The sequence below is a fragment of the Streptococcus ovuberis genome (assembly GCF_012396585.1).
Lineage (GTDB): Bacteria > Bacillota > Bacilli > Lactobacillales > Streptococcaceae > Streptococcus > Streptococcus ovuberis.
This window is the reverse complement of the sequence record NZ_JAAXPR010000004.1, coordinates 1-199,850: the sequence shown is the minus strand read 5'-3', so window position 1 is coordinate 199,850 and position 199,850 is coordinate 1. Positions and strand designations below refer to the sequence as shown.

The window sequence follows — 199,850 nt, the reverse complement described above, 5'->3', positions numbered from 1 at the left end:
CTCTACAATAGGCTTGAACACCTTTATTGTATCGCGTTTGGAGTTTTTTGGTATAACCTTCGATGCGCACCCGCATAGCGGGTGGTTTATTGGTCACGCACCTTCGGAGCGTGACGGACTTAAAGTCGCATAATAACCAAAAACCAGACGGAAGAACCCGTCTGGTTTTTAAGTTTAGTTCAGTTTGTTGTTTTCACGACGATAGGTTTGGGTGTAGTCTAGGAGTTGGGCTTCGATGTCTGGGCTGAGTTGCTCTTCGGTCATTCGCCATACCCAGTTACCGCCTAGAGTATTTGGGAGATTCATCCGAGTGCTACCGTCTAAACCAAGCAGATCTTGCATGGTCACAATGGTCATAAAGGCGACGGATGAAAAGAGCATACGAAACATTGCTTGATTGACGGTCTCTCCTTCACGCCGGTTGCTGTATTTATCTAGATAAGCCCGACTACGCTCGTCCGTCTCAGTTTCGTACCAACCGATGATGGTATTGTTGTCGTGGGTCCCTGTGTAGGCGACGACATTATTCCGATGATTATGAGGGCTTTCGATGCTATCACCATCTGGGTCAAAGGCAAATTGTAAAACCTTCATACCAGGGAAGCCGGTTGTCTCACGCAACTCAATGACCTTATCGGTAATGGATCCCAAGTCTTCGGCGATGATATTGAGCTCCCCCAGCTCTGCCTTAATGGCGTCAAAGAGTTCAAAACCAGGGGCTTCGACCCGGTAGCCGTTGACAGCCGTCTCTTCGCCAGCAGGAATTTCCCAGAAGGAGGCAAAACCAATAAAATGATCAATCCGTACCATATCGTAGAGTTTAAAGCTCTCTCTGATGCGGGAAATCCACCATCTGAAACCATCAGCTTTCATGGCATCCCAGTCATAGATTGGATTACCCCAGAGTTGGCCAATTTCAGAGAAGGCATCTGGTGGGCAGCCTGCCACGACACGTGGTCGGCCTTCGTCATCCGTCTTGAAGTAATGAGGGCTGGCCCACATATCCGCTGAATCTGCAGCGATATAAATCGGCATATCCCCCACAAATTCAATTCCTCGCTCATTAGCATAGGCTTTTAAGGCCAACCATTGGCTAAAGAAAAAATATTGGGTGATACGGTGGTAGTCAATGGCCTCAGCCAAACGTTCACGATAGTTGGCCAGAGCTTCTGGTTGACGGGAACGGATCGCAGCATCTTCCCACTCTGTCCAAGGCTTGAGACCGAAGGATTCTTTGATAGCCATGTATTCTGCAAAATTATCCAACCATCCGTGATGTTCTTCTAAGAAGCGATAGTAACCTTCAGACAAACCAGAGGCTTTGAAGCGCTGAACAGCTTTTTCCAGAATAGGCCTACGCCCGTAGAAAACCTTAGCATAGTCAACTTCAGCGGGATTACCTCCGAAATCCACACCCACTAAGTCTTCAGGACTCAATAATCCTTCGGCTAGCAAACGGTCAAAATCAATAAAATGTGTGTTGCCTGCAAAGGCAGAGAAGGACTGGTAAGGAGAATCCCCATAGCTGGTCGTCCCCAAAGGAAGAATCTGCCAGTAGCGTTGCTTGGTCCGGACTAAGAAATCAACGAAGTCATAGGCAGCCTGCCCCATAGAGCCGATACCATACTTGCCGGGGAGAGAGGAGATGTGCATGAGCACTCCACTTTGACGTTCTTTCATGATTAAAGTACCTCAAATTAATTTGTGTTTAGTAGCGCTTAAGAAAACAAATGCGCAAACGATTGCTTTGTTTTTTCTATTATATCTTGTCTCCGCTTACAAATCAAGAGAAACATCTAAATTTCAACATTATTTTACGGAATCCAACATAGACTTAACAGGTAACGCTTAGTTTAAAAGTAGATTAAACGGGTTTAAATGTCTCCTGCCTAAAATTTTTCTAAAAAAATTGTAAAAAAGACTTGCAACCGTCTCCAATTTGCGGTATACTAATCTTAGTTTAAGAAAACGGTTGCGTTAGTTGTTTCTAAACATCGCTAGACTAGAAAGGAGGCCGTCTTTCGGTAGAAGAAGCTCGTAATAAAACCAAGGTTCTGTTAGTTATCTGTGGAATGGATTGAAAGCATCTGGTCAAACTTGGTGTGGGCTGATTAGTCTAAGTAAGTTTGCATGAGCATGCTCATGTTTTAAATCTAGTTCTCAGAAAACGTCTCACCATTTTACTGCTGGATTATAATTCAATCATCACATCTACTCATTATTAGGAGGAAATATAATGAAAATCAACTTTAAAAAAGTCGCGCTTTCAGCTCTAGCTGGCGCATCAGCTCTCTCGCTAGCCGCTTGTGGCGGTGGTTCATCTTCAAAATCAGCTGAGCCAGCATCAGATGGGGATAAATCTTTAGTGGTTTCCGTTGATACCGGCTATGTTGACTATATCAATAGTATTAAAGGTAAGTTTGAAGAAGAAAATGGTGTTAAAATCACTGTTAAAGAAGAAGGTATGATTGATACCTTGGATAAGTTGGCGACAGATGGTCCAACAGGCGCTGCTCCAGACGTTTTTGTGGCACCATATGACCGCGTTGGTGGACTAGGTAACGAAGGTCAGCTTGCCGAAGTCACTTTGGGTAACAAAGCTGATTACGATGAAACAGCACAAAACTTGGTCACTTTAAATGGAAAAATCTACGGTGCTCCAGCTGTTGTTGAATCACTGATTCTTTACTACAACAAAGATTTAATTAAAGAGGCTCCAAAAACATTTGCAGAACTCGAAGAGCTTCAAAAAGATGCTAAATATGCCTTCGCTTCAGAAAATGGTAAATCAGTGGCATTCTTGGCAAACTGGACTAACTTCTACTACGCTTACGGCTTAATTGCTGGTCACGGTGGTTATGTCTTTGGTGATCACGGAACTGACCCATCAGATATTGGTTTGGACAATGCTGGTACTGTAGAAGGACTTGAGTACGCTAAAAAATGGTATGCAATGTGGCCTCAAGGAATGTAAGATACAACAAAAGCTGGAGACTTCATCACAGAACAATTTACATCAGGTAAAGCAGCTGCAATTATTGATGGCCCTTGGGCTGCGGCATCACTTAAAGAAGCTGGTGTAAACTTCGGCGCTGCGCAAATTCCAACCCTTACAAATGGTGGAAATTATGAAGCCTTCGGTGGTGGTAAAGCTTGGGTTATCTCAAACTACAGCAAAAACATGGATGTTGCTCAAAAATTCCTTGACTATGTCACAAACGAAGAAAACCAAAAATCATTCTACGATGCTACGCAAGAAATTCCTGCTAATACTAAAGCACGCGAATATGCTTCAGCACAAGGAAATGAGTTGACAAGTGCTGTTATTGCTCAATTCTCAAATGCTCAACCAATGCCAAATATCCCTCAAATGGCAGAGATTTGGGAACCAGCTGCAACCTTGTTCTTCGATGTTGCTTCAGGTAAAAAAGATGCTAAGACAGCCAGCAAAGAAGCTGTAACATTCATAAAAGAAACCATCGAGCAAAAATATACTGAATAATAACTTATAAAAGCTGATTCAGATATATTTCTGCTCAGCTTTTTCTCTCTCTATTAAGAGATTTAGTAGGGAGAGAAAAAGACTGAACAGATGATATCTATTAAGGAGATATAGTGAATAAAGCGGGATTTTTACATATTCCTGATTCCAGATATTGTTTTGCAATCTCCGAAAACGAAGTCTTACTTAGACTTAGAGTTGCAAAAGAAGATAGGGATTTAGCCATTAATTTGGTTTATGGAAATAAATACACTTACCATCAAGATCAGAGAGAAGTAAAGCTAATACTAAAGTATATAGACAATTTGCATGCCTATTATGAAGTTTGTTTGAAGCTCTCTGATGTTCGCTTAACCTATGTATTCAAAATACAAGATGGTGACGAGGAGTGGTACTACCATGAGAATGGTTTTAGCAAAACCTACGATTTCTCTCATGCTTTCTATAACTGCTTCCAACTCCCTTATATCAATCCAATTGATATTCATCGCGTGGTTGACTGGGCAGACAGTGCGGTATTTTACCAGATTTTTGTAGATCGTTTTTATCGCGGAGATGCTGAGAAGGATGATACTTACATCAATATGGCGTGGACGGACAAGCCACTTCCGAAAAGTTTTGCCGGAGGTGATCTTGAGGGGATTAGGCAAAAGTTACACTACCTCAAGGACTTAGGGATAACTACCATTTACCTGACTCCGATTTTTTCATCCATCAGCAATCATAAGTATGATATTCGAGATTATTACGATGTTGACAAACAGTTTGGTAGCAAACTCAGTTTAAAAAAGCTTGTTGAGGATATCCACAGTTTAGATATGAAGATTATTCTAGATGCGGTCTTCAACCATTCTAGTGATTTGCTTCCCGAATTTCAAGACGTGATAAAAAATGGGAAAGCCTCCCCCTACTTTGATTGGTTTATGATTGACGGAGATATGGTAGACCAAAAAGCGGTCAACTATGAGACTTTTGCCGCCTGTTCTTATATGCCTAAGTTCAACACATCAAATAGAGATGTTCAAGACTACCTTCTGGATGTAACCCTTCACTGGACGCGTGAGTTTCAGATTGATGGTTGGCGTCTTGATGTATCGGATGAGGTGTCACATGATTTCTGGCGACGGTTTCGACAAGCAGTCAAGGTTGTCAATCCAAATCTTCTCATCATTGGAGAAAATTGGCACGATGCCTACCCTTATTTACAAGGGGATCAGTATGATGGCATCATGAATTATGCCTTCACAAAAGCTTGCTTGGATTATTTTGCTAAAGAGACCATTTCTTCTCAGGAGATGGCCGAACGGCTAAATCATATTCTGATGCGCAATACAAATCAGGTCAATCGCATGAACTTGAATCTCTTGGACTCTCATGATACCCACCGCTTTTTCACAGAGATTGGGTGCTCCACAGATAAATTACTAGCAGCTGTTGCCTTGCTGTTCACCTATGTCGGTATTCCTTGTCTCTACTATGGCACAGAAATTGCTATGGAAGGTGGCTATGACCCCGATTGTCGTAGGTGTTTCGACTGGGATAAGGTGACCCAAGACAACGATTTATTAACACTGTTCAAGAAAATTATTCGCTTGAGGCAACTACCAGCTCTCCAAAAAGGTGACATCACCATTACATCTCAGGGCGATTTGCTAAGTGTTCGACGACACACACCATCTCAGGTCATTGAGTTACTCATTAACAAGGGGCAGGAACGAGAGATTGCTGTCGGTCAGTTAGTCATCGCTAACGGGTTGACCGACACAAACTTAGCAACCCATGGCTTCTTAATTCATCATCTATTGTAGAAAGGATCATTATGACAAACGATTCACAACATCACAGTCCAAAAAAAGCCATGTGGCTATCCCTCATTCTAGGACTAGGACAACTTTACAACGGTCAGAAGGCAAAAGGTCTCATGCTTCTTGGCGTTTTTGCTCTGGAAATGATTGAAATCCTCACCTTTGGTATTCCTGCCATTCAGGGATTGATTACTCTAGGGACAACGCCAGTCGTTGATCATTCCTTATTTTTGCTTATTAAGGGCTCTATGCAACTGATTATTTTCATTGTTATGGCCTTTATCCATGTAGCAACCATGCGAGATGCTTATCAAACGGCCCATTCAATTAGAGATGGGTTTAAGGTGCCAATTACAGCTAAAGAAACCTTAAACTCTATCTATGAGAATGGCTTCCCTTATTTGCTAACAATTCCAGCTTACTTAGCCATGGCCTTTGCGATTGTGTTTCCTGTTATGGTGACCCTGTTTATCGCCTTTACTAACTACGACTTCAAACATATTCCACCACAACGCTTGCTGGACTGGATTGGGTTTAAAAATTTCATCAACATTGTTAAACTCAGTACTTTTAGAAAAGCATTTTCTTCTGTATTGACTTGGACCTTGATTTGGACAATGTTGGCGTCTACCTTACAGATTGTTATCGGAGTTGCGACAGCTATTATCGCCAATCAACCTTTTATTAAGTTCAAGAGAATTTTCGGGGTTATCTTCCTTTTGCCTTGGGCTGTTCCTGCCTTTATCTCCATCATGAGTTTTGGTAATTTCTTTAACGACTCAATCGGAGCCATGAATATGCAGGTATTGCCATTTATTGAGAAATTTATTCCTTTTGTTGATTTTGGTCTTATCCCATGGAAAACCGATCCATTCTGGACTAAGGTTGCGGTTATCATGGTACAAGGTTGGCTAGGTTTTCCTTATGTTTATATCTTAGTGTCTGGTATTCTTCAATCTATTCCAGCAGATTTGTATGAGGCTGCTATCATCGATGGGGCAACAGCTTGGCAGAAATTCTGGAAAATTACCTTGCCGATGATTTTAGCTGTGGCAGCACCGACCTTTATCTCACAGTACACGTTTAACTTTAATAACTTCTCCATCATCTACCTCTTCAACAACGGTGGACCAGGTAGCGTCGGTGGTGGTGCTGGTGCTACAGATATCTTGATTTCTTGGATTTATAAATTGACCACTCAAACTTCGCCACAATTCTCAATGGCATCTGCGGTGACTTTAATCATTTCCTTGATAGTTATTTCTGTATCTCTGGTCACCTTTAAGAAATTTAATGCATTTAATATGGAGGATAGATAGATGGCTGTTAAATCATTCTCAAGTTCTGTCAAACGTAAGAAATTTTTGACACGGTTCTTCACCTATGCCTATCTGTTGATTTTGTCTATTGTTATTTTGTTTCCTATCTTAGTGACGGTTAGTTCAGCCTTTCGTCCAGGTAACACAACAGCTTTTATTTTTGATTTAAACAGTAATTTTACCTTGAACAATTTTAAGCGTCTCTTTACAGAAACCTTATACGCTCGATGGTACTTGAATACCTTGATTGTGGCTTTTTTTACCATGGTGATTCAGGTGGCGGTTGTCACCCTAACTGGTTATGCTTATAGTCGTTACAACTTTTTTGGTAAGAAGAAAAGTCTGCTCTTTTTCTTGGTCGTACAAATGGTGCCAACCATGGCTGCACTGACTGCTTACTTCGTTATGGCTTGGCTCTTCAACGCCCTTAATCAGTACTGGTTCCTTATTCTGATCTATGTTGGTGGGGGTATCCCGATGAATGCGTGGCTCATGAAAGGCTACTTTGATACAGTGCCTTATGATTTAGATGAATCAGCGAAACTTGACGGTGCTGGTCACTTACGTATTCTCTGGCAGATTGTTTTACCTTTAGTTAGACCAATGATTGCGGTTCAGGCACTCTGGGCTTTCATGGGACCTTTTGGGGACTTTATGCTGGCTAAATTTTTACTTCGTTCACAGGAAAATTATACTGTAGCAGTAGGGTTGCAGACTTTCATATCTGATGCTAAAAATCAAAAAGTAACCTTGTTTGCGGCTGGTGCCATTCTTATCTCTGTTCCAATTTGTATCCTCTTCTTCATGCTTCAAAAGAACTTTGTTTCTGGATTGACAAAAGGTGGGACAAAAGGATAGTCGACAAGCTCGAAGGATTCCCAAAAGTGCAGAGGCTGGGGCAAAAGTCCTTGCCTCTCCCTTTGTTTTTGAATGATCAAGCAAGCCGACTTCATCAGCTTTTGCTGTCCTACTCAACTGTGTGAAGCTGGATTAAAAAGGTCTGGGAGACCTGTTTAATCGGGAAATGACACTTGCGAAAGCAAGTGTCAAAAACGGAGGAGACTGTTTCAGCCCGAACCCTAAAATTAAGGAGGTGAGGGAAAATCGAGTTCTCACGAATTTCCGATTTCTGCCCCTCTCTTTTGGGTTCTGATTAAGTCAATTCCTTTTTGACAGAGTGTCTATAAAGTGATAACATAAGCCTATTAATCGACTGATAAGGAGATCAAGATTGATTTAGTGCTTATTTCTTGTGGCGAGTCGACGTGACTTAGGACTGTTCGATAAGTAGGAAAGAGATTAGAAAACCACTAGAAGGTGGCGGATTAAGAAAAGCGCTACCCAAAAAGTTGGTGGAGAGGATGTCCCTCACGAGAAGGCAACACTTATAGCATTTATCAAAGGTAAAATAAAGGAAAAGCCTAAGGTGACAGGACAAGCCATTGTAGATGAAGTCGGAGTTGGCGTAAAAACGATTCAAAGGCCAGTAAAGGAAATCAATCATCTGCCTTATGTCGGTATTGGAGTTAGAGGAGTAGGTTGGTTAGCCGCTTGCTCAATGACTAACCAAAGAGCCGGTTGGTGTGCCAATAAAACAGATGCTTTGAGTGACGATGCGTCTGCTTGGCCAGTTTACTATTGAGATTTATTTATAAAACATAAGAACTGTTAACTAAAGGTGGCAAGGAGTTGCCTCCCCTTCTTTCTACGAAAGGATCATTGATGAACCGTTACCCGATGTCTTATTTTTCAAGCTTATTTCCACCAAGGCGCATTTTTGGACAGAGACAGAGCCTGTCTGTGTGGCAGATGGTCCTGACGACGTTCTTTTTGATGTCTCTCTTATTTATTCCTGTCTCTCTCCAAGTTGGGCAGCTGATGACTTATCCGTTGGAGCGCATAGTAGCGGGGGTATATGATCCATTGACCAAAGAAGTTATGGCTCACTTAGGAGATGGGGAGTTACGTGACGGCCGGTTGGTTGTTGGTGAGGCTACCTTTCCACAAGTCTCTTTCGGGACGACCAGTCCAGAAGAGACAGGGATCGTTTACCAGTTTGGCAAGGATAAGCTTATCATTCACCAAGATGACCTGCTAGTGGTAGAAGTCCCTTATAGTCAGTTATCCGAAAAGGATCTACAGGTTAAGAAGCAGTTGATGACGACTCTCTCGGACTACTGGTTTTCAGAGAATCGATTTGGGGTTAGTCTCTTTTTGATAGGGACGTCTTGTTTGATTCTAGGAACGAATTTTCTTCTCTTGGTTTTTGGCTCGAGTCTGATTTTGTATTTGACGTCCTTGACCAAATGGTTTGACTTGAAAGGGTTCAGGCAAGCCTACGCTTTCACCCTGAATTGTCTGGGTCTACCAACCCTAATGGCTTGTCTGATTGGTTTGCTCGGGCAACCGATGACGACGCTCATCATGGCGCAAAATATCCTCTTTATTTTACTGTTAGTTCTAGTTTTCTTCAAAACACGTTTTAAGGACGAATCGTAACACCAGAATGTTTTCATGATGCAAACGGATAGCCAGTTTTGCGCAATAATCAAGCAATCGCTTGTTTTTTGGATGGATTTAACGTAAACTATTATAGAAAAGCCAGTATACTTTCTAATAAGCTGAGAAAGGAGGAGGTACATGGTTACAATCAAAGATGTTGCAGAACGTGCAGGTGTTAATGCATCGACAGTTAGCAGAGCCTTGAAAGACAGCCAGTCTATTTCTAAAAAAACCAAAGAGCGCGTCCGTCAGGCGATGGAAGAGCTCGGGTATGTGCCTAATGTTGCGGCTAAGATGCTAGCCAGTGGGTTGACCTACTGTGTTGGTGTTGTCTTGCCTCCCTTGGTCAGCCCTGATCGGGTCAGCGAGCCCTTCTTTATGGAGATCTTAACAGCGATTGCTGATGAGGCTAAGAAGCATGATTTTACCATTTCGATGGCGGTTAGTGAGAGCATGGAAGACTTGGAGCGTCAGGTCCAGCTGCTTTATCGCCAGCGACGTGTCGACGGCTTTATTGTTCTTTATTCAGAGAGCGACGACCCTGTCCGGCGTTTTCTGGCGGAAAATCAGATCCCTTTTGTCATTGTAGGATCACCGACGGATAGTGGGAGTGAGACGGTTTACATTGACAATGACAATCAGCTTATGGCACGAACGGCTGTCGAATACCTTCATGAAAAGGGGCATGAAAAGATTTTATTTGTGACAGATGATTTAGGCAGTGAGATCTTTCTGGAACGCTATCTAGGCTATCTCAAAGGGGTTAATAAGCTTCAGCTATCACAGTTTGAAGCTCAGTTGTTTGACCGAGAGCAAGCAGAAACCCTCCATCACTTAATTGAAAAGATTCAATCGGAGTCTATTAGTGCTCTTATCGTGATTGGGGATACCTTGTCTATCAGGGTCATTCAGCTTCTCTCTTTTTATGGGATCAAAGTGCCAGAAGATTTATCGCTACTTTCCTTTAACAATTCCGTTTACTCTACCATGTTGCACCCGTATTTGACAACTTTTGACATCAATGTAGAGCATCTGGGACGAAACAGTGTTTCTTATCTGGTCAAAAAGATCAACCACGAAGATTTCTTGGTTTCTTCTGTTACAGTTCCCTTTCATTTACAGGAGCGCGAGAGTGTCACGAAATTAATCCGAGATTAACCAAAAACCGCTTAACCAGATGTCTAGGTTAAGCGGTTTTTGATAGGCTACTATTTCAGATTGGCTAGGCCGTTAAGCTGGTCGAAGCGATCATTATCAATGACGGCCAAGAGGCGTTCATTGGCTTTGAAGCGATAATCTTTGGTGAGGTTGGTCTTGATCTGTTGAGAGTCTTCTGTCCGATAGCCAATCAGGTTCATCTGATAGGTCTGTCTCAAAGGGATCTCAATCAAAGTATGGTTCAACCAGCTTTCAGGAGGATAGAACTCAGCAATGCTGAGATTTTCATCAATGCTGATGAAATCAGTCGTGTTGGGAAAGAGGACTTGCTTAGCCACAGCGACGCCCATTTCTTTTTCTGGGGTGATGACATCATCTGCGCCAACTTTGATGAGAACTTGGGCTGCGATGTCGCTGGTTGCTTTTGCGATTACTTCAGCCACTCCGAGGGTTTTGCAGTGCATAACGGCTAGAACACTAGCTTCTAAGCTAGTCCCGGTCGAGATGACAACAGCATCACAGGTATCAATCCCTGCTGCTTCAAGCAAATCAAAATCAGTAATATCACCGATCACCCCTTGAGCTAGGTAAGGAGCAACGGCATTGATATGGGCTTCGCGGTTGTCAACAGCGATCATTTGGCAGTCGTAGTTTTTTAGTGTGTGAACGATACTGGTCCCGAAAATACCGAGGCCCAGAATTCCGATAGTTCTTTCAGACATAAGAGTTTCCTTTTTATACTAGTTTAACCTACAAAGAGGTCAGATTTGGCGTAGTGCAGGTTTTGTTTTTTAGAAGGTTGCCGGCGGTTTAGGCTGGTGATAACTGTGATAGGGCCAATTCTTCCTGCGAACATCAGCCCCATCACAAGAAAAAGACTTGTTTGGCTGAGTTGGCCGGTGAGATTAGCGGAGACACCAACCGTAGCAAGGGCAGACATGGTTTCAAAGACTAGGTGTAAGAAGTCTGCCTTAGGCTCTAGAGCGGTTAGCAGAATTAATCCTAGGATAAAAGTTGCAACAAAAACGCTGGTAATGGCTAATGATTTTTGAACAACGGTAGGGGGGATGGTCCGATAACGGATGTTCGTGTGGGGGAGACCAAGGATTTGCCCGCGGACAAATAGAACAATGACGAGGAGAGTAGTGATTTTGATTCCCCCTGCGGTCCCGCCTGGAGCACCTCCCATCATCATTTGGATGACAAAAATGAGCAAGGTGATGGGATTGGCCTTGGTATAATCCATAGTCGCAAAACCTGCAGTTCGCATGCTGACGGTTTGGAAGAAACTGACCAGCAACTTGTCCCCGACAGCAAGATGGCCGATGGTGTCTGGATTCTGATATTCGCTGATGAAGGTCAATAGGGTCCCCATGGCCAATAGACTGACAGTAACAGCCAAGACTACCTTAGTATGAAATCGTAAGTGACGCAGGCTTCGTTTGGGCAGGAATTGGGTTTTGAGATCAAACCAGACAGAAAAGCCAATCCCTCCCATGATAATCAAGCTAGCTACTGTGAGATTGAGGAGGAAGTCGGTCGGGTAGTTCTGGAGGCTATTGGCACCTAGGTTATCAAAACCAGCGTTACAAAAGGCGGAGATGGCCATGAAAACTGCTGAAAAAAGACCTTTGGACCAACCCAGGAGCGGGACTAATCGAAAACTGAGAAAGATAGCCCCCAGGCCTTCGATAGCAAAGGTGAAGGCAAAGACCGCCTTCATAAAGTCCTTGAATCCGGTAGCTTCTTCGCGATTTAAACTTTCCTGAAGAGTGGTTCGATCAAGGAGACTGAATTTCTTACGAACATCAAGGTAGAGAAATCCAAGAAAGCTTAGAACGCCGAGCCCTCCAATTTGCATGAGAAACATACAGACTATCTGGCCCAATGTGTTATACGTTTCAGCGACGGCTCGGGTGGATAGACCGGTCACACAAACCATCGAAACGGTTGTGAAAAGGTGGTCCAAATAACTAGCTGTAGAGCTTTCAAGTTGCATGAAGGGAAGGTTTAGGAGAAAAGACCCTAGCAGGATCATTCCTAAGAAAAAGAGGAGAATCCGTCTGGTAGGCGAGAGATGTTTAACGAGTGTTTTCATAGGTGACTTTCTAAGAGATAAAACTGATATTATTTTACCACACTTTAGGCTAAATTCTCTAAAAAGTTTATTAGCAGAAGTGAGAACCTGTACACCTGCTTCTGCACTTGATCAACGCGTTATTGGAACTCTTGCTTAAGCCCCTTTTTAAGGCTGGCCTAAGTTTACTGTCCTCAAGTCATTCTATAAAAAAATAGTTTGACTAACTAAGTGAAGGTATTTTGTCTACTCTTTCTATGTTTAAGAATTTCGCGATTGACCTCGGTTCAGGTCGCGCTAGACGCATGAAGACAATAGAGCTTTCAGAAATCAGGTTTTCAAAATGTAAACTCATTTTTATCTCTAAATTTATGTTATAATTTTAACAGGAATAAAGAAATGGTGACGGAAAATGCAAAACATCTGAAAATGTATTGAAAAAATGTATATAATCTGAAAACGGTTGCATACATTTTCTTCATGCGTACGGCGTGGGTTCGGACTGGATACGATTGATAAAAAAAGTACAAAATATGCTAGAATAATTCTGATATGCTTACTGGTTAAGAGATACAGTAGAAAGGAGAATTGGATGAAATTATCCATTGTTGTAGCGTTCTTTAATGAAGAAAAAATGATTGAAAAAACGCACGTAGAAATTTCAAAACAATTGCGGTCGATGGTGCCAGAGCAATTGACGGATTATGAAATGGTCTTTGTGAATGATGGTAGTAAAGATAAGACCCTTTCTTTGATGAAGGGGATTGTTGAGAGGGATGAAAAGGTAAAATTTATCAGTTTTAGCCGGAACTTTGGTCGCGAAGGTGCGATTTTAGCCGGCTTAAAATATGCCAGCGGTGAGGCTGTGATGTTGATGGATGGCGATTTGCAACATCCGCCTAGCATGATTCCTGAATTTGTGAAATATTATAAAGAAGGTTATGATGTGGTGAGTGGCCGCCGTAACCGTGAGGGGGAATCAAGGCAATCCACTTTCTTTGCGCATTTTTTTTATCGTTTTTCAAATAAATTGATGGATGTGCAATTAACAGATGGTATTTCTGAATTTAAACTATTTAGTCGTAAGGCAGTTGAGACCCTCCTGTCTATTCCTGAGTACAATCGTTTTTCAAAAGGGATTTTTGCCTGGATTGGCTTTAATGAGAAAGTGATTCCATACAAGAATCAGGTGCGTGAAGCGGGAGAAAGCAAATTTGGATTTAAACGGTCAATGAACTATGCTTTTCAAGGAATCATTTCTTTTAATGATAAGCCCCTTCGTGTCTGTATTCAATTTGGTATGGCTTGTATAGGTCTAGCTATCTTGTATCTATTAGCAATGTTTGTCCTCTACTTTGTACACCCAGAGGCTCTTGTGAGTGGGTATTTTACAACAATTGCTCTGATTATTTTGTTCAGTGGTGTACAGCTGATTTCAATAGGGATTCTTGGAGAGTATATCGGTAAAATCTATTATGAAGTGAAGAAGCGTCCCCATTTCGTTATTGATGACTCAAATATAGAAAAAGCAAAAGAGGATATTGTTGGATGAGGATAAACATCTTAAGTAAATTGAAAAGTATCTGGCAGGCTGTCAGGACAAATCGACAAACGCAAATTTTAATCGCTAGCACCTTAGCACCGATGCTTTTGATGGCTTTGGCTTGGATTGTGAACGGTTTTTACCCTTTTGGTAGAAAAACTTTTATGGCTGTAGACTTCGGTCAGCAGTATATTGGCCTATATAGTTTTCTTAAAAGAACGGTGTTGACTGGGGATTGGTCTGGATTCTTTTATTCCTTCTCTAAGTCAATCGGTGGCTCGATGATTGGGATTTGGGGTTTCAATCTCATTAGTCCCTTCAATATTTTCTATATTATCTTGCCTTTGACGCAGTTTAAATGGGCGATTTTCTTATCGATCTGGCTCCGCTATGGGGCAACAGGTCTGGCCTTTTCTTATCTACTAATCAAGCGTTACAAGGCGCTTGATTACAATCCTTTCCTAGTGCCCGTTTTGGCATCTGCCTACGCGATGTCAGGTATGATTGTTTCCTATCAGATGAATCCTATCTTCTATGATGCAATGATTATGTTGCCACTGGTCATTTTGTATCTAGAAGAGGCTTTGGACGGGAAGAGGAATTTCCGTTATTTGATGGTACTAGCACTATCTTTGTTTCTCCACTTTTATATGGGCTTTATGATTTGTTTATTTGTAGCCCTTTATGCTTGCTATTATCAAGCACCTGCTTGGCAAATAAAAGGAAGTTTCAAAGAAAAGAGTAAGGCGTTTTTTATGCCTCTCTTGCGAGTAGTGGGAGAGTCGGTCTTGGCTATTGGATCCATTTTCTTCTTACTCTATCCAATCTTCCTTAATTTGTTGCGCAGTAAGGGAGCCTATGACTCGCCGATGACGTTTTCCTGGGCGTTTCAAATTAAACCTTTAGATATTCTTTCTAAGTTGGTCGTTGGCGGATTTGATGATGTATCAGGTTGGTCAACTGGTCCGAATTTGCCAAATATCTATGTGGGAGCTTTGGCTTTAGTTGGATTCTTCCTATTTTTCCGTTATGCTACTGCACACTTGTATCGAAAAATGGCTGCGGCGATCATCAGCGTGATCTTTGTGCTATCGTTTAGCAATGAATTTGTCAATAAGATCTGGCATATGGGACAAAATCCAGCTGGATTCTTCTTCCGTTTTTCTTGGATTTTCTCTTTCTTTATCGTGCTTTTAGCTTATCAAGCTTTGCGTGAAGAGAAAAAATTATCTTGGATTGGGTGGGCGACTGGTCTTGGTCTAACAGTGGCATCTCTTTATTATGTTCAAACGCATATTAAGAGCCATAAATTCACGCAGATTAACGCAGAAAATTCAAAGGCTATTGTGAAGTTTGTAGGGGAACATTCAGTAGGCGTATTTTTCTTCCTTGCCCTTATTTTTTCCGGTCTTGTTTGGTATATTTGGAAGCATGTGTCAACTGAGAACAATGATCGGACAAAATCGTTACTTCTATGTTTGGCTGTTTTTATAGGAATCTGGATCGCCTTTAAGCAGGGGATTATGTTCCACCAACTTTTTTTAACCGCTATAACATTTTTTGCAGTATTGGCGTATTTGGCTCTTCGGCCAGCGTCCCGGGTGTGGTTAATGGCTTTGCTGGCTTTGACAGGATTTGAGTTAAGCTACAATGCTTATCTATCTCAACGGACATCTCACTATGATGATGCCTTTAAGTTTACAGACGGTACAGAAAATATTCAGAAATTATCTGATGTTATCAAAGTATTAAGTAACGAACCGTTTTATCGTGTAGCCTCAGAATTCTTGTTGTCCAAAAATGACCCTTTCCTTGTGGATTATCCAGGGCTCAGCAATTTTAGTTCTAATATGGAAAAATCCACTATTCAGCTTTTCGGCTCCTTGGGGGATGTTGGTGGAAATGCATCAACTTATTATGCCAATGGGACTCCCTTAACAGATGCTCTCTATGGGGTACGTTATTTCCTTGTCCGCAAAGATTATACAGAGCAGGATATGGAAAATCACCCAGACTGGCAATTTTTCGGTAAATATTTGACCCGAAAAGATTTGATGCAAGATTATCATAAAGTTTATGAGAATAATCGCTTTGAGATTTATGAAAATCCAGACGTTCTATCCATTGCTTTTGGGACAAATGCTGTGACAGAGAGCATTAAGTTTGGAACAAATAATCCTGTTGCTAATCAAAATATCATCCTTTCGTCCATGTCTGGAGTAGAAGACCTGTATTTTGAACCATTTGGCTTCCAGCATCTTGAGTTAGAGAATATGGAGGAAGCTGGGGTAGAAGGAAAAACTCTTTTTAATCGGATTGATAAAACCAAGCCTGGCAAAGTCATTTACAGAACGGTTTTACAAAGTGACATGACCTACTATTTCCAAGCCCCCAATAGCTTGAGAGATTCAATTGGTAAGATTGGTGTCTTACTTAATGATCGATGGTATAATTATTCGCAAAGATATGATCAGGTTCAGCTATGGAATATTGCCTCCAACCAAGCAGGACAAGAGGTGAAATTGACCTTTGAAGTCACAAAAGATGACCAATTAGATTTGACCGGAATGGCCTTTGTGCGATCAGATGCCAATAAAATCAAATCCATTATGGCAGAGCGTAAGAAGCAAAGCATGGAAGTGACGAAATTCACCAATACAAAAGTAGAAGGAATGGTCAATATTACAGATAATAGCGACGTTATGATGACCTCTATTCCTTATAATCCGGGTTGGACGGTCAAAGTAGATGGCGAGGAAGTAAAAACCAAGGAGGCTTGGGAAAGTCTTCTCTCCTTCCCAATTACCGCAGGGAAACATAAGATTGAGATGAGTTTTACACCAGACGGTTTTTGGCAAGGAGTCTTGATTTCGATGGTATCTATTGGAATTGTTGTGGTCATCAAGTGGCGAACAAAGACAGAAGATAAGGATCAAGTAAAAATAGCATAAAAATAAGGCTGGATGAAAATTTGAATATCTGTTTCTTTTGAAAAATAGATATGTTAAAAAGCATAGAATAACGTTGTTGCTAACGCTATTCTATGCTTTTATGATATTCTGAAGTGTTTGTCTGACTTCATTTTTTATCCTTGAATACCAGGAATTTGCTAATAAAATAATTGGACACCATCATAAAGACTTGTGCTGCAAAAGTCTCAATGGCGTTGACTACTTTAAGGTCGTGATGAACAAATTGGCCGATGATCCCTGGGAAAGTGTCTACGAAGATAAAGGCTAAGGCGAAATCCACTAAAAGTGTCAATAATCGGGCACTGAAGAAGGTCGCAAATCGTTTTTGCCAACCTTCTTTTTTCTGATTAAACACAAAACGGTCGTTGGTAAAAAAAGCGAATGTAATAGACATGACGTTGGCGATGATGGTGGTGATAGAAGCGTTAGGGTAGATAAAATATAGGACATTTCGGACAAGGATATAAAAGGCCGTCGTCAGGACACCGAAAAATAAATATTTAAAGACTTCATGTTTTATTACTTTTGTAACTAGTTGTTTCAAATTTTCCATAAGATTATTGTAACAGAAAAAGGAAGTAGAAAGCTAGGAAGGTTCAAATAAATGGGAAATTTTAAAGAATCCCTTGTTGAAAAACGGAAAAGAGCTATTCGCAAGGGGTGTTATTGGCGATGGAAGGTTTTGCTTTTCCCTTTTGCGTATGGTAAAATGGCATGAATCCTACATAATGAAAGTCTAAAAACGATGAAATTATTATCAAAGATGAAATGGATAAACCAACCGATTTTTAAGGAAAAAAAATCGATTCCATTAGATGGTATTTCAAATGGGAATTACTTGCCACAGAATCAGTCGAATCCATTGTTTTTTGCTCTGGCTTTTTTGCTTCCGATAGTCGTCATGACAGCGACATTTTGGAAGGTTGGCCTATATCCATTTGGGGAAAAGACATTGATGAGTGGAGACTATACCTTTCAATATATTCCCCTTTATCGTGCTTTAGGGCATTTGTTTAAATCGGGAGATATTGGAGCTCTCTATTGGTCGTGGCATAAAGGGCTTGGTGGTGTCATGTCTCCTGTTTGGGGGTTTAATAGTCTAAGTCCACTATCTCTTATCATTGGACTGGTGCCTGCCCGCTACCTGAATCTGGCGATTTTTGGCATAACGCTCTTGCGCAATGCGCTAGCTAGTTTGACCTTTTATTATTTCTTGCACAAACGATACCAGGTGGATCAACACCGCTTATTAGGCTTAGCGATTTCAGTGTCATATGGGCTGAATGGTTTTTTCTTAGCCAATCAGGTGAATCCAAATTTTCTAGATAATTTAATCTTGTTACCTCTTTTATTGGTTGGTGTAGAGAAAATTTTAGATGGGCAAAAAAGCTTTAAGTACGTCTTGGTGCTAGCGAGTATGTTTGTCATCCAATTTTACACGGCCTTTATGGCTAGCGTTTTTGTTGTTTTTTATGCTATTTTTTATACATTTGCCAAATCGCAAAAAATACAACGTAGCCTCCAGCAGATTGTGCGTTTGGCGCTGTATTCTTTATTGGGCTTGGCTTTGAGTTCGGTCTGGTTGTTGCCTGTTTTCTACGCTCTTTTGGAAACAAAGGTGGCAGGCGCAACACCTGTACCGTGGAATGTCCAATTTGTATACCAACCATTGAAGTTGTTCTTAAAATTCTTTCCAGGAGCAGTGAGCGGAGAAGAATGGGGGGATAGCCATTCGCTTCCTAATATCTATATCGGGTTACTGGGATTAGTTGGCTTATCACAATTTTTCTTTGCTAAACATCTCCCGTCTCGTCAGAAAATGTGGACTGCAGGTGTTTTGATAACACTAGTTTTAGCGTTTTCAAATTATGCGCCGATTCGTTTTTGGCATATGCTGCAAATGCCAGTTGGTTTTTACTACCGCAATGCTTTTGTCCTTTCTTTTTTCTTCTTGTTACTTGCTTATCTGGCCTTGAGGTCTGTCCATTCTTGGACTTACTTGGAATTGATAGGAACAGGAACTGTTTTGACAATTGCCATCAGTGTAGCAATTGGGACACGTTCTAGTTGGAAATATCCTTTAGTGACCAATGAGCAACTCTTTTTCTCAGTGGTGCTGTTGATCCTAATTTTGGGATGTCTACTCACTCCGAAGGGACGAAGTTTAGGAGTCGTACTTATTTTAGGACTGACCTTGCTTGATTTAGGGGTAAACGCAGGAATATCAACTGCTCGCACTCTGTGGCTTATTCCTAAAAATATCTTGGAAAATGAAGCTAAGGTAGAAAAAAACTATCGCCAGCTAGCGATTGATCAAACAGGTCTGACCCGGTTGGAAAAATCCGAATTGGGTACGTGGAACGATTCGCTCGTTTACAACTATTACGGAGTAAATCATTTTACTTCTAGCGTAGAGTATGCAACCTTAGAATTTTTGGGGAAATTAGGTCTACAGTCGTCAACCGCTATTTCTGTTTACACAGGTGGTACCCCCTTGACGGACGCCCTCCTTAATCTCAACCAGTTTATCGAAACAGGACATTGGGAAATCAACACGAGAAAATTCAACCCGGTTTATTTCCAAGAAGTGAAAAAGGTGAATCAGTGGATATTGTTTAAAAATCCAAACTATTTGGGTTTGGGCTATTCTGGTAGTGCGAAGTTGATGAAATTTCAATTGAAAGATGAGAATCCGATCGAGAACCAAAACACTCTGTATACGGGGATATTTGGAGACGAACGTCCTATTATTGAGCCGATTACAGCTGGTTATCTCTCCCTTACTCTGGATAACATGGATGTCGACCCAGCTTATGGCGGTCGCATGATGAAACGTTTATCGCCAGATAAACCTGCTGTGATTCGAATGAGCTTCACGCCACAGGATAATCGGTCTTATTATCTCTATGCGCCCCATATCAAGAATTACGATATGGGAACATTTACTGCTAGCTTGAATGGCGAGAATTATAAAATGTTTGATCGTTTTCGTCACCCACAGATATGGGGAATTGCTTCTGCTGCCAAAGGCGAAACACAAAGGATCGAGTTTACTCTTGATAATGATGACCCGATTGATCTAGCTGATTTGGGAGTGTACAGCTTTGATGATGAGCGGTTTCAGACAGCAGTAGCTAGTTCTACCGTAAGCAAATGGCGACCAGTAGAAGTCTCTTCCACTCGATTAGCGGGTCCAGTCACTCAAGTGGAGGGGAACGACTATCTCTATACCTCTATCCCATATAATAAAGGCTGGAAAGTCAAAGTTGATGGTCAATTAGTAAAGGCAGAAAAGGCATTTGGAGCGATGCTGGCTTTCAAATTAAAACCTGGTGTTCACCAGCTAAGCATCACTTATTCACCTCCGGGCTTTAAACTAGGCTTATTTTTAACAAGTGCATCCGTGCTCATGATACTTTTGTGGCAATACCAAAAGGAAATCTTGGGAAAAGCCCAACACTGGTTAGCTAGTCGGGAGAACGTTTAATAAAAGCTAAAAAGGAGCTTGTCTGCACCATTCACGTTGCTGTTCACATCAAGTCCAGAAGCATTCAGATAGTCACAAAAGGGAAAAATCGCCACAAAATGTAGCGATTTTTCCCTTTTGTGACCCTCAATCAAACGTCAAGGCGTTATAATAGTTAGTGTGAATATATCTATTCCTGAAGTCTCGCTATGAAAATGATAACCTAAATGAATCTCTTTGAAGAACATGAACTGGGAGATTTGGAAAAATTGTTGATGGCCTTAGATGAACCTCCTGAAACGGCTATATTGCACCGTCTGGAAGTAAAACGCAAACAAGGTTGTCACGATCATAATGTCATGCCTACTTTGTGGCCTATGTGGCTAAACTCGTCCTCCAACTCCAAACAGACCAATCGTTCATCCGACAGTTGAACATGAATAGCCAACTGCGCCAAGCCTGTGGGTTTGAAAGGCATGGGGTTAAACAGAAGAATGGGTACCGTCAAGATGGTCTATGCGCCCTCAAAATCGGCTTGTTCTCACTTTATTCAGGACCTAGAGGACGTTTATCCTGATATGGAAGACTGGATTTTATCTGGGATTTTGCTTTGGATGGAACCTTTATCGATAGCTATGGGGCAGCCTACGGCAAGAAAATCCGTAAAAACAAGTGGTCAGATCGAGAAGCTGATGTCACCATCAAAGAGCGCCATCATCCAAATGTGAGAGTCACTAAGGAAATCCACTAGGGTTTTCGCTGTCATCTAATGGTTGATGCGTCTTATGAATTCCCAGTTGCTTGGGAAGTAGCACCTGCTTCAATAGGAGAGCTAACAGTAGCCAAGCGACTCAGTTGAAACGCACATCAGACGACGATCGATCGGACCCAATATCCGATAGTGGATGCTGGCTATAGTGGTTTTCCGCTTCAAAGTCTTCTGGAAGAGACGATATCTTCCCCTTTATCGATGACCCCCACAGATAACAAGGAGAGCAATCGAGACAGCATTGAGATACGGACATCATTTATAATCAGTCAGGTGAGGTGCTCTGTGTGGACAATCGAGGAGAGGCCATTCAACTCCTTTAGAAGGTGTGTGGTAGGTCCTGCGATAGTTTACGCTAGGGGGTCATCCTAGGTATGAAGATGATTAGCTTTTCCGCTGAAAGCGTTCTGTAGACCCCCATTATCTTTAACCAGGTTGCCAGAGACAGTCAAACGTTCAAGCGTTGATACAAGAAGCGCACAGCTATCGAGTGGGTGGATGGTCGGCTAGACCGTGATTTTTGACTGGAGACGCATCCCATATGTGATTTCAAGAAGATGCGTCTGGGCATTGCCATGAGTTTTTTAGACGTATAGGGTTTGCCTTAGCAAAATGTCAGGTCGGTCAACGGACACCATTAGCTAGCTGTATTGGTTAAAAAGTAACTCAAAATTGAAGGACTTAATGCACTCTTTTTAACGTTTAAGCACACAACGCTACCTTGGATTGGAAAGGGAAAAAAGCACCGCTCAAAGGGGTATTAGTTGCCTCTTTGTGCACAATTTAAACACCTAACCCGAAAAAATAGGAACGACGGGAATAGTTCTTTTGGGCTCAAACCCTCTCTTTATAGAAATTTATGGTACAATAGATAAGATATGATAGATGCATTTAATCATGAAACAGTATTGTTGCAGGAAACGGTTGATGGGTTAAACGTAAAACCTGATGGGATTTATGTGGATGCGACCTTGGGGGGAGCTGGTCATAGCCAGTATCTCTTGTCAAAGCTTGGTCCTAAGGGCCACCTCTATGCGTTTGACCAGGACCAGACCGCTATTGACCATGCTCAGGTAAGGCTGGCTCCCTACATTGTAAAAGGGCAGGTAACCTTTATTAAAGCTAATTTCCGTTATCTAAAAGAAGAGTTGGCTAAACATGGTGTTACTCGCATTGATGGGATTTGCTATGACTTGGGGGTGTCCAGTCCTCAGCTGGATGAGCGGCAAAGGGGTTTTTCCTATAAGCTGGATGCACCGTTAGATATGCGGATGGATCAAAGTCAGTCCTTGACAGCCTACCATGTCGTAAATGAGTATGATTTTCAGGAACTGGTGAAGATTTTTTTCCGTTATGGTGAGGACAAATTTTCCAAGCAAATTGCCCGAAAAATTGAGCAACAACGCGCCATCAAGCCAATCGAGACAACGACAGAGCTGGCTGAGTTAATCAAATCAGCCAAGCCGGTAAAAGAACTCAAGAAAAAAGGGCATCCTGCTAAGCAAATTTTCCAGGCTATCCGAATAGCGGTGAATGATGAGCTAGGCGCAGCAGAGGCGTCTTTAGCTCAGGCCATTGACCTTCTATCCGAAGACGGGCGGATTTCAGTCATTACCTTCCATTCCTTGGAAGACCGTTTGACCAAGCAGCTTTTTAAGGAAAAATCCACAGTGACAGTGCCAAAAGGCTTGCCGGTCTTACCTGCTGAATTGAAACCGACCTTGGCATTAGTTAATCGTAAGCCAATTTTGCCGAGCGAGGAAGAATTGGCTCGCAACAATCGAGCCCATTCGGCAAAATTACGGATTGCCCGCAAAATATGACAGCAAAGGAGATAGCATGGCAAGAGAAGATGAGCAAAAACAGGCCTTGGATCATTTGATTCGAGAACGGGTTAAGACCTTTTCAGGTGTTGAAAAAGCTTTTTATGGGAGCATTGTTTTGACAGCGGTTATTCTTGCAGTCAGCATTATCTATATGCAGACCCAACTCTTGCAGCTCCAATCAGCAATGACTACTGTTCAGACGGAGATTGATCGCAAGCAATTGGAGTATGATGAGGCCAAGCAAGCAGTCAATGAATTGACCCGTTACAATCGCCTAATGGAAATCGCTAATGAAGCTGGCTTAAGCCTCAAAAAGGAAAATACTGGGATTCCAGGAGAATAGGGAAATGAAAGATGAGTAAGCGTCGGAAACTGTTGAGTTACGCCTTGTCTGGAAGGCGAAGTCCAGCCTATAATCGCAAACGTGTCGGAGTGTCGTTGAGCCTTTTGTCTGTTTTGTTGTTCCTAGTTTTCCTGACTAATTTTGCGCTGATTATCATCACGGGTAAGAAGTTTGGTCAGGATTTGAAGACTTTGGCGGCTGAGCGCCATCAGACAACTGTGACTGTCCAAGCCAAACGGGGAACGATTTATGACCGAAACGGAACAGCTATTGCAGAAGATTCAACAACGTACAGCATCTATGCTATTCTTAGTAAAGAATATGTCTCTGCTAAAGGAGAAAAACTCTTTATCCAGGCGGAACAGTATGACGATGTGGCAAGGATTTTGGCTGAAAAACTGGAATTAGAAGAAGGTTTTGTTAAAGATCAGCTGAAACTAAAGGATAAATACCAGGTCGCTTTTGGACCGAAGGGAAACAATATTTCCTATAGTAAAAAGGTAGAATTGGAGCTGGCATTCGAGGAAGTTGGCGTCACTGGGATAGGTTTTACCGCTAGTCCGGGTCGCCTCTACCCAAATGGGGTCTTTGCCTCGCATTTTATTGGCTTAACAACCTTAGAGGATAATCAGGATGGTAGCCAGTCTATTGTAGGCCAATCCGGGCTGGAAAATGATTTGAACAAGCTATTGTCTGGTAAAGATGGGATCATCACTTACGAAAAGACCGCATCCGGTGTGATCAAACCTGGGACAGAGACGGTGACCCAGAAAATTGTGGATGGACAAGATGTTTATACAACCCTATCTGCTCCCTTACAGTCCTATCTTGAAACCAATATGGACATTTTCCAGGAAAAAGCCAACGGAGTCTTGGCCAGTGCGACTATCGTTGCAGCCAAGACAGGGGAAATTTTAGCGACGACCCAGCGTCCGACCTTTGATGCGGATACTAAGGAAGGGGTTAATGATTCACTGGATTGGAAAAACACCCTCTACCAGCACCAATACGAACCAGGCTCTACGCTTAAGGTGGTGACTCTGGCTGCTGGTATTGATTCTGGCAAGTTTGACCCAACCTACTATTATAATAATGCCAGTTATACGCTGATTGATACGGTGATTAGGGACTGGGATGTCAATATGGGCTTGTCAGAAGGGCGTTATATGAATCTTGCTCAAGGATTTGCCCATTCCTCTAACATAGCCATGTTGATTTTGCAACAAGCTATGGGGGATCAACTCTGGCTTAATTACCTGAGCCAATTTGATTTTGGTTTACCAACGCGATTTGGCATGAATAATGAGAGCTTTGGACAGCTCAACCGAGATAACCAGGTGACGATAGGGACATCAGCCTTTGGTCACGGGATTTCGGTCACTCAGGTTCAAATGTTAAAGGCTTTCTCGGCTATCGCGAATAAAGGGGAGCTTTTGACGCCGAAATTTATCGCAGCGACTTATGATCCGAATACCCGGACAGCCCGTAAGGGCAGTCGGGAAGTGGTTGGAAAGCCTGTTTCAGAGCAGGCTGCTGATCAAACCTTGCAGTATATGGTGACAGTAGGGACGGATCCTTACAATGGGACCTTGTATTCATCAGAGACAGGGGCCATTATCCAAGTCAATGGTGTGCCAGCAGCGGTTAAGTCAGGGACTGCTCAGATCGCTAAGGAAGACGGTTCGGGCTATATTGAAGGAGAAAATGCTACCATTAACTCTGTCGTTGCCATGTACCCGTCTGAGAATCCTGACTTTATCATGTATGTAACCTTGCAACAACCAGAACATTGGAGTCCCCTCTTTTGGATGGACGTGGTCAATCCTGTTTTGGAAGAAGCAGTACGAATGAAAGATATGCTAAACCTCACGAATCCAACAATGATTTTAGATGATGTTGAGGGAGAGACAAAATACAAACTGCCAAACCTGATTGGCCGAGCTCCAGGTGAAACGGCTGCTGAACTTAGAAGACATCTGGTTCATCCTGTTGTCATCGGCTCAACCAATGAGATTGAAGATAGCTCTATCAAGCCGGGAACCAATGTCCCTGCTAATCAACGGATTCTGCTTTGGACAGGTAATCTCAAAACAATGCCGGATCTTTATGGTTGGTCAGAAGCAGAAGTCAAACAGTTTGAAGAATGGTCAGGGATTACGGTTACCTATAAAGGGACAGGTAGTAGGGTTATCAAACAAAGTGTTAAACCGGAAACAGAAACTGAAAAACTAACAAAAATGACAGTAACGCTAGGAGATTAATGGACTTATGATACTTATGGGGAGTTTCTTGGCTTTTGCCCTAACGATTATAGGCATGCCAATTTTCATAAAAACCTACCAAAAGGCTAAAATTGGTGGTCAGCAGATGCATGAGGATGTTAAGCAACATCAGGCTAAAGCAGGAACACCGACTATGGGGGGGACAGTCTTTTTACTGGTTGCCTTGAGTCTAGGTTTGATCTTTGCCTTGATCACGCAGGCAAGCTGGTCCACTTATGGTATCCTTTTTATCCTGTTTCTTTATGGTTTGATTGGATTTTTGGATGATTTTTTGAAGGTCTTTAAGCAGATCAATGAAGGATTGAATCCCAAACAGAAATTAGTTCTCCAACTCGTCGGTGGTTTAATTTTCTACCTGGCCCATATTAACCATTCTGGAAGTGGTTTGCTCAATGTCTTTGGCTATGACATCCAGCTGGGCTGGCTCTACATCTTTTTCGTTCTCTTTTGGTTGATTGGTTTTTCCAATGCGGTCAATCTGACCGACGGGATTGATGGTTTGTCGTCAATTTCGGTAGTGATTAGCTTACTTGCTTATGGGGTCATTGCTTACAAACAAAGTCAGTTGGATCTCTTAATCGTCATAGGGATTATGATTGGCGCCTTGTTGGGATTCTTTGTTTTCAATAAAAAGCCTGCCAAGGTATTCATGGGAGACGTAGGTTCCCTAGCGCTTGGTGGAATGCTGGCGGCTATTTCTATCGCCCTTCATCAAGAATGGACCTTGCTCCTTATCGGATTGGTTTATGTGATTGAGACCGCTTCGGTTATGTTGCAAGTGGCCTACTTTAAGCACACGAAGAAAAAGTATGGCGAAGGGCGCCGAATTTTTCGGATGACGCCTTTCCATCATCATTTGGAACTTGGAGGGCTCTCTGGGAACGGTCGGCCCTGGACGGAATGGCAGGTGGATTTCTTCCTTTGGGGATTGGGAGTGGTGATGAGCCTTTTGACCCTTGTGATCCTTTACCTTTAATTTCTGATAATAGCGTGCAAGAAATGCTGGCAGTCTGACAGAGTTAGCCTGCGAACGGGGACCAGCTGAACAGGGGCCTTGCTTCATCAACGCTAGTATCAAGGGGTAGTAGCATGCTTCTGAAAAGGCTCTATAGAAGATAGCGAAGTATTTGATGGAATGGGGCAATCAAGATGCTTTTGAGCAAGAGAGTGGCAAAGCACTGACCGGTTGAAGGCAGAGAGCTAGCTGGATTTAAGGCAAGGGGCTTTAGGGCATTTGTCTTTGGTCGAGCGCTGATAGTATAATATAAGGAAGTAGAAACGAGGCGTATAATGAATTTTACAGCATTTAAGTTTAAACCCTACTTGCAGGAGGCGCTCAAGGATTTACGCTTTGAGACGCCTACAGAGGTTCAGGAAAAGCTGATCCCGATTGTCCTAGCGGGACATGATCTAGTAGGAGAGTCAAAGACGGGTTCAGGGAAGACCCATACTTTCTTACTCCCTATTTTTGAACAATTAGATGAAGACTTGGAACACGTCCAGGCTGTGATTACTGCACCTTCACGTGAATTGGCGAGCCAGATTTACCAGGCGGCTAAGCAGCTGGCAACTCATTCTCCACAGGAAATCCGAGTGGTTAACTATGTCGGAGGGACAGATAAGCTCCGCCAGATCGATAAGTTGACCAGTAGCCAGCCACATGTAGTGATAGGGACGCCAGGCCGAATCTATGATTTGGTTCAATCAGGAGGTTTGGCCATCCACAAGGCTAAGACATTTGTCGTTGACGAGGCAGATATGACGCTTGATATGGGATTTTTGGACACGGTTGATAAAATCGCAGCCAGCCTCCCTAAGCAGGTTCAAATCCTAGTCTTTTCAGCAACCATTCCACAAAAGTTGCAACCATTTTTGAAAAAATACCTCAACCAGCCGGTCATAGAGCAGATTAAGAGCCATACCGTTATTGCAGATACGATTGATAACTGGCTGATTTCGACCAAGGGGCGAGACAAGAATGCTCAGATTCTGGAATTAACCCATCTGATGCAACCCTATCTGGCTATGATTTTTGTCAATACGAAGGAACGGGCAGATGATCTGCATCGTTATCTGGTGGAAAATGGTTTGCACGTGGCTAAGATTCACGGGGATATTCCGCCACGCGAGCGCAAGCGGATCATGAATCAAGTGAAAAACTTGGAATTCCAATACATCGTGGCGACGGATTTGGCGGCGCGGGGCATTGATATCGAAGGCGTCAGTCATGTCATTAATGATGCCATTCCACAAGATTTATCCTTCTTTGTTCATCGTGTGGGCCGGACAGGCCGCAACGGCTTGTCAGGGATTGCGATCACACTCTATCAGCCCAGTGATGACAGTGATATCCGCGAATTAGAAAAATTGGGTATCCGCTTTGTGCCAAAGGTGGTTAAAGATGGAGCGTTTCAGGATGGTTATGACCGTGATCGCCGAGCCAACCGTGAGAAAACACGGGAGAAACTAGACATCGAAATGATTGGTCTGGTCAAGAAGAAAAAGAAAAAAATCAAACCAGGCTACAAGAAGAAAATTAAGTGGGCAGTCGAAGAAAAGCGTCGTAAGACAAAGCGTATTGAGGCGCGTGCTAAAGGAAGAGCAGAGCGCAAGGCTAAGCGCCAAACCTTTTAGCTCAAGCCTAGCCGTTTTTGCCAGACACGGACAGCTTGACGAAAATGAACTCTCAGAAAGCAAAATGTCAGATGGAGGGCCATTGCTTAGAGGTTATTTGCCGTCTATTCTCAGGGAGATGAGTAAATTTGCGACTAACCCCTAATTTTTCAGGAAAGATTTCAAAAATGCATGCGGCTCAAAAAGAGTTGGATGCATTTTCTTTATCCGTGTATCATTTGAAAATGTTAACGGCTACATTTTGGCGTCAAAGAGTTATAATGACTATGACAGTTCAATAAGGTTAGTGGATTTTAGAAAGGAAGACACGATGATGAAAAAATGATTGCTGGCTATCACCGCAGTAGTGAGGTCAAAAACTTTCGATGCTTTAGCAGCAGTTTAACCCTTTGAAAGATTGATTAACGGCTCATGATTAGTTTCAAATTAATAAGTTCCGTTATTTTTATAGCATTCATTGGTTTGGGGGTTGCTTTGGTGAAGAACCAGTCAAAACTAGACTTTCCAAGGCATTTCAAACGTTATCTGTTCATTTTATATACCGTAATATTGGCCCTCTTGAGATACTGTTATCTAGTGATCCTCCTGTTGGGCTATAATGCGTGAGTTGTCATAAGAAATACCTATCAGGTTGATTGGAAATCTTTAAGACGCCAATCAGCCTGATTTTATGGTTTTTGTGTTACAATGAACCTAATGCACCTTTTAGAAGGAGACTTGTCATGACAGTTTTTACCCTATTAACAGCAACGCCCGACTGGTACAAGGACTTGATGACCTTTATTCCCGACGGGAAGATTTTTAATTTACGAGCAGTCTTTGATGGCTTGCCACAGATTGTGGCCAAGTTACCCGTGACTATCGGATTGACCTTGGGAGGTGCCGCTTTTGGTCTCATCTTAGGGCTGATTTTTGCTATCGTTAAAATTAACAAGGTCCCTGTTCTTTACCGCCTGCAGGCTCTTATGGTTTCATTTTTACGGGGGACACCGATTTTGGTTCAGTTGATGTTGACTTACTACGGCATTCCCTTGATGCTTAAGGCCATTAATGCCCGTTTTGGAACCAGCTTTAACATCAATGATGTACCAGCTTACCTTTTTGTCGTAGTCGCCTTTGCCTTTAATGAAGCAGCCTATGCCAGTGAAACGATTCGGGCAGCAATAGAGTCTGTCGATCCAGGTGAGGTAGAGGCGGCTAGGAGTCTTGGCATGACCAATGCTCAAGTTTATAGCCGTGTGATTATTCCTAATGCTGCAGTTGTTGCTACGCCGACCTTGATCAATAATTTGATCGGTCTGACCAAGGGGACTTCCTTGGCTTTTAGTGCAGGGATTGTTGAAATTTATGCCCAAGCTCAGATTTTGGGTGGACGTGACTACCGGTATTTTGAACGTTTTATTTCTGTTGCTATCGTTTACTGGATTGTTAATATCTTGATTGAGCAACTAGGACGTTTTGTCGAGCGGCGGATGGCCATCAAAGCGCCTGAACAAGTTGCCTTAAACACGAAAGGGGGGGACCGTTAATGATAACCATTTCGCATTTGACCAAGACTTTTTCAGGCCAAAAGGTTTTGGATGATATCAGCTTTGAAGTGAAAAAAGGGGAAGTCATTGCCCTGGTCGGTTCGTCAGGGGCAGGGAAATCAACCCTCCTACGATCCTTGAACTATTTGGAAAAACCAGATAGCGGCCAGTTGGCCATTGATGATTTCACTGTAGATTTTCAGACCATTCATAAGGATGATATTTTAGCCCTGCGTCGTAAATTGTCTATGGTTTTTCAACAATTTAATCTCTTTAGCCGTCGGACAGCCTTAGACAATGTCAAGGAAGGGCTCAAAGTCGTTAAGAAGATGTCCGATAGTGAAGCGACAGCATTGGCTAAGGAAGAGTTGGCCAAGGTTGGTCTGACAGACCGTGAAAATCATTACCCACGGCACTTATCTGGTGGTCAAAAACAGCGGGTTGGCCTTGCCAGAGCTTTGGCAATGAAACCAGACGTTCTATTGCTGGACGAACCAACATCCGCGCTTGATCCAGAATTGGTTGGTGAAGTTGAGAAATCAATCGAAAGAGCGGCTAAGTCCGGGCAAACCATGATCTTAGTTAGTCACGATATGGCGTTCATTCAGCAAGTGGCAGATAGGGTTCTTTTCTTAGATAAGGGGCATATTATCGAAGAAGGGACGCCAGACCAGTTGATTAATCACCCCAAGGAAGAACGGACTAAGGCTTTCTTTTCTAATTACAAACGCAACTTTATATGATATAATAGAGGAAATAGGGTCTGTTGGTGAGCAACAGGCTCTTTCCCCCTTTTGCTAGGAAAGGAGAAGCATGTTAGTCAGGATTTTGAGTCTCTACCTTCAAAGCCTTTTAGTGACAACACTTGTGGTGTTACTGCTGGGATCAATTTGGTTGATGGGTCAATCAATCAGCAAGAAAACAAAAACGACAAAAACGCGTCGAACAGCTCTCTACGAGATGCTTTTGGTCGCGGTTATGGTGATTCCCATCTTATCTTTTGCGACGATGGGATTGATTTTAATGTTTAGCGTTTAATGACCACTAAACAACAGAAAGGAAGATGGATATGTATGATACGTTGATTATTGGTTCGGGCCCTGCGGGCATGACAGCTGCGCTCTATGCAGCGCGAGCTAATCTCAAGGTTGGCTTGTTAGAGCGCGGGGTACCTGGTGGCCAGATGAACAATACAGCTGATATTGAAAACTATCCAGGGTTTGACTTGATTTCAGGCCCTGAACTCTCAATGAAGATGTATGAACCTCTAGAAAAATTCGGAGTAGATAACCTCTACGGCTTTGTCCAAAAAATCGAAGATAATGGACGTGTTAAGCGTGTTATCACCGAGGAAGAAACCTTTGAGGCTAAGACAATTATTTTAGCGACAGGCGCCAACCACCGCCATCTAGGTGTTCCTGGAGAAGCAGAATACAACAGCCGGGGTGTTTCTTACTGTGCGGTTTGTGATGGTGCTTTTTTCCGTGATCAAGATCTGGTCGTTGTCGGTGGTGGGGATTCGGCGGTCGAAGAAGCGATTTACTTGACTCAATTTGCCAAGTCCGTGACGATTGTCCATCGCAGAGATGAACTTCGGGCTCAGAGGATTATCCAGGACCGTGCTTTTGCCAACAGCAAGATCTCTTTTGCTTGGAACAAGACTGTTGAGGAAATAAAAGGTGGCGACCGCCAAGTTGAATCTGTCGTCCTCAAGGATACCCAGACGGGAGAATTATCTGAATTGGCTTGTGGGGGTGTGTTTATCTATGTTGGGCTTGATCCGGTTAGTGAAATGGTCGCTGATCTGGGGGTAACCGATGAAGCCGGTTGGGTTCTAACGGATGACCAGATGGCGACTAGTCGACCTGGCCTGTTTGCCATTGGAGACGTTCGTCAAAAACACCTGCGGCAAATCACAACTGCCGTCGGGGACGGGGCTATCGCGGGCCAACAAGCCTATCAGTACATTGTGGAGCAAGGATAAAAAGCTTATTGAACTATCAATACTCCGTGTTGAAATGAGTAGGGGTTGATAAGTTTTTAAATAGAATAAGAAAAGCTTGAAGAGAGACCAAACTAGGGAACTCTTCAAGCTTTTTTATATGTCAGTAGGCTTTAGGGAAATCTTCTGCTTCAGATGTGGGGGCGAGTGGAAGACATTCTTGCCAAAAATCATCTCTGGGTTTAATGAGATAAGAATAACCAGATGATGGGAAAGTCCAGTTTTTATTTTCAAAATAAGACATGGTGGCATTAGGGACAGTCATATCAATATTGTTCTTATTAGGATTGTAGTCCCCAAACTGTTTTAAAATCAGAACAAATTTATGGGATTGGTGAGATTGGATTCTGACATTGCACTTGAATTGTTTGGCTGGCGACAACAGCTTAAAATGCTTAATCCGAATAGGAAACGGAGCGATATATTCGTGCTCGGTCTGCACCAAGTAACTGTCTTGATGAGCAAAGGACCGTAGTCGGTAGAAGACTTTATAGGGATATTTGTCATTTTCGACATATCTTTCCTCAGCTTCAACTTCCAAAATATATTCAACACCGTTGATAATCAAGGAAGTGAGTCGGCTACTGTCTAGGAGTTCTTTTTGGGTGAAAGAATATTTAAACTCAAAATAGTCCTTTTGTGGTTCAGAGGGCTTAGGAAAATAAGTTTGGTAGGATTTCTTGTGGATAATTTTGAAATTTCGTTGCGCCATTCGAGGAATAACGACGATATCGTGGTGATAAAATTCGTAGAATTGCTTTCGTTGAATCTGGTCTAAAAAGTCTTGTTGAATAAATTCAGAATTCAGTAGGTCGTGGTTGGAGAAGGTTTCTGTATTGCTTAGCCTAGTCAGACAGTAAAAGAAGACCCAAGTTAGATAGTCTGCATATCGTTGTTGCTGGATGAGTTGGCATAAAAAATCAGAATCAATTTTAGGGTCATCAGGTTCCAAAATATGATGTTTTTCAAAAGTTAAGCATCTGATTTTTTGTGCGACTAATTTTGTGGGAAAATTTCTCTCTTTTTGCAGTTCTTGACTAATGGCTGTCAGTCTTTCTTGACTATGATTGTTTTGATAGAAAAAACGCCTTAATTTTGTCGGAATATTTTTCCTTTGTTGGAAGTAAAGAGAACACTGAGGTGGTAGAACATAGTAATTGTTCTTTAAGGTTTGCACACCAAAAAGTTGAAACAGTTCATTGATAGCAATTTCCTGAGTGGTCCAGCCAAAATGTTTTTCTTCGGTTTTGTTAGTTAGGATGATTGCTTGCAAAACATTGCTAAGGCAGAGTCTATTGGTTTCCACAATTTCCCCCTTCGGCATTGGTCTATACACATGTTATATCATAAAATAGTGCTTAAAACAAGGTATTTAGAAGTTAACTTTTAAAAAGTAAATTTATCAAAAAAAACAAAACAATTCCTTTTTAAAACAAAAAAAGTGATGTCAAAAAAGTATAGAAAACGTTTTGATATGCTGGTAAAATTGAGAAAAGTGATGGAATTCTCAAATTCTTGATTAGAATAAGTAGGCCATGAAGGGGCAATAATCGAGCCACAGTAGGTGGAGGAGGTAAACAGTGTGAGACGTAAAATTCTTTTGGTATTATTCGTTATTTTAGGAGCATTTTGGATCTATGTAAAGGTTTTTGAGGAGCCTAGGCTAGCAGAAAAGGAAAAAAAATACATTGCTAGGGGATTAGCTAAAGAAAGAGACTCTTATTTAATGAGGCAAACTCACACTTACTATTTCACCAATAAACTTAGCATGGAAGATGTTTTAAGTCATTTAGACATACCTCTTTTAGAAGCGCACTTAGAAGGGCTTAGCAATAAATTTGTCAAGGCGCTGCATGTGGGAGTATCAGATCATAAGCTCTATCTACAAACACATACTGTGACAGCACAAATGGGGTTCCAAGCGGTTTTCGAGCAAATCGCAACATCTACGGGAATAGTTTTCTGTGTTTCGGTTAATCAATGTAAGGGATTTGGATTAGAGACATTTTTCCGCTTACCTTATAATGTTTTTTTAACCTTTATTGAAAATACGCTTGTCGAACTGGATGGCACAATTGAGGTAGAACGAAAACTTATCAATTAGGAGGGATAGCGATGGATGTTATTGTCTTTATCTTAGTTATTGGCATTGCTTACATTATAGTTAGTAAATGGATTAAACTGGAGAAACGTTTGAAAAGAGCTATTAATAGAAAAGCAGAAGAGCTTTACACAAAGCATCGGCAATCTAAGGAAAGAAGACTAGAAGAAATGAGTCAAAGCGATAAGAGGACTAAGCTTTGAGGCAAAAATGAGTTTAAGATGTAGATCAGAGAGGTTTTTGCCTCTCTCTTTGTGCATTATCTGTTAAAAAACTTGGCGAGGTTTGCGCGTGTTTGTAGAATCTTGCTTGGGAAGAGGAGAGAATGAAAAAATGGTTGTTATTGCTGACTTGTTGTAGTGTGGGCTTGTCAGGAGTTGTTAGGTTACAGATGCTGTCAGGTTTTGGGACGGATCTTGTTTATGCAGCTGAGCGGCGGTTGGACAAGCCTTTGATGTCTATTGGTCACTCTCTGACCGAGGAACAAGCGACAGAAACCAAACGTTTGTTAGGCGATACTGGCATGGCTAACGAGGATATTTTAAGGGTTGATGGTAAGGTTATTGCTAAATACCTTAACGATGTAGATGACGCTGCTCAGATTTTTTCGAGTGCTTACATCAAACCTATGGACAAAGGCTATGGTGTGCAGGTAGAGATTGTGACACCTTCCAAGATTACCAAGGTATCGTCAGCGACCTTCCAAAATGCTGCTATTACGTCAGGGATTACTGACGTCTTAGTACGTGTTGCCTCTGTTAATGAGGTATCTGGTGAAGGGGCTTTGGCAGGGATTTATGCACTCTTAGAAGGAGCGGGGATCGAGTTGGATCAAGAAAGTGTCCAAGTCGGTCAAAATGAAGTTGGACTGATTGATGGAATCAAGTCTGAGACTGGCCTAACCGACTCAGAAGCCAATAAACTGATGGGACAACTAAAAAAAGCCATCACTGAAAAGACAACTAAGAAGGAAAAAATTTCAGACGATTGGTTGAAAAAAGCAATCGAGAAAGCTTTTAAAGATTTCCAAAAAGAAATTGGTGATGCCTTGAAGGGAGCCATCATGGACTGGCTCAAGGATTTTTCAGCCACTGAAGTGGCACAGAAAAAAGCAACGATTCAACAGCTGGAACAGAGTCTTTTATCAGAAGAGTGGACAGATCTCTTGGCAGGGTTTGATAAGGTCTTGTCCAAGGAAGAGATTTTAGACCTTCCTCGTGAGGATTATAGTGATACTAAAGTCTATCCAGCGATTCTCCAGAAGCTCTATGAAAAGTTGCTCAAGGAAATCAAGGCAGGCAATCTGGCCACTATTAAGTTGATTTATACCCATACCTTTGTGCTTGAAAAACTATTTGGAACTACATCTGAAAAAGTTAAAGTGGCTCTGAACTATCTCCGCATGCTCTGCTATTACGCAGTAGCCAGTGCAGAGGATTCTCAGCTGCCAGCAGCCTTAAAGCAAGCAGATCGTCCGTCTTGGCTAGTCTTTGAGACAACCAAGGCCAATTGGCTTCATGCGATTGAACGCTACAAGCAATTGGCGCAACTTCCGGAACTCCAAGAGATTATTAACCGTATTGGGATCGCAACAGGTTATGCCTATGAGGTTTTCCTCTTTGAGGATCTAGCACAAAAAGGTGATATCGTCACGGCAACAATTAGTTGTCCCTGTTTGGAGGGTCAGAAAAAAATCAAGGTTCGCTATAATGTGAAGACAGGACAGTGTCAGATTGAAGAAGGGAAGAAGACCCATAACCGAGAACTCTATGACTTCAAAGGTCTGTATGGCAGTCCTGTGGAAAACAACTATCAGAAATTAGTGGATGACATCTCCCAGTATCGGATTTTAGCAGAGGATAAGTTGCTATTTTCTCTTCGAGCTAGAAATCGTGCAGCACGTTTGGCCTATAAGGCTGTCCTGATGGACTATTTAGCCTATACCAAGGGTGAATTAAACTTAGAAGAGCAGCCTCTTTTAAATCAGGAACACCTTGTGATGGAGGATCTCCGGACTAAGCAAAACTTTTATTACGGTATTGTGGATACCAATGGCGATGGTCTGGAGGAGTTGGTGGTCACTGATGCTGTTAGAGAGAAAATCATCGGTTTCTATAGTTTTGATGGTTCTCAGGTTCATTTTGTAGGAGGAACGGGATACCGGTCAGATCTTCAAATTTTCAGAGACGGGTTTATTGTAAATGCAGGTTCTGGTGGTGCTTATCTCTCTGGAGCGACTCTTTATCGGATGCAGGTGCGTGGTTCTGAGCTGGAAAAGCAACTCTCTGTCGACAAAGAGTATCGTGCGCCTGATTTTGATGCGATTACCTATACTGTCACTGCTACGGACGGTACGACCAAACAATATGACAGTGAAGAAGCTTTTGTTCAAGCTCACCCAGATACGGCCCCTTATTTTTCGGTTGGCGTGAGGAAGATTGTGGAAATAGCAGAGCAGGCGGATATTTTGGACACCTCCGACTTTCTTGATGCCTCCAATTTAGAATCAGATGGACAGCTTACAGTCGAGAGCGAAGAAGTAGAAGTAGACCAAGAGCAGGAGGATTCGACAACCCAACAGGATAGGGCAGAGCAGAAAAAAGAGTCCCTGTGGAGCCGGGTGAAAAATGGTCTCAAGCGTTTCTGGCAGGGCTTGACCTCCTCGGAAAAGAAGGCGAAGAAAGTCTCCTTTAAGGCCCTCAAACGCGCTTATCAAGGTGTTCTGGATGAGTATGCGCAGGTGATAGAGCTGCCTATAGAAAAAGCAGAAGCTAAAGCATTTCATCATCTTAATGAAGTCCAGGTAAAATGGTTCTCTGACTATAAGCAGAGGTACGGGGACATTGTTTTCTATGCTTATGAGGATCTCAACAGAGATGGCCTTGCAGAGTTGATTGTTGCGGATAAACATTCTGAGAATCATAGAGTAGTGGGCATTTACACTTATGATCAGGATCAGGTGGTCAACCTTATGTTCTCAGAATTGGAGGCTTACTCGCTTGATCTAGTGTCAGGTTTTAATCTTTATAAGGATGGTCTAATCCATTACTATATGGAAGCTAGTGCCTCTACAGTAGCTCATTATTTTGGGAAAATTGAAGACGGACGTTTAGAATTGATTGATCACTACGAGAGTGACGGAAAAATATTAAAGGATGCCTTGATTGGGGAAGTCTATAGCCAAGAAGAGACTCTGCGACTCCATAAGGATTATATTGACCGTGGTTTAGGCGATATGACTCCAGAGCCGTTTCAAACGCGGCGACTACGTTTTGAAGCTCTCTCACAGTCGGTGAAGCAGACCAATCAAACCAAGAAAGCCAAGTCCAAAGATCAGGCAGATCCTCAGATGACTATGAAAGAAGAGGAGATTGACCGTGGAGACTATTCTAGTGTCTTGGGCTATTGGGAGTCTGATTTAGGAGATCTCTGGTTCATCACTGAAACAGGCCTGGGAGGAGAGGAACCTGGATTCAAGGGGCTGAGAACGGGTGAGACACGTAAGCTTGACGATATTCATGAGACAGAATATTTCCGGACTAGGGCAGAAGATAATCACCTTATGGATGTAGTGGCAATGTCAAGAGGGACTCGTACCATTCATTACAAGTACGTGCCAAAAGGTTCTCGGTATTCACCGACCTGGTATGGAGAGGATTCGGAGTACCTCACTGCCGAGGAGGACATGATTCTGACGGTGATGAATGGGACAGATGGGGTTTATGCCATTTACAGACGAGCAGAGCACGGCGAAGCGAAAGCGATTATCAGAACCCACCTTATTGGTGGAGGGCTCCTCTTTTCTGTGCCGACAGAATTAGTGCTTCCTTCCACCTACCCTGATAATATCAATGTTCACCGACTGGATATGAGAGATGTGCTGGACTATTACAATACCCATTACAGGGAAACCTACTCTCTGGAGATGGTCTTGGATGATTTAGGCTCTGTTGAGAGGAGATCAGGTAAGGCTTCGGAGTTGTCCATCTCTGATTTGGAAGAAATTCAAAGCGCATCAAGCGGGATGGAGTGGCTGTATTTTGAAGGAGATCAGCAACTGATCTTGACGATGGGACACACAGGGCACGCAGGATCATTTCCAAAAGCAGCTCCAGTATCAGACTGGGAAATCAAAGGAGATACCATCAGAGTCCCCGTGTTAACTTTTGACGGCAGACCACATGGGGAAATCATCCTCAAGAAAAATAAGAAAAACTATAAGGGTGGACGCAAGAGATCATCCTATTATGTAGATGTCTATAGAGAGAAAGGGTAAAAATGGAGGAAAACTATTTTATCAATCAGCGGGAGAATGAGCCTACTTTTTGGAGTGCCAATGTGGATTATTTTAAGGGAGTCTTTTCGTTTAAGGGATATACGACAAGGAGAGGTTATGTTTACTCTCTTATTGGTCTGATTATTTTATATACTGTTTTTCAAATATTATCCTGGCTGTCTTTAATGAGTGATTTGAATAACTATAATTATTATAGCGATTCATCCGTGGGAGTAGGTTTTGGATTTTTTCAAATCATCAGCATTTTACTATTCGTGCCCTCAGTGGCTCAAGCGGTGCGTCGTGCTCGAGATGCAGGTTTGACCGCTAAGGGGTATCTCGTTCTTGCGGTAGCTGGTTTTATCCCAGTGATTAATGTTGTAGCATGCTGTTTTGCAATTTATGTTGCTCTTCAACCCTCTGACGGTCTGTTAACCGATAAGCCTGATCACTTCTTTTTCCGCCAACGGCCTCAAAATAGGTTCGATAGTCAGGCGGAACAAGGGAGCTTTTACCAAAGAGAACCACTTGCTGCAAATCCATTTAAGGGTCATGAGGAATTGGGGCGAGCGATTCAAGACTTTTCTGACACCATGGGACGAGAAATAGACAAGCTTGTTCATCCAAATCCTAGTCCAAGTCAGGTGAATCTAGCTCAACCGCCGCAGGAAAAACAAGCGATTCGAGAGCGATTAGTTCCACAGGAGCCTCTTAAGCAACTAGAGGCGGAACCTCATCAGTTTTTAGAATCGCTGGAAAACCCATTGCAGGTTGCAAATACTCCGTCGATGTCAGACAGACTTCGTCTATCAGATCAAGACAGGCATTCGCCTACTTTTCAAAAGAGTGAAGAGTCAGATGCTGTCAAACTCTGGGTAGAACAGTTCCAGGTCTTCCATGGTCGCAAGCCTCAGCCTCAGGAATTTTTAGAAGCCAAGCAAAACCATTTTGCTCTGGACAGCTTGATGGATTACGAATCCGAAGACGTTCTAGCCACCGCATCAGTTGTACCAACGCAGGCAGAGTCGTCTGAGCCAGCACTTCAAGAACATTTTGGTCCAGATCAATCGTCAGATTCGTCAGCAGAACTTGCCGCAAGAGAATCCTGGATAGAGCTTTTCCAGGCTATACACGGCCGTCATCCAAATCCAGAAGAGGTTCAGGAAGCGTGTCAAACAGGCTTCACCTTGGATAGTCTGAGAAATCAAGAAGTGGCTGGTGTCCCAGTATCAGCATTCATCCTGTCTACTGAGGCTGAAACTGTTGAACCCCAGCCTGAAGAAAGTCTGAGTGCGATGCCATCTTCGGAAGAACCAGCCTCCCTTGATCCTAGCGAGCCATGGGTGGAACTCTTCCAAGCCATGCACGGTCGCAATCCAAATCCAGAAGAACTTCAAGAAGCACGTCAGACAGGCTTCGTCCTGCCTAACCTAAGACCTCAAGAAGTGAACGATGTTCCAGTATCAGAACAATCATCCACCCTGTCTGCTGAGGCTGAAACTGTTGAACAACAGCCAGAGGAAAGTCTGAGTGCGATGCCATCTTCGGAAGAACCAGCCTCCCTTGATCCTAGTAAGTCCTGGGTAGAGCTCTTCCAAGCCATGCACGGTCGCAATCCAAACCCGCAGGAATTTCAAGCGGCACGTCAGACAGACTTTCGCCTGATGAATGATTTAGGTGTGGAGCAAGTCCTAGAAACTCAGAAAGAAACGAAGGAGAGCGCCGAGTTTTTTCACCCCTTAGCTGATGTGGAGGCTTCGGATGGTAGTTATCAAGGCTTAAAACCAGAGGAGGCGCTTGAAGAGATGCCTGCCTCAGAAGAGGCCAAACAACCCTTCCTAGCGCCACTTCCTCAGAAAAGACAAAAACGAAAGTGGCTCTATGGACTCGTAATCTTGATTCCCTTGCTTGCTGTTGGCTCTTGGTTTTTGATGGGCAATAGGCTGAGCAGTAAGGAGGTCGATCTCTCAGAATATGCAATTGCCGTGACTGCTTCTGGGGAAAATGGATCAGGAAAAGCAGAGGTAGAAGTGCTGGAGGGACCCTTGTTTGAGGGAATTTCAGAAAAGGCGCGTGAGTTTTTGGAAAATCCTAAGGTAACCATTAGGCCAAAAGATAAATTAAGCAACGGCGACCGTATCGAGGTTGAAATTAGTCTGGATGAAAAGGAAGCTAAGGCCCTAGGCCTTAAACCAGTCGGTGAGTATTTTGAATACTTCAAGATAGATGGTTTGAAAGAAGAGACAAAAGAAACGAAGGCCGAAACTCAGGAAAAGCAGCCTCCAGCTCCTGTAGCAGTACAGCTGCAGAAAAACAATATCAGTTCGGTCTCAGCCACCTCTTACTTATCTGAACCCCAGTATCAACTGGTCCATTCGCCTCAAAATAGTATTGACGGAGATGCGTCTACCGCTTGGGTAGAGGATGTTAGGGGGCAAGGTGAGGGAGAGTCCCTGACGCTTCAGCTAAATGGAACCTACCAGATTACCATGCTTGCCCTCATGCCTGGCTATCAAAAGGACGATGATCACTTTTACCAAAACTCTCGTCCGTCGAAGGTACGACTGAGTTTTTCGGATGGAAAACAGGAGGAATTTGATCTTGCAGATCGGCAAGGTGTCCAGGAATTAACCCTATCGTCACCAGCGACCACCTCTTCAGTGACGCTTACTCTCTTGAAGGTCTATCCAGGAAGTCGTTTTGAAGATACAGCTATCTCAGAGGTTAGCCTTTACGGCCACCAATTCAATCAGAACAGTTCCCAAAGCCAATCCTTGGAAATGGCTATTGAGGCTTTCTTACAGGATTATCGGGCTAAAACGAACCAATCCCTGTCTAGTCGTTCGGCTAGCTACATCAGAGGCGCTTTTACTTCTGAAACGAATCCCCACTACGTGGAAACCAAGGACTACATAGAGAACCAATCAGCTAGCGATGGCATTGCACGCTATGACTCACGAACGGATCGTTTATATAATATCTCAGAAACTGAGGATCAGGTGACCTTTAGTTTGGATTATACGACGGTTATCCACTATACGGATGGCCGTTCCCCTCAGACCATAAGCAATCGTAGAGATTATATCCTTAAAAAATCAGGCAATAGCTTCCTAATTGAGAAATTTTAGTTAGCTCCTAGAGGCATTGGTTAGTAAGAGAGGATTGATAAGAGGAGTATCTCTAACCAACCTTCCTAGTCAAAAACCTTAAACTGAAAGACTGGCTTATTTTATGAACACAAGGTATTAACAACAAAAGGAGAATGGTATGGACCAAGTACCGAAATTACGTAAACGTCGCACCGGGCAGTGGGCTGTAGTTGCAGGATTGGCATCAATAAGTTTGTTGCTTTCTCAACCTACTGAAGCAAATGAACAGCAGTCTATCTGGGTTGCTCGCACTGTCAAAGAGATAAAGAGGGATATTGAAACCTCAGAAGATAAAACTAAATATTTGATTAAGTGGGGAGACACCTTGTCCACTATTGCCCAGGCTTTAGAGATTGACTTGCAGGTCTTAATCCAGATTAATCAGATTAGCAATGCGGATCTCATCTATGCAGGTAATGTCTTGTTTATTAGTCAAGATGGGACGCGTCTGATAGTTGATAATGGGCAAGTAGCACAAGCCTATGTTGTTCTAGAGGACACGGACGCATCAATAGAGACAGTTGTTCCCCGTGTCGAATATGTGGCAGAACTCCCACGGGATGATCAAGAAGCTATCAGCGATTTTTTAGAGAGTGGTAGTGATGAGGCTACAGATAGTCAGGTTTCACCCAATAGCAACTCTCCTTTCCACGCTACGAAAGAAGAGCCTACCCTATCGGCTCAGCCTAGCTCAGAAATTGTACCAACTGTTATAGCAACTGAAGCTATCACAGACACTAATCAATCTACTAATGAGTTGAGGCACGATTCAGGACTTGATTTGGAAGTCTCTGAGCCTCAGTTGACTAATAATGAACAGGAACGAGTTGACAAGGGAGAAGACGCACCGTTAGTAACAGATTCTGGAAACAAGCCATTGACTGAAGCTCCGAAGGAAACAGATTCGGTAGCTACAGATAAGGGAAAAGGCAGTGATGGTCTGGCAATTTCTAATGAAAACGTTATTGGTGATACGACACTTATCTCGGAAGAAGCTCCTGGCTCAGACCAAGATAAAAGTGACCTGAAAGGGGAGGATGGAGTTGTTTCAAGACCAGCCGATTCGGAGCTTCCTCAAGCAGAGACAGGGTTGCTAAAAGGTCAAGACCAGAGTCATGCTGATACTCCTTCCCGACCTGAATCCGAAAAAAATCAGGATGGGCAAAAAGATAAGGAACCATTACCAACTGGTCCAGCTGTTTCTCAACCGACACAAGATTCTGACCATAACTTGTCTGAGGTAACCTCAGAGCTTGTATCTGTCGAGACAATAGTAAAAGAATCCACCAAGAGGACTGAAAAATCTCCAGAGGAACCTCAGGTGTCCAGTCAAGTGTTGACTTCAGTGATTCGTGATAATCAAAGAGTGGATACCGTTGAGACCAAAGAGCAACTGGAGCCGGAGACGATTTATATCGAAGACTTCTCCTTGTCAAAAGGGACAAGGATTGTGGAAGATGAGGGAGAAATTTCCCAAAAGATTCGTCAAGAAAACTGGTTTTACAATACCCAAGATGAGCTTGTTCACAAGGAAATGATTTCGGAAGAGTCACCGACTGGTCGACCTCGTGTGATCCGTTTGGGCATGGGAGTGACAAGTATAGAAATCGTACGTGAGAAACGAGAGCTATTCAATCAGGTGAAGGAAATCTTAGATGATACCTTGCCAAAGGGGGAACGGTATTTAGAAACTGCCGGTCAATATGGTGCCTTAACCGTCTTAAAGCGTAGAACCTCGCTCGATGGAGAAGTGATTTCAGAGGATGAAATCAGCCGCGAAACGACGCCAGCAATCGACGAAGTATGGCGGATTGGCACTAAGATTTACAATCCTGAGGAATTCTTTGCGCCAATCATCGATCAACAAGAGAGCAGCCTTTACACCTTCCACGATATTGATGGTGATGGGAATAAAGAGTTAATTCTCGCAGAGCCGACAAGCCATCTGGAGAGAATTACTGCCATTTATACCGTCAAAGGAGGACAGCCGACGAAGGTAATGGATAGTGGTGATAAGACGATTATCAATATCTTTGAGAATGGGTTGATAAGGAAGTGGAACATTCATAGTAATTACGATTTGTCTCGTGATATTAGGATTGACTGGAACCGGTTGGAAAAAAATACTAGTAAGAATCTTCATCACTTTATCCCAGAAGGATCGTATTACAGCACAGAGTTGTTACCTGGTGAAGCGGACTCACAGCGAATTGACAATGGCGCCTACAATCAATTTGAAAAAGGTATTAGAGATAAAACTAAGGAAAAATTGGATTTCATCTGGTATCAGACAGATACAAAAGCAGAGGTAGCTAAAGAGATCTCGGACTTTCTAACGCCGAGAGAAGCTTATCTGCTCTATGAAAAAATGGCTGAAAAATATGGTTATATCTATCCTCATCGTTTACTTACAGGAGATAGGACAGAGTTTTACCGTGAGCATTATAATATTAATAGATCAAAACAGCTTATTTTTCACTATGTAAATTCCGGACTGGCAGGTGGTGGAGACATTCGATTTGTTAAACGTGATGATGGTAATATAGATGTTGTGACTTACCATGGAAATTTTAGTTTTTCTAGCCGAAGAGCAGATATGCACGAAATTGTCACCAGGAATGGAGAATTAATTCAAAAGATATCTTACCCTAAAACTTGGAGACCGACAAAGGAGCAACTTCAGAATGCTGAAAATAAGATGCGTCAATTTTTGACTCAGAAACACCCTGATTTATCTGGTTACTATAATTATCAGGTGTTCCAGGATCAATACGATTATCAGTTTCTAATTTTTAGGTCTCCAAAATCTTACCGGACATTTGGTGTAGATTTAGTGGATGACAAAGTTTACTATCTTGAAGATTTTAGAAAAACTGACATTGGATCTCGTTATCTCTTTAACTTGAAAGAAAGTGATGAACAAGCAGATTTCCTAAAGCAAGAATACCAAAACGAAGACTCTGATGGTGATGGTATTCTTAACAAGGATGAAAAATCAGAAGAAGTTGGTGTTTGGAATGTTTCAGACCGTGATTTGGCGATATTTGCAGCTTTGGCGTACCGTTCTGATAGTGAATTGAGAGAGATTTTTTCTGAAGAAGGGCAGAGCAATAAAAGAAAATTTAAAGAATTAGTTGATCAAGGACAATTAGAAGGAGTTGCTGTATCGGAGAGAGATTTAGCGCTATTTAAAAAATTTAATTATGTTAACCTTTATGAGCGAAACATAGGTTTAATCGGTACAACAAAATCAACATTAGCTGTGTTTAAGGATAAGCATAGTGATAATGCTATTTTATCTTTTAGAGGTACTGACGAAGGATTTCTGGAATTTTTAAAAGATTCTTTCCTTTTGTTTGGAGTGGGTTCGTATAAAGATGCTGCCAGAGATCAAGTTGCTGAAGCAATTGTTGAGCTAGGTAATTTTAAAAAATTGTATATTACTGGGCATTCTTTGGGTGGTTATCAAGCCTATCAAGCTGCAAATAAATTGGTTGAGGACACGGAAGATTCAAAATTAGAGAAGGTCATAAACTTCAATGGTCCAGGATTACATCTTGGTGAATTATTTGAAACAACGAAAAGATTAAACTTGCTTGCTAAAAAAATCCCAGTGCTACATTATAGAACAAAGTTAAATATGATAAATGACATGATTACAATTTTGCCTGGTGCACATCCTGGGAAGATTGTGGGGTATTACGTAAAAAATACCTTAGATAAAGATGCGGATGCTCATAATTTAACTTCTTTCTTCTACTACCTTGACGCGGGAACACGAACGTCAAAAGATAAGTTTAAATCTTTTGGACAAGGTGGTTGGTAGCTTAAAGCCTCTCTAATGATTATCTCCCTCCCCACCCGTTCGGGTGGGGTTTCGTGCAGTCCATGGATTGTTTTTGGGAATGTTTATGAGCACTAATGGTGAATGGAGCCGACAAACGGTTCCCTAACCCTATATGCTTCTCTTCTTTATGGTATAATAAACTTATTATCGTCTCAGATGAGAAAAGGAGAGGCCTATGTACCCTGATGATTCATTAACCCTACACACAGACTTGTATCAGATTAATATGATGCAGGTTTATTTCCAACAAGGCATTCATAATCGCCATGCGGTTTTTGAGGTGTATTTTAGAAAGCAACCGTTTAACAATGGCTACGCTGTTTTTGCTGGTTTGGAACGCTTGGTTCATTATTTTGAAACGCTGACCTTTAGCGAGTCAGATCTGGCTTACCTGCGTGACGAAGGCTATCCAGAGGACTTTTTGGCCTACTTGGCAGATTTTAAATTTGAATTGACGGTCAAGTCTGCCCGTGAGGGGGATTTGGTCTTTGCGAATGAACCGATTGTTCAAATCGAAGGGCCCTTGGCCCAGTGTCAGCTGGTAGAAACGGCTGTGCTTAACATTGTCAATTATCAGACACTGATTGCGACTAAGGCAGCTCGGATCAAGTCAGTCATTGGCGATGAGCCCCTTTTGGAATTTGGAACCCGCCGTGCGCAAGAGATGGATGCAGCCATCTGGGGGACCCGTGCAGCCTTCATTGGAGGGGCGCAAGGAACCTCAAATGTTCGCGCTGGAAAACTCTTTGGCATTCCGATTGTTGGGACGCATGCCCACGCTCTAGTTCAGGCTTATGGGGATGACTATAAAGCCTTCAAGGCCTATGCAGAAACCCACAAGGACTGTGTCTTCTTAGTGGATACCTATGATACCTTGCGCGTTGGGATGCCTGCGGCCATCAAGGTTGCTAAGGAAATGGGTGATAAGATCAACTTCAAAGGTGTTCGGATTGATTCAGGGGATATGGCTTATATTTCCAAAAAAGTCCGTGAACAGCTGGATGAAGCTGGTTTTACAGAAGCTAAAATCTATGCCTCCAATGACTTAGATGAAAATACCATCCTTAACCTTAAAATGCAAAAAGCTAAAATCGATATGTGGGGTGTTGGAACCAAATTGATTACGGCTTATGATCAGCCGGCTCTCGGTGCTGTTTATAAGGTTGTATCGATTGAAAATGATGAAGGCATCATGATTGACTCAATCAAATTGTCCAACAATGCTGAAAAAGTATCAACGCCTGGCAAAAAACAAGTTTGGCGGATTACCAGTCTGGAAAAAGGCAAGTCTGAAGGCGATTATATCACCTTTGCGGATGCAGATGTCCCTGCCATGGATGAGATTTACATGTTCCACCCGACCTACACGTATATTAATAAGACCGTGAAAAACTTTGGGGCAGTTCCGCTTATGATTCCGATTTTTGAAAAAGGCAAACGGGTTTACGAGCTGCCAACCCTTCAAGAAATCCAAGCTTACGCTCGTACCGCCTTCGAAGAGCTTTGGGATGAATACAAACGAGTCCTCAACCCGCAAATCTACCCTGTCGACTTGGCCCAAGAGGTCTGGGACAACAAGATGGCATTTATCGATCAGGTGAGAAAACGTGCTCAGGAACAGAGTGAGGAGGTTCAGGGATGAGTTTGCAAGAATCGATTATTAAACAACTTGGCGTCAAGCCTGTCATTGATGCGGAAGAAGAAATCCGACGGACCATTGATTTTTTGAAGGAATATCTCTATAAACATCCTTTTCTGAAAACTTATGTGCTTGGGATTTCTGGGGGGCAAGATTCAACGTTGGCTGGTCGCTTAGCCCAGTTGGCTATGGAAGAAATGCGCGCTGAAACAGGGGATACGGCTTATCGCTTTATCGCTATTCGTCTGCCTCATGGGGTACAAGCGGATGAGGCAGATGCCCAAAAAGCACTGGCTTTTATTCAGGCTGACGAGGTCCTAACCATCAATATCAAACCAGCGACAGATGGTATGATGGCTGCTTTGGCAGGTGCGGGTCAAGACATTTCTGATTTTAACAAGGGCAATATTAAGGCTAGGCAGCGAATGATTGCTCAGTATGCAGTCGCTGGCCAGCGCTCAGGAGCTGTGATTGGGACAGACCATGCGGCGGAAAACATCACTGGTTTTTTCACCAAGTTTGGCGACGGTGCTGCGGATATTATGCCCCTCTTTCGCCTCAACAAGCGTCAGGGGCGGGCCTTGCTTCAGGCTCTTGGAGCGAATGCTAGCCTCTATGAGAAGGTACCGACCGCTGATTTAGAAGAAGACAAGCCTGGGTTGGCCGATGAAGTGGCTCTTGGCGTCAGCTATGCAGCTATTGATGATTACCTAGAAGGCAAGGAAGTCTCTCCTAAATCTCAAGAAATCATCGAAAATTGGTGGCGTAAGACCGAACATAAGCGTCATTTACCGATTACAGTGTTTGATGAGTTTTGGAGATAGGTAATGCTAAGGTTGCTTTCGGTGAAAGGTACTTGGTGACCTGCTCGGGGTGAAATGTTAAGCTGCTGAGGAGGCTTTGCCAGTCTCATATGGTACCAGGCAAGGCTATGCCCTGCAGTAGGCTAGCGCGGGTATCGGAGCTGGTATGGTTGAACAGATTACCACAAGAACAGTAGCCATTCTTTTGGGCAAGTGACAGATTGAGCAGGATAGGAGTAATGCCTTCTGTTGTATATAAGGTTTATCAGAGTCTGCTTGCTGCGAAAACAAGGTGATGAAGTCCTCAGAAAGAAGACGGTTTTTTCTCGGAAACCACTATTTAAGATGGAACGCACGGGTTTGTCCAAACAGTTTTTGGATACCTCAAAAGCCCCTCTAATATCTGCAATTATCTGTCTGATCAGGCCAGTCCGATTGCAAGGCATTAACGCTTCCGTAGCAGTATCATTTCAAGTGCCTATGGAGCACATCGCGCTTTTGGAGCAGCGTGTTAGAGCCAATGGAGGCGTCTTTATGCCATCAAAAAACATCTCGCTAGGTGATGAGCCTGCGAGATGTTTTGATTTAACCATTTAGGGATAAAATGGCTAAGAAATCAATACGCTTAGGGATTAGCGTTTGCCATGGCGCTTATGCTCATGGATAATTTTAAGAGCGCGTTTACGCGTTTTAATGTTTGGACTTTTAAGCCTGCGATAGGCTGAAGCCAAATCGGTTTTTTCTGCCATCAGGTCCTCCTTTTTTAAAACTTATCAGACATGGCTGATGAGGCTAGTTTACCACAAAATAATTAACTGGTAAAGTATATAACTAAAAAATATTAAAAATCCTGAGATCAAAGCTACTCGGAAGACTTCAATCCCCTGAGAAGAGAGGGTTGTACTAAGCATCCCGATCAGGCAGGCCAGTATCAAGAGCTTATTGTCCTGTTGATAGGCAAGATAAAGGATGACACTCTGAACCAAGAAAAGCAAGACATGCAGCATGATTCTAAATTTTTTCATAAAAACCTCATCTGAGCAAGTTTTGGAAGAATATTCCTACTGGTATTATAGCAAAAAATATGCCAACAAAGGCAATGAACAGGGACTTCCGAGAATGATTTGACACTAACCGTAGTTTCTTCTAGCCGGCTTCTTGACAAGCTTGGACGCGGAGGTTTAATCCGTGTGGTCAAACTGAGAGCTGGCTCTTTGAAAATCCCCCAATAGTAGGCGATAGAACCATGAAAAAAGAATATTTTCCGAGAGCGTGTTTTCTTAGAAAAGAATATTTTTATGAGGACATTTTCTTTTAACGGATAAATGAACTGAGAGTCTCCTTGTAAAAAATAGAACAAAATAGTTTGAAAAAGTGATGATCACTAAAAACCGACCTCTCGTTTCTTCAGGCGTACATCTTGGAATAGTACAGCTTTGCTGTCTTTTCATCACGTTTTGTGGTAAAATAAAGGGTAATGAATAATTGGGAGAATAGTTGAGTAGTGGAAAAATATAGACCAACGTTTGCGCTTGAAGCGGTTTATGACCTAAAGGTGGAAGATTTAGAAAAACATGGTATCCGTGCGGTTCTGGTCGACTTGGATAATACGTTAATTGCTTGGGACAATCCTGATGGCACTCTGGAGATGAAGGAATGGCTCCATGACATGCGAGATGCAGGGATCAAGGTTGTCGTTGTTTCTAATAATACAACGGAACGGGTGCGTCGCGCTGTTCAGCAACTGGAGATTCCTTTTGTATCCTGGTCTATGAAGCCTTTTAATATCGGTATCAAAAAGGCTATGCGACGTTTTGATATCAAACCAGAAGAAGTTGTGATGGTCGGTGATCAGTTAATGACGGATATTCGGGCGGCGCACCGAGCAGGCATTCGTTCTATTCTGGTTAGACCATTGGTTCAGACCGATTCTAAAAAGACCAAGATTAATCGCATGCGGGAGAGGGCTATGCTCAAGAAAATTGTGGCGAAGTACGGACCGATTGCCTACCAAAGGAGACTCTAGGATAAAAATGGACGAAAAATTACAATGTATTGGTTGTGGTGCAGTCATTCAGACAAGGGATAAAGAGGCGGTTGGATTTACCCCCCAATCTGCTTTGGACAAGGGCTTAGAGACAGGGCAGGTTTATTGTCAGCGTTGTTTTCGCTTGCGTCACTACAACGACATTACCGATGTCAGCATCACAGATGATGAATTTGCCCGACTGCTCCATGAAGTGGGCGATAGCGATGCCTTAGTGGTTAATGTGGTGGATATTTTTGATTTCAACGGATCGGTGATTCCAGGACTGTCACGCTTTGTGTCGGGCAATGATGTGCTTTTGGTTGGGAACAAACAGGATATCCTTCCCAAGTCTGTTAAGGCCAGTAAGGTTACCCAGTGGTTGACGGAGCGGGCGCATGAAGTGGGTTTGCGACCAGTTGATGTGATTTTGACCAGTGCCCATAAAAAGACTAGCTTGAAGGAATTGATGGCTAAGATTGAAACCTATCGCAAAGGCCGTGACGTCTATGTTGTAGGAGTGACCAATGTTGGTAAATCCACGCTAATCAATGCGATTATCCAAGAGGTGACCGGTGATAAGGAGGTCATCACCACTTCCCGTTTTCCAGGGACGACTCTGGACAAGATTGAGATTCCTTTGGATGATGGTAGCTTTATCTATGACACACCAGGGATTATCCACCGCCATCAAATGGCGCATTACCTGAGCGCTAAAAACCTCAAATACGTGTCGCCTCGTAAGGAAATCAAGCCAAAAACCTACCAGCTCAATCCTGAGCAGACGCTTTTTTTAGGTGGTTTGGGACGTTTTGATTTCATTTCAGGGGAAAAGCAAGGGTTTACGGCTTATTTTGACAATGAACTGGCGTTGCATCGTACTAAATTGGATGGGGCGACAGATTTTTATGCCAAGCATGTCGGAGATCTCCTGCAACCCCCTAATCAGCAAGAAGCGGTTGCTTTGCCACCATTGGTCCGCCATGAATTTACCATCAAGGAAAAAACAGATGTGGTTTTTTCTGGTCTTGGTTGGATCAGGGTCCAAGGGCCGGCTCGCGTTGCTGGTTGGGCACCAAAAGGGGTGGATGTGGTGATTCGAAAAGCCATTATTTAAGTCTTGTGAAGTAAAACGTTGTGGAAGAGAAGGGAAGGAAAGGAATGAAAAAAAGGATAGTCCTCTTCTGTTTAAGCCTAGGTTTACTGGGACTCGTCTTCTGGTATCGGAGTGGCGTCGCTGTGGGACCTGCGCCTAGCTTGCCAGAAGCAGGAGAAATCAGCGCCATCACACTTTCGACAGAAAAAGACACAGCGTTTTTGGTCTCACCAGATACGCCTCTTCGGATAGAAGACGAGGAGACAATCGCGTCTTTTCTTGAGACCCTTTCTCAGTCTCACAAGACCCGTCAAAAATCGGTCAATGATGTCCCTTATGCTGAGCGTTATGCCAGAGTTGAAATGATATTCAAGCCCGGGCAGAATTCTGCCATCGCATATCTCTATCCAGAGGGAAGGACGACCTATTTAGAACGACCTTATACCGGCATCTACAAACTCAACATACCTATCGACAAGTGGCTCGAGACGGTCAACTAGACTGCTCTGCCATTTCCCTAAAAAAGAAAGAAGAAACCATGACATTAACATCCAAACAACGTGCTTTTTTAACCAGTCAGGCGCATAGTCTGAAACCTATCGTGCAAATTGGAAAAAATGGCCTTAACGATCAGATTAAGACCAGCATTCGTCAGGCGCTAGATGCGCGTGAGCTCATCAAGGTGACCCTCCTCCAGAACACGGACGAGGACATCCATGAGGTTGCTGAAATCTTGGAAGAGGAAATCGGCGTAGATACGGTTCAAAAAATCGGACGTGTCCTGATTCTTTTCAAGAAATCTGCTAAGAAGGAAAACCGTAAACTGTCTGTCAAAGTTAGGGACATCTAAGAGAGGACAAACATGGCCATTGAACTGTTGACCCCTTTTACTAAGGTCGAATTGCAAATAGAAGAAAAACCAACAGATCGCCAGCAGATCGGTATCCTGGGGGGGAATTTTAACCCTGTCCACAATGCGCATTTGTTGGTGGCAGATCAGGTACGCCAACAACTGAATTTGGACAAGGTCTATCTGATGCCGGAATTCACACCGCCCCATGTGGATAAGAAGGAGACGATCGATGAGGCGCATCGCCTAGAGATGCTCAAGCGTGCCATTGCTGGCATTGAAGGACTGGGTATCGAGACGATTGAGCTAGAGCGCAAGGGCATTTCTTATACCTATGACACCATGAAGTTGCTCAAGGAGCAGCATCCGGAAGCGGATTATTACTTTATCATAGGTGGGGATATGGTTGAGTATCTGCCAAAATGGCATCGGATTGATGAGTTGATGCAGTTGGTACAGTTTGTCGGCGTACAGCGTCCACGCTATAAGGCAGGAACATCATACCCTATCATCTGGGTCGATGTACCGCTTATGGACATTTCTTCTAGTATGGTGCGCGACTTTATCAAACAAGGCAGAACACCTAACTTTATGTTGCCACATGAGGTACTAGATTATATCGAAGAAAAGGGGCTCTACCTATGAGATACGACGCCTATCTCACCTTATCACGTGAGGAATTACTGGGGGAAATAGCAGAGCAGATGAGCGAGCAGCGTTTCCGCCATGTCTTAGGCGTGGAGAAAGCTGCCTTGGAGCTCGCCGACCGCTACGCTTGCGACCCTGTTAAGGCTAGCCTTGCGGCTCTCCTGCACGATTATGCCAAGGAGCAACCAGATAGCGTTTTTCTTGACCTCATTGACCGTTACCAGCTGGACCCAGCCCTCAAAACTTGGGGCAATAACGTCTGGCACGGTCTGGTTGGACGCTATCTGATCACAGAGCAGTTTGGACTGACAGATGAGGAGATTTTGACCGCCATCGCCCGTCACACCGTCGGGGCAAGTGAGATGACACGCCTTGATAAGGTCCTCTACGTTGCCGACTATATCGAACCAGGCAGAGACTTCCCAGGGGTGGAGACTGCTCGCCAGCTGGCAGCAGAAGACCTTGATAAGGCTGTTGCCTACGAAACAGCGAGAACGATCGAACACTTGGCTCACAAGGGCATTCCCATCTATCCCCAGACTTTAGAGACCTATAATGCTTATGTGAGGTATCTATGATTGACTTGAAACCTGTCGATGAGACCAGCTTTTATCAGGTCTTACAGCTAAAGGTGCATGAGGAGCAAAGACACTGGGTCGCAGATAATGCGACATCTCTTGCTGAGTGCTGGCTCTATCGTGACAATGGCGATGTCTTTCCTTATGCTGTCTGGGTAGGAGATGAGGTGGTCGGATTTGTCCTACTGGATATTGATGAGGAAGAGAATCAGTACATGATCTGGCGGCTGATGATTGACCAAGCGCATCAGGGAAAGGGTTACGGTCGTGCGGCAGTGGAAGCGGTCATTGCGCTCGCAACCGCTGACCCCGTCTGTGACCATGTGCGGGCAGATTATGTCAAGGACAATGACAAAATGGCTCATCTCTTGACTGACTTAGGCTTTGAAGTCTTTAATCAGGATGAGCGTGAGATTTTTACTAAACTAGATTTATTAAATAGAGAATAGTGAGCGAAGCGAACTGATAAGAGATACTGACGCCGTGGTCAAAGTTGCAGAAGTAGCAACGTCTGCAACGAGGGAATCTTGAAGACCTTAGGCTTTAAGATTAGCCATGAAACGCCATTGGCGGTTGCTGGCGACCCGACCACCTCAGTCAGTATCAAAAAAAATAAAATTAAGGAAAACCAATGACGAAAGAAAGATTAGTAGAAGTGATTGTGAAAGCCGCTGATGAAAAGCGGGCAGAGGATATTGTGGTGTTGGACTTGGCAGGCTTGACCAGCATGACGGACTATTTTGTCATCATGACAGCGACCAACTCGCGCCAGTTGGAAGCTCTAGCGGATAATATCCGTGAAAAAGTCAAGGAAGCTGGACACGATGCCAGCCATATCGAAGGCGACAGCAAGGGTGGCTGGGTGCTCCTAGACCTCAATGACGTCATCGTCCACATCTTTAGCGACGATGACCGTGCCCACTACAACCTCGAAAAACTCTGGCATGAAGCCCCAATGGTGGATGTGACAGAATATTTGGCGTGAGAGACAAACCTTGCCAATGGCAAGGTTTTTGTGGAGTAGTACAGCAATTCGTCACTCGTTAGAGTTTGATTGGCACAGTTGAGTAGGTTTGTCACAGCTCGTTGGACGAAGACGAGCAATTCAACTACTGCGATTATTAGGTATGAAAATGGTAAGAGGCAAGGGCTTACTTCCAGTCTTTTGGTGGAATTTTATCAAGCGAGCCTGAGAAAGCCGATTTTTAGAGGGTTGGGGACACGATTCGACAAAGAGATTTTATTTTTTCTTTGTCAAGTCCAGTGTAGACCGTAGCCAAAGCCCTAAGAGGTTTGGCGTTATGGTCTGCCTTGTGACCCTATCACCTAAAGGAATGGGGAAGGAAAAAAGATATGACTAAAAACTACGACACTTTTGCATCGGTCTATGATGCTATCATGGACGATTCGCTCTATGATTTTTGGACGGACTTTTCGCTCCGCCATTTTCCTAAAAAACCAAAGGAAGCCAAACTGCTGGAGCTGGCCTGTGGGACGGGCATGCAGTCGGTGCGGTTCGCACAAGCGGGCTTTGAGGTGACGGGCTTGGACTTGAGTGAGGAGATGCTTGCGGTCGCAAAACGACGGGCTTCCTCTGCCAAGGTTGCCGTTGACTTTGTGGCAGGCAATATGTTGGACTTGAGCGGTGTGGGCACTTTTGACTTGGTGACCTGCTACTCGGACAGCCTCTGCTATCTGGCGGACGAGGTGGAGATGGGGGATGTCTTCGCTCAGGTTTATGAGCACCTCAATGACGGAGGCACCTTTATTTTTGATGTTCACTCGACCTACCAGACGGACGAGGTTTTCCCGGGCTATTCCTATCATGAAAATGCAGAAGATTTCGCTATGGTTTGGGACACCTATGAAGATGAGGCGCCGCACTCCGTTGTCCATGAGCTGACCTTTTTCATCAAGGACGAGGACGGACGCTTTACCCGCTACGATGAGATTCACGAAGAACGCACCTACGAATTTCTGACCTACGATATTCTGCTGGAACAAGCGGGCTTTACTGATGTCAAGGTCTATGCAGACTTTGAGGATAAGGAGCCGACCGATACCAGCAAGCGGTGGTTTTTTGTGGGGAGGAAGTAGGGCGTAACTAGCCACAGAGAGCACAGTATTTTTAGCATTGAGTGTGTTGATTTATTCTCTATCCTTCCGCTAATGGCAACCTATTGTTCCGCTGAGCCTTATATCCTTCCTAAGTTTGCTTCACAAATCGTGAAAAAGCCCTAAACCAAGGGCTTTTTGTGGTATAATGGAGTTATATTAATGTGTAAGGTGTAAGAGTTAATCGTGTATTGAGAGATTATAGTAATTTAACTTAATTAAGTTATTAATTCTAATGAATTATCTAATTATTAGATAAGGGAAATATTATTCCATAACGAATAAAAATAGGGGTATAAATATGGATTATAATACAGATAAACCGATTCATACAGCAAAAGATGATTTATTAGGTAGAGCCTCATTTTCAAAACAATTGGGAAAAGCAATCTATGAGTATAGTGGAAAAGACGGATTGGTAATAGGTTTGTTTGGTAAATGGGGAACTGGTAAGACTTCCGTTATTAATATTGCAGAAAATGAAATTCTTAAACTTTCTGAGAAAGATGAAAATAAGCCGATAATTATGAGGTTTGCCCCATGGAATTACTCTGATAAAGATAATCTTATCAGTTTATTTTTTCAAAGTTTAAAAAACAAAATAGATGTTCAAGATAATGAACAATTGAAGAAGAAAGTTGGTAAGGCATTAAGTGATTATTCGGGTGCTTTTGATGCATTATCTATGATTCCATTAGTAGGGTCAGGCGTAGCTGCAATATTAAAAACTATAGCTCAGGCCAAAGGTGCTAATCTGATGCAAAATATTGATTTAGATAAAGCTCGAGAGAATCTAGAACGGGCTTTGGTCGATGCTAACAAGAAAATCATTATTGTAATTGATGATATAGATAGACTGACTAACTCACAGATTAGAGATATTTTTCAATTAGTTAAACAAGTTGCTGATTTTCCCAATGTCATATATGTATTAGCCATGGATAGAGATGTTGTCCGTAGTGCTTTAACAGAAGTTCATAATATAGATGGAAATGAATATTTAGAGAAAATTATTCAAATACCATTTGAATTACCAGAACTAAGAAAATCAAAATTACATGATATATTTTTCTCTAAACTTGATCGGGTTATTAATAATCTTCCTGATAAAGTAGAATGGGACGAGAATTATTGGAATAATGTTTTTAGAAATTGCATAGAACCATTTATCTACACTTTAAGAGATGTGAATCGAGTAGTAAATACATTTCAGTTTAGGTATGGTTTGGTATATCAAGAAACTTCCTTTGAAGATATGATAGCAATTACAACGTTAGAGGTACTAGAACCAGAGTTATATAAGTGGATTGCTAGCAATAAAGAAGCTGTTTGCGGAGGCTTTGCGTATAGTTTTTCATATAGTAATAAATTAGATTATAGAAAATTTTATCATGATGAGTTTGAAAGATTAGGTATAAATCCTGATTTAGCAATAAGTTGTGTTTCAACTCTGTTTCCTGTTTTTGCTAATGCTGTCAAAGAGCATCAATATGGTTATCATTCCTATTCAGATGCAAGAGGTAAGATGAGAGCTAGAGGAGAAGGAAGATTTGAACTATACTTTATGTTTGATTTAGATGATATTAAAGTTTCTAGAAATACAGTTAATCAATGCATACATGAATTTGATTCTACTGAATTAAAAGAAGTTATTTTAAAAATCAATCAAGAGGGAAATATTGCTTATTTTATTGAAGAATTAAAATCGTTGGTTGATGAAATTCCTTATAATCGCTTAACAATACTAGCTTCAGTCATCATTAATTTACAGGGTGAATTTAAAGGTGAGGAGCAAAAAGTCCTTTTCAGAATATCTACAAAGAGTAAGGCTGAGTATCTTGTATACCATATAATAGACAGGCTTGAAACAGAGGAAGAAAGATTTAGTTTTATTTGTTCTGCTGTGAAAAATATGGATGTGTCTAGTGCTGGCCTCTTGGCTACAATCATTAATAGGATAGAGCTTGCCTATGGAAGATTAGCAGGAAATTCAGAAAAACAAGAGAACCAGCTTATTACTCTACCTCATCTTGAAGAAATCGAGAAAATGTATGTTAGTAGAATCAGTGAAATTGCAAACTCTGTCTCACTTTTGAATATGTCGAACATTTATATTATTTTTTATTTGTGGCAGTGTTTTGATCAAGACGGAGCGAAGTCTTATTTAGACGGTTTGTTTAAAAATGTAGTGAATAAGCTTAAATTTATTTGTGGACTAGCAGGACGGTGGACCGGGACTGATGGAAATGGATGGAGTTTCGATTTGAAATACTATTCGGAATATATTTCTCAAGATGAAATTTATAATTTAATTCAGGATTTTGATAAGAACAAATTAGATGAGTTTACTGAAATTGAACAGATAAAATTGGCTTCATTCGTTTTGAATCACCATAAGGATGATATAGGACATGCTAATGAGCAGGAGGCTATGGAACTTGTAAAGAGGTGGCAAACCGAAAAGTGAATATAACCTTAACAAAAATAAGGAATTACAGCCGTCATATCATCTAAAAATTAAACGATAAAACATCTAGAAAGGCTTTCCATGACCACAACAGGCATTATCGCAGAGTTTAACCCCTTCCACAACGGGCATCAGTATCTTTTAGACCAGGCGAAAGGGCTGAAGATTGTGGTCATGTCTGGCAACTTTGTCCAGCGGGGGGAGCCTGCTATCGTGGATAAGTGGACGCGGGCGCAGATGGCACTAGAGCATGGGGCAGACATCGTGGTCGAGTTGCCCTTTCTGGTGTCTGTCCAGTCGGCGGACTACTTTGCCAAAGGCGCAGTGGGCATCCTGCGGCAGCTGGGGATTAACCAGCTGGCCTTTGGGACAGAGGCGGTCATGGACTATCAGCTGATTGCGGACACCTACGCCAAGCAGGCAGAAGAGATGGAGGCCTTTCTCTCGCGCCTGCCTGACCACCTGTCTTACCCTGAAAAGGCGCAGGCCATGTGGAAGACCTTTACGGGACTGACCTTCACGGGTGAGACGCCCAACCACATTTTGGCGCTGGCCTATGCCAAGGCGGCAGCTGGGACAGGGATTGCCCTTTGCCCTATCGCTCGGCAGGGGGCTGGCTTTCACTCGGAGGAAATGGCAGAGCAGTATGCGTCAGCGACAGCCATCCGCAAGCACATAGCAGATGGCGATTTTGTCCACAGGGTCAGCCCGGTGGCTGATCTCCTGCTCTCCTCACCACAGGTCTCCTGGGAAGCTTATTTCCCCCTGCTCCGCTATCAGGTTCTGACCCATCCAAATCTGACAGACCTCTATCAGGTCAATGCAGAGCTGGGTAGTCGTATCCGCTCTGCTATTCGGAGCGTAGCGACGGTAGAGGAGTTAGTCGAGGCAGTTGCGACCAAACGCTACACCAAGGCGCGGGTGCGACGGGTGCTGACCTATATCCTCGTCAATGCGACAGAAACGGAGCTGCCGTCTGCGGTGCGGGTCTTGGGCTTTAGCCCAGCTGGGCAAGCCCATCTGTCCAGCATCAAGGGTCAGGTAGCGCTTGTCACACGCATTGGCAAAGAGCCATGGGACGCCCTTACCCAGCAGGCCGATCGTGTTTACCAACTGGGACACCCAGCTCTCAAGGAGCAAAACTGGGGACGGGTGCCAATCAGATCAACCTCGAGAAATCGTCTATAACCTCTCAGGAAAATCAGGATTAGAAGGAGAATGCTAAGTTCTCCTTCTTTTTCTCGTCGCCCTTGTGATATAATAGGGTATCCGTTGAAAGAGGAGGACAGTATGGAAAAACGATTAGAAGCTTTGAGCGGACGGTTAGAGGAGCAATCCCTAGATGCCGTTCTCATCACTGATTTACATAATATCTATTATCTGACAGGCTTTTGGGGGTCGGCAGGGACCTTATTGGTCAGCAAGACGCGCAGAATCTTTGTGACAGATGACCGTTATGCTTTGATTGCCAAGCAGGTGGTTCAGGGTTGCGATGTCATCAGCAGCCGGACGGCTCTGACAGAAATGGCTCAGTTGATTCAAGCGGACGGTTTGGAGCGGATAGGGTTTGAGGATACGGTGAGCTATGGCTTTTATCAGGCGCTAGAGGTTGCCTTTGAAGGGTATGATTTGGTTGCCCAAACCAATCTGGTTGAGAAGTTGCGGATGATCAAGGATGAAGCGGAGATTGCGACCATTCAACGTGCCTGCCAAATCTCTGACCAAGCTTTTATCGATGTCCTAGATTTTATCAAGCCTGGTAAGACTGAGCTTGAAGTGGCTAATTTCCTTGATTTTAGGATGAGGGAGCTAGGAGCGTCTGGCATTTCCTTTGATACCATTGTGGCGTCGGGCGATCGTTCGGCTATGCCCCATGGCAGAGCCAGTGAGAAGGTGATTGCGCTCGGAGAATCCGTCACCTTGGATTTTGGGTGCTACTATGACCATTATGCTTCTGATATGACACGGACTATCCATGTCGGGCATGTGACCGATGAAGAACGGGAAATTTATGCGATTACCCTAGCAGCCAATCAAGCCTTAATTGATCAAGCTAAGGCTGGAATGACCTACATAGACTACGATGGCATTCCTCGCCAAGTTATTGAGAACAACGGTTATGGTCCTAACTTCACGCATGGAATTGGCCATGGAATGGGGCTGGATGTTCATGAAGTGCCCTTCTTCACAAAGACGCTAGATCAGCTTGAAGCAGGAATGGTAGTGACAGATGAACCTGGGATTTATTTAGATGGGAAATACGGCGTCCGCATCGAGGATGACCTCCTCATTACAGAGACCGGTTGCAAGGTCTTGACTAAGGCGCCTAAGGAACTCATTGTTCTGTAAAGGGTTAGCTGATGGCGAAAGAGGCTAGGGCCAATCCTTCTTTTCACTTCTAATCCCAAAGGGTACTCGTCACCTAGACGATTGGCACATAGGAAAGAGTGTCGACACTCAATCAGACCATCCAAGGATTGAGCAGCTCAAACAATGGTTTAAAAAGAGGGGGCTAGGTCTTGGCTCCCCAATATTTGATAGTGAGTCGTGCTTGGCATTTTCCTGTCGTGATGACAGCCGTGAGGGGGCGTTTTAAGGTGTGAGTGTGGTCGATGGTTTAAGGCAAAGCCTGAAGTACCTGGCAGGATAGCAATCAGAGAGAAAAGGGATTTTCCCCTATAATCTCCTAGGGATTTCGTAGGAAACATTTGAGAAATCAAGGCCTTTATGTTAGAATATAACAAGAAAAACTATAATGAGGTAATGTAAACAATGGTAGATGCAAGTAAATTAAGAGCTGGAATGACTTTTACAACAGACGAAGGACGTCTGCTCCGTGTTTTGGAAGCTAGTCACCACAAACCTGGTAAGGGAAATACTATCATGCGGATGAAATTGCGTGATGTGCGTACCGGTTCAACCTTCGATACTACTTACCGTCCAGATGAAAAATTTGAGCAGGCTATTATCGAGACACGTCCGGCGACCTACCTTTACCAAATGGATGACATTGCTTTCTTCATGGACACTGAGTCTTATGAGCAATATGAAATTCCTGTTGTTAATGTTGAAGAAGAGTTGAAATACATTTTAGAGAATGCCGAAGTTAAAATCCAATTCTTTGGAACAGAAGTGATTGGTGTGACCGTACCAACAACGGTTGAATTAACTGTTGTAGATACTCAGCCATCTATCAAGGGGGCGACTGTCACAGGTTCTGGTAAGCCAGCGACCTTGGAGACAGGATTGGTAGTCAATGTGCCTGATTTCATCGAAATCGGTCAAAAATTGATTGTGAACACTGCAGAAGGAACTTACGTCTCTCGCGCTTAGGCTTGGACTCTAGTAAGGATAGAAAGGAATTCACGATGGAAAACTTAGGTGAAATCGTTATTGCTCCTCGTGTGTTGGAAGTGATTACTGGAATCGCGGCGGCCAAGGTAGACGGTGTTTATGCCCTTCGCAACAAAGCGGTCTCAGATGGTCTTATCAAGACCAGTAAGGGACGTGGCGTTTACCTCCACACTGATGATGAAGGTGTGATTACAGCAGACATCTACGTCTACTTAGAGTACGGGGTCAGTGTTCCGACAGTGGCTATGGACATTCAAAAGGCGGTCAAGACCGCTGTCTACAATTATGCGGATGTGACCATTGACAGTGTCAATATCCATGTGATTGGCATTGCTCCTGACAAGACTCAAAAGCCTGACTTGAAGGACTTGTTCAATGAGGATTTCCTCAATGACTAAGACGTTCTCCCGCCGTCAGTTACGTGAAAAAGCTTTTCAGGCCCTTTTGGCGATGGAATTTGGCTCAGAAAGTCTGCAAGCGGCTCAATTTGCCTACGCCCACGAGTGGGACGAACAGACGGAGTCTGTTGAGCAGCAGGATTTGCCGATTTTTATGCTCAATTTAATTCAAGGTGTGACCAGTCACCAGTCAGAATTGGATCAGTTATTGGCGCCAAAATTAAAGTCAGGTTGGACCTTGGATCGTTTGAATTTGGTAGATAAGACCATTTTACGGTTAGGCCTCTTTGAGTTGTCCTTTTTAGATGAGACGCCTGCCAAGGTAGCAGTCAATGAAGCCATTGAGCTTGCGAAGACTTTTTCAGATCAACAGTCAGCCCGTTTTATCAATGGCGTTTTGACTCAGTTTGTGACAGAAAATTAAACGAAAAGATAAAATAGACCTGCATGAAAGATGGCAGGTCTATTTCGTTCTATCCTAAAAAGCGTTGTAAGAAGACTTTGGTGCGTTCTTCTTGAGGAGCTTCAAAAATTTGCTCAGGGGTGCCAGCTTCTGCAATGACGCCTCGGTCCATGAAGATGACACGGTCTGAGACTTCCTTGGCAAAGGCCATCTCGTGCGTCACGATGATCATGGTCAGGCCTGAGTCTGCGAGGTCCTTCATGGTTTTGAGAACTTCGCCCACCATTTCTGGGTCAAGGGCAGAAGTTGGTTCATCAAAGAGGATGCATTCCGGATCGACTGAGAGTGCGCGGGCGATGGCTACCCGCTGTTTTTGGCCACCTGAGAGTTGTTTAGGCTTGGCTAGCCAATACTGCTCTCCCATCCCGACCTTTTTAAGGTTATGTTTGGCAATTTTCTCAGCTTCAGCACGATCACGTTTGAGGACGGTCGTTTGGGCGACAATGGTGTTTTCCAAGACATTGAGGTTGTCAAAAAGGTTGAAAGATTGAAAAACCATGCCAACCTTCTCCCGGTAAGTTGTCAACTCAAACCCTTTGTCCATGATGTTACGGCCATGAAAGAGAATCTCTCCTCCGGTCGGGACTTCCAATAAATTGATGGATCTGAGCAGGGTGGATTTCCCTGATCCAGAAGAACCGATGATCGAAATCACTTCGCCCTGTTCAACAGTCAGGGAAATGTCCTTGAGAACTTCATTGTTCCCATAAGATTTTTTGAGATTCTTAAGTTCTAAAATAGTATTAGTCATGAACAACCTCCACTTGCATTTGATTGGCTCCGGTTGTGTAGTGGTCGGTGTCAAACTGTTTTTCCACTGCACGTAAGATGCGGGTGACGGTAAAGGTCAAGATGAAGTAAATCACTGCGATGACCGTGAACGTTTGGAAGTATTGGTAGGTTTGTGTTGCGATGGTATTTCCTGAGAAATAGAGCTCGACTACGGAGATGACATTCAAGACAGAAGTATCCTTGATATTGATGACAAACTCGTTACCAGTCGCTGGCAAGATATTGCGGATGACCTGTGGTAGAACAACCTTCTGCATGGTCTGGTTATGGGTCATTCCGAGGGCTGTGGCCGCTTCAAATTGTCCCTTGTCGACTGCAAAAATCCCACCACGAACAATCTCGCTCATATAGGCTCCTGTATTGATAGAGACGATGAAAATAGCGGCCAGCGTGCGATCGAGATTGAGGCCGAAAGCCTGGGCAGTTCCGTAATAGATAACCATGGATTGAACGATCATCGGTGTCCCACGGAAAACTTCGATATAGATGTTGATCAACCAGCCAACGGTATTTTGGAGAAGGGCTAGCGCTCTATTCGTGGCCTTGGGGGCAGTTCGAAATACACCGATCGCTAAGCCGATAAGGGTTCCGGCTATTGTCCCAACGATGGAGATGAGCAAGGTCATCAAGGCGCCTGTTAGCAGAGTTTTCCAGTTGTTGGTCAGGATGGCCAGTGCTTGCCCTAAGAAAGAAGGTTTGCTGCCGTTGTCTTCAGCAACAGGCTGCAAAGGAATCATGCTGTCCATGAGCTTGACTTGTTGGTCGTGGGAAAAATCAGCTAGAACCTCGTTGACAAGTGCTAGATTGCTGTCACCTTTGCGCATTCCGATAGCGATGGCTACGTCAGATTCGCTGACGTCAAAGCCCTCTTTTAAGGAGATCATTTTAAAGTCTTTAGAGGCTATTTGAGCAGAAATCCCGTCTGGACGTTCTGAAACATAGGCATCAATAATGCCGGATTGGAGGGCTTGGCGCATCTGAGCAAAGTCGCCCATAGCTGTTTGTTGGGCAACACCGTCAATTTGGCTGATTAGGTTGTAAAGGTAAACCCCTTGTTGAGAGGTGACTTTGGCGCCTGAAAAATCAGCTAAGCTGCTAGCCGTTGCATAAGGACTGTCAGAACGTACCACCAAAACAGGTTCAGAGGTATAGTAACTATCGGAAAAGTCAATCTCCAGTTTACGTTCTTCAGTGGGACTCATACCGGCAATGATGAGATCGATTTTCCCGGAAGTAAGGGCTGGAATCAAGCCAGACCAAGAAGTCTTAACGATGACTAATTCTTTGTCCATCTTATCGGCAATTTTTTTAGCCACTTGGACATCATAGCCGTTGGCGTATTGACTGGTTCCTTCAATCAGCACAGCACCATTGCTGTCGTCATCTTGGGTCCAGTTGAAGGGAGCGTAGGCGGCTTCCATACCGACACGCAGGACGTTTTCATCTGCATGGGCTATCCCAGAAAAGCCAAACAGGCTCAATAGGAAGACCAACAGGAGTAAGGGGGATTTTTTCATATGTTCTCCTTGTTAGATATTTTTCAATTCTTCTCATTCTACAAAAAATTCTAAAAATTAGCAATACATTTGACGGTGAAATTTGAAAAAAAGGCTTTTTACAGTAGGTAAAGAGTGTGACTTAAAATTTTAAAAAAAATAAGAAAAACAGAGGCCAGCAGTTCAGTCTCGCCTCTTGTTGAAGGTCAATTTACAGGCTGTTGCCTGGAGAGAGTTGGATAGGGAGCACGTAATTCTTTTCCTTGAGGTCGAGGCCTTCAATACGTTGAATCAATAGTTCGACCATCAGTTTGGCCATTTCAGCGATAGGTTGTTTGATCGTTGTTAACTGAGGATAGTAGGTCTCTACGAAATAACTGCCATCGTAACCGATGATTTTCAACTCATCGGGAATCTGTATGTCAAGCTCTCTTCCAATTTTTTGGACTAGAATGGCAGTCAAATCGTCGGAAGTGAAGACGCCATCTGGCTGGTGCTTTCGGAGGATGGTCTGGATTTCCATTTCCTTGCGCACAGGTGAAAAGTCGCTAGAGACATTGATGATAGGTGCGTCTGGAAAAATCGTAGAAAACCCTGCCTGTCTAAGACCTGTCGGTGAGTTGGAGTCGTCGTTTCCAGTGATCATGAGTGGGTTTAAACAACCTGAACGTTTGAGAGATTGCGCCGCTAATTGCCCGCCCTTAAAATTGTCCGATGATACGACAGGGATGCTGGGAGATAAATTGCGGTCAAAGGAGATGATAGGAGCAGAGACCCGCTCATAATCTGAGATGCCTAGGTTATGGCTAGAAGAAATAATGCCATCAACTTGATTAGCCTCTAACATTTCCAAGTATTCTTTTTCTTTTTCGGGTTCATTTTGGCTGTTGCAAATAATGGTTTTGTAGCCACGCTCAAACAGTTCGAGCTCTAAGTGCTCAATCAGCTCAGCATAGAAGACGTTAGAGAGCTTTGGAAAGATGAGACCGACTAGCTTAGCGGATTTGCCCTGTAAACTTCTAGCAAGATTATTCGGTTTATAAGAAAGTTCCCGCATGGCCTCTTCTACCTTGCGAATTGTTTGTTCGGATAGGTAGCCCTTTTTGTTGATGACACGAGAGACGGTAGTGGGGCTAACGCCCGCTAGGCGGGCAACATCAGTAAGTTTAGCGACCATGGTGTAATGCGTAATAAGTTCCTGAAATCGGACCAGCTGTCAAACGTATGCCAGATTGATCGGCATTAGGGAAGACGCGGCCTGAGAGGACTTTTTCTCCTTTATTGATGAAAATTTCGAAGATGGATTTGTCAATGAAAATATTGAGGGTGGTTTCAGTTTTTGAAATCGGACATTCACGCGTCTGTCCGAACTCTAAGGCGTACTGTTCACCTGCTTGGCTACGATCGAGGGTCAAGAGACCGTTTTGTGTATCGACTTCAAGGCGTAGGCCACGACCAGCCTGGTCTGCCAGCAAGACAAGCTCACTTTTACTTTCGGCTGGGATGGTGATTTCTAGTTCGTAGACGTTGTCTGTTTCTGACATATCTCTTAAAACTACAGGTTCCTGGCGAAGGTTTTTGAGCGCCTCGACAGGGTATTGGTAGAGTTTACCCTCTTTAAGAGTCAATTCTTTTACGAGGGAGAGAACACCTTGGTGATCAAAGTGATCCGTTGGGTACTCTACATCAGGCAAACCTAACCAGCTGACGCTTAAGGCGCGACCATCTGGGCTGTTAAAGGCTTGGGTGGCGTAGCACTCAAACCCATAATCTAGATTGTAAAGTTCTGAAGGTTCAAGGATGGCAGCTTGTTCCGGATCAAAAGCTTTTCCAATCTTGTAGAGGTTCGGGTAGATATTATCGTAGCCAAAGACAGATTTATCAAGGCCTTGAGGGCAGTAGAGGAGGATGGGTTGGTCATTGATGAAAATCAGGTTAGGGCATTCCATCATATAGGCCGTGCGGTCATTGGCAAAGTCTAAATTACCAATCTCTTGCCACTGTTTATAGTCGTTATTGACTGCCTTATAAAGCTTGATCATCCCCTTTTTCTCTAAATCCTGGCCACCGATAATGGCGTAGTACTGGCCCTTGTAGTCAAAGATTTGTGGGTCACGGAAATGATCGGTCGTGTCTTTCGGCTGGGTGATGAGGGGCTTATCGAATTTAACACAATCCCCATAGGAGGTCATCAGAGCCCCGTTTTGATAAGGATGACGAACCCATTCAGCATCCCTGCAATTGCCGGTATAGAAGATAAAGAGCTTATCCTCCATCTGCATGGCAGAACCAGAATACATGCCGTGAGTGTCCAATGGATGGTCAGGAAGCAAGACAGTCCCAGTCTCTTGGAAGTGAACCAGATCATCCGAGACCGTATGGAACCAAGATTTTAAACCGTGTGCGGCCCCGAAAGGAAACCACTGGTAAAAGAGATGGAACTGGCCATTGAAATAAGAAAACCCATTCGGATCGTTGAGTAGGCCACGCTGGGGTTCGATGTGCAGGGTAGAACGCCAAGGAGACTTGGCCACATTGGCTTCAATGGCTTGAATCTCCTCAGCAGTCCAATCTTCATAGGGACGGTAACGTAAGTTGCTATCAAAAGGCATTTTATCTCTCCTCTAATCTATGTCTAGGGTTAGTCAGAATCTTCCTAGTCACTATTATAATAGTAACCGTTTTCTGGCTAAAAATCAACTTTTTTATGTTGTTTTAAAATATTTTATATCAAACGGTTGACATATTTTAAAAAAGTGATACAATAGAAAACGAAAGATACTGTAAACCGCTTTCAACAAATGAATTCAATTAAAGGGGAGTTTTTGCAAATGGATAACACACAAATTGCAAAAGAAGTCATCGAGGCGCTCGGTGGACGTGAGAACGTTAGAAGCGTAGCTCACTGTGCGACTCGTTTGCGTGTCATGGTCGTTGACGAAGCTAAAATCGACAAGGATCGTGCAGAGAACATTGAAAAAGTACAAGGTGCTTTCTTCAACTCAGGCCAGTACCAATTGATCTTCGGGACAGGTACAGTTAACAAGATTTACGATGAAGTGGTTGCGCTTGGCTTACCAACAGCAACAACTAGTGAACAAAAAGCAGAAGCAGCTGCGCAAGGCAATGCCTTCCAACGTGCCATCCGTACTTTCGGTGATGTCTTTGTTCCTATCATCCCAGCGATCGTAGCGACAGGTCTCTTCATGGGATTCCGTGGTCTTTTGACTCAGGAATTAGTAATGAAGTTCTTGGGTGTTGCAGAATATAATGCTGACTTTATCACTTACACTCAAATTTTGACGGATACGGCCTTTATCGTCCTTCCAGCCCTTGTGGTATGGTCAACTTTCCGCGTTTTTGGTGGGAACCAAACCATCGGTATCGTTCTTGGGATGATGCTTATCTCAGGCTCTCTGCCGAACGCTTGGGCAGTTGCATCAGGTGGTGATGTTACCCCGATGACCTTCTTTGGCTTCATTCCAGTCGTTGGTCTTCAAGGGTCGGTTCTTCCAGCCTTCATCATCGGTATCGTTGGTGCGAAGTTTGAGAAGTTTGTCCGCAAGTATGTGCCAGAAGTGCTTGACCTCTTGGTAACGCCATTCATCACTCTTCTTGTGATGTCTATCCTAGGCCTCTTTGTCATCGGTCCTGTTTTCCACGTGGTTGAAAACTACATCCTTGCAGCGACAAATGCTCTTCTTGCCTTGCCATTTGGTCTTGCTGGTCTCTTGATTGGTGGGGTTCACCAAGTCATCGTGGTATCTGGTGTTCACCATATCTTCAACTTGCTTGAATCACAATTGGTTGCCAACACAGGTGCTAACCCATTCAACGCTATCATTACTGCTGCCATGACCGCTCAAGGTGCGGCAACGGTTGCGGTTGGTGTGAAAACGAAAAATGCGAAATTAAAAGCCCTTGCTTTCCCAGCAGCTCTTGCAGCCTTCTTGGGGATTACTGAGCCTGCCATCTTTGGTGTGAACTTGCGCTACCGTAAGCCATTCTTCTTGTCACTCGCTGCGGGTGCTCTTGGTGGTATGGTTGCCTCTCTTCTTGGTCTTGCGGGTACTGGTTTTGGGATCACCATTATTCCAGGAACGCTTCTTTACCTTAACGGTCAATTCTTGCAATACCTCCTTATGGTAGCTGTATCGTTTGTAGCAGGTTTTGCATTGACATACTTCTTCGGTTTTGAAGATGAAGAAAAAGCCCCTGTTGCTACTGAAAAGCCAATTAAAACACAACCACGTGTTTCTGCTGTACCAGCTTCAGCCGTTGCTGATCAAGCTGGTGAAGCGTTGGTTTCCCCACTTGCTGGTGAAGTGGTTGCTCTTGAAAATGTTTCTGACCCAGTCTTTTCATCAGGTGCGATGGGGAAAGGTTTGGCAGTAAAACCATCTGAAGGTGTTGTTTATGCGCCTGCAGATGCTGAAGTAACCATCGCTTTTGAAACGGGCCATGCTTACGGTTTGAAAACAGCTACTGGTGCTGAAATCTTGATTCACATTGGGATTGATACGGTTTCCTTGAACGGTCGTGGCTTTGACATGAAGGTTTCTGCTGGAGACCGAGTGAAAGCTGGTGATATCTTGGGTTACTTTGATCCAGCAGTGATTGCAGAAGCTGGCCTTGACACGACAACTATGGTTATCGTAACAAACACAGCTGATTATGCGGCTGTTGAAAGCTTGGCTTCAGGAAGTGTTGCTAACGGCGACGCCTTCTTGAAATTGATTAAGTAGATCTTGATAAGTAAAGAGGGGCTCCGGCTCCTTTTACTGATTCATGGAATGGTTTTGTGATATAATAAAGTGTAGAAAATGAAAATGAGGAAGAAAATATGACACGTTTATTTGGTAGTCTGGAGGCTGGTGGGACAAAATTTGTCTGTGCAGTTGGCAATGAAGCTTTTGAAATAGTTGAAAAAACACAGTTTCCAACCACAACACCAGAGGAAACCATTGCCAAGACCATCGCTTTTTTTGCGCAATTTGAAGGCCTTGAAGCACTGGCTATCGGTTCTTTTGGTCCAATTGACATTGAGCCTGAATCAGAAACGTATGGCTATGTGACGACCACACCAAAACCTTACTGGGCTAATGTTGATTTGGTAGGCCCGATTCAGAAAGCGTTAGGTATTCCTGTTTATTTTACGACGGATGTGAATTCATCAGCCTATGGGGAAGTAATTGCTAGGCAAACTGTGAATAGCTTGGTTTATTACACGATTGGGACCGGGATTGGTGCGGGTGCTTACCAAGATGGCCATTTCATCGGAGGCATTGGCCATACTGAAATGGGGCACACCTATGTGGCGCGTCACCCACAAGAAGAGGATTTTGAAGGAGTATGTCCTTTCCACAAAGGGTGTCTTGAAGGCATGGCGGCAGGCCCATCTCTAGAAGCGCGGACAGGGGTTCGAGGAGAGCATATCGGCTTGGATTCCGATGTCTGGGATAAGCAAGCTTACTACATTGCGCAGGCGGCTATTCAGGCGACCATGATGTTTAGGCCGGAAGTAATCGTCTTTGGTGGAGGTGTCATGGCTCAAGATCATATGCTTAAACGAGTCCACACCTACTTCGAAGAACTTTTAAACGGTTACTTGCCAGTACCTGCCGTTGAAGACTATATTGTAAGACCTGCGGTGGCTGATAATGGCTCAGCTACCCTCGGAAACTTTGCTTTGGCCAAGAAGTTGGTCTAATCCTTATTCTATGATACCTTCAGCTGAACTTTTGAAGTTTGGCTGATTTTCTTCTGTTAGGCACCTTGATTTATATGGCAATACAAACTTAGATGGTATCGTTTGGGTTATTTGTTTTTATTTCATATGTGCTCCAAATAAAGCCATAAGGCACGGAATTAGGTTTGGAAAACGTTCTATCTTTATTAGGAGGATCAGGGGGCTAAAAAAACGTGGTCGCTCTGGGGAGCATTGGGAAACCATTCCAAAACCAGAGTCAATTTTTTGCATGAAAAAAGGCTACCTAATTCTTGGCAATTTGAGGGTAACGATGCTTTTAAATTAACTGGTTTACAGAAAGTTCAAGTTGCTATTTTTAGAGTGCTATAATGCAAGAGAAGCGAGGGCCAATGGGAAGAAAGAAGCATTAGAAGACCAGTGTTTCGCAGAGATTTGTGTGAAAAGGCAGGTGTCTTTCTTGGTTTTGGGCAGAATTTGGCCTTTAGAAAAGAAGAGGGATAATGGGAGGTGAGATGCACAAAAGTATGGTGGTTATGCTGGCGGAATGATTCTCGAAAGTCATCATCTCTCTGACAGGGAAGGGCGTAAAACTAGTGAAACGAGAAAGCCATTTGAGCTAATAAGACATAATTAGTCTACTTGCGACGCTGAGCTATCTTAGGAAATGGGGGACAATAAGCCCTTAAATGCTTATTGAGGTGACACGGGCTATAGAGAAAGAAGAAGTGATATTTCGTAACAATATCTATTAGCAATAGCGGAGAAAAGAGCTAGGATTCCTAGAAAGTCTTTGACTGAATAAATACCCTATCAAGTTTTTCTGGGTTACAGTAGGGGGCTAACTTAGTTGATACAGTTTTGGAAAACAGGCGTGTCTAATCTCTTTTCTTGCAATCTTATCTAATTTTTGAGGTATTTTATCTGTGTTTTGTGTATTTTCAAAGAGGTAGAAGTTAATGATTCGGGGTGGCAAACTAAAAAAGCGAGCAAAGCTCAGCGAGGAAAACGGTTTACAAAAACTTTTGTTGCTTTAAGTTTCTGTGCGATGAGATTATTTAAAACAATCATAAAAAAAATACAAAATACCAGTTGATTTTTGCTATAAAAAAGAGTATCCTTAAGTGTAGGAGACTTTAAAGTTAAATGATGGTTGTGAGTAAAATAATCATCAGTGAGAGCGTTAAGTAAAAATAAGTTATTCATACTAGTTTTGTATATTTATCAAATCAAAAATTAAATAAAACAGTATCACACTGCGCAAGAGTGGTTTTGCCAGAGTGCGCTTTTTTAAGCAACAATTGGTCGTCAGTCTTAGAGCGTAGTGCTAGTGAGGTGTCGGCCTATATAAGACTCTAATCACTAGGTTCTTGATGGAGTGTTATAGGATTAAGGTCGCCTACTTATTTTTATCATTAACAGCCAAAGTAGTCTATAAAATCGAAAGGTCTTATTAAAATGAATAAGAAGAAAGCTGGAGTTGTCGGGCTCCTTGTCAGTTCTGTGATTCTCGGTGCGTTCCATGCAAATATAAATGCAAATGCTGAGAACACGCAAGTTGTTGTTTCCGAAAATGAGTCGGCAGATGCAACAGCAGTTGTAAAACAAGTCGCTCTTTTCTTTGATGGCAATCGAAATGGTGTTCAGGAAATTGGAGAACCAGCGGCAATTGAGTTGCCCTTTTTACTTTTTGACGCTAACAACCAGCTGATTGTACAAGGGAAAACAGACGAGTCTGGGCGCATTCTTGTCAATGATTTGCCTTCAGGAGCGTATCAGATTCATTTGTCCCGTCCAGCAGGTTATATTCCACTTGAAGGAGTCTTTCCTTGGAAAACGTTAGAAAACGGTCAGATCGCTATTGATTTCGTTATAAAAGATGAGCAAGCGAGTGTTCCGATTGCGTTTGCACCAGCGTCAGGTAGCGTTGTGGCTACCTATGTGGATCGTAAAGGGAATCAGTTGTCCCCAGATGAGGTGCTGCTTGCTACTCAACCGATAGATACAGCCTATAACGTCTCGGCGCAACGCCGCTTAGAAATTAAGGCAAACGATAAAGTGTATCGTCTCGTTGGTTTAGCCAATAAGACACCAGATGGTCAACTGGAGCGTACAAGCGAAGGTCATGTTGTCACCAGCACGGATTTTACTTTGGAAGATGGGATTGTTAGCGGAGAAACTCGACTAACCTATGTTTATGACGAGGACTTGGTAGAAAAAGCTAAGGACAAGTTGGGTGAAAATAAAGATGGCTCTAGCCAATCAGACAAAAAAGATAGCGACAAAAAGTCTGACAAAGACAAATCTAAGGATAAATCGGAGGAGGACAAGGATAAAGCAGAAACGCCACGTGCAGCAACGATTTCTGATGGAACGCGCTTGTTAGTTGCACAGAATCCTTATGTTGAGCACTGGTCTCGTGACACGGCCTACGAACACGATATGTTTAAACAACGCTATGGGATTACTGCTGAGCAATTAGACGGTTTTATCGCCCTACTAAGTAGTGAGACGGAATCAACTCGTGTCACAGGAGAGAAACTTCTTAATTGGCAACAAATAAGCGGAATTGATGCACGAGTGTTGATGGCCTATGCTATGCAAGATAGTTCTCTTGGTTTTGTTGAGAGCGGTAGTTCAGAGCAACCTAAATTGTGGAAACACGGTTCAGATAAGCCAGACGCAACAGATGAAGAACATGTCGTAGCTTTGGCAGCTTTCTTACGCCAAGAGAAAAACCAAAGTGTAAAAAAACAAGACGAGAAATATAAAGCTAATCAAGAAAATACTCTTGACAGTAAAAAATCTGGTCAGCTCTACTTTGACGATGAGAGTGCCAAAGTTCGTGTTGCCTTTATGGAGGATATCGACCGTTGGATTGATGAGCATGGCGGGACACCAAGTGCCCCAGAAATACCTGCTTCAGCAACGGTAGCAGGTACCAGTTACACGACTATTCCAGAAAAATACACACTGAGCAAGAAAATTGACACAAGAAATTACCTGACGCAATCTTATCCATGGGGACAGTGCACATGGTATGTTTATAACCGAGCTGCGGAGCTAGGAATTGAGTTTGATCCCTACATGGGAGATGGCGGCCAATGGCAGTCTAAACCTGGGTACGAGATAACCAATCAACCAGCGGTTGGCCATGCGATATCATTTTCACCGGGTCAGGCGGGTGCCTCATTGACTCATGGTCACGTTGCCATCGTTGAAGCAATCGGGGAAGATGGCTCGATTCTTATCTCTGAATCAAATGCTGAAGGGCTAGGTGTGATTTCTTACCGGATGTTTTCTGCGGAAGAAGCCAGTCAACTAACTTATGTTATTGGTAAACGGTGATGAGAGAGGAATTAAGAGAAAGAAGAACCATGAAAAGACGATATAGAAACAAGCAACACAGTAAGCGTCGGAACTGGTTGTGGGGATTGTTGGCGATAGTCACTCTCGTAGTTGGGTTTAACTATCAATCCATCAATAGCGCTTTTGCAGAAACACTCAGTGGCGGTTTTAGCCTGAGAGCGGCAAATTCGACGACTTTACGAATTAAGGTTGTAGATACAGCAAACACAACAAAACCAGTTTCTGGAGCTAAATTTTTGGTGAAATCCAGTAACGGTGGCCAATGGGAAGTTTCCAGTAGCCGAGATGGCTATGCGTATGTCGCAGGGCTGACAGCAGGTGATTATAGTATTACTCAAATCTCGGCACCGGATGGCTATCTGGGGATCCCAAATCCTGTTAAGGTAAATATCCCAGCTCCAGGTTTATTTAAATATCCCGAGTATGCTGATGTGACCGTGAGCAACACGCCGTATAATCCTGAGACGGTCGGCACAATGACCATTAAGGTTGTCGAAGATAAAAATGAATCTGTTGTCATTCCTTACACCACTGTTCGAGTGACGGATGATCTGGGTCAGATTTATGTCGGTACAACGGATAAGTCAGGGCAGTTCACACTAAAAGGGCTGTCCAAGGATAGAACCTATACACTAACACTAGTTGAGGTTCCCTATCAGTATGATCATAAAGGGGTACAACTTAGTCCAGCTAGATTAGACCCTATATCGCTTACTCAAACACAGACGATACACTTACCGAAAACTCAAACAACTAGTGTTATCATCAATACCTTTGAAAAGGGTGATGACACCATCAAAATTCCGAATGCTAAGTATCGCTTAGTCTTTGAAGATGGCACTTGGCAAGATATTACGACTGATGAGAAAGGAACGTATAAATTAGACCTACCTGTTTCACGGACGTATATCTTGACCCAACACACATCCGATAGCACACACAATATTCAGCAAGAAAGCGTGACATTTTTTGTTAAGCAAGCTATGGATGTTCGTGTGCCGAATGAATTAAAAGACCCTAAAACAGCAAAGGTTACAGTTACTATTGATAAAGAGTGGGTGGATAAGCCAAGTGGTGACCAGAAGGCAACTTTCCGCGTGTATAAGAATGGTCAAGAGTATAAAGCAGCTGGAACAAAACAACTGTCGTCACAAAAGGGGGCCAAGCAAAAAATTAGCTTTGAAGGATTGCCGAAGTATGATGAAAACCACGAAGGCATCAACTGGACAATCAAAGAAGATGCGATAACGGACTGGTATGCAACCTACGAAGAGATTTCGGCTAATAACTGGAGTGTTAAAAACTATGAAGGCGCTCTCGGTGGACAATGTTATGCCGGTGGTAAAACTTTCATGTATGTGTCGGCTACAAATAGTGCCTACATGCTGAAAAATGGTACTGAGGTTACACGAACAGTTAACTTCCCAAACAAATTAGACGGTAGTGCTGGAACTTTTGGTCATGCCATCTCCTATAGCCGAACCTCTGGCTATCTTTATGGGATAGCAGATAACGGTGAAGTTGCGGTTATGAATCCTTCGGCAGGTTCAAATGGTAGTCTGATTAAGCAGATTAGATTAGGTGGCATCGTTGAATCGGTTAAGCGTGATTCCCAAGTTTACAATGGGAGAAGCTTTTATACTCATCCTAACTTCCGCAAGGTTAACTCAGGAGAGATGTCAACGGACGGGAAGTATCTCTTTGTCAAGGTGTTAGCGGACCCTAATATTTACATGTACCGTGTATCTGACATTGAAAACCCTTCGGTTGTTACGGGCGGAACTGTACGGCCAGTTAAGATTATTCCGTCGCTTCACCAAGCTGATCCATCAAAATGGTCAGTAGCTGGAAATTGGATTCCAGTATCTGATGGAGACTTTGTACTCTATGAAAATGGAGATATTCTTTATCCAGGACATGAGACCAAATTTAATGGAACCGCTTTGGATTCTCCTGTACGTGATCCGTTAAACTATAACTTCTACATGTTGCGTTATACTGGTCCCAAGAAATCAGACGGCACGCCAGACTATGAGAATGGATCTTGGTCAGCACCAGCTAAGGCGGGTAGTTTAAGGGCGCCTGCTGCAGTCAATATTAGCCGCGATGGGAATAACTTTGAATATTCTATAGATGGGATCACTCGTGTTTTTGCGGGCGGGCAATATCGGATTTTCCTAACGTCAGAGGTTTGGAATGGTTCACAACGAACGTTACAAGTTTCGGCTTTGACATTTAATGGTCAGACTGCTGTGCCTAGTCCAGATTATCCTGATCGTGTTTTTGAAGCTTCTAACTTTGCAGCTGGCGAGCTGAACAAATCAACCTATATCAATAAATTCCCAATCAATACTTTAGATGATTTGACCAGTGCGGCATCGGAGGTCTGTGACCCTGAGGTGACTGTACGAGGTCGCAAACACTGGATTGGGGATCAACCAAGCGACCGTCCGCAATCAGTGGTGGTTGAACTCTGGGAAGATGGTGTACCAACCTCAAAAACAGCCACTGTTACAAGTGACAATAACTGGAGTTACAGCTTTACAGGTCTACCAAAAGAAAAGGTCGCAACAAATGGCCAACGCACGAGAATTAAGTACACGGTCCGCGAAAAAGATGTGCCAGCAGGATATGCAGCATCTTACGACGATGGCAAGAGCTATGATGTGACCAACACCCGCGTGAAAGGGCACTTTAGCTTCAAAAAAGTCGAGCTAGGGTCTAGAAAAGCTCTAGAAGGTGCAGAGTTTACCCTCTGGTCAGCAGATCAGAAAACGCTTATTGGTAAGGCAGTCAGTGGCAAAGATGGTACGGTGACCTTTAAAGATTTGGTTGCTGGCACCTATATTCTCAATGAGGTTAAAGCGCCAAATGACTACACACCAACCAAAGACAGCTACACTGTTGTTGGTACAGTAAATCGTGACAGTGGTCAAGTAACCTTCGCGATTCAAGATGTTGCTAATAACGAAATTACCAACAATAAGCCAACCTACAAGTTGAAAATTATCAAAGTTGATGCTCTGACAGGTGAGAAAATCACCCTCACATCGCGCTTTGCGATTACAGATAAGAGTGGGAGAACTATTTCAGGTCAGGTTGTTAACCTTTCAAACGGTGAATTCACATTTACTGACCCATCGGTAACCCGTCCTGGTACCTACTACTTGAAGGAGGAAAAAGCTCCAACAGGGTATACTGGCTTGAGTGGCTTAATTGCCTTTACTATCCGCGCAGATGGTTCGGTTGTCCTGCCAGATGGTGACAATAGCATGGTTTCTACTTATGGCTTAGATGTTCTTGGCGGTGATACGATTGAGTTGCGCGTGAAAAACATTAGCAGTGAATTGATTGTCAAGAAAATTGACGATAGCGGTCAAAACGTTTTAGTACCAGTTGAGTTTAAACTCTCTAAGAATGGTAAAGTTGTTGAAACGAAGACCACAGACGCTACAACTGCACAAGCAAGCTTTAAGCTAGAAGCGAACTCAACCTACACCCTTGAAGAGACCAAGGCGGCCGATGGTTACCTCAAGTCAACCAATGTTTACACCGTCAAGGTCAGCGCAACAGGTGAGGTTCAAGTTACCCTTGATGGTAAAACAGTGCCACATACTCCACTAGTTGTGACTAACGTGAAGAAACATGAGTTTGGCATTGACAAAATTAGCATTGATAAAGCTACTCTGGCGGGTGCCCGTCTGAAACTTAAAGCCAAAGACGATACTGCGTCACAACCAGAGATTAAAGATGGCACAACCTACTCAGCGTCATCTGATACCAAAGATAAGTCAGTGACATGGACCAGTTCAGCTTCTGGACCAGCGCGCTTTATGCTGACACCAGGTGTTTACACTGTTTCAGAAGAAAAGGCGCCTGAAAACTATTTGCCATTTACAGCTTTTGATGTTCAAGTTAAGAAAGACGGTAGCCTAGTTATTCTGGATGGCAATAGTCGTGAGCAAGAAACGAATGGCTTTGCAACGGTTGAGAAGAGTAATCAAGTCATCTTGCGTTTGATTAACCATGCACCAAAACTGCGGATCAAAAAAGTTGATTTTTACAGTCCAGAAAAAATGCTCGCAGGTGCAACCTTTAAACTGTACCAGTCTGATAACAACACTCCAGTTGGAAACGAATTAACAACATCTGATAGTGGCGTAATTGAGTTTCCAGCTGTTGCACCAGGAACTTACTACTTGGAAGAAAGTAAGGCTCCAGTAGGTTATCAAGCTAACAGCACCCGTTACAAGGTGATTGTAGCGGCTGATTATACGGTATCCGTTGAGAACAAAAATGACTTGATTGAAGCAGGTCAATCTCAGGCGGAAGGTGTTCACACCATTATGCCGCTGACGGTTAAGAATAAACCTAATATTTACAAGTTGAAGCTTCTCAAACGTGACTACAACGATCAAGATAAAGGATTGGAAGCACGTTTTGGCCTCTATGATGAAACCGGTCAGAAAGCAATTCAGCAAGCACTGGTGACCTCAGGCGACGACAACAGTGTAACAGTGTCAAATCTAGCACCTGGTACCTATGTCCTCAAAGAAGAACAAGGTCCAGCAGGTTATCAGAAATTACCAGCTGACCTCAAGTTTACGATCACAGAAGACGGCGATCTGAAAGTTCTTTCAGGAAATGAATCGTACTACGTAATCAATCCAGCCGATAGCAATTTGGTCATTCGCTTGACCATTAAGAACTTGAAGAACGGTGAGTTTCCAAAGACTGGTGGTCTCGGAACAGCCCTCTTCTACGGCCTTGGTGCGACGCTGATGTTGCTTGCTGTTCTCTACCGACGCATGAAAAGAGCCTAAGGCTGTATCGGTGAGAGGGGTGATGTGATCAACAGTTAAACATGTTACAGAATTGCTTCAAACTAGCGCCTCCCATCTTTTCTCCTGCCAATGCCTGGGGGACTGGATAGACAGGAGAAAAGATGGGAGTTAGCGCATTGAAGAAACGGGGAGATCCCCCACATTTATCAACGTAAAGAAAAATAAGGAGAATAGAATCTCATGAAAAAAATCATGAACCTGCTGGCAGCAGCCCTGCTCGTCCTAACGAGCCTGTTTTCAGCAGTAGGGACAGTTGTTAAGGCATCGGTATATGAGCCTGAAGGTGCCACAAGAGTTGTTGTCCATAAAATCTTGATGAACCAAGAGGACTTGGCAAATTTTCAATATAAGGAAGATCCTAAGCAATATTCCGGTGGCAAGATTGAAGATTTGCAGAAATATTTTGGAAATAACTCTGCTAAAGAAATTGAAGGTGTATTTTTCGATGTTTATATGAAAGTCAATACTGCCGATAGCAATACAAAGACTGGAGCGGAGTTGGCAGCTGAAACTGGAACAGCAGTCGGAAACGGTGGTTTTGAAGCTGATAGTCGCTATCTTGCCGAACCATTCAAAAGTGCAATGACTGAGAAAGACGGAGCGAATTTTGTTCTGCCTATAGGAACGTATGTCTTTGTTGAAAATAAGGCGGAATCACCATACTATAACCAAAACGGTTCTGAGTTAACAGGCGCAAAAGCAGTGCCATTTACCCTAACGTTGCCACAGACTAAATACGATGGCACAGGCAACTATTCTGTTACAGATCCCCTTCATGTTTATCCGAAGAATACTGAGGATAAGCCAACAGTTGATAAGACATTTAATGATGGGACAATTGAGACCAAGCCATATGCTATTGGGACAGAAATCCCTTATAAGGTGACAACTAACATTCCTAAAGACGCTGATTATAAAACAATGGCGTGGGATGATGTCATGGTTGAAGGTCTGGACTTTAAGACAGGGTCGTTGAAGATTATGCTAGGTGATGTAGCACTTTCCAAAGATGAAGACTATACTCTAGCAGAGTCACTTCGAGGTTTTGTCTTAAGCATGACAGAGACAGGATTGGCAAAAGTTAAAGAAGCGGCAAAAGCAAATATTGCTACGATTACCTTAACTTATAGTGGTGTGCTGAACGCCTCTGCTAAAGTGGATACAGAAATCCCTAACACGGTTGATTTCCACTATGGTAACCGTCCAGGCATCGATTCTTTACCTAAGCTACCCCCAACTGTTGAGCCAAAGTCTGGTGAACTTGTGATTACAAAGACGTGGGGCGTTGGTGCAAATAAAGTCTCAGTTATGTTTGATGTTTATGAAGAGCTAACTGGTACAAAAGTAGCGACTGTAACCCTGCAAGCTGGAGAACAAAGTGTCACTGTTAGTGGTTTAGAAGACGGTAAAAAGTATGTTGTTCGTGAACAGAAAACTCAAAAAACATTGCCAGACTATAAGCCTAATGGAGCAGGACAACTGACAGTTAACAACGAAGAAAACTACAACCCAGAACCTATTAGACCAAAAGAACCTAAAGTTATCACTTATGGTCGCCGTTTTGTCAAAGTTAATGACCAAAATGATATTCTTGCAGGTGCAGAGTTTGTGGTGAAAAACTCGCAGGAACAATTTTTAGCAGCGAAACCAAATGACCAAAGAGTTGCAGAAAAAGCAGCATATGAAGCCGCAGAAGCAGCCTATCAAAAAGCGGTGAAAGCTAATCAATCGAAAGACCAAATTGAGACTCTTCAAAAAGCACGCGACTTGGCTTATGGCATTATGAACAATCAATGGGATTGGATTGATGACCAAAAACAAGCATATACATTTACAGCTGGAGAGGCGGGACGTTTCGAAGTCAAAGGTTTGGGAGCAGGTAAGTACTTCCTCCAAGAAACAAAAGCACCTGAAGGCTATGCGCTACTGACTGCAGATGTAGAATTTGAAGTGGGACCAAATACTTGGAACGATGCTACAGGAATCGATGGGCATACTAAGGTTACCAACAAGAAAATTACCATTCCGCAAACCGGTGGTATCGGTACCGTGCTCTTTACTATCGGTGGTCTTGGATTGATGGTATTTGCTTTCGTAGCAATGAAAAAACGCGAAGCTGACCGAGCATAACCTAAACAGAAAGGAGAAGAGACAGACATGAAAAAAATGATAAGTGTCTTAACACTTGTTTTGGGCATTTTCCTCTTCCTCCGTCCAGTTGCCGCCGAAACGGCTAACTTACCGATCACCATTCAGTTGGACAAACAAACTCAGGCTGGGCAAGTTCACTTACTCGTTTGGAAGGTTGATTCGACAAATTCAGCTGATACCCTTTATCAGCTTAGCAACGAAGAGTTGAGCCAACGTTATGGCAAGCCTTTTGTCACACCGACCAATGATGAGAAAGCGCAGATTGTCTTGACGGATTTGCCTGATGGGCATTACTATGTGAGACAGGCGGAAACAAATGCAGGCAAGCACTTAGTTCCCTTCTTCATAGATGTTCCTAAGCATGCCGGTCAAACGATTAACGCTAAACATCAAGTAGAGCCACAAAGTAAATTAGGTGGTTATCGCTTCAGAAAAGTTTCCAGTCAAGGCGGTCGCCTTGCTGGAGCACTTTTTCAAGTCTTTCAAGTTAACGACAGTGGCCAAGAAGAAGCTATTCAGCGCTCAGGTCAAGACTATGTGGTCATGTCTGATGCTGAAGGGAACGTTGAGGTAAGTAATCTCCCCTTTGGTCGCTACCTGTTAAGAGAAATCAAAGCTCCGACGGGTTATCAACAACTCAAAGAGGCTATCCCTTTTGAAATAACAGACTATTCTAATCAAGAGTCCCCGAAAACGATTGTGAATAGACCTAAAAAACAACCTAAAATTGTCGTTCCCTATACAGGGAATGCAGTGGTAATTGGTGTGATTGTCGCAGGCTTTACAACGTTTTTAGTTGGTTATTATCTGGTAAGTTCTCGTGAAAAGGACGAGGCCTAATCACCAAAATGTTTGAAAATAGGGCTCTTTGTCAACTGTAGTGGGTTGACCAATTTAACACCGAGAGAGGACAAGTTTAGTCTTCTCTCGTTTTATGTTTAGCGCAATGAAAATACAAGGTAGTAACCGCCCAATAACAGAGTATATTGAAAAAGTTCCAGAGTTAATATTAGCTCCGGAACTTTTTCTATTTGCAATTTTTCTGCATGTTTTTTGCCTATGGCAAATCCCCCTCTAGCACCTCCTTTTTTGCGAGTGTCTTCTCATTTGGAAGATGTTCTAGAAGATGGGTGATGTATTTTTCAGTATTCAAGTCGTGTCTCTTGGCCGTCTCAAGTAAACTCATACTTCCTGCTTGCCTGATAAAAACGTCCAATAGTAGGTCTTCTGCCTGTCGCTTTCTAAGACCTGATAAGAGGTTTCATCCGCATGAAGAATAGGCTGCGCCAATAATTTCTCACGTAAAAGGTCATAAAGAGGCTCAAAATAGTATTGACTTGATTTGATATGCCAGTTGGCAATCTCTTTACATGTAATGGAATGGGCAAGCCCGTTTTATTCCAATCCTCTTCCTGACGATAATTCGGAACCTTCAGATTAAATTTCTGATGAATTGTATGAGGATGATAGAAGCTGACCCAATGCTATGAGCTAACGGTGCTTTGGGTACAAGTGCCTTAATGATTTTATCAACGTGGCCCTCCTCACTGCAACTTTGACATTTATAGGCATGTTGGATATGGTCAACACGTTTTAATTGGGCAGGGATAAAGACCAATTCCTGCCTTTGAATACAGCTTCCAATCTCTTTAAGCTCACCCTGACAATCAGGACAACTGCCACCTTCTAATTTGTGGTGCACCTCTTCTGGGCTGAACTGATTGAGAATAGCTTGGCCAGGTGAGTGTCCCATTTTCAACCCGCTTATAGAGCAACCAAAATCCTTGACCACCCCAATAAAGAGCCTTAAAACGGTCTTTGCATCCGCCACAAAAGAGAAAGACTTGACCTGAAAATGGATCTAAGGCGAATTGGCTTTTGATGAGATAGGCCAGTGAATCAATTCCTTGACGCATATCCGTTTTCCCACAGACAAGATAAACATGCCCTAAATCACTGAGTTGGATTGTCATAGAGCAGTACCTTATCTAATATGGTCTCTAACGTCTCTTCGTTAATAGCGTGAAAGAAAGTGAGTTCCACTTTTCCGAGACGTACTTTCAGTAGAATAGTGTTTCTGTTTTTTCTTTCAAAGTGACGAGGCTTAGGGGGGTAAGGGAACGATAGGTGTTGGCATAATGAAAAACCTCCATTTCTGTTTTCTATTAACAGTTTAAGGGAGGTTGGATTATTTTTATAGATACTTCGTTATTGGGCGGTTACGATTTACCCACTACAGTCTTATAGAGCCATCTAAGAAGCACCTCTGATCATTCCGAAAGTGCCAATCACTCTCCTAGTTTCTCTACCCGTTCACATTGTCTGATGAATTCTGCAACGGCAAGGATTTGGGATTCTCCATTTTTAAGCGTCGTTTACATGCTATAACTAAGTAAATCAGTAATGCTAATAATAGAATCCAAATAAGGGCTAGCCAATATTCTTTGGTTACAACTGTTATCACCTCATGTGATAGAGATACCGTTGCAGGTGCAGGCAAAGTTAGTTTAACTGTTGGAACGCGCTCAGCATTTACCAATAGCCGATAATCAAAAGGAGGGTAGAGCGGTTCACAAGTCAACAAGGTCACCATATCTTTGTTTTCTATTGCTTTTAGCTGCTCCCAATCCTCAGCTGGAATGATAACTGATTCTGTCACACGATATTCTAGGGTTTGATTCGCTAAATCAATGTAGATACGATCATCTGTCTTCAATTCATTAATCCGCATAAACATAATGTCATCATACCAGCTTCGATGTCCAGCAATCACAGACCGATTACCGATGCCACCTGTCGGAAGAGCTGTCCCCGTGACAATCGTTGCTCCTAACGCAAGATGTTGCTCAGTAGCACCTATCCTAAGTGGTTGAGTTAATCCAATACTAGGAACTCTCACATAGCCGAATATCCCGTCCTCATCCAAAGACGTTAACACAGGGAGTTCACCTTTACCGGTTTCTGAAAAAGGGTCATTCGTTGCATAATCTTGCTGGTGAACGGCATCATTATAGGCGCTAGAAACATCTTCTTTCGCGCTACTCCAATCCTTGGAAACTGTTAATTGTTTGTGATAAGCAACGGTATTGTGAATTGGACTATAAGCTAAGATGCTTACCATCACAAAAATCATTGCAACACCCACAATCATTAGAATATACCCGTAGACTTGTTTTTTCATGACCTTTTCTTTCTTTTTTGATGATACAAGATGACTGCTAAGATGGCTAAAAAGATCAGGAAGAACAATAAGAACTCAACTAGACGTTGTCCCCAGAAAATTGCTGGCTTTTCAAAACGTGTTTCGCTCGCATCATACGGAATCCGATGCCCACGAACCAAGAGCCTATGTGAATTAACCATATAAGGTGTACATGTCAATAATGTGGCGTAGTCTTGGTCTTTTTCAACTTGGACCTTTGAAAAATCAGAAGGATTAACAACCACAATCTGATCTACCTCATAAGCCAAGGTATCGAAAATCGTCCTGATATAAAAAACCTGTCCTTCTTTTACTTTGTCCAAATCAGTAAACAGATTTGCTTCTGGCAATCCACGGTGGGCGGTGATAACCGTATGTGTGCTTGCCCCACCAATCGGGAGGGAAGTCCCTTCTAAATGTCCCGTTCCTTTTTGCAATACACGCTCAGTTGTTCCTGCATAAATGGGGAGTTTTGTACCAATGGTTGGAATATCAACATAGCCTAACTGTTCATTAATTTCCAACATCCGTGCATATTCTGCAATGCCTTTCTTTTCCTTATCCGTAAAGTAGGGGTCAACCATTTTAGCAGGATCAAGTGTTCCATTGTAAGCTTGAGCCAGTTCAAAGCGTTCCCTAAGTTCAATATCATCTAAAGTATTCACCGCTGTTTCAAAGCGTGAAATCTCCTGATTAGCACGATGACTATAATAAACATGGGATATCAAGGGATAGAGCAGACAAAGAAATCCGAATAAAAAGATTACATGATAGATGACGGATGAGTTTTTTTTCTTATTTGTCCTGCGCATGCTTTCTCCTTTTCCACAAGAGCCATAACAAGAAAAGACCAAATAATATCGCTAATAAAATAATAAGGTATGGCACATAATCTCTAAATTGTTTTGAGTGATACTGATGCGCCTTCTCCTCATAAGGAATACGGTGTCCGCGAACCAAAAGCCTGTGGGTGTTCAGTACAGGTGGCGTACAAGTCAATAAAGTAACATAGTCCTGCCCCTCCACAACCATTAAGTTAGAAAAATCTGTCGGCTCAACTACCTTAATTTGATCAACTTCATATGCCAATGTTTCAAAGATGTTGTGGACATAGAAAACATCACCTTCTTTGACTTTTTTTAAATCTGTGAACAACTTAGCAGTTGGAAGACCAGCATGCGAAGTTAAAACCGCATGTGTGTTAATGCCGCCAATAGGTAATGAAGTCCCCTCCAAATGACCAGAACCTCTGGAAATACTCTCTTCTTGTGTTCCTGCATACACAGGAATATCAATTCCAATCGGAGGCACTTCTACATGTCCAATTTGTTCACGAACTTCCAGCATACGCGCATATTCTGCCTTTCCTTGGCTACGCTTGTCTTCAGAATAAGGATCAGTGGTGACAACGTTGTGCAAGGTCTCGTTAAAAGCTTGAGCTAGTTCAAAGCGTCTTTTTAGTTCTTCATCATCTAATTTGTCTTTTTCAGATGAGAATTTTTGTACGGTATCAATCGCTTGGAAGGTATAATAAATTCTTGATAATTGGGGGTATAACAGCACACCAAACCCAATAATAAATATCAGCAGAAAGGGAAGATTTCTCCTGATAAAACTTTTCTTTTTTTTTCTCATAGCTATTTTTCCTCTTTTAAGATAACTTTTCACAACCCGTTGATGCAAAATTGGTATAGGTGTTTTCTCAGTTTTTTCAAGCTACTTAATATTCTGTGTAAAAAATCAGTTAGATTAAGATTGAAGACTTTTTGCTTTCGTCAATACCACAGCTTTCTTGCTAGCTAACATGGGATCACATCCGAATTACCTTATTGCATGTAGAGCTTTTCATTGTCTACTATTTTAACACAAAACAAATAGTTTTGGAAGCAACAGTGTAAATGCTCCACCGCAATGAAAGATAGTCTACTTCGTGAATAAAGTAGACTATCTGACGTAAAAACTTTCTGGGGAATCAGCTCTCAAAAGGTTAATCTCAAGGTGTCGCGTTATTGATAGGAAGTGGCTTGGCTCCTCTTATTTGGAGAAAGAGGTTAAAAGGATGATTGAGTTAAAAAGCTATCTTTTTAAAATTGATGTCAGGGCACAAAGGAGGAAGAGAAAGTTTTCATGCGTACGATTTGCCAATGGAAATCTGTTGAAAATTGAGGTGATTTGTGGTATGATAGGGTGATTACCTTCGAAAGGAAAAATGATGGCAACTAATTTACTCAGAACCCTGATTGAGAACGACAAAGGGGAATTGAAAAAGCTTGAAAAAATGGCTCAGAAGGTGGAAAGCTACGCGGATGCAATGGCGGCACTTTCTGATGAAGAGCTCCAAGCCAAAACACCAGAATTTAAACAACGTTACCAAAACGGCGAAAGCCTAGATGATCTCTTGTATGAAGCTTTTGCGGTTGTTCGTGAAGCAGCTAAACGGGTCCTGGGACTTTATCCTTACCCTGTGCAAATCATGGGAGGAATTGTCCTCCATCATGGGGATGTGCCAGAGATGCGTACTGGTGAAGGGAAGACCTTGACGGCCACCATGCCGGTTTACCTTAATGCTTTGACTGGTGAGGGAGTCCACGTTGTGACAGTCAACGAATACCTCTCAACGCGTGATGCGACGGAGATGGGAGAGCTTTACTCTTGGTTGGGGCTTTCTGTAGGGATTAACTTGGCCGCCAAGTCACCAGCTGAAAAGCGTGATGCCTACCGTTGTGACATCACTTATTCAACCAACTCTGAAATCGGTTTCGACTACCTTCGTGACAACATGGTTGTTCGTGCTGAGGACATGGTTCAACGCCCATTGAACTATGCGGTGGTTGATGAGGTGGACTCTGTTCTGATTGATGAAGCGAGAACACCTTTGATTGTGTCGGGAGCTAAAACTGGGGAAGCGGGTCAGCTCTATCATCGTGCTGATAGCTATGTCAAATCACTGGATAAGGATGATTATATTATTGATGTTCCTTCTAAAACCATCGGTTTGTCTGACTCTGGGATCGATAAGGCAGAAGCTTTCTTTCATTTAACTAATCTCTATGACATTGAGAACGTTGTCCTGACGCACTTTATTGATAATGCTCTTCGGGCTAATTACATCATGACCTTGGATATTGATTACGTGGTATCTGATCAGCAAGAAATTTTAATTGTGGACCAGTTTACAGGACGTACCATGGAAGGGCGCCGTTATTCTGATGGCCTTCATCAGGCTATTGAAGCCAAAGAAGGGGTTCCGATTCAGGACGAATCGAAAACATCTGCTAGTATCACCTATCAGAACATGTTCCGCATGTACAAAAAATTAGCAGGTATGTCAGGGACCGGTAAGACAGAAGAAGAAGAATTCCGTGAAATTTACAACATGCGGATTATTCCGATTCCAACCAATAAGCCAATCGCTCGTATTGACCACGAAGATTTACTTTACCCAAGTTTAGAATCCAAGTTTAATGCTGTTGTTGAAGATGTTAAGGCGCGCTACGAAAAAGGCCAGCCGGTTCTGCTGGGGACAGTTGCAGTAGAGACGTCTGAGTTGATTTCACGTAAATTAGTGGCAAAGGGCATTCCGCATGAAGTCTTGAATGCGAAGAACCACGCCAAAGAAGCGCAAATTATCATGAACGCTGGGCAACGTGGGGCTGTTACAATTGCGACCAACATGGCAGGACGTGGTACAGATATCAAGCTCGGTGAGGGAGTTCGTGAATTGGGCGGGCTCTGTGTGATCGGGACAGAACGTCATGAAAGTCGCCGGATTGACAATCAGCTTCGTGGCCGTTCAGGTCGTCAGGGAGATCCAGGTGAATCACAATTTTACCTGTCTCTAGAAGATGAATTAATGCGTCGCTTCGGATCAGAACGTATCAAAGCTGCGATGGAACGCTTTAACTTGACTGAGGAAGAGTCTGTGATTAAATCGAAGATGTTTACTCGTCAGGTCGAAGGTGCTCAAAAACGCGTAGAAGGAAATAACTATGACGCCCGTAAGCAGGTCTTGCAGTATGATGACGTCATGCGCGAACAAAGGGAAATCATTTACCGGGAACGTCACGATGTCATCACTTCAGACCGTGACTTGGCACCAGAAATTCAACAGATGATTCGTCGAACCATTGAACGTCAGGTAGATGCACATGCACATCTGAAAAACCGTGAGGAAGCGATTGAGTCCATTTTGAATTTTGCGCATATGGCTTTGGTGTCAGAGGAAGATTTGAGTTTTGAAGACTTGGAAAATCTCTCCAATGACCAAATCAAGGATCTACTCTACAACAGGGCGATTGACATCTATGACCAACAGGTTGCTAAGCTCCGTGACGAAGAAGCCGTCAAAGAATTCCAAAAGGTCTTGATTTTACGGGTTGTTGATAATAAATGGACAGACCATATTGACGCTTTGGACCAATTGCGCAGTGCGGTTGGTTTGCGTGGCTACGCTCAGAACAATCCAGTCGTAGAATATCAGGCAGAGGCTTTCAAGATGTTTAACGACATGATTGGAGCAATTGAATTTGACGTGACTCGTCTCATGATGAAGGCACAAATCCATGACAATATTGAGCGTGAACGTAAAGTTCAGCAGGTACAAACGACTGCGACTCGAAATATTCCAGCGGAGCAGTCTGATTTACCACGAGAGTTGGATTTATCACAAATTGGACGTAATGATCTATGTCCGTGCCAGTCTGGCAAGAAATTTAAAAATTGTCACGGTCGTGGATAAAGAGTAAGAAAAGTAGAGGATAAGGTATTGACATTTAAACCAATTAGCCAAGCCATTGATATTGAAGAAGTCCGTCATCTTTCTAAATTGACAGGGGACTGTCTTGAACAAAAAGAAAAACGTGATAAAGAGTTAGAAGCAATTATCAAGGGAGAAGATGACAGGCTCTTGCTGGTCATCGGTCCCTGCTCTTCGGATAATGAGGCGGCTGTTTTGGAATATGCCAAACGCTTATCTGCCTTACAAGAAAAGGTCAAGGATCGGATCTTTATGGTCATGCGTGTCTATACCGCTAAGCCTAGAACGAATGGTGATGGCTACAAAGGTATGATGCATCAACCTCATATAGGGGAAGCGCCTAGTCTCATTAATGGCATCAAGGCGGTTCGTAATCTCCATTACCGTGTGATTACAGAGACAGGCCTGACGACCGCTGATGAAATGCTCTATCCCGAAAACCTATCTTTAGTCGAGGATTTAGTATCCTATATTGCTATTGGAGCACGTTCAGTGGAGAACCAGCAGCACCGTTTTGTGGCTTCAGGGATTGATGTGCCGACAGGAATGAAAAACCCAACGTCTGGCAATCTGTCGGTCATGTTTAATGGTGTCTATGCAGCTCAAAACAAACAGTCTTTCCTCTTTAATAGCCAGGAAGTAGAAACCAGTGGGAATCCTTTAGCCCACGTGATTTTGCGTGGCGCTGTGACTGAGGCAGGAAAATACCAGCCTAACTACTACTATGATAACTTGGTGGACACCATCAACCAATATGAGAAGATGGGCTTGCAAAATCCCTTCATCATCATTGATACCAATCATGATAATTCCGGGAAACAGTATTTAGAGCAGATTCGGATTATCCGCCAAACCTTGATTAACAAGGCGTGGAATCCAAAAATCAATCAAGTGGTTCGTGGTTTTATGATTGAATCTTATCTGGAAGATGGCCGACAAGATGAAGCGCGAGTATTTGGCCAATCCATCACAGACCCTTGTTTAGGTTGGGAGAAAACGGATGCTTTGATTCAGGAAATTTACAGAACATTAGGAGAGCAGAATGGGCATTCATAAAAAAGGAAGCGTTGTTGACATTGAAGAAGTCAAGGCACCAACGCGACTAACTGGAGCAGTTCTTGAGAAAAAGCTTGCTAGAGATCAAGAGCTTCAGCGAATTATGACAGGCGAGGATGATCGCCTGCTTTTGATTATCGGCCCTTGCTCTTCAGACAATGAGGCGGCTGTCTTGGATTATGCGCAGCGGCTGGCTCAGTTGCAAGAAGAAGTTAAGGATAAGATTTTTATGGTGATGCGGGTCTATACTGCTAAGCCAAGGACTAATGGTTCAGGTTATAAGGGCTTGGTCCATCAACCAGATACTTCTAAGCTCCCTGATTTGATCAATGGCCTACAGGCGGTTCGAAACCTTCATTACCGAGTGATTACTGAGACAGGTCTGACGACAGCGGATGAAATGCTCTATCCAAGTAATTTAGTCTTAGTGGATGACTTAGTTAGTTACCATGCCGTTGGGGCTCGTTCGGTTGAAGACCAGGAGCACCGCTTTGTGGCTTCTGGGATTGATGTGCCAGTCGGGCTCAAAAATCCAACATCAGGCAACCTTAATATCATGTTTAACGGTATTTTTGCGGCGCAAAATGAACAAAATTTCTTTTTCAATGGTGCTGAAGTGGATACCGATGGCAATCCATTGGCCCATGCCATTTTACGTGGTGCGACTAATGCCTATGGGGAAAATGAACCCAATTATTACTACGACATTTTGCTAAAAGCCATTGCCCAGTATGAACAGATGGGGCTTGCGAATCCCTTTATCCTGATTGACACAAACCATGACAATTCAGGGAAAAATTACCTGGAACAGATTCGGATTGTTCGTCAAACCTTGATTAATCGTGATTGGAATCCAAAAATTAATCAGTATGTCCGTGGTTTTATGATTGAATCTTATCTGGAAGATGGGCGTCAAAATGAGCCGATAGTCTATGGGCAATCCATCACAGATCCTTGTTTGGGTTGGGAAAAGACCCAAGCACTTATCCATGAAATTTATGCGACTTTGAGATAATGGCAAGTAGGAGTGCGGCAATGCTAAAGGTTGTGGTTACTCTTTCTCTAAAGACGGCGGGTCAGCTGGACTTGGTCCAACTGGCTCTTTTCGCTAGTAGAAGGGAAGAGGAGCTAAGCTAGTCTAGCAGAGCCTGCTCTCTTACTTGTTGCGTAACTAGAGTATTCTGCATTAAACATCTGCCATCCGTTATTCTGATAGACTTATCTTACGCTAAGACAACTCATGAGACTTTTCGTGAGCCAGTTGGTTTGAAGGAATGGAGTGCTTATTTTTGTGGTTAACAGGCTCTAAATGTGCCGTGATTGCGAAAAAATGGGGAGTGGAGCAACAAGCAGTAATGTGTTAATCGTTTAGAAATGTCATCTCTTGTCTGAATAACTTAAATAGTCAGATGGTCGGTTTGAGCAAGTAGAGCTTCAAGGTTTTAAGGCGTTCAGTTGATAATGGTAGGTGACGTGTATTACCATTTAGGAGTTCTATACAGCTTATAAGCTTTGAAATACCCAATCGATGCGTCTGAGTTACTTGATGATAGTGACAGGAGAGATTACGATTTTTGCTCCAATCTTGCTAGTCACTAGTCAATAGAAGATTTAAATGAAAGGAAGCGCCTGATGATTAAAGGACACGGGATTGACCTTCAATCTATGGCAAAAATCGCTCAAGCTTATGCTAAAAATGAGCGTTTTGCTACTAAGATTTTGACCCCAAAAGAATTGGAAATTTTTGCGAACTTGTCAGAAAAGCGACAGATAGAGTATTTGGCAGGTCGTTGGTCTGCCAAGGAGGCATTTGCCAAGGCTTGGGGAACGGGCATTGGCCAGATTGCTTTTCTTGATTTAGAGATTTTGAACGATCAAAGTGGCGCCCCTATCTTTACCAAGCATCCTTTTGCAGGCCAAGTTTGGGTCTCTATTAGCCATTCGGAAGGTTTTGTTCAGACGAGTGTCCTATTGGAGGGAAAAGATGATTAGTAGTGAGCATCGTCCAACGAGCATTCAGGTTAATCTAGGAGCGATTCAGCATAATGTGGAGCAGATTACCTCCCGACTACCTAAAAAAACAAAGGTCTGGGCTGTGGTGAAGGCTAACGCTTACGGACATGGAGCAGTTGCAGTTGCTCGTTCTTTAGTCAACCAGGTCTATGGGTTTTGTCTGTCTAATCTGGATGAGGCTTTGGAGTTGCGCCAAGCAGGGATTGACCTGCCACTCTTAGTCTTGGGTGTTGTGCCAAAGGAGCATCTTCTCCTGGCGCACGAGTACAAGATTCAGGTGACCGTAGCGAGTCTGGCTTGGCTAAAAGAGGCTGTAGCCTTAGGGTATGATCTATCAGGCTTAGCCGTGCATGTCAAGCTGGACACGGGTATGGGGCGGATTGGCTTTAGGGAGCCAAGTGAGGTTAATGAGGCTATTGCGCTGATGCAGGAGCAGGGAATGCTTTTTGAGGGTCTCTTTACCCATTTTGCCACGGCTGATGAGGCCGATGATGCCTACCTTGAACAACAGTTATCTCAGTTCCAAAACTTGTTGAAAGACGTGGTAGAGCATCCCGAGATGATTCATACTAGCAATTCTGCAGCGACTCTTTGGCATCAGGAGACAATCTGTTCAGCCGTTCGCTTGGGGAATGCCATCTATGGGCTCAATCCGAGTGGCCGTGTTCTAGACTTGCCTTACAAACTCAAGCCAGCTTTATCTCTAACCACAGAATTGGTTCATGTTAAACAAGTGGAGGCTGGCTGCTCAGTGGGTTATGGGGCGACGTATCAAACCTTAGATGCTGAGTGGATTGGAACTATTCCGATCGGTTATGCAGATGGCCTTACGCGAGATATGCAGGGATTCTCTTTCTTAGTTGACGGGCACCCTTGTGAAATAATCGGCCGAGTGTCCATGGATCAGGTGACGCTCCGCTTGCCGGGACCGTATCCTTTGGGAACCAAGGTGACTTTGATTGGCCAGGAACAGGATTCCGTCATCAGTGTTCAAGACTGGGCGGACTACAGAGGAACCATAAACTATGAAATTGTTTGTCTTCTGAGTGATCGTATACCAAGGCATTATTGTTAATCAGCATTGGAAAGGAGTTCGGGATGGAATTGACCGATCAACTGGTTGTTTTGTCAGGTGTTGGACCAAAATCTGCTGAGAAGTTTTTAAAATTAGGGCTGACCACTGTCGAAGATGTCCTGCTCTACTATCCTTTTCGCTACGAGGATTTAAAGGCTAAACAGGTGCTTGAACTCTTAGACGGTGAAAAGGCAGTGGTCGTTGGTCAAGTGGTAACCCCAGCTAACGTTCAGTATTATGGCTACAAGCGTAATCGAATCAGTTTTAAGCTCAAGCAGGATGAAGTAGTGGTTGGTGTCAGTTTTTTTAACCAGCCCTATCTGGCAGACAAGCTAATTCTGGGTGAACAAGTGGCTATCTTTGGCAAGTGGGATCAGAAAAAAACTCAGTTGACAGGGATGAAGGTTATTTCTCAAGCCCAAGATGATATGCAGCCAATTTATCATGTGGTACAAGGAGTAACACAGAGCAATGTGGTTAAGCTGGTAACCAGCGCCTTTGAAGCGGGTTACCATCAGCTGCTGCCAGAAAATCTCCCTCAGGTGCTTTTAGACAAATACCGTTTGCTAGAGCGGCAGGCAGCCGTTTTAGCCATGCATTTTCCAGTTGATCTAGTCCAATATAAGCAGGCGCTCAGACGAATCAAATTTGAAGAACTCTTTTATTACCAGATGCAGTTGCAGGTGTTGCGGCAAAGAACCAAGTCTGTGGATTATGGGCAAGCTCTTTGCTATGATGAGACTTTGCTGGAGCACAAGATCAAGGAACTTCCCTTTGCTCTGACTCAGGCCCAATTGCGGAGTTTAAAAGAAATCCTAGAAGACATGGCTTCCTCTTGTCATATGAATCGCCTTCTCCAAGGGGATGTTGGCTCAGGGAAAACAGTGGTTGCAGGGCTTGCCATGTATGCAGCGGTGACGGCTGGTTTTCAGGCGGCTATTATGGTTCCAACGGAAATTTTGGCAGAGCAGCACTATCAGAGTTTGACCAATCTTTTCCCGGAGTTATCTATCACCTTATTGACGGGGAGTATGAAAGTCGCTGAAAAACGCCAGGTCTTACATTCTATTGCGATCGGCGAGGTTGATATGATTGTAGGCACACATGCTCTGATTCAGGATAGTGTTGACTATCACCGTTTAGGGTTGGTGATTACAGACGAACAGCACCGCTTTGGGGTTAATCAGCGCAAGTATTTTCGGGAAAAAGGTGTCAATCCAGATGTGTTGATGATGACAGCGACGCCGATTCCGCGGACCCTGGCGATAACTGCCTTTGGGGAGATGGATGTCTCCATTATTGATCAATTGCCTGCTGGACGAAAACCGATAAGGACCCGCTGGGTGAGACATGAGCAATTGCCTCAGGTTTTGACTTGGTTAGACAAAGAATTGGCTCAAAATGCCCAGGTTTATGTTATTTCACCCTTGATAGAAGCTTCTGAAGCCTTGGATTTAAAAAATGCCGTGGCTCTGGCCGAAGAGCTAGAGGCTTATTTTGAAGATAGGGCTAAGGTCGCTCTCCTTCATGGAAAAATGAAAGCCCAGGAGAAGGAAGAAATCATGGCAGATTTCAAGGCCAAGCAGATTGATATCCTAGTCTCGACAACAGTTATCGAGGTTGGTGTCAACGTTCCTAATGCGACCATTATGCTGATCATGGATGCAGACCGCTTTGGCCTGAGCCAACTTCATCAGCTAAGGGGCCGTGTTGGGCGTGGGGATAAGCAGTCATATGCGATTTTGGTTGCTAATCCAAAGACAGAATCCGGCAAAAAACGGATGGTGATTATGACAGAAACGACAGATGGTTTTGTCTTGGCGGAAGAAGATTTGAAAATGCGTGGTGCTGGGGAGATCTTTGGAACCAGACAATCAGGCATTCCCGAATTTCAAGTGGCTGACCTCGTGGAGGATTATCCTATTTTAGAAGAAGCTAGACGTGTGGCTAGCCAAATTGTTCAGGAGGATGATTGGCAGAATGATCCTAGATGGCAGTTAGTCGCTGAACATTTGGAAGATAAGGGTCAGATTGATTAAACAGAAATCCTCTTGAGAAAGAGTTAAAGAAGAAGCTTGGCAGAGCGAGTTGTCGAAGGGCGTTTTCCGGAGCAGTTCTTCCAATTTCTTTTATGTCATGGAGTTGTAATAATAACGGGGAAATATGTCAAAAAAGTGTAATATGCATTTGGCTTTGAATCTGTTAAAATGGTAGTACTGATAATTAACGGATAATAGGAGAAGACTAGCGTGATCAAGAAGATTTTTTCCAGCTTGCTGTTTAGTACAGCGACGCTTGGTGGTGTCGTAGGGCTTGTCGCTCAAACCAACCAAGACCAATCAACCTCAGCCAGTGAGGCGACCGCTCCGTCTTTACAAGCGACAGAGACTACCAAGGCTGTTTTATCTGCAGAACCTCTGAAATCTTCTGAGAAGCCTAAGGAGGAAGTAAAACAAGAAACAACTCTGCTGACCAATCTTGTTTCTAAAGCACCGGTAGTGGTACCTACTCCAGTAGAACCAGCAGTAGTTAAGGAAGAGGTAGTCTATGAGGATGTCCAAGCAGTGCGTACTGGATTTAAGCCAGTAGCTCCTCAATTGATTGAAGCACAACCTGAGTCTGCGCCTCAAATTGAAGAGAAAAAAGCACCGGAGACTCCGGCCTTCGAACCGGTTAAGGAAGAGAAGGTTGTTGCTTTGGTTTCTCCAGCTCCAGTTGTTCAGCCTTTAGTTCAGGCGGCAGAACATAAGTCTACTGAGGTGGTGACGGAAACAAAGGTGGCAGAGCCTATCCAGTCCTCTGCAGAGAAAACGACGTTAGTTGAAGAGAAAATTGAGCAGCCAGCTATTGATAAGTCAGAGCCCGCTACAAAAGAGTCAGCGCAAGTGTTGCCAGTGACCCCAGCTCCAGTTGTAACTTTGGCCTCAGTAGAGACTAAGCCAGAAGAGATAGCGAAGCCAATTAAACCTCAGGAAGTGAGTACAGAAGTAGTTTCTCTTGTTCAAAAACAAGACCTACCGGAAACTCCAGTTTCAGCTCCTGTTGCTACGGAGCCTGTCAAGCCGGATGTGACAACGGTAAATGAGGTTGTTGTAAACACACCTCCTGTTGAAGTGATTAAAGTAGAAGCTCCAGCTCCAGTTGTTACTGAGCAACCAGCTCCTGTAACACCTGTTGTCACTCCTCTAGCTACAGAAGGAGTAGGAATTAGTTCATCAACGGCAATGAATAACCCTTATCCAGTCGGTCAATGTACTTGGGGGGTTAAGGTTTTGGCACCGTGGGTCGGTGACCATTGGGGCAACGCAGGTGACTGGGCAAATTCGGCGCGAGCAGCAGGTTATGCGGTCGGCACAACTCCTACAGTTGGTGCTATTGCAGTTTGGCCAAAAGATGGTGGTGGCTATGGACATGTTGCCTTGGTGACATCTGTAGAAACACCAGATCGTATCCAAGTATCTGAAGCGAATTATGCAGGAAATCAGTCCATTGGGAACTATCGCGGTTGGTTCAATCCAACTTCCTCAACATGGGGTGGAGAGGTATATTATATCTATCCTAGCCTTTAAAAATTAAGTCAGATCGATATAATAAAACGAACTCTACTTGAGGAGTTCGTTTTTTCATTTGATGCGTCACCAGATTTTCCTTTGAATACTTTCTGATAACTGTTTAAGCAAGACTTGGTGTGGGAAAATTATCTGTTTAATCTTTTCCTATTGACATAAGAATGCCACTCGATGCGTCTAAAATAATTAAAACCGTTTTGGGTATTGGGAATTTCTTTGTAGTGATGGCGAGGTTGACATTCGCCACTAAATTATAACAAGTTAAATGTAAGGACAAGAGAGCTAGCCTTCAATGTAACTTTTAAGAGGCTGGTCTTTGAGCCCTGCATTCAGAGCAATCAGCAGTTTGAGACGGGCTTTCTGGGCATTGAGTTCTTTGACAAAGAGAATTCCCATTTCTTGGAGTTGGACACCACCACCTGGATAAGCATAGACTGGTTCAGCAATTCCGTTGAAACATCTGGAGACTAGAACAATGGGAAGCCCTACATCTAGAAGCTCTTTTAGAGCTTGGCAAGCTTTGGGAGGAATGTTGCCAGCGCCCATCGCCTCAATGACGAGTCCTGACAGTCTAGTTTTATCCAGCATATCAAGGAGACTCTCCTCCATTCCAGCATATACTTTGATGATGGGAACGAGTCCTGAAATTTCGGTTAGGTGAAATCTAACGCGTTCTTCCGCCTGTTTAAAGAAGAGAATATGATTTTTGCTGACAAGACCTAATGGACCGTGGAGAGGGCTTTGAAAGGTTGAGAGATTGGTGGTGTGAGTTTTGGTCACGTATTTGGCGGCATGGATTTCCTCATTCATGACGACGAGAACCCCCTTGTCACAAGCTCTGGAATCAGCAGCTACCCTTAGGGCAGCTTGGTAGTTGGAAATACCATCACTGCCGAATTCATTAGAGGAGCGCATCGCTCCTGTCAGAACGATTGGCAGCTGTGGAATAGCCATTGTATCCAAAAAATAAGCGGTCTCTTCCAAAGTGTCTGTGCCGTGGGTAATAACGATGCCGTCGTAATGCTGGCTATTGTCGAGGATCAGCTGGTAGAGTTTTAACATGTGACTGGGGTTGATGTGGGGACTTGGAAGATTGAAAACTTCAAGATTGGTGACCTCTATCTGATCTGGTTTTTCACTAATATTTGCAATTGGATTGGTTGCAGAAGGGCTAACATGGCCAGCAGCATTCTCTGACATAGAAATCGTGCCACCAGTATGGAGGATTAGGATTTTTTTAACCATTTTTAAAGCCTCTTTTCATGATCTATGGTATAATTTATTTTAGCATAAAAACAGAAAGTTGGTAATGTTTTGAACATAAAAGCAGTATTTTTTGATATCGATGGAACATTATTGACTGATAATCGTACGGTTTCTGCTTCAACCATACAAGCGATTAATGAATTGAGGCAAAAAGGCTACCTAGTTGGCTTAGCAACGGGACGGGGTCCTAGTTTCTCCATGCCCTATATGGCAGCCTTAAACTTAGACGTAGCAGTTTGTTATAATGGGCAATACATTTTTGGTCGGAGAGGCGTTCTGGCAGAGCAGCCTTTGCCGATGGATAGCCTCCGAGACTTAATCGACTATGCCCAGCTAAAACGGCGAGATCTTTCTTTTGGAACAGCAAACGATGTGGTAGGGAGTAAGCTGTTACACGTCGGAGTGAAACCGTGGGCTTACTGGCTGGCGAGTCGAATGCCTGATTTTTTAGCGCATTTCTTGATGGCTGGTTTTAACCATATTTACCGCCGAATTCGGCCGAAGACTAAGGAAAATATGCTTTCTAAATTGAATCAGCCGATTTATCAGGTCGTGGTGCTAGCGAGTAAGAAAGAAACTGATAAGCTCGGTGGGCGATTTCCTAAATTGACCTTTACGCGAAGTAGTCCATTTGCAGCAGATGTCATTAGTCGAGGTATGTCTAAGATTAAGGGAATCGGTTTGGTTGCCAAGCATTTTGGATTTGAGTTGAATCAGATTATGGCTTTTGGAGATTCTGAAAATGATTTAGAAATGCTTGCTGGTGTCGGGATAGGTGTTGCTATGGGAAATGCTAAAAAGCGTGTCAAACAAAGAGCAACCTATACGACAGATACCAATAATCGCTCTGGGATCGCCAAGGCTTTGAGACACTTTCAGTTGGTAGAAGGAGGACAGAGGGATGAAACGTAAGGATCATCACTTCCAAGCTGTTCAGGAATTTCACCGTCTGATGGATGGGAAGGTTCCTGAGACTCCTAGGCCATTTCGTTATCAAGAGGTGTTGCATCGTGTGGATTTTAAATTGGAAGAATTATTAGAGCTGGTTTATGGCGCTGCTGAAAGCCAAGAAGGCTTTGAAGAAGGTGTGATGGCTTTACATCTTGCCTTAGACAAAGCTGCGCAAAAGATTCGCTCAAAACAGGCAAGCAATAAAGTAGGACCGTCTTTGACCAGTCAGGTCGATGCACTAGTTGACCTGCTTTACCTCACCTATGGTAGCTTTGTTCTGATGGGAATTGATCCAGAGCCATTTTTTCAGTTTGTGCATGAAGCTAATATGGCGAAGATTTGGCCAGATGGCAGGGCTCATCACGACCCTGTCACTCATAAAATTTTAAAACCACCGCACTGGGAAAGCGAGTTTGCGCCAGAGCCTAAGATTAGAGAGGAACTTCAGCGACAACTTAAATCGGATCAATAGCCAAACGAAGAGATTGAACAAAAATGATGCTATCCTTATTGAAATTCAAAATCTAAACAGGAAGTGTCCGTCAACTATTTTTGAGTTACTGTGGTACTTAAAAAGTAGTCACTCAATGAGCGCCAACTCACTCAGATTTTGATGGTCATTTAGTCTAAAATCTTTCAAAATCCATTGCATTAAAGAAACGCATAAAATCAAAGTTTCGGATACCTTGGTTTTATGCGTTTTCCTTGTTTGACCATCCCTCTGCAAGAGTAGCAGAGGGATGTGTTGTGTATGAGACTTAACGGAATTTAGCTGTTCTAAAGAGGTTATGCTTATTGAGATAAGTTATCTTGGACAGCTTTGCCTTCTTCAAGCAAGGCTTCAACAATCTTACGATCTCGAATTCTAACGGAATCGTTAATGGTTTGGGCTGATTGGACGATGGCCTGTTCTAATTGCTGGCGTTGGGCACGGCCGTTTGTAATGGCTTGAATGATGCCTTCATTTTGAGCCACGAGGCTTTCAGCCAACTTAGTCACAGTTTCAATGGCCATGGTCGGACGTTGAGCAGTAGCTTCCATGCGAGGAATCGCTTCTTTGCTGGTTTCAGCCAGCATTTGGAGGGCTGCATTATTAGCGTTGATAATGGCGTCTGCGGTGACTTCGGCCTTGACAGATTGTTGCAACATGCCCAGCTGAGCAATAGAGAGTTTCATCGTTGGAATAGTGTTGCGACGAATCATCCCCAGCTTTTGTTTCATGTCTGAGGAAACCTTGACAAGATTACGCATCTGTGGCGTGGTTGCCCAGGCGACATAGAGTCGACTGATGTATTCAGTGCGTTGTTGCTCCAAGGAATTAACCACCTCGGTCATCCGCATCATTTGCTCATTTTTCACTTGATAGTCAACAGAAGTAGAATCTAACAATGCCAATTCTTGTTGGAGCTGGTCCGCTCTTTGGCTAGCTTCTCGACCGCTGGCTTCGACAAAGGCGATGACACCAACTAAGTTTTCAATAGAATTCGTATTTTCTTCAATTAGGAGCTCAGCGGAGATAATATTACGTGAGAGAGTATCTTCGTTTTTAGCAACGCTAGCTGCTAGGCCATCCATTCGATTTTCGATGGATTGGGCTTCAAAGTAGAAGTCTTGGAGACTGGATTTGCCCTGTTTAAAGAGTTTTTGAAGGAGATTCGGCTTCTTTTCTAAATCAGCAGCTTCGCCGACATTCTTGTACTTGGCAACGAAACCGTTCAGCTCGCGGTTAGTGTTGAGCAGGAGCTCATCGACCTGAGGAATCTGGATATTTTTTTGTTCCTTTAAAATGTGGTTAACTGTTTTGTTGACAGCTTCGACGGCTTCTTTCCCGAAGTCCAAGAGACTGTTTTGGTTGTCTACAAAACTATCAACAAGAGCTGGAACACGGCTAGAAATGGCCTCTTTTTGCTCAGGGGTTAACTTATCAAAGAAAGAGAGCGACTCAGCTTCGCCTTGAGCTGTCTGTTGGATCAGTTCAGTTGTTTTATCAGTTGGAACAGCAGCAGAATTAGCAATTTTATCGATGTCGAAATTGAACGTTTGTGTCATGGGTTACTCCTTTTAATTATCGTTTTGCAAGAGGCGTAGGCTAATTTCAAAATTCATCATGTCATTCTCGTTAATTTGTCGTAGGGTTTGTTTGAGAATTTCCTGACCACTTTCAAGAGAAAATTTAGCCTGTTTAAGGCGGTCTTCTGCTTTGAAGTATTGGCTGGGATCTTCCTTGATGCGCAGATAGCCGTCTAGAACATCGTTGAAATTTCTCATATTGCTGAGATGGATGGCTAAGAGCTCTTTCTTATTAGCCAGTTGTGCTTTCTCTAGTTTCTCAACGATTTGCTCATGGCTCTTACTGAGGGAAGTATAGGTTTCTAAAATCTCTGGAGCGACCTGTTGGATGTGGCGCATCTTCAGAAAGGTTTCATGGCTCTTGTCATCAGCTGCCTGATAGATAATATCAGGATTATCAACAGTTTCTTTGGGTCTTAGCCTTGCAGTGACCTTTTCAGCTTCTGGGAAGATGTCTTCCACAAGATTGAGGACACCATCGGTTACATCGTTGAGGAAATTTCCTTTGGGCTTTAGAGCAGACGACACATGAATTAGGCTGATCGCATCTTGGTACTGTTGGGTATCCAGACGGTTACTGTGACGCTCAACTAAGCGATCTAGTTCTTTGGCATCTTGGTTGATCTTGCGGTAGAGTTGGGGATACTGACCTTGTTGGTCACTTTGTTTGAGATTTCTGACGTAGTCCAATCCCATTTGAAGGCTGACCGTCAAGCGTTCAATGCGCATCAAGTCTTTTTGGGTTTTGTAGCGCCAGGCCCCGATGCCACCTGCGACTGGTAAACCAAGGATGAGAACAGTTATCAAAAAAACATTCATAAACCACTTCCTATTTCTAACAAACTTCTCTTAAATTATACACTGAAAGCCTTCTGTAAACAAGCATTTAGCAAGGTTCAAAATGAGAAGAGACAAACCAATGAGTGATGAAAAAGATGCACGTTGGCCTTTGATAGGAGCTTAGGTGAGGCGTTAATTTTCATCTTATCCGCTTCTTCAACACTGAAATAAAGCAGAAGCACAAAGCCAGCGTACGCAACCTATCTTGTTTTCATTGAAGGGGAATCATTCTAGCCATCAAAGACTCAAGGCTAGAACACCAGGGTTCTAGCCTTTTGGAAGGTGGAGAAGCGCTAGACTTTATTGGGGTCACGGACGATCAGCAGATCGACTCGGGCGTTGCGCATGATGTATTCGGAAGATGAGCCGATGAGCAAACGCTCAAAAGAATTGAGCCCTGTAGCTCCTAAAAGAATGAGATCAACCTGCTCACGGTCAGGAATTTCTTTTGCTAGGAGTGGTCGAGGGTCACCTAGTTCTAAAACCTGCTTGATGTGTTTCAGGCCGGCCTGACGGGCACGGTCTTCATAAGCCGCCAATTGTGCTCTTGCTTCTTTTTCGAGGTTGACATAAATATTGGTGTCAAAGGCTGAGTAGGTGTGCAGGGAACGATTGTCAATGACATGGGTAATGATGAGTTTAGCTTGGTTCCGCAAGGCGACATGGATGGCTTTTTCAAAGGCTAATTCAGCCTCTGGAGAGCCGTCAACAGCGACCATAATGGTCTGATAAGTTTGAAGCATAATCCGTCCTCCTTTTTATGGTGCCAGTCATTCGCGCTATATTATCGCGATTCTTTCTAATTCTATTGTAAACTATTCCGATTGAAATGTAAAGGCTTACAAAAAAATACGTTCCAAAACCTTTTCTTTTTGATTGTGAAATAAAACGAAATGCGCTACAATAAGACATACTTTAAAAGAGGATAGTGAGGACAAAAGAGATGAAATTATTTAATAAGTCATCTAAATTGGAACATGTGGCCTACGACATCCGTGGTCCAGTGCTTGATGAAGCTAACCGCATGCGAGCTAATGGTGAACAAATTTTACGTCTCAATACAGGAAATCCAGCTGAATTTGGTTTTAAGGCTCCAGATGAGGTCATTCAGGATTTGATCCGAAATGCTAGATACAGTGAGGGCTATTCGAACTCCAAAGGCATTTTTTCAGCTCGTAAAGCGATTATGCAGTACTGTCAGTTGAAAAAGTTTCCCAATCTTGATGTCGATGATATCTACATCGGAAACGGGGTATCTGAGCTGATTACCATGTCTATGCACGCGCTTTTGGACAATGGGGATGAGGTATTGGTGCCTATGCCAGACTATCCCCTTTGGACAGCATCTGTCAGTCTGGCTGGTGGGAATGCTGTTCACTATATCTGTGATGAGCAGGCGGAGTGGTACCCTGACATTGACGACATTAAGAGCAAGATTTCTGACCGCACCAAGGCCATTGTCATCATCAATCCCAACAACCCAACAGGCGCCCTTTATCCTAAGGAGATTTTAGAAGAAATCGTCGAGCTTGCTCGCCAGCATGAGTTAATCATTTTCTCGGATGAGATCTACGATCGCATGGTCTTTGACGGACTAGAGCATACGCCGATAGCTAGCCTAGCACCAGATGTCTTTGTCGTGACGATGAATGGTCTTTCCAAGTCTCATCGGATCTGCGGTTTCCGCGTGGGCTGGATGGTGCTCTCTGGCCGTAAAGACCATGTCAAAGGCTATATGGAGGGGCTCAATATGATGGCGAATATGCGCCTTTGTTCCAATGTCTTAGCGCAGCAAGTCGTTCAAACGTCGCTTGGTGGTTATCAATCGGTTGACGAACTGCTCAAACCAGGCGGTCGCCTCTATGAGCAACGTGAGTTCATCACCAAGGCCATCAATGCTATTCCTGGGCTGTCTACTGTCAAACCCAAGGCAGGCCTTTATGTCTTTCCTAAGATTGACCGAGATATGTACCGCATTGATGACGATGAACAGTTTGTGTTAAACTTTCTCAAGCAAGAAAAGGTCATGCTCGTACACGGTCGGGGCTTCAACTGGAAAGACCCTGATCATTTCCGGATTGTCTACCTGCCAACAGTGGAAGAGCTTGGAGACCTCCAAGAAAAACTAACGCGCCATCTGAAGCAATATAAGCGATAAAGACTTCGCAGACAAGACAGTCTATGTTTTGTCTGTTTTTTACATTTTAACAATAGGAATATTCTGATAATTGTTGCGATTTTATGCAATATCTGATATAATGATTATAATTAAAAACAAGGTGGTTGAAATGGCAACTTTATTAGAAAAAACACGCAAGATTACAGCAATTTTGAAACGTTCTGAGGAACAACTTCAAGCGGATCTTCCTTATAATCCAATCGCAAACCAATTGGCGGATATCATTGACTGTAATGCTTGTATTATCAATAGTTCAGGAGAGGTATTGGGGTATTTCCTCAAATATCGGACCAATAATGATCGGATTGAGGCCTTCTTTGAGCGCAAGCAATTCCCTGAAGATTATGTACGATTGGCCTCATTGATTTATGAAACAGAGGCCAATATTCCTGTGACTAACGAATTAACAGCATTTCCAAAGGATGCGCAGGACCTCTATCCTAACGGTTTGACAACCATTGTCCCTATTCATGTCTCTGGGATTCGCTTTGGTTCTCTGCTGATCTGGCGCAATGATGAGCAGTTCCACGATGAGGACTTGATTCTAATTGAAATGGCTTCGACAGTAGTGGGGCTACAATTGTTGAATTTCCAACGCGAGAAAGACGAGGAAAGTATCCGTAAACGCACAGCTGTTAATATGGCAATCAATACCCTTTCTTACTCCGAAATGAAGGCTGTTTCTGCTATTTTGCAAGAGCTAGATGGCAAAGAAGGCCAATTGACTGCATCTGTCATTGCGGATCGTATCGGTATTACACGGTCTGTGATTGTTAATGCCCTTCGTAAGTTAGAGTCTGCCGGAGTGATTGAAAGCCGTTCGCTCGGCATGAAGGGAACTTACTTGAAGGTCTTGATTCCAGATGTTTTCGAAGAAGTGAAGAAACGAGATTACTAAGATGGCTGAGAAAGCTTTAATTTCGATTGATTATACCTATGACTTTGTAGCTGATGAAGGTCGGTTGACAGCAGGGAAGCCTGCTCAAGCCATTGAGAAACGGATTGCTTCGGTCACACAGGAAGCCTATGATCGTGGGGATTATATTTTCTTTGCGATTGATGGTCATGATGACGGAGATGTGTTTCACCCTGAAAGCAGGCTATTTCCTCCCCACAATATCAAAGGAACCTCTGGTAGGGACCTCTATGGCCAATTGGCTGAGGTTTACGAAGCCATCAAGGAGGACACACGTGTTTTCTGGCTTGATAAGCGGCATTATTCGGCCTTTTCAGGGACAGATTTGGATATCCGTCTGCGAGAACGTGGGGTAAAAACAGTGATCCTAACGGGTGTTTTATCAGATATCTGTGTCCTTCACACAGCTATTGATGCTTATCATCTAGGGTATCAGATTGAAATCGTGGCCTCAGCTATTGCTAGTCTGACAGAAGCAAATCACCAATTTGCCCTCAAGCACTTTAAAAATGTCCTTGGGGCAACTATCGTAGAATAATTGAAAAAGCAGCGATCAATCGTCACATCTAGCGATTGGTCGCTGCTTTGTCTGTGTAAAGAGTTATCGGTAGAAGGAGCGTTAGCTTAAAGCAGTAGCAGGCTCTCCGCCTTACTTTAAGCAAGTTGAACCCCTATTTAGAGTGTGATGCGCATAAGGGGGTTCTGGGAATTTTGGAGTTACGATAAAGAGGTTGACTGGATTAATGAGATACCTTTAAACAAGATCATCTTCCCTATACTGCTTTTTCTCCATCATTCGCAGAGAGATTTCAAAATCGTCAGGCTCAGCTTCATTTAATTTTTTCAAAGTAGCATCAAGGTCTGTGTCAAATTGTTCCAGGGCAGCCTTGGCTTTAGTTAATCGTGATTCAGCTTGATGATAGTTCTTTGGAGCTTTCTTGATTTTGAGATAGCCGTGGAGAATATCATAGAACTGTTTCATGTTAATTTCGTGAATGGCTGTCAATTCAGCCTGATTATCAGCGTCCTGAAGTTTGGACTACCAACTTATTCATCTATCTCGATTGATTCCTTTTTGACAAATAGTTTGGGATTGGACTACCATATGCCAGATTCGGACCTTATTTACCACTTGTCTTTTGAAGAAGATGAGTCTGGGGAGTTTAGATTGCACAATATTTTTATTTGGCAGGAAGATCAGTTAAAAGACTAGCTTTGCTAGGCAATTACGACAGTCCCAATTCAGCTGTTATCGCGTAATTTTGAATTAAAAATAGGCTAAAGTATGGTATAATAGGTAGAATTCTGTAAATGAGCAAGGAGAAGGTATGAAAATCTCAGAAGAAGAAGTACGTCACGTGGCCAAGTTGTCCAAGCTGGCTTTTAGCGACGAAGAAACCACGGCCTTTGCAACGACGTTAACCAAGATTGTTGACATGGTTGAATTGTTAAATGAAGTGGATACGACAGATGTGCCTGTCACAACGACTATGGCAGACCGTAAGACGGTTGTGCGTGAAGATGTAGCGGAACAGGGAACTGATCGGGAAGTGTTGTTTAAAAATGTGCCGGAAAAAGAAAAGAACTTTATCAAAGTTCCAGCTATCCTAGAGGAAGGAGGAGATGCCTAATGACTTTTAACAAGAAGACCATTGACGAATTACATGAGCTTTTAGTGAAAAAGGAAATTTCAGCAGTAGAGTTGACCAAGGCGACCTTGGAAGATATCCACACCCGTGAAGAGGCAGTAGGTTCTTTTATTACAGTAGCAGATGAGTTAGCCATCGCTCAAGCTGAGAAGGTTGATGCGGCAGGCATTGAAGGGGATAAGATTTTGTCAGGGATTCCTCTAGCCGTCAAGGACAATATCTCGACCAAGGGGATTTTGACGACTGCAGCTTCGAAGATGCTCTATAATTATGAACCGATTTTTGATGCGACAGCTGTTTCCAATGCTTATGATAGTGGAATGATTGTCATTGGAAAGACTAATATGGATGAGTTTGCTATGGGTGGCTCAACGGAGACCTCTTATTTCAAGAAGACCAAGAATGCTTGGAATCAGACTAAGGTACCAGGGGGGTCATCTGGTGGTTCTGCGACAGCAGTAGCTTCTGGTCAGGTCCGTCTGTCCTTGGGTTCGGATACAGGTGGCTCTATTCGTCAGCCAGCCGCTTTTAACGGTATTGTAGGGCTCAAACCGACCTATGGAACGATTTCGCGTTATGGGCTTTTTGCTTTTGGTTCGTCTCTGGATCAGATTGGTCCTTTTTCACAGACCGTCAAGGAAAATGCCCATTTGCTCAATGTCTTAGCGAGCAGCGACAGTAAAGATGCAACATCTGCTCCTATTCAGATCGCAGACTATACAAGCAAGATTGGTCAAGACATTAAGGGGCTTAAAATTGCTTTACCTAAAGAATATTTGGGTGAGGGAATTGAACCGGCTATCAAGGACAATATCTTGGCGGCTGCTAAGCAGTTTGAAAATTTAGGGGCGATTATTGAGGAAGTTAGTCTACCACACAGCAAGTATGGTGTAGCAGTTTATTACATCATTGCATCTGCGGAAGCTTCTTCCAACTTGCAGCGTTTTGACGGCATTCGCTATGGCTTTAGGGCAGAAGATGCGAAATCGCTGGAGGAAATTTATGTCCATACCCGTAGTCAAGGCTTTGGCGACGAAGTGAAACGCCGGATTATGCTGGGCTCCTTTGCTCTGTCTTCGGGCTATTATGATGCCTATTTCAAGAAGGCAGCTCAAGTGCGGACCTTAATCATTGAGGACTTTAAAAAGGTCTTTGCGAATTATGACTTGATTTTGGGGCCAACAACGCCGACGGTGGCCTATGATTTGGGTAGCCAGAGCCAGGACCCTGTGGCCATGTACCTGGCGGACCTTTTGACCATTCCTGTCAACCTGGCAGGGCTTCCGGGGATTTCCATTCCATCTGGCTTTGTGGATGGCTTGCCAGTAGGTTTGCAATTAATTGGTCCTAAATACTCTGAGGAAACCATCTACCAAGCGGCGGCTGCTTTTGAAGCCGTGACTGATTACCATAAACAACACCCTGTGATTTTTGGAGGTGACAACTAATGAACTTTGAAACCATTATCGGACTAGAAGTCCATGTGGAATTGAATACCAACTCTAAAATTTTCTCACCTTCATCGGCGCATTTCGGGCAAGAACCAAATGCCAACACCAATGTCATTGACTGGTCATTTCCGGGTGTTTTGCCAGTCATGAACAAGGGCGTTATTGATGCGGGTATCAAGGCTGCGCTAGCTCTCAATATGGACATTCACCAGCATATGCACTTTGACCGCAAAAATTATTTCTATCCAGATAATCCAAAGGCCTACCAGATTTCTCAGTTTGACGAGCCGATTGGCTACAATGGCTGGATTGAGATCACCCTTGAAGATGGTTCAACTAAGAAAATCCGCATTGAGCGGGCTCACTTGGAAGAAGATGCAGGAAAGAACACCCACGGGACAGATGGTTATTCCTACGTTGACCTCAACCGTCAGGGTGTGCCTTTGATTGAGATTGTGTCAGAAGCTGATATGCGCTCACCAGAAGAAGCTTATGCTTATCTGACCGCCCTCAAAGAAATTATCCAATATACTGGTATTTCCGATGTCAAGATGGAAGAAGGCTCCATGCGGGTCGATGCCAATATTTCCCTGCGCCCTTACGGTCAGGAGAAATTTGGGACCAAGACAGAGCTCAAAAACCTCAACTCCTTCTCCAATGTGAGAAAAGGGCTAGAATTTGAGATGGCGCGTCAAGCCAAAATTCTTCGTAGCGGTGGACAAATCCGTCAGGAAACTCGCCGTTATGATGAAGCGACGAAAAGAACTATCCTCATGCGGGTCAAGGAAGGGGCTGCGGATTACCGTTATTTCCCAGAGCCAGACTTGCCAATCTATGAGATTTCAGATGAGTGGATTGAGGAAATGCGTGCAGAGTTACCAAAATTCCCAGCTGAACGCCGTGCGGAATACGTTGAAAAACTTGGCTTGTCAGCTTATGATGCAGGTCAGTTGACCGCTACCAAAGCAATGTCTGATTTCTTTGAACAAGCTGTTGCGATTGGTGGAGATGCCAAGCAGGTGTCCAACTGGTTGCAAGGTGAGGTGGCTCAATTCCTTAATGCAGAAGGACAGACTATTGAAAGCATTGCTTTGACTCCAGAGAACCTTGTTGAGATGATTGCCCTGATTGCTGACGGGACTATTTCCTCTAAGATTGCCAAGAAGGTCTTCGTCCATCTGGCCAAGAATGGTGGTTCTGCCAAAGAATACGTGGAAAAAGCAGGACTGGTTCAGGTATCTGACCCAGCAGTTCTCATTCCAATCATCCACCAAGTCTTTGCGGATAACGAAGCAGCTGTTGCTGACTTTAAATCGGGCAAACGCAATGCAGACAAAGCCTTTACAGGTTTCCTCATGAAGGCTACAAAAGGCCAAGCCAACCCACAAGTAGCGCAACAATTGCTGGCGCAAGAGTTGCAGAAACTGCTTGATTAAACGGATAAGAGAATGTGGGCCTCAATCGGTAATTAGATAACTGTCGATTTCCTTTCACCTGTTTATTGAGCAATGCCTACAACTGGGGTATGGCTCACAGCATTGGTTTTAGAAAATGCCATTCAGTTGAGGCAATAGAAGTTCTAAAAAGGTCAGTGACTGAAGGCTTAAACAGGTGGGCAACTCAGGCTTCTTTGAAAGACTACTTTAAAACGAAATGCCCATGAACAAACCAAAATGTGACAAATGGGGAATAAAGCGAAGATGAAACGCATCATTTTAAGTCGAGAGTTGTCGGCCTTTCAGAGCATGCGATCCGTTAAAGTCTACATAGATGGTAAGCATGTTCGAACGTTGTCGCAGGAAGGAGAGGTTCAGACCTATCCGATAGTGAGGAAAGAAGCTCAAGTAGCTATTAAAGTTGGAGTAGTCACATCTAAACCTGTGACGGTAAAAGCTGGTCAGACAGTTTTCATTTATCCTGCGAAAAAGAGGGTATTTATGTTGTGGGCACTTATAGTGATCTGTCTAATGCTACTGTACTGGGGATACGTGACTTTTCCTATTTCTACTGAAAAGTGGGGGACAATAGCGATTTTTTGGCAAAGAGTGGGCTTGCAAGTGCTGATGCTTGTGCCATTTAATCTATCATGGATCGTGCCCACCTTTGTTCTTGAGGTCTCAGACGATTTGCCGAATGGCTATTTTCCAACCATGATGGATAAGCGTACAAGTACTCATCAGAAATAGTCAATGTTCTTGTTTTGTCAAAAATGTTAGCCTAAAAATGGTATAATAAAGTTAGTTTTTTATAGGAGGTTTAAAATGAAAAAACTAGCCCTACTGCTCTGGTTACCCCTCGCACTTGTCTTGGTGGCTTGCGGAAAAAGCCCTAAGGATGAATTTATTTCTCGCGTAGAAAGCCAATACACAGAAAAACCTGTTACGTATGAAATGACTCTAAAATTAGACGATGTGACATCTAAGGGGGTCAATCCCATAGCTTCCTTCATTGGTAAGGAAATCAAAGCCACAATGACGCAAGATTTATCTAAAAAACTGATTAGCATTCAGGCGGACTTATCAGATGTTAATCCAACCCTATCTGATTTTGAAATAGTTTACGTTGGCGATAAGGCCTATATGACAGTAGAACCTATGTTAGGGATGTATGGTATTACTTCTAGCGACTTGTCTGGGAAATATATGGATGTGGCTGATGCACAAGGATCACCCTTACCTGACCTTGGAGAACTGACCCCTGCTAACAAGGATAATGTCTCTTTCTTTAAAGAAATGGATAGCAAAAACTTTACCAAGTCTGGGGACAAGGTTAGCTTAAGCCTGACCATTGAAGAGCTGCTAGCTTTCACTCAAAAAGTTTTGGAAAGTGGTGATGAGGAAACGAAAGAAATCGCTCAGCAATATAAGGCTCAGATGGAAACTGCTCAGAAGGCCTTCGCGAAGGACTCTAAGTTTGTCATGAGTGTCGGGAAACAAAATAATGTTGAAGCGGTTTTAACGATGAAGTCAGCTGACAATAAAGAAGATAGCATGACCATCAAGATGAGCATTGATAAGATTGATTATCAGGCACCGAAGATCCCAGCTAAAGAGGATATTATTTCCCAAGAGCAAATGCAACAAAGCCTCATGGCCGGTAATGGAGCTACCACCAATTCAGATTATCAGATGACTGATGAAGAATTTCAAGAGTTCTATACTGCTTTAGAGGCAGAAGTCGCTAATCATACGAAAGCAGAGATGCAAGAGCTTATTGATGCTTTGGCACCATCGTTAACAGACGATCAAGCTAAAAAATTAGAAGGATTGCTCTCTAAGATCAAGGATGCTGCTTAAAGAACGTCGGAAGGCTGGTTTGTAAAAGACCAGCCTTTTAGGATCACTTGTTCAACGCTACAGGCATTGTAGTAGAACTGTTTTTAGATATTGGTCAAATATGGTTCCTGTTTATAATCCCTAGATACCCGTATAGAAAAACTACTCTGATAGTTATTTCTAGCGATCATCTTATAAACTAGAGTAAGGGGGAATCGGCCGATTCATAAGGTGTTGTGTAGTCTATAATTCCATCATTGTTTGTTGTTTCGCAATATAAGGTTTTTTTGGTATAATTTTAATAGGTCAGCTATCGAAGGAGCATCTATGAAAAAAGAAAAATGGGACAACTGGTCAGCAGTGATTGCCTATATGGTTTTATTGATCGGTGATTTTGTAATTGACACGATGGTTTGGACAGCACATCCGCTAATGACGTCTACCCTTTCAGTAGCCCTGCTAGTAGGCACCTTGTATGTAGCTTGGCGTCTGGAACTGTTGAAAGCTTGGGGGAAGCTCTGGACTTGGCAGACCGTCAAGATGTTTGGTTTAGGACTATTGTTAATGCATATAACTCAGATTCTGAGCAATCTTCTGATGATTTGGCAATATGGCCAATTAGTGACTCCTCAAAACCAGCAGAATATTATAGGAGCTGGGATGCCTATGTATTTACTCTTTCTCTTTGGTGTCTGCCAAGGGCCAGTGATTGAAGAGGTCACTATGCGAGGAATCCTGATTGGGAGGTTACTAGAGTCTCGGCCAATCTTGGCAATAGTGCTCAGTAGTTTGGTTTTTGGATTTCTCCACGGGCCGACGGATTTAGGATCTTGGGTCTATTATGGAGGCATGGGACTGGTTTTTGCTTGGCTATACTATAGGACTAAGCACTTAGAAATGGTTCTTCTGCTCCATATCTTCATTAATTTCATGGCCTTTCTCCGGATGTCTGGTGTTTTGTAGCAATCATTCAGAGGGTAAAGAGAGAGTAGGACTCAATCGGTTCTTTGTCAGTATTTGATTTCCCCTCCCTTAATTTTAGGATTCGGGGTGAAACAGTCCACTGGCCCGTGTTTGACACTTGCTTTGCCAGCTTTATTTCCCGATTTACAAGGTCTCCCAGACCTTTTTTGACACTTGCTTTGCCAGCTTCATTTCCCGATTAAAAAGGTCCCTCAGACCTTTTTAACCCATCTCCGTAGAGTTGAGCAAGGCTGTAAAAGTTGATGAAATCAGCGTATTAGAGAGTAGAGTTGCCTTGTGATTCACGATTTCCCACTTTCAAGGCTCAAGCGCCTTGAAGCACTCAGCAGTGGCTCATTGGTGCTAAAGCACCTAATGACCTGTGCAGGGGTAACACTAAAACTGGCATAGTCAGTGTTGCCTCTTTTCAATTTCTAGGAGATAAACTTGGACAGCCTAACTCCAGGCTGTCCAAGCTCCCAACCACTGCGTCTTGTTTCGTGCACCATAAAAAAAGGAGAGACTAGGACCTTTGTCCTAGCCTCCTTTTTAAGTCTGTTCTTTCTAGAGAATAGTCTTCATAAGTCACCAAGGGTAGCATCTGGTGATTTGACAATAATTGGTGATGCCTGCTATTTATTAGTTGACTTTGCGTTCAAATGCATCTTCAGAAATGCCTTGGTCGAGAATCAGCTTAGCCCATTCTTTAGCAGAATGGAGGCTGTGGTCTTTGTAATTGCCACAAGACTCAATGGTTGTACCTGGTACGTCTTCCCAGGTGATTGTTTCAGCGATTTCACGCAGGCTCTCAGTAATCACTTGAGCGACTTGGCTAGCGGTTGGTTGCCCCCAGACAATCATATGGAAGCCTGTCCGGCAACCAAAAGGAGAGCAGTCGATCATGCCGTCCATACGAGTACGAATTAACTTTGCCAATAAATGCTCAATGGTATGAAGGCCGGCAGTATCCATGGCATTATGGTTAGGCTGAATGAGGCGGATATCAAAGTTAGTAATCACATCACCCTTAGGCCCATATTCTTCTGAAATGAGGCGAACATAAGGGGCTTTTACAATGGTGTGATCCAGTTCAAAACTTTCAACAACAACTTCTTTAGTCATGGCGAACTCCTTTTTGAATAGTACAGAAATTCTTAAACAGATCAGTGTGAGAACACAAGCTTTCTTAGTCAATCACCTGTGATCAAGTGTGATTCTGGAGGTAGACAATACCTTATTTTAGGAATTTCTCTTTTAAATATTATATCATAGCTGAGCGATTTTAGATTGTCCATTTGTTTAATTTGTGGTAAAATAATAAGGAATTTGTCTAAATTCATAAAAATTGAAAAAGAGGTGAAGACATGCCATCAGTTATGATTATGCTTGTCTTTGCGCTCCTAGGTTTAGCCATTGGTGGCCTGTTGATTTCCTTGAAGATGAAGGCTTCAAAGGAAGCAGCAGAGCTAGCCCTTCTCAATGCTGAGCAAGAGGCGACTAATCTTCGTGCCCAGGCAGAACGACAAGCAGAGGAACTTGTCCAGACTGCTAAGCGGGAATCCAACGCGTTGAAAAAAGAAGTCCAGCTGGAAGCAAAAGAAGAAGCGAGAAAGTATCGAGAGGATATCGAGAAAGAATTTAAATCTGAAAGACAGGAATTGAAACAAACGGAAGCTCGTTTGGCAGAGCGCGCTTCAAATCTTGATCGTAAAGATGATAATTTAACGAATAAAGAAAAGACACTCGAGAAAAAAGAGCAAAGTCTCGCTGATAAAACTAAACATATTGATGAGCGCGAAGCAAAGCTGACAGAGTTAGAAGCTCAAAAAACAGCCGAGTTGGAAAAAGTCGCTCAAATGAGCCAGGCAGAGGCGCGCGAAATCATTTTAGCGGATACGCGTCAGGGCTTGGAACATGAAATTGCTGGTCTGATTAAGGTTGCCGAAGCCGAAGCCAAGGAAAAATCAGACAAGGTGGCCAAGGATCTTCTAGTTCAGGCCATGCAACGCATTTCCGGAGAGTACGTGACTGAGCAGACGGTGACCTCACTCCATCTGCCAGATGAAAACATGAAGGGACGGATCATCGGCCGTGAAGGTCGAAATATCAGGACCTTTGAGAGTTTGACAGGGATTGATGTGATCATCGATGATACTCCTGAGACAGTGGTCTTATCAGGATTTGATCCGATCAGGCGTGAAATTGCACGCATGACTATGGAAACGCTTCTCCAAGATGGGCGTATTCATCCTGCGCGTATCGAAGAGTTGGTAGAGAAAAAACGCCTAGAGATGGACCAGCGGATAAGAGAGTATGGTGAAGCAGCGGCTTATGAGATTGGGGCACCAAACCTTCATCCTGATTTGATGAAAATCATGGGACGTCTCCATTTCCGTTCTTCCTATGGACAAAATGTGCTGCGACACTCTATCGAGGTTGGGAAGCTTGCCGGTGTTATCGCAGGCGAGCTGGGTGAAAATGTTGCTTTGGCCCGTCGAGCTGGTTTTCTCCATGATGTCGGTAAGGCGCTTGATCGGGAAGTTGAAGGAAGTCATGTCGAAATTGGTATGGAATTGGCGAGAAAGTATAAGGAAAACCCTGTGGTGGTCAATACAATCGCTAGTCACCATGGAGATGTGGAAGCCGAATCCGTTATTGCTGTGATTGTTGCAGCGGCGGATGCCCTCAGTGCTGCTCGTCCAGGAGCACGGAGCGAATCAATGGAAAATTACATCAAACGACTTCAGGAATTGGAAGAGATCGCAACAAGCTTTGACGGTATCCATCAAGCTTATGCCCTCCAAGCAGGTCGTGAAATTCGTGTGGTGGTTAAGCCGAACATTGTGAAGGACGATAAAATCACGATTCTGGCCCATGATATTCGCCAGAAAATTGAGAAAAACCTGGATTACCCAGGTAATATCAAAGTTACAGTTATTCGTGAGACTCGCGCAGTGGACTACGCCAAGTAGCCTGATTAGAAGCAAGAAAAAGCACTTGAAATCAGGTGCTTTTTCTGTTAAACTAGTAGGAAAGTAATTGAGGAGTTGACATGAAAGAGCGAGGCTTACTGATTGTCTTTTCAGGCCCATCGGGTGTTGGAAAAGGAACGGTCAGAAAAGAGATTTTTGAACACCAGGATAATAAATTCAAATATTCTGTTTCTATGACAACAAGGCCTCAACGTCCAGGGGAGGTTGATGGTGTGGATTATCATTTCCGTACACGTGAGGAATTTGAAGACTTAATTCGTCAGGGCCAGATGCTAGAGTATGCCGAATATGTTGGTAATTACTATGGGACACCGCTTAATTATGTCAACGAGACCTTGGACCAAGGAGTCGATGTTTTCTTAGAAATTGAGGTTCAGGGAGCCTTGCAGGTCAAATCCAAGGTACCAGATGGGGTCTTTATCTTCTTGACGCCACCTGACTTAGAGGAGTTGCAAGATCGTTTAGTAGGACGCGGGACGGATTCCGAAGAGATTATTGCCCAGCGGATTTCTAGAGCTAAGGAAGAGATTGCTCTCATGCGTGAGTACGACTATGCGGTAGTTAACGACGAAGTTCCCTTAGCTGCAGAGCGGGTGCGTCGCATTATTGAGGCGGAGCATTTCCGTGTGGAGAGAGTGATTGGCCGCTATGCTGAGATGGCATGCGCGGAAGTTCCAGCTAAATAAAAATAGAAACGAGATAAACCATTATGATGTTAAAACCGTCTATTGATACCTTGTTGGACAAGGTTCCATCAAAGTATTCCTTAGTCATTTTAGAAGCGAAACGCGCCCACGAATTAGAAGCGGGTGCAGCACCGACTCAGGATTTTAAATCAGTGAAATCTACCCTTCGTGCCTTAGAGGAAATCGAATCAGGGAATGTTGTGATTCATCCTGATCCAGAAGCAAAACGTGAGGCTGTTCGTCGCCATGCAGAATTGGAGCGTCTCCGCAAGGAAGAAGAAGAACGTAAAATCAAAGAGCAAATTGCCAAGGAAAAAGAAGACGGCGAAAAGATCTAGCCAGGTCTGGTGCGTCCTTGATACACTAGTGAAGTTGAGACAAGGGCTCAACTTCTCTTTCTTTCTTTCTTTCTTTCTTTCTAACGAGAAAGGAATGTTGCCCACTAATTCCAGACGATCCTCTCACAGCCCTCAATAGCGAATTCGGTCGGTATTCCTGAAAAATAGTTTTGAAGGTAGTGAGAAGTAAGGGCTCGGTCGTGGTTCTTTTATGATGGGGATGGGATTGATTTTAGGGACCTGGTTTTTGGTGCTTGTGTCATACCTCAAGCTCTTCCAAGGACCATTGCAGAGCAGGTCTATTTGAGATGGGCACTATTGGTATTGGGGCAGTCAGTTTGGAGCTCCGTCAAGACAAAATGGCTTGGCTGAGCTTTAGAGGGGGTGAAGGCTGGGGAAGGTGTGCCAACATTTCAAAAAAGTTGTGGCCCCAGAAGGGAGGAGTAAGAAATGAAAAAAATAGCCAAGGTCATTGTGGATGTGCCTCTGATGCAAACGGACCAAGCCTATTCTTATGCCATTCCTGAAGCTCTGGATGGCTTGGTTTCAAGGGGAATGCGGGTTCATGTTCCCTTTGGCAGAGCCAACCGCTTGCTTCAAGGTCTTGTCGTCGATTTGGAGGAAGTTTCGGTCCTTGAGGATGGGCTCAAGGAACTGGTTGAAGTCTTGGATACCCAGCCTGTTTTGACAGAGGAATTGCTTTGGTTGGCAGATACTATGCGTGAGACAGTCTTCTCCTACAAGATTTCAATCTTAAAAGCCATGCTCCCTAATGTCCTCAATTCGACTTATGATAAGTATTTGTTTCCCTTAGACAGCTTGCCAGACGCCCAGCGTCAGGAGTTGTTTGGGCAAGAAACTTCTATACGGTTTACGGATTTATCGGTAACTAAGCAAGCTCAGGTAATCCGTTTGGCTCAAGCTGGTCATATTCGTGTGGAGTATTTGGCAGAGGATAAGAAAAAGGTAAAAACAGAAGCTTGGTATCGGGTTAACACCTCCTTATTAGAGGGGGGTGTAATGACCTCTCGCGCTAAGAAGCGTCAGGAGCTGCAATCTTTTTTACTAGAACATACGGGCGATGGGCGTTTGACTGATTTGCGTCAGGAATTCTCAGCGCCAGTAGTCAAATATTTTCTGGAAGCAGGGCTTATTGAGGCTTTTGACAAGGAGATCAGTCGAAGTCAAGCCTATTTTGAAGGGATTAAGCCCAGCCAACCCTTGACGTTAAACCCTGAACAAGCTAAGGCTGTTTCAGCAATCACTCGCCAAATGGGTCAAACTTCTCAAACCTTTTTATTACAGGGAATTACCGGTTCTGGCAAGACAGAAGTCTATCTGCAAACCATTGAGGAGGCTATAGCAAGGGAGTTGACCGCAATTATGCTGGTTCCCGAGATTTCGCTGACTCCCCAAGTGACGGAGCGGTTTGTTAGCCGTTTTGGGGATAAGGTGGCGATTTTACATTCTGGGCTATCAGATGGTGAAAAGTATGATGAGTGGCGAAAGATTGAAACTGGTCAGGCTCAGGTAGTGGTTGGTGCTCGCTCTGCGATTTTTGCCCCCTTACGAAACATTGGGGTAATCATCATTGATGAGGAGCATGAAGCAACTTATAAGCAGGATAATCATCCGCGTTACCATGCGCGGGAGGTGGCGTCCTTGCGCGCCCAATATAATCAGGCCAGTTTAGTTTTGGGGTCTGCAACGCCAAGTTTGGAAAGTCGAGCAAGGGCCAGCAAAAAGGTGTATCACCGCTTGGTTCTAAGCCAGAGAGCTAATCCTAATGCTCAGATTCCAGAGGTGACAGTGGTTGACTTTAGAGATCATATCGGTCAAACAGAGGCAGGGAATTTTACCCCTTATCTTCTTGAGAAGATTCGAGAAAAGTTAGCGAGAAATGAACAGGTAGTTCTCCTGTTGAACCGTAGAGGATATTCCAGTTTTGTCATGTGCCGTGATTGTGGGGCGGTTGATGAGTGCCCGAACTGCGATATTTCCTTGACACTGCATATGGATACTCGCTTGATGCATTGCCATTATTGTGGTTTTACCAAGGAAATCCCACAACTTTGTCCATCCTGTCAAAGTAAGGCCATCCGTTATTATGGAACAGGGACACAAAAGGCTGTTGATGAATTGCAGACTCTCTTGCCTGAGGCACGGATTTTGCGGATGGATGTGGACACAACCCGTCAAAAAGGCGCCCATGAAAAGCTCTTGGAAACTTTTGGGCGCCATGAGGCAGATATTCTCTTGGGGACCCAGATGATTGCCAAGGGTCTGGATTTTCCAAATGTGACCTTAGTTGGTGTACTTAACGCAGATACAGCCCTTAATTTACCTGATTTTAGGGCCTCAGAACGAACCTTCCAACTTCTGACTCAGGTGGCAGGTCGGGCAGGTCGAGCAGATAAACCAGGTGAAGTCATTATTCAGACCTATAATCCAGATCATTACGCTATCCGATTTGCCAAAGAGCAGGATTATGAGGGGTTTTATCACTATGAGATGGCAATCAGAAGGCAACTTCGATACCCACCTTATGTTTATACGGTAGCCTTGACCTTGTCGCATAGAGAGGAGTCCTTTGTCACTCAGCAGGCCTATCGGGTGATGGGATTGTTGAAAGAGCAGTTATCTGATCAGGTTCAGCTGCTTGGGCCAACGCCAAAGCCGATTGCACGAACCCATAATCTTTACCACTACCAAATTTTAATCAAATACCGCTTTGAAGACCAATTAACCCAAGTTTTAAACCAAGTTCTGGACTTGACACAGGAAACTTCCAATAAAGACCTTAAACTCAGTATTGATCACGAACCTCAACATGTGATGTAAGGGAAGCTTTGTGTCATTCTCGATTTGACTGCACAAGCTGACGGTACTGTCTAGGAGTAAGAGTGGTCTCTTTCTTGAATAGGTTGTGGAAATGGCTCTCGCTCTGATAACCAGACTGCTCAGCTATTTGACGAATAGTCAGTTCTGAGTCAAGCAATAGTTGGCAGGCATTAGTGAGTTTGGCCTGAGCGATATGCTGAGAGACCGTTAGTCCTGTTTGCTGGCGGATATGTCTGGAAAGATGCCCTTGACTGTAGTTTAATTGCAGGGAAAGCTGTTGTAGATTGATGGTTGCAGCCTGTTCTTTGATCAGTCTGAGGCAAGCTTTAGATAAGGGGTCAGAGGGATGATATCTAGGCTGATTTTGATTGAGGAGGCTGTGCAAAAATGTCATCAGATGAGCAATAGTAACGAGTGTCGGTTGATACTCGTTTTTATAATAATTAAGGATAAAGGTCCTGAGTTGAAGAATAAGCTGGTCGTTTACAAGGGAAGGTTCAAGAATAAGAGGCGTTTGGAAAAGCTTCTTTGACATATTTGAGTCCAGAGCGATCATTTTTTGAAAGAGGTCAGGGTGAACCAAAGTATTGACAACAGTAGTGGGTTGAGAATCAATAGGCGCAATTAAATGGGATTCTCCGATAGGGATGTAGCAAAGGCTACCACTATCTAAGACGGTGGTGGTTTCCTTAGTGAGATGAAGGAGACGGCCTTCGAGAACATAAAGGAGTTCAATATAGTCATGGTCATGCCATTGCGATGGATAGGACATTTCATGCGAAGCAACGGCCAGCTGAGCTGTTTCGGGGAGATGCAGAGTTTTTAGCAGGTCCTCAAAGCAAACATGGCTGGTTTTTTGATGGATTTGATGAAAAGGCATGAAAGTATCATCAAAGATTAAATAGTTTGAGAACTGTTCTATTACCTGATGGTCAGGATCAAGAGAAGGCAGTTTCCAATTCATTTTGGGCATAATCTACTCTCTGAATTTAATTTTAATATCATATTATCACAGTATTGTGTTGTAGGCAAGCATTGAATTACTACGGGATAAGGCATAAAATGGGGAATATCAATCACTATTAATCATTACTGACAAAGGAGGTTTTGATATGGAAGTCAAAACAAAAATAGGCGTTACTAGCCTTGTGGCAATGAATCTTTCAAGTGTCGTGATAGGATCTGCCATTGCTGCTATTGTAAGGACCTTTCCCGGTCTACCTACTTCAAGTGTTCAGTTATTGGCAACTTTACCTGGTTTAGGTTCGCTAATAGTTACCCTTATTGTAGGGCCATTATCGATGAAAATGTCGAAGAAAATGCTCTCTTTAATTGGTATGACTTTGATTACACTGGGAGGATTTGCTCCGGCGATTTAGAATAGTTCGATGACTGGTATGATGCTGTGCTCGATTGTTTTAGGATTGGGTATTGGGTTGGTATCAACCTTAAGCCCTATGGTCATTTCCGAGACCTTTAGCGGTGAGGAGCAATCAACTGTTTTGGGATTAAGTACGGGAACAACGTCTTTAGGCGGTATGTTAATGATGGCGTTAGGGGGCTACTTGGGCGCAAATGATTGGCGGTTGCTTTTTTGGGTGTTCTTATTTGGTGTCCCTGTTTTTTTAACGATTTTGCTTTGTTTGCCTAAAGACGAAATTGCTAAAGGGAAACGAGTGTCCTCAAAACAGCCTAAAACTAGCTTTATCCACTTATTAAGGTCTCTAAATCCTTATACAATTTTTGTATATCTAGCTGTTTTTATTTTGGTATTGGCTATAAATGCCTATATGGCCAATTTATCACTAGTCATTGTGGAGAAAAAAATGGGTGATACGGCAACAACAGGCTTTATCAATGCTATTGGAAGTCTTGGTGGAATTGTTGCAGGTTTTGGTTTTTCGCTTATTCGACGATTCACAAAACCACATACCTTGGCTCTAGGGTTAGTAGGCCTCTCCCTTTCGCTTTTGATAACTTTTTTTGCTAGAAGTACTGTCTTTATGGGACTTAGTGGTATCTTGTGGGGGATAGCCATGGTTTCTGTTATGGCAAGTTCCCCTTTCCTTTTATCAATGCTTTCAAAGCCGGAGCAAATTCCAGTAGTCATGTCTATTTTTGCAGTTATAAATGGACTTGCAGGAGCCTTAGCACCAAAAATCATGAGTATGTTCGGGGTAGCTACTGGTACACCTTCTATTTTATTCGGTGCTCTGATTAGTTTAATAGCGGGTGCGATACTCTTGATGTCACGATTTGGCTATCGCGCTGAAAATGGGTTGTTGCTACAAAATAATGGAAATTAGTTAGAAGAGGTTTTTAATGAAAGAAAACAAACAAAACTGGACTGGACGATGGATTTCAAGTGACAATGCGAAGGTTTCAGAAGAACCAGAGTTTTCACTGGAGGAAATGTTCTCTGGGCAGACTCGTCCTCAAGCTCCTGTTGAGGAGCGATTGCATCCAACAGTCTATTTTAAACGGGTATTTACAGTTCAAAAACCAATCTTAGCTGCTCAGCTGGTTATGACCTGTCAAGGGATTTATCAAGCTTATTTGAATGGTGAGAAGGTAACTGAGGCGATTTTTACACCCGATTATACAGACTATAATGATTTCCTCATGTATCAGACTTATGATGTGACAGCACTGGTGAGAGGTGGCCATAATGTATTGGCAGTTGAGGTGGCGGATGGCTGGTACGCAGGGCGAATCAGTGTCCAAGGAGGAAGTGCCCAGTTTGGGGACCAGCTGGCTTTATTGGCTGATTTAGAGCTCACATTTGAGGATGGGTCTCGGGATGTTATCGGGACAGATCAGCAGTTTAGTGCTGGTTCTGGCAAACATTGCTATGCAGATATCCAAATTGGTGAGAAGCAGGACCTGAGGTTGGAGACGGATTGGAAGGAATCGTTAAAGCCTTTAGAACGGTCAGTCTTTGAAGTGGATGCAGATTATAAGCGTTTAGCTCCTCAGCAGGGACCGATGGTCTATCGCCAAGAACACTTTCCTGCTCAAGCTTTTTGGAAAGAAGACGATGCGATTATAGTTGATTTTGGACAAGTCATAGCGGGCCGTGTAAGATCAGAGGCTTTCTTAGCAGACGGCCAAGAGATAAGGATAGAGCATGCGGAAACTTTGGACGAGCATGGTAAATTCTTTCAGAATATTGTTGGCCGTAACAAGGATGCGACCGATAGCTTTATTGGGCGAGGTCGCAAGGAGGTTTTAGAACCGGATTTTACCTTTCATGGATTTCGCTATGTGAAGATTACGGGGTTGTTGAAAGAGCATCTTTCAACCATTCATGCCATAGCAATCTATTCTGACATGGAGAGAACAGGTTACTTAAAAACCAGTAATGACAAGGTTAATCAGCTCTTGTCCAATATTTTATGGAGTCAAAAAGGCAATATGCTCTCTGTTCCGACGGATTGTCCTCAAAGAGAGCGCGTGGGATGGACAGGCGATATGCAAGTATTTGCCCCGTCTTCAACCTTCTTTTTAAAGAGCGACGCTTTGATTAGTCGATGGCTTAAGAGTGTTCGACTAAATCAGAAGAGCAATGGAGAGGTGATAGATTACTCGCCTGCACCAAGAGATGCTGCTAAGAGCGTTGCTTTTACGGGATCTTATTCTTCTGCGGGTTGGGGCGATGCGATCATTATGGTCCCTTGGACCCTTTATGAACGCTATGGAGATCCAGGCATTTTAGAGGAAAATTATGAGGCTATGGTGCGTTGGTTTGAGTTTTCAAAGCAGAGTGCTGCCGGAGATAAGGTCGGCAATGCCCGTTATATTTGGGATACCAAATTTCACTATGGGGACTGGATGTTTCCGAGTTTTATGATGGCTAATCCCAATCCTATGAAGACAGCAGAAGTCACTAAAGACCTTGTGGCAACAGCTTTCTTAGCCCATTCAGCTGAGTTGCTGGCTAGCATTTCAAAGCGACTGGGGAAAGATGGCGCTCCTTATCTGGCCTATTCTCAACAAGTGAAACAGGCGTTTACGGAGTATTTTGTCACTGCAGATGGCCTGTTGACAAAGGATTACCAGGGTTGTTATGTTTTGGCCTTAGCCTTTAATATGGTGCCCCAAAAATATCAAAAGGCGTTGATTGCTCGTTTAGTCACCTTAATACATGACAATGGAGATCGATTGGATACAGGATTTTTATCCGTCCCCTACCTTTTGGATGTCTTATGCACACACGGTGAAACGGAGTTGGCGAAAACGCTCTTCTTCCAAGAAGCCTGTCCGTCTTGGTTTTATGAAGTGAATCAAGGGGCAACGACGATTTGGGAATCATGGGCAAGTATTCAGCCAGACGGCAAAGTTGGAACATTTTCATTTAATCACTATGCTTTTGGCTGTGTTTTAGACTGGATAATCCGCGAAACGGTTGGTTTGAAACCAGTCGCACCAGGGTATCAGGCTGTTTCTATTAGACCAAGTCTTGAAATCGTAGACGCCTTTGAAATGTCCTATCAAACACCTTTTGGTGAGATCAGGATTCAAAAAGATGGAAAACAATGGGCAGTGAAGTCGCCGGATAAGATCCAAATGACGATCGATTTGTCAGCTGTGGGAGGAGAGTTGATTGAATCAATCTAAAATCTACGAAATGAACACATAAAAGGGATTATTTAGCGATAGTGTAAACGATATCAATTGCGTAAAATAGAACCATAGAAAAAACAAAAAGGAGCTTATCCTATGGAAATCAAACAACCTCAGGAGAAGTTAGACAAAAAGTTCGCCTTCTTCCATGCAACTTCTGTGAGTGGGCCAGCCATGGTAATTGCTGCTGCAATGGCATCATTCCTAAGTATTCATATGACGGACAACCTAGGAATTAGTGCTACATCTGGTGCATTGATTATGTTGATTGCAACATTATGGGATGCCATTAACGACCCTATGATGGGTGTCTTGGCTGACCGTACGAAATCTAAGTGGGGACGGTATCGTCCATACTTCTTACCTGCTCCATTGCTGCTCACTTTCTTTGCCACTATGGTTTGGGTCGTACCCGATTTCTCAGCATCTGGGAAATGGTGGTATTTCTTATTGATGTATATTGGCTATGGGATGACTGTGACGATGTACACGATGCCACAAATGGCTATTTTGCCAGCCCATGTAAAAGAGGATCGTAACCGTAACTTGATTATCTCATTGGGTGCAGGTGCAACTGCGATTTCCTTTACCATTGGTTCGTCATTTGGTATGGATATCAAGGCTTGGTTTGAAGCAACTCTCGGTGTTTCAAATGGTTATATTCCATTTATGTTAATCCTTGGAGCCTTATCTTGCGTAACTTTCTGGGGCTTATTTGGGTCTGCGAAGGAAAAATATATTGAACCACTTCCTGATCGCCCACTTTCGGCAGATTTGAAACGCATTTTGAAGCATAAAGAATTAGCACCGTTTATCGTGGTTTGGGTTTTAGCTTCTCTAGGGTATGGCTTAGGTTTTGCAGCATCGGTTTATTATGTCATGTACTATTGGGCTCGTCCAGATTTAATTGGTACTTACATGGCACTAACTTCGCCAGCAGGTATTATCTCAATGATGGTGGTTATGCCGTTGGTGCTTAAATACTTGAAAACTGCTCAAAAAGCATTGGCCTTCTCAGTCTTTGCATCAGGTATTTTCTTTGTTGCCCTCTTCTTCTTTGGTAAAACAAATTTTATTCTTCTGGTTGTCCTCAGCTTTGCAGCTGCCATGTTCTCAACAATGCAAAATGCTTTGGTTAACGTTTTGGTGAACGATGCTATTGACTATATCCAATTTACTGAGGGAATTTCAGCTAATGGTGTGATTTCATCTATCAAAGGTTTTGCTCAGAAGTGTGGGAATGCTTTAACCAACTCAGGTGTTCTCTTTGTTCTTGGACTAGTAGGTTATGTCCCTAATGCTATTGGCCAACAAAATGAAGCGACCATGTTTGCCATCAATTTCTTACGTTTTGGTGCTCCGGTTGTTATTGGTTTGATCATGCTGTTAGCGCTTCGCTTCAATCCAGTTGATAAACATCGTGAAGATATTGCGGCTATGAAGGCATTGATTCGCGATCACTCAGATGACAATCACGAGGCATAATCTCTAAATAAGAAGTCGTAGCGACTTTCAAAAAGGCTCTATATCAGTGATATGGGGCCTTCTTTGGCAGTTTGTAGTAAAAATAACAAAAAATACGAAATGAACATAATTCAGAAAGGAAATGACTATGAAAACGGTAAAAGAGATCGTTTCAAAAATGACTTTAGAAGAAAAAGCGGGGCTTTGTTCAGGGGCTGATTTTTGGCATTTGAAAGGCTTGGAGCGTTTTGGAATTCCAAGTGTCATGGTTAGTGATGGCCCGCACGGACTCAGGAAGCAAGATATGGTGGCTGACCATCTGGGCATTAATGACAGTATACCGGCTGTCTGTTTTCCAGCCGCCTGCTGTACAGCTGGTTCTTTCGACCGTGAGTTGTTAGCGCATATGGGACAAGTGATTGCCGAGGAATGTTTGGCAGAGGAGGTATCCGTTATATTAGGTCCTGGTATGAACATCAAACGGTCTCCTTTGTGTGGTCGAAATTTTGAATACTTTTCAGAAGACCCTTATCTGACAGGGCAGTTGGCCAAGGCTTTTGTCCAAAGAGCACAAGCGTGTGGTGTCGGAACCAGTCCTAAACATTTTGCAGTGAACAATCAGGAAAAATGGCGGATGAGTATTTCAGCAGAAGTAGATGAACAAACCCTGCGAGAAATCTATCTTCCAGCTTTTGAGACGGTTGTCAAAGAGGCACAGCCCAAAACCATCATGGCCTCTTATAATCGTATTAATGGTGTCTATGCCTCTGAGCATCATCGGTTATTAACGGAAATTCTGCGTGACGAATGGGGGTTTGACGGTTATGTCATGTCTGACTGGGGAGCAGTAGATAGGCGTGTGGAAGCTCTGAAAGCGGGTCTTGATCTGGAAATGCCCAGCTCTAATGGGATTAATGATGCTGAGATTGTTCAGGCGGTAAAGGACGGGAGGCTTGAGGAAGCTGTTTTAGATCAGGCGGTTGAGCGGATTTTAACGGTTATTTTAGACTATACCTCTCGTTATCAAGCAGTTGTTTGGGATAAGGAAAAAGATCATGCTGAGGCGAGACGTATCGCAGAAGAATCAGCGGTTCTTCTTAAAAATGAAGGTGTCTTACCCCTTAATTCTCAACAAAAAATAGCCTTTATTGGGGAATTTGCTAAGAACCCTCGCTTCCAGGGTGGTGGCAGCTCTCATATTAATGCCTTTAAGGTCTCCAATGCCTTAGATGCTGTATCTGGGCTGGGTAATGTCCACTTCGCGCAAGGGTACCGGTTAGAAGAAGGTACTGATGAGCAGCTTATTGCTGAGGCAGTTACTTTGGCTAAGGCCAGTGATGTTGCTGTGGTATTTGCTGGTTTGCCTGAAAGTTATGAGTCTGAAGGCTATGATCGTCAACATATCGATTTGCCAGCTAATCAGAACGCATTGATAGAGGCTGTCGCTGTAACTAATCCTAAGACGGTGGTCGTTCTCCATAATGGTTCAGTGGTAGCTATGCCGTGGGCAAGTCAAGTAGCAGGTATTTTAGACATGTATTTGGCCGGTCAAGCTGTAGGAGAAGCAACGGTCAATCTGCTTTACGGCAAGGTTAACCCGAGTGGCCGTTTGGCAGAAACCTTCCCGTACCAGCTCGAAGATAACCCGTCACACCTTAATTTCCCAGGCGATGGAGACAAGGTTCAGTACAAGGAAGGTTTATTTGTCGGCTACCGCTACTACGATAAGAAAAAAATGGACGTGCAATTTCCGTTTGGGTATGGGTTGTCTTATACGAGCTTTAGCTACCAGGATTTGAAAGTCAGTCATACAATCTGTCAAGATACAGATCAAGTAGAAGTGAGTGTTCGCGTCACCAATAGTGGAAATCGTGCTGGTAAAGAAGTGGTCCAGCTCTATGTCAACCGTCAAGTTGATTCATCCCTTCGTCCTGTTAGAGAGTTAAAAGGGTTTGAGAAGATTGCGCTGGCACCTGGAGAATCTAAAGAAGTAACCTTCACACTAACCAAACGCAGTTTTGCGGAGTACAATACGCTATTACATGATTGGTATGTGCCTTCTGGAGATTATGTTATTGAAATTGGGAAGGATTCCCGCACCATCGTTTTGAGCCAAAATATTTCAGTAAAGAGTTCTCAGGTTCTCCCCTTCGTCATTCACCGCAACACCACTCTTGGAGAGTTGATGGAAAATCCTAAAACGAGAGTATGGACAGAGGACTTGAAACGCAAAATGGACGCTTTCTTCCACCCAGATGGTGTGGATCAAGATAATGCGGTTTCTGATGATATGGGTGACAGCATCTTCAAAAACATGCCACTTAGGGGTGTGACACCCTTTGTAGGAATGACCAGCGACGAATTAGATGCTGTCATTAGAGAACTGAATGAACAAATCTAAAAGGAGTAACAAATGAATCCATTAGATATTTTTGCGGCATATTCGGCTTACCAAATGAAAGAAGGCACCTGGGCTATTAACTTCATGTCAGGAAGTCAGAATATCTACTTGTTGGAGGGAGAAAGCAGTGCTTTGCTCCTTGATACAGGTTATGGATCGGGGACCTTGCGAGCATTTGCTGAACAGTTGACGGACAAACCCTTGATTTGTGCCAATACCCATTTTCACCCAGACCATTCAGGTGGTAACGGCGAGTTTCAGGAGGTTTTAATCCCGAGAGGGCATGATTTAGATGACAAGTCTGTGACCAATAATACGGGGCCATTTGATATCACGACTCTCCCCTACCCAGACTACAGACGTGTGACCTTATTGCCAGGAGACACGATTGATCTTGGCGGGCGTATCATTGAGCTGTTAGAGGCCAAGCCAGCCCACTGCAATTCCTCGCTCTTTTTCTTCGATGCCAAAGAACGTCTCATGTTCTGTGGCGATGAGATGGAGTCAGCTCAAGTCCTTTTGTTTGAAAATTCGAGAGACCCTGAAGTTGCCAAAACTTACGATGTGAAAGAACGTCTACTGAATTTTAAGGCCAATACAGAACTCTTGCTTGATTATTCAGATCGCTATGATTATCTCCTGCCAAATCACAATGGCGCTCCGATTGCGAGGTCCTACTTGACGGACTATCTTAACTTGGTTGAGGGGATTTTTGAAGGCACAGTTGGCATTGAAGATAAACTTAACCATCGCTTTATCGAAATGGATCCAAGGTCAGCTCGTTTTTGCCGGATTCGGTATGGCAAAGGAAGTATTATGATTGAAAAAGCGGAAGTGCTAAAGGTTTATGGAAAAGGAAACTAGGAGGCGTTTATGACAAAAGTGAGACCACGGACCATCGTGACGACCGATGGTGAGATTGATGATATTAATTCATTTATTCGATTGTTGCTCTATACCAATGATTTGGATGTGGCGGGTATTATCCTGACCTCCTCTAAATTCCACTATAGTGGCACAGCAGATAAACCAGCCTATCGCTGGACAGGGACGACCTGGATTCCTGAGATGATTGAACGTTACGCGACGGTTTATCCTAACTTGATCAAGCATGATCCTAACTACCCAAGTCCAGACCATCTGCATAGCCTCTATCACATCGGCAATATCGCTGATGTCGGTGATATGGCTGAAGAAACGGATGGGTCTAATCATATGGTTTCGGTTCTTTTGGATGATAACCCTCAACCGGTGTATATCCAGACTTGGGGTGGGACCAATACCACTGCGCGTGCCCTTAAAACAATCCAAGAGCGGTATGAAGGAACGCCAGAATGGCCAGCGATTAAAAAGAAGGTGGAAGATAAGGCTGTTCTCTACATTATTCTCAACCAGGATGATACCTATGAGCAGTACATTGCTAAGCACTGGGATTTGACGATTGTCAATGACTATACCAACTTTGGATTCTTTGCCTATGTTTGGCGCTACCTTCCCGAGAAGACTCAGGCGGTCTTTCAACCGGAATGGTTCAAAAAACAGATCAAAAACAAGGGCGCGCTCTTAGACCAATATGCCTTGATTGGGGATGGGCACTACCTTGAGGGGGAACCTGATGAGTTCCAATTTGGGACACAGGATTACCTCGATAAACACCCTGAGGTGAAGCCTTATTCTTTTATCTCAGAAGGTGATTCTCCCTCTTATTTCTATCTCTTAGCGCAAGGGTTACGAGGGTTTGAACACCCAACATATGGCGGTTGGGGTGGTCGTTTTGATTTGCTTCATGGTAAGACTTATGGCAATAAGACGGCTGATTATAATCCTGAGACAGGCCGTTTTGAGACGGAGTACAGCATTGCTCGGTGGATTCCTGATATTCAGGCAGATTTTGCGGCAAGAGCGAACTGGTGTGTTGCAGAACGTTTTGATCAGGCGGTGCACTACCCAGAGTTTACCGAACAATCACGCGATATCTCTGTTCAAGCTGGGCAAACCATCACCTTATCCGATCCAGCCAGTGATCCAAATGGTTTCCCCTTGACCTATAAGTGGTCCTGCTATTATGAGGCTTCTAGCTATTGGGACCTGAGCCAAGTCCCCCTTCAGATGGTTATGGGGAAACTAGGGGATATGGAGATTCCTATTGCCCAGCATTCTGAGCCGATGCTACTCGAAGCGGAATTCCCTATGGCTGGAAGCGACAGTTCGGAAGTCACCTTTACGATTCCTGCGGATGCTCAGCTAGGAGATACCTTTCATATCTTGTTAGAGGTGGCTAATCAAGCCGAAACCCCATTAAAATCCTATCAACGCTATATTTTGATAGTAGCCTAAAGAAAGTGTGATTCTATGTTAAAACTTGCACCTTACTTCCAAAATCATATGCTGCTTCAAGCAGGCGCTACTCAGAAAGTTTGGGGCAATGCTTGTCCGAAGTCTAAGATTTCCCTTTGTCTTCAAAATTGCGAGATGGAAACTCTAGCTGATGAGGTTGGCAATTGGGAGATTTTACTGCCACCTCTAGAGACCTCTTGGCAAGAGGAATTACGGGTTTGGACGACAGACTCAGACGAGATTTGCTTGCGTCTTGCTATCGGGCAACTGTGGCTAGCCGGTGGCCAGTCCAATATGGAATTCCACATGCGTTATGAGAGACATCTTAATGAAGAAATGGATAACTTACCTAAGCATATTTATTTTTATGATGTTCCTAAAATAGCTTTCCCAGAAGCTAAAGAGGCTTTCGATTTTTCTCAGATGGCTAGATGGCGACAAGCAAGTGTTGAAGATATTGACTGGTGGTCCGCTGTTGGGTATTATTTTGCGAAACATTTATCAAGAGCCATAGACAGCCCGATTGGGGTCATCGGCTGTAACTGGGGTGGCACTAAAATCCAATCATGGATGAAACTGGAAACGATTCGCGAGCTAGATCCTGAAACTTTTGATGCCTACCAAGATTGGTTACAGACGCAAGATACGGCAGCTTACTGGGAAAAGCAACGCACTTCTCCACTGAACAACAGAGGGCTTCCTTTTGAAGACGCTTTTGGAGAATTGGTGATGCCTAGGACGGTTAAAGTAGAGGAATTTGGCGCCTTCTTGACACATGTGGGTGAGGAAATCAAAACCTATAGGAGCACATTGCAGCCCCAAACTCTCCCTGGAAGTTTATATGAGCATATGGTTCTTCAGCTAAAGGATATGACGATAGCTGGGATTCTCTGGTATCAGGGAGAAAGCAACGATATAGAGGGCAAACAGTACCGCTATAAGTCTTTGTTAAAGGGGCTCATCAAAGATTGGCGTGAGGTTTTTGGCGAAGCGGTTCCTGTTTACGTCGTGCAATTACCGGGATATGAGTCTTGGTTAGATAATAAAGCTATTCGGTACGATATTATTCGTGACTGTCAGGAAAAGGCGGTTAAAGAAACGGATTTGACCTACCTCTGTTCTATTTCTGATGTAGGAGAGCAATTTGACATACACCCCAAAGATAAACAGACGGTCGGAGAGCGATTGGCTCTGCTAGCGCAAAAACACACCTATGGCTATCCGATAGAAGCGGATGCCCCTATGCTATCACAAGTGACTTATAATGCGGGGCAAGTGGTGCTTCACTTCAAACATGCTGAAGGAGGATTAGTGATTAGGGGTGAGCGCATAGAATTTCTGAAGCTTGAAGTCAATGGTGAGGAGCGCTCGTTTACGGAGCGTATTGACCAAGATAAACTGATTCTAAAGGTGTTAGAAGTCAAAGGTGATCCTGAATGGCGCATTAGCCTTGGCCGGTCTAATTGGATGGCCCTTAACTTGTACAATCAAGCTGGCATCCCCGCTATTCCATTTGATATTAATTTGACGTTTTAGAAAGTGTGATGAGATGATTATTGAAAGATTTACGTTAGACGAAAACAGAACCAATGTTGATTTAACAACCTATGTCCTCAGTGACTCTCCAGAGTTGCTCGATGGGAAAAAGCGGCCTGCTGTCTTGATTTGTCCTGGTGGGGCGTATCTCAATTGTTCGGATCGAGAAGGTGAGGCGATTGCACTACGTTTTGCGGCTATGGGTTACCATGCCTTTGTGCTTCGCTACCATGTTCTTTTAGAAACAGATGATGATTTTGAGAGCGTTTTTTCAGGTCAGATCAAAGGCAGAACAGACACAGTATTCCCTGCAGCCATTCATGATATCGCACAGGCCTTTACGCTTATCCATGACCATGCAGAAGAATGGTTAGTTAACACGGATAAGATAGCTCTTTGCGGTTTTTCTGCTGGAGGAAATAACGTGACCAACTACAGCGTTCATTGGAATAAGCCGATTGTAACAGATTATTTTGATGTGGCTAAACTCAAACCCGCAGCGATTATTGCAGGATATCCCATTACAGACTACTTTGCGCATGAGGAACATGTCAAAACCCAAGATGATATGGCTCAAAGACTCTTTCGAGTGGCTAATCTATCCTTGTTTGGAACAGAGACACCTTCTGAGGAGCAGTTGCTCCAAGCGAGTGCGGCACGGCTAGTTGATGAGGCAACGCCGCCGACCTTTATCTGGGCGACTGCTGGGGACAAGCTCGTTCCAGTTAGCCAATCCACGCGTCTTGGAACAGCTCTTGCGGAAGCGGGGATTCCCTTTGAGTTGCATATTTTTGAAGAAGGACCACATGGGCTGGCTCTTGCTACCCAAGCGACCGCCGCAGCCTTGACGGAGGTCAATCGCGATGCCAGTCAGTGGATTGATTTGGCAGATGCTTGGTTGCAGAAACGCTTTGCCCTGCCCCTGGAAGAAAAATCTCGCTGGGCATAAGAAAGTGAGGCAGAGGTGGCTTAGAGCCCTGCTCTGCTATTGCCCATAGAAAGGAAGAACACAATGACACAAGAAAAACTCTATATCTGGGGCGAGCGTATCCCTGGAAACCACGCAGGAAGCAAGACGGACGTCATGGATATCCATGACGAATACACGCCCCAGGACCTTTTTGAGAAATACCCTGGTATTTGGGATAAAACAACAGACATCATTGGCGATATGTCAGGTAATGCTACCCTTGTTTACCGTCAGGAAATCGAGCATGGCCCTGCAGGGATGACCTATGAGGACAAACCCTTTTTAATTCCTTACTTAGTAGAAGGAGCGGATAGTGCCGTCATTATCTGCCCTGGAGGGGCTTATTTGACCAAGTCGATGACTAATGAAGGCGAGCACATCGCTCAACGCCTTAATCAAGCAGGAATCTCAGCGTTTGTCCTCTGGTATCGGACTTATCCTTATCAGGCGCCAGTTCCTTTTTGGGATGCTCAACGTGCCATCCGCTATGTCCGTTATCATGCGAATGATTGGAAACTCAACCCTCAAAAAATCAGCATGATAGGCTTTTCAGCAGGAGGTAACTTAGCTGGTGTCACTGGTTTGGTGATGCGTAACCAAGAGATCTCAGCTGACAGCTATCAGGCAGATGCTATTGACCATGTTTCCGCAGAACTTTCTGCGCTTGCCCTAATCTATCCTGCGATAGCTCTTGAGGATGACAAAATTCTAGTTGTATTAGCTGGGGAAGAAACCTATAACGATAAAGAAAAAGGCCGTGCTTTTGCTTCCAGTTATGATATGCGAACGCATGTACGAGAAGGAGATAGTCCGTTGTTTCTTTGCGCCGCCTTAGATGATGAAGTGGTTCCAGCTCGTCATCTTTTTGACCTGGCTAAGATTGCTGAGGCTAAAGGCATTCCTACTGAGGTCCATGTGTTTGCAGAAGGTGGTCACGGCTTTGGAGGATGCCAGGATGAGCAAATGCCACAGTTCTACCATGATCGGACCTTGGTTGAGCAATGGTTGGACCTCTATGTTGCTTGGCTATCGAAACTGACTAGCTCAGCTCATACTTCTACGAAATAGCCACAGCTATCCAAAAAATCACTCTAGTCAAATGGGGATTCCTGCTGTATACTAGAGAAAAATAAGGCTTAACGATAATACCCCTTAAAAATAGGAGAGAGGAAAAGAATAATGAAGCAGACCTTGTTTAACGACAATTGGAAATTTTGGAAAGATGGTGACTCCTTTGCCCTCGTTTGGGATGTTCCAGAGCACGCACAGGAAGTGACCCTCCCTCATGATGCCATGATTGCTCTCGAACCTCATGCTGACAGTCAAAATGGTGGCAATACAGGCTTTCGTGACGGTCAAAATTATGTCTATGTTAAAACCTTGACGGTCTCAGAAGAGGACCTTCAACAATGCTTGCTCCTGCACTTTGAAGGATCTTACATGAATACTTTTGTCTATGTCAATGAACAAATGGCTGGCAAACATCATTTTGGCTATACTGGCTTTACCATTCCCCTCAATGACTTTCTTCAGGTCGGTGCCAATGAAATTCGTGTCCAAGTCCGTAATGCAGCGATGAGCAATAGCCGTTGGTATTCTGGCAGTGGCATCTACCGTGATGTTTATCTGCTATCCGGCAACCCACTTCATATCGGTGCGCGCGGTAGTTTGATTAAAACAGTAGAGTTGACTGGTTCAGAAGCCCTGATTGAGGTTGCTGTCCCTCTTCAAAATGAGACAGCGCGTGCCCAGTCAGTGGTCTTAGAAACGGTGATAACAGCACCATCCGGTCAAACGGTTTTGACAGATAGCAGGCCTTACTTCCTTAAAACAGGGGACAATCTGGTCTGCACACAACGCTACCTCTTGACCGATGTCAAACCCTGGTCCGACCAAACACCTGATTTGTACACGATAGAGAATCGTCTCTTGGTGGATGGCAAAGCCATCGATACCGAAGAACATCGTTTTGGGGTACGCACGATCAGTGTTGACAGCCAGCGTGGACTTCGTATTAATGGAGAAACTATCAAGTTGCGTGGCGCTTGTATCCACCATGATAGCGGCCTGCTAGGTGCCGCAACGTACGTAGATGCTCATCTGCGTCAGGTTAAAATCCTCAAAGAAGCAGGATTTAATGCGATTCGCATGTCCCATCATCCTGCTGCGCCTGCCCTTTTAAAAGCTTGTGATGAGTTGGGACTGTATGTCATGGATGAAACCTTTGACATGTGGACGCGTTTCAAAGGGGATTTTGACTACAGCCTTGTCTTTGAAGACCAATGGCGCAAGGATGTGACAGCGATGGTTGAGACAGACTTTAACCACCCCAGTGTGATTCTCTACTCGATTGGAAATGAAATTCCTGAAATTGGAACAGCTCATGGTAGTCGACTGGCGAAAGCAATCCATGATCATATTAAGGCGATTGATGATAGCCGACCAACACTAGCGGGTATCAACGGTGTCTTTGCCGCAGGCGATAAGATGGGCCAAATCATGGGAGATGTTATGGCTCAAAATGCTGCTGAAGGGATTGAAATTGAAGGAAATGTCAATGACTTTATGACCCTGTTAGATACTAATATGGATAAAATTGTGGTTCATCCGGCGATTACGAAAACCCTTGAGTTTGCGACAGCCAGCACAGATATTGCTGGATACAACTACATGACAGCGCGCTATTATGGCGATGCTAAAGCCTATCCAAACCGCGTCATGGTCGGAAGTGAAACTTACCCACCAGCTATTGCTAGAAACTGGGATATCGTTGAGGAATTGCCGAGCGTTATTGGTGATTTTACTTGGACAGGCTGGGATTATATTGGTGAAGCGGGTGTCGGTGTACCAGCTTACGCCTTTGGGGAAGGAGGTTTCGGCGCACAATTCCCATGCCAATTGGCCTTTGCAGGTGATATTGACATTACTGGTTTCCGTCGTCCCCAGTCCTATTACCGCGAAATTGTCTTTGGCTTGCGTGAGGCACCTTACATTGCTGTTCAAAATCCAAAGCATTTTGGCCAAACCTTGATCAAAACCCCATGGGTCTTATCAGATGCCACTCATTCGTGGACGTGGTCAGGTCTTGAAGGTAAGCCAGTCGTTGTCGAAGTCTATGCCAAAGGGGATGAAGTAGCACTCTATCTGGATGATGCTCTGCTTGAGAAAAAAGTCATCGGTGAAGAATTGGGCTGTCTAGTGCGTTTTGAAACAGTCTACCAACCAGGGGAACTTAGGGCCGTTCTTTACCGTGAGGGTCAAATGGTATCAGAGTCAAGTTTAGCTACTGCAGATAAAACCAATGCTTCCTTGACGCTTGAACTCTCTCATCAAGGTCAAGAACTCACCTACCTTGAAATCGCCCTTGCAGATCAAAATGGTGTAGTGATCGGCGATGAGGAACTTGCTCTTAGCCTGACAGTAGAAGGCGCAGAGGTCCTAGGATTTGGCACTGGAAATCCTAAACCAAACGACCATTACCATAGCCTTGACACCACAACCTTCAACGGGCGTGCGCTAGCCATCCTCAAGAAAACCGCAGAAACCACAACCGTCACCGTTACAGGAGACAGTTTGACAGGGGAACTGGTGTTTTAGAGCTATTTAACAGGTTACTAAGTAAGTGACCTGTTTTTGGCATATAAGTGGATCATGTTGAAGGGAGACATCGTCATTGATATGTGTCTCAGTATAGATTCTGTAATTTCACCATTTTTCTATAAAAAATGCCTCTTGTAAAAAAGGGATGAAGTTCATAAAATAGAAAAAAAGCAAGTTAGGAGACTACTACATGGCCTTGAATTTAAAAGCAAATCCTTTTTTTCTTTCTGAATCAGATATTGATTGGGTGAAAGAAACCTTATATAAAATGAGTATTGAGGAAAAAATAGGTCAATTGTTTTGCCCAATTGGCTACTCAAATGAAGAAAGCTATTTAAGACCTATTGTGGAAAATTATAAAATTGGTGGTATGATGTTTCGAAGTGGACAGTATGATGATATTGTTCAAGCGCATAAACGATTACAACAGTATAGTGAGATTCCATTATTACTTGCTGCTAATCTTGAGTTTGGAGGCACAGGTATTGTCGAAGAAGGCACACATTTTGGAAGACAGATGCAAGTCGCTGCAACTGGTGATCCTCAAAATGCCTACCAACTTGGGCGAATTTCAGCTATTGAAGGAGGAGCAGTGGGGGTTAACTGGGCTTTTGCGCCAGTAGTTGATATAGACTATAATTATTATAATCCGATTACTAACGTACGGACGTATGGTAGTGATCCTCAAACAGTTTTAGACTTTGCTCGCCAATACTGTAAGGGAGTTCAAGAAAATGGTATGGCTGCTTCTATTAAGCATTTTCCAGGAGATGGCACGGATGATCGTGATCAGCATTTATTAGTTGGTGTTAACCGTTTTTCTGTGGAAGAATGGGATAGCACTTATGGTCGGATATATAAAGAATTAATTGATGAGGGTGTGCTAACCGTTATGGCTGGGCATATTGCCTTGCCTGCTTATCAGGAAAAATTAAATCCTGCCTTGAAAAACTGTCAAAAGTTACCTGCAAGTCTCTCCCCAGAACTCATAACAGGCCTTCTTCGTAACCAGTTAGGGTTTAACGGTTTGATCGTCACGGATGCGACACCAATGGTTGGGTTTACTTCTGCTATGCCACGTGAAAAGGCAGTTCCAGCCGCCATTTCCGCAGGTTGTGATATGTTTTTATTCAACCAGAGTCTTGAGGAAGACTATCACTATATGTTGAGAGGGTTTCAGGAAGGCATTTTAACGGAAGAGCGACTTAATGAGGCCGTGACACGTATTTTGGCCACAAAAGCAGCCTTAGGGCTTCCAGCTAAGAAAAAGTCGGGTAGGCTTGTCGAGGCAAACGTTGAACAGCTACGGACACCAGAATTTTTGCAACTTGCAAAGGAAAATGTTACTCAGGCGATTACTTTAGTCAAAGACACACAAAACCTTCTTCCAATTTCAGTGACCAAACATAAACGCGTTTTACTCCAAATTTTAGGGCCATATGAGGAGAGTAATCAAACAGTTTTGGATGAGATTAAAAAGCGTCTTGAGGAGGAAGGATTCCAGATTACGGTCTACCAACCTGAGACGATGGAAACATTTATGTCAGGCCAGATGGATACTGCTCTAACGATTCAAAAAAAATATGATTTAGTCCTTTATTTTGCAAATGTCGAAAACCGTTCCAATGCCACAACAGCTAGATTAAATTGGCATACTTTCTTTGGTGGAGGGAATAACCTGCCATGGTTTGTTAATGAAGTGCCAACCGTATTTGTCAGCCTAGCCAATCCGTATCATTTATTGGATGTTCCTATGGTAAAAACCTATATTAATGCTTATGATAATTCCGTTTACACGATAGAATCTGTGATAGAAAAGGTGATGGGAAGAAGCCCCTTTAAAGGTCAAAGCCCTATTGATCCATTTTGTGGACGAGAGGAATTACGGTATTAGATTGACAAATCCAGGTGAAATATAGATAATAAGTGGGAGAAACCTTCTCTCACTTATTTTCAAATTTTGAGCGGAAAGGAAATGTATGTTGATGAATAAAAAAGATTTACACAATCTTTTAATGGCGGAGACATGGGCAGAAAAAGAACAGAAACGTACAGGAGAAAACATCGTTGATCTGGAACTCATTGAGCAGATGGCTCCGGAAATGATTAAGGTGTTTGCTCAAGCTAAAACATACGATATGCCAGAAGAGATTTTCTTTAAACGTGGGAATGTCTTCATTAGTAAACATAATCGCTATGCTCCGATGCCTGATCACAAGCATGCTTTTTTGGAAATAAATTATATGTATCAAGGATCGTGTCGGCAAGAGATAGACGGAGAAAGTCTTGTTTTGCAAAAAGGTGATTTTATCATGTTAGACCGTGAGAGTCACCATGCGATTGATGCTCTGGGAGAAGGAGATATTTTAATTAATCTGCTGTTGAGGTTTGATTGGATTAGCACCGCTATTTTGCAAAAAATGACAGATTCTGTTTCAATCCTTTCCAAATTTTTAGCGCAAGCTGGTCAGGCGAATCAAAAGCATTTAGTTTTTAAGGGAAATGAAAGGCTTGATGACTTGATGCAACTGATTTTGACGGAGTATTATAATGAACAACAAATTTCCTTACATATTCTAGAAATGTATCTCCCTCTTCTTTTTACTGAATTATCAAGAAGTCAACACCAATTATTGCAAGAACAACCTCAAGAAGATGAAATTTCCAAAAGCCTTCAGTTAATTGAGAAATACTATCGAACGATTACCTTGTCATGGTTGGCTAATGAGGTAGGATATAACAGCAATTATCTTAGTAATATGATAAAGAAACGAACAGGTCTGAATTTTAAAACATTAGTTCAAACCCAACGCATGCAACATGCTTATCAGCTCGTTCGTCATACGAATTATACGATTGAAGAAATTTGTGAACAGATTGGCCTTCAAGACCCGTCCTATTTTTATCAGAGTTTTAAAAAACTGTATGGAACAACACCGGCTAAGATCCGAAAACAACACTAATCTATCAACCTCAAAACATGTTAACCTACAATGGGCTAACATGTTTTTTTAGAGAATGCCAGTTATAAACGTCACCTGTATTTTGACCAGTTTCTCCTGTAAGAACCACATTGAAAACGTTACCTTTTTCTTTATAATAAAGGTAATAATAAGAGATTCTTAAGGAGGATATTTTATGTCTAAAGCTACTAATCGGATGCCTGGCAGTGAAAAAATTACCTACGGCTTTGGGAATTTAGCTGCAAATTTGATGGTAACCACAGCGAGTACGTTCATAACCTTTTTCTATACAGATGTTGTTGGTATTTCAGTTGCTGCAGCGGGCGTAGTTCTAGGTTTAGCTAGAATTTTTGATGGGATATCAGATTTGTTGATGGGGTCTATTGTCGATAAAACGAAATCAAAATACGGTAAAGCAAGACCGTGGCTATTATGGATGGCTATTCCCTACGCCTTGTCGCTCATTTTTCTCTTTTCTTCTCCAAATTTCTTAGATGCTAATGGGAAAATTATTTGGGCGGCTGTATCCTATATTATCGCCATGGCAGGTGTTTATACAGCGACGATGGTTCCTTATAATGCGATGATGGGAACAACCTCAACAACTCAGGAAGATCGTTCACAATTAGCTAACTCAAGAACGTTATTTGGTTTTGTAGGAGCATTTGTCCTGCAATCAACAACGCTAAAAATAGTCAATTTTTTCGGTGAAACAACCGATACTGCTTCATGGACAAAAATGGCTGCTATTTATAGTTTGATTTCAGCGATCTTGCTACTGATCACCTTTAAAAATTCTAAAGAACGTGTTTCTGTCAACGAAGCTTCTCAATACCATCAAAAAATATCGGCAAAACAAAGTTTATCGAGTTTACTACAGAACAAATATTGGTTCATGGTAATCGGGGTCCTTTTGATTGGGTTTATTTCATCAGGTCTTGGTGGTGTTCTCATCTATTACGCGCAATGGGTTCTAGGGGATATTCAACTAGTAGCTGTTTTAGGAATGTTGAGTTTTGCGCCGATTGCTGTTGGGGCAATGTTAATGCCATTAGTTATTACCCGTTTTAGTAAAAAAACACTGTGTATTGCAGGTAGCGTCCTATCGCTATTTGGCCTCGGTCTTATTGCCATTGCACCTGATAACTATACGATGGTGTTGATTGGTACAGTTATTAAAGGCCTTGGTTTAGCTCCAGTAGCTGTTGCAGGCTATGCAATGCTTGGTGATACTGCGGATTATGGTGAATATAAGACAGGTATTCGAAGCGATGGGATGATTTTTGCGGCTGGAACATTCGGTGAGAAAGTTGGCTCTGGTTTAGGAGCAGTCGTCTTAAGTATTGTGATGAGTATGGGTGGCTATGTGGCACAAGCTGCTAGCCAAACGGATTCAGCTATTTTCTCTCTTAAAGCTGCCTTTATTTATATTCCTATGATCTTCTCAGCACTTTGTATTTTGATTTTAACGTTTTACAATTTAGATAAAGAATACCCCCTCATCAAGGCTGAATTGGAGAACCGTAAAACACTCCGTCAAATAGCTGAGGCTGGTGAAAGAGAAATAGAACAAATGGATTAAAAGAGCACTAAACGAGAGTGGGACGACAAAATCGGTAATTCGGTAGAATTCAATGAGTCGTCCCACCTCTGCAAGTTGAGCAGGGCTTTAAAGGCAGATGAAATCAGTCTGTTAGAGCCCTGATCAATCACTGCGTCTGACATAGTGAACAATCATAAAAAGGAGAGACTAGGACTGTTGTTCCAGTCTCTTGGATCGGATACAGTGTCACTAATCTAGGATTCTTGGAAGTGAGGAGATGTGTATGATTACTGATTTAAAAATAAACGATATCCCCAAACCGCTGGGGTTTCGGATAAAAGATTATGTCAAGGTATCTTGGCAGGTTGATAATGTAGTGCTTAGCGGTTCAAAACAAATAGCTGGTCAGGTGTTGCTGGCTAGAGACTCGGATATGACATCAATCGTTTTTGATACTGGCAAAGACGAGAGGATTAAGGATAATCATTACTATCTCCATTTCGAATTTGCTGCTAGGACACGTTACTATGTTCAAGTGAAGATTTGGACAGAATACAATGAGGAAGTTCTATCAGAGGTGTCTTGGTTTGAAACAGCAAAGCAAGATGAGGCTTGGAGTGCGAATTGGATTACCTCTGGAAAAGAAGAACCAGTTCAGTTTATCAAGGATTTCCAAGTCAATAAGCCCATCTCCTGTGCCCGATTATATATTCTTGGTCTAGGTGTTTATGAGGCTTATCTAAATGGTAAGAAGATTGGTGAGGAATATTTGTCACCTGGTTTTCATGCGTATGATTTATGGCTTCAATATCAAACGTATGAAACTTTTCCTGTCTTGGGACGAAATCGTCTGCAAGTTTACCTAGGAGATGGATGGTACAAGGGGCGTATAGGATTTGACGGGGGCTATAAAAATCTCTATGGTGATCAGAGGCAGCTCCTTGCAGAACTTATAATAACTTATAAAGATGGAACGGAAGAAATCATTGCAACAGATTTATCATGGGAAACCTCTCTTTCTCCTGTATCGTTTTCAGGCATTTATGATGGAGAAATTTTTAATGCGAATCTCATTGATGTTCAAGAAACGTTTCCAGTAGCATTAGCTAAAGACTTGACGGAACGCCTGTATGATCGTTTGTCGCTTCCGATAACTGCTCATGAGAGATTCAAACCACAACTGATTCGGACACCAGCAGGAGAGACCGTTCTTGACTTTGGCCAGAATTTGTCGGGTTGGATCGAGTTTGACCAAGCCCTACCTCTTGGAACTGAGGTTAGCTACGAAGTTGGTGAATTGTTGCAGGGGGGCAATTTTTACCGTGATAATTTGAGGACTGCTGAAGCAAAGTTTACTTATATAAGTGACGGTCAAGAACGAATAGTTAGGCCACATTTTACATTTTATGGTTTTCGCTATGCGAAATTAACAGGATTTCCTGAAAGCCTTGACCCCGAAGATTTTGAAGCAGTTGCCCTTTATAGTCAATTGGAGGAGACGGGAGATATTGAAACCGATAACCAGGCTGTTAATCAATTGATTTCAAACATAAAATGGGGGCAAAAAGGCAACTTTTTAGATGTTCCAACAGATTGTCCTCAAAGAGATGAGCGCTTGGGCTGGACCGGGGACGCACAGATATTTGCGCGAACGGCTAGTTACCTGATGTACACACCAGCATTTTATCAGAAGTTTCTAGAGGATCTTCGTCGCGAGCAAAAAGAATTAGATGGCTCAGTTCCCTTTATGGTTCCGATGCTAAAACCGGAGAGTCAAGACGGATTTGTTATGGGAAATGGAGCAGCAGTGTGGTCTGATGCGGCAACAGTTATCCCGTGGGTTCTTTATGAACAATACGGTGATATTAAACGCTTAGAAGACCATTACCCGATTATGAAGGATTGGGTAGACTATATCCAACGTCAAGATGTACAAACGGGATCAAAACGGCTATGGACGACTAATTTTCAATTTGGTGATTGGCTTTCCCTTGATGGTAAGGATCCTAATTCTCCAATGGGGGGCACGGACACCGTCCTTGTAGCATCAGTCTTCTACTATTATTCAACGAGTTTATTAGTCAAAGCAGCTCAAGCACTTGGGATTAAAGAGGATATTAGGCATTATCAAAAACTATCGGATGACATTAAGCGTGCTATTCAGGAGGAATTTTTTACGAAGCGTGGACGTTTGGCCATTAATACTCAAACCGCTCATGTTTTGGTTTTATATTTTGATTTGGTCCCTGAAGAAGCGCTCTCAAGGACCATTGAGGGACTGAAAAAGTTATTGCTGGAGTCTGCTGTTCATTTAAAGACAGGCTTTACAGGGACACCGTACATGTGCGAAGCGCTCTCGAAATATGGACTGACAGAATATGCTTATACCCTTTTGTTGAATGATGATTACCCAAGTTGGTTATATGCGGTTAAATTAGGAGCAACTACGGTGTGGGAAAGATGGAACTCTGTTCTTGAAGACGGTACCATCTCTGGGACTGGTATGAATTCTCTTAATCATTATGCTTATGGTTCTATTGCTGAGTGGATTTACCGAGTAGCAGCAGGCATTCAGTCAGATCCAGAGAGAGTTGGGTTTAAACATTTTTATTTAAAACCCCAACCATCGTGGCAGTTAAAACACATTAAAGCACGTTACCAATCAATCAATGGCTTAATAGTCAGTGAGAGCAATCTATTAGCAGATGGTCAATTAGAGTTTAAGTTTAGGGTTCCCTTTAACACAACTGCAACAATTGTCTTACCTCATGCCCCGGAAGAGCTACTATATCAATACCCAGAAGCAAGAAAAGAAGGGAATCAGATGTTGTTAACTGTGCCGGCAGGAGAGTATGCGTTTCATTACCAACCCACAATTGCCTATAAGCCAACTTATAGTGTAAAACAACCTTTTGAAAGTTTAGCAGTCCCCGTTGCTACAAGCCAGATCATATATAAGCATATCCCTTTTTTGAAGAAAAACGACATGGTTCTTTCCTTTTTAGATTTACCATTGGAACAGTTTGATCGGGTCCCAATTATTAACCGAATGGTTAATCAGGACGTTATTGAGTCGATCCAAAATGAATTGGAGCAATTAAATCAATCATAAGGTTTGGGCAGTGAGCGAAAATAATCCAGGCATCTCCCTGAATTGAGACACAAAGGCACTCCTCTTGAATCTGGTAACCCCAGAATCGAGGAGTGTTTTACGATACCCCAAAAAGGTTATTCGATAGAGTTTAAGCTTACCGCTATGGAGAGGTGAAAGCAAGCTTTCTAACAAGCACTTAATCGGTTACACTAAAGTAGCTAGAAAGGCTAAAGTGTCCTGCACGAAAATCCAGAAAAGGAGGTGCTGTTAGCACCAGAACTTGCATCGCCTTGGGACAGCCCCTTTCAAGAAACGAGTCATAACCTCTCACAATAGCCACTTCTTTTTGACAGGCCAGCTAGATTACGAGAGTTTTCCACAAGCTACAACTCTTGAGGTACAAATGACTACTTGAAAATGAAAAAGAGACTTGACTTATAGTGCACTATAAGTGGTAAACTATAGTTAGAAAGAAAAAGGAGCATCAAATATGGTTAAACAAATCGCACCAATCGTACTTGGGACATGGTCATGGGGAACTGGCGGATTTGCCGGTGGGAATGTGGTCTTTGGCAATCATCTGGACACCGCAGATGTCAAGGAAGTCGTTGCGGTCGCCATGGAACAGGGCCTCAATACATTTGACACTGCTTTTGCATATGCCAATGGCGAATCTGAGCGGATTTTAGGAGAGTTAGTCGGTCAATACGACCGCTCAGCAATCATTTTATCTGATAAATTTACACCAGGTATGCGAGACGATAGCAAAGAAAATCCTGTCGAAGATATGCTAGAAGGTTCTCTCAACCGTTTGGGAACAGATTACATCGATATCTATTGGATCCATAATGCATCAGATGTGGAGCGGTGGACGCCGTTCTTAGCCGGCTTGGTTACCTCAGGACGCGTGAAACGCATTGGGGTGTCCAATCACAGTCTTGAACAAGTCAAACGTGTCCAGGAAATCTTAAAGCCAACTGGCGTCCAAATTTCAGCAGTCCAAAATCATTTTAGCCTGCTGTATCGTAACGCGATGGAAGATGGCTTGCTGGATTACTGCAAGGAAAATGACATTCAATTTTTCTCTTATATGGTGTTGGAACAAGGTGCCCTGTCTGGTAAATACAATAGCCAGAACTTAATGCCAGCTGATTCAAATCGTGGTAGAACCTATAATCCATTGTTCCCTGCTTTAGCTGATTTGCTGGCTGAGTTGCAACGCTTGGCGACTAACTATCAGGTAACTCCAGCTCAAATCGCGACAGCTTGGGCTATCGGACGTGGGACGACACCCATCTTAGGTGTGACAAAGGTTGAGCAAGTTTTAGATGCTGCCAAGGCTAGTCAAATGACTCTCAGTGCGGATGAAATGGTCAAATTGGAAGACTTAGCATTACAAGCTGGGGTAAATACGCGTGGCGGCTGGGAAGGTCAGGCTTAAAGAGACAGTCCCGTAGCTATTTCTAAAAGAGACGGTTAGCCATTTGTAAGAACGAATTGACCAAAATGCCACCAGTTGACTAAAAATCTTGTATACTAGAAGAAGATGCATTCATCAACCGGAAGAAGGGAATCCATTATGGCCAAAAATAAAATCTATACGATTACAGAAGTGTCTCAACGATATGATATCAAACCCAATACAATCCGCTATTATGAGCGAATTGGTCTAGTGCCTAGCCTTCCTCGTCAAGCGAATGGCAATCGCTATTTCACAGATGAATTGAATAAATGGTTAGAGATGGTCATTTGCCTGCGGCACTCAGGTGTCCCAATAGATGTTTTAATAGACTATTGCCAACTCCTGATGCAGGGGGATAAAACGGTTGGAGCTCGTGAAGCCTTGCTGAAAAAGCAATTAGCAGTCCTAGTGCAAAAGCAAAACAATTTGCAGCGCTCCATTGACCGTTTGACTCATAAAATTAACCTTTACGAGTCAGGAGAGATTTTAAATAAGGCTACCTATTATGAGGAGTACGGGATTATTTTTGATGAAACTGGGAGTTGGAAGGAGCGTTTAGATGACTTTGAAAATTGATGCGTTTGCCCATGTGCTATTGCCAGAGTTTTTTGACAAAATGCAGGCTTTGGATAAAGACTTGGTGAAAAAAATGCCCTTTATCCAAAATCCTGTTTTGACCGATATGGCAAAACGCCGTGAAACCATGCCAGATCAAACAAGACAGATTATCAGCTATATCAATGCTAATCCAGAGGATTATGTGGACGGCAAAGAAGCAGCGAAACTGGTGCAACTGGCTAATGAGGAATTACTGGCTACTGTTCAGGAGCACTCAGACAGTTTTGCTGGCGGTGTGGCGATGGTGGCCATGAATCATATCACGGATGCGGTGCGCGTGGTGGAAGAATTTGTTCCAGCCCACCCTGAAATCTTGGGAATTCAGCTCTTCACCCGACATTTGGGCAAATCGATAGCGGATCAAGCTTTTAAGCCAGTCTTTGCCGCAGCAGCAAAGGCAGGGGTTCCTATTTGGCTCCATCCTGTCTTTGATCATCGAAAACCGGACAACAATATTATTTTTAGCTGGGAGTATGAATTGACCCAGGCGATGTTAGACATTGTGCAGGCTGGTTATTTTAGAGAGTTTCCAAATCTCAAAATGTTGGTTCACCATGGTGGTGCCATGGTACCCTACTTTGCAGGGCGGATTGAGCACATTTTGCCAGAAGACCAGGCGGCTGATTTCAAGAAATTTTATGTGGATACAGCCCTGTTAGGCAATCGCAAAGCTTTGGAACTTTGTGTGGACTATTATGGCATTGACCATGTTCTCTTTGGGACAGATGCACCGCTTGGCATTCTGCCAGCAGGTGCGACCGAGGTTATCGCGGAGGCTATTGACGCATTGCCTCTCACTGCTGAAGAAAAAGAACAGATTTTGGCAGGTAATGCGATGCGACTTTATCACTTAGGAGAAGAAAAATGACAGAAATTTTTAGACTCTTTCGTCTTGGCTTAAACTTAGAGTATGAGGAGGCCTATCGCCAAATCGGCCATACAAACTTTCAGCAGTCGCTAGCGCTAGAGCCAGGAACTTTAGCTATGTACGGTAACCATCTCCCTGGAGATTTCAGCCAGCAGATTGTTGTCGAGCGCTACGCTAGTGAAGCAGCTTATCAGGAGCATATTCAATCACCGCATTTTAAGGCCTTCGCAGATTTGGCTCAAAAAGCGTTGATTAGCCGTGAGGTCGTCACCTTGACACCCAAGCTGCTCCTTCAAAAACCAACAGCCTTGCGGATTTTTCATGATAAGCAGTTAGCTGTTCGACTAGTTACAGTGACGGTTAGCGATAGTCAAGCCTTTTCAGAAATTGTTTTACCTGAGATGCAGGCAAGTATGGAGCAGGAAGCTGGTGTTTTGGTCATGTACGCTGGTACAGATAGAAACAATCCGGATAGTTGGTATTTCTTTGAGGTGTACCAAAATGAGACTGCTTATGAACAACACAGAGAAACGCCACATTTTAAAGACTATATTGACCGTAGCGCAAAACTAGTCCTAGATAAACAGTTGCAAACGTTGCATGGCGACATGTTAGTCAACCGGGGTTAAATGATTTTAGAAAGAAGTGATGACTCATGATTAAACATGAAGATATAAAAAATAATCCTTTATTTGCATTAGGGGAAGAAAATCCTTATGGTGCTAGTTTTATCGGCCAATCTTATCTAGCTATGTTGGCACAAGCACCAGACGGCAAAACCAGTGTTGGGAATGTAACCTTTGAACCAGGTTGCCGTAATAACTGGCATGTGCATTCAGATGGTTACCAAATCCTCCTTGTTACCGGAGGTGAAGGCCTTTATCAGGAAGCTGGAAAACCTGTTCGACATCTCAAAGCAGGTGATGTCGTAGTAACAGATAAAGGGGTGAAGCACTGGCATGGGGCAACCGAAGATTCTTGGTTCAGTCATGTGGCTATCACAGCTGGTGCCAGTGAATTTTATGGACCAGTGACGGATGAAGACTATCAAGCAGCGCATAAGGAGGAAAACTAAGATGGCAATCAAACAAACAGCAGGACGTGATCAATTAGGAGAATTTGCACCAACGTTTGCAGAAATCAATGACGATGTGCTTTTTGGACAGGTATGGGCGCGTGAAGAAGAACTTTCGCCTAAACTTCGCTCCATCGTTACTGTTTCAGCTCTTATTACAGGTGGGAATTGGGAGCAGCTCAAGTATCACCTAAACACCGCTAAAAAGAATGGGGTGACGAAAGCAGAAATTTCAGAAATCATCACTCACATTGCCTTTTATGTCGGGTGGCCAAAAGCTTGGTCAGCTTTTGGTTTAGCGAAGGACGTTTGGGGGCATGAGTAAAAGAAACCACTCTCAAATCAGGAGCTAATAAAAAGAAAAAATATTTTGCTAAGATGACACATAAGAAAGTTGAGTTAACAGAGTTATTTTACGATTTGGTCTATGTCTACGGCTTTAGCCAGACCACCTCACTGATTCACCATGTTCACCACGGTGTCGTTCCAACCCTGTCTTTTGTTGCTTTTGCGATTGGAATGCTCATTATGCTAAACTCATGGATGGTGCAGACGGTGTTTACCAATCGGTTTGGGCGAAATTCTCTGACCAATATGGCCATGATGTTTGGCCAGATGATTTTCTTGCTGGTTGCTTTAACGTCTATTGACGCAAATAGTAACGCTGATCATTTCTTGTATTTTTATGGACCTTTTGCAGGGATCTCCTTTCTCCTCTTGGTGCAGTATCTATTAGAGTACGCTCGGACAGAAAACCCAGCAGACAAACTCTTTATCAGGCGTTTCTTTTCCATTCTAGGTGCCAGAACAGTTGGACTTTTGCTGGCTCTATTTCTTCCTTATCCAATAGGGTTACTCGTTGCTGCTGCAAGTGTTCTCATAACGTGGTTACTCCCGGGCTTTTTGGTCAAAAGGAAGGCTATGGCCCCTGATTTAAAGCCCATGAATTTTCCGCATCTAGTGGAGCGACTGTCTCTACTGGTTATTATTACCTTTGGAGAGATGATTATTGGGGTTGCGGATTATTTTCGACCAGATAGACTGAGTGTTTTGTCTGTGTTGATCTTTCTGATTGTAGCGAGTCTCTTTATGACCTATATTGTTGAAATAGACCATTTGATTGATCCACATACACCCAATCCCAACGAAAACCACTTGATCTACTGGCATTATCCCATCATTTTTGGACTAAGTTTTGTCACCGTAGCAATCGGGTTTTTAGGAAATGCAGAAGCACACAATGGCTTTGCAGTAGCCCTCTTTTACCTAGGTGTTTTCTTGATTTTATCAGGGATTTACCAATTCAAATCCATGAATAAGCCGACCCATCAGTTTACAAAAAGTCTGGTTTATAGTTGTCTGACAGCTTGGATGGTTGGTTTGGGATTGAGTTATCTTTTCTTAGCGAACAGTGAGTTTTTACTGTTCATCGCTGCCATCATCTCTTGTTATCTAGCAGTGACTGCGGTGCGGTTTAATATGAAACATTTATCTAAGAGTTGATACGAACTCTCTTGTCAGTACGGAGGCTTTTATCAGACTATTGGAACAGTTTGCTTTTGGTCAAGGGCGGAGGTCGTTATTGATGAAAAGCAAGCGAAGGAGATAGGTTTTATGCCATTCTAAGCAAAATCCTTGCCAAGATAGTCGTCTTATGATAAACTTGTTCTTGTTTCTGATACATGTCGAGGGAGGTCTTATGGATACTAAATTTTCAGTGGCTATCCATATTTTAGCCATGATTGCCGAGAGCAAAGAAGTCTTGAGTTCGCAAGCTCTAGCCACTAGTGTTGGAACAAATCCTAGTTATATTCGCAAGATTATCGCCTTACTGAAAAATAAAGGTCTACTCATATCCCATCAAGGAAAGAGTGGCTATCAGTTGACAGTAACACCAGCAGAGATTAGTCTTTTGGATATTTATTATGCGACACAAGAAGTCTCTCAGATAAAACTCTTCCAAGTGCATCAACATGCCAATTTGGAGTGCCCAGTCGGAAAGCATATTGAAGCGGCCATTAACCCTGTTTTTCATCAGGCAGAACGTCAGTTGGAAAAAGAGCTAGCCAGTCAAAGTCTTGCAGAGGTCATCTCCAATCTCTATGCTCAAGCAGGATTAACCAAGTAACGCTTGGTTAATGTTTTACCACTAGATGTATTTGTACTAGATTCAAGTACAATATGATAATAAAGTACCTAGAAAATATCTCAATATCCTTAGCAGTCCAGTTCTGCTATTATAAAAATAGAAAGAGGAAAACGATGAAAGCAGCACAACACACATCTTATAACAAAAACAATATCGTACTTAACCTAACAGACATTGTTAAACCACAAATTAAACCGAATCAAGTCCTTGTCAAAGTCACCGCTGCAGGCGTCAATCCCTTGGATAACATGATTTCACGCGGTGAGGTCAAAATGATTGTCCCTTACAAATTGCCACAAATAGCCGGTAACGAAGTGGTTGGTCTGGTGGAAGCTGTTGGCAATCAAGTGAGCCAGTTTCAGGTCGGTGATCGTGTTTTTGGTCGTCTGCCCCTTGACAACATCGGTGCCTTTGCGGAGTATGTAGCGGTGGAAGCTATAGCCCTTGCCAAAGTTCCTGCCTATCTGACTGATGTGGAGGCAGCAGCTGTGCCACTGACAGCTTTAACCATTATGCAGGCTCTTGAGTTGATGGGGGCACAGGCTGGCAAGACCATTTTCATCTCAGGTGGGACAGGTGGTGTCGGTGGGATGGCGATTCCGATTGCTAAGGCCAAAGGGTTGACCGTTATCACGAATGGATCAGGGGATAATGCTAATCGGGTTCTAGAGTTAGGAGCAGACCGCTTTATCGATTACAAGAAAGAAGATTATACCGAAACGCTTAGTAATGTAGATTATGTTCTTGATACACTTGGTGGTAAAGAGACAGAGAAGCAAATGAGTATTATGAAAAAGGGTGGGCAACTCGTTTCTCTGCGTGCCATGCCAAACGGAGCCTTTGCTAAACGAATGAACTTACCGAAATGGAAGCAACTACTCTTCGGTTTGGTTGGACGTAAATTTGATCAAATGGCTAAAAAATATGGTGTACATTATCACTTTATCTTTGTCGAGAGTAATGGTGAACAGTTGCAGGAAGTGGCAGACCTCTTTAGTCAGCTCAAGATTAAGCCATCTATTGACACAGTTTATCCATTTGAAGAGGTCAATGCTGCCCTTGATAAGGTAGCAAATGGTCGTTCACGTGGAAAAACTGTCCTCAGTTTTAAATAGTAGGAGTACTTATGTCTTATATCACAACTAAAAATCAATACATAACTGTGGCTGGAAACCAGATTGCCTACCGTGAACTGGGCAAGGACAAGTCCAAACTGCCCCTGGTCATGTTGGTCCATTTGGCGGCAACCTTGGACAACTGGGACCCAAAATTGCTAGATTTACTAGCTGAAAAAGAGCATGTCATTGTCCTTGACCTGCCTGGTGTCGGAGCTAGCCAGGGCAAGGTGGCATCCACCATTCCAGGAATGGCAGAGCAGGCTCATGCTATTATCAAGGCTTTGGGGCATACAAAAATTAACCTGCTAGGTCTTTCGATGGGTGGGTTTATTGCCCAAGAAATCGTTCGTCTTGATAGCCAAATGGTTAACCGCTTGATTCTAGCAGGAACAGGTCCTCGTGGCGGTGTTGAAGTCGATAAGGTGACAGGAAAGACCTTTCGCTATATGCTGAAGGCTGGTCTGGAGCGTGTGGATCCAAAACGCTACATCTTCTATCCTCACGATGAAGCAGGTCGCCTGGAAGCTGAAAAAGTTTTGGGACGCATGGGTAAGCGAACAGCCCCCTATTCAGACAAAGCTATCAATGTCCCAGGATTTTTAGCTCAGTTAAGAGCTATCAAGCGCTGGGGGAAAGAGTTGCCAGACGACTTGTCCTACATCACTCAGCCGACCCTCATTGTCAATGGAGATAAGGACATGCAGGTCCCAACGGAAAATTCATATGACATGCACCATAAGATTGCAGGTAGTCAACTCATCATCTATCCCAATGCCGGTCATGGTTCTATCTTTCAGTATGCGTCTGAGTTTGCAAGAGAGGTCATTGACTTTTTGAAGATGTAGGATACTGCTGGCATGGAGAAAATAAGAAAACCCTCAATCGATTGGATACCACTTGTACTTCCTTTGAATTCTTGGTAGAATACAAGCGGAGGGGCTGCTATGAAATTAACAGGTTTTGAAGACTTACGGATTCAGCGTACGGTTACTGCTATTTCTCAGGCTTTTGAGGAGCTCATCTGTGAGCTGGATTATGACAACATCACAGTGACAGAGTTGGCCAAGCGTGCTCTGATCAATAAGAAGACCTTTTATCGCTATTACCCAACTTTGAACGATCTGTTAGCTGAAATGCAAGAACAGTATGCTCAGGCCTATATTGATGTGATTAAGGATTTTTCGTTGCCTAAGGATTTGGAAAAAATGCAACGCGCCTTTTTTGAATTTTCAGCTCAGCAGGGAGAGGCCTATGATAAGATTACCATCAGCCAATCTTCTTACAGAGAGATTCGTCAAGATATGGTGGATATGGTTATGGCGTCCACTTGGTCTAAGGCCGAGAAGGTCAACCAGCTCAGCGATTTTCAAAAGATTAGCCTTTTGAATTTTGTTCAACATACAGGACTTGCTATCTACCGTCAGTGGGTCGAAGAGGGGAAGAAAACACCTCTTGAAGATGTGATTGAAACAGCCAATCTCCTTACGCTTGCAGGTGTCAATTCTCTGTTGACATAATCTTTTGCCACAGTTTTGGTCCATGTGTGGCATAAGCCACCTTTTTAGAAAAAAGCCCATTGTGTTTGTCACAGTGGGCTTTTATAATGGACTTAGAAAAAACAACAGGAGGCAATATGACAAAAGATATTTGGAGGCGTTTGGCTGATGGGGAAGCAGTCAGTATGATGGAAGAGGACTATCAAGACATTGTGCTAGCAGAGTTTAACCGTTGTCGAGATCTACAATTTCAAATCAATCAAACCCAGCCAACTTCCCCAGAGATTCAGGCGCTTTATAGTGATTTGCTTGGAAGGAAATTATCTGCATCGACCCATATCATGAGTCCGTCACAAATTGATTTTGGAAGAAATGTCTGCCTAGGTGAAGGAGTATTCATCAATCACAGTTTGACCCTTATGTCCATCGGTGGGGTGACAATTGGCGATGGTAGCTTCATTGGGCCCAATGTCAGCATTGTGACCGACAATCATGATATGGATGATCTTTTAATCCTACGTTGCCAGCCTGTCGTGATTGGAAAGAAGTTCTGGATTGGTGAAGGGGTGAAAGTGATGCCGGGTGTTACGATTGGCGACAACGCTCTTCTTGCCAGTGGTGCGGTCGTGACAAAGGATGTTCCGGCTAATGCCATTGTGGGTGGCAATCCAGCTAAGTTGATTCGGATGAAGGGAGACTAAATGACACAAACTGCAGAAAGAGAGATCATCACACTCCAACACGAGATTTGGGAAGCGATTATTGCACGTGATTTTGATCAACTCCATCAACTTTACCCAGAAGACTACCTGTTTCGCCATGTTGGTGGGTATTACCAGACACGGGAGGAATACTTTGACGATATCCGAGGTGGGACTTTTCGATATTACACCTATGTGCCTATTTCTGAGACGGTGCGTTTCATCAACGATGAGCGAGCCATTCTTCATGCCAAGGCCAAAACAGATGCTCGCATTTATGGTTTTCGAAAGGTTTGGACTATGGACTTTGAGTTGCCCTTTGAAAGGATAGAAGGGAGATGGCAACCGGCAAATGAAAACTAAGCTTGGAATGATGCCTTTTTGGGTTGCCTTGTTGCTAATGGGGTGCGGTAGCCAGCAAGAACAAACTGGACAAATTGAAAAAGCACAGCAAATAAGAACAGAGCACAGCCAATCGGATAAGAAGGAGGAAACCGTGCTGACACAAGCAGATAAAGATAGCATGATTGCCATTTTTGAGCAGATGCGCCAGGCTATGATAGATAAAGATATGGCTACTTTAGATGCCATTTTGCCAGACGACTATGTGGCCGTTCATATTACCGGGAGAACCCAGACTAAGGCAGAATGGTTAGCGGATATCGAAAATGGTGAGATGAACTACTATGACTTTTTGGATACAGAATATAGCTTTTCACAAGAAGGGGATCGTGTCCTCATGCAGGTAAAACAGCGAATCCACGCCAAGATATATGGTAGTGAAGGGACTTGGTCTGTCCCAGGTGATCGCTATTTCCAAAAAAGAGATGGTAAGTGGCAAATAATTGGTTAAATATAAAAAAAGAGAGGTAAAAAAATGAACACAGAAACACTTATGGAAAAATTGGCATTAAAAGAATTAGTTGATACATTTTCTAATTTAGCAGATATCAAGGATACAAAAACTCAGGCGCAGTTGTTTGTAGAAAATGCAACCTTGACCTCGCACAATGGAGACCAGGTCTTCAAGCAAGAAGGGCGAGAAGCTATTGAAGAAGCCTGTGCAAATTTCTTGGCATTATTCGATACAGTGTACCATCTCAATGGCCAACAAGTCGTCCAAATTGATGGGGATAAAGCTAGTGGAACAGCTTACTGCCATGTTGTTTTGATTGGTGCCAACGAAGAGGGCCAGCGTATCCAAACGACGCAAGGTGTTCGTTATGAAGATGAGTACGTGAAAGTGGATGGTCAATGGAAGATCGCCAATCGTACGTCGCATTTCATTTACACAGACGTCAAAGAAGTCTAAGGACTACAATATAAAGGAAGGAAACTATCATGGAACAAACGTATTTAACACTCAATTCAGGCTATAAAATGCCCCAATTTGGAATAGGTGTCTATTTAGTAAAGCCAGAAGAAACGAAGCAAAATTTACTAGATGCCTTCACACTTGGGTATCGCCATGTGGATACAGCGCATGCCTATCAAAATGAACGTGAGGTAGGTCAGGCTGTTAAGGCCTCTGAATTGGAGCGCAGCGAACTCTTTATCACCTCAAAATTATGGCCGAGCGATTATGCGGATCCAAAGGCGATTGATAAGATGTTGGTGCGCCTGGATATGGACTACATTGACCTTGTCCTCTTGCACCAAGAAATTGGCGATTATAAGGCGGGCTGGAAACACCTGGAAGCAGCCGTTCAAGCTGGGAAGGTCCGCTCCATTGGACTTAGTAATTTTGAATCTGAACGTTTGGAAGAAATTCTTGAGCTGGCAACGGTCCAGCCGGCAGCCTTACAAGTGGAATGCCATCCTTATTTCCAACAAATTCAGTTGAAAGAACGGATCGCAGGGATCGGTGCGATCATCGAAAGCTGGTATCCACTTGGACACGGGGATGCTAGTTTAATCAATGAGCCGGTCTTCACTGAACTAGCGCAAAAATATGACAAGACCAATGCACAGATTATCCTACGTTGGCATATTCAGTCTGGTCATGCTGTCTTTCCAAAAACAACCAATCCGGACCATTTAAAAGAAAATATTGCCATCTTTGATTTTGCCTTGACCGATGAGGAAATGGCAAGAATCAATGCGCTTAATAAAGACTTCCGCTATTTCAATATGACCTTGGAAGAACGTGAGAAAAACCTGATGGCCTATGTGCCAGCGGATTAATTGTCTCTACTGTTGACGTCTATTTTAGAAGTATTGTCTTTAGTATCTCGACAATTCCGTCTTCAATTGATTTATCATTAGAAGACATCGTAGAAAATTTCTTTTTCTAGACTATAGATCATTCATTGGTTATGATGTGCTGGAATTAGGAAAGGTTGGTCAACACAAATTCAATAAGAAAAAGGCTTGAAATTTGGTGTCAATCACCTGATTTCAAGCCTTTTCTAATATTGTTGGTCATTTATTTTTAATAAAAGATAGTGCCTTTTACCTAAGATTAAACAAATAGAAAACGCGCACATTGCTGATGAGTGGATGTAGTAGTTAATGGGTCACTGGCCAAGTCCTTTTAAGTTCTTGGATAAGTGGTGCTAGTCGCTCCTTTTCTGAAATGAGGTAGGTCATATAAAAAGGCAGACTGGCACGTTCATCGGTAATCAAAAGCTTTTTTCGGTGGTTATTCTTAGTCGAATTTCCAGAGAGATTGGTCGAGAAGTATGCCAGGTTTGAATGTTGCAAAATTTCTTGAAAGGTTTCTCGATTGTCCTGTTTGAGAAATTTTCCGTTGGGAATTTCCTTGCGGACAACATCTGCCCATTCACCTAGGCCAGACATGGTTAAAAAGCTTGTGTTAGCTAAAGTTCTAAAAGTTGTTGTTTCAACGTCTGCAGCGACCATTTTGGCATCAAGATGGACGGAGAGAATTTCCTCCCCAATATAGAGGGATTCAATCTGATCGGTAAACAGTTCTTCAGTGGTGAAAACAAGAGAGAAACGGTGGGAAAGCAAGGCTTGCTCAACTTGACTTTGAGCAATAATCGTCTCATCCATGGTGGCTCGAAGTGATTCGTTCTCTTGAAACAGATAAATGGGACCAGGAGCAGTGGAAGAGAGTACTACCTGGTGTTGTTCTTGCTCAAATTGACGCAGTTCTTTAACAAATTGTTTATGCTCTTTTAGTAAGACTTCCGCTTTTTGAGCCGCTAATTTTCCTGTTTCGGTTAATTCTAGGCGATTCGGTGTGCGGATAAAGAGTTGAACAGCCAACTCTTCCTCAAGTCTTTGCATGCTACGGGTAATGGTTGGTTGAGTTAAGAGCAGCGCCTCTGCAGTAGCGGATAAACTGCCTAGTTTAGCAAATAAAACGAGGATTTCAAGAAGACGATTTTCGGTATAGGTCATTGTAAGTCCTTCCTCCGTGAGCGTTTCTTTAGCATACGTTAGTTGTATACTACCATAAAGATATGGTTCTGTGCAAATCAAAATAGCTCTGATAAAATGGCATTATCAAAAAGAAAGTGAGTGATTATTATGCAATATGTCACATTAAATAATGGTATTCAAATGCCTATGGTTGGTTTTGGAGTTTTTCAAATTCAAGATGATGCCACTACTCAAGCAGTCGTTGAAGAAGCGTTAAAAACGGGCTATCGCCTCATAGACACTGCCCAATCCTATGGAAATGAAGTAGCCGTTGGTCGTGCCATTAAGGCGTCAGGCATTCCACGTGAGGACATCTTTGTCACGACCAAACTTTGGATTTCAGACATGAGTTATGAGGGGGCTAAAAAGGCCTTTGCTGACTCTTTGGCAAAATTAGATCTAGACTATGTGGATCTTTATTTGCTACACCAACCGATTGGAGATACTTTTGGTGCTTGGCGTGCCTTGGAAGAGCTTTATAAAGAAGGAAAAATCCGTGCTATTGGCGTGTCTAATTTTAAGGAAGACCAATTAGCTAACTTGGCTCTATTTAATGACATAACACCTGCTGTTAATCAAATCGAATGTCATGTTTTTCATCAAAAAGAAGAGCAAGTGGCCTATGAAAAAGAAAAAGGAGTTGTCACAGAAAGTTGGGGCGCTTTTGCAGAAGGCAAATTTGATGTGTTTAGCAATCCAGTTTTGACAGAGATTGCCAACCAATATGGCAAGACAACCGCGCAAGTTATGCTTCGCTGGCAATTACAACGTGGTATTGTGAGTTTGTCAAAATCAGCTAATCCAGAGCGTGTCCGCCAAAACTTTGACATCTTTGATTTTGAATTATCAAGCGATGACATGGCAGCGATCAAGGCGCTCAATACCGATACAACTGTATTTGCAGACCATCGTGACGCATCAACGGTTGAATTACTGGCTGGTTTTATTGGGAAATCATTCTAATGTATTGTCAGTGAGAAGTTTTTGCTTGGCTATTTATGGATTTTTGACAAATGATGAATGATGGGCTATGATAAAGTACAAAACAGAATACTAGCATGTATGATGGTATTTAACTGAAGGATGAGGAGTAGAATATGCCTGAAATGTCTAAAGAACGGTTGGTAGCCTTTACGGATGCTGTTTTAGCGATTATTATCACGATTTTAGTTTTAGAATTGGAGCGACCACAAGAGATGACTTGGCAGGCACTCTGGGAATTACGGACAAACTTTTTTGCCTACACAATTTCTTTTTTCTGGTTAGGAACCATGTGGGTGAACTTGCATAGAGCTTGGGATCAGGTGGATAAGATCAATAATCGTTTGGTTTGGAATGCCTTAGTCTTGCTCTTTTTCTCCTCCTTTTTCCCCTATACAACCAGTCTTGTCGCTGTTCATTTTCATACCTCTGTGGCTCAAGCCTTCTATGGCATTGTGATTTTATTGGTCACGGCCTGCAATGTTTGGATGTATCGTGAATTAGAGCATCTCAATCCTGCTATTAGTAACGGTCAAGGATTTAATATTTTAGACCGTGCAGGCATGCTGGATATTGCCTTAAAAGTCATTGGCCTTCTCCTGTCCTTAACCATTTATCCACCTGCCATGATGTGGGTTGTCTTGATTACCGCCATGGTGATTGTGATTCCGCGGTCTATCTAAAAAGCATCATCGTCCCTACTGAAAGGTGGCGAAATATCGAGTCATTAAACTTAGGGAAAGGTTTAAATAGGTCAGAATAACAGACACAAAAAGTTATCGTCAGTGTTTTGAAGTCAAATTATATTATCTAATCCAAAATGGAGGATACTCATGGAATATACACAATTGGGAAACACAGGGTTAACCGTTTCAAAACTATGTTTGGGCTGTATGAGTTTTGGTGAAGCAGCGCGTGGTTTTCAATCCGGCTGGATACTCGATGAAGAGAAGAGTCGCTCGATCATCAAAAAAGCACTGGATGCAGGAATCAATTTTTTTGATACAGCTAATATTTACGGGTTTGGCTCTAGTGAAGCATTTTTAGGACGGGCTATTCGTGAGTTTGCTAAGCGCGAAGAAGTCGTCATTGCTACAAAAGTTTTCTTTGGAGATAGTACCTTTGGTAATGGACAAATACCAGCTCCTAATACGGCAGGTTTATCCCGCAAAGCAATTTTCCATCAAGTGGACGCTAGTTTGAAACGTCTGGGAACAGATTATATCGATATTCTTTATATCCATCGTTGGGATTATAATACCCCAATTGAGGAAACGATGGCTGCGCTTAATGATTTGGTACGTGCTGGTAAAGTTCATTATCTCGGAGCTTCTGCTATGTACACCTGGCAATTTCAAAAGGCGCAATACATTGCTGAGAAAAATGGCTGGACCAAGTTTTCAGTCATGCAAAATCATTACAATTTAATTTACCGTGAAGATGAGCGAGAAATGATCCCGTTTTGTCAGGATTCAGGAGTAGCTTTGGTACCTTATAGCCCTTTGGCAGCCGGCCGAATTGTACGCGACTGGTCAGCTGATACAGCCCGTAGTAAAACGGATGAGACCAATAAAGCTAAATATGACCACCAAAAGGAACAAGACTACCCTATCGTGGAACGTGTCGCAGAACTGGCAAATCGCTATCAGGTCAGTCGTTCGCAGATTGCACTGGCTTGGCTGTGGAACAAAGGTATTCATTCACCCATCGTTGGTGTGACCAAAGAACAGTACCTAGATGATTTTATGGGAGCATTCGAGGTTCGCTTGACGAAAGCCGATATGACCTATCTTGATGAACTCTACCGACCACATGCCATTGTTGGAGCTTTATAATACGCCCATTTTTAATCGTCTCATCCTTTCAAAAAAGGGACTTAAAAGCGTTTGATCAACTCTTCTACTATAAGTTCAAAGTACGTACTCCCCATATCATTTTCAGAAAAATAAGCGATAAACCACCAAGATCTTACTACAATGAACATTTGGTAAGATCTTGGTGGTTGGTTGCTATAAGTAGGGAAGTTATTGACGAAGTAGCGATACCAGTTCTATCTATATAGACTTCCGACTAGCTTTTGTCACCACCATCTGAGCGTCATCTAAAACGTACAAGCCACAGAAGTCCCCAGTGTTTAGGGCGGCGATGGCTTCATTTGAAAAATGCATGGCATGGATGTCAAAACCAATCGAGCGACCGTCATCAAAGTGGGCCGTGAAGATTTTAGTGGCAATGGTGTGTTCGAGAGTGAAGCGGGTAGGGAGGTTTTCGCTGTGACCGATGACTGTCTCAACTTCCAAATCAAGGACACGGACCTGTTTGATAAACTGGTAGCCACCTTTTGGATCAGCTTCAAGCATCAAGCTAGCAAAATGATCGGAGTTAATGATCACTGCTAGTCCGAGACGCCCAAGATTGACTAGAGTGTTAGCGGTGTCTAGGAGCACTTCGAAGCTTTCTTTGTGCTCGGTCTGACGGAGGGCTAAAAAGGAAGGTGTCGCTAGATTATTGAGCCGGATAGCAGATCCTGTCAGGCTGAGGGAGCCAGCTCCGATTTTCAGACGATCAGTGAGGTCCGAGCGGAGGCTGACCCATTCTGGATGGAGGCTCTCTGTCGTGAAGTTGTCCTCGAAAGGCTTTAGTTGTTGCGGATTTTTCAGAACTTTGGCATGGTCTGGGAAGGCTGTCATATCAACCACCTGAGAAGGGATACCACCATTGATGACTGGCCAATCGCCTGACCAATCTACAGGGTAGAGCAAGGTTTCACGACCAATATTGGTAAAGTGTACAAAACCTACTGCAGCAGGACGTGTTCCTAGACAGGTCAGCCACCAGTTTCCTGCCGTATCTTGAAAGAGGTCAGCATGTCCGATATTCTGAAGGGGCTCGTCCGCTCGGTCACGGTTGGTAAAGAGCGGATTTTTAGGCGCAGCTTCATCAAAAGGTCCCCAAAGATTTTGCCCTCTAAACATGGTAATCATATGCCCAAGATCTGTCCCGCCTTCAGCCATAAGAAGGTAGTAGTAGCCGTCTTTTTTGATGATGTGAGGGCCTTCAACATCGCGTCCACCTGTGCCCAAGGTCAAGACTTCAGGACCACGTAAAATGGCACCCGTTTCTAGGTTGATTTCGACCTGTTGAATGGCCTTAGTGCCCTTGTCATCAATGTAGCCCGTGAATTGGACATAGGTCCTGCCATCTTCAAAGAAGAGGTCTGGATCAATACCGAAGATATCCACGACGACCCGGTTATCCTCCCAGATAATGGCTTGCCCATCATCAGCTAAATGTCCACGGATGATGAAGTTTTTGAACTCAGCAAAGTTCGTTGTGATGACATAAAAATGCCCATCGTGGTAACGGATGCAGACTGCAAAGATTCCTTCATTTGATTTGGCCTGTCTTAGATCAGCCTGTTCAGGTCTTGTGGCAATACTTGGCAATTGGGTCCAGTTAAGCAAATCTGTGGAGGTTGAAAGGGCAATGCCTGGGTAATATTCAAAGGTCGAATTGACCATGTAGTATGTTTCCCCCACACGGACAATTGATGGGTCGGGATACATGCCACGTAGGATAGGATTTTGATAGTGAGTTACAGTCATGAAAAGCTCCTCGTATTTTCCTAGTCTATCTTTCCAAAAGCCGTTTTTATCTTGGTGAAATCAAGATCTGCCGTACTCTTAAAGCGCAGTTTAGCATGATTGAGTTCATCACCACCGACAGCGACGGAATAGGCGCCAGAAGCGTTAATAGCTGTCACACCAGCGACAGCGTCTTCAACACCGATGCAGTCTGCTGGGGCTAAGCCAAGTCCTTGAGCTGCCGCTAGGAAAATGTCAGGTGCTGGTTTACCGTTAGCAACGTTAGCAGGGTCAGCAATGGCGTCAAAAGCCTCAGACAGGCCTAATTTCTCCAAAATCAGAGGCCCATTTTTAGAAGCTGAGGCCAGAGCTAGCTTGACGCCATTTTCCTGTAACGTTTGAATAAAGTCAGCAATGCCTGGTAGGATATAATCCGGTGTTAAAACCTCTAAGGCTGCAACATAGGCCTCATTTTTTTCCTCAGCTAGACGAGCAAACGCGTCAGCTGGAACACTGATTTGGAGATAGTCTAAGATAACACGAAGGGAATCTTCACGGCTAACGCCTTTTGTTTTTTCTTCCAATTCATCGGGGAGGTCAGCATTGAAATATTTTTTAATGAGGTTCCGCCAAGCAGCAAAGTGGAAGACAGCAGTGTCAGCAATGACACCGTCTAAATCAAATAAAGCGCCTTTAAACATAGAACGTCCTTTCTCAATGGGGCAAAAAGAGATGACTCGTCGGTGTTCTTTGAACATCAGCAGTCCACCTCTTTTTTAGTTGTTAGGAGTGGCGTTGAGCCAGAATTGGTGTAGCTTCTAAAACAGTATTGATCTGCTTCAAATGCTCATCTGAAATGGTGATAAATGGTAGAATGGCATTGAGCTTAGTAAGAGACATTTTGCCAAGTCCGCCGTGAACAGCATCAGGATCCTTACGGAAGAAATCAAGGACAGGATCGATAGCATCAATTTGTTCGATTAGGTAATCGTCAGCCATGATTTCTGCAGCAGTTGTTTCGGCAGAGTAGTGTTCGATGTAATTTTGACTTGGGACATAGCTAATGTCATAGTGACCAGCAGTCAGATCAAATTGACCACCTTGGCGACTGTCGCCATTTACCATGACAGCAACGTTCTCAGAACGTGGCAGGGTGACATGAGCAGTGCTGCCAAATGGGACCTTGATTACCATCTTGATGGTATGGTTATCATCAGATTCGATGCGGTAAGAGACAGAGATAGGACCATACGGGCTATCAAACTCTCCAGAAATCTGATCCAAACGGTAATCAAATTCGGGAGCAATATCAAACGCTTGGTACCCTTTTTGCGGGTTACGGATACCCACGACATATTTATAGGCCCACTCCATAATGGCACCGATAGAGTAGTGGTTGAGGGAATTCATGCCCTCAGGATTCATGCTGCCATCAGGCTCGACAGAGTTCCAGCGTTCCCAGATTGTGGTTGCTCCCATGTTAACCGCATAGAGCCAGCTTGGCAGGTCTTCCAGAAGGAAAATCTTGGTTGCCAATTGATGTTGCCCAAATTGAGAGAGCATTTGGTTGATAAATGGTGTCCCAACAAAACCAGTCTTAAGGTGATCGTCATCCTTGTGGAGGCGAGCGACTAAATCCTTAGTCACACGTTCACGGAGCGTTTCAGGAACCAAGTCAAATTGGAGCGTTAGGGCATAAGCTGTTTGTGTATCAATGGTAAGCCGTCCATTTGCCGAGATGTATTCGTTGCGAATAGCGTCTAAAATAGCAGCAGACAGTTGGCCATAATACGCGGCATCTGCGTCATTTTCCAAGAGTTTAGCCGTTTCTGCTACGATATGCGCTGAATAATGGTAGTAGATCGATGCGATAAAGTCTTCGTCTGTTTTACCAGTTGGCATGGCAGGGTTTTCGCCGTCAAGAGCTAGCCAGTCACCAAATTGGAAACCTCCTGTCCAGAGGTTTTGGGTCTTGGTTTGACGTCCAATCCAGTCCACCCAAGCTTTCATATATTGATAGTGCTCTGTAAGAATGCTCGCATCACCAGTTGCTTGATAAACATTCCAAGGGACGACGGTTGTGGCGTCTCCCCAGATGGCGCCACCTCCATCGGGGTTGCCAAACGATGGAGCGTACATTGGTGAGCGACCGTCGTTGAGGTCTTGTTCGATGGCGAGATCTTTGAGGTATTTGCGGTAGAAGGCATAGACATCCATATTAAAGAGGGCAGTGTTTGAGAAGACATTAGCGTCTCCGGACCAACCCAGACGCTCATCACGTTGCGGGCAGTCTGTTGGAACGTCAAAGAAGTTTCCTTTTTGACCCCAAATGACGTTTTCAAAGAGGCGGTTGACTTTAGCGTTGTTCGTCGTGATATGACCGGTAGAGACCATATCTGAGTAGATGACATCTGCCTTGAAATCTTCTGGATGGATGACATCAAACCCTTCGACTTTCATGTAACGGAACCCATAGTAGGTAAAGGCTGGTTGGACCCATTTTTCTTCACCGTCAGAGATATACTCAAAAGCAGCTCGAGCGGATCGGAGGTTTTCTTTATAGAAATTACCTTCTTGAAGAATTTCCCCAACTTGGAGGAAGACTTTCGTTCCTTTAGGCAATCGATTATAAAAGCGGAAGAGCCCAGCGTGGTTTTGCCCGAAATCAAGGACAGTCTCGCCCGCAGGGGTATTCAGAACTTCGACAACATCCAACGTTTCTTTGACTACGAGTGGGAGGCTGAGGCGGTCTGTCAAGACAGCGTAGTCACCCTCTACTAGGACAACAGGTTCCCAATCCGTGATTTCTTTAGTGTCATCACGGTCTTCGCCGTAGTAAATGGCTGATTTGCTTACACGACCAGCAGTCGTTTCCCAAGAAGCATCGGTTGAAATGATCTCGGAGCCACCATCTTCGTAGTCAATATGGTATTCTGCAAGCGCTCGGTGCTGATCACCATAGATACAATCTATGCCTTCAATAAAGCCATAAGCCCCTTTGAACCAACCATCAGCTGTCGAGATTAGTAATTCATGGTCGCCTTGGGTAAAAGCGCTCGTCACATCATACGTTTGGAGTTGAACCCATTGATCATAGGCTGTTTGCCCTGGAGCTAAAAATTCATGGCCTACTTTTTGCCCATCAATGAAGGTTTCATACACCCCCAAAGCTGTCATGTAGAGGCGAGCTTTAGCGACGGGTTTAGCTACTGAAACAATCTTACGGAACAGTGTGTTTTGGATCTCTTTATCCTTATTAGCAATCCATTTAGCCTCAAAAGCTTCTGTCATCTTCCCTGTTTCAAAGAAAGAGGTCGCTGAAATAGTCTGGCCATCAGTTGTTTTTAGGTTCACAATCACGTCGTAGCGTGTGCGTGGTGCTAAGTCAAGGTTTAGTTCAAAGCTATTACTATCAAATGGCATAAAGTCAGACCGATGGACAAGGCTGTCTCCAGCTTTAATCTCTACTTGTTTTTCAACAGTCTCAAATTGCTCTGCTTCTACCTTAAAGCCAACGTGGAGGCTTTTGTACTCAAAACCTAGGGGCTCGGTCATGTGATTGATGGTAATAGTTGTAATTTTCATGTGAAAGAGATCTCCTTGTTTAGAGTTTGGCGGTGAAATCACCACAGAATGGGTCTACTGGGCTAATGCCCTTAAAGGGAGAGTGACCTGCCAATTTGTCAAGCGTTGCTTTGACAGTTCCTTTATTTCCAGTATAAGCGTTGATGAAGGTTGAGACGTAAGGAACGTCAAAGAGATGGTAAGGATTTGCAGTTGATACAAAGACTGTCGGAATATCACGCATATACCATGGAGCGTTTGCTGCCATCAGTTGAATCCAATTGAGGCGAGTCGTTGTTTGGTTGCTTGCTGTTTCAACATTAGCGATAAAAAGTGCCAAATCAAATTTAGCCTTGTGGTCGGCGACGCCTTCTTCAAAGATTTCGTGGAAGTCTAGGCCTTTTTCACCGTAGAGAGTGACTTCAAAACCTTGTGCCTCAAGGCCTTCTTTAAAGAGGTCGGTGACCTTGCCGCCTTCTTTAAACCCGCCACCATCAGTATCACCAAGGACGGTGAGACGAATACGAGGGTATTTTTCGGGAGTTAATGGCAAGAGGTTGTCCCGGTCTTTGACCAAGGTGACAGCTTGGTCGGCAACAGCTTCAGATAGCTTGAGATGCTCTTCAGACTTGAGGGTGATAGTGTCAGGGACTGGGAAGGTGTAGTGGCCAGAGGCATCCATTAAGCCTTGAGAAAGCTTGGTTGCAAGGATACGGGTCACTGCCTCATCGAGACGTTCTGAAGAAATCACGCCATTTTCAACAGCAAGTCTCACTGCTTGGTAATCCTCGTCAATGTTTTTGTTGAAAAGGATCATATCAATACCAGCATTGATGGATGCTACTAAAAGCTCTGTGCGAGGCAGAATCACATTGTAACCAATCATAGCCGTTGCATCGGTGATGGCAAGGCCATTGAAACCGAGTTCGTGGCGCAAGAGGCCATTGATCAAAAGAGGTGAAGCGGACGCAGGACGCAAATCCTTATCAGCAATACCAGGTTGTAATTTACGTTCCCAGGCTGGTTGTAGGATATGCCCAATCATGACACTTGGAGCGCCTTGGTCAATCAAGGTTTTATAGATGTGACCAAAACTGTCCATCCATTCGTCAGCAGAGAGGCTGTTAACGCTCGACAAGAGGTGCTGATCCCTTTCATCAACGCCATCCCCTGGGAAGTGCTTAATGACCGGGATGATATGGTTTTCTTCAAAACCTTTGATTTGCGCCTGACTCATGGCAAGGACACGGTCCTTATCGCTGCCATAAGTTCGCGTATTGGTGATCGGATTTCGAAAGTTCCTATCAATGTCGATAATCGGTGCAAAGGACATGTTACAACCAACCTGGCTAGCTTCGTAAGCTGACACACGCCCGAGTTGATAAGCATTGTCTGTCTGATCAGTCGCTGCGATTTGAAGGGGATTGCCAAACCAGGTTCCTTCCGAGATAATGCCATTGCCACCCGATTCAAGGTTAGCCGCGAGAAAAAGAGGGTACTTGCTATAGTCTTGAATTTTGGCAATCTGTGCCCTTAATTTTTCAGCTGGACCAGGACGATACATCATCCCGCCAGGTCTGTATTTGCTGATAAACTGGGCTAAATCTACTTGATCTTCGTCCTGCCCGATGACAAAGAAGAGCTGTCCGATTTTGTCTTCCATGGATAAGTTTTGGACAGAAGTCTCCACGAATGCAATCTGTTCTTCTGTGAGTAAATAAGGTTTTTGACGTAAGTCGACCATATAGGACCTCCATAGTATTCATTACTCCTATTGTAATCGTTTTTATGTCCATAAACTAGTGTGAAATTTAATGGCTTGTGTGTTCATTTCGTAGTTCTTTTTACAAAATATGGTATGATAGGATAGAAAAAAGAGGTGATGCAAAATGGAGACGATCTTAAAATTTTTGGAGCAGGACCGTCCGCAATATGATTGGGAGGAATTGCAAGACAAGATGAGGCCAGTTCCTATCCAATATATCGGTCAAGAGCCTGTTTTTGAATTCTTTAACACACTGAGTGATGATCTTTATATCAATCCTCAACCGATTTCAATCTCGGTTAACCCAATCGAGTCAGAAGTTCCGTTTCACCTTCATAATTATGTGGAAATGATTGTTGTTCTTAAAGGCAGGGCGGACATTGTCATGGAGCATGAAACCTTGGAACTTCAACAAGGAGATATTCTGGTTGTTGGAACCAATACCATCCATCGTAACCGCAAGATTAGCTCAGAAGACTTAGTGGTCAATATTGCCATGAAAAGTACAGCCTTCTCTCTCAATGATTTGGATTTCATGAGGCAAGGAACAGGAACGAATCTTTCTGATATGCTTTTCTTTGGACCGGCAGATAGTGACTTTTCAGGCTCTTATACCATTTTTAAAACCGAAAATAATGCCAAGATTCGTGAGACCATGCTGGATATTATCGAGGAGTACTACCACACGGATATTCAAAGCAATCAACTCATTCGCTTGAGTTTGCTGAGCCTTTTTGCTCGTCTTATTCGGCTTTCGGCGAATAGTGCCCAAGTGACTCAGAAAAACGCCAAATCGTCCAATACGCTCTTATCGCTTTTGCTTTATATTGAGAAGAATTATGCGACGGCTACTCTAGAAGATATGGGAGAGGAATTTGGATTTAATCCGAACTACCTGTCTACTTACCTCAAAAAGCATACTGGCAAATCCTTTATCAAGTTGATTCATCTGCAACGAGTCAATATCGCAGCAGAATTCTTAACGTTAACAAGTGCACCAATAGAGAAGATTGCGATCAAAGTTGGCTATGAGAACCCTTCTTATTTCTATAAGGTTTTCAGGAAAATTGTAGGCATGTCACCAGCAGAGTACCGGGACAATTTCCAAAATTAAGGCGATGCTCGGTCAATAGGGCGGGAGGTACCTAGCGTTTAATGCATCGTGTAAGGGCTCAAAGAGAACCGGTCGATTGTGTTTGCTCCTTTGTCTTCCAATTGGGCCGTTTTGAGTTTTAATCCCAATAGCTAGGTGTAGAAGATTGCTCTGCTATGGAAAAGGGCACAAGAAAAGGCAAGGAATCGCCTGTAACGGTCTTAAAAATAAGGTTAGTTTAAGGCAAGTAGCCTTGTTTTTTGATATAATAGATAAGATTATAGAAAAGAGGCAAGTGTGTATGAAGCTTATTTTTATGGGGACACCCGATTTTGCAGCTCGCGTTTTAGAGGGGCTTTTGGCAGATGAAACCTATGAAGTGATTGCGGTGGTTACCCAGCCAGATCGGGCGGTTGGACGCAAGAAGGAGGTTCGGCTGACGCCTGTTAAAGCAGTAGCTGTCGCACACGGTATACCTGTTTATCAGCCTGAAAAATTGTCGGGTAGCCCGGAATTGGAGGAGCTGATGGCGCTGCCAGCAGTGGGAATCGTGACCGCAGCTTTTGGACAATTTTTGCCAGAGCGTCTCTTGAAACAGTTTGCATTTGCGGTTAATGTGCATGCATCCTTGTTGCCTAAGTATCGTGGTGGAGCACCTATCCACTATGCCCTGATCAATGGTGATGAGCAGGCAGGGGTGACATTGATGGAAATGGTTAAGGAGATGGATGCTGGCGATATGATTGCCAGCCGAGCAATCCCGATTGAGGAAACGGACACTGTTGGGACGCTTTTTGATAAACTAGCCTTGGTCGGTAGAGAATTGCTCCTCGAAACCTTGCCTGCTTATGTAGCAGGAGATATTGTGCCCCAGTCACAGGATCCGGAACAAGTCAGTTTCTCCCCTAATATAACCCCTGAGCAGGAGAAGATTGATTGGACCAAGACCAATCGTCAAGTGTTCAATCAGATCAGAGGCATGAATCCTTGGCCAGTGGCCCATGCTTTTCTAAATGGAGAGCGGTTCAAAATTTATGAGGCTACACCCGTGGAAGGCCAAGGTCGTCCGGGAGAGATCCTTGAAAAGACCAAACAGAGCTTAGTGGTTGCGACTGGCCAGGGTGCCTTGAGCTTAGAGCGGGTACAACCTGCAGGCAAACCTCAACTGCAGATCAGAGATTATCTCAATGGCAATGGTCGTGACCTGAAAGTGGGGGATTATTTTGACTAAACACTGGCAAAAGACAGCGAGGGGAACGGCTCTTACTGTCTTAGAAGGGGTTTTTGAACAAGGAGCTTTTTCGAATTTAGCGCTCAAACAAGAACTTAACAGAAGCGCTCTCGGTGACCAAGATAAGGCTTTGGTGACGGAGCTGGTTTATGGCACCGTCTCGCGAAAGATCACGTTGGAATGGTACCTATCTCACTACATCGCAGATCGAGACACCTTGGACAGTTGGGTTTATAGTTTGCTGATGCTCAGTCTATACCAGTTGCTTTATCTGGATAAGATTCCTCATCGCGCAGTTGTCCATGAAGCCGTGTCCCTAGCCAAGCAACGTAAAGCGGGTGCAGACAAGTTTGTCAATGCCATTCTTCGAAAAATCCTTGATGGGGCTCTCCCGGAGATTGAAACGATTAAGCGTGTTAACAAGCGTTACTCCGTTCAATATTCTTTGCCGGTTTGGCTAGTTGGTTACCTGATAGACGTTTACGGACTTGAACGTGCCCTTAAGATATTTGAGAGCCTTTTACTTCGGAGCAAGGCGAGTGTTCGGGTAACACAACCAGAACGTTTTGAGGAGATTATGACGGCAACGGGGAGTCGTCCGTCAGTCTTAGCCAAGCATGGTTTGGTGAAAGACCAAGGCCATTTTGCAGGGACGGATTATTTTAAGACAGGCGCCTTGGCCATCCAGGATGAGACTAGCCAGTTAGTAGCACCAACCCTTGCCTTAAAGGGAGATGAGTTTGTCTTGGACGCTTGCGCTGCTCCTGGAGGCAAGACGGTTCACATGGCCTCTTACCTAAATCAGGGGCGAGTCATAGCTCTTGATTTATACGAGCACAAGTTAGCTTTGATTCGGGAAAATGCCGAACGTCTAGGGCTATCGGATAAAGTCGAGACGCAGGTATTAGATGCAAGGGAAGTGCATCGTATTTTTGGACCGGATACCTTTGATAAGATTTTAGTGGATGCCCCTTGTTCAGGAATTGGTCTGATCAGGCGTAAGCCAGATATCCGATATAATAAGCAACTGTCCGATTTCAAGGAGTTACAAGTCCTTCAGCTATCTATCTTGGATAGTGTTTGTCAAACCCTTAAAAAAGATGGTATAATAACTTATAGCACTTGTACGATTACCCCTGAAGAAAATGTCCAGGTTGTCGAGCAGTTTTTAGCCCGACATCCTGAATTTGAGCAGGTTACTCTGAGTCATGAAAAGAAAGAGATAATGGTGAATGGTTGCCTGATGATCACGCCAGAGCTTTATCAGACAGATGGGTTTTTTATCGCACAATTTAGAAGAAAAATGTAGAAATTGGAAGGAAACTTACCAAGTATGAAAATTTCATTGCTGACGAACGTTGGCCAAAAACGTTCCAATAACCAAGACTATGTTAATGTCTATACGAATAAACAAGGTATTCAAATGATTATTCTGGCAGATGGCATGGGAGGGCATCGTGCTGGGAATATTGCTAGTGAACTCGCAGCGACAGCTTTAGGTGGCGCTTGGGTAGGAACGGATTTATCAGACCTTAATGGTGTGCGTGAGTGGTTTATTGTTCATTTGGAAGAAGTTAACCAAACGATTAGAGCCAAAGGGCAAGAGGAAGCCTACCAAGGAATGGGAACGACGATTGAGGCAGTTGTCATCATTGACCAACAGATGATCTTTGCTCATATTGGTGATTCACGGATTCATTTGGTCCGTGGTGAGGAGATTTTGACCTTAACCAACGACCATTCCCTCGTGAATGCGCTCTTGCGTGCAGGCCAGATTACTCCAGAAGAAGCAGCAGTTCATCCGCAGAAAAATATTATTACCCAGTCATTAGGACAACGTGATCCAGTTGAGCCTGATATTGCCATCAAGACTCTGGAAGTTGGCGATTACCTGGTCATTAATAGTGACGGTTTGACCAATATGGTTTCTCAACAGGATATCTACGACATCATGGTCAGTGAAGTATCTTTGGATGATAAGGCAGAGACCCTGATACGTTTTGCCAACAATGCGGGAGGTTTGGATAATATCACTGTAGCACTCGTCCATATTGACCAGGAGGGTAGTTGATGATTCAAATCGGAAAAATATTCGCTGGACGATACAAGGTCATTGAACAGATTGGTCGTGGTGGCATGGCGGATGTTTATCTGGCAAGAGACTTGATTCTCGACGGTGAAGAAGTCGCTGTCAAAGTTTTAAGAACTAACTACCAGACGGATCCAGTGGCCATTCAGCGTTTCCAGCGTGAAGCGCGTGCTATGGCGGATCTGGACCATCCTAATATTGTTCGTATCAGTGATATCGGAGAAGAAGATGGCCAGCAGTATTTGGCCATGGAATATGTGGATGCCTTAGATCTTAAGAAATACATCACTAGACGCGCGCCCTTTGCCAACGAAGAAGCGATCCGTGTCATGGCGCAGATTTTGCTGGCGATGCGTCTCGCCCACCAAAAAGGGATTGTCCATCGCGACTTGAAGCCTCAGAACGTGCTTCTAACCAAAGAAGGAACAGCCAAGGTCACGGATTTTGGGATTGCAGTTGCCTTTGCAGAAACTAGTCTGACTCAGACGAACTCCATGTTGGGGTCTGTTCATTACCTGTCTCCTGAACAAGCGCGTGGCTCCAAGGCGACTGTGCAGAGTGATATCTACGCTATGGGGATCGTCCTTTATGAAATGTTGACAGGTCACATTCCTTACGATGGAGATTCTGCGGTGACGATTGCCTTGCAGCATTTTCAAAAGCCTCTGCCGTCGATTATAGCTGAAAACCCTAGGGTCCCACAAGCGCTTGAAAACGTGGTGATTAAGGCGACTGCTAAAAAGTTATCCGATCGTTACCAGACCGTTGAGGATATGTATACTGATCTGGTCACCAGCTTGTCGCCTGAACATCGCAATGACCGAAAGCTTGTTTTTCTGGACAACAAGGTCGATAGCAAGGTGCTGCCTAAAGTATCTCAGGCAACGACAGAATATCGGCCACCCCAGACACCTCCAGTACAGCCACAGCCATCTGCTCGACCAGTGACTTACGATTATGATGGTGATGAGCTAGCTATCCCTAAAAAGGTCAAGAGACGTATTAAAACGCGTTACAAACTTTTATTTGGAGCAATCCTTTTGACGATTGCAGCTCTGTATGCTATTTTCTTGACGACTCCAGTGACTGTTGTGGTGCCTGATGTGTCTAACCAAACAGTCGATCAAGCAACATCCAGCCTGACCGCAGCAGGTCTCAAAGTCAGTGAGGTGACAGAAGCCTCTAGTGATACAGTAGAAGCGGGTCTAGTCATCGAAACAGATCCAGGAGCTGGTGTGAGCAAAAGGAAGAATGCAACTGTTAGGTTGATTGTTTCCAAAGGCGATAGAGATTTTGCACTGGGGGATTACAGGGGACAAGCTTACAGCGATGTGGTATCAGCGTTGACAGATATGGGAATTGATGACTCTAAAATTAAGATAGAAGAAGTGGAAAATGCAGATTACGCTGTTGGAACCATCATTGAGCAATCCATTGAACCCGGGGCTATCTACCATCTAGACAAGCCCAAAACGATTACCTTTAAGGTAGCTAAAGCAATGTCCACTGTCAGCATGCCGAATCTGACTGGATTAACTTATAAGGAAGCTATCAATGTGTTGGTGGGCTTGGGGGTTAAGAGCAATCAAATTACAACGGCACCAGAAAATGTCAGTGCAACCGCTAAGGTAGAGTCACAAAGTGTCTATGCCTTTACAGAAGTTTACCCGTCTACTTTAGAAGTCATACTCTACTTTGCTTCGGAAGAAACCTCCACCTCCTATGTCAATGAATCGGTGTCAACCGAATCAACGACTAAATCCGGGGTTTATTCTGAAACGACAGTGACAACGGAACCTTCCTTGGGCAACGAATAAATGAAAACTGTAGCTCGTTGGGCTACAGTTTTTACGCCCTCAGACGGATGGTATTTATGAAAATTTTGGTACAATAGAGGAAGTAATACCTAGGATGTGCATATGAAAAAAATTGAATTGTTTTTGACCCTTGAGGCCATTCTTTTGACCTTGGCAATGGTAGACATCATGGCATCTGATCTCCCGAGGTTCATCTTTTTACTCTTTTTATTCCTGTTAGGGCTATATTTTTACACCGGCAAAGACTCCGGCAATCTCCTGCTGACCCTCGTTGCCCTCTTGCTCTTTTTTGTCATAATGGCCAATCCTTATGTGATTCTGGCTCTGATTTTTGGAGTTGTTTATATGATGCTCAATTCCTTTTCGCGGATGCAAAAAAGGGAAAAGTATAAGTTTGTTACCATAGATCAGGCGCCTAAGCGTATTAAGCGTGAGCGGATGCAATGGCTCGGCAATAGAGATTACTTTAACCAGTCGAGTACTTATTATTTTGACGATATCAATATAGTCCGTATTTTTGGCAATGATGTCATTGATCTGACAGAAGTTGCCATGGCTGGCATGGATAACGTCATTATTGTCCGCAAGAGTTTTGGGACGACTCGTATCGTAGTACCGGTTGGGGTTGAAGTGGACCTGTCTGCGACAGCTATATATGGTCATTTGGATTTTTTAGATTTGGTTGAGCTCGACCTCCGTAACGAGGCGGTCAAATTCCAAAGTCACCATTTTTTAAATGCTCAAAAGAAAGTCAAGGTTGTGCTCACAACGCTATTTGGTGATATTGAGGTGAGTCGCCAATGAGAAAGTCTAATGTTCTGCTCATTTTGAGCTATTCTGTCCTGTTAATTATCTTGATGGCTTCAAGCCTTTTATCTATTGTGAAAATGGATTGGGCTGCTTTGACCAAAGACTGGTTGCTTTTTTACCAGTTTATTTCGGTCATCGGACTTTTTAGTCTGTCCCTATCCGTCGTCATGCTGGTCTTGGTTCAGATTTCTTCCTTGAATACGAAGTATATGTTTAACCGTCAACTGAAACGCATCTTAACTAACAAGCCCTTACGTAAACAAGCAGATGACGAATACAATCTCCTCTTACAACGCTTGTCAGCCAAGATGAACGAAGTAACAACGACCCTGCAACAGATTGAGAATCGTGATTTGGAGACCAGAGAGGCCATTATTGAAGAGGAGCGAAAGCGTGTTGCTAGAGAGTTACACGATACTGTTAGTCAGGAACTCTTTGCTGCAAGCATGATCTTATCTGGGGTCTCTAGTCAGTTGGCCAATCTCAGTCAAGAACAGATTGGACAACAACTTCAGACGGTTAGCGGTATTGTGGATACTGCTCAGAAAGATCTGCGAATCTTGCTCTTACACCTAAGACCTCTTGAGTTAGAAGGCAAGACGCTTTTAGAAGGACTAGCACTCATCCTTCAGGAAGTTAAGGATAAATCAGACGTTGAGGTCTTGTTCCACCATGACGAGATTGCGATTCCTAAGAATATGGAAACCCATATATTTCGAATTGCCCAGGAATTTATCAACAATACGCTGCGACATGCTCAGGCCAACAATTTGGAGGTTTATCTATTTCAAAATGAACATGAACTCCATTTGCGCATGACGGATGATGGCATCGGTTATGACCAGCAAGTGGTTGATGAAGTCAGTTATGGTTTGAAAAATATCCGAGAGCGTGTGGCAGATATGGCGGGGACTGTTAAGGTCAGGACTGCCCCTCGAAAAGGGGTTGCCATGGACATTCGTGTCCCATTATTAGGAGAGGATAACTAGTATGGAAGCAATAAAGGTGATTTTGATTGATGACCATCAAATGGTTCGTTTGGGATTAAAGAGTTTTTTGGACTTGCAGACGGATGTGACAGTTGTAGCGGAAGCTGACAATGGGCGTATTGGCGTCGATCAAGCTCTAAGCCTTCGGCCAGATGTTATTATTATGGACTTGGTCATGCCAGAGATGACCGGTATTGAAGCGACACTGGCTATTTTATCAGCCTGGCCAGAGGCGAAAATTTTGGTGCTCACATCTTACTTGGACAATGCTAAAATTTACCCAGTCCTAGAGGCTGGGGCCAAGGGCTATATGCTCAAGACCTCCAGTGCGGAGGAAATTTTACATGCGATTCGCAAGGTCGCCAAAGGCGAACTCGCGATTGAGACGGAAGTGGATAAGAAGGTCAAAAATATTAATGTAGATGCTCCCCTTCACCAGCAGTTGACTGCCCGTGAAAGAGAAGTCTTGGCTCTCTTAGCTAAGGGGTATGATAACCAAACCATAGCTGACGAAAGCTTCATTTCGCTCAAAACAGTCAAAACTCATGTTTCTAACATTCTGTCTAAACTGAATGTTTCTGATCGAACCCAAGCGGTTGTTTATGCTTTTGAGCATGGACTAGTAGATGAATAAATTTAGAAATAATGGTATAATAGATGGGTGAGGTTAGTGATGGATAGTAAGACTAAATACAAAGCGAAAAAAGTCAAGGCAGTCTTCTTTGATATTGATGACACCCTAAGGGTTAAGGACACTGGCTTTATGCCAGAATCCATCAAGAGTGTCTTTGACCAACTCAAGTCCAAAGGGATCATAACAGGTATAGCTTCTGGGCGGGCTATTTATGGAGTTGTCCCTGAAATTCAGGCCCTAAAGCCAGATTATTTTGTGACCATCAATGGGGCTTATGTTCTGTCCCGAAGAGACGAAGAGCTCTTTAGCAGACCAATTGCTTCGGATGTGGTTCAAAAATTTGTAGCTTGGACCAAGGAGGTTGGCATTGACTATGGGTTTGTCGGTAAGGATAGAGCTGTGGTCTCAAAGGATTCAGCCGTGATTGAACGAGCCATTATGCCGGTCTATGGCCGTTTGGAGGTGGAGCCTGATTTTCACCTGACCAATGATGTTTTCCAGATGTGGACTTTTGAAACGGTAGGCGATAGCCTAGATTTTCCAGAGGAATTGGCTGAGGAGCTACGTCTAGTGCGCTGGCACCCTAACTCTTCTGATGTTGTCTTAAAAGAGACGTCGAAAGCTTTGGGGGTTGCTAAAGTTTTAGATGCCCTTAAGCTGAAACCGGAAAATATCTTGGTGTTTGGAGATGAGCTCAATGACTTGGAACTTTTTGATTATGCTGGCCTTGCCATCGCTATGGGAGTTTCCCACAAAGATTTGCAAGCCAAAGCAGATTTTGTGACAAAAACAGTAGAAGAAAACGGCATTCAGTATGCCTTGGAGGAACTTGGAATGATTGAAAAAGAACTCACTTTTCCGCAATTAGACTTGGGCGCTGTTGAGGGCCCAACTGCAACAATTAAGACCAATCATGGGGATATGAAGCTAAAACTCTTTCCTGAGCAGGCACCTAAGACAGTCGCCAACTTTGTTGGTTTGGCGAAGCAAGGCTATTATGATGGTGTCATCTTCCACCGAATTATCAAAGATTTCATGATTCAAGGCGGAGATCCGACTGGAACTGGCATGGGTGGGGAATCGATCTATGGCGAGAGTTTTGAAGATGAATTTTCAGCTGAGCTATATAATATCCGTGGGGCCCTATCTATGGCCAATGCTGGACCGAACACTAACGGGAGTCAGTTCTTTATCGTGCAAAACGACAGTTTAGCATATTCTGCAAAAGAGCTGGTGCGTGGCGGATGGCCTCAAGAAATTGCCGCAGTTTATGCCACAGAAGGTGGAACGCCACACTTAGATCGCCGTCATACGGTTTTTGGCCAGTTGGCAGATGAAGACTCTTACGCTGTGTTGGATAAGATTGCTTCTGTCGAGACTGGACCTGCAGACAGGCCTGTTGATGAAGTGATTATCCAGACCATTGAGGTCCTTGATTAATGCGGACAGGGGACAAACTAATAGGCCAAGTTACAGGTATCCAGCCATATGGGGTCTTTGTCAGTTTGGAAAATGGGACGGTAGGTTTGGTGCATATTTCTGAGTTGAAAACAGGTTATGTGGATAATATCCATGATTTGTTCAAGCTAGGGCAGGAAGTCACCGTTCAAATCATTGACATCGATGAATTTACCGGAAAAACCAGTCTGTCCATCCGCAGCCTAGAAGAAGAACATCACCGCTTGCCGAGAAAACATCGCTTTTCTAGCGACAAACGAAAGTTTGGTTTTGAACCTCTTAAGAAGGCAATGCCCGTTTGGACCAAGGAAGCACTTGATTTTTTAGACAACCGTCACTCCTAGCTACTGGGATTAACTGGTCGAAAAAGGAGAACAGAGTCAAATCAGACAGCACTTGAGCAGAAAGTTGTCTGATTTTTTGCTTCGGTTGGCCTATCGCGGATAAAATTAAAAAAATGTGCAAAATACTTGCTTTATTCTAAAATTATGGTATACTAAATGAAGTTTGAAAAAACTGACCTAAGACAGCAGGGGGCCAGAGCCATAAAAATCCTGCCGAGGCACAAAAACGTTATCTAAGATTATGCGTATTTGTACTTTCGTGTCTAGGTCTGGGCGCGTTTTTCTTTTGAAAAATTCCCCAGCCAAAATAAAAACGGAGGTAAACTAATGAGCCAAGCAAGTATTGCTAAAAAAGCAGAACTCGTTGACATCGTCGCGGAAAAAATGAAAGCTGCTGCGTCAATCGTTGTGGTTGATGCCCGTGGTTTGACTGTAGAACAAGATACTGTTCTCCGTCGCAATTTGCGTAACGAAGGCATCGAGTACAAGGTTATCAAAAATGGTATCTTGCGTCGTGCGGCTGAAAAAGCTGGTTTGGAAGGTATGAACGATATTTTCGTAGGACCAACCGCTGTTGCTTTTTCTAACGAAGATGTCGTAGCACCAGCAAAAATCATTTTCGATTTCGCTAAAACTGCTGACGCCCTTGAAATTAAAGGTGGTGCGATTGAAGGTAAAGTATCTTCAGATGCAGACATCAAAGCTCTTGCGACATTGCCAAGCCGCGAAGGATTGCTTTCAATGCTCCTTTCAGTGCTTCAAGCACCAGTTCGCAACGTGGCACTCGCTGTCAAAGCTGTTGCAGACAGCAAAGAAAACGCAGCTTAAGGCTGCTAGTAGCTTAAGGCTACATACTATTATTTGATTTAATATTTTGGAGGAAAATACAATGGCATTGAACATTGAAAACATTATTGCTGAAATTAAAGAAGCTTCAATCCTTGAATTGAGCGAGCTTGTAAAAGCTATCGAAGAAGAATTTGGTGTAACTGCTGCTGCTCCTGTAGCTGTTGTTGCTGGTGGCGGTGAAGCTGCTGCTGAAGCTAAGGATTCATTCGATATCGAATTGACATCTGCTGGCGACAAGAAAGTTGGCGTTATCAAGGTTGTCCGTGAAATCACTGGTCTTGGTCTTAAAGAAGCTAAAGAACTTGTTGATGGCGCACCTGGTATCATCAAAGAAGGTGTTGCGACTGCTGAAGCAGAAGAAATCAAAGCTAAATTGGAAGAAGCTGGCGCTAGCGTAACTCTTAAATAAGAAATACTTAGCCACTTAAGAGCGGCAATCCGATTCACCAGTCTTTTAGAGCTTGTAGCGATGGAAAGAAATGGAATAATTGATTTGGGTTACCGTTCAAAATCCTGCCAAAAAACTTTGGCAGGATTTTTTGCGCTTTCGAAAGTTGTTAGCTCGGCCATTAGTCCAAGAGAGTGTCCAGCATGGTATAGTCATTTCGGTTTAAAAGCTATTCTAAAGAAGCTGAAAGTTACGGCGTGTTTTTACCCCACCAGGACCTATCTTTTGAGGGATCCGGATTTCTCAAAATGGATTGAAACACTCTCTAAAATCGACGATAATGGTTCTTTTGAAAGCTAAGTGAACCGTCTAAAAGATTGCGCCAAGAACATGAAGGAAATTGAAAAAAGGTGTGACAGATGTTATAATAGAAGAAAAAAAGAAAGGGGTTTCAAGGCGCATTGTGAAAAAACTATTTATACTCATATCCAATCTGCTTGCTAGTTTGTTCTTTGTTTGGGTATTTACCATTTGGACGGATACATATGTCACCCATTATTACCCCAACGTTGTTGTACATGATTCTTCCCCTGAAACAACTTTTCAGCATGTTGCTACACGCTTGGAAAAACTAGCAGAAGAAACGGATAGCTTTATTGCGATTCAACACCAAGATCCTAACTCAGAAGGTACTACAGTTTTTTCTTATACGACCTTCGGGGTCGGAAAGTTGCCTGATGGGCTTCAGGAAAGAAAGCTAGAAGATGCTCAAAGTAGTAGTGTTGAAACAAACTATTTTGTCTTCGATGGACACCTAGATATTCACTTGCTAAGGGAGGAGCTAAGTCAACTTGGCTTGACTAACATGGACCTGATAATTCCAACTAAACTGTCTACGTTAATGGCTATCTTTAGTAACGGATTTCAGTTAATCAGTCTATTGATTTTCATCTTAACCTTTGGAGCACTGACTTTAATTAGTCAAATTAGCCAATTACGGTCGTCGGGCATTCGCCTCATTTCAGGAGAGAAACGGTGGTCCATTTTCCTTAGACCAGTTGGTGAGGATTTGAAAGGGATAGCTGTTGGTTTCAGTTTAGCTGGCGTGCTCGCCATTCTTATGCAAAAAATTCTGTCGCTTCCAACGGAATCCCTGATGACCATAGGAGCAGGCTTGCTCAGTTATAATCTCATCTTGTTGTTGATCTCCCTGTTTTTCGCTCAACTCTTTGCAGTTGGGATAAAAAAGGTACACCTGATGCAGATTATAAAAGGTCAAGTGCCTGTTAGAGGCATCATTAGTTTGATTTTAATCGGCCAACTATTAGCGGTTATTATTGTGACGCTGGGAATAGGGAGTAGCTTAAAGTATTCCCAAGCCTGGAAACAGCATCGGATAGGAGAAGAGGCCTGGAGTCAGGAAAGGCAACTGATTATCCTATCAATCAGCCGTGAAGGAATGAGTCTTGGTTTTGATGAACAAGCTCAAAGGCAACTCAGAACTTGGTATCAATTGATGGATCTGGCTGTTTCAGAACAAAAGGCTTTCTTATCTAGACACCAGTTAATTGATCGTATCATGCAAAATGGCATGAATTCCTCCAAAAACTTGACAACCTCTACAGAATGGCACGATTACAGCCCGAATGGCAATGTCCTTATCGTCACACCGCAATACCTGGAGCGTCAAAACATTTCTGTAGATATGGCCGTTGAACAAAAGATGAATCACCTCGCATTAGGGGAGTTTGTCTTATTGCTGCCTGAACACCTCCGTTCAGAGGAAGAACATTATAAATCTGTTTTTGAAGAAGATTTGACCAATCGCATGTCTAGTCAAGATGAGCAACAACCGATGACTGCGACGGTAGGCTACTTGGAATCAGGTCAGGATCGTTTTGTCTATAATACGACCCCTATTTCTTACCAGCAGTTTTTGAAAGATCCGATTATTATTGTCGTAACCCCTCAATCAACTGGGCCACAGTCCGTTTATTTTTGGCATGATGCAGTTCAGAAATATACTCTCTTTAATCAGTTATCAGATGCCCAGGAGCTTATCCAGAGACAAGGCATTGAAAATTGGGTCTCAGAAATGCCATCGGGATATAACAACTACATCACATTATCGAATAATATCCAGAGGGAACGTTGGGTAATGTTGGCGGGAGCGGTGCTTGGGATTGCAACTTCGATTTTGCTGTTTAACACCATGAATAGGCTCTACTTTGAAGAATTTAGACGTGCCATCTTTATCAAACGGATTGCAGGTCTTAGATTCTTAGAAATCCATCGGACTTACCTCTTGGCTCAACTGGGTGTGTTTTTACTGGGATTTGTGGCGAGTGTATTCCTTCAGGTAGAGGTAGTGGTTGCTTTTTTAGTCTTATTGCTCTTTATTGGTGTATCTCTTTTACAGTTACATGTCCAAATGCAGAAAGAAAACAAGATGTCCATGCTTGTTTTGAAGGGAGGTTAATATGATTGAACTTAAACGGGTAAGTAAGTCTTTTGGAGAAAGAGAGTTGTTTTCGAATCTTTCAATGACATTTGAGGCTGGGAAAGTCTATGCCTTGATCGGTTCAAGCGGTAGTGGGAAAACAACCTTAATGAACATGATGGGGAAATTAGAACCTTATGATGGGACGATTTTTTACCGAGGTAAAGACTTGGCCAGTTATAAGTCGAGTGATTTTTTCCGTCACGAATTGGGTTACCTCTTCCAGAACTTTGGCTTGATTGAAAATCAAACCATAGAAGAAAACCTTAAACTAGGTCTCGTTGGTCAAAAGTTGAGTCGATCGGAGCAACGATTGAAACAGAAGCAGGCCTTAGAACAGGTCGGTCTGTCTTACCTTGACCTCGATAAACGTATTTTTGAGTTATCTGGCGGAGAGTCGCAGCGGGTTGCTTTGGCAAAAGTTATCTTAAAGAATCCACCCTTTATTTTGGCAGATGAACCAACAGCCTCAATAGACCCGGCAACCTCTCAGTTGATTATGGAGATGTTGTTGTCTCTTAGAGATGATAATCGGCTAATCATTATCGCGACCCACAATCCGACAATCTGGGAGATGGCTGATGAAGTGGTCACTATGGATAGTCTACAAGGTGTTTAAGGGGTGGTGTCTTGCCACAGCCCTTTTAACAAGAGGAGACGCAACTAACTGAGCATTCCTGAGTCAAGGACATTTATCCCTTCGAGCAAGGTTTAGCGAGACTTACGCCAAAAAGACAGTCAATCAGATGATCCCGAGATCAGGATTGGCTGTCTTTTTTTAGCCGTCCTGGTTTTTGACATCCCTGTTACTGGCATTGCAAGTGGATTCCGTTAAAAATAAAGAAGCTGAGAGAGACAGTCTACCTAAAAGGCTCTTTGTGAAATAAGTCGCAGTTCAATTGGTGGTAATTTTTCTGGAAAAGGCTTACAATAAAAGAAAAAACGAGGAGGTCTTATGACAACATTCATCGGAAAAGAAGTGACAGTAGAGGGTGCTCCCTTGAAGGTGGGAGATATAGCACCTGATTTTACCTTGATTAACCCAGCCTTGGAAAAGGTGAGCTTGTCTGATTTTTCAGGCAAGAAGGTGATCAGTATCGTCCCTTCGATTGATACAGGGATTTGCTCTGCCCAGACGCGTCGTTTTAATCAAGACCTGTCTGATTTGGAAGGCGTGACAGTGATTACAGTGTCATGTGATTTACCCTTTGCCCAAAGGCGTTGGTGCGGTGCGGAAGGTTTGGAAGGTGCCATTACTCTTTCAGATTACTATGACCATAGTTTTGGTAAGGCTTATGGCGTTTTCATGACAGAGTGGCATCTCTTGGCGCGTGCAGTTTTAGTCTTAGATGATGAGAACCGTATCCGTTATGCGGAGTATTTGGACAATGTCAATGAACATCCAGATTACGAGGCGGCCTTGGCAGCTGTTAAAGCATTGTAAGGCGGAGAAGCTTTCTTACCATTTCTCTTTTAAAAGATTACAGTAGCTATTTTGAACTGTAGTCTTTTTTGCTTTTGCCAATGGCTATTCGTTATTGTTTTGGCGGCGGGACTTTGGATTCTATTGATTAATGACGACGAGGTTTCAAGGAAAGATAGATTGTTCAACTAAAAAACAAGTTTTGAGAGCGGTTTCTTAACTAGTGTGAAGCCATAAGTCGTTCCAGTTTGATGGCTATCAAGTGATCTTAAAGAGGAAAACCATATCATCCAGCCTACTGAAGTCCATCGACCAGAGAATTTCTTCAGATTGGTTAACTATCTTATTTTTGCTTAAGATTTGGTATAATAGGAGAAAGAAATGGAGTGAGTTTATGGCCTATATTGAAGTGAAGCAGTCCTCAAAATATTATGGAAAAGGCGATAGTCGCATTGTGGCGAATCACAACGTGACTTTTGACATTGAAAAAGGGGAACTGGTCATCATCCTAGGTTCTTCAGGGGCGGGCAAGTCAACCTTGCTTAACATTCTTGGGGGAATGGATACTAATGATGAGGGACAGGTTATCATTGATGGCGTGGATATTGCTCAGTTTAACGCCCATGAACGGACCAATTATCGCCGTGACGATGTGGGGTTTGTTTTCCAATTCTATAATCTAGTGGCTAATTTAACGGCTAAAGAAAATGTGGAGTTGGCTTCAGAGATTGTCAAAGATGCCATGGATCCAGTTGATGTTTTGGAGAAGGTCGGATTGGGCAAGAGGCTCAATCATTTTCCAGCCCAGCTGTCAGGCGGTGAGCAACAACGGGTTTCGATTGCTCGTGCAGTGGCCAAACGCCCTAAGATTCTGCTATGTGATGAACCAACAGGAGCCTTGGACTACCAGACGGGCAAGCAAGTTCTGCAAATTTTACAGGATATGTCCCGAAAAGAAGGGGCAACGGTGATTATCGTAACCCACAACTCAGCTTTGGCACCGATTGCGGACCGAGTGATCCAGATGAGAGATGCTACGGTTAAGGCGATTAAGACCAATCCGTATCCTCAAGACATCGCAAATCTGGAATACTAGGAGAGACTTATGGCAAAACGTGTCTATACGAAGGATTTGCTTCAGTCCTTCCTCAAATCTAAGGGGCGCTTTTTCTCGATTTTTAGTCTAATGATGATTGGTTCCATGGCCTTGGTCGCTTTAAAGGTCACTACACCCAATATGCAAAGGACGGCTCAAGCCTATATTGAAGAGACCAAAATGGTTGACCTAGCGGTTATGGCAGACTATGGTCTATCTGATCAAGATGTGGCTGAGCTCCAATCCTTGGAAGGGGCAGAGGTTGAATTCGGTTATCTGGTTGATGCCACTATAGCTGGAAGAAATGAGGCTGTACGTATTTTTTCAGCTCCTAAAAAGATGTCTCGCTACCGTGTTTTAGCAGGAGAGATGCCCCAGCAAGCAGACCAAATCGCTCTAGCTCAGCAACTCGAGAATCGTTATCAAATTGGAGATAAGCTAACTTTCACGGTCGCTGATGACAGTCCTTTAACCAGCAAAACCTTTACCATTACAGGATTTGTTCAGTCGTCAGAGATTTGGGATCGGGATTCATTAGGCCAAACGACTGTTGGAACAGGAGATCTAGCAGGCTATGCTGTGACGACAGCGGATGCTTTTGACAGCCCAGTTTATCTCATAGCTCGGTTGGTTTATGATGATGTGGCGGCTTTGCCTTTTTACCACCCTGACTATGAGAAAAAAATAGCAGAGCACCAAAACGAGTTGGACCATCTTTTGGCGGACAATGGCCAGCAACGCTTGACTGTTTTGAAGGCGGATGGCCAAAGAGAGATCGATAAGGGGTATGCGGATATTGCAACGTCTGAGAAAAAGCTAGCTGATGGTCAAAACCAACTGGCGAAAGCCCAACAAGAGATTGCTAGTGGCCAAAACCAGCTGAGTCAGGGACAGGCTGAACTAGTCAGAGGTCAAGAAGCAATCGCAAGAGTGGCGGGGGAACTAGAAGCTGGTCAGGTCGAACTGGATCAGTCTAGCCAGCAGTTAGAAGCCGCCAAATTTGAATTAGATTTGGCCAAGGCAGAACTGGCCCAAAAAGCAGAACAGCTGGCCGATGCTGAAGAAAAATTGCAGGTAGGTAAACAAGAATTGGAGGCCAGCAAGGCTCAGCTGGACACTGCCAGAAACCAGCTTGACCAGGCTGAGGCGACTTTGGCTGCAAGTAAGGACCAGTTAGACACTTTGGCAGGGCTGATTCAAACTGGCCGCAAGGAGTGGCAGGACGGCTTGTCGGCTTTGGAGGGTCAAAAACAAGCCTTAATAGACCAAGGGATAGACCCTAGTTCGGCCTCTGATCTACAAACCTTGGAAACTCAGTTGGCACAAACAGACCAGCAACTTTCTAGCTTAGAAAGTCAGTATGACCAAGGGTTTTCAGACTACCAAGCTGGACGACAACGATATGAGCAAAATTTGGCAGACTATCAGGCAGGCCAAGCCCAATACAAGCAGGGGCAAGAGGCTTATGAAGCTAGTCTATCAGCCTATCAAGCGGGCAAATCTCAGTACGAAGCTGGGCTTGCCGCCTATCAGCAAGGGCTTGCAGACTACGAGGCAGGTCAAAGCCAGTATGAGGCAGGCCTATCGGAGTACCAATCGGGCTTGGCAGGCTATCAGGCAGGTCAAGCCCAGCTCCATCAGTCCAGCTCTGCTATTGCTCAAAACCAAGCGATGATTGAGGAAGCTGTGGCTAAGTTAGGTCATTCAGAAGCAGACTATGCGCGCCAAAAAGCAGAAGCAGATAAGGCGATAGCGACTGCCAAGAAGGATCTGACGGCGGCTCAAGAGAACTTGGAACGTTTGGAAGAACCTAGTTATAAGAGCTATACCCGTCAGACTTTGCCAGGCGGACATGGCTACGATACCTTTATCACAGGGGCTTCGGCTATTTCTGCTGTGGGGAATGTCTTTCCCATTGTGCTCTACTTAGTGGCGGCTCTAGTGACCCTCACCACCATGACTCGTTTTGTGGATGAGGAGCGGCATAATGCTGGGATTTTCAAAGCCTTGGGCTATAGTAACCAAGCCATTATAGCCAAATTTGTTCTTTATGGGTTGGTTGCCAGTTTAGTGGGAACAGCTGCTGGTGTCTTTTTAGGGCATACGGTTCTATCCAGCATGATTGGAAATATACTGACCAAGAAGTCAGTATTAGGCACTATTGATCGCTTTTTCTATCCTTCTTGGACTTTGATGGCTCTAGTTTTGGCCCTTATATCAGCAGTTTTACCAGCCTATCTAGTCGCTAGAAGGGATTTGGTCAAGGAACAGGCGGCGCAACTTCTGCAAGCCAAACCACCTGTTGCAGGGGCCAGTATCTTACTCGAAAAGCTTCCTGCCCTCTGGCAACGCCTATCCTTTACTCAGAAGGTGACCGCTCGAAACATTTTTCGCTATAAGCAGCGAATGCTGATGACTATTTTGGGGGTGGCGGGATCGGTAGCCCTTCTCTTTGCTGGGCTTGGAATTCAATCCTCCATTTCAGGGGTTGCGCAGACCCAGTTTGAAGAATTGGTTACTTATGATTTGGTTGTGGCGGAAAATAGCAGAGCTTCAGAGTCTGAGAAGGCCGAGGTTGCAGAGCTGTTGGCTGCTCAATCGGTGGAGCAAGCGCAAGCTGTTCGCTTTTTAGCGTTGACCGAGGATCTCGGGCAGGCTGGAGAGCAGACCATCAGTGTCCTGGTGGCAGAACCTTCAGCGCTAGCAGGTTTGGTGAATTTGAGACATCGCCATTCTAAAACGAAGCTGAGCTTAGATGAACGCGGTGCTATTTTGACAGAAAAATTAGCAGCCAACTATGGGGTAGGGATTGGTGATGACGTGACTATTACATTAGAAGATCGTCCGATCAGCGTTCGAGTAGCAGGAATAACGGAAATGTATGCTGGGCACTACCTCTATCTCTCCAAGGCCTATTACCGGCAAGTAACAGGACAAGAGCCAATCGCCAATAGCCACCTAGTGGCCTTGAAAGAGCGCTCAGCAGAAGCAGTCCGTCAGGCTGCTGCCGATTTCTTGAAGCGAGATGGAGTGACTGGCGTCGTGCAAAACACGACACTCAAAGCGGCCTTGACCAAGACAGCCGATTCTTTAGCAGCGGTCATGCTGGTCTTGATTGCCCTATCGGTTTTATTGGCGGTTGTTATCCTTTACAATTTGACCAATATTAATGTAGCAGAGAGGATTAGGGAGCTATCAACCATTAAGGTCCTAGGTTTCCATAATAAGGAAGTGACCCTCTACATCTATCGCGAGACCATGGTCTTGTCTCTGGTCGGTATCCTAGTCGGCTTGGCGGGTGGCTTTTTCCTCCATCGGTTATTATTGCAGATGATTGCGTTTTCGAACATCATGTTTCAGCCCCAAGTGGCTCTCTATGTCTATCTTGTGCCAATTGTGGCTATTGCGGCAATATTAGCCGTACTGGGCTGGTTGGTTAATCGCCGCCTAAGGCAGGTAGATATGTTAGAGGCCCTTAAATCAGTGGAGTAGCCCCTATTGTGAGCATATTTCAAAAGCTTCAACGTCAAGGACGGTTGAAGCTTTTGGTATCTAAAGTAAGCGTTTGGCCTATTGCTGTTACTGAGCAATCAACTTAGGAATAATAGAACAATCTCAGACCTTGAATAGATGGTCAATAGATGGATTTGCTATCCTAGGGATAGGAAAAATAAAATAGCTAAGGGGTTATGATGTCTGAAAAAAAATCAATGTTATTGTTCAGTGGTGCCTATGTAGGCACTATGCTAATGGGCTTGGTTTATAGTTACCATGTCAAAGGAATTGCCTATGAAGATGAAGGTTTTCTAGCCAGTATGCTGCCGTTTTTAACCGTTTTAGCGGCCATGACGATTCTTTATTGGCTAAAACATCAATCTGCCTTAACAGTTGAAAAAGCGTTTCCTGTTCGGAAATCCTATATCTTGGCCTCAATCTTACCGATTCTTAGTCTAGGGGCTTACTATTGGTTGAAAGCCTTTCAGCCCAATTGGCAGTTTATGTTGCCAGTCGTAGCAACTCTTTTAGTAGGCATAGGCGAAGAAATGTTTTTCCGTCGTATTCTTCTGACGTATCTTTTAAAGAGAATGCCAGCAAAAAAGGCGATTTTGGGTTCTTCCGTGGCTTTTGGTCTTTTCCATGCCATCAATTTCTTTGGTGGCAGTCCCTTGCATAGGGTGGTGTTGCAGGTCTTTCTAACAGGTCTTATGGGGATTTTTTATGCGTATCTCTACATGTTGACGCAAAAAATTGCTTATCAAGCTGTGGATCATGCGCTGTGGGATTATATTTTGATGGGCGGGCTGGTTAAGTTGCTTCCTATGGTTTCTGGTCTGATTCTCGTTTTATGTGTTGTAAGGCTACTGATGACCGTTTTGATGGTGCGCCAACTGGCCCCTTTTACAAAAATTGAAAGGAGTTCGGAAAGTCTATGATGCCTACACTTGGACACCTAGGATTTGTGTCGGCTAAGGAAAAGTCACGCTTTAATTTTAGCTGGTGGTTAGCTCCTTTAATTGGTATAGTGCTCTTATTTCTAGGAGAACTTTTAGGGTTCTTTATGTCTGAAGGTCTAGGGGCTATTTTACCCCTTGATTCAGACATTTTAGAATTGCTGAGCTTTGCTGCGATTATTTTGGCGGTCCTTTTATGGGCTGTAGTGGTAGAGAAAGCACCGTTAGATGGCCTTGGATTGACGAAAAAAGGGTTTTTAGTGTCCTTTCTTCAAGGGTGGTTCTGGGGAGGCCTGATGCTTTGCAGCTGTGTCGTCTTGATGCTTTGGACTGGCAGTGCCCGTTTGACGGGAACGGATTTTTCGCAGGAAACACTTGGTAGATTCCTGCCCCTGCTTTTGGCTTGGTCTATCCAAGGAACCGCTGAAGAGGTCCTTTGCCGAGGGTGGTTGTTTACATCGCTGGCGACTCGTTATTCCAAATGGATAGCGATTCTGATTTCTGCTGTTTTTTTCACAGCCATGCATTTGGGAAATAACGGGATTGAGTTCATTCCCCTTCTGGATCTTTTTTGTTTCGGAGTTTTTGGCTGTTTAGTGATGCTGAAAACGAATAATTTATGGGTCATTAGTGGCTTGCATGCCGCTTGGAATTGCTTCCAAGGGAATGTTTTTGCTTTCCCTGTCAGTGGTACCGATGTAGGTTCTGCCTTTATTCACGTCAGTCCTCAGGGGCCTGATTGGTTGTCTGGAGGCGCTTTTGGTGTTGAAGGCAGTGTCATTAGTGTGCTGGTCCAAACCGTTTTAATAGTGATTATCAGCTATCAATTGTTTGGCCCCAAGGCGACCGAATCGCTCTGAGAATCTCTTCTAAACAATAAAGCCCTGTCTCTTTGCGTTATATCAAAGAGACAGGCTTTTTTAATCAGATCAGAAAGTGATGTAAACGTTTAGAACTTGTATCCAGAGGTGAGATTGCCAACTCCTCTGTTCTGCTTAGTTTTTCGCCGATAGATTTTTGGATCTATGCCTCGGAACCTTCAAAACTTTGCCGAGAATGGGCCAAATATTGCAATCTTTATTAAAACATCTTCACACAGACAGGTTCTTAACAATGGCATTGTCATTGTAAGGCTTAAAGGACTCTACGAAGTAGCTCTTAAAAAACTAATCCAGATAAGGTGCCGATAGTGATTTCGGCTTAGCTAACTACTGCTGAAGATGGCTTAAAAATAGAGAAGCTCTTTAGGAGTGTTGGTGAAAAGGTCAAAGCCATTCTTGGTCACAACACCGCAGTCTTCGATACGAACGCCAACCTTGCCAGGAATATAGATACCAGGTTCGACAGAGAAGGCCATGCCCTCTTCAAGGACAAGGTCGTTACCTGCCATAATAGAAGGAAACTCATGGACACTCATACCGATACCGTGGCCGAGACGATGGTTGAAATACTCTCCGTAACCTGCTTTGGCAATGACATTGCGAGCTGCGGCATCTACCTCAGCAGCAGTGACTCCTGGTTTGATCCATTCAAGGGCAGTCAACTGGGCTTCTAAACAGAGCTGGTAGATGTCCTTTTTAAATGTATCAGGCTGACCAACCGCAACGGTCCGTGTCATATCTGACATGTAGCCATTGTTCTCGGTTCCAAGGTCAAAGAGCAACAGGGCATTATTCTGGATCACATTCGCCCCGGGAATGCCATGAGGATCAGCTGCATTTTCAGCAGATAACACCATGGTATCAAAGCTCATCTTCTTGACACCCAACTTTTTCATGCCGAATTCAATCTCAGTGATCAGGTCATTTTCGGTCTTATCTAGGGAAATCGCCTCAAAGCCGATTTGGACAGCCTTATCTGCAAAGCTACCGGCATACTTGAGTTTAGCAATTTCATCAGCTGATTTGATCAATTTCATGCGATTGATGAAAGGGGTTAGATCTTCAAAAGAGTTATCAAAGACTTGTTTCAGGCCTTGATAGCGTGTCAGGTTAAGGCTATCAAACTCTGCTAAAATAGGACCTGAAACAGCAGGAAGTTTAGCTTTGAGCTTAGCCCAAGGGTTTTCGGCATCCTGATAACCGACCACCTCAAAATCTAGGCTACGCTTGGCGCTATTGACTTCCAAGGCAGGGAGGAAAAGAAGAGGCTCCCTATCTCTGAAAACAAAGAGAAAAAGGTGGCGTTCATGAGGGTCACTGTAAAAACCAGTGAGGTACTGGATGGAAACAGGATCAGAAAAGAGGGCTAGACCTGCTTCTTGCTCGTTGAGGTAGTGAGTGACGGCTTGTATTTTGGACATAAAATACCAACTTTCTAAGCTTTATTTCATATAAAATGAGTTCTTGTCTACTATTTTTTCAAAAAAACACTGAAAAATCAAGAGAAAAGAGCGTTTTCACTTGAAAGACTTTTTACAAAATGGTAAACTTAAAGATAGAATGTAAGCGCCATTTTCAAACAGAAAGGATATAACATATGTTAAATACAGATGAAACGGTTACCATTTATGACGTTGCTCGTGAAGCTGGTGTTTCCATGGCAACAGTCAGCCGTGTCGTGAACGGCAACAAAAATGTCAAGGAAAATACTCGTAAGAAGGTTCTTGATGTTATCGAACGCCTAGACTATCGTCCAAATGCGGTAGCGCGTGGACTGGCTAGCAAGAAAACGACGACAGTAGGGGTCGTTATTCCAAATATTGCCAATGCTTATTTCTCAACCCTAGCGCAAGGAATTGACGATATTGCTGAGATGTATAAGTACAATATCATTATCGCCAATAGCGATGAAAATGATGATAAGGAAGTAAGTGTTGTCAATAGCCTCTTTGCTAAGCAGGTGGATGGGATTATTTTCATGGGCTATCACTTGACCGATAAGGTGCGAGCAGAGTTTTCGCGGTCTCGCAAGCCAGTCGTCCTAGCAGGAACAGTGGATTTGGATCACCAGCTGCCAAGTGTCAATATTGACTATCAGACAGCGACTGCCGATGCCGTTAAGCTGCTAGCTAAGCGCAATGACAAAATCGCCTTTGTCTCTGGACCGTTGCTTGACGAGATCAATGGCAAATTGCGACTCAAAGGGTACAAAGAAGGACTCAAGGCTAGCGACATCGCCTTCAATGAAGGGTTGGTCTTCGAAGCCAAGTACAAATACCAAGAAGGCTACGCCTTGGCAGAGCGCGTCCTTAAATCTGGGGCAACTGCTGCGATTGTAGCAGAAGATGAAATCGCAGTAGGGCTCTTGAATGGTATTGAAGATGCAGGTGTCAAAGTGCCTGAGCAGTTCGAAATCATCACCAGCAACGATTCGACAGTGACTAAGTTTGCCCGTCCAAACCTAACGTCTATCAGTCAGCCGATTTATGACATTGGGGCGATTGCCATGCGGATGCTGACCAAAATCATGCTCAAGGAAGAGTTGGAAGACCGTGAAGTATTCCTTAATCATAGCATTGCAGAGCGTCGGTCAACCAAGTAGTGTTAGCCTAAAAGATGGTATAACGCCATCAAGGAGACGATAAAAAAGATTAAGCACCAGCCTTGTTCCTCATCTCAAGAGGAGCGAGGCTGGTGTGGTTTTGGTCTGGGAAAATACTAGGGACTGTTATTTGAAACTGATTTCTGAGTAGATTGGTCAGCCTTTAAAGGCAGTTGGTAGTAAGTGGGGTCAGTGGAATACTGGTTTTTGGCAAAGTAAATCTTTGAAGAAGATGCCGTTCACAGAAAATAATGTTCCGCATAGAAAGCCAGTTTTTAGATAGAGAGTATGGTATGAGGTTGGTGAGATGGAGAGATTGTCCTGATACTCATTTGTTTTTAAGAGATTGCAGGAAAATTAATGTCATTTGAGAAATGGTTGCATCTGTTTTTTGTCTATGCATGACGTGAGTTTTTAGAGAAATACTTGACAAAACACGGGTTGGGAGGATATCATGATAAGGGATACTATTCCTAAAATGAAGTAAAGAAGATGGGAGAATTTTATGCGACATAATTCATCAGCACAGTCTGATAAGCACTTGCGTTTTTCAATCCGAAAATTTAATGCAGGTGTAGCCTCGGTAGCAGTAGCTGCTTTTTTCATGTCTGGGGGCGTTACCGTAGCAGCGAGTGAGGCTGCTGCAAATCCAGCTCTCACCCATGAGACAGAGCGTGACTTAGCTGCGACCTTAGAGGAGGAGCCAACAGAGGACACTGACGTTCAAGTTCAACCGAAGGAGTTACCAACGTCAGATGATGTCACGGTGGACAAGTCAGCCCTACAAGCAGCCGTATCACGTGCGAGAGAGCTAGACCGCTCAAGTTTGAGTGCTGATCAAGTGGCTCAGCTGGACTATCTGATGAATGGGACTGATGCTGTGACAACTCAAGAAGAGGTTGACGAACTAACAACAGCCTTAAACCACGAACTAGAACGTTTGTCAGGTGCAACGATTGAGCCAAGCATGCTTCGTGTTGCACAACCAGCAAGTATGGAGCGTTCAGTTGCGGACGGTAAAAAAGGGACTTTTTTTGTTCCAGCTAAAGGTGTGGAAATAGAAGAAGTTGATGGCAAGAGTACAAGTACTCTGCCTACGGATCATTTTGAAACTTCTAAGCCTCAAGTTACTAACATGAATCCTAATGGTGCACGCGGACCAGAGAAAATCCATTATAATCCGGATAGACATACTTTCGCTGTCATCTATACTGCTAATGCCGGTAATTACGGCATAGATGACTCGAATCAGTACTTTACACCAGATTCAGGAACAATTTGGTTTGGTGATAAGGACAAAGATTATTATTATAAACGTTGGAGTAAATATACTCGTGTTGATCAAATTGCTTTTTCTACAGATGATAATGGTTCTGGAAAAGTATATGCGACTTACTATAGTGGAGATGGAACAGTTGTAAAGGAGGATGTTTTTGAGGCGAATGTCCCGAAAGCCTATTCTTACTCTTATAAAGGTAGCGAACCATTTGTTTTTCGATATGGTATAGACAAAGATGGTGGTAAGAATATTCCGTATGTATCCGTTCAAGGGGTTCATCCTGAAGGATGGTTCAATGAACTCTATACAAATTATTCCGCAGTTCAACCGTGGATGAACAAAAATAAATATATGGGGTATGGATGGTTTGTTCCAACATTGGTTGATAAGACAACCGAATATGTTGTAAAAGATACAAATAAGCTGTTGGGAAGTGTTGTTCAGACGGAGCTTTCAGGATATAGCTACAAAACCTCAGCGCCTAAGGTGATTAAAGCTAATGGACAGACCTATCAATTAATAGAAGAGGAGAAGGCTGAAACGACAGGGACGATAAATCCATTTGTAAAGATTGGGGACACAGTTACTGTGGGAACGGATTATGGGTATAAGATTCGTTACAAAATGGTGGATGATTCGGGGACCTTGGAATGGAGTCTGCTGACAGCGGATGGGCAGGTTCCGACTCCACAAACTCCTACAGAACGTATGACGGGGAAGATTTCGCCAGGTGAAACGTTGACGACAACTGCTAAAGTGCCGGAAAGTAAAGAAAAAGCCGGTGTTACTTATTATATTTCAAATCCATACTTTAAAGGTGGCAAGACGACATATTACTACAAAAACGTTACTCCTGAGAAGCCAGCCGAAAAAACAGGTTCTGTTATTGCTAAGTTTGTCGATGAAAAAGGGACGATGTTGTCAGGGCTAACTGATGCTGGTAAGCAGACGACTGGTCAGGAGACGGTTAAAGATGCAAATACGGCTCTTAACACTCCGTATGATGCCTCAACGGTAAGACCGAAAACAATTAAAACAACTGATGATAAAACTTACTACCTGTATGAAAAAGGAACAACTGGCATCACTCAAGACAAGAAATCTGCTCTTGAAAAAGGCAAAGTGACGGAAGGTGAAACTGTTATTACTTATGTCTATAAGGAACCTACAGTAACCAAGGACTATGAGTCTATTCTTGGAAAACTGCTTATCAAGTATGTTGATGAATCAGGTAATCTGATTTCAGGAACTGAGACAGGCAATAAGGATACCATTGTTGTAGAAGATGATACTGTAGGGCAAAAAACGACTACCGTTACGACAGATCCGAATGGCAGAGAGATTTCGAAGGAAGTTAAAGACGACACTCGTGATTACCCATATGATTTAACTAAAGAGACTGCAGTGTATCGTCCGTCACTTATTACTTCAAATAAAGATGGCAAGGTATATGAGTATCTCGAAATCAAGAAGGGCTCTGCTCCTGAAAAAGGAAATCTTAAACCAGGGGAGTCTGTTATCACCTATGTTTATAAGACACGTCAATCAAGTGTTGAAAAAGCAGAGGTTATTTATGAGTTTGTGAGTGGCACAGAGGGCAAGACTTTGCCAGAGTCAGTTAAGTCGTTAACCCCGACCAAGAAGTCAAATGTTCCATACGGTCAAGAAGTTGTTCCTGAACAGCCAAGTAAGACAGAGATTGCAGAGGACGATGGCACATGGACGTTTACTAACTATGATAAGGAAACAGAACTTGTTGATGCACCAGTTGAAACTTTCACAGGTACATGGAAATTCACTCCTAAACCAGTTGAGAAGACAGGTTCAGTAACGGTTAAATTCGTTGATGATAAAGGACAATCGCTATCTGGAAAATCAGATAAAGGTGAGCAGGTTGATTCTACCGTGGTTCTACACCCTAAAGGAACAGCTGTTGATGAAGACTACGATGCGACAGCGGTACGTCCACAAAACATTACTAAAGACGGGAAACTCTACTACTTGACTGAAGGAGTTCACATTTTACAACCTGAGGGAACTTTGGTAAACGAAATTGGCAAGGTTGTTGAGGGTGATGTTGTCATCACATATACCTATAAAGAAGCTAAAAAGATTGAGCAGGGCGAGTCTCTAATCGGAACATTGGTTGTTAAATATGTTGATGAGAACGGAACACCAATTTTAGGCAAAGAAACAAATGATAAGTCAGCCGTAACCGTGGAAAATGAGTTGGTCGCAGAGGAAACAACCACCATCTGGACGACTCAAGAGGGTAAAGAATTCAAGCGAACCACAGATAGGAATGATATTGGTTATTCTTATGACTTGAGCAAATCAGATGAGCCAAACCGCCCACAAACTATCACAGTTAAGGCTAACGATGGCAGCGAGAAAGTCTATGACTATGTTAAAGTTCAAGATGGTTCAGCTCCAGAAAAAGGAGAACTCAAGCCAGGTGAAACTGTTGTGACTTATGTTTATAAAGAACGTCAGCCTGAGCCAGAACAACCTAAAAAAGCTACTGTGACATATAATTTTGTTAGTGGCACACCAAACAAGGCTCTTCCAGATGAGGTGACGAAACTTGTTCCGACTTCGACAACTGCTACATATGGGGATTCAGTAAAACCAACTCAGCCAACCTCAACGACGGTCAAGGTCTCAGATGGCACATGGACGTTTACCAAGTATGATAAGGAAACAGAACTTGTTGATGCACCGGTTGAGACCTTCACAGGTACATGGGTGTTTACTGAAACACCGAAAGAAAACACGCCAGAACAAAAAGGTAATATCGTTATCCGTTATGTTAAAGAGGGGACTAACGTTGAAATTGAAGAAACACTAACCTTAGCCGACAGCCCAGTAGGTTCTCAATATGATATTTCGGATTATATCCACCAAACCATTGAAACGGAGGATGAACTCGGCAAGCGTGTAGCTTATGTACTGGTGAATAAAGACTATCCAAAATCAGACGGAGTTATCCAAGAGGGAACAACTACTTATACTTACGAGTATAAAGAAACGCCTATGACGCACTACATCTCTGTGGTAACTAATAAATCACTTGCAACATCTGACATTGGTATAAAAGATTCTAAGACAATTGACGGCTACGAGTTTGTTGAAACGACTAAGGACGAAAAAGGGAATGTCACCCATGTTTATCGTCCAGAGACTCCACCAGCTGTTAAAGTGATTACCAAACACGTTGATGAGTCAGGTGAGTCAGTAGCGCCAGAAGAAGACGGTTCACAACCATCTAAGACAATTGACGGTTATGAATTTGTTAAGACAACTAAAGACGATAAGGGTAATGTCACTCATGTTTATAAAGAACGTCAGCCTGAGCCAGAACAACCTAAAAAAGCTACCGTGACACACAAGTTTATTAGTGGCACACCAAACAAGGATCTTCCAAATGAGGTGACGAAACTTGTTCCGACCTCAACAACTGCTACATATGGGGATTCAGTAAAACCAACTCAGCCAACCTCAACGACGATCACGGTCTCAGATGGCACATGGACGTTTACCAAGTATGATAAGGAAACAGAACTTGTTGATGCACCGATTGAGACCTTCACAGGTACATGGGTGTTTACTGAAACACCGAAAGAAAAAACGCCAGAACAAAAAGGTAATATCGTTATCCGTTATGTTAAAGAGGGAACTCAGGAAGAAATTGAGGAGTCAGTAACTCTTGCTGAGCGTCCGGTAGGCACAGCGTATGATGTCTCAGAATACATTGAACCACACATTGTAACTGTGGACGAAGAAACAGGTAAGCGCGTAGCTTATGTTCTGGTGGATAAAGAATATCCCGATCCAAAAGGAGTGAATAAGGCGGGGACAATCACTTATACTTACGAGTATAAAGAAACGCCTATGACGCACTACATTTCTGAGGTAACTGAAAAATCAATTGTACCATCTGAAATTGGTATAAAAGATTCCAAGGAGATTAAAGGTTACGAATTTGTTAAGACAACTAAAGACGATAAGGGTAATGTCACTCATGTTTATCGTCCAGTGACCCCACCAGCTGTTAAAGTGATTACCAAACACGTTGATGAGTCAGGTAAGCCAGTAGCACCAGAAGAAGACGGTTCTCAACCATCTAAGACAATTGACGGTTACGAATTTGTTAAGACAACTAAAGACGATAAGGGTAATGTCACTCATGTTTATCGTCCAGTGACCCCACCAGCTGTTAAAGTGATTACCAAACACGTTGATGAGTCAGGTAAGCCAGTAGCGCCAGAAGAAGACGGTTCTCAACCATCTAAGACAATTGACGGTTACGAATTTGTTAAGACAACTAAAGACGATAAGGGTAATGTCACCCATGTTTATCGTCCAGTGACCCCACCGGCAGTTAAAGTGATTACCAAACACGTTGATGAGCCAGGTAAGCCAACGACTCCTCAAGAGCCAAGCCAGCCTACTGTTGAGAATCAGCCAGTTAAAGCGACAGCACCAGTTAAGGCAGTAGCCCAACTTCCTAAGACAGGTCAGGAAGAGTCTGGATTAGCACTAGTCGGTGCAGGAGTTCTAGCCCTTTTGGGACTTGCAGGTTTGAAACGTCGTAAGGAAGACTAAGCAAGTTAGACTGAGATCTAACGGCTAACAAGCAAACTTTTTCAGCAGAGATGCAATAATTCCTGCAGTGGGATACCCCGCTGCAGGAATTTTCATTTATGTGACTTTCAGTCCGTTTCGCACCTACGGAGCGAAACCAATCATGACCACCCGTCAAACGAGTGGTCATGATTGGTTACTAATCCGGCCAAATCCAACTTCTTCGTGATAGCTTAAAATCCGTTGGAGAGAGTGGGCTTTAGTTTAATTTCAGAAAGTCAAAATGAAAGTTGCCCAATGCTTATAAAGCGCTTTCTTTCTTAGGGATAGACTTCATTTTTAGACGCTACAATCGTTTGAGCGCTCGCTTTTTTAGGAGCTTGAGGGCATTTGACACCGAGCGTGGCGGTTCAAGAGGGAGAGTGTTTGATGAGAGATTTTGGAGCCGATTTGGTCTTGAAAGGCTTCAAAGAGGAGCGTTAGCATCACCATCTCTCCTTCATCAATTGAGCGATTCAAAATTTTTTTGAAAATATCTGCTCTTGTTCAACCGTTAACTAGCTATGATCCTACTACCACGGATTTCGCATAGAATAGCGGACAGGCTTGTTTTGAAATACTGATCGACTTGTTTTTCAACAGTTTGTGGAATATCAGCAGTCAAATCGACTATTTTTTGAAATGCTAGATCCCCTGAATGGAGAAGAATAAGTTGAAGCCGGCGATGATAAGGCACATAAACTGTTTTTGTAAGCTACTCTTAGTTTTTAAGATGATTTACTGTGAATTTAGTTGGCATTTTTTGATTAAAAAGTCTATTTTTGAATTTTGGATGGCATAGAAGCCAATGAAATTGTTAAAAATATTGTAACAGCCGTGTTTCTCATTTTAAGAGGAGCAAGGCTGTTGCGCTTTCTTGAACATTTTAGGAAAAAAGAGTAGGCAGTACTATCTGTGATTCATTTTTGCGCCCTCTATCAGTTTTTATACTCTTTCAAAATCAAAAATAGAAAGTATAGATGGTTCGTTTACTGGATTGTAGCATGTCTAAGCCCTACCGACGCTACGTTTCCTAGCTCTATAGCGTGCTTTTTTAATAGCTCCCTGGATCACCGAAGAGGTTTTTGGCTAATTGCGGCGTTTGGAAATCAAGCAATATTGTTTTCTTAGAGAGTCAGTTGGTAATGTCCCTAAATGCTTTAGTTTTGAATTTTATCAAGTGTTAAAAGTGAGTGATAGAAAGTTGATATTGCTAAAATACTGTTTTTTTGGTTTAAATACTTGACAAAAACTCAAGAAAGGAGGTATTATATTAAAGGGAATACTATTCCTTAAATGAAAAAAAATATATGGGAGAATTTATGCATCATAATTCATCAGCGCAGTCTGATAAAAGATTGCGCTTTTCTATTCGTAAATTTAAAGCTGGAGTGGCTTCAGTAGCGATTGCAGCGTTTTGGATGACAGGAGGCATTGTAGCTGCGAATGAAAACCTTGCGGCCCCTGTTCCAAAAGTCAATGCTGAGGCGGGGACTGAACCAGGGGTAGTGGAACCAGTTGCACAGCCTGCTACTAACACGTCTAACGGCTCAACTGCTAATGAAGGTGTCTTTTTGGGCATTGCACCAGTTAAGTATGATGTGACTTATACAGACGTGGAAACGACTCAAGTCGTTCATCGTGAACAACGCGAGCAGAGAGTTGAAGCAAAAGATAATGAGACTGTTGCTACTGTTCAAGCAACAGTTACCGCAGATACAAACAGTATTCCAGGCGACCAGCGTTATGAGTTGGCACCTGGTCAGGACAAGTCTGTAACCCAAACCTTATCAGAAGTTGGGTATCTCGTTGACTTTAAGGTTATCAAGGCTAAAGAAGCTCAACCAGTGGTACCAACTAACTCAAATGGGACAAAAGGTGTGACAGCAGAAGCTAAAATGCCTATAACTGAGGTAGACGGCGTTGCGATGGATAATGTTCCGACAGCAGGTTATACGACGGAAAGTCCTGTTGTCACTAACATGAACGGCACAAATAAGACTGTTCATCATGATAATACCAAACAAACGTTTGCTGTTATCGATGTCAGCAGTAAAGGCGATTATTACAATGCTAATATTCCAGGTGAAATTTACTTTGACAATAATGGCAACTATAGTAAATCTGCACAACGTGGTTTTACACAAATCCATCAGATTGCTTTTAGCACAGAAAAAGATGGAACTGGTGCTGTTTATGCTGGCTTCTATGATGCGAGTGGTAAACTGATTAAAACAGATAAGTTTGACGGAACCAAGCCTCAAAGCAAAACCTATGGTGAATATACCATTAATTACAACTTTTCAAGAGATTCTAAAGGCAACCTTAACCCTATTTTAGGGGTTGCTGGTAAGGATCCGCAAGGCTTTTTCAATGAGCTCTATACGAACTATGAAACTGCCTTGAGCAATATCACTAAAAATAAATACATCGGCTACGGCTGGTTTGTGCCGACGTTGATCAAAAAGGAAACCGACTATGTGGTTGATGGCACCAAAGAAGTCATTGCGACTGTGACACAAAGAGATTTGTCTGGGACAACCTTTAAAACAGCGGCCCCTAAAAAAATTGTAGCCAATAGTAAAATATATGAGCTAATTCCATCTAAATCTGAAAACGTTACGGGAACGTTGAATCCATTTGTCAATAAAGGTGATGAGCTTGTTGTTGGTACTGATTTAGGCTACATGATCCACTACAAAATGTTAGATGATAAAGGGACTCTCCAGTGGACTTTGCTAGATCCAAATGGCAAGCAAGCACCTCAGGCTAAACGTGAGAAAAAACCTACTACAGGAACGATTACACCAGGGAAAACGGATACTGTTCCTGTCAATATCAGCCGGTCTACTGGTAAAATAGAGACGACTGATGTTACGACGTTCTATATTAGTAACCCGTACTTTAAGGGCGGTAAAACAATTTACTATTATAAAGAAGTCGGACCTGCTAAAGAGTTGCTTAAGACAGGTGATGTCAATGTCCACTATCACATTATTGATAAAGAGGGGAATATTCTGACTCCTAATGCTGTGCCAAAAGAGACGGTTGTTTCAGGTGCAACTGCGGGTAGCAACTATGATGCGAAGCCAAAGAAAAAGTCAGAAATCAAGTTAAACGATAAGATTTATACTTTAGTGACATCCGAAACAAGTAAAAAACCTTACACAGATGGAGCTTCTGAAACAGGTCAAGTTGAGGCAGACAAGACTAAGGTGGTTAACTACTACTATGTTGAGCAGCCGACAACTGGTAATGTCGAAGTTAAATATTTCACACTTGAAAACGGTCAATCGACCCCATTGTCTGGTAACGCTGAAGGCTTAAAAGATAAAACGTCTGTTAGTGCAGTTGAAGTTGATATCAAGGATGGAAAAGAAGGGGATAGCTACGATACGACAGATCTTCGTCCAAGTAGCATTACAGATGCTAACGGAGTGAAGTGGGTACTTTCGCCTTCTGATACTAGTGGAGATGATGAGAAAGGAACTGTTGAAGCAGGCAAAACCAAGGTTGTAGAATATTACTACATTAAAGAACCTGCAAAAACGGGTTCAGTAGTCGTCAATTATGTTGATACAGAAGGAAATGTTCTGCAACAACAGTACACTGATACTAAGGATGCTCCAGTAGATAAATCATACGATGCTACTGAGAACAATGAAAAACCATCAGAAATTGTCAAAGATGGCAAAACCTATGTTCTTGCCCCAGCTGGAAATTATCCGATTGGTGAAGTAACGGAAGATAACAACCTTCGTTCGTCTAATAAAGAAGAATATAAACTAGCCATTGATGCTATCAAAGGTGATATTATCCCAGGTGAACGTGCAGTTACTTATGTGTATAAGCTCAAAGAAGATACACCAGAAGCACCAAAACCAGAAGTGAAAAAAGGTAGTGTCACTGTGGAACACATCACAACAACTGGCGAAGTGTTGAGGAAAGAAACACCAGTTAAGACAAACGAGCCAGTAGGTACGCCATACGACACCAAACCAGAAGAC

The 199,850-nt window shown here is 43.4% G+C and carries 154 protein-coding genes, 4 pseudogenes and 1 other annotated feature; of the genes and pseudogenes, 127 read left to right on the top strand and 31 right to left on the bottom strand.

From position 1 onward, the window contains the following. Positions 1 to 174: 174 nt before the first annotated feature. Entirely contained in the window at positions 175 to 1,680 is a 1,506-nt protein-coding gene (malQ, locus tag HF992_RS03940) for a 4-alpha-glucanotransferase (protein WP_168548757.1), read from the bottom strand. Between the two features lie 556 nt (positions 1,681 to 2,236). Between malQ and HF992_RS03935 the strand changes: the two are divergent. The 7 genes and pseudogenes from HF992_RS03935 to HF992_RS03905 all read left to right on the top strand — a co-directional run bounded on the left by HF992_RS03935 (position 2,237) and on the right by HF992_RS03905 (position 10,286). Beyond that, positions 2,237 to 3,502: pseudogene (locus HF992_RS03935) on the top strand (extracellular solute-binding protein). Positions 3,503 to 3,615: 113 nt separating this feature from the next. After that, positions 3,616 to 5,310, top strand: a complete 1,695-nt coding sequence (locus HF992_RS03930) for an alpha amylase N-terminal ig-like domain-containing protein (RefSeq protein ID WP_168548756.1) — start codon at positions 3,616 to 3,618, stop codon at positions 5,308 to 5,310. A gap of 11 nt (positions 5,311 to 5,321) precedes the next feature. Beyond that, positions 5,322 to 6,626 carry a carbohydrate ABC transporter permease gene (locus HF992_RS03925; RefSeq protein WP_168548755.1) on the top strand — a complete coding sequence of 435 codons (1,305 nt, stop codon included), beginning with the start codon at positions 5,322 to 5,324 and terminating at the stop codon, positions 6,624 to 6,626. Further along, positions 6,627 to 7,484, top strand: a complete 858-nt coding sequence (locus HF992_RS03920) for a sugar ABC transporter permease (RefSeq protein ID WP_168548754.1) — start codon at positions 6,627 to 6,629, stop codon at positions 7,482 to 7,484. 568 nt (positions 7,485 to 8,052) lie between these two features. Next, the gene (locus HF992_RS03915; RefSeq protein ID WP_168548753.1) at positions 8,053 to 8,268 is read left to right on the top strand and encodes a hypothetical protein; all 216 of its coding nucleotides are present in this window, start codon (positions 8,053 to 8,055) and stop codon (positions 8,266 to 8,268) included. Between the two features lie 80 nt (positions 8,269 to 8,348). Then, positions 8,349 to 9,125, top strand: coding sequence for a hypothetical protein (locus HF992_RS03910; protein WP_168548752.1), 777 nt, complete (start codon positions 8,349 to 8,351; stop codon positions 9,123 to 9,125). 141 nt (positions 9,126 to 9,266) lie between these two features. Further along, positions 9,267 to 10,286, top strand: coding sequence for a LacI family DNA-binding transcriptional regulator (locus HF992_RS03905; RefSeq protein WP_168548751.1), 1,020 nt, complete (start codon positions 9,267 to 9,269; stop codon positions 10,284 to 10,286). Positions 10,287 to 10,336: 50 nt separating this feature from the next. Here the strand turns inward: HF992_RS03905 and HF992_RS03900 are convergent, their stop codons facing one another. Both HF992_RS03900 and HF992_RS03895 read right to left on the bottom strand, forming a co-directional pair. Then, a complete protein-coding gene (locus tag HF992_RS03900) occupies positions 10,337 to 11,008 on the bottom strand; it encodes a potassium channel family protein (protein WP_168548750.1) in 672 nt (223 codons plus the stop codon). A 23-nt stretch (positions 11,009 to 11,031) separates the two neighbouring features. Further along, positions 11,032 to 12,384 carry a TrkH family potassium uptake protein gene (locus tag HF992_RS03895; RefSeq protein ID WP_168548749.1) on the bottom strand — a complete coding sequence of 451 codons (1,353 nt, stop codon included), beginning with the start codon at positions 12,382 to 12,384 and terminating at the stop codon, positions 11,032 to 11,034. Between the two features lie 571 nt (positions 12,385 to 12,955). Between HF992_RS03895 and pgfS the strand changes: the two genes are divergently transcribed. Beyond that, positions 12,956 to 13,915 carry a glycosyltransferase PgfS gene (gene pgfS / locus HF992_RS03890; protein ID WP_168548748.1) on the top strand — a complete coding sequence of 320 codons (960 nt, stop codon included), beginning with the start codon at positions 12,956 to 12,958 and terminating at the stop codon, positions 13,913 to 13,915. After that, on the top strand, positions 13,912 to 16,857 hold the full coding sequence (pgfM1, locus tag HF992_RS03885; protein WP_168548747.1) for a glycosyltransferase PgfM1: 2,946 nt from the start codon (positions 13,912 to 13,914) through the stop codon (positions 16,855 to 16,857). Before pgfS ends, pgfM1 begins: the two co-directional genes overlap by 4 nt. Positions 16,858 to 16,984: 127 nt before the next feature. Here the strand turns inward: pgfM1 and HF992_RS03880 are convergent, their stop codons facing one another. Further along, positions 16,985 to 17,431: a GtrA family protein gene (locus tag HF992_RS03880; protein ID WP_168548746.1), complete on the bottom strand. Its 447-nt coding sequence runs from the start codon at positions 17,429 to 17,431 to the stop codon at positions 16,985 to 16,987. Positions 17,432 to 17,623: 192 nt separating this feature from the next. On the opposite strand from HF992_RS03880, the gene pgfM2 reads away from it, so the two are divergent. From pgfM2 to trxB, 11 genes are all read left to right on the top strand, one after another. Continuing rightward, positions 17,624 to 20,365 (top strand): glycosyltransferase PgfM2, encoded by a 2,742-nt coding sequence (gene pgfM2 / locus HF992_RS03875; RefSeq protein ID WP_246201227.1) that lies wholly within the window; start codon positions 17,624 to 17,626, stop codon positions 20,363 to 20,365. Positions 20,366 to 20,954: 589 nt separating this feature from the next. Next, positions 20,955 to 21,095 (top strand): hypothetical protein, encoded by a 141-nt coding sequence (locus HF992_RS11940; RefSeq protein WP_246201226.1) that lies wholly within the window; start codon positions 20,955 to 20,957, stop codon positions 21,093 to 21,095. A gap of 896 nt (positions 21,096 to 21,991) precedes the next feature. After that, the gene (rsmH, locus tag HF992_RS03865) at positions 21,992 to 22,936 is read left to right on the top strand and encodes a 16S rRNA (cytosine(1402)-N(4))-methyltransferase RsmH (protein WP_168548745.1); all 945 of its coding nucleotides are present in this window, start codon (positions 21,992 to 21,994) and stop codon (positions 22,934 to 22,936) included. A gap of 16 nt (positions 22,937 to 22,952) precedes the next feature. After that, the gene (ftsL, locus tag HF992_RS03860; protein ID WP_168548744.1) at positions 22,953 to 23,282 is read left to right on the top strand and encodes a cell division protein FtsL; all 330 of its coding nucleotides are present in this window, start codon (positions 22,953 to 22,955) and stop codon (positions 23,280 to 23,282) included. Between the two features lie 11 nt (positions 23,283 to 23,293). Next, positions 23,294 to 25,543 (top strand): penicillin-binding protein PBP2X, encoded by a 2,250-nt coding sequence (gene pbp2x, locus HF992_RS03855; RefSeq protein ID WP_168548743.1) that lies wholly within the window; start codon positions 23,294 to 23,296, stop codon positions 25,541 to 25,543. A gap of 7 nt (positions 25,544 to 25,550) precedes the next feature. After that, entirely contained in the window at positions 25,551 to 26,540 is a 990-nt protein-coding gene (gene mraY / locus HF992_RS03850) for a phospho-N-acetylmuramoyl-pentapeptide-transferase (protein ID WP_168548742.1), read from the top strand. Between the two features lie 314 nt (positions 26,541 to 26,854). Then, positions 26,855 to 28,198: a DEAD/DEAH box helicase gene (locus HF992_RS03845; RefSeq protein WP_168548741.1), complete on the top strand. Its 1,344-nt coding sequence runs from the start codon at positions 26,855 to 26,857 to the stop codon at positions 28,196 to 28,198. 722 nt (positions 28,199 to 28,920) lie between these two features. Beyond that, positions 28,921 to 29,727, top strand: a complete 807-nt coding sequence (locus tag HF992_RS03840; RefSeq protein WP_168548740.1) for an amino acid ABC transporter permease — start codon at positions 28,921 to 28,923, stop codon at positions 29,725 to 29,727. Next, positions 29,727 to 30,470, top strand: coding sequence for an amino acid ABC transporter ATP-binding protein (locus HF992_RS03835; protein ID WP_168548739.1), 744 nt, complete (start codon positions 29,727 to 29,729; stop codon positions 30,468 to 30,470). Before HF992_RS03840 ends, HF992_RS03835 begins: the two co-directional genes overlap by 1 nt. A gap of 70 nt (positions 30,471 to 30,540) precedes the next feature. Continuing rightward, a complete protein-coding gene (locus HF992_RS03830; RefSeq protein WP_168548738.1) occupies positions 30,541 to 30,765 on the top strand; it encodes a DUF4059 family protein in 225 nt (74 codons plus the stop codon). 31 nt (positions 30,766 to 30,796) lie between these two features. Beyond that, complete coding sequence (gene trxB / locus HF992_RS03825) at positions 30,797 to 31,711, top strand: thioredoxin-disulfide reductase (RefSeq protein WP_168548737.1); 915 nt, start codon at positions 30,797 to 30,799, stop codon at positions 31,709 to 31,711. A gap of 121 nt (positions 31,712 to 31,832) precedes the next feature. Here the strand turns inward: trxB and HF992_RS03820 are convergent, their stop codons facing one another. Then, entirely contained in the window at positions 31,833 to 33,035 is a 1,203-nt protein-coding gene (locus HF992_RS03820; RefSeq protein ID WP_168548736.1) for a hypothetical protein, read from the bottom strand. A gap of 276 nt (positions 33,036 to 33,311) precedes the next feature. Between HF992_RS03820 and HF992_RS03815 the strand changes: the two genes are divergently transcribed. The 8 genes from HF992_RS03815 to HF992_RS03780 all read left to right on the top strand — a co-directional run bounded on the left by HF992_RS03815 (position 33,312) and on the right by HF992_RS03780 (position 48,141). Further along, positions 33,312 to 33,833 carry a hypothetical protein gene (locus HF992_RS03815; protein WP_168548735.1) on the top strand — a complete coding sequence of 174 codons (522 nt, stop codon included), beginning with the start codon at positions 33,312 to 33,314 and terminating at the stop codon, positions 33,831 to 33,833. Positions 33,834 to 33,844: 11 nt separating this feature from the next. Continuing rightward, positions 33,845 to 34,033, top strand: a complete 189-nt coding sequence (locus HF992_RS03810) for a hypothetical protein (protein ID WP_168548734.1) — start codon at positions 33,845 to 33,847, stop codon at positions 34,031 to 34,033. 122 nt (positions 34,034 to 34,155) lie between these two features. Continuing rightward, positions 34,156 to 38,106 carry a DUF1002 domain-containing protein gene (locus tag HF992_RS03805; RefSeq protein ID WP_168548733.1) on the top strand — a complete coding sequence of 1,317 codons (3,951 nt, stop codon included), beginning with the start codon at positions 34,156 to 34,158 and terminating at the stop codon, positions 38,104 to 38,106. Positions 38,107 to 38,108: 2 nt separating this feature from the next. After that, positions 38,109 to 41,234 carry an NADase-type glycan-binding domain-containing protein gene (locus HF992_RS03800; protein WP_168548732.1) on the top strand — a complete coding sequence of 1,042 codons (3,126 nt, stop codon included), beginning with the start codon at positions 38,109 to 38,111 and terminating at the stop codon, positions 41,232 to 41,234. A 139-nt stretch (positions 41,235 to 41,373) separates the two neighbouring features. After that, positions 41,374 to 45,081: a G5 domain-containing protein gene (locus tag HF992_RS03795; protein WP_168548731.1), complete on the top strand. Its 3,708-nt coding sequence runs from the start codon at positions 41,374 to 41,376 to the stop codon at positions 45,079 to 45,081. 196 nt (positions 45,082 to 45,277) lie between these two features. Then, a complete protein-coding gene (locus HF992_RS03790; RefSeq protein WP_168548730.1) occupies positions 45,278 to 46,744 on the top strand; it encodes a nicotinate phosphoribosyltransferase in 1,467 nt (488 codons plus the stop codon). Beyond that, the gene (gene nadE / locus HF992_RS03785; protein WP_168548729.1) at positions 46,741 to 47,565 is read left to right on the top strand and encodes an ammonia-dependent NAD(+) synthetase; all 825 of its coding nucleotides are present in this window, start codon (positions 46,741 to 46,743) and stop codon (positions 47,563 to 47,565) included. The genes HF992_RS03790 and nadE overlap by 4 nt, the downstream gene beginning before the upstream one ends. Before the next feature lie 324 nt (positions 47,566 to 47,889). Next, positions 47,890 to 48,141 (top strand): hypothetical protein, encoded by a 252-nt coding sequence (locus HF992_RS03780; protein ID WP_168548728.1) that lies wholly within the window; start codon positions 47,890 to 47,892, stop codon positions 48,139 to 48,141. 35 nt (positions 48,142 to 48,176) lie between these two features. Here HF992_RS03780 and HF992_RS03775 read toward each other — a convergent pair whose 3' ends face one another. Both HF992_RS03775 and HF992_RS03770 read right to left on the bottom strand, forming a co-directional pair. Beyond that, positions 48,177 to 48,293 carry a putative metal homeostasis protein gene (locus HF992_RS03775; protein ID WP_168548727.1) on the bottom strand — a complete coding sequence of 39 codons (117 nt, stop codon included), beginning with the start codon at positions 48,291 to 48,293 and terminating at the stop codon, positions 48,177 to 48,179. 48 nt (positions 48,294 to 48,341) lie between these two features. Beyond that, positions 48,342 to 48,569, bottom strand: coding sequence for a hypothetical protein (locus HF992_RS03770; RefSeq protein ID WP_168548726.1), 228 nt, complete (start codon positions 48,567 to 48,569; stop codon positions 48,342 to 48,344). 479 nt (positions 48,570 to 49,048) lie between these two features. On the opposite strand from HF992_RS03770, the gene HF992_RS03765 reads away from it, so the two are divergent. The 15 genes from HF992_RS03765 (at position 49,049) to nusB (ending at position 61,500) form a co-directional block, all read left to right on the top strand. Further along, positions 49,049 to 49,570 (top strand): YqeG family HAD IIIA-type phosphatase, encoded by a 522-nt coding sequence (locus tag HF992_RS03765; RefSeq protein ID WP_168548725.1) that lies wholly within the window; start codon positions 49,049 to 49,051, stop codon positions 49,568 to 49,570. 7 nt (positions 49,571 to 49,577) lie between these two features. After that, positions 49,578 to 50,687: a ribosome biogenesis GTPase YqeH gene (yqeH, locus tag HF992_RS03760; RefSeq protein WP_168548724.1), complete on the top strand. Its 1,110-nt coding sequence runs from the start codon at positions 49,578 to 49,580 to the stop codon at positions 50,685 to 50,687. A 44-nt stretch (positions 50,688 to 50,731) separates the two neighbouring features. Then, positions 50,732 to 51,166, top strand: a complete 435-nt coding sequence (locus HF992_RS03755) for a DUF5301 domain-containing protein (protein WP_168548723.1) — start codon at positions 50,732 to 50,734, stop codon at positions 51,164 to 51,166. Positions 51,167 to 51,204: 38 nt separating this feature from the next. Then, positions 51,205 to 51,516: a ribosome assembly RNA-binding protein YhbY gene (gene yhbY, locus HF992_RS03750; protein ID WP_168548722.1), complete on the top strand. Its 312-nt coding sequence runs from the start codon at positions 51,205 to 51,207 to the stop codon at positions 51,514 to 51,516. Positions 51,517 to 51,528: 12 nt separating this feature from the next. Next, positions 51,529 to 52,161 (top strand): nicotinate-nucleotide adenylyltransferase, encoded by a 633-nt coding sequence (locus HF992_RS03745; protein WP_168548721.1) that lies wholly within the window; start codon positions 51,529 to 51,531, stop codon positions 52,159 to 52,161. Next, positions 52,158 to 52,742 carry a bis(5'-nucleosyl)-tetraphosphatase (symmetrical) YqeK gene (gene yqeK / locus HF992_RS03740; RefSeq protein ID WP_168548720.1) on the top strand — a complete coding sequence of 195 codons (585 nt, stop codon included), beginning with the start codon at positions 52,158 to 52,160 and terminating at the stop codon, positions 52,740 to 52,742. Before HF992_RS03745 ends, yqeK begins: the two co-directional genes overlap by 4 nt. Continuing rightward, on the top strand, positions 52,739 to 53,191 hold the full coding sequence (locus HF992_RS03735; RefSeq protein WP_168548719.1) for a GNAT family N-acetyltransferase: 453 nt from the start codon (positions 52,739 to 52,741) through the stop codon (positions 53,189 to 53,191). The genes yqeK and HF992_RS03735 overlap by 4 nt, the downstream gene beginning before the upstream one ends. Before the next feature lie 182 nt (positions 53,192 to 53,373). Continuing rightward, positions 53,374 to 53,727, top strand: a complete 354-nt coding sequence (rsfS, locus tag HF992_RS03730; RefSeq protein WP_168548718.1) for a ribosome silencing factor — start codon at positions 53,374 to 53,376, stop codon at positions 53,725 to 53,727. Positions 53,728 to 54,095: 368 nt separating this feature from the next. Further along, complete coding sequence (locus tag HF992_RS03725; RefSeq protein WP_168548717.1) at positions 54,096 to 54,839, top strand: class I SAM-dependent DNA methyltransferase; 744 nt, start codon at positions 54,096 to 54,098, stop codon at positions 54,837 to 54,839. A 319-nt stretch (positions 54,840 to 55,158) separates the two neighbouring features. Further along, the gene (locus HF992_RS03720) at positions 55,159 to 57,324 is read left to right on the top strand and encodes a KAP family P-loop NTPase fold protein (protein WP_168548716.1); all 2,166 of its coding nucleotides are present in this window, start codon (positions 55,159 to 55,161) and stop codon (positions 57,322 to 57,324) included. 81 nt (positions 57,325 to 57,405) lie between these two features. Then, positions 57,406 to 58,512 carry a nucleotidyltransferase gene (locus HF992_RS03715; RefSeq protein WP_168548715.1) on the top strand — a complete coding sequence of 369 codons (1,107 nt, stop codon included), beginning with the start codon at positions 57,406 to 57,408 and terminating at the stop codon, positions 58,510 to 58,512. A gap of 102 nt (positions 58,513 to 58,614) precedes the next feature. Then, entirely contained in the window at positions 58,615 to 59,673 is a 1,059-nt protein-coding gene (locus HF992_RS03710; RefSeq protein WP_168548714.1) for a M24 family metallopeptidase, read from the top strand. A gap of 423 nt (positions 59,674 to 60,096) precedes the next feature. Beyond that, complete coding sequence (efp, locus tag HF992_RS03705) at positions 60,097 to 60,657, top strand: elongation factor P (protein WP_168548713.1); 561 nt, start codon at positions 60,097 to 60,099, stop codon at positions 60,655 to 60,657. A 35-nt stretch (positions 60,658 to 60,692) separates the two neighbouring features. After that, entirely contained in the window at positions 60,693 to 61,076 is a 384-nt protein-coding gene (locus HF992_RS03700; protein WP_168548712.1) for an Asp23/Gls24 family envelope stress response protein, read from the top strand. Then, positions 61,069 to 61,500, top strand: a complete 432-nt coding sequence (nusB, locus tag HF992_RS03695) for a transcription antitermination factor NusB (protein WP_168548711.1) — start codon at positions 61,069 to 61,071, stop codon at positions 61,498 to 61,500. The genes HF992_RS03700 and nusB overlap by 8 nt, the downstream gene beginning before the upstream one ends. 49 nt (positions 61,501 to 61,549) lie before the next feature. On the opposite strand, the gene HF992_RS03690 is transcribed toward nusB, so the two are convergent. The 4 genes from HF992_RS03690 to HF992_RS03675 form a co-directional block, all read right to left on the bottom strand. Beyond that, a complete protein-coding gene (locus HF992_RS03690; protein WP_168548710.1) occupies positions 61,550 to 62,290 on the bottom strand; it encodes an amino acid ABC transporter ATP-binding protein in 741 nt (246 codons plus the stop codon). After that, entirely contained in the window at positions 62,283 to 63,848 is a 1,566-nt protein-coding gene (locus tag HF992_RS03685) for an ABC transporter substrate-binding protein/permease (RefSeq protein ID WP_168548709.1), read from the bottom strand. Before HF992_RS03685 ends, HF992_RS03690 begins: the two co-directional genes overlap by 8 nt. Before the next feature lie 190 nt (positions 63,849 to 64,038). Continuing rightward, on the bottom strand, positions 64,039 to 65,004 hold the full coding sequence (locus HF992_RS03680) for a LacI family DNA-binding transcriptional regulator (protein WP_168548708.1): 966 nt from the start codon (positions 65,002 to 65,004) through the stop codon (positions 64,039 to 64,041). After that, positions 64,994 to 66,439, bottom strand: a complete 1,446-nt coding sequence (locus tag HF992_RS03675) for a sucrose-6-phosphate hydrolase (RefSeq protein ID WP_168548707.1) — start codon at positions 66,437 to 66,439, stop codon at positions 64,994 to 64,996. The genes HF992_RS03680 and HF992_RS03675 overlap by 11 nt, the downstream gene beginning before the upstream one ends. A 219-nt stretch (positions 66,440 to 66,658) precedes the next feature. Here HF992_RS03675 and HF992_RS03670 point away from each other — a divergent pair, with 219 nt between their 5' ends. From HF992_RS03670 to HF992_RS03645, 6 genes are all read left to right on the top strand, one after another. Then, positions 66,659 to 68,572 (top strand): sucrose-specific PTS transporter subunit IIBC, encoded by a 1,914-nt coding sequence (locus tag HF992_RS03670; RefSeq protein ID WP_168548706.1) that lies wholly within the window; start codon positions 66,659 to 66,661, stop codon positions 68,570 to 68,572. Between the two features lie 98 nt (positions 68,573 to 68,670). Continuing rightward, positions 68,671 to 69,537: a fructokinase ScrK gene (gene scrK, locus HF992_RS03665; protein WP_168548705.1), complete on the top strand. Its 867-nt coding sequence runs from the start codon at positions 68,671 to 68,673 to the stop codon at positions 69,535 to 69,537. Positions 69,538 to 70,992: 1,455 nt separating this feature from the next. Next, entirely contained in the window at positions 70,993 to 72,882 is a 1,890-nt protein-coding gene (locus HF992_RS03660; protein ID WP_168548704.1) for a CHAP domain-containing protein, read from the top strand. Positions 72,883 to 72,911: 29 nt separating this feature from the next. Then, entirely contained in the window at positions 72,912 to 77,726 is a 4,815-nt protein-coding gene (locus tag HF992_RS03655) for a SpaA isopeptide-forming pilin-related protein (RefSeq protein ID WP_168548703.1), read from the top strand. A gap of 201 nt (positions 77,727 to 77,927) precedes the next feature. Then, the gene (locus HF992_RS03650) at positions 77,928 to 79,877 is read left to right on the top strand and encodes a SpaH/EbpB family LPXTG-anchored major pilin (RefSeq protein WP_168548702.1); all 1,950 of its coding nucleotides are present in this window, start codon (positions 77,928 to 77,930) and stop codon (positions 79,875 to 79,877) included. A 27-nt stretch (positions 79,878 to 79,904) separates the two neighbouring features. Beyond that, positions 79,905 to 80,738 carry an MSCRAMM family protein gene (locus HF992_RS03645; protein WP_168548701.1) on the top strand — a complete coding sequence of 278 codons (834 nt, stop codon included), beginning with the start codon at positions 79,905 to 79,907 and terminating at the stop codon, positions 80,736 to 80,738. Positions 80,739 to 80,955: 217 nt separating this feature from the next. Here the strand turns inward: HF992_RS03645 and HF992_RS12340 are convergent, their stop codons facing one another. The 7 genes and pseudogenes from HF992_RS12340 to HF992_RS03615 all read right to left on the bottom strand — a co-directional run bounded on the left by HF992_RS12340 (position 80,956) and on the right by HF992_RS03615 (position 84,735). Then, positions 80,956 to 81,084 carry a transposase domain-containing protein gene (locus HF992_RS12340; RefSeq protein WP_168548700.1) on the bottom strand — a complete coding sequence of 43 codons (129 nt, stop codon included), beginning with the start codon at positions 81,082 to 81,084 and terminating at the stop codon, positions 80,956 to 80,958. Positions 81,085 to 81,086: 2 nt separating this feature from the next. Beyond that, a pseudogene (locus HF992_RS11935) lies at positions 81,087 to 81,633 on the bottom strand (transposase); the annotation flags it as partial. Continuing rightward, entirely contained in the window at positions 81,566 to 81,871 is a 306-nt protein-coding gene (gene tnpB / locus HF992_RS11930) for an IS66 family insertion sequence element accessory protein TnpB (RefSeq protein ID WP_425505587.1), read from the bottom strand. The pseudogene HF992_RS11935 and the gene tnpB, both read right to left, overlap by 68 nt. Next, positions 81,852 to 82,035 (bottom strand): annotated as a pseudogene (locus HF992_RS11925) (hypothetical protein). Before HF992_RS11925 ends, tnpB begins: the two are co-directional and overlap by 20 nt. Before the next feature lie 168 nt (positions 82,036 to 82,203). After that, a complete protein-coding gene (locus HF992_RS03625) occupies positions 82,204 to 83,079 on the bottom strand; it encodes a class C sortase (protein WP_210729397.1) in 876 nt (291 codons plus the stop codon). Further along, complete coding sequence (locus HF992_RS03620) at positions 83,076 to 83,912, bottom strand: class C sortase (protein ID WP_168548699.1); 837 nt, start codon at positions 83,910 to 83,912, stop codon at positions 83,076 to 83,078. Before HF992_RS03620 ends, HF992_RS03625 begins: the two co-directional genes overlap by 4 nt. Then, the gene (locus HF992_RS03615; protein WP_168548698.1) at positions 83,896 to 84,735 is read right to left on the bottom strand and encodes a class C sortase; all 840 of its coding nucleotides are present in this window, start codon (positions 84,733 to 84,735) and stop codon (positions 83,896 to 83,898) included. The genes HF992_RS03620 and HF992_RS03615 overlap by 17 nt, the downstream gene beginning before the upstream one ends. A 577-nt stretch (positions 84,736 to 85,312) precedes the next feature. Between HF992_RS03615 and secA the strand changes: the two genes are divergently transcribed. The 7 genes from secA to HF992_RS12170 all read left to right on the top strand — a co-directional run bounded on the left by secA (position 85,313) and on the right by HF992_RS12170 (position 95,569). Further along, positions 85,313 to 87,838: a preprotein translocase subunit SecA gene (secA, locus tag HF992_RS03610; protein ID WP_168548697.1), complete on the top strand. Its 2,526-nt coding sequence runs from the start codon at positions 85,313 to 85,315 to the stop codon at positions 87,836 to 87,838. A gap of 27 nt (positions 87,839 to 87,865) precedes the next feature. Next, a complete protein-coding gene (locus HF992_RS03605; protein WP_168548696.1) occupies positions 87,866 to 88,912 on the top strand; it encodes a 3-deoxy-7-phosphoheptulonate synthase in 1,047 nt (348 codons plus the stop codon). Continuing rightward, complete coding sequence (locus HF992_RS03600; RefSeq protein WP_168548695.1) at positions 88,899 to 89,927, top strand: 3-deoxy-7-phosphoheptulonate synthase; 1,029 nt, start codon at positions 88,899 to 88,901, stop codon at positions 89,925 to 89,927. Before HF992_RS03605 ends, HF992_RS03600 begins: the two co-directional genes overlap by 14 nt. 617 nt (positions 89,928 to 90,544) lie before the next feature. Beyond that, positions 90,545 to 90,904, top strand: a complete 360-nt coding sequence (acpS, locus tag HF992_RS03595) for a holo-ACP synthase (protein WP_168548694.1) — start codon at positions 90,545 to 90,547, stop codon at positions 90,902 to 90,904. Next, positions 90,897 to 92,000 (top strand): alanine racemase, encoded by a 1,104-nt coding sequence (gene alr, locus HF992_RS03590; RefSeq protein WP_168548693.1) that lies wholly within the window; start codon positions 90,897 to 90,899, stop codon positions 91,998 to 92,000. The genes acpS and alr overlap by 8 nt, the downstream gene beginning before the upstream one ends. Before the next feature lie 23 nt (positions 92,001 to 92,023). Then, complete coding sequence (gene recG / locus HF992_RS03585) at positions 92,024 to 94,039, top strand: ATP-dependent DNA helicase RecG (protein ID WP_168548692.1); 2,016 nt, start codon at positions 92,024 to 92,026, stop codon at positions 94,037 to 94,039. A 210-nt stretch (positions 94,040 to 94,249) separates the two neighbouring features. Then, on the top strand, positions 94,250 to 95,569 hold the full coding sequence (locus HF992_RS12170) for a CHAP domain-containing protein (RefSeq protein ID WP_343032946.1): 1,320 nt from the start codon (positions 94,250 to 94,252) through the stop codon (positions 95,567 to 95,569). 282 nt (positions 95,570 to 95,851) lie between these two features. Here the strand turns inward: HF992_RS12170 and HF992_RS03575 are convergent, their stop codons facing one another. Further along, the gene (locus tag HF992_RS03575; protein ID WP_168548691.1) at positions 95,852 to 96,814 is read right to left on the bottom strand and encodes an asparaginase; all 963 of its coding nucleotides are present in this window, start codon (positions 96,812 to 96,814) and stop codon (positions 95,852 to 95,854) included. Between the two features lie 69 nt (positions 96,815 to 96,883). Between HF992_RS03575 and HF992_RS03570 the strand changes: the two are divergent. Then, positions 96,884 to 98,258, top strand: a pseudogene (locus tag HF992_RS03570) (Cof-type HAD-IIB family hydrolase). A 320-nt stretch (positions 98,259 to 98,578) separates the two neighbouring features. Here the strand turns inward: HF992_RS03570 and HF992_RS03565 are convergent. The 3 genes from HF992_RS03565 to HF992_RS03555 form a co-directional block, all read right to left on the bottom strand. Further along, positions 98,579 to 99,835, bottom strand: coding sequence for a toxic anion resistance protein (locus HF992_RS03565; protein ID WP_168548690.1), 1,257 nt, complete (start codon positions 99,833 to 99,835; stop codon positions 98,579 to 98,581). A gap of 12 nt (positions 99,836 to 99,847) precedes the next feature. Next, a complete protein-coding gene (locus tag HF992_RS03560) occupies positions 99,848 to 100,675 on the bottom strand; it encodes a hypothetical protein (protein ID WP_168548689.1) in 828 nt (275 codons plus the stop codon). Between the two features lie 314 nt (positions 100,676 to 100,989). Beyond that, positions 100,990 to 101,439 carry a universal stress protein gene (locus HF992_RS03555; RefSeq protein WP_168548688.1) on the bottom strand — a complete coding sequence of 150 codons (450 nt, stop codon included), beginning with the start codon at positions 101,437 to 101,439 and terminating at the stop codon, positions 100,990 to 100,992. Positions 101,440 to 101,639: 200 nt separating this feature from the next. Here HF992_RS03555 and HF992_RS03550 point away from each other — a divergent pair, with 200 nt between their 5' ends. The 3 genes from HF992_RS03550 to HF992_RS03540 all read left to right on the top strand — a co-directional run bounded on the left by HF992_RS03550 (position 101,640) and on the right by HF992_RS03540 (position 104,329). Continuing rightward, entirely contained in the window at positions 101,640 to 102,854 is a 1,215-nt protein-coding gene (locus HF992_RS03550) for a pyridoxal phosphate-dependent aminotransferase (RefSeq protein ID WP_168548687.1), read from the top strand. Between the two features lie 130 nt (positions 102,855 to 102,984). Continuing rightward, a complete protein-coding gene (gene codY, locus HF992_RS03545) occupies positions 102,985 to 103,773 on the top strand; it encodes a GTP-sensing pleiotropic transcriptional regulator CodY (protein ID WP_168548686.1) in 789 nt (262 codons plus the stop codon). Between the two features lies 1 nt (position 103,774). After that, positions 103,775 to 104,329 (top strand): cysteine hydrolase family protein, encoded by a 555-nt coding sequence (locus HF992_RS03540; RefSeq protein ID WP_168548685.1) that lies wholly within the window; start codon positions 103,775 to 103,777, stop codon positions 104,327 to 104,329. Between the two features lie 216 nt (positions 104,330 to 104,545). On the opposite strand, the gene HF992_RS03535 is transcribed toward HF992_RS03540, so the two are convergent. Further along, the gene (locus tag HF992_RS03535; protein WP_168548684.1) at positions 104,546 to 104,773 is read right to left on the bottom strand and encodes a hypothetical protein; all 228 of its coding nucleotides are present in this window, start codon (positions 104,771 to 104,773) and stop codon (positions 104,546 to 104,548) included. Between the two features lie 346 nt (positions 104,774 to 105,119). On the opposite strand from HF992_RS03535, the gene gatC reads away from it, so the two are divergent. The 6 genes from gatC (at position 105,120) to HF992_RS03505 (ending at position 111,129) form a co-directional block, all read left to right on the top strand. Continuing rightward, entirely contained in the window at positions 105,120 to 105,422 is a 303-nt protein-coding gene (gene gatC, locus HF992_RS03530; protein ID WP_168548683.1) for an Asp-tRNA(Asn)/Glu-tRNA(Gln) amidotransferase subunit GatC, read from the top strand. Further along, the gene (gatA, locus tag HF992_RS03525; RefSeq protein WP_168548682.1) at positions 105,422 to 106,888 is read left to right on the top strand and encodes an Asp-tRNA(Asn)/Glu-tRNA(Gln) amidotransferase subunit GatA; all 1,467 of its coding nucleotides are present in this window, start codon (positions 105,422 to 105,424) and stop codon (positions 106,886 to 106,888) included. The genes gatC and gatA overlap by 1 nt, the downstream gene beginning before the upstream one ends. After that, positions 106,888 to 108,327 (top strand): Asp-tRNA(Asn)/Glu-tRNA(Gln) amidotransferase subunit GatB, encoded by a 1,440-nt coding sequence (gene gatB / locus HF992_RS03520; RefSeq protein WP_168548681.1) that lies wholly within the window; start codon positions 106,888 to 106,890, stop codon positions 108,325 to 108,327. The genes gatA and gatB overlap by 1 nt, the downstream gene beginning before the upstream one ends. A gap of 264 nt (positions 108,328 to 108,591) precedes the next feature. Beyond that, positions 108,592 to 109,077 (top strand): hypothetical protein, encoded by a 486-nt coding sequence (locus HF992_RS03515; RefSeq protein WP_168548680.1) that lies wholly within the window; start codon positions 108,592 to 108,594, stop codon positions 109,075 to 109,077. A gap of 75 nt (positions 109,078 to 109,152) precedes the next feature. Further along, positions 109,153 to 110,187 carry a hypothetical protein gene (locus tag HF992_RS03510; protein WP_168548679.1) on the top strand — a complete coding sequence of 345 codons (1,035 nt, stop codon included), beginning with the start codon at positions 109,153 to 109,155 and terminating at the stop codon, positions 110,185 to 110,187. Between the two features lie 306 nt (positions 110,188 to 110,493). Next, complete coding sequence (locus HF992_RS03505; protein ID WP_168548678.1) at positions 110,494 to 111,129, top strand: CPBP family intramembrane glutamic endopeptidase; 636 nt, start codon at positions 110,494 to 110,496, stop codon at positions 111,127 to 111,129. Between the two features lie 639 nt (positions 111,130 to 111,768). Here the strand turns inward: HF992_RS03505 and HF992_RS03500 are convergent. Then, a complete protein-coding gene (locus tag HF992_RS03500; protein ID WP_168548677.1) occupies positions 111,769 to 112,251 on the bottom strand; it encodes an S-ribosylhomocysteine lyase in 483 nt (160 codons plus the stop codon). Between the two features lie 242 nt (positions 112,252 to 112,493). On the opposite strand from HF992_RS03500, the gene HF992_RS03495 reads away from it, so the two are divergent. The 4 genes from HF992_RS03495 (at position 112,494) to HF992_RS03480 (ending at position 117,987) form a co-directional block, all read left to right on the top strand. Beyond that, positions 112,494 to 114,101 (top strand): ribonuclease Y, encoded by a 1,608-nt coding sequence (locus HF992_RS03495; RefSeq protein ID WP_168548676.1) that lies wholly within the window; start codon positions 112,494 to 112,496, stop codon positions 114,099 to 114,101. 80 nt (positions 114,102 to 114,181) lie between these two features. Continuing rightward, entirely contained in the window at positions 114,182 to 114,808 is a 627-nt protein-coding gene (gene gmk / locus HF992_RS03490) for a guanylate kinase (RefSeq protein ID WP_168548675.1), read from the top strand. A 23-nt stretch (positions 114,809 to 114,831) separates the two neighbouring features. Next, a complete protein-coding gene (gene rpoZ / locus HF992_RS03485) occupies positions 114,832 to 115,146 on the top strand; it encodes a DNA-directed RNA polymerase subunit omega (protein WP_168548674.1) in 315 nt (104 codons plus the stop codon). A 450-nt stretch (positions 115,147 to 115,596) separates the two neighbouring features. Then, on the top strand, positions 115,597 to 117,987 hold the full coding sequence (locus HF992_RS03480) for a primosomal protein N' (RefSeq protein ID WP_168548673.1): 2,391 nt from the start codon (positions 115,597 to 115,599) through the stop codon (positions 117,985 to 117,987). Between the two features lie 13 nt (positions 117,988 to 118,000). Here the strand turns inward: HF992_RS03480 and HF992_RS03475 are convergent, their stop codons facing one another. Then, complete coding sequence (locus HF992_RS03475; RefSeq protein ID WP_168548672.1) at positions 118,001 to 118,960, bottom strand: helix-turn-helix transcriptional regulator; 960 nt, start codon at positions 118,958 to 118,960, stop codon at positions 118,001 to 118,003. 139 nt (positions 118,961 to 119,099) lie between these two features. Here HF992_RS03475 and HF992_RS03470 point away from each other — a divergent pair, with 139 nt between their 5' ends. The 31 genes from HF992_RS03470 to HF992_RS03320 all read left to right on the top strand — a co-directional run bounded on the left by HF992_RS03470 (position 119,100) and on the right by HF992_RS03320 (position 154,189). After that, positions 119,100 to 119,366: an MFS transporter gene (locus HF992_RS03470; RefSeq protein ID WP_168548671.1), complete on the top strand. Its 267-nt coding sequence runs from the start codon at positions 119,100 to 119,102 to the stop codon at positions 119,364 to 119,366. 9 nt (positions 119,367 to 119,375) lie between these two features. Beyond that, positions 119,376 to 120,293, top strand: coding sequence for an MFS transporter (locus HF992_RS03465; RefSeq protein WP_168548670.1), 918 nt, complete (start codon positions 119,376 to 119,378; stop codon positions 120,291 to 120,293). A 16-nt stretch (positions 120,294 to 120,309) separates the two neighbouring features. After that, entirely contained in the window at positions 120,310 to 122,604 is a 2,295-nt protein-coding gene (locus HF992_RS03460; protein ID WP_168548669.1) for an alpha-L-rhamnosidase, read from the top strand. 102 nt (positions 122,605 to 122,706) lie between these two features. Next, a complete protein-coding gene (locus tag HF992_RS03455; protein ID WP_168548668.1) occupies positions 122,707 to 124,095 on the top strand; it encodes an MFS transporter in 1,389 nt (462 codons plus the stop codon). 127 nt (positions 124,096 to 124,222) lie between these two features. After that, complete coding sequence (locus HF992_RS03450) at positions 124,223 to 126,475, top strand: glycoside hydrolase family 3 C-terminal domain-containing protein (RefSeq protein ID WP_168548667.1); 2,253 nt, start codon at positions 124,223 to 124,225, stop codon at positions 126,473 to 126,475. 12 nt (positions 126,476 to 126,487) lie between these two features. Next, on the top strand, positions 126,488 to 127,339 hold the full coding sequence (locus HF992_RS03445; protein ID WP_168548666.1) for an MBL fold metallo-hydrolase: 852 nt from the start codon (positions 126,488 to 126,490) through the stop codon (positions 127,337 to 127,339). A gap of 9 nt (positions 127,340 to 127,348) precedes the next feature. Beyond that, positions 127,349 to 128,812 carry a DUF1593 domain-containing protein gene (locus HF992_RS03440; protein ID WP_168548665.1) on the top strand — a complete coding sequence of 488 codons (1,464 nt, stop codon included), beginning with the start codon at positions 127,349 to 127,351 and terminating at the stop codon, positions 128,810 to 128,812. 15 nt (positions 128,813 to 128,827) lie between these two features. Then, on the top strand, positions 128,828 to 130,348 hold the full coding sequence (locus tag HF992_RS03435; protein WP_168548664.1) for a sialate O-acetylesterase: 1,521 nt from the start codon (positions 128,828 to 128,830) through the stop codon (positions 130,346 to 130,348). Positions 130,349 to 130,361: 13 nt separating this feature from the next. Next, the gene (locus HF992_RS03430) at positions 130,362 to 131,297 is read left to right on the top strand and encodes an alpha/beta hydrolase (protein WP_168548663.1); all 936 of its coding nucleotides are present in this window, start codon (positions 130,362 to 130,364) and stop codon (positions 131,295 to 131,297) included. Between the two features lie 63 nt (positions 131,298 to 131,360). Continuing rightward, complete coding sequence (locus HF992_RS03425) at positions 131,361 to 132,386, top strand: alpha/beta hydrolase (protein WP_168548662.1); 1,026 nt, start codon at positions 131,361 to 131,363, stop codon at positions 132,384 to 132,386. Between the two features lie 111 nt (positions 132,387 to 132,497). Further along, on the top strand, positions 132,498 to 134,915 hold the full coding sequence (locus tag HF992_RS03420) for a glycoside hydrolase family 2 TIM barrel-domain containing protein (protein WP_168548661.1): 2,418 nt from the start codon (positions 132,498 to 132,500) through the stop codon (positions 134,913 to 134,915). Positions 134,916 to 135,108: 193 nt separating this feature from the next. Beyond that, positions 135,109 to 136,812 carry a glycoside hydrolase family 3 protein gene (locus tag HF992_RS03415; RefSeq protein WP_168548660.1) on the top strand — a complete coding sequence of 568 codons (1,704 nt, stop codon included), beginning with the start codon at positions 135,109 to 135,111 and terminating at the stop codon, positions 136,810 to 136,812. 91 nt (positions 136,813 to 136,903) lie between these two features. Then, entirely contained in the window at positions 136,904 to 137,881 is a 978-nt protein-coding gene (locus HF992_RS03410; RefSeq protein WP_168548659.1) for an AraC family transcriptional regulator, read from the top strand. Positions 137,882 to 138,056: 175 nt separating this feature from the next. Beyond that, entirely contained in the window at positions 138,057 to 139,463 is a 1,407-nt protein-coding gene (locus tag HF992_RS03405) for an MFS transporter (RefSeq protein WP_168548658.1), read from the top strand. Positions 139,464 to 139,707: 244 nt separating this feature from the next. Continuing rightward, complete coding sequence (locus HF992_RS03400; protein ID WP_168548657.1) at positions 139,708 to 142,536, top strand: alpha-L-rhamnosidase; 2,829 nt, start codon at positions 139,708 to 139,710, stop codon at positions 142,534 to 142,536. A gap of 472 nt (positions 142,537 to 143,008) precedes the next feature. Then, on the top strand, positions 143,009 to 143,959 hold the full coding sequence (locus tag HF992_RS03395; RefSeq protein ID WP_168548656.1) for an aldo/keto reductase: 951 nt from the start codon (positions 143,009 to 143,011) through the stop codon (positions 143,957 to 143,959). Positions 143,960 to 144,097: 138 nt separating this feature from the next. Continuing rightward, positions 144,098 to 144,556 (top strand): MerR family transcriptional regulator, encoded by a 459-nt coding sequence (locus tag HF992_RS03390; protein ID WP_168548655.1) that lies wholly within the window; start codon positions 144,098 to 144,100, stop codon positions 144,554 to 144,556. After that, entirely contained in the window at positions 144,540 to 145,466 is a 927-nt protein-coding gene (locus HF992_RS03385; protein ID WP_168548654.1) for an amidohydrolase family protein, read from the top strand. The genes HF992_RS03390 and HF992_RS03385 overlap by 17 nt, the downstream gene beginning before the upstream one ends. After that, the gene (locus HF992_RS03380) at positions 145,463 to 146,095 is read left to right on the top strand and encodes a putative quinol monooxygenase (protein ID WP_168548653.1); all 633 of its coding nucleotides are present in this window, start codon (positions 145,463 to 145,465) and stop codon (positions 146,093 to 146,095) included. The genes HF992_RS03385 and HF992_RS03380 overlap by 4 nt, the downstream gene beginning before the upstream one ends. A gap of 26 nt (positions 146,096 to 146,121) precedes the next feature. After that, positions 146,122 to 146,541 (top strand): cupin domain-containing protein, encoded by a 420-nt coding sequence (locus HF992_RS03375; RefSeq protein WP_168548652.1) that lies wholly within the window; start codon positions 146,122 to 146,124, stop codon positions 146,539 to 146,541. A gap of 1 nt (position 146,542) precedes the next feature. Then, positions 146,543 to 146,866 carry a carboxymuconolactone decarboxylase family protein gene (locus HF992_RS03370; RefSeq protein ID WP_168548651.1) on the top strand — a complete coding sequence of 108 codons (324 nt, stop codon included), beginning with the start codon at positions 146,543 to 146,545 and terminating at the stop codon, positions 146,864 to 146,866. A 53-nt stretch (positions 146,867 to 146,919) separates the two neighbouring features. Continuing rightward, the gene (locus HF992_RS03365) at positions 146,920 to 148,044 is read left to right on the top strand and encodes a low temperature requirement protein A (protein WP_168548650.1); all 1,125 of its coding nucleotides are present in this window, start codon (positions 146,920 to 146,922) and stop codon (positions 148,042 to 148,044) included. A gap of 196 nt (positions 148,045 to 148,240) precedes the next feature. Continuing rightward, positions 148,241 to 148,669, top strand: coding sequence for an Rrf2 family transcriptional regulator (locus HF992_RS03360; protein WP_168548649.1), 429 nt, complete (start codon positions 148,241 to 148,243; stop codon positions 148,667 to 148,669). 134 nt (positions 148,670 to 148,803) lie between these two features. After that, a complete protein-coding gene (locus tag HF992_RS03355) occupies positions 148,804 to 149,805 on the top strand; it encodes an NADP-dependent oxidoreductase (protein WP_168548648.1) in 1,002 nt (333 codons plus the stop codon). A gap of 11 nt (positions 149,806 to 149,816) precedes the next feature. Further along, positions 149,817 to 150,653 (top strand): alpha/beta fold hydrolase, encoded by an 837-nt coding sequence (locus HF992_RS03350; RefSeq protein WP_168548647.1) that lies wholly within the window; start codon positions 149,817 to 149,819, stop codon positions 150,651 to 150,653. Positions 150,654 to 150,752: 99 nt separating this feature from the next. Beyond that, positions 150,753 to 151,325 carry a TetR/AcrR family transcriptional regulator gene (locus tag HF992_RS03345; protein WP_168548646.1) on the top strand — a complete coding sequence of 191 codons (573 nt, stop codon included), beginning with the start codon at positions 150,753 to 150,755 and terminating at the stop codon, positions 151,323 to 151,325. 116 nt (positions 151,326 to 151,441) lie between these two features. Beyond that, positions 151,442 to 152,005, top strand: a complete 564-nt coding sequence (locus HF992_RS03340) for an LbetaH domain-containing protein (protein WP_168548645.1) — start codon at positions 151,442 to 151,444, stop codon at positions 152,003 to 152,005. After that, positions 152,006 to 152,368 (top strand): nuclear transport factor 2 family protein, encoded by a 363-nt coding sequence (locus HF992_RS03335; protein ID WP_168548644.1) that lies wholly within the window; start codon positions 152,006 to 152,008, stop codon positions 152,366 to 152,368. Beyond that, positions 152,358 to 152,858, top strand: coding sequence for a nuclear transport factor 2 family protein (locus HF992_RS03330; protein ID WP_168548643.1), 501 nt, complete (start codon positions 152,358 to 152,360; stop codon positions 152,856 to 152,858). Before HF992_RS03335 ends, HF992_RS03330 begins: the two co-directional genes overlap by 11 nt. Before the next feature lie 24 nt (positions 152,859 to 152,882). Further along, a complete protein-coding gene (locus HF992_RS03325; RefSeq protein WP_168548642.1) occupies positions 152,883 to 153,317 on the top strand; it encodes a nuclear transport factor 2 family protein in 435 nt (144 codons plus the stop codon). A gap of 29 nt (positions 153,318 to 153,346) precedes the next feature. Beyond that, positions 153,347 to 154,189 carry an aldo/keto reductase gene (locus tag HF992_RS03320; protein WP_168548641.1) on the top strand — a complete coding sequence of 281 codons (843 nt, stop codon included), beginning with the start codon at positions 153,347 to 153,349 and terminating at the stop codon, positions 154,187 to 154,189. A 324-nt stretch (positions 154,190 to 154,513) separates the two neighbouring features. Here HF992_RS03320 and HF992_RS03315 read toward each other — a convergent pair whose 3' ends face one another. Further along, entirely contained in the window at positions 154,514 to 155,371 is an 858-nt protein-coding gene (locus tag HF992_RS03315; protein WP_168548640.1) for a LysR family transcriptional regulator, read from the bottom strand. A gap of 129 nt (positions 155,372 to 155,500) precedes the next feature. Between HF992_RS03315 and HF992_RS03310 the strand changes: the two genes are divergently transcribed. The 3 genes from HF992_RS03310 (at position 155,501) to HF992_RS03300 (ending at position 158,208) form a co-directional block, all read left to right on the top strand. Beyond that, positions 155,501 to 156,355, top strand: coding sequence for an aldo/keto reductase (locus tag HF992_RS03310; protein WP_168548760.1), 855 nt, complete (start codon positions 155,501 to 155,503; stop codon positions 156,353 to 156,355). A 143-nt stretch (positions 156,356 to 156,498) separates the two neighbouring features. Next, positions 156,499 to 157,056: a TMEM175 family protein gene (locus HF992_RS03305; RefSeq protein WP_168548639.1), complete on the top strand. Its 558-nt coding sequence runs from the start codon at positions 156,499 to 156,501 to the stop codon at positions 157,054 to 157,056. A gap of 150 nt (positions 157,057 to 157,206) precedes the next feature. Continuing rightward, on the top strand, positions 157,207 to 158,208 hold the full coding sequence (locus HF992_RS03300; protein WP_168548638.1) for an aldo/keto reductase: 1,002 nt from the start codon (positions 157,207 to 157,209) through the stop codon (positions 158,206 to 158,208). A gap of 219 nt (positions 158,209 to 158,427) precedes the next feature. Here the strand turns inward: HF992_RS03300 and HF992_RS03295 are convergent, their stop codons facing one another. The 4 genes from HF992_RS03295 to HF992_RS03280 all read right to left on the bottom strand — a co-directional run bounded on the left by HF992_RS03295 (position 158,428) and on the right by HF992_RS03280 (position 165,265). Further along, a complete protein-coding gene (locus tag HF992_RS03295) occupies positions 158,428 to 159,978 on the bottom strand; it encodes a glycoside hydrolase family 43 protein (RefSeq protein ID WP_168548637.1) in 1,551 nt (516 codons plus the stop codon). A 20-nt stretch (positions 159,979 to 159,998) separates the two neighbouring features. Then, the gene (pgmB, locus tag HF992_RS03290) at positions 159,999 to 160,658 is read right to left on the bottom strand and encodes a beta-phosphoglucomutase (RefSeq protein WP_168548759.1); all 660 of its coding nucleotides are present in this window, start codon (positions 160,656 to 160,658) and stop codon (positions 159,999 to 160,001) included. Between the two features lie 82 nt (positions 160,659 to 160,740). Further along, on the bottom strand, positions 160,741 to 163,542 hold the full coding sequence (locus HF992_RS03285) for an alpha-L-rhamnosidase (RefSeq protein ID WP_168548636.1): 2,802 nt from the start codon (positions 163,540 to 163,542) through the stop codon (positions 160,741 to 160,743). Positions 163,543 to 163,561: 19 nt separating this feature from the next. Further along, positions 163,562 to 165,265, bottom strand: a complete 1,704-nt coding sequence (locus tag HF992_RS03280; RefSeq protein WP_168548635.1) for a glycoside hydrolase family 3 protein — start codon at positions 165,263 to 165,265, stop codon at positions 163,562 to 163,564. 145 nt (positions 165,266 to 165,410) lie between these two features. Here HF992_RS03280 and HF992_RS03275 point away from each other — a divergent pair, with 145 nt between their 5' ends. The 20 genes from HF992_RS03275 (at position 165,411) to HF992_RS03180 (ending at position 187,318) form a co-directional block, all read left to right on the top strand. Continuing rightward, on the top strand, positions 165,411 to 166,400 hold the full coding sequence (locus HF992_RS03275) for an AraC family transcriptional regulator (protein WP_168548634.1): 990 nt from the start codon (positions 165,411 to 165,413) through the stop codon (positions 166,398 to 166,400). Between the two features lie 280 nt (positions 166,401 to 166,680). Beyond that, positions 166,681 to 167,610: a methionyl-tRNA formyltransferase gene (fmt, locus tag HF992_RS03270; protein WP_168548633.1), complete on the top strand. Its 930-nt coding sequence runs from the start codon at positions 166,681 to 166,683 to the stop codon at positions 167,608 to 167,610. Then, positions 167,597 to 168,919, top strand: a complete 1,323-nt coding sequence (rsmB, locus tag HF992_RS03265; protein WP_425505588.1) for a 16S rRNA (cytosine(967)-C(5))-methyltransferase RsmB — start codon at positions 167,597 to 167,599, stop codon at positions 168,917 to 168,919. Before fmt ends, rsmB begins: the two co-directional genes overlap by 14 nt. A gap of 24 nt (positions 168,920 to 168,943) precedes the next feature. After that, positions 168,944 to 169,681: a Stp1/IreP family PP2C-type Ser/Thr phosphatase gene (locus HF992_RS03260; RefSeq protein WP_168548631.1), complete on the top strand. Its 738-nt coding sequence runs from the start codon at positions 168,944 to 168,946 to the stop codon at positions 169,679 to 169,681. Continuing rightward, positions 169,681 to 171,516 carry a Stk1 family PASTA domain-containing Ser/Thr kinase gene (gene pknB / locus HF992_RS03255; RefSeq protein WP_168548630.1) on the top strand — a complete coding sequence of 612 codons (1,836 nt, stop codon included), beginning with the start codon at positions 169,681 to 169,683 and terminating at the stop codon, positions 171,514 to 171,516. Before HF992_RS03260 ends, pknB begins: the two co-directional genes overlap by 1 nt. A gap of 102 nt (positions 171,517 to 171,618) precedes the next feature. Continuing rightward, a complete protein-coding gene (gene liaF / locus HF992_RS03250; protein ID WP_168548629.1) occupies positions 171,619 to 172,320 on the top strand; it encodes a cell wall-active antibiotics response protein LiaF in 702 nt (233 codons plus the stop codon). Further along, positions 172,317 to 173,315: an envelope stress sensor histidine kinase LiaS gene (locus HF992_RS03245; RefSeq protein WP_168548628.1), complete on the top strand. Its 999-nt coding sequence runs from the start codon at positions 172,317 to 172,319 to the stop codon at positions 173,313 to 173,315. The genes liaF and HF992_RS03245 overlap by 4 nt, the downstream gene beginning before the upstream one ends. 1 nt (position 173,316) lies before the next feature. Continuing rightward, positions 173,317 to 173,949, top strand: coding sequence for a response regulator transcription factor (locus tag HF992_RS03240; RefSeq protein WP_168548627.1), 633 nt, complete (start codon positions 173,317 to 173,319; stop codon positions 173,947 to 173,949). Positions 173,950 to 173,988: 39 nt separating this feature from the next. Then, on the top strand, positions 173,989 to 175,389 hold the full coding sequence (locus HF992_RS12165) for a Cof-type HAD-IIB family hydrolase (protein WP_168548626.1): 1,401 nt from the start codon (positions 173,989 to 173,991) through the stop codon (positions 175,387 to 175,389). Further along, positions 175,389 to 175,751 carry a S1 RNA-binding domain-containing protein gene (locus HF992_RS03230; protein ID WP_168548625.1) on the top strand — a complete coding sequence of 121 codons (363 nt, stop codon included), beginning with the start codon at positions 175,389 to 175,391 and terminating at the stop codon, positions 175,749 to 175,751. Before HF992_RS12165 ends, HF992_RS03230 begins: the two co-directional genes overlap by 1 nt. 158 nt (positions 175,752 to 175,909) lie before the next feature. Further along, positions 175,910 to 176,045 (top strand) — a sequence feature (ribosomal protein L10 leader region). Positions 176,046 to 176,078: 33 nt separating this feature from the next. Next, positions 176,079 to 176,579, top strand: a complete 501-nt coding sequence (rplJ, locus tag HF992_RS03225; protein ID WP_168548624.1) for a 50S ribosomal protein L10 — start codon at positions 176,079 to 176,081, stop codon at positions 176,577 to 176,579. A 61-nt stretch (positions 176,580 to 176,640) separates the two neighbouring features. Further along, positions 176,641 to 177,009: a 50S ribosomal protein L7/L12 gene (gene rplL / locus HF992_RS03220; RefSeq protein ID WP_168548623.1), complete on the top strand. Its 369-nt coding sequence runs from the start codon at positions 176,641 to 176,643 to the stop codon at positions 177,007 to 177,009. Between the two features lie 60 nt (positions 177,010 to 177,069). After that, positions 177,070 to 177,348 carry a hypothetical protein gene (locus HF992_RS03215; protein WP_168548622.1) on the top strand — a complete coding sequence of 93 codons (279 nt, stop codon included), beginning with the start codon at positions 177,070 to 177,072 and terminating at the stop codon, positions 177,346 to 177,348. Between the two features lie 103 nt (positions 177,349 to 177,451). Next, positions 177,452 to 179,467: a DUF1430 domain-containing protein gene (locus tag HF992_RS03210; RefSeq protein WP_168548621.1), complete on the top strand. Its 2,016-nt coding sequence runs from the start codon at positions 177,452 to 177,454 to the stop codon at positions 179,465 to 179,467. Position 179,468: 1 nt separating this feature from the next. Beyond that, positions 179,469 to 180,107 carry an ABC transporter ATP-binding protein gene (locus HF992_RS03205; RefSeq protein ID WP_168548620.1) on the top strand — a complete coding sequence of 213 codons (639 nt, stop codon included), beginning with the start codon at positions 179,469 to 179,471 and terminating at the stop codon, positions 180,105 to 180,107. A 336-nt stretch (positions 180,108 to 180,443) separates the two neighbouring features. Next, positions 180,444 to 180,932: a thiol peroxidase gene (gene tpx / locus HF992_RS03200; RefSeq protein ID WP_168548619.1), complete on the top strand. Its 489-nt coding sequence runs from the start codon at positions 180,444 to 180,446 to the stop codon at positions 180,930 to 180,932. Positions 180,933 to 181,305: 373 nt separating this feature from the next. Continuing rightward, the gene (locus tag HF992_RS03195) at positions 181,306 to 182,007 is read left to right on the top strand and encodes an ABC transporter ATP-binding protein (protein ID WP_168548618.1); all 702 of its coding nucleotides are present in this window, start codon (positions 181,306 to 181,308) and stop codon (positions 182,005 to 182,007) included. 9 nt (positions 182,008 to 182,016) lie between these two features. Further along, the gene (locus HF992_RS03190; protein WP_168548617.1) at positions 182,017 to 185,499 is read left to right on the top strand and encodes an FtsX-like permease family protein; all 3,483 of its coding nucleotides are present in this window, start codon (positions 182,017 to 182,019) and stop codon (positions 185,497 to 185,499) included. Positions 185,500 to 185,699: 200 nt separating this feature from the next. Further along, positions 185,700 to 186,440 carry a CPBP family intramembrane glutamic endopeptidase gene (locus HF992_RS03185; RefSeq protein ID WP_168548616.1) on the top strand — a complete coding sequence of 247 codons (741 nt, stop codon included), beginning with the start codon at positions 185,700 to 185,702 and terminating at the stop codon, positions 186,438 to 186,440. Further along, the gene (locus tag HF992_RS03180) at positions 186,437 to 187,318 is read left to right on the top strand and encodes a CPBP family intramembrane glutamic endopeptidase (protein WP_246201225.1); all 882 of its coding nucleotides are present in this window, start codon (positions 186,437 to 186,439) and stop codon (positions 187,316 to 187,318) included. The genes HF992_RS03185 and HF992_RS03180 overlap by 4 nt, the downstream gene beginning before the upstream one ends. 365 nt (positions 187,319 to 187,683) lie before the next feature. On the opposite strand, the gene HF992_RS03175 is transcribed toward HF992_RS03180, so the two are convergent. Further along, positions 187,684 to 188,760, bottom strand: coding sequence for a M24 family metallopeptidase (locus tag HF992_RS03175; RefSeq protein WP_168548615.1), 1,077 nt, complete (start codon positions 188,758 to 188,760; stop codon positions 187,684 to 187,686). 176 nt (positions 188,761 to 188,936) lie between these two features. On the opposite strand from HF992_RS03175, the gene ccpA reads away from it, so the two are divergent. From ccpA to HF992_RS03160, 3 genes are all read left to right on the top strand, one after another. Then, positions 188,937 to 189,941, top strand: a complete 1,005-nt coding sequence (ccpA, locus tag HF992_RS03170; protein WP_168548614.1) for a catabolite control protein A — start codon at positions 188,937 to 188,939, stop codon at positions 189,939 to 189,941. 505 nt (positions 189,942 to 190,446) lie between these two features. Further along, the gene (locus HF992_RS03165) at positions 190,447 to 195,825 is read left to right on the top strand and encodes an SHIRT domain-containing protein (RefSeq protein ID WP_168548613.1); all 5,379 of its coding nucleotides are present in this window, start codon (positions 190,447 to 190,449) and stop codon (positions 195,823 to 195,825) included. A 1,340-nt stretch (positions 195,826 to 197,165) separates the two neighbouring features. Next, the coding region (locus tag HF992_RS03160; RefSeq protein ID WP_168548612.1) for a YSIRK-type signal peptide-containing protein at positions 197,166 to 199,850 on the top strand (2,685 nt) is incomplete at its 3' end.

Coding starts and splice junctions, on each gene's coding strand:
- malQ (WP_168548757.1), bottom strand. CDS start 1,680: ATGAAAGAACGTCAAAGTGGAGTGCTCATGCACATCTCCTCTCTCCCC.
- HF992_RS03925 (WP_168548755.1), top strand. CDS start 5,322: ATGACAAACGATTCACAACATCACAGTCCAAAAAAAGCCATGTGGCTA.
- HF992_RS03920 (WP_168548754.1), top strand. CDS start 6,627: ATGGCTGTTAAATCATTCTCAAGTTCTGTCAAACGTAAGAAATTTTTG.
- HF992_RS03910 (WP_168548752.1), top strand. CDS start 8,349: ATGAACCGTTACCCGATGTCTTATTTTTCAAGCTTATTTCCACCAAGG.
- HF992_RS03905 (WP_168548751.1), top strand. CDS start 9,267: ATGGTTACAATCAAAGATGTTGCAGAACGTGCAGGTGTTAATGCATCG.
- HF992_RS03900 (WP_168548750.1), bottom strand. CDS start 11,008: ATGTCTGAAAGAACTATCGGAATTCTGGGCCTCGGTATTTTCGGGACC.
- HF992_RS03895 (WP_168548749.1), bottom strand. CDS start 12,384: ATGAAAACACTCGTTAAACATCTCTCGCCTACCAGACGGATTCTCCTC.
- pgfS (WP_168548748.1), top strand. CDS start 12,956: ATGAAATTATCCATTGTTGTAGCGTTCTTTAATGAAGAAAAAATGATT.
- pgfM1 (WP_168548747.1), top strand. CDS start 13,912: ATGAGGATAAACATCTTAAGTAAATTGAAAAGTATCTGGCAGGCTGTC.
- HF992_RS03880 (WP_168548746.1), bottom strand. CDS start 17,431: ATGGAAAATTTGAAACAACTAGTTACAAAAGTAATAAAACATGAAGTC.
- pgfM2 (WP_246201227.1), top strand. CDS start 17,624: ATGAAATTATTATCAAAGATGAAATGGATAAACCAACCGATTTTTAAG.
- rsmH (WP_168548745.1), top strand. CDS start 21,992: ATGATAGATGCATTTAATCATGAAACAGTATTGTTGCAGGAAACGGTT.
- ftsL (WP_168548744.1), top strand. CDS start 22,953: ATGGCAAGAGAAGATGAGCAAAAACAGGCCTTGGATCATTTGATTCGA.
- pbp2x (WP_168548743.1), top strand. CDS start 23,294: ATGAGTAAGCGTCGGAAACTGTTGAGTTACGCCTTGTCTGGAAGGCGA.
- mraY (WP_168548742.1), top strand. CDS start 25,551: ATGATACTTATGGGGAGTTTCTTGGCTTTTGCCCTAACGATTATAGGC.
- HF992_RS03845 (WP_168548741.1), top strand. CDS start 26,855: ATGAATTTTACAGCATTTAAGTTTAAACCCTACTTGCAGGAGGCGCTC.
- HF992_RS03840 (WP_168548740.1), top strand. CDS start 28,921: ATGACAGTTTTTACCCTATTAACAGCAACGCCCGACTGGTACAAGGAC.
- HF992_RS03835 (WP_168548739.1), top strand. CDS start 29,727: ATGATAACCATTTCGCATTTGACCAAGACTTTTTCAGGCCAAAAGGTT.
- HF992_RS03830 (WP_168548738.1), top strand. CDS start 30,541: ATGTTAGTCAGGATTTTGAGTCTCTACCTTCAAAGCCTTTTAGTGACA.
- trxB (WP_168548737.1), top strand. CDS start 30,797: ATGTATGATACGTTGATTATTGGTTCGGGCCCTGCGGGCATGACAGCT.
- HF992_RS03810 (WP_168548734.1), top strand. CDS start 33,845: ATGGATGTTATTGTCTTTATCTTAGTTATTGGCATTGCTTACATTATA.
- HF992_RS03805 (WP_168548733.1), top strand. CDS start 34,156: ATGAAAAAATGGTTGTTATTGCTGACTTGTTGTAGTGTGGGCTTGTCA.
- HF992_RS03800 (WP_168548732.1), top strand. CDS start 38,109: ATGGAGGAAAACTATTTTATCAATCAGCGGGAGAATGAGCCTACTTTT.
- HF992_RS03795 (WP_168548731.1), top strand. CDS start 41,374: ATGGACCAAGTACCGAAATTACGTAAACGTCGCACCGGGCAGTGGGCT.
- HF992_RS03790 (WP_168548730.1), top strand. CDS start 45,278: ATGTACCCTGATGATTCATTAACCCTACACACAGACTTGTATCAGATT.
- nadE (WP_168548729.1), top strand. CDS start 46,741: ATGAGTTTGCAAGAATCGATTATTAAACAACTTGGCGTCAAGCCTGTC.
- HF992_RS03780 (WP_168548728.1), top strand. CDS start 47,890: ATGGAACGCACGGGTTTGTCCAAACAGTTTTTGGATACCTCAAAAGCC.
- HF992_RS03775 (WP_168548727.1), bottom strand. CDS start 48,293: ATGGCAGAAAAAACCGATTTGGCTTCAGCCTATCGCAGGCTTAAAAGT.
- HF992_RS03770 (WP_168548726.1), bottom strand. CDS start 48,569: ATGAAAAAATTTAGAATCATGCTGCATGTCTTGCTTTTCTTGGTTCAG.
- yqeH (WP_168548724.1), top strand. CDS start 49,578: ATGGACGAAAAATTACAATGTATTGGTTGTGGTGCAGTCATTCAGACA.
- HF992_RS03755 (WP_168548723.1), top strand. CDS start 50,732: ATGAAAAAAAGGATAGTCCTCTTCTGTTTAAGCCTAGGTTTACTGGGA.
- yhbY (WP_168548722.1), top strand. CDS start 51,205: ATGACATTAACATCCAAACAACGTGCTTTTTTAACCAGTCAGGCGCAT.
- HF992_RS03745 (WP_168548721.1), top strand. CDS start 51,529: ATGGCCATTGAACTGTTGACCCCTTTTACTAAGGTCGAATTGCAAATA.
- yqeK (WP_168548720.1), top strand. CDS start 52,158: ATGAGATACGACGCCTATCTCACCTTATCACGTGAGGAATTACTGGGG.
- HF992_RS03735 (WP_168548719.1), top strand. CDS start 52,739: ATGATTGACTTGAAACCTGTCGATGAGACCAGCTTTTATCAGGTCTTA.
- rsfS (WP_168548718.1), top strand. CDS start 53,374: ATGACGAAAGAAAGATTAGTAGAAGTGATTGTGAAAGCCGCTGATGAA.
- HF992_RS03725 (WP_168548717.1), top strand. CDS start 54,096: ATGACTAAAAACTACGACACTTTTGCATCGGTCTATGATGCTATCATG.
- HF992_RS03720 (WP_168548716.1), top strand. CDS start 55,159: ATGGATTATAATACAGATAAACCGATTCATACAGCAAAAGATGATTTA.
- HF992_RS03715 (WP_168548715.1), top strand. CDS start 57,406: ATGACCACAACAGGCATTATCGCAGAGTTTAACCCCTTCCACAACGGG.
- HF992_RS03710 (WP_168548714.1), top strand. CDS start 58,615: ATGGAAAAACGATTAGAAGCTTTGAGCGGACGGTTAGAGGAGCAATCC.
- efp (WP_168548713.1), top strand. CDS start 60,097: ATGGTAGATGCAAGTAAATTAAGAGCTGGAATGACTTTTACAACAGAC.
- HF992_RS03700 (WP_168548712.1), top strand. CDS start 60,693: ATGGAAAACTTAGGTGAAATCGTTATTGCTCCTCGTGTGTTGGAAGTG.
- nusB (WP_168548711.1), top strand. CDS start 61,069: ATGACTAAGACGTTCTCCCGCCGTCAGTTACGTGAAAAAGCTTTTCAG.
- HF992_RS03690 (WP_168548710.1), bottom strand. CDS start 62,290: ATGACTAATACTATTTTAGAACTTAAGAATCTCAAAAAATCTTATGGG.
- HF992_RS03685 (WP_168548709.1), bottom strand. CDS start 63,848: ATGAAAAAATCCCCCTTACTCCTGTTGGTCTTCCTATTGAGCCTGTTT.
- HF992_RS03680 (WP_168548708.1), bottom strand. CDS start 65,004: ATGGTCGCTAAACTTACTGATGTTGCCCGCCTAGCGGGCGTTAGCCCC.
- HF992_RS03675 (WP_168548707.1), bottom strand. CDS start 66,439: ATGCCTTTTGATAGCAACTTACGTTACCGTCCCTATGAAGATTGGACT.
- HF992_RS03670 (WP_168548706.1), top strand. CDS start 66,659: ATGGATAACACACAAATTGCAAAAGAAGTCATCGAGGCGCTCGGTGGA.
- scrK (WP_168548705.1), top strand. CDS start 68,671: ATGACACGTTTATTTGGTAGTCTGGAGGCTGGTGGGACAAAATTTGTC.
- HF992_RS03660 (WP_168548704.1), top strand. CDS start 70,993: ATGAATAAGAAGAAAGCTGGAGTTGTCGGGCTCCTTGTCAGTTCTGTG.
- HF992_RS03655 (WP_168548703.1), top strand. CDS start 72,912: ATGAAAAGACGATATAGAAACAAGCAACACAGTAAGCGTCGGAACTGG.
- HF992_RS03650 (WP_168548702.1), top strand. CDS start 77,928: ATGAAAAAAATCATGAACCTGCTGGCAGCAGCCCTGCTCGTCCTAACG.
- HF992_RS03645 (WP_168548701.1), top strand. CDS start 79,905: ATGAAAAAAATGATAAGTGTCTTAACACTTGTTTTGGGCATTTTCCTC.
- HF992_RS12340 (WP_168548700.1), bottom strand. CDS start 81,084: ATGAGTTTACTTGAGACGGCCAAGAGACACGACTTGAATACTGAAAAA.
- tnpB (WP_425505587.1), bottom strand. CDS start 81,871: ATGACAATCCAACTCAGTGATTTAGGGCATGTTTATCTTGTCTGTGGG.
- HF992_RS03625 (WP_210729397.1), bottom strand. CDS start 83,079: ATGAAAAAACAAGTCTACGGGTATATTCTAATGATTGTGGGTGTTGCA.
- HF992_RS03620 (WP_168548699.1), bottom strand. CDS start 83,912: ATGCGCAGGACAAATAAGAAAAAAAACTCATCCGTCATCTATCATGTA.
- HF992_RS03615 (WP_168548698.1), bottom strand. CDS start 84,735: ATGAGAAAAAAAAAGAAAAGTTTTATCAGGAGAAATCTTCCCTTTCTG.
- secA (WP_168548697.1), top strand. CDS start 85,313: ATGGCAACTAATTTACTCAGAACCCTGATTGAGAACGACAAAGGGGAA.
- HF992_RS03600 (WP_168548695.1), top strand. CDS start 88,899: ATGGGCATTCATAAAAAAGGAAGCGTTGTTGACATTGAAGAAGTCAAG.
- acpS (WP_168548694.1), top strand. CDS start 90,545: ATGATTAAAGGACACGGGATTGACCTTCAATCTATGGCAAAAATCGCT.
- alr (WP_168548693.1), top strand. CDS start 90,897: ATGATTAGTAGTGAGCATCGTCCAACGAGCATTCAGGTTAATCTAGGA.
- recG (WP_168548692.1), top strand. CDS start 92,024: ATGGAATTGACCGATCAACTGGTTGTTTTGTCAGGTGTTGGACCAAAA.
- HF992_RS03575 (WP_168548691.1), bottom strand. CDS start 96,814: ATGGTTAAAAAAATCCTAATCCTCCATACTGGTGGCACGATTTCTATG.
- HF992_RS03565 (WP_168548690.1), bottom strand. CDS start 99,835: ATGACACAAACGTTCAATTTCGACATCGATAAAATTGCTAATTCTGCT.
- HF992_RS03560 (WP_168548689.1), bottom strand. CDS start 100,675: ATGAATGTTTTTTTGATAACTGTTCTCATCCTTGGTTTACCAGTCGCA.
- HF992_RS03555 (WP_168548688.1), bottom strand. CDS start 101,439: ATGCTTCAAACTTATCAGACCATTATGGTCGCTGTTGACGGCTCTCCA.
- HF992_RS03550 (WP_168548687.1), top strand. CDS start 101,640: ATGAAATTATTTAATAAGTCATCTAAATTGGAACATGTGGCCTACGAC.
- codY (WP_168548686.1), top strand. CDS start 102,985: ATGGCAACTTTATTAGAAAAAACACGCAAGATTACAGCAATTTTGAAA.
- HF992_RS03540 (WP_168548685.1), top strand. CDS start 103,775: ATGGCTGAGAAAGCTTTAATTTCGATTGATTATACCTATGACTTTGTA.
- HF992_RS03535 (WP_168548684.1), bottom strand. CDS start 104,773: ATGAAACAGTTCTATGATATTCTCCACGGCTATCTCAAAATCAAGAAA.
- gatC (WP_168548683.1), top strand. CDS start 105,120: ATGAAAATCTCAGAAGAAGAAGTACGTCACGTGGCCAAGTTGTCCAAG.
- gatA (WP_168548682.1), top strand. CDS start 105,422: ATGACTTTTAACAAGAAGACCATTGACGAATTACATGAGCTTTTAGTG.
- gatB (WP_168548681.1), top strand. CDS start 106,888: ATGAACTTTGAAACCATTATCGGACTAGAAGTCCATGTGGAATTGAAT.
- HF992_RS03515 (WP_168548680.1), top strand. CDS start 108,592: ATGAAACGCATCATTTTAAGTCGAGAGTTGTCGGCCTTTCAGAGCATG.
- HF992_RS03510 (WP_168548679.1), top strand. CDS start 109,153: ATGAAAAAACTAGCCCTACTGCTCTGGTTACCCCTCGCACTTGTCTTG.
- HF992_RS03505 (WP_168548678.1), top strand. CDS start 110,494: ATGAAAAAAGAAAAATGGGACAACTGGTCAGCAGTGATTGCCTATATG.
- HF992_RS03500 (WP_168548677.1), bottom strand. CDS start 112,251: ATGACTAAAGAAGTTGTTGTTGAAAGTTTTGAACTGGATCACACCATT.
- HF992_RS03495 (WP_168548676.1), top strand. CDS start 112,494: ATGCCATCAGTTATGATTATGCTTGTCTTTGCGCTCCTAGGTTTAGCC.
- gmk (WP_168548675.1), top strand. CDS start 114,182: ATGAAAGAGCGAGGCTTACTGATTGTCTTTTCAGGCCCATCGGGTGTT.
- rpoZ (WP_168548674.1), top strand. CDS start 114,832: ATGATGTTAAAACCGTCTATTGATACCTTGTTGGACAAGGTTCCATCA.
- HF992_RS03480 (WP_168548673.1), top strand. CDS start 115,597: ATGAAAAAAATAGCCAAGGTCATTGTGGATGTGCCTCTGATGCAAACG.
- HF992_RS03475 (WP_168548672.1), bottom strand. CDS start 118,960: ATGCCCAAAATGAATTGGAAACTGCCTTCTCTTGATCCTGACCATCAG.
- HF992_RS03470 (WP_168548671.1), top strand. CDS start 119,100: ATGGAAGTCAAAACAAAAATAGGCGTTACTAGCCTTGTGGCAATGAAT.
- HF992_RS03465 (WP_168548670.1), top strand. CDS start 119,376: ATGACTGGTATGATGCTGTGCTCGATTGTTTTAGGATTGGGTATTGGG.
- HF992_RS03460 (WP_168548669.1), top strand. CDS start 120,310: ATGAAAGAAAACAAACAAAACTGGACTGGACGATGGATTTCAAGTGAC.
- HF992_RS03455 (WP_168548668.1), top strand. CDS start 122,707: ATGGAAATCAAACAACCTCAGGAGAAGTTAGACAAAAAGTTCGCCTTC.
- HF992_RS03450 (WP_168548667.1), top strand. CDS start 124,223: ATGAAAACGGTAAAAGAGATCGTTTCAAAAATGACTTTAGAAGAAAAA.
- HF992_RS03445 (WP_168548666.1), top strand. CDS start 126,488: ATGAATCCATTAGATATTTTTGCGGCATATTCGGCTTACCAAATGAAA.
- HF992_RS03440 (WP_168548665.1), top strand. CDS start 127,349: ATGACAAAAGTGAGACCACGGACCATCGTGACGACCGATGGTGAGATT.
- HF992_RS03435 (WP_168548664.1), top strand. CDS start 128,828: ATGTTAAAACTTGCACCTTACTTCCAAAATCATATGCTGCTTCAAGCA.
- HF992_RS03430 (WP_168548663.1), top strand. CDS start 130,362: ATGATTATTGAAAGATTTACGTTAGACGAAAACAGAACCAATGTTGAT.
- HF992_RS03425 (WP_168548662.1), top strand. CDS start 131,361: ATGACACAAGAAAAACTCTATATCTGGGGCGAGCGTATCCCTGGAAAC.
- HF992_RS03420 (WP_168548661.1), top strand. CDS start 132,498: ATGAAGCAGACCTTGTTTAACGACAATTGGAAATTTTGGAAAGATGGT.
- HF992_RS03415 (WP_168548660.1), top strand. CDS start 135,109: ATGGCCTTGAATTTAAAAGCAAATCCTTTTTTTCTTTCTGAATCAGAT.
- HF992_RS03410 (WP_168548659.1), top strand. CDS start 136,904: ATGAATAAAAAAGATTTACACAATCTTTTAATGGCGGAGACATGGGCA.
- HF992_RS03405 (WP_168548658.1), top strand. CDS start 138,057: ATGTCTAAAGCTACTAATCGGATGCCTGGCAGTGAAAAAATTACCTAC.
- HF992_RS03400 (WP_168548657.1), top strand. CDS start 139,708: ATGATTACTGATTTAAAAATAAACGATATCCCCAAACCGCTGGGGTTT.
- HF992_RS03395 (WP_168548656.1), top strand. CDS start 143,009: ATGGTTAAACAAATCGCACCAATCGTACTTGGGACATGGTCATGGGGA.
- HF992_RS03390 (WP_168548655.1), top strand. CDS start 144,098: ATGGCCAAAAATAAAATCTATACGATTACAGAAGTGTCTCAACGATAT.
- HF992_RS03385 (WP_168548654.1), top strand. CDS start 144,540: ATGACTTTGAAAATTGATGCGTTTGCCCATGTGCTATTGCCAGAGTTT.
- HF992_RS03380 (WP_168548653.1), top strand. CDS start 145,463: ATGACAGAAATTTTTAGACTCTTTCGTCTTGGCTTAAACTTAGAGTAT.
- HF992_RS03375 (WP_168548652.1), top strand. CDS start 146,122: ATGATTAAACATGAAGATATAAAAAATAATCCTTTATTTGCATTAGGG.
- HF992_RS03370 (WP_168548651.1), top strand. CDS start 146,543: ATGGCAATCAAACAAACAGCAGGACGTGATCAATTAGGAGAATTTGCA.
- HF992_RS03365 (WP_168548650.1), top strand. CDS start 146,920: ATGACACATAAGAAAGTTGAGTTAACAGAGTTATTTTACGATTTGGTC.
- HF992_RS03360 (WP_168548649.1), top strand. CDS start 148,241: ATGGATACTAAATTTTCAGTGGCTATCCATATTTTAGCCATGATTGCC.
- HF992_RS03355 (WP_168548648.1), top strand. CDS start 148,804: ATGAAAGCAGCACAACACACATCTTATAACAAAAACAATATCGTACTT.
- HF992_RS03350 (WP_168548647.1), top strand. CDS start 149,817: ATGTCTTATATCACAACTAAAAATCAATACATAACTGTGGCTGGAAAC.
- HF992_RS03345 (WP_168548646.1), top strand. CDS start 150,753: ATGAAATTAACAGGTTTTGAAGACTTACGGATTCAGCGTACGGTTACT.
- HF992_RS03340 (WP_168548645.1), top strand. CDS start 151,442: ATGACAAAAGATATTTGGAGGCGTTTGGCTGATGGGGAAGCAGTCAGT.
- HF992_RS03335 (WP_168548644.1), top strand. CDS start 152,006: ATGACACAAACTGCAGAAAGAGAGATCATCACACTCCAACACGAGATT.
- HF992_RS03330 (WP_168548643.1), top strand. CDS start 152,358: ATGAAAACTAAGCTTGGAATGATGCCTTTTTGGGTTGCCTTGTTGCTA.
- HF992_RS03325 (WP_168548642.1), top strand. CDS start 152,883: ATGAACACAGAAACACTTATGGAAAAATTGGCATTAAAAGAATTAGTT.
- HF992_RS03320 (WP_168548641.1), top strand. CDS start 153,347: ATGGAACAAACGTATTTAACACTCAATTCAGGCTATAAAATGCCCCAA.
- HF992_RS03315 (WP_168548640.1), bottom strand. CDS start 155,371: ATGACCTATACCGAAAATCGTCTTCTTGAAATCCTCGTTTTATTTGCT.
- HF992_RS03310 (WP_168548760.1), top strand. CDS start 155,501: ATGCAATATGTCACATTAAATAATGGTATTCAAATGCCTATGGTTGGT.
- HF992_RS03305 (WP_168548639.1), top strand. CDS start 156,499: ATGTCTAAAGAACGGTTGGTAGCCTTTACGGATGCTGTTTTAGCGATT.
- HF992_RS03300 (WP_168548638.1), top strand. CDS start 157,207: ATGGAATATACACAATTGGGAAACACAGGGTTAACCGTTTCAAAACTA.
- HF992_RS03295 (WP_168548637.1), bottom strand. CDS start 159,978: ATGACTGTAACTCACTATCAAAATCCTATCCTACGTGGCATGTATCCC.
- pgmB (WP_168548759.1), bottom strand. CDS start 160,658: ATGTTTAAAGGCGCTTTATTTGATTTAGACGGTGTCATTGCTGACACT.
- HF992_RS03285 (WP_168548636.1), bottom strand. CDS start 163,542: ATGAAAATTACAACTATTACCATCAATCACATGACCGAGCCCCTAGGT.
- HF992_RS03280 (WP_168548635.1), bottom strand. CDS start 165,265: ATGGTCGACTTACGTCAAAAACCTTATTTACTCACAGAAGAACAGATT.
- HF992_RS03275 (WP_168548634.1), top strand. CDS start 165,411: ATGGAGACGATCTTAAAATTTTTGGAGCAGGACCGTCCGCAATATGAT.
- fmt (WP_168548633.1), top strand. CDS start 166,681: ATGAAGCTTATTTTTATGGGGACACCCGATTTTGCAGCTCGCGTTTTA.
- HF992_RS03260 (WP_168548631.1), top strand. CDS start 168,944: ATGAAAATTTCATTGCTGACGAACGTTGGCCAAAAACGTTCCAATAAC.
- pknB (WP_168548630.1), top strand. CDS start 169,681: ATGATTCAAATCGGAAAAATATTCGCTGGACGATACAAGGTCATTGAA.
- liaF (WP_168548629.1), top strand. CDS start 171,619: ATGAAAAAAATTGAATTGTTTTTGACCCTTGAGGCCATTCTTTTGACC.
- HF992_RS03245 (WP_168548628.1), top strand. CDS start 172,317: ATGAGAAAGTCTAATGTTCTGCTCATTTTGAGCTATTCTGTCCTGTTA.
- HF992_RS03240 (WP_168548627.1), top strand. CDS start 173,317: ATGGAAGCAATAAAGGTGATTTTGATTGATGACCATCAAATGGTTCGT.
- HF992_RS12165 (WP_168548626.1), top strand. CDS start 173,989: ATGGATAGTAAGACTAAATACAAAGCGAAAAAAGTCAAGGCAGTCTTC.
- HF992_RS03230 (WP_168548625.1), top strand. CDS start 175,389: ATGCGGACAGGGGACAAACTAATAGGCCAAGTTACAGGTATCCAGCCA.
- rplJ (WP_168548624.1), top strand. CDS start 176,079: ATGAGCCAAGCAAGTATTGCTAAAAAAGCAGAACTCGTTGACATCGTC.
- rplL (WP_168548623.1), top strand. CDS start 176,641: ATGGCATTGAACATTGAAAACATTATTGCTGAAATTAAAGAAGCTTCA.
- HF992_RS03215 (WP_168548622.1), top strand. CDS start 177,070: ATGGAAAGAAATGGAATAATTGATTTGGGTTACCGTTCAAAATCCTGC.
- HF992_RS03205 (WP_168548620.1), top strand. CDS start 179,469: ATGATTGAACTTAAACGGGTAAGTAAGTCTTTTGGAGAAAGAGAGTTG.
- tpx (WP_168548619.1), top strand. CDS start 180,444: ATGACAACATTCATCGGAAAAGAAGTGACAGTAGAGGGTGCTCCCTTG.
- HF992_RS03195 (WP_168548618.1), top strand. CDS start 181,306: ATGGCCTATATTGAAGTGAAGCAGTCCTCAAAATATTATGGAAAAGGC.
- HF992_RS03190 (WP_168548617.1), top strand. CDS start 182,017: ATGGCAAAACGTGTCTATACGAAGGATTTGCTTCAGTCCTTCCTCAAA.
- HF992_RS03185 (WP_168548616.1), top strand. CDS start 185,700: ATGTCTGAAAAAAAATCAATGTTATTGTTCAGTGGTGCCTATGTAGGC.
- HF992_RS03180 (WP_246201225.1), top strand. CDS start 186,437: ATGATGCCTACACTTGGACACCTAGGATTTGTGTCGGCTAAGGAAAAG.
- HF992_RS03175 (WP_168548615.1), bottom strand. CDS start 188,760: ATGTCCAAAATACAAGCCGTCACTCACTACCTCAACGAGCAAGAAGCA.
- ccpA (WP_168548614.1), top strand. CDS start 188,937: ATGTTAAATACAGATGAAACGGTTACCATTTATGACGTTGCTCGTGAA.
- HF992_RS03165 (WP_168548613.1), top strand. CDS start 190,447: ATGCGACATAATTCATCAGCACAGTCTGATAAGCACTTGCGTTTTTCA.